This is a genomic window from Micromonospora sp. C97 (genome assembly GCF_018070385.1).
Taxonomy (GTDB): Bacteria; Actinomycetota; Actinomycetes; order Mycobacteriales; family Micromonosporaceae; genus Micromonospora; species Micromonospora parva.
This window is the reverse complement of record NZ_JAGPXU010000006.1, coordinates 112,513-284,711: the sequence shown is the minus strand read 5'-3', so window position 1 is coordinate 284,711 and position 172,199 is coordinate 112,513. Positions and strand designations below refer to the sequence as shown.

162 protein-coding genes, 1 tRNA gene, 1 other RNA gene, 5 pseudogenes and 1 riboswitch (1 of these 170 running past the window's edge) are annotated in these 172,199 nt (G+C 72.3%); of the genes and pseudogenes, 78 read left to right on the top strand and 91 right to left on the bottom strand.

The genetic code is table 11. The features are described from left to right. Nucleotides 1-167: 167 nt before the first annotated feature. Nucleotides 168-1,082, top strand: a complete 915-nt coding sequence (locus tag KBX26_RS12465; protein WP_030330064.1) for an LLM class flavin-dependent oxidoreductase — start codon at nt 168-170, stop codon at nt 1,080-1,082. 102 nt (nt 1,083-1,184) lie between these two features. On the opposite strand, the gene KBX26_RS12460 is transcribed toward KBX26_RS12465, so the two are convergent. Beyond that, on the bottom strand, nt 1,185-2,426 hold the full coding sequence (locus tag KBX26_RS12460; protein ID WP_030330066.1) for a PHB depolymerase family esterase: 1,242 nt from the start codon (nt 2,424-2,426) through the stop codon (nt 1,185-1,187). Nucleotides 2,427-2,644: 218 nt separating this feature from the next. Between KBX26_RS12460 and KBX26_RS12455 the strand changes: the two genes are divergently transcribed. From KBX26_RS12455 to KBX26_RS12445, 3 genes are all read left to right on the top strand, one after another. Beyond that, nucleotides 2,645-4,477, top strand: coding sequence for a DUF2079 domain-containing protein (locus KBX26_RS12455; RefSeq protein WP_210865456.1), 1,833 nt, complete (start codon nt 2,645-2,647; stop codon nt 4,475-4,477). A gap of 80 nt (nt 4,478-4,557) precedes the next feature. Continuing rightward, entirely contained in the window at nt 4,558-5,199 is a 642-nt protein-coding gene (gene lipB / locus KBX26_RS12450; protein ID WP_210865455.1) for a lipoyl(octanoyl) transferase LipB, read from the top strand. 52 nt (nt 5,200-5,251) lie between these two features. Further along, complete coding sequence (locus KBX26_RS12445; protein ID WP_030330073.1) at nt 5,252-5,644, top strand: VOC family protein; 393 nt, start codon at nt 5,252-5,254, stop codon at nt 5,642-5,644. Between the two features lie 45 nt (nt 5,645-5,689). On the opposite strand, the gene aspS is transcribed toward KBX26_RS12445, so the two are convergent. After that, nucleotides 5,690-6,976 carry an aspartate--tRNA(Asn) ligase gene (gene aspS / locus KBX26_RS12440; protein WP_030330075.1) on the bottom strand — a complete coding sequence of 429 codons (1,287 nt, stop codon included), beginning with the start codon at nt 6,974-6,976 and terminating at the stop codon, nt 5,690-5,692. 445 nt (nt 6,977-7,421) lie between these two features. Here aspS and lipA point away from each other — a divergent pair, with 445 nt between their 5' ends. After that, nucleotides 7,422-8,417 carry a lipoyl synthase gene (lipA, locus tag KBX26_RS12435; RefSeq protein ID WP_081883748.1) on the top strand — a complete coding sequence of 332 codons (996 nt, stop codon included), beginning with the start codon at nt 7,422-7,424 and terminating at the stop codon, nt 8,415-8,417. Between the two features lie 53 nt (nt 8,418-8,470). Then, nucleotides 8,471-10,147, top strand: a complete 1,677-nt coding sequence (locus KBX26_RS12430; RefSeq protein WP_210865454.1) for a hypothetical protein — start codon at nt 8,471-8,473, stop codon at nt 10,145-10,147. 14 nt (nt 10,148-10,161) lie between these two features. On the opposite strand, the gene KBX26_RS12425 is transcribed toward KBX26_RS12430, so the two are convergent. After that, nucleotides 10,162-13,212, bottom strand: coding sequence for an AAA family ATPase (locus KBX26_RS12425; RefSeq protein ID WP_307857802.1), 3,051 nt, complete (start codon nt 13,210-13,212; stop codon nt 10,162-10,164). Then, complete coding sequence (locus KBX26_RS12420) at nt 13,209-13,379, bottom strand: hypothetical protein (protein ID WP_167337283.1); 171 nt, start codon at nt 13,377-13,379, stop codon at nt 13,209-13,211. Before KBX26_RS12420 ends, KBX26_RS12425 begins: the two co-directional genes overlap by 4 nt. Nucleotides 13,380-13,585: 206 nt before the next feature. On the opposite strand from KBX26_RS12420, the gene KBX26_RS12415 reads away from it, so the two are divergent. Then, nucleotides 13,586-14,272 carry a DUF4191 domain-containing protein gene (locus KBX26_RS12415; RefSeq protein WP_030330083.1) on the top strand — a complete coding sequence of 229 codons (687 nt, stop codon included), beginning with the start codon at nt 13,586-13,588 and terminating at the stop codon, nt 14,270-14,272. Nucleotides 14,273-14,524: 252 nt separating this feature from the next. Here KBX26_RS12415 and KBX26_RS12410 read toward each other — a convergent pair whose 3' ends face one another. Then, nucleotides 14,525-14,923, bottom strand: a complete 399-nt coding sequence (locus KBX26_RS12410; RefSeq protein ID WP_030330085.1) for an RDD family protein — start codon at nt 14,921-14,923, stop codon at nt 14,525-14,527. Between the two features lie 263 nt (nt 14,924-15,186). On the opposite strand from KBX26_RS12410, the gene glnA (KBX26_RS12405) reads away from it, so the two are divergent. From glnA (KBX26_RS12405) to KBX26_RS12395, 3 genes are all read left to right on the top strand, one after another. Continuing rightward, nucleotides 15,187-16,611 carry a type I glutamate--ammonia ligase gene (glnA, locus tag KBX26_RS12405; protein ID WP_030330087.1) on the top strand — a complete coding sequence of 475 codons (1,425 nt, stop codon included), beginning with the start codon at nt 15,187-15,189 and terminating at the stop codon, nt 16,609-16,611. A gap of 101 nt (nt 16,612-16,712) precedes the next feature. Beyond that, complete coding sequence (locus tag KBX26_RS12400; RefSeq protein ID WP_030330089.1) at nt 16,713-17,078, top strand: PadR family transcriptional regulator; 366 nt, start codon at nt 16,713-16,715, stop codon at nt 17,076-17,078. After that, complete coding sequence (locus KBX26_RS12395; RefSeq protein WP_030330091.1) at nt 17,075-18,058, top strand: hypothetical protein; 984 nt, start codon at nt 17,075-17,077, stop codon at nt 18,056-18,058. The genes KBX26_RS12400 and KBX26_RS12395 overlap by 4 nt, the downstream gene beginning before the upstream one ends. Nucleotides 18,059-18,115: 57 nt before the next feature. Here KBX26_RS12395 and mptB (KBX26_RS12390) read toward each other — a convergent pair whose 3' ends face one another. The 6 genes from mptB (KBX26_RS12390) to KBX26_RS12365 form a co-directional block, all read right to left on the bottom strand. Then, a complete protein-coding gene (gene mptB / locus KBX26_RS12390) occupies nt 18,116-19,579 on the bottom strand; it encodes a polyprenol phosphomannose-dependent alpha 1,6 mannosyltransferase MptB (protein WP_307857801.1) in 1,464 nt (487 codons plus the stop codon). A gap of 14 nt (nt 19,580-19,593) precedes the next feature. Beyond that, complete coding sequence (gene mptB / locus KBX26_RS12385) at nt 19,594-20,994, bottom strand: polyprenol phosphomannose-dependent alpha 1,6 mannosyltransferase MptB (protein WP_030330095.1); 1,401 nt, start codon at nt 20,992-20,994, stop codon at nt 19,594-19,596. 48 nt (nt 20,995-21,042) lie between these two features. Beyond that, on the bottom strand, nt 21,043-22,659 hold the full coding sequence (locus tag KBX26_RS12380) for a hypothetical protein (protein ID WP_210865453.1): 1,617 nt from the start codon (nt 22,657-22,659) through the stop codon (nt 21,043-21,045). Beyond that, nucleotides 22,652-25,699, bottom strand: a complete 3,048-nt coding sequence (locus KBX26_RS12375; protein ID WP_210865452.1) for a bifunctional [glutamine synthetase] adenylyltransferase/[glutamine synthetase]-adenylyl-L-tyrosine phosphorylase — start codon at nt 25,697-25,699, stop codon at nt 22,652-22,654. The genes KBX26_RS12380 and KBX26_RS12375 overlap by 8 nt, the downstream gene beginning before the upstream one ends. Continuing rightward, nucleotides 25,699-26,466, bottom strand: a complete 768-nt coding sequence (locus KBX26_RS12370; RefSeq protein ID WP_030330100.1) for a type 1 glutamine amidotransferase — start codon at nt 26,464-26,466, stop codon at nt 25,699-25,701. Before KBX26_RS12370 ends, KBX26_RS12375 begins: the two co-directional genes overlap by 1 nt. A gap of 74 nt (nt 26,467-26,540) precedes the next feature. Continuing rightward, on the bottom strand, nt 26,541-27,131 hold the full coding sequence (locus KBX26_RS12365; protein ID WP_030330102.1) for a TetR/AcrR family transcriptional regulator: 591 nt from the start codon (nt 27,129-27,131) through the stop codon (nt 26,541-26,543). A gap of 76 nt (nt 27,132-27,207) precedes the next feature. Between KBX26_RS12365 and KBX26_RS12360 the strand changes: the two genes are divergently transcribed. Together KBX26_RS12360 and KBX26_RS12355 are read left to right on the top strand one after the other, a co-directional pair. After that, nucleotides 27,208-27,624: a VOC family protein gene (locus KBX26_RS12360; protein ID WP_030330104.1), complete on the top strand. Its 417-nt coding sequence runs from the start codon at nt 27,208-27,210 to the stop codon at nt 27,622-27,624. A 28-nt stretch (nt 27,625-27,652) separates the two neighbouring features. Continuing rightward, nucleotides 27,653-28,615: an LD-carboxypeptidase gene (locus KBX26_RS12355; RefSeq protein WP_210865451.1), complete on the top strand. Its 963-nt coding sequence runs from the start codon at nt 27,653-27,655 to the stop codon at nt 28,613-28,615. Nucleotides 28,616-28,651: 36 nt separating this feature from the next. On the opposite strand, the gene KBX26_RS12350 is transcribed toward KBX26_RS12355, so the two are convergent. Further along, complete coding sequence (locus tag KBX26_RS12350; protein ID WP_210863583.1) at nt 28,652-29,530, bottom strand: virginiamycin B lyase; 879 nt, start codon at nt 29,528-29,530, stop codon at nt 28,652-28,654. 181 nt (nt 29,531-29,711) lie between these two features. Here KBX26_RS12350 and KBX26_RS12345 point away from each other — a divergent pair, with 181 nt between their 5' ends. Further along, complete coding sequence (locus tag KBX26_RS12345) at nt 29,712-30,188, top strand: hypothetical protein (protein ID WP_210865450.1); 477 nt, start codon at nt 29,712-29,714, stop codon at nt 30,186-30,188. Nucleotides 30,189-30,737: 549 nt separating this feature from the next. Here KBX26_RS12345 and KBX26_RS12340 read toward each other — a convergent pair. The 4 genes from KBX26_RS12340 to glnA (KBX26_RS12325) form a co-directional block, all read right to left on the bottom strand. Continuing rightward, nucleotides 30,738-31,121: a VOC family protein gene (locus KBX26_RS12340; RefSeq protein ID WP_210863893.1), complete on the bottom strand. Its 384-nt coding sequence runs from the start codon at nt 31,119-31,121 to the stop codon at nt 30,738-30,740. A 189-nt stretch (nt 31,122-31,310) separates the two neighbouring features. Beyond that, on the bottom strand, nt 31,311-32,003 hold the full coding sequence (locus KBX26_RS12335; protein WP_030330114.1) for a YafY family protein: 693 nt from the start codon (nt 32,001-32,003) through the stop codon (nt 31,311-31,313). 227 nt (nt 32,004-32,230) lie between these two features. Continuing rightward, the gene (locus KBX26_RS12330; protein ID WP_030330115.1) at nt 32,231-32,656 is read right to left on the bottom strand and encodes a DUF350 domain-containing protein; all 426 of its coding nucleotides are present in this window, start codon (nt 32,654-32,656) and stop codon (nt 32,231-32,233) included. 88 nt (nt 32,657-32,744) lie between these two features. Then, complete coding sequence (glnA, locus tag KBX26_RS12325; protein WP_030330117.1) at nt 32,745-34,094, bottom strand: type I glutamate--ammonia ligase; 1,350 nt, start codon at nt 34,092-34,094, stop codon at nt 32,745-32,747. Nucleotides 34,095-34,377: 283 nt separating this feature from the next. Here glnA (KBX26_RS12325) and KBX26_RS12320 point away from each other — a divergent pair, with 283 nt between their 5' ends. After that, a complete protein-coding gene (locus tag KBX26_RS12320) occupies nt 34,378-36,135 on the top strand; it encodes an NAD+ synthase (RefSeq protein WP_210862815.1) in 1,758 nt (585 codons plus the stop codon). Between the two features lie 196 nt (nt 36,136-36,331). Further along, nucleotides 36,332-37,177 (top strand): 3-methyl-2-oxobutanoate hydroxymethyltransferase, encoded by an 846-nt coding sequence (panB, locus tag KBX26_RS12315; RefSeq protein WP_210865449.1) that lies wholly within the window; start codon nt 36,332-36,334, stop codon nt 37,175-37,177. A gap of 52 nt (nt 37,178-37,229) precedes the next feature. Here panB and npdG read toward each other — a convergent pair whose 3' ends face one another. The 4 genes from npdG to KBX26_RS12295 form a co-directional block, all read right to left on the bottom strand. Beyond that, nucleotides 37,230-37,928, bottom strand: coding sequence for an NADPH-dependent F420 reductase (gene npdG / locus KBX26_RS12310; RefSeq protein WP_030330123.1), 699 nt, complete (start codon nt 37,926-37,928; stop codon nt 37,230-37,232). 101 nt (nt 37,929-38,029) lie between these two features. Then, the gene (locus tag KBX26_RS12305) at nt 38,030-39,460 is read right to left on the bottom strand and encodes an RNB domain-containing ribonuclease (RefSeq protein ID WP_210865448.1); all 1,431 of its coding nucleotides are present in this window, start codon (nt 39,458-39,460) and stop codon (nt 38,030-38,032) included. Between the two features lie 80 nt (nt 39,461-39,540). Next, nucleotides 39,541-40,353, bottom strand: a complete 813-nt coding sequence (locus KBX26_RS12300) for a hypothetical protein (RefSeq protein ID WP_081883751.1) — start codon at nt 40,351-40,353, stop codon at nt 39,541-39,543. A gap of 83 nt (nt 40,354-40,436) precedes the next feature. Further along, nucleotides 40,437-40,640 carry a hypothetical protein gene (locus KBX26_RS12295; protein ID WP_030330129.1) on the bottom strand — a complete coding sequence of 68 codons (204 nt, stop codon included), beginning with the start codon at nt 40,638-40,640 and terminating at the stop codon, nt 40,437-40,439. A 176-nt stretch (nt 40,641-40,816) separates the two neighbouring features. On the opposite strand from KBX26_RS12295, the gene KBX26_RS12290 reads away from it, so the two are divergent. Further along, nucleotides 40,817-41,314 carry an NUDIX domain-containing protein gene (locus KBX26_RS12290; RefSeq protein WP_030330131.1) on the top strand — a complete coding sequence of 166 codons (498 nt, stop codon included), beginning with the start codon at nt 40,817-40,819 and terminating at the stop codon, nt 41,312-41,314. A 3-nt stretch (nt 41,315-41,317) separates the two neighbouring features. Here the strand turns inward: KBX26_RS12290 and KBX26_RS12285 are convergent, their stop codons facing one another. The 3 genes from KBX26_RS12285 to KBX26_RS12275 are packed head-to-tail and all read right to left on the bottom strand — an operon-like array spanning nt 41,318 to nt 43,642. Further along, complete coding sequence (locus KBX26_RS12285; RefSeq protein WP_245233570.1) at nt 41,318-42,274, bottom strand: hypothetical protein; 957 nt, start codon at nt 42,272-42,274, stop codon at nt 41,318-41,320. Nucleotides 42,275-42,305: 31 nt separating this feature from the next. Further along, nucleotides 42,306-43,316 carry a hypothetical protein gene (locus KBX26_RS12280; protein WP_210865447.1) on the bottom strand — a complete coding sequence of 337 codons (1,011 nt, stop codon included), beginning with the start codon at nt 43,314-43,316 and terminating at the stop codon, nt 42,306-42,308. Continuing rightward, entirely contained in the window at nt 43,310-43,642 is a 333-nt protein-coding gene (locus KBX26_RS12275) for a PadR family transcriptional regulator (protein WP_030330137.1), read from the bottom strand. The genes KBX26_RS12280 and KBX26_RS12275 overlap by 7 nt, the downstream gene beginning before the upstream one ends. Nucleotides 43,643-43,807: 165 nt before the next feature. On the opposite strand from KBX26_RS12275, the gene KBX26_RS12270 reads away from it, so the two are divergent. After that, nucleotides 43,808-44,398 carry a GrpB family protein gene (locus KBX26_RS12270; RefSeq protein WP_081883752.1) on the top strand — a complete coding sequence of 197 codons (591 nt, stop codon included), beginning with the start codon at nt 43,808-43,810 and terminating at the stop codon, nt 44,396-44,398. A gap of 142 nt (nt 44,399-44,540) precedes the next feature. Here KBX26_RS12270 and KBX26_RS12265 read toward each other — a convergent pair whose 3' ends face one another. Next, nucleotides 44,541-45,131: a GNAT family N-acetyltransferase gene (locus tag KBX26_RS12265; protein ID WP_030330141.1), complete on the bottom strand. Its 591-nt coding sequence runs from the start codon at nt 45,129-45,131 to the stop codon at nt 44,541-44,543. A 65-nt stretch (nt 45,132-45,196) separates the two neighbouring features. On the opposite strand from KBX26_RS12265, the gene KBX26_RS12260 reads away from it, so the two are divergent. After that, a complete protein-coding gene (locus tag KBX26_RS12260; RefSeq protein ID WP_030330143.1) occupies nt 45,197-46,081 on the top strand; it encodes a transglutaminase domain-containing protein in 885 nt (294 codons plus the stop codon). On the opposite strand, the gene KBX26_RS12255 is transcribed toward KBX26_RS12260, so the two are convergent. From KBX26_RS12255 to KBX26_RS12245, 3 genes are all read right to left on the bottom strand, one after another. Further along, nucleotides 46,068-47,009: a redoxin domain-containing protein gene (locus tag KBX26_RS12255; RefSeq protein ID WP_210865446.1), complete on the bottom strand. Its 942-nt coding sequence runs from the start codon at nt 47,007-47,009 to the stop codon at nt 46,068-46,070. The genes KBX26_RS12260 and KBX26_RS12255 overlap by 14 nt on opposite strands. Continuing rightward, the gene (locus KBX26_RS12250; protein ID WP_210860471.1) at nt 47,010-48,233 is read right to left on the bottom strand and encodes an epoxide hydrolase family protein; all 1,224 of its coding nucleotides are present in this window, start codon (nt 48,231-48,233) and stop codon (nt 47,010-47,012) included. Nucleotides 48,234-48,431: 198 nt separating this feature from the next. After that, the gene (locus KBX26_RS12245) at nt 48,432-49,211 is read right to left on the bottom strand and encodes an SDR family oxidoreductase (protein WP_030330148.1); all 780 of its coding nucleotides are present in this window, start codon (nt 49,209-49,211) and stop codon (nt 48,432-48,434) included. 141 nt (nt 49,212-49,352) lie between these two features. Between KBX26_RS12245 and KBX26_RS12240 the strand changes: the two genes are divergently transcribed. After that, nucleotides 49,353-49,973 (top strand): TetR/AcrR family transcriptional regulator, encoded by a 621-nt coding sequence (locus KBX26_RS12240; RefSeq protein WP_030330150.1) that lies wholly within the window; start codon nt 49,353-49,355, stop codon nt 49,971-49,973. Nucleotides 49,974-50,015: 42 nt separating this feature from the next. On the opposite strand, the gene KBX26_RS12235 is transcribed toward KBX26_RS12240, so the two are convergent. Then, a complete protein-coding gene (locus KBX26_RS12235; RefSeq protein WP_210860475.1) occupies nt 50,016-50,864 on the bottom strand; it encodes an SDR family oxidoreductase in 849 nt (282 codons plus the stop codon). 137 nt (nt 50,865-51,001) lie between these two features. On the opposite strand from KBX26_RS12235, the gene KBX26_RS12230 reads away from it, so the two are divergent. Then, nucleotides 51,002-51,604, top strand: coding sequence for a TetR/AcrR family transcriptional regulator (locus KBX26_RS12230; RefSeq protein ID WP_030330154.1), 603 nt, complete (start codon nt 51,002-51,004; stop codon nt 51,602-51,604). Nucleotides 51,605-51,659: 55 nt separating this feature from the next. After that, nucleotides 51,660-52,577: an expansin EXLX1 family cellulose-binding protein gene (locus tag KBX26_RS12225; protein ID WP_210865445.1), complete on the top strand. Its 918-nt coding sequence runs from the start codon at nt 51,660-51,662 to the stop codon at nt 52,575-52,577. Between the two features lie 51 nt (nt 52,578-52,628). Here KBX26_RS12225 and KBX26_RS12220 read toward each other — a convergent pair whose 3' ends face one another. From KBX26_RS12220 to KBX26_RS12210, 3 genes are read right to left on the bottom strand one after another with little or no spacing between them, the layout of a single operon-like run. Continuing rightward, entirely contained in the window at nt 52,629-54,002 is a 1,374-nt protein-coding gene (locus tag KBX26_RS12220) for a hypothetical protein (protein WP_210865444.1), read from the bottom strand. 53 nt (nt 54,003-54,055) lie between these two features. Continuing rightward, nucleotides 54,056-55,252: an RNA polymerase sigma factor gene (locus KBX26_RS12215; protein WP_210857880.1), complete on the bottom strand. Its 1,197-nt coding sequence runs from the start codon at nt 55,250-55,252 to the stop codon at nt 54,056-54,058. After that, nucleotides 55,249-55,590, bottom strand: a complete 342-nt coding sequence (locus KBX26_RS12210; RefSeq protein WP_210857881.1) for a YciI family protein — start codon at nt 55,588-55,590, stop codon at nt 55,249-55,251. Before KBX26_RS12210 ends, KBX26_RS12215 begins: the two co-directional genes overlap by 4 nt. Before the next feature lie 236 nt (nt 55,591-55,826). Between KBX26_RS12210 and KBX26_RS12205 the strand changes: the two genes are divergently transcribed. Continuing rightward, entirely contained in the window at nt 55,827-56,183 is a 357-nt protein-coding gene (locus KBX26_RS12205) for a hypothetical protein (RefSeq protein WP_210865443.1), read from the top strand. 135 nt (nt 56,184-56,318) lie between these two features. After that, the gene (locus tag KBX26_RS12200) at nt 56,319-59,114 is read left to right on the top strand and encodes a TIM-barrel domain-containing protein (RefSeq protein WP_210865442.1); all 2,796 of its coding nucleotides are present in this window, start codon (nt 56,319-56,321) and stop codon (nt 59,112-59,114) included. Between the two features lie 58 nt (nt 59,115-59,172). On the opposite strand, the gene KBX26_RS12195 is transcribed toward KBX26_RS12200, so the two are convergent. Both KBX26_RS12195 and KBX26_RS12190 read right to left on the bottom strand, forming a co-directional pair. Next, nucleotides 59,173-59,436: a hypothetical protein gene (locus KBX26_RS12195; RefSeq protein ID WP_030330167.1), complete on the bottom strand. Its 264-nt coding sequence runs from the start codon at nt 59,434-59,436 to the stop codon at nt 59,173-59,175. Beyond that, entirely contained in the window at nt 59,433-59,765 is a 333-nt protein-coding gene (locus KBX26_RS12190) for a hypothetical protein (protein WP_307857800.1), read from the bottom strand. Before KBX26_RS12190 ends, KBX26_RS12195 begins: the two co-directional genes overlap by 4 nt. A 243-nt stretch (nt 59,766-60,008) precedes the next feature. On the opposite strand from KBX26_RS12190, the pseudogene KBX26_RS12185 reads away from it, so the two are divergent. The 3 genes and pseudogenes from KBX26_RS12185 to KBX26_RS12175 form a co-directional block, all read left to right on the top strand. Next, nucleotides 60,009-60,809, top strand: a pseudogene (locus tag KBX26_RS12185) (helix-turn-helix transcriptional regulator); the annotation flags it as partial. Then, a complete protein-coding gene (locus KBX26_RS12180; RefSeq protein WP_210865466.1) occupies nt 60,802-60,993 on the top strand; it encodes a DUF397 domain-containing protein in 192 nt (63 codons plus the stop codon). The pseudogene KBX26_RS12185 and the gene KBX26_RS12180, both read left to right, overlap by 8 nt. Nucleotides 60,994-61,094: 101 nt before the next feature. Beyond that, entirely contained in the window at nt 61,095-61,286 is a 192-nt protein-coding gene (locus tag KBX26_RS12175; RefSeq protein WP_030330172.1) for a DUF397 domain-containing protein, read from the top strand. Between the two features lie 285 nt (nt 61,287-61,571). On the opposite strand, the gene KBX26_RS12170 is transcribed toward KBX26_RS12175, so the two are convergent. Together KBX26_RS12170 and KBX26_RS12165 are read right to left on the bottom strand one after the other, a co-directional pair. Next, nucleotides 61,572-62,282, bottom strand: coding sequence for an SDR family oxidoreductase (locus tag KBX26_RS12170; protein WP_030330174.1), 711 nt, complete (start codon nt 62,280-62,282; stop codon nt 61,572-61,574). 78 nt (nt 62,283-62,360) lie between these two features. Continuing rightward, the gene (locus KBX26_RS12165; protein WP_209444514.1) at nt 62,361-63,317 is read right to left on the bottom strand and encodes an aldo/keto reductase; all 957 of its coding nucleotides are present in this window, start codon (nt 63,315-63,317) and stop codon (nt 62,361-62,363) included. A gap of 7 nt (nt 63,318-63,324) precedes the next feature. Here KBX26_RS12165 and KBX26_RS12160 point away from each other — a divergent pair, with 7 nt between their 5' ends. Continuing rightward, nucleotides 63,325-64,026, top strand: a complete 702-nt coding sequence (locus KBX26_RS12160) for a TetR/AcrR family transcriptional regulator (RefSeq protein WP_081883755.1) — start codon at nt 63,325-63,327, stop codon at nt 64,024-64,026. Nucleotides 64,027-64,066: 40 nt separating this feature from the next. Here KBX26_RS12160 and KBX26_RS12155 read toward each other — a convergent pair whose 3' ends face one another. Next, nucleotides 64,067-65,053 (bottom strand): aldo/keto reductase, encoded by a 987-nt coding sequence (locus tag KBX26_RS12155; RefSeq protein WP_030330181.1) that lies wholly within the window; start codon nt 65,051-65,053, stop codon nt 64,067-64,069. A gap of 128 nt (nt 65,054-65,181) precedes the next feature. Here KBX26_RS12155 and KBX26_RS12150 point away from each other — a divergent pair, with 128 nt between their 5' ends. Then, nucleotides 65,182-66,030, top strand: a complete 849-nt coding sequence (locus KBX26_RS12150; RefSeq protein WP_030330183.1) for a helix-turn-helix transcriptional regulator — start codon at nt 65,182-65,184, stop codon at nt 66,028-66,030. Nucleotides 66,031-66,146: 116 nt separating this feature from the next. On the opposite strand, the gene rnpB is transcribed toward KBX26_RS12150, so the two are convergent. Further along, nucleotides 66,147-66,562: RNase P RNA component class A (rnpB, locus tag KBX26_RS12145), an RNA gene on the bottom strand. 126 nt (nt 66,563-66,688) lie between these two features. Between rnpB and KBX26_RS12140 the strand changes: the two genes are divergently transcribed. Then, the gene (locus KBX26_RS12140; RefSeq protein WP_030330185.1) at nt 66,689-67,450 is read left to right on the top strand and encodes a sulfite exporter TauE/SafE family protein; all 762 of its coding nucleotides are present in this window, start codon (nt 66,689-66,691) and stop codon (nt 67,448-67,450) included. Between the two features lie 155 nt (nt 67,451-67,605). On the opposite strand, the gene KBX26_RS12135 is transcribed toward KBX26_RS12140, so the two are convergent. After that, the gene (locus KBX26_RS12135; protein ID WP_210865441.1) at nt 67,606-68,838 is read right to left on the bottom strand and encodes an MFS transporter; all 1,233 of its coding nucleotides are present in this window, start codon (nt 68,836-68,838) and stop codon (nt 67,606-67,608) included. 54 nt (nt 68,839-68,892) lie between these two features. Between KBX26_RS12135 and KBX26_RS12130 the strand changes: the two genes are divergently transcribed. Further along, nucleotides 68,893-69,354: a MarR family winged helix-turn-helix transcriptional regulator gene (locus tag KBX26_RS12130; protein WP_210859848.1), complete on the top strand. Its 462-nt coding sequence runs from the start codon at nt 68,893-68,895 to the stop codon at nt 69,352-69,354. Nucleotides 69,355-69,518: 164 nt separating this feature from the next. Here the strand turns inward: KBX26_RS12130 and KBX26_RS12125 are convergent, their stop codons facing one another. Continuing rightward, nucleotides 69,519-70,409, bottom strand: coding sequence for an NmrA/HSCARG family protein (locus KBX26_RS12125; protein WP_210865440.1), 891 nt, complete (start codon nt 70,407-70,409; stop codon nt 69,519-69,521). An 86-nt stretch (nt 70,410-70,495) separates the two neighbouring features. Between KBX26_RS12125 and KBX26_RS12120 the strand changes: the two genes are divergently transcribed. After that, nucleotides 70,496-71,044 carry a TetR/AcrR family transcriptional regulator gene (locus KBX26_RS12120; RefSeq protein ID WP_210859846.1) on the top strand — a complete coding sequence of 183 codons (549 nt, stop codon included), beginning with the start codon at nt 70,496-70,498 and terminating at the stop codon, nt 71,042-71,044. A 248-nt stretch (nt 71,045-71,292) separates the two neighbouring features. Here the strand turns inward: KBX26_RS12120 and mctP are convergent, their stop codons facing one another. Together mctP and KBX26_RS12110 are read right to left on the bottom strand one after the other, a co-directional pair. Further along, nucleotides 71,293-72,942, bottom strand: coding sequence for a monocarboxylate uptake permease MctP (gene mctP / locus KBX26_RS12115; RefSeq protein WP_210865439.1), 1,650 nt, complete (start codon nt 72,940-72,942; stop codon nt 71,293-71,295). Next, on the bottom strand, nt 72,942-73,187 hold the full coding sequence (locus tag KBX26_RS12110) for a DUF3311 domain-containing protein (RefSeq protein WP_030330196.1): 246 nt from the start codon (nt 73,185-73,187) through the stop codon (nt 72,942-72,944). Before KBX26_RS12110 ends, mctP begins: the two co-directional genes overlap by 1 nt. Nucleotides 73,188-73,389: 202 nt before the next feature. Here KBX26_RS12110 and KBX26_RS12105 point away from each other — a divergent pair, with 202 nt between their 5' ends. From KBX26_RS12105 to KBX26_RS12085, 5 genes are read left to right on the top strand one after another with little or no spacing between them, the layout of a single operon-like run. Beyond that, on the top strand, nt 73,390-73,692 hold the full coding sequence (locus KBX26_RS12105) for a hypothetical protein (RefSeq protein WP_210859844.1): 303 nt from the start codon (nt 73,390-73,392) through the stop codon (nt 73,690-73,692). Between the two features lie 12 nt (nt 73,693-73,704). Continuing rightward, the gene (locus KBX26_RS12100) at nt 73,705-74,436 is read left to right on the top strand and encodes a hypothetical protein (protein WP_210859843.1); all 732 of its coding nucleotides are present in this window, start codon (nt 73,705-73,707) and stop codon (nt 74,434-74,436) included. Then, nucleotides 74,433-74,846, top strand: coding sequence for a YbaB/EbfC family nucleoid-associated protein (locus KBX26_RS12095; protein WP_167337285.1), 414 nt, complete (start codon nt 74,433-74,435; stop codon nt 74,844-74,846). The genes KBX26_RS12100 and KBX26_RS12095 overlap by 4 nt, the downstream gene beginning before the upstream one ends. Then, nucleotides 74,846-75,217 (top strand): YbaB/EbfC family nucleoid-associated protein, encoded by a 372-nt coding sequence (locus KBX26_RS12090; protein ID WP_210859841.1) that lies wholly within the window; start codon nt 74,846-74,848, stop codon nt 75,215-75,217. Before KBX26_RS12095 ends, KBX26_RS12090 begins: the two co-directional genes overlap by 1 nt. Then, nucleotides 75,214-75,456, top strand: coding sequence for a hypothetical protein (locus tag KBX26_RS12085; protein ID WP_030330206.1), 243 nt, complete (start codon nt 75,214-75,216; stop codon nt 75,454-75,456). Before KBX26_RS12090 ends, KBX26_RS12085 begins: the two co-directional genes overlap by 4 nt. A gap of 17 nt (nt 75,457-75,473) precedes the next feature. On the opposite strand, the gene KBX26_RS12080 is transcribed toward KBX26_RS12085, so the two are convergent. From KBX26_RS12080 to KBX26_RS12060, 5 genes are all read right to left on the bottom strand, one after another. Beyond that, the gene (locus tag KBX26_RS12080) at nt 75,474-76,652 is read right to left on the bottom strand and encodes a bifunctional RNase H/acid phosphatase (protein WP_210865438.1); all 1,179 of its coding nucleotides are present in this window, start codon (nt 76,650-76,652) and stop codon (nt 75,474-75,476) included. 3 nt (nt 76,653-76,655) lie between these two features. Beyond that, entirely contained in the window at nt 76,656-77,393 is a 738-nt protein-coding gene (locus KBX26_RS12075) for a zinc ribbon domain-containing protein (protein WP_030330209.1), read from the bottom strand. Beyond that, complete coding sequence (locus KBX26_RS12070; RefSeq protein ID WP_374224276.1) at nt 77,383-78,219, bottom strand: Nif3-like dinuclear metal center hexameric protein; 837 nt, start codon at nt 78,217-78,219, stop codon at nt 77,383-77,385. The genes KBX26_RS12075 and KBX26_RS12070 overlap by 11 nt, the downstream gene beginning before the upstream one ends. 106 nt (nt 78,220-78,325) lie before the next feature. After that, nucleotides 78,326-78,898, bottom strand: a complete 573-nt coding sequence (locus KBX26_RS12065) for a flavoprotein (protein WP_210862735.1) — start codon at nt 78,896-78,898, stop codon at nt 78,326-78,328. A gap of 16 nt (nt 78,899-78,914) precedes the next feature. Next, nucleotides 78,915-80,144 carry a helix-turn-helix domain-containing protein gene (locus KBX26_RS12060; RefSeq protein ID WP_030330215.1) on the bottom strand — a complete coding sequence of 410 codons (1,230 nt, stop codon included), beginning with the start codon at nt 80,142-80,144 and terminating at the stop codon, nt 78,915-78,917. A gap of 248 nt (nt 80,145-80,392) precedes the next feature. On the opposite strand from KBX26_RS12060, the gene KBX26_RS12055 reads away from it, so the two are divergent. Beyond that, complete coding sequence (locus KBX26_RS12055) at nt 80,393-81,064, top strand: bifunctional DNA primase/polymerase (RefSeq protein WP_030330217.1); 672 nt, start codon at nt 80,393-80,395, stop codon at nt 81,062-81,064. A 270-nt stretch (nt 81,065-81,334) separates the two neighbouring features. Here KBX26_RS12055 and KBX26_RS12050 read toward each other — a convergent pair whose 3' ends face one another. The 5 genes from KBX26_RS12050 to KBX26_RS12030 are packed head-to-tail and all read right to left on the bottom strand — an operon-like array spanning nt 81,335 to nt 87,604. Beyond that, on the bottom strand, nt 81,335-82,057 hold the full coding sequence (locus KBX26_RS12050; protein WP_210865465.1) for an FAD:protein FMN transferase: 723 nt from the start codon (nt 82,055-82,057) through the stop codon (nt 81,335-81,337). A gap of 49 nt (nt 82,058-82,106) precedes the next feature. Next, nucleotides 82,107-82,709: an FMN-binding protein gene (locus KBX26_RS12045; protein WP_030330220.1), complete on the bottom strand. Its 603-nt coding sequence runs from the start codon at nt 82,707-82,709 to the stop codon at nt 82,107-82,109. Nucleotides 82,710-82,722: 13 nt separating this feature from the next. After that, on the bottom strand, nt 82,723-84,141 hold the full coding sequence (locus KBX26_RS12040) for a ferric reductase-like transmembrane domain-containing protein (protein ID WP_030330221.1): 1,419 nt from the start codon (nt 84,139-84,141) through the stop codon (nt 82,723-82,725). Continuing rightward, a complete protein-coding gene (locus KBX26_RS12035) occupies nt 84,138-85,520 on the bottom strand; it encodes a DUF1501 domain-containing protein (RefSeq protein ID WP_030330222.1) in 1,383 nt (460 codons plus the stop codon). The genes KBX26_RS12040 and KBX26_RS12035 overlap by 4 nt, the downstream gene beginning before the upstream one ends. Nucleotides 85,521-85,528: 8 nt before the next feature. Continuing rightward, entirely contained in the window at nt 85,529-87,604 is a 2,076-nt protein-coding gene (locus KBX26_RS12030; RefSeq protein ID WP_030330223.1) for a DUF1800 domain-containing protein, read from the bottom strand. A 430-nt stretch (nt 87,605-88,034) separates the two neighbouring features. On the opposite strand from KBX26_RS12030, the gene KBX26_RS12025 reads away from it, so the two are divergent. After that, the gene (locus KBX26_RS12025) at nt 88,035-88,292 is read left to right on the top strand and encodes a DUF3040 domain-containing protein (protein WP_030330224.1); all 258 of its coding nucleotides are present in this window, start codon (nt 88,035-88,037) and stop codon (nt 88,290-88,292) included. A 25-nt stretch (nt 88,293-88,317) separates the two neighbouring features. On the opposite strand, the gene KBX26_RS12020 is transcribed toward KBX26_RS12025, so the two are convergent. The 3 genes and pseudogenes from KBX26_RS12020 to KBX26_RS33210 all read right to left on the bottom strand — a co-directional run. Beyond that, nucleotides 88,318-89,262, bottom strand: coding sequence for an SWIM zinc finger family protein (locus KBX26_RS12020; protein WP_030330225.1), 945 nt, complete (start codon nt 89,260-89,262; stop codon nt 88,318-88,320). Between the two features lie 34 nt (nt 89,263-89,296). Beyond that, a pseudogene (locus KBX26_RS12015) lies at nt 89,297-92,044 on the bottom strand (DEAD/DEAH box helicase); the annotation flags it as partial. A gap of 122 nt (nt 92,045-92,166) precedes the next feature. Further along, a pseudogene (locus KBX26_RS33210) lies at nt 92,167-92,656 on the bottom strand (ATP-dependent helicase); the annotation flags it as partial. Between the two features lie 184 nt (nt 92,657-92,840). Between KBX26_RS33210 and KBX26_RS12010 the strand changes: the two are divergent. Further along, nucleotides 92,841-93,713, top strand: coding sequence for a PfkB family carbohydrate kinase (locus tag KBX26_RS12010; protein ID WP_210865436.1), 873 nt, complete (start codon nt 92,841-92,843; stop codon nt 93,711-93,713). A gap of 39 nt (nt 93,714-93,752) precedes the next feature. Here KBX26_RS12010 and KBX26_RS12005 read toward each other — a convergent pair whose 3' ends face one another. Continuing rightward, entirely contained in the window at nt 93,753-94,271 is a 519-nt protein-coding gene (locus KBX26_RS12005) for a DinB family protein (RefSeq protein WP_030330228.1), read from the bottom strand. Between the two features lie 82 nt (nt 94,272-94,353). On the opposite strand from KBX26_RS12005, the gene KBX26_RS12000 reads away from it, so the two are divergent. Next, nucleotides 94,354-94,560: a hypothetical protein gene (locus KBX26_RS12000; RefSeq protein WP_030330229.1), complete on the top strand. Its 207-nt coding sequence runs from the start codon at nt 94,354-94,356 to the stop codon at nt 94,558-94,560. A gap of 8 nt (nt 94,561-94,568) precedes the next feature. On the opposite strand, the gene KBX26_RS11995 is transcribed toward KBX26_RS12000, so the two are convergent. The 3 genes from KBX26_RS11995 to KBX26_RS11985 form a co-directional block, all read right to left on the bottom strand. Next, a complete protein-coding gene (locus tag KBX26_RS11995; protein WP_030330230.1) occupies nt 94,569-95,711 on the bottom strand; it encodes a polysaccharide pyruvyl transferase family protein in 1,143 nt (380 codons plus the stop codon). A gap of 97 nt (nt 95,712-95,808) precedes the next feature. Next, nucleotides 95,809-96,288, bottom strand: coding sequence for a GNAT family N-acetyltransferase (locus KBX26_RS11990; RefSeq protein ID WP_051708259.1), 480 nt, complete (start codon nt 96,286-96,288; stop codon nt 95,809-95,811). 86 nt (nt 96,289-96,374) lie between these two features. Next, complete coding sequence (locus tag KBX26_RS11985) at nt 96,375-97,001, bottom strand: HAD-IA family hydrolase (RefSeq protein WP_030330232.1); 627 nt, start codon at nt 96,999-97,001, stop codon at nt 96,375-96,377. 237 nt (nt 97,002-97,238) lie between these two features. Here KBX26_RS11985 and KBX26_RS11980 point away from each other — a divergent pair, with 237 nt between their 5' ends. After that, complete coding sequence (locus KBX26_RS11980) at nt 97,239-97,982, top strand: 3-oxoacyl-ACP reductase family protein (protein WP_210865435.1); 744 nt, start codon at nt 97,239-97,241, stop codon at nt 97,980-97,982. A gap of 64 nt (nt 97,983-98,046) precedes the next feature. Here KBX26_RS11980 and KBX26_RS11975 read toward each other — a convergent pair whose 3' ends face one another. The 8 genes and pseudogenes from KBX26_RS11975 to KBX26_RS11945 all read right to left on the bottom strand — a co-directional run bounded on the left by KBX26_RS11975 (nt 98,047) and on the right by KBX26_RS11945 (nt 103,638). Further along, on the bottom strand, nt 98,047-98,595 hold the full coding sequence (locus KBX26_RS11975) for a hypothetical protein (RefSeq protein WP_210861987.1): 549 nt from the start codon (nt 98,593-98,595) through the stop codon (nt 98,047-98,049). Between the two features lie 209 nt (nt 98,596-98,804). Further along, nucleotides 98,805-99,227, bottom strand: a complete 423-nt coding sequence (locus KBX26_RS32300; RefSeq protein WP_245233576.1) for a hypothetical protein — start codon at nt 99,225-99,227, stop codon at nt 98,805-98,807. Nucleotides 99,228-99,467: 240 nt separating this feature from the next. Continuing rightward, nucleotides 99,468-99,539: transfer RNA gene (locus KBX26_RS11965), tRNA-Val, on the bottom strand. A gap of 74 nt (nt 99,540-99,613) precedes the next feature. Further along, nucleotides 99,614-100,078, bottom strand: coding sequence for a peroxiredoxin (locus KBX26_RS11960; RefSeq protein WP_210865434.1), 465 nt, complete (start codon nt 100,076-100,078; stop codon nt 99,614-99,616). An 88-nt stretch (nt 100,079-100,166) separates the two neighbouring features. Further along, nucleotides 100,167-100,604 (bottom strand): DUF3052 domain-containing protein, encoded by a 438-nt coding sequence (locus KBX26_RS11955; RefSeq protein ID WP_030330240.1) that lies wholly within the window; start codon nt 100,602-100,604, stop codon nt 100,167-100,169. A gap of 112 nt (nt 100,605-100,716) precedes the next feature. Further along, nucleotides 100,717-102,693: pseudogene (locus KBX26_RS11950) on the bottom strand (thiamine pyrophosphate-dependent enzyme); the annotation flags it as partial. A gap of 117 nt (nt 102,694-102,810) precedes the next feature. Beyond that, nucleotides 102,811-103,182 (bottom strand): annotated as a pseudogene (locus KBX26_RS33205) (transketolase); the annotation flags it as partial. A gap of 51 nt (nt 103,183-103,233) precedes the next feature. Then, on the bottom strand, nt 103,234-103,638 hold the full coding sequence (locus KBX26_RS11945) for a MarR family winged helix-turn-helix transcriptional regulator (protein WP_245233577.1): 405 nt from the start codon (nt 103,636-103,638) through the stop codon (nt 103,234-103,236). A 268-nt stretch (nt 103,639-103,906) separates the two neighbouring features. Here KBX26_RS11945 and KBX26_RS11940 point away from each other — a divergent pair, with 268 nt between their 5' ends. Continuing rightward, nucleotides 103,907-105,553, top strand: a complete 1,647-nt coding sequence (locus tag KBX26_RS11940; RefSeq protein ID WP_030330246.1) for an alkaline phosphatase — start codon at nt 103,907-103,909, stop codon at nt 105,551-105,553. A 97-nt stretch (nt 105,554-105,650) separates the two neighbouring features. Here KBX26_RS11940 and KBX26_RS11935 read toward each other — a convergent pair whose 3' ends face one another. Both KBX26_RS11935 and KBX26_RS11930 read right to left on the bottom strand, forming a co-directional pair. Further along, nucleotides 105,651-106,055, bottom strand: a complete 405-nt coding sequence (locus KBX26_RS11935) for a YjbQ family protein (protein ID WP_030330248.1) — start codon at nt 106,053-106,055, stop codon at nt 105,651-105,653. Nucleotides 106,056-106,081: 26 nt separating this feature from the next. After that, entirely contained in the window at nt 106,082-106,432 is a 351-nt protein-coding gene (locus tag KBX26_RS11930) for a hypothetical protein (protein ID WP_210858982.1), read from the bottom strand. A gap of 171 nt (nt 106,433-106,603) precedes the next feature. On the opposite strand from KBX26_RS11930, the gene aceE reads away from it, so the two are divergent. Beyond that, complete coding sequence (gene aceE / locus KBX26_RS11925; protein WP_030330252.1) at nt 106,604-109,342, top strand: pyruvate dehydrogenase (acetyl-transferring), homodimeric type; 2,739 nt, start codon at nt 106,604-106,606, stop codon at nt 109,340-109,342. A gap of 386 nt (nt 109,343-109,728) precedes the next feature. On the opposite strand, the gene KBX26_RS11920 is transcribed toward aceE, so the two are convergent. Then, complete coding sequence (locus KBX26_RS11920) at nt 109,729-110,175, bottom strand: SRPBCC domain-containing protein (RefSeq protein WP_030330254.1); 447 nt, start codon at nt 110,173-110,175, stop codon at nt 109,729-109,731. Between the two features lie 188 nt (nt 110,176-110,363). On the opposite strand from KBX26_RS11920, the gene KBX26_RS11915 reads away from it, so the two are divergent. The 3 genes from KBX26_RS11915 to gltX are packed head-to-tail and all read left to right on the top strand — an operon-like array spanning nt 110,364 to nt 114,448. Beyond that, a complete protein-coding gene (locus KBX26_RS11915) occupies nt 110,364-111,713 on the top strand; it encodes a GH1 family beta-glucosidase (protein WP_210865433.1) in 1,350 nt (449 codons plus the stop codon). Beyond that, nucleotides 111,710-112,987, top strand: a complete 1,278-nt coding sequence (locus KBX26_RS11910) for an MFS transporter (RefSeq protein WP_030330257.1) — start codon at nt 111,710-111,712, stop codon at nt 112,985-112,987. The genes KBX26_RS11915 and KBX26_RS11910 overlap by 4 nt, the downstream gene beginning before the upstream one ends. Before the next feature lie 51 nt (nt 112,988-113,038). Then, nucleotides 113,039-114,448 carry a glutamate--tRNA ligase gene (gltX, locus tag KBX26_RS11905; protein WP_030330259.1) on the top strand — a complete coding sequence of 470 codons (1,410 nt, stop codon included), beginning with the start codon at nt 113,039-113,041 and terminating at the stop codon, nt 114,446-114,448. Nucleotides 114,449-114,620: 172 nt separating this feature from the next. Here the strand turns inward: gltX and KBX26_RS11900 are convergent, their stop codons facing one another. Next, on the bottom strand, nt 114,621-115,226 hold the full coding sequence (locus tag KBX26_RS11900; protein WP_245233571.1) for a copper resistance CopC family protein: 606 nt from the start codon (nt 115,224-115,226) through the stop codon (nt 114,621-114,623). A gap of 253 nt (nt 115,227-115,479) precedes the next feature. On the opposite strand from KBX26_RS11900, the gene KBX26_RS11895 reads away from it, so the two are divergent. Then, a complete protein-coding gene (locus KBX26_RS11895) occupies nt 115,480-116,130 on the top strand; it encodes a hypothetical protein (RefSeq protein WP_210865432.1) in 651 nt (216 codons plus the stop codon). Between the two features lie 124 nt (nt 116,131-116,254). Here the strand turns inward: KBX26_RS11895 and KBX26_RS11890 are convergent, their stop codons facing one another. Next, entirely contained in the window at nt 116,255-116,584 is a 330-nt protein-coding gene (locus KBX26_RS11890; protein ID WP_030330264.1) for a hypothetical protein, read from the bottom strand. Nucleotides 116,585-116,892: 308 nt separating this feature from the next. On the opposite strand from KBX26_RS11890, the gene KBX26_RS32730 reads away from it, so the two are divergent. The 7 genes from KBX26_RS32730 (at nt 116,893) to fabF (ending at nt 123,598) form a co-directional block, all read left to right on the top strand. Further along, nucleotides 116,893-118,077 (top strand): sensor histidine kinase, encoded by a 1,185-nt coding sequence (locus KBX26_RS32730; RefSeq protein WP_030330266.1) that lies wholly within the window; start codon nt 116,893-116,895, stop codon nt 118,075-118,077. Then, nucleotides 118,074-118,775 carry a response regulator transcription factor gene (locus KBX26_RS11880; protein ID WP_210863430.1) on the top strand — a complete coding sequence of 234 codons (702 nt, stop codon included), beginning with the start codon at nt 118,074-118,076 and terminating at the stop codon, nt 118,773-118,775. Before KBX26_RS32730 ends, KBX26_RS11880 begins: the two co-directional genes overlap by 4 nt. A gap of 3 nt (nt 118,776-118,778) precedes the next feature. Next, nucleotides 118,779-120,098: a PucR family transcriptional regulator gene (locus KBX26_RS11875; RefSeq protein WP_374224270.1), complete on the top strand. Its 1,320-nt coding sequence runs from the start codon at nt 118,779-118,781 to the stop codon at nt 120,096-120,098. 78 nt (nt 120,099-120,176) lie between these two features. Next, nucleotides 120,177-121,103, top strand: a complete 927-nt coding sequence (locus tag KBX26_RS11870; RefSeq protein WP_030330272.1) for an ACP S-malonyltransferase — start codon at nt 120,177-120,179, stop codon at nt 121,101-121,103. Then, nucleotides 121,100-122,044 (top strand): beta-ketoacyl-ACP synthase III, encoded by a 945-nt coding sequence (locus KBX26_RS11865; protein ID WP_030330274.1) that lies wholly within the window; start codon nt 121,100-121,102, stop codon nt 122,042-122,044. The genes KBX26_RS11870 and KBX26_RS11865 overlap by 4 nt, the downstream gene beginning before the upstream one ends. Nucleotides 122,045-122,129: 85 nt before the next feature. Continuing rightward, on the top strand, nt 122,130-122,369 hold the full coding sequence (locus KBX26_RS11860) for an acyl carrier protein (RefSeq protein WP_030330276.1): 240 nt from the start codon (nt 122,130-122,132) through the stop codon (nt 122,367-122,369). 2 nt (nt 122,370-122,371) lie between these two features. Further along, a complete protein-coding gene (fabF, locus tag KBX26_RS11855; RefSeq protein ID WP_030330277.1) occupies nt 122,372-123,598 on the top strand; it encodes a beta-ketoacyl-ACP synthase II in 1,227 nt (408 codons plus the stop codon). A gap of 214 nt (nt 123,599-123,812) precedes the next feature. Here the strand turns inward: fabF and KBX26_RS11850 are convergent, their stop codons facing one another. Continuing rightward, nucleotides 123,813-124,031 carry a hypothetical protein gene (locus KBX26_RS11850; protein WP_030330279.1) on the bottom strand — a complete coding sequence of 73 codons (219 nt, stop codon included), beginning with the start codon at nt 124,029-124,031 and terminating at the stop codon, nt 123,813-123,815. 132 nt (nt 124,032-124,163) lie between these two features. Between KBX26_RS11850 and KBX26_RS11845 the strand changes: the two genes are divergently transcribed. Then, complete coding sequence (locus KBX26_RS11845) at nt 124,164-124,826, top strand: lipoprotein (RefSeq protein ID WP_030330280.1); 663 nt, start codon at nt 124,164-124,166, stop codon at nt 124,824-124,826. A gap of 26 nt (nt 124,827-124,852) precedes the next feature. Here the strand turns inward: KBX26_RS11845 and KBX26_RS11840 are convergent, their stop codons facing one another. Together KBX26_RS11840 and KBX26_RS11835 are read right to left on the bottom strand one after the other, a co-directional pair. Continuing rightward, entirely contained in the window at nt 124,853-126,586 is a 1,734-nt protein-coding gene (locus KBX26_RS11840) for a glycoside hydrolase family 3 protein (RefSeq protein WP_210865431.1), read from the bottom strand. A 96-nt stretch (nt 126,587-126,682) separates the two neighbouring features. Continuing rightward, the gene (locus KBX26_RS11835; protein ID WP_030330284.1) at nt 126,683-127,174 is read right to left on the bottom strand and encodes a DUF3145 domain-containing protein; all 492 of its coding nucleotides are present in this window, start codon (nt 127,172-127,174) and stop codon (nt 126,683-126,685) included. A gap of 309 nt (nt 127,175-127,483) precedes the next feature. On the opposite strand from KBX26_RS11835, the gene KBX26_RS11830 reads away from it, so the two are divergent. Beyond that, on the top strand, nt 127,484-127,813 hold the full coding sequence (locus tag KBX26_RS11830; RefSeq protein ID WP_030330285.1) for a hypothetical protein: 330 nt from the start codon (nt 127,484-127,486) through the stop codon (nt 127,811-127,813). A 104-nt stretch (nt 127,814-127,917) separates the two neighbouring features. Here KBX26_RS11830 and KBX26_RS11825 read toward each other — a convergent pair whose 3' ends face one another. Continuing rightward, nucleotides 127,918-128,541, bottom strand: a complete 624-nt coding sequence (locus KBX26_RS11825) for a carbonic anhydrase (protein ID WP_210863459.1) — start codon at nt 128,539-128,541, stop codon at nt 127,918-127,920. A gap of 169 nt (nt 128,542-128,710) precedes the next feature. Between KBX26_RS11825 and KBX26_RS11820 the strand changes: the two genes are divergently transcribed. From KBX26_RS11820 to KBX26_RS11800, 5 genes are all read left to right on the top strand, one after another. Next, nucleotides 128,711-129,658, top strand: a complete 948-nt coding sequence (locus KBX26_RS11820; protein ID WP_210865430.1) for an alpha/beta fold hydrolase — start codon at nt 128,711-128,713, stop codon at nt 129,656-129,658. A gap of 108 nt (nt 129,659-129,766) precedes the next feature. Further along, nucleotides 129,767-131,884 carry an AAA family ATPase gene (locus KBX26_RS11815; protein ID WP_030330291.1) on the top strand — a complete coding sequence of 706 codons (2,118 nt, stop codon included), beginning with the start codon at nt 129,767-129,769 and terminating at the stop codon, nt 131,882-131,884. A 106-nt stretch (nt 131,885-131,990) separates the two neighbouring features. After that, nucleotides 131,991-132,908 (top strand): cation diffusion facilitator family transporter, encoded by a 918-nt coding sequence (locus KBX26_RS11810; RefSeq protein WP_030330292.1) that lies wholly within the window; start codon nt 131,991-131,993, stop codon nt 132,906-132,908. A 141-nt stretch (nt 132,909-133,049) separates the two neighbouring features. Further along, a riboswitch (cyclic di-AMP (ydaO/yuaA leader) is annotated at nt 133,050-133,181 on the top strand. Nucleotides 133,182-133,186: 5 nt separating this feature from the next. Continuing rightward, entirely contained in the window at nt 133,187-134,251 is a 1,065-nt protein-coding gene (locus tag KBX26_RS11805) for a hypothetical protein (protein WP_030330294.1), read from the top strand. Nucleotides 134,252-134,392: 141 nt separating this feature from the next. Beyond that, entirely contained in the window at nt 134,393-134,902 is a 510-nt protein-coding gene (locus tag KBX26_RS11800) for a hypothetical protein (protein ID WP_036411067.1), read from the top strand. Nucleotides 134,903-135,094: 192 nt separating this feature from the next. Here KBX26_RS11800 and KBX26_RS11795 read toward each other — a convergent pair whose 3' ends face one another. Further along, nucleotides 135,095-135,565, bottom strand: coding sequence for an SRPBCC family protein (locus tag KBX26_RS11795; protein ID WP_030330297.1), 471 nt, complete (start codon nt 135,563-135,565; stop codon nt 135,095-135,097). 188 nt (nt 135,566-135,753) lie between these two features. On the opposite strand from KBX26_RS11795, the gene KBX26_RS11790 reads away from it, so the two are divergent. Next, nucleotides 135,754-136,731 (top strand): 1-phosphofructokinase family hexose kinase, encoded by a 978-nt coding sequence (locus tag KBX26_RS11790; RefSeq protein WP_209444515.1) that lies wholly within the window; start codon nt 135,754-135,756, stop codon nt 136,729-136,731. After that, nucleotides 136,728-137,555 carry a 5'/3'-nucleotidase SurE gene (surE, locus tag KBX26_RS11785; protein WP_030330301.1) on the top strand — a complete coding sequence of 276 codons (828 nt, stop codon included), beginning with the start codon at nt 136,728-136,730 and terminating at the stop codon, nt 137,553-137,555. Before KBX26_RS11790 ends, surE begins: the two co-directional genes overlap by 4 nt. 7 nt (nt 137,556-137,562) lie before the next feature. On the opposite strand, the gene KBX26_RS11780 is transcribed toward surE, so the two are convergent. Continuing rightward, the gene (locus KBX26_RS11780) at nt 137,563-137,925 is read right to left on the bottom strand and encodes an STAS domain-containing protein (RefSeq protein ID WP_030330302.1); all 363 of its coding nucleotides are present in this window, start codon (nt 137,923-137,925) and stop codon (nt 137,563-137,565) included. 387 nt (nt 137,926-138,312) lie between these two features. On the opposite strand from KBX26_RS11780, the gene KBX26_RS11775 reads away from it, so the two are divergent. Together KBX26_RS11775 and KBX26_RS11770 are read left to right on the top strand one after the other, a co-directional pair. Beyond that, nucleotides 138,313-138,453: a hypothetical protein gene (locus KBX26_RS11775; protein ID WP_156057395.1), complete on the top strand. Its 141-nt coding sequence runs from the start codon at nt 138,313-138,315 to the stop codon at nt 138,451-138,453. 170 nt (nt 138,454-138,623) lie between these two features. Further along, a complete protein-coding gene (locus KBX26_RS11770; RefSeq protein WP_030330304.1) occupies nt 138,624-139,022 on the top strand; it encodes a hypothetical protein in 399 nt (132 codons plus the stop codon). A 153-nt stretch (nt 139,023-139,175) separates the two neighbouring features. On the opposite strand, the gene KBX26_RS11765 is transcribed toward KBX26_RS11770, so the two are convergent. Beyond that, nucleotides 139,176-141,896: a cellulose binding domain-containing protein gene (locus tag KBX26_RS11765; RefSeq protein ID WP_210865429.1), complete on the bottom strand. Its 2,721-nt coding sequence runs from the start codon at nt 141,894-141,896 to the stop codon at nt 139,176-139,178. A 354-nt stretch (nt 141,897-142,250) separates the two neighbouring features. Between KBX26_RS11765 and KBX26_RS11760 the strand changes: the two genes are divergently transcribed. The 3 genes from KBX26_RS11760 (at nt 142,251) to KBX26_RS11750 (ending at nt 144,062) form a co-directional block, all read left to right on the top strand. Next, nucleotides 142,251-142,937 carry a BON domain-containing protein gene (locus KBX26_RS11760; protein WP_030330308.1) on the top strand — a complete coding sequence of 229 codons (687 nt, stop codon included), beginning with the start codon at nt 142,251-142,253 and terminating at the stop codon, nt 142,935-142,937. A gap of 79 nt (nt 142,938-143,016) precedes the next feature. Then, nucleotides 143,017-143,517, top strand: coding sequence for a redoxin domain-containing protein (locus tag KBX26_RS11755; protein ID WP_210861600.1), 501 nt, complete (start codon nt 143,017-143,019; stop codon nt 143,515-143,517). Further along, entirely contained in the window at nt 143,514-144,062 is a 549-nt protein-coding gene (locus KBX26_RS11750; protein WP_030330312.1) for a thioredoxin domain-containing protein, read from the top strand. Before KBX26_RS11755 ends, KBX26_RS11750 begins: the two co-directional genes overlap by 4 nt. A gap of 11 nt (nt 144,063-144,073) precedes the next feature. Here the strand turns inward: KBX26_RS11750 and KBX26_RS11745 are convergent, their stop codons facing one another. Continuing rightward, a complete protein-coding gene (locus KBX26_RS11745; RefSeq protein ID WP_245233572.1) occupies nt 144,074-146,932 on the bottom strand; it encodes a LuxR C-terminal-related transcriptional regulator in 2,859 nt (952 codons plus the stop codon). A gap of 144 nt (nt 146,933-147,076) precedes the next feature. Between KBX26_RS11745 and KBX26_RS11740 the strand changes: the two genes are divergently transcribed. The 5 genes from KBX26_RS11740 to serS all read left to right on the top strand — a co-directional run bounded on the left by KBX26_RS11740 (nt 147,077) and on the right by serS (nt 152,363). After that, nucleotides 147,077-147,517 carry a hypothetical protein gene (locus tag KBX26_RS11740; protein WP_247680512.1) on the top strand — a complete coding sequence of 147 codons (441 nt, stop codon included), beginning with the start codon at nt 147,077-147,079 and terminating at the stop codon, nt 147,515-147,517. After that, entirely contained in the window at nt 147,514-148,662 is a 1,149-nt protein-coding gene (locus KBX26_RS11735; RefSeq protein WP_210865428.1) for an alcohol dehydrogenase catalytic domain-containing protein, read from the top strand. Before KBX26_RS11740 ends, KBX26_RS11735 begins: the two co-directional genes overlap by 4 nt. Before the next feature lie 39 nt (nt 148,663-148,701). After that, entirely contained in the window at nt 148,702-149,883 is a 1,182-nt protein-coding gene (locus tag KBX26_RS11730) for a trans-acting enoyl reductase family protein (RefSeq protein WP_210865427.1), read from the top strand. A gap of 25 nt (nt 149,884-149,908) precedes the next feature. Next, complete coding sequence (locus KBX26_RS11725) at nt 149,909-150,991, top strand: MerR family transcriptional regulator (RefSeq protein ID WP_210865426.1); 1,083 nt, start codon at nt 149,909-149,911, stop codon at nt 150,989-150,991. Nucleotides 150,992-151,076: 85 nt separating this feature from the next. Further along, entirely contained in the window at nt 151,077-152,363 is a 1,287-nt protein-coding gene (gene serS / locus KBX26_RS11720) for a serine--tRNA ligase (RefSeq protein WP_210865463.1), read from the top strand. Nucleotides 152,364-152,454: 91 nt separating this feature from the next. Here serS and KBX26_RS11715 read toward each other — a convergent pair whose 3' ends face one another. From KBX26_RS11715 to KBX26_RS32725, 5 genes are all read right to left on the bottom strand, one after another. Beyond that, nucleotides 152,455-155,595 (bottom strand): discoidin domain-containing protein, encoded by a 3,141-nt coding sequence (locus KBX26_RS11715; RefSeq protein WP_210865425.1) that lies wholly within the window; start codon nt 155,593-155,595, stop codon nt 152,455-152,457. Nucleotides 155,596-155,672: 77 nt separating this feature from the next. Next, nucleotides 155,673-156,515, bottom strand: coding sequence for a cytochrome c biogenesis protein CcdA (locus tag KBX26_RS11710; protein ID WP_210860376.1), 843 nt, complete (start codon nt 156,513-156,515; stop codon nt 155,673-155,675). After that, a complete protein-coding gene (locus tag KBX26_RS11705) occupies nt 156,512-157,153 on the bottom strand; it encodes a redoxin domain-containing protein (protein ID WP_247680511.1) in 642 nt (213 codons plus the stop codon). The genes KBX26_RS11710 and KBX26_RS11705 overlap by 4 nt, the downstream gene beginning before the upstream one ends. A 52-nt stretch (nt 157,154-157,205) precedes the next feature. Further along, the gene (locus KBX26_RS11700) at nt 157,206-158,672 is read right to left on the bottom strand and encodes an NADH-quinone oxidoreductase subunit NuoF family protein (protein ID WP_210860372.1); all 1,467 of its coding nucleotides are present in this window, start codon (nt 158,670-158,672) and stop codon (nt 157,206-157,208) included. Beyond that, nucleotides 158,669-160,309 (bottom strand): hypothetical protein, encoded by a 1,641-nt coding sequence (locus KBX26_RS32725; RefSeq protein WP_307857799.1) that lies wholly within the window; start codon nt 160,307-160,309, stop codon nt 158,669-158,671. The genes KBX26_RS11700 and KBX26_RS32725 overlap by 4 nt, the downstream gene beginning before the upstream one ends. A gap of 279 nt (nt 160,310-160,588) precedes the next feature. On the opposite strand from KBX26_RS32725, the gene KBX26_RS11690 reads away from it, so the two are divergent. Continuing rightward, nucleotides 160,589-162,034 carry an alpha-amylase family protein gene (locus KBX26_RS11690; protein WP_210865424.1) on the top strand — a complete coding sequence of 482 codons (1,446 nt, stop codon included), beginning with the start codon at nt 160,589-160,591 and terminating at the stop codon, nt 162,032-162,034. Nucleotides 162,035-162,109: 75 nt separating this feature from the next. Then, complete coding sequence (locus KBX26_RS11685; RefSeq protein WP_030330335.1) at nt 162,110-163,021, top strand: L,D-transpeptidase; 912 nt, start codon at nt 162,110-162,112, stop codon at nt 163,019-163,021. Between the two features lie 16 nt (nt 163,022-163,037). Here KBX26_RS11685 and KBX26_RS11680 read toward each other — a convergent pair whose 3' ends face one another. Genes KBX26_RS11680 through KBX26_RS11665 form a run of 4 tightly spaced genes read right to left on the bottom strand, consistent with a single transcriptional unit; the run spans nt 163,038 to nt 166,525 of the window. Next, nucleotides 163,038-163,670: a response regulator transcription factor gene (locus KBX26_RS11680; RefSeq protein ID WP_030330336.1), complete on the bottom strand. Its 633-nt coding sequence runs from the start codon at nt 163,668-163,670 to the stop codon at nt 163,038-163,040. After that, nucleotides 163,667-164,797: a sensor histidine kinase gene (locus KBX26_RS11675; RefSeq protein WP_210865423.1), complete on the bottom strand. Its 1,131-nt coding sequence runs from the start codon at nt 164,795-164,797 to the stop codon at nt 163,667-163,669. Before KBX26_RS11675 ends, KBX26_RS11680 begins: the two co-directional genes overlap by 4 nt. Nucleotides 164,798-164,823: 26 nt before the next feature. Next, the gene (locus KBX26_RS11670) at nt 164,824-165,624 is read right to left on the bottom strand and encodes an ABC transporter permease (RefSeq protein ID WP_030330338.1); all 801 of its coding nucleotides are present in this window, start codon (nt 165,622-165,624) and stop codon (nt 164,824-164,826) included. A 1-nt stretch (nt 165,625) separates the two neighbouring features. Beyond that, nucleotides 165,626-166,525, bottom strand: coding sequence for an ABC transporter ATP-binding protein (locus KBX26_RS11665; protein ID WP_210865422.1), 900 nt, complete (start codon nt 166,523-166,525; stop codon nt 165,626-165,628). A gap of 283 nt (nt 166,526-166,808) precedes the next feature. On the opposite strand from KBX26_RS11665, the gene KBX26_RS11660 reads away from it, so the two are divergent. Together KBX26_RS11660 and KBX26_RS11655 are read left to right on the top strand one after the other, a co-directional pair. After that, complete coding sequence (locus KBX26_RS11660; protein WP_030330340.1) at nt 166,809-167,663, top strand: alpha/beta hydrolase; 855 nt, start codon at nt 166,809-166,811, stop codon at nt 167,661-167,663. Between the two features lie 55 nt (nt 167,664-167,718). Beyond that, complete coding sequence (locus tag KBX26_RS11655; protein ID WP_210865421.1) at nt 167,719-168,849, top strand: site-2 protease family protein; 1,131 nt, start codon at nt 167,719-167,721, stop codon at nt 168,847-168,849. 62 nt (nt 168,850-168,911) lie between these two features. Here the strand turns inward: KBX26_RS11655 and KBX26_RS11650 are convergent, their stop codons facing one another. Together KBX26_RS11650 and KBX26_RS11645 are read right to left on the bottom strand one after the other, a co-directional pair. Next, complete coding sequence (locus KBX26_RS11650) at nt 168,912-170,183, bottom strand: FAD-binding protein (protein ID WP_210865420.1); 1,272 nt, start codon at nt 170,181-170,183, stop codon at nt 168,912-168,914. Next, a complete protein-coding gene (locus tag KBX26_RS11645; protein WP_210865419.1) occupies nt 170,180-170,932 on the bottom strand; it encodes a hypothetical protein in 753 nt (250 codons plus the stop codon). Before KBX26_RS11645 ends, KBX26_RS11650 begins: the two co-directional genes overlap by 4 nt. Nucleotides 170,933-171,051: 119 nt before the next feature. Here KBX26_RS11645 and KBX26_RS11640 point away from each other — a divergent pair, with 119 nt between their 5' ends. Then, nucleotides 171,052-171,474 (top strand): hypothetical protein, encoded by a 423-nt coding sequence (locus KBX26_RS11640; protein WP_030330344.1) that lies wholly within the window; start codon nt 171,052-171,054, stop codon nt 171,472-171,474. A 32-nt stretch (nt 171,475-171,506) separates the two neighbouring features. Here the strand turns inward: KBX26_RS11640 and KBX26_RS11635 are convergent, their stop codons facing one another. Beyond that, nucleotides 171,507-172,199, bottom strand: partial view of an LLM class F420-dependent oxidoreductase gene (locus KBX26_RS11635; protein WP_210865418.1) — the 3' portion only. Its footprint extends 237 nt past the window's final position; only the last 693 of its 930 coding nucleotides appear in the window; the start codon falls outside the window, past its right edge; it ends in the stop codon at nt 171,507-171,509.

Genomic DNA, 172,199 nt, shown 5'->3' with positions numbered 1-172,199 from the left:
CCATTGACGTTGATCAAGAGGTTTGCGTCAGATTCCGGCTTCCGGATGACGCAAACCTCTTGATCAACAGGGTGGCGGGGTGGGGCTTCGCCCGGCCCCACCCTGGGTGGTTCGGCCCTCGGCAGAAATCGGCGGTCAGGGGGCCGGCGTGGGCCGAAGCTGGACCGATGGCGACTTTCTCCCTCCAGGCCACCCCGACCGACGCGGCGAGCTGGGCCGAGCTGGCCCGCCGGGCCGAGACCGCCGGCTTCGACGCCCTGCTCGCCGCCGACCACCCTGGCGACGTGACGTCACCGTTCGTGGCGCTGGCCGCCGCCGCCCCGGTCACCTCGACGATCGGGCTCGGCTCGTACGTGTCAAACCTCGGCGTACGGGAACCGATGCTGCTCGCGGCCGACGTGGCCACCCTCGATCTGATCTCCGGTGGACGGGCCCGGCTCGGTGTCGGCGCCGGTCACACCCCGGCGGAGTGGCGCGCCGTGGGCCGGGAACGCCCTGACGTGGCCGGTCGGGTCCGTCGTTGCGTGGCCGTCGCCGAGGCGGTCCGCGCCCTGCTCGACGGCGCCCCGGTCACCGTCGACACGGCCGAGCTGACGATGCGCGAGGCGGTGCTGCGCGAACCCCGGCCGGTGCAGGAACGGATCCCGCTCACGATGGGTACGGCGAACTCGGCCCTGCTGCGGTGGGCCGGCGCGCACGCCGACGTGGTCGGGCTGACCGGGTTCGGACGTACCCTCGCCGACGGCCACCAGCATGAGGCTCGCTGGCGGACCAACCAGATCGAGGCGCAGCTGGCCTGCGTGGCCGACGGCGCAGCCGGCCGGGCCGACCCGCCGGCGCTGGAGGCGCTGGTGCAGACGGTGATGGTCACCGACGACGCGGAGGCTGCCGCCGCGGAACAGGCCCGGCGCAACGGCATGACCGTCGCCGAGCTGTTGACCACTCCGTTCGTGCTGATCGGCACGGTGGACGAGATCATCACGGCGGTCGCCGAGCATGAACGGCGCTGGGGGGTGACCCGGTTCGTGGTTCGCGAGGCCGCGCTGGAGCCTCTCGCGCCGGTCCTGGCCCGGCTGACCTGATCCCACGCTGACGCCCCCGTTGATCAAGAGGTTTGCGTCAGATTCCGGCTTCCGGATGACGCAAACCTCTTGATCAACAGGGGCAGGGGTGGGGGTGGGGGGTCAGCAGCCGATCACCCAGTGGTTGGGGGCGGTTTGCTTGAGGGCGGTGGTGTAGAAGGTGTTGTAGAGGCCCATCCGCTGGTTGGAGCCGTTGGCGTAGGCGTAGCCGCCGGACTGGTACGCCCGACCGGCCGTCACGTGCGCGTAGTTGCTGGCCGTCACGCAGACCGGCGCGGTGGTCGGCGTGGGGGTCGGGGTAACGGTCGGGGTCGGCGTGGGGGTGGGGGTGGCCGTCGGGGTCGGGGTCGGGGTCGGGTTGGTGCCGCCACCGTTCAGACCGAAGAAGAGCGCGTCACGGTACGTCGAGCAGATGGTGTCCAGGAAGTACGCGGTGGCGGTGCCGCACTGTTCGGCTGCGGAGCCCGGGTCGACCGGGGTGCCGTGGCCCATCCCGGAGATCCGGTAGAGCCGCACGTCGTCGTTGCCGTACACCTCGAGGCTGGTGTTGCCGGGCAGCGACGAGGTGCTGGTCGGGGTCTGCGACACGCCCCGGACGTTGGTCCACTGGTCGCGGGACTCGGTGCCGTTGAGCGGGGTGACGGTGGTGTCCGAGGTGCCGTGCCAGATCGCCACCCGGGGGCGCGGGCCGGTGTAGCCGGAGTACGCGCCACGGACCAGGTCGCCCCAGGCGGCCGGGGTCTTGTCCGCACCCGGGTTCATGCAGCTGAACGCGTTGACCATGCTGGTGGCGCAGCGGTACGGGATACCCGCGATGATCGACCCGGCGGCGAAGACGTCCGGGTAGGTGGCGAGCATGACCGCGCTCATCGCCCCGCCCGCGGAGAGCCCGCTGACGTACACCCGGGAGCCGTTCACCCCGAAGTTCGCCTTGGCGTGGTCGACCATCTGCTTGATCGACAGCGCCTCGCCCTGGCCTCGGGTGGTGTCGCCCGCCTCGAAGAAGTTGAAGCAGGAGTTGGCGTTGTTGCCGGACGGCTGCTGGGCGACGATCAGGGCGAACTTCCACTGGTCGGCGTACTTCTGCCAGCCGGAGTTGGCGAAGTAGCCGGAGGCGTTCTGGACGCACCCGTGCAGCAGGACGACGGCCGGGGAGTTGGCCGGCAGGTTGTCCGGCCGGTAGGCGTACATGGCGAGGTTGCCGGGGTTGGAGCCGAAACCGGTGACCTGGGTGAGGGTTGCGGCCTGGGCGGGTGCGGCGATGGCGACCACGCCCGCGGCGGCGAGGGCGACCCCGGCGACCGCACCGAGCAGCCGGGTGAGGATGGACGAGGAGCGGCGCACGGCGGCCTCCTGAGGGGGCGGACTGTGAACTGGGTCACGGTCGAGTTGCCGAGACGTTACGACGGTGTGTCGCCGCCATGACATGGCGCACACTCACACATTCACGACGGACGCTGTGTACGCCGAACCATCGACGAGGCGGACCTAATCCGTCCCCAACGGTCCCGTCCTTGCAGGTCTGACCGGCCCGTCCAGGTCCGGTTGGTAACGTCCGCTGCGTGCCGTCCTCCCCGTCGCTGGCCACCGGGCCCGCACCCGCGTCACCGCCGCGCGCCGTCCGGAACCGCCGGGCCGACCTGATCGTCGTGCTGGTGGCGCTCGCGCTCGCCGTTTGGGTGACCAGTGGGCTGTGGCGGGACCCGAACGTGCGGACCATCACCGTCAACTCCAGTGACCAGGCGCTGTTCGAGTGGCTGCTCGCCTTCGGCGGGCACGCGGTCACCCACGGGGAGAACCCGCTCTTCACCTACCTGATCAACGTCCCGGACGGCGTGAACCTCGCGGTCAACACGACGGTCACCGTGTACGCGGTGGTCTTCGCCCCGCTCACGTACCTCATCGGGCCGCCGGCCACGTTCCTGGTGATCCTCACCCTGAACCTGCTCGCCACGGCGTTGGCCTGGTACTGGCTGCTGTCGCGGCACCTGGTCCGCAGCCACCTGGCCGCCGGGGTGGGCGCGCTGTTCATCGCCTACTCCCCCGGCATGGTGTCGCACGCCAACGCGCACCTGAACTGGACCGCCGGTTGGCTGGTGCCGCTGCTGATCTGGCGGCTGTTCGCGCTGCGCCGCCCGGGGCACTGGCTCCGCGACGGGGTGATCCTCGGCGTGCTGGTCGCGGTGGCCTTCTCGATCGCCGCCGAAGGGCTCTTCTTCACCGCGCTGGCGCTGGGCGTGTTCGTCGCCATCTGGGCGCTGCACCCGGCCAACCGGGCCGAGGCGCGCGCCGCACTGCCCAATTTCCTGCGCGGGCTCGGGGTGACCGCGGTGGTCGCCGGGGTGCTGTTGTCGTACCCGCTGTGGTTGCACTTCGCCGGGCCACAACGGTTCCACGGCACCGGCTTCGACCCGGTGATCCACTCCGAGGACATCGCGGCGTTCGCCGCCTTCCCGCGCCGCTCGCTGGCCGGCGAGGTCGGGTTGGGCACCTCGCTGGCACCCAACCCGACCGAGGAGAACTCGTTCTTCGGCATCCCGCTGCTGGTGCTCACAGTGGTCTGCTTCATCGCGCTCTGGCGTCGGGCCGACGCGCACCGCCGGGCCACCCTCTGGGCGTTGGGCGTCGTCGCCCTGATCTTCACGGTGCTCTCCTTCGGTCCGGTCGCCAAGGTCGACGGCCGACGCACCGACCTCCCCATGCCGTTCGACCTGCTCGGACAACTGCCGGTGGTGAATGCCGCGCTACCGGCCCGGCTGGCGCTGGTGGTCGCGCCGGTGGTGGGGCTGTTGCTGGCGTACACGATCGACCAGTTGCGCGCCGCTCCACTGCGGCACCGCTCCACGGAGCTGGCCTGGCTGGTCGGTTTCGTGGTGGCCCTGGCGCCGCTGCTGCCCACCCCGCTGCTGACCGACGAGCGGGAGCCGATCCCGGAGTTCATCACCTCCGGCACCTGGCGGGAGTACGTGTCACCCGACGGGGTGCTGACCCCGCTGCCGCTGACCGTGGACATCTACCCGGACGGCCAGCGGTGGCAGGCGTACGCGTTGTCGCACCGGCAGGGCGAGTTCGCCATTCCGGGAGGCTTCTTCCTCGGCCCCGGTGGGCCGGACGGCCGGGGCCGGATCGGTCCGGTGCCGCGCACCCTGAGCGCCCTGATGGACCAGGCCGGCCGGACCGGGCTGGTTCCCATCATCACCGACGGGTCGATCCGGGAGGTCCAGTCGGACCTGCGGCACTGGCGCATCGAGACGGTGGTGCTCGCCGACCAGGTGCACGGCGCGAAGTTCGAGGTGGACGAGGAGGCTCTGCGGCGTACCGCCACCGCCCTGTTCGGCGAACCGCAGCGGGTCGACGACGTCTGGCTCTGGCGGATCCCACCGGCTGACCGGTAGCCCCCGACCCCCTTGGTGATCTTCGCCGGTGAGGCGGCTCACCAGGGAAGATCACCCATGGCGGGACTAGGCTTGATGCCGTGACAACGACTACCCCCGGCCTGACGGCCGTTCGTGCCGGCCTGCTCGACTACCAGGCCGCCTGGGACGAGCAGCGACGCCTGCACGAGTCGGTGGTGGCTGGCGAGCGCGGCGACACCGTGCTGCTGCTGGAGCACCCCAGCGTCTACACCGCCGGCAAGCGCACCGAACCGTGGGACCGGCCGATGGACGGCACTCCGGTCGTCGACGTGGACCGCGGCGGCAAGATCACCTGGCATGGGCCGGGGCAGCTCGTCGGTTACCCGATCCTGCGCCTGCCCGACCCGGTGGACGTGGTGGCCTACGTGCGCCGGACCGAAGAGCTGCTCATCGACGTGTGCGCCGAGTTCGGGCTGAGCGCCGGCCGGGTCGAGGGGCGCAGCGGGGTCTGGGTGCCCGCCGACGACCGGGGGCCGGCCCGCAAGGTGGCCGCCATCGGCATCCGGGTGGCCCGGGGCGTCACCCTGCACGGCTTCTCGATCAACTGTGACTGCGACCTGACGTACTTCGACCGCATCGTGCCGTGCGGCATCCGGGACGCCGGCGTCACCTCGCTCACCGCCGAGCTGGGCCGCCCGATCGGCGTCGCCGACGTGCTCCCGGTGGTCGAGCGTCGGCTCTCCACCCTCGTCACGCTCTGAGCAGGCCCGGCCGCGCGCCGGGGTGACCGAGGGTCGGCCTATCCTCGGGCCAATGCAGATCGACCTCGTCACCGTTGTCGTCACCGAGTACGACCCCGCCATCGCCTTCTTCACCGGGGCACTCGGCTTCGAGTTGGCCGAGGACTCCCCGTCGCTGACCAACGACGGGCGACCGAAGCGCTGGGTGGTGGTCCGCCCGCCGGGCGGCGGCACCGGGTTGCTGCTGGCCCGCGCCGACGGCGAGCGGCAGGAGGCCGCGGTGGGCGACCAGACCCACGGCCGGGTCGGGTTCTTCCTCCAGGTCGACGACTTCGACGCCACGTACCGCCGGATGGTCGAGATGCACGTCGAGTTCGTCAAGCCGCCGCGCACCGAGCCGTACGGCAAGGTCGCTGTCTTCCGCGACATCGCCGGCAACCTCTGGGACCTGCTCGGCCCCGCCTGAGCCCCGCTGCCGGCCCACCCGATCGGATGGGCCGGCAGGGCAGCCCTACGGAGTCAGGCGGTGCAGGTCACGCGGGAACGCGGTGACCTCCCGGATGTTGGCCGCGCCGACCAGCCGGGCCACGAACCGTTCCAGGCCGATGGCGAAGCCGCCGTGCGGCGGCATGCCGTGCCGGAACGCGTCCAGATAGCCGGCGTACGGCTCGACCGGCTCACCCCGGGCCGCCAACGCCGCCAGGTAGTCGGCGTGCCGGTGCAGCCGCTGCCCGCCGGTGACCAGTTCCAGACCCCGAAAGAGCAGGTCAAAACCGTTCGAGTACGCGGGCCGCTCCGGGTCCGGGTGGGTGTAGAAGGGCCGCTTCGCCATCGGGTAGCCGGTGACGTAGAGGAAGTCCGACCCGTGTTCGCGGCGGGCCCACTCGCCCAGCGCCCGTTCGTGGGCGGGCGCGAGGTCCGGCTCGTCGGCGGGCGCGCCGGCGATCGCCAACGCCTCGGTGAAGTGCACCGCCGGGATCTCCGCCGGCACCTGCGGCGCGGTGACGCCGAGCGTCGCCAGGGCCCCGCCGGCCCGCTCGTCCACCGCGCCCAGCATGCCGGCCAGTGTGTCGCGCAGCACCCGCATCACGTCGGAGTGGTCGGCAACGAAGCCCAGCTCCGCGTCGAGCGACGTGTACTGCGCGAGGTGCCGGACGGTGTCGTGCGGCTCGGCCCGGAAGACCGGCCCCACCTCGTAGACACGTTCGAAGACGCCGACCATGAGCTGCTTGTAGAACTGCGGCGACTGGGCCAGGTACGCGGGCCGGCCGAACCAGTCCAGCGCGAACACGTTCGCGCCGCTCTCGGTGCTGGAGCTGACCACCTTCGGCGTGTGGATCTCCACGAAGTCGCGGGCGTCGAGCGCGGTCCGGAACCCGGCCACCGCGGCCGCCGAGATCCGCAGCGCGGCCGAGCGGGTGGGGTGCCGCAGCGCGGTGGGCGCGTGGTCCAGCTGGGTGGGCAGGCTCGCGGTGAGCGCCGGCCGGTACAGGTCGAACGGTGGCGGCGCGGCGGGCGGCCCCAGCGGACGTACCGTCGGGTCGGTCAGCTCGACCCCGGCGGGCGCGGTGCCGTTCGCGGTGGCCGTGGCGGTGACCTCGACGACCGTCTCCTCGGTGAGTTTCTCCAGTTCGGCGCGGACGGCCGGGTCGGTGACGACCACCTGGGCCAGGCCGGCGGCGTCCCGCACGATCAGGAAGGCCACCGACTTGAGCAGTCGGCGGCGGTGCACCCAGCCGGCGATCCGCACTGTCGTGCCGATGCTGGCGGGCAGGTGATGGGACAGGGTTCGTTGCATGGCGCGCTGCTCCTCGGTCGATCGCGACGCCGTCGCCGCCCGGGGGAAGCGATGCGTCGCATCAGCCCCAGGCAGGTGTGGGCGAGCGGGAACCTCGCGGTGCCACCACACCTTCACCCCCGCCGAAGCGGAGGCCTCGTTCGTCGCCTGATGACCGGGGCCAGCCGGGCGAGCTCTACTAGGCGTTTCGCCGTTCTGCCCGCAGCTCGGGAGGGTCTTCGCGCCCCGGCGCCAGACCGCCTCTCAGCACCGGCGGCTCTCTGCACTGGCGGGGTCGGGACGCTACTTGGCTCCGTCATCGCTGTTGGCGGTGACCGTAGCAGCCGAATCCCGCTCGTGTGACGCACATTTTCGACACCCCGGTGTCCGGCGTCACAAGGTTTGGGGCGTGACGCCGGTCGCCTGACGCACATAGACACCTGCCGTCGGGCGTAGGCTCGTTTTCGTGACGATCGAGCACTCCGCGCCGACGACCGGCCAGGCAGCGCGCACCGCAACGGCGGCCCCCGAGGGGCGGCGTCTGCTGCGGATCGAGGCGCGCAACGCCGAGACGCCGATCGAGCGCAAACCGCCATGGATCAAGGTCAAGGCCAAGATGGGCCCGGAGTACACCCAGCTGCGCGGGCTCGTCTCGCGCGAGGGGCTGCACACCGTCTGCCAGGAGGCCGGCTGCCCCAACATCTACGAGTGTTGGGAAGACCGGGAGGCCACCTTCCTCATCGGTGGTGACCAGTGCACCCGGCGCTGCGACTTCTGCCAGATCGACACCGGAAAGCCGGCCGAGTTCGACGCCGACGAGCCGCGCCGGGTCGCCGAGTCGGTGGTCTCGATGGGGCTGCGCTACGCCACCATCACCGGTGTCGCCCGCGACGACCTGCCCGACGGCGGCGCGTGGCTGTACGCCGAGACCGTCCGGCAGATCCACGCCCTGCAGCCGGGTTGCGGCGTCGAGCTGCTGATCCCCGACTTCAACGCCGTCCCCGAGCAGTTGGCCGAGGTTTTCGGCTCCCGCCCGGAGGTGTTGGCGCACAACGTGGAGACCGTGCCGCGCATCTTCAAGCGCATCCGCCCGGCGTTCCGCTACGACCGTTCGCTGGACGTGATCCGGCAGGCCCGCGCCGACGGCCTGGTCACCAAGAGCAACCTCATCCTGGGCATGGGCGAGGAGCGGGCCGAGGTCTCGCAGGCGCTGCGCGACCTGCACGAGGCCGGCTGCGAGCTGATCACCATCACCCAGTACCTGCGCCCCTCCCCCCGCCACCACCCGGTGACCCGCTGGGTCAAGCCGGAGGAGTTCGTGGAGCTGCGGGAGGAGGCCGAGGAGATCGGCTTCGCCGGGGTGATGAGCGGGCCGCTGGTGCGTTCGTCGTACCGGGCCGGCCGGCTGTACCAGCAGGCCATCGACGCCCGCGCCGCCGCCTCGGTCGTCACCGTCAGCTGACTCCGCCGGCAACGCCGCGCGGCCGTTCGACGTCCGGGTGTCATGATCCTGTGATGACCGTCGGCGTACGCGAGCAGCCGCGCGGCGCGGGCGCGCCCCGCCCGCGTCCCGGCGCACGTGCCAGCCTGGTCGGTTGGCTCACCGGGTTGGCAGTGCTCGCCGGCGTGGGTTACCGGCTCTGGCTGCTGCGGCAGGCCGCGCCGCCGACGAACAGCGACGAGGCCACCATGGGGCTGGCCGCGCTGCACATCGCCCGGGGCGAGGGTTTCCCGATCTGGTTCTACGGCCAGCAGTACATGGGCACGCTGGAGGCGTACCTGGCCGCGCCGGTGTTCGCCGTGGCCGGTGGGCCGTCGCTGCTCGGGCTGCGGTTGCCCACGCTGGCCCTGTACGCGCTGTTCCTGCTGCTGGCCTGGCGGTTGACGCTGCGGCTGACCGGGGACCGGTGGTTCGGGCTGCTGATGGTCGTGCTGCTGGCCCTCGGCTCCGACCGAATCGTCAAGAACCAGCTGATCGCCGGCGGCGGCTACCCCGAGATGAACGTGGCCGCGGCGGCGCTGGCCCTGCTCGCCGTGGACCTGGCCACCGACCGCCGCGGGCCGTCGGCCGACACCGGGCGGCAGTGCTGGCGGCTGGCGCGCTGGGCCACCTGGGGGTTCCTGGCCGGTCTGATGCTCTGGGTCGACCCGCTCGTGCTGCCGTACGTCGCGGCGACCGGGGTGGTCCTCGTCGCGTTCCGCCGCCGGGAACTGTGGGGTGCCGCCGGGGCGCTGCTCGGGGTGGCGGCCGTGCTGGGGGCGGCCCCGCTGCTGCTGCACAGCCTGCTGACCGGGCGCAATCCGCTGCACGCCGTGCTCGTGGCCAGCGGCGCGAACGCCAGCGCGGGCTGGGCGGACCGGCTGCACGGCGGTCTGGTGCTCGGCCCGCCGCTGGGCATGGGCTTCTGCGCTCCCGGCCAGTGCGCCACCTGGCAGCTGTGGTGGGCACTCGTCCTGCCGCTGCTGCTGGCCGTCGCCGCCGGCACCGCCTGGCGGGTCCTGCGCACCGCCGACAGTGGCCCTGCCGAGGTCGGCCCCGGCGCGGTGTCGCCCCGGGTGGCGGCGGCGGTCCGGCTGGCGCTCGTGCTGGCCGCGCTGGCCACCCTCGGCGCGTACACCGTCAGCAGTGCCGCCGGGCTCACGCCGGTGGAGAGTTCCCGCTACCTGTCCTGCCTGCTCGTCTCCCTGCCGGCGCTGCTCTGGCCGGTGTGGACGGTGGCCCGGCGTGGGCTGCGACCGGCGGCGACCGGCCGGCACGGCGTCCGGTCGACGGTGGCCCGCTCGGTCGCGGTGCTGCTGCTCGCCACCACCGTGGGTACCGCCGCTCACGCCACCTGGCGGGCGGCGCAGACCGTCGGGGCGACCCGGGCCGCCGAAGCCCGGCACGCCGAGTTGGTGAGCACCCTGCGTCAGCTCGGCGTACGGCACGTGCGCGCCGGTTACTGGACCTGCAACCGGCTCACCTTCGCCACCGCGGAGCGGGTGGTCTGCGCGGTCGTCGACGACAACCTCCGCCCCGGGTTCGACCGCTACCCCGCGTACCGGCGGGAGGTGGACAGCGCGACGGCGCCGGCCTGGGTCGCGCCGGCCGGCTCGCCGCTGGCCGGGGTGCTCGACGAGCGGCAGCGGGTCGCGCCGGGCAGCCTCGACCTGGTCACGATCGAGGGCTGGCGCATCTACCTGCCGCGCTGATCCCGCAGCCGCTGTCAGCGCGGCGCGGCGGCCTCGGTGAGCAGGCCCAGGCGGTGGGCCAGGGCGGCGGCCTCCACCCGGTTGGACACGCCCAGCTTCGCGATGATCCGGGAGACGTGCACGCTTGCCGTCTTCGGCGAGATGAACAACCGCTCGGCGATCCGGCTGTTGCTGTGCCCCTCGGCGACCAACCGCAGCACCTCCCGCTCCCGGGCGGTCAGCAGGTCCGCGCCGGCCCCGCCCCCGGCCGCACCGCGCAGGCCGACCCGCCGCGCCAGGGTGGTTGCCGCCTCGACCAGCGGCGCCGCGCCCAACCGCCGGCCGATCTCGGTGGCCTCGGTGACCGCAGCCGCCGTCTCGTCGCGTTCCCCGGCGGCGGCGGTCACCTCGGCCAGCGCGAGCAGTGCCCGGCCCAGCGGGTACGGCTGCCCGTCGGCCCGCCACGCGTCGACCGCCGCGCGCCACGCCGGCAGCGCCTGGTCGCCGACCGCGAGCAGCGCGCCGACCTGGGCGGCGTGCGCCCGGGCCGCCGGGTGCCGCGCCGGCAGGTCGGCGGCGAGCGTCGCCACGGCGGCGGCCAGCTCCCGGTCACCCACCCGGGCCGCGGTACGCGCGGCGGCGCTGAGCACCGGCCAACCCTCGCGGGGCAGCTGCGGCAGGCTCTCGTCGGTCACCGCGACGCGGGCCGCCCGGACCGCCTCGACCTTGTCGTCAGCGGCCAGCGCCGCCTCGATCGCCAGCTCGTGCAGGGGCAGCCGGTGGTTCGGCCACAGGTACGGCCGGTTGAGGAAGGTGAGCGCCCGGTCGACCAGTTCGTCGGCGCCCGGATGGGCGCGGGCCAGCCGCAGCCCGGCGCCCAGCTGGAGCCAGTGCAGCCCGGTCACACCCGACAGGTCGATCCGGGCGGCCTCCGCGCAGACCGCCTCGGCCTCGTCCCACCGGCCCAGCGCGATGAGCGCCTCGGCCCGGTTGGAGAGCAGGTACGCCCCGGTGGAGCGGCTGATCCCCACCCGACGCGCCTCGGTCGCCCCGGCCTCGGCGGCCTGCGCGGACTCGGCGTAGCGGCCCAACTCGCAGAGCATGTCCGACTCGAAGACCATGGCGAGCACCAGGGTGGGCGCGTCGCCGGCGGCACGGGCTGCGGCCGCCGCCTGGCTCAGCTCGGCCAGCCCTCCGGTGAGGTCCCGCTCGCCGTGGCAGAGCAGCGCGATCCGCGTCGACAGCAGGGCCACCTGCTCGCCGAGCGCCTCGGCATCGGCGGCGGCCTCGGCTGCCACCCGGGCCGCCTTCTTCGGGTCGATCTTGACCAGGTGGGTGGCGATGTCGGCCAACAGCCGAACCCGCTCCACGCCGGGCGGGCCACCGGCCGCCAGCCGGTACGCCTCGTCCAGCTCCCGGCTGCCGTCGCTCTTGCCGAGCAGGGCCATCAGTCGACCGCGCTGGTCCAGCAGGCGGGCGGCGCGCAGCGGCGCGGCGTCGGCGTCCACCTCGGCCAGTCCCGCCCGGGTCAGGGTGATGGCCCGACTGAAGTCGCCGGCGGTGACCGCCGCGTCCAGGGTCTGCTCCAGCAGCGCCAAGTGATCCATGCCGAGCAGGTCGGCGGCGTCCGGCACCAGCTCCCACAACTCCAGAGCCCGCTCCAGCAGTCGGCGCTGCTCGGCGTACGCGTACCGGTCGGCGGCGGCGCACGCGGCGGCTCGGGCGGCGACGAGGGCACGCGGGTGGTCGTGCGCGGCGTACCAGTGGTGGGCGATCTCGGCCGGGGCCCGGCCGGCGGCGACCAGGTGCGGCTGGGCCTCAATGGCGGCGGCGAAGCGGGCGTGCAGCCGGGCGTGCTCACCGGGCAGCAACTCGTCGTGCACGGCCTCGCGGACCAGCGCGTGGCGGAACTCGTAGTCACCGTCCGGGTCGGCCACCACCAGTTGGGCGGCGACGGCGGCGCGCAGCGCGTCCTCCAACTCGGCCTCGGGCAGCCCGGCGACCTCGGCGAGCAGGTCGTGGGCGAACCGGGTGCCGCCGGCGGCGGCGATCCGCAACACCCGCTGGGCCGGCTCGGGAAGCCGGTCCACCCGGGCCAGCAGCAGGTCACGCAGCGTCTCGGGGAGCGCCGCGCAGCCGATCGGGTCACCGGCGACGGCCAGTTCCTCGATGAAGAAGGGGTTGCCCTGGGTACGGTCGTGGACGTCGTCGACGGCGCGGGCCAGCGGTTCGGCGCCGAGCAGGTCGGCGAGGATCGCGGCGGTGCCGTCGCGGTCCAGGCGGCCCAGCTCGACCCGCTCCACACCCCGGGCCCGGTCCAGCTCGGCGAGGAACGGCCGCAGCGGGTGCCCGCGCTGCAACTCGTCGGTGCGGTAGGTGCAGACCAGCAACAGCCGGCCCGGCCTCGCCGCCCGGACGAGGAACCCGATGAGGTCGCGGGTGGAGCGGTCGGCCCAGTGCAGGTCCTCGATGATCAGGACCAGCGGGCGAGCGTCGGCCAGCCGCTGGAACAACTCGGCGACCAGGTCGAACAGGTAGCCGCGCGGGGCGTCGCTGAGTGCGGCGGCACGCGGTGCGGCCAGCGCCACTGAGGTGCGGCCCAGCTCCGGCAGGAGCGGGGCGAACTCCGCCTCGTAGCCGGCGAAGACCTCGGGGCCGTCGGCGCGCAGCACCGCGCGCAACGCGGCGGCGAACGGGGCGAACGGCAGACCCGCCTCGCCCAGCTCCAGGCACTGGCCGACGAGGACCCGGGCCGCGCCGTCGGTGGCCCAGCCGGCGAACTCCTCCAGCAGCCGGGTCTTGCCCACGCCGGCCTCGCCGCCGACCAGCACCGTGGTCGGCTCCCCGGCCCGCGCCCGGCCCAGCGCGTGGCGCAGGGCCGCGGTCTCGCGGTGACGCCCGACGAGGACGGAACTGGCGGCGCGCACTGTCACGTGTTCGAGCATGCCATGGCGGGCGACCGGGCCGACCCCGCCGATCGGCCGGTGGCCGGGCGGCGGGGTCGGATCGGGTCGAGCGGGCACCCCATCAGGTGCCGTGAACGTGGCGACCGCGGTGGAGGTGGCGGCCGCGCTGGGCGCGGTCACCGGCGGGCGTCGTCGGTGCGACCGGCCTGCCTGCGCCGGCCCAACCACCCACGGCTTACCGGACGTGACAGCGACCGGGCGAGCCGGTCGGCGGCCGCGTCGGCGCGCAGCTCGGCGGCGTGGGTACGGTGCAGGGTGAGCAGGAAATCGCTGTCGTTGCCGAACATCTCGGGCTCCTTCGGGCGTCGTCGTCTTCTGCTGACGACTCTCCGCGCGAAGGCCCCACCCGGGCATGGGCACGGCGCCTCATCTTCCCCGCCCACAGCCTCCTTACCCGGCCCGTCCGGGCGCGTACGGCGACGTAAGGTACTCAGCTGCCCGGGCACCCGGACGCGGATCAACCGGGCCGGCGGCGACCACTAGACTCTGCGGCATGGCAAAGCCCCAGGAGAAGGTCTCGTTCGGCCAGCGGCTGAAGCAGATCGGGATGGTGTTCCAGTTCACCGCCAAGCAGGACCGGTGGTTCGCGCCGTTGGTCGCCGCGGCGGTGCTGATCCCGCTCGCGCTCACCGTGGTCGCGGTCATCCTCTGGGGCTGGATCTGGCTGCCGCTGGGCATCCTGTTCATCCTGCTCGCGGTGCTGATCGTGCTCAACCTGCGATCCAACAAGGCGATGATGAACGCCGCCGAGGGGCAACCCGGCGCGGCGGCGCAGATCATGGAGAACATGCGCGGCGACTGGCGGGTGACCCCGGCGGTCAGCTCGACCACCCAGATGGACATGGTCCACCTGGTGATCGGCCGTCCGGGCGTGATCCTGCTGGCCGAGGGCAACCCGCAGCGGGTGCGCGGCCTGCTCGGCCAGGAGAAGCGGCGGCTGTCCAAGGTGATCGGCTCCGCTCCCCTGCACGACTACGTGATCGGGCAGGAGGAGGGCGAGCTGCCGATCCGCAAGCTCCGCACGACGCTGCTGCGCCTGCCCCGCGCCCTCTCCGGCAAGGACGTCAACTCGCTGGACAAGCGGCTCAAGGCGCTCACCGCCCGGCCGCAGATGCCCAAGGGCGCGATCCCGAAGAACATGCGGCCGCCAGGCGCCTTCCGCCAGTCGCGGGGCCGCTGACTCCTCAGTCGTACGCGCAAAGAGCCGGACCCGTACGGGTCCGGCTCTTTCGTCGTACACCCTCATCGCGCCCGCCCCGACGCGCCACCCACCCTTGCCGTCCCCATGCTCGATCTTGATCGTCAACCCACACCGCCTCGTCGATCATGGAGTTGTGGTGGGTGACAAAGTGCCCGTACAGCACCAAGCCAGGCACCACAACTCCATGATCGACCGAGTTCGGCGGCGCGGGGGGGGGGTGGGTCGGTTGGGTCAGCCGCGGGGAGCGTCGACGATGACCGAGTCGGCGAGGCGGTCGTGCAGGCCCCGGCGGTGCTCGTCCATGATCAGCGCGGGGACGACCAGGGCCAGCAGCAGGCCCCGGATCAGCCCCCGGAGCACGCCGATCCGGCCGCCGTCGTGCCAGTTCACGCAGCGGATCTTGGTGATGTACATACCTGGCGTCTGGGCGAACAGGCCGAGGAAGATGCCGTACACCAGGACCAGTACCAGCACCGGGGCCCAGCCGTCGCGTACCGGGTCGGCGAAGAGGTTGGACGCCAGCAGGCAGAGCACCCAGTCGATGATCAGCGCCCCGAACCGCCGGCCGAGGCTCGGCGCGGTGAAGGTGGGGTCGGTGGCCGGCGCTGCCGGGAGGTGCGGATTGGTCACAGCGCTCAAGGGTATCCGCGCCGGTATGAGGGTCTGCCGGGTGCCGCCGCCACTGTGTGCCGATTCCGGCCAAAGGCATCAGATGTCACTACACTGGCACAGTCGGTACGGCGTTCCTGGCGGGCCGCAGGCGTGGACACGGGCGTCGCTGACCCTCCGCGAGGGACGTAACACGGCAGAAACAACGGAGACACGGCCGGGCAACCCCCCGGCCCTAGCGTCGCCAGAAGCCTAGCCACCCCGTGGACGTGCCAGGAGGATGTGTGTTCGCCAACCCCGAGGAACTGCTGCGATACCTCAAGAACGAGGACGTGAAGTTCGTCGACGTTCGTTTCTGTGACCTGCCCGGCGTGATGCAGCACTTCAACCTGCCGGTCGAGTCCGTCAACGACGACCTCTTCACCGACGGCCTCGCGTTCGACGGTTCGTCGATCCGCGGTTTCCAGGCGATCCACGAGTCGGACATGCTCCTGCTCCCGGATGTCGCCACCGCGTTCATCGACCCGTTCCGCGCGCAGAAGACGCTCGCGCTCAACTTCTTCATTCACGACCCGTTCACCCGCGAGGCCTACAGCCGCGACCCGCGCAACGTCGCGAAGAAGGCCGAGGCGTACCTGGCGGCGAGCGGCATCGCCGACACCGCGTACTTCGGCGCGGAGGCGGAGTTCTACATCTTCGACTCGATCCGCCACGAGACCTCGGCGCACCAGTCGTTCTACTACATCGACTCGGTCGAGGGCGCGTGGAACACCGGCCGCGAGGAGCCGGGCGGCAACCGCGGCTACAAGACCGCGTACAAGGGCGGCTACTTCCCGGTTCCGCCGGTCGACCACTACGCCGACCTGCGGGACTCGATCGTGCGCCGGCTGGTCGACACCGGTTTCACCGTGGAGCGTTCGCACCACGAGGTGGGCACCGCCGGTCAGTCCGAGATCAACTACAAGTTCTCGACGCTGCTGCACGCCGCCGACCAGCTCCAGCTCTTCAAGTACATCGTGAAGAACGAGGCGTGGGCCAACGGCAAGACCGCGACGTTCATGCCCAAGCCGCTCTTCGGTGACAACGGCTCCGGCATGCACACCCACCAGAGCCTCTGGCTCAACGGTGAGCCGCTGTTCTACGACGAGACCGGCTACGCGGGTCTGTCCGACATGGCCCGCTGGTACATCGGCGGTCTGCTGCACCACGCGCCGTCGCTGCTGGCCTTCACCAACCCGACGGTCAACTCGTACCGCCGCCTGGTGCCGGGCTTCGAGGCGCCGGTCAACCTGGTCTACTCGCAGCGCAACCGGTCCGCCTGCACCCGCATCCCGGTGACCGGCAGCAACCCGAAGGCCAAGCGCGTCGAGTTCCGCGTTCCGGACCCGTCGGCCAACGTCTACCTGGCCTTCTCGGCCATGATGATGGCCGGCCTCGACGGCATCAAGAGCAAGATCGAGCCGCCGACGCCGATCGACAAGGACCTCTACGACCTCCCGCCGGAGGAGTGGGGCGACGTCAAGCAGGTGCCGGGCTCGCTGCCGGCAGTGCTCGACTCGCTGGAGGCCGACCACGACTACCTGCTCGACGGTGGCGTCTTCACCCCCGACCTGATCTCCACCTGGGTCGACTGGAAGCGCGCCAACGAGGTCGACCCGGTGCGCCTGCGCCCGACCCCGCACGAGTTCGCCATGTACTACGACTGCTGAGCAGTCACCGCACCACCGGCCGGGCCGGCTCCGCGTCAGCGGGGCCGGCCCGGCCCGTTTCGACCCCCCCGCCATGCCTTCGCGTCCGATATATTGCGACGGTGGACACACCGCTACGCGAACCCACCTTCCTGATCCTCACCGCGCTCGCCGCCGAGCCGATGCACGGCTACGGGCTGATCCACGAGGTCGCCGCCCTCTCCGACAACCGCGTGTCGCTTCGCCCCGGGACGCTCTACGGGGCCCTCGACCGGCTCGTCGACGCCGGCCTCGTCGAGGTCGACCGGGAGGAGGTGGTGGACGGTCGGCTGCGTCGCTACTACCGCCTCTCCCCCGGCGGCGAGACCACGTTGAGCGCCGAGACCGAGCGGCTGCGTCGCAACGTCGAAGCCGCAACCACCCAACTCTCCAAGCGGGCTCGCGCCGCCCGCCCCGTCACCCCGCGTACGGTCGGAGGGCTGGCATGAACGACCTGGAACGGCGTTACCTCCGGCTGTTGCGCGCGTACCCCGCCGAGTACCGGCGCGCCCGCGGCGCCGAAATCGTCGGCACCTACCTCGACCTGGCCGCCAGTGACCAACGCTGGCCCACACCGCCGGACGCCGCGGACCTGGTGCGCGGCGGCCTCCGCCAGCGGCTGCGGGCCGCGGGCGTCACCGGTCTGATTCCCGGGGTACGCCTCGCGGCGCTGCTGTCGCTCGTCACCGCTAGCGCTCTCGCTGGTGTGTGGGGTGCGGCAGAGCAACATCCGCCGCCCGCGGAGTGGGGAGTCCCGCACGTCGGCCCCTTCGTCTCGCTCGGTGTCGTCGCGTGGGCGGCATGGTTGCTGGTGGCGGTGGTGACGGCCGTCGCGCCGAGTCGGGTCGCCCGGCTGTCCATCACCGTCGCGCTCCTGCTCACCCTGGCGCTGCCGCCGGTGGCCGCTGTGCTCGACGCCCCCCGACCACCGCTGTTCGTGCTTCTGCCGCAGGTGGTCCTGGGCCTGCTCGGGCTCGCCCTGCCCGACCGACTTCCGACGGCGATCCGGCTCACGCCACTGCTGTCCGCACTGTTGACGCTGGTGGCGACGGAGTTGCTGGTCGGCTTGGACGCAGTCGACAGCTACTACGGCATCACCATGACGATCTTCCTGCCCTCCGTCGGCGGACTGCTGCTTGTCGTCGGGGCGCTGCTGGCGACGGGTTTGGCTGCGGGCGGGGACACCCGCGGCGGCTGGGCGCTCGTCACACTGCTCACCCCCGCCGGCTTCCTGACGGTGCCCGGCCTGGCTGACAGCCTCAACTCGGCACACGGTGGTGTCACCTTCACGGACCTGGCCGCGAGCGCGGTCGCCGTCGCGGTCGTCGGTCCGGCCGTACTGCTCCTGACAGTCCTCGTTCGCGCCCGCCGGCCTGCCACCACCCCGACCCCGAGCCGACAGTGCCCCACCTGTGGAACGCGGGCCTGACCGCTCATGATCGTGCTCGATCCTGGATGTAGCGGCATCCGACGCTGCCCGACACCACTACATCCGGGATCGAGCGCGATCTTCGCGGGGGCGCTGGAGGGTGATTGCCAGCGCGGTCAGGAGCAGGGCGGTCATCGCCACCGCGCCGGGAGCCTTGGTGAACCGGGCCAGATTGGTGCCGTCGGGCAGGGTGAGGAAGGCCGCCGCCGAGGCCGGCAGCACGAACCATGTCGTCCGCCCGGCGGTGAGTGCGAGCAGCGCCAGGGGCCAGGTCGCGTACCAGGGGTGGAAGACCGGGGACAGCACGACGGTGGCGACCAGCGCCAGCGCCGCGCCGCGCAGCGCCACCCCGGGGCCGTTTCCCTCGACCTGCGCCACCCGTGGGACGTCGTCCGCACCGCGCAGCGCCCGACAGGCCCGCCACCACAGCACTGCCAGCACCCCGGCGAGCAGCAGCAGGGCGACAGCGCGGAGCACCGGCACCGCCTGCGGGTCCCGGCCGACCAGCGCACCGGCGTAGTCAACGACGAAGCCGACGGCGGTGGGTGGTGACGTCCACTGCTCGGAGTCGCCGCTGTGCGTCAGCCCGCCCACCCAGCCGAACCCGAGACCGGACGCCGCCGAGGTGACCAGCACCGCGCCGACGAGCCCTCCGGCCAGCCAGCCGCCGTCGCGCAACAGCGCCCGCCAGGTGTACCGGCCGCGCACCCCGGCCAACACGGCGAACGGCACCACCACCACGGCGGTGGCCTTCGCCGTGACCGCCAGGCCGAGCAGCGCCCCGGCCAGCAGCAGCGCCGCCGGCCTACCCGGTCGCCGGATCGCCATCAGCAGCCCGCTGAGCAGCAGACCCAGCATCACCGCGTCGTTGTGCGCCCCGGCCACCAGGTGCACCCCGACCAACGGCCCGGCCAGCGCAAGCCAGGCGGCCCGCCGGATCGGCACCCCGGCGGCGCGGGCCAGACCGGGCAGGCAGTACGCAGCCAGCAGAACGCCCGCCACGGCGATGACCCGCAGTGTCACGACCGTGCCGGTCAACCCGCCACCGACACCCACCGCGAGCGCGGCGAGCAGGACGAAGACCGGCCCGTACGGTGCCGGGGTGTCCCGCCAGATCGGGGCGACAGTGTCCAGCCAGGGGCAGCCGGCCGCCGCCACCCCCACCGCGTACGGGTCGACGCCGTGCGCGTACGTCCAGCCCTGGCAGGCGTACGAGTAGACGTCCCGGCTGCCCAGCGGTGGCGCGACGAGCAGCGGCAGCGCCCACAGTCCGGCGGTGACGTACGCCCATCGGGTCGACGGGGCACCGTCGCGCAGCGACCACCACGCGCCGACCAGCAGCACGGTGCCGACCAGCCAGCAGGTCAGCGTGGCGGGGCCGTCCGGGGCACGCCAGATCGACGCGGGTGTGACGCCCAGCGGGGCGTCGGGCAGCGCTCCGCCGAGGTGTGCGGCCACGGCGAGCAGAACGGCGCCGAGCAGGCCGGCGTACCGGGAGAGAGCGGCACCGGGAGCGGTCACCGGCGCACCTTCCCTCAGTCGGCGGCGACCGGCTGACGGGCCGCCCGAGCCGACCGTACCAACCGGACGACCACCACGATCACCAACAGCGTCATCAGCGGCGCCCCGACCGTCTTGGTGTACCGGGGCAGCCCGGTGCCGTCCGGAAGGATCAGGAACGAGGCGACCAGGGCGACCACGACGAACCATCCGGTCCGCCGGGCGGTGGCGGCCAGCACGAACAACGGCCACGTCCAGTACCAGGGGTGCACCACCGGCGAGAGCGCGACCGTCACGGCGAGCGCGAGGCCGGCGTAGAACAGCGGGTCACGGGTGCGGGAACGCCACCAGAGCCAGACGAGCAGGACGGCCAGCACCACCACGGCGATCGCGCGGGTCGCCGGCAACGCGTCGATGTGAGCGCCGAACGGCACCGCGAGATAGTTGATGGTCTGCCCGATGGCGGTGGGTGGGGAGGTCCAGGCGATGGCGGCGCCGCCCTGGGAGAGTCCGCCGATCCAGCCGAAGTCCAGCCCACCGACGACTGTCACGCCGACCACTGTGGCGACCGCGCCGCCGACCACCCAGCCGCCGTCGCGGATCAGCGTCCGGATCCGGAACGGCCCGGCGGTGGCCGCCAGCGCGGCGAACGGCACCACCACCACGGCGGTGACCTTGATCGCCACGGCGACACCGAGGAGCAACCCGCCGACCAGCAGCAGCCCGCGTCGGCCCGGGTGGGAGGCCACCACGGCCAGCCCACCGACCAGTGCGGCGAGCATCAGCACGTCGTTGTGGGGGCCACCGATCAGGTGCGTCGCGACCAGCGGGCAGCCCAGCGCCAACCACACCGCCCGGCCGGCCGGAACCCCGGCTCGGCGGGCCAGCACCGGCAGCGCCCACGCGGTCAGCGCCACGCCGACCAGCGACAGGGCCCGGAACAGCACGATGCTGGCGGTCAGCGAACCGGTGACCTCGACCACCGCGCCCGCGATGAGCACGAACAGCGGCCCGTACGGCGCCGGGGTGTCCCGCCAGATGACCGAAACCGTGTCCAGCCAGGGGCAGGGCAGTGCGGACACACCCTGCTCGTACGGGCTGATGCCGGCGGCGAAGCTGGCGCCCTGGCACGCGTACGCGTAGACGTCCCGGCTGCCGAAGGGGGGTGCGACGAGCAGCGGCAGCAGCCACAGGCCCACGGTGACCAGCGCCCAACGGGTCGACGGCACGCCGTCACGCAGCGCCCACCAGGCGTACGCCAGCAGGCCGGTGCCGACTGCCCAGGCGGCGAGAATCAGCGGGCCGTTGGGGCCCTGCCAGATGCTGACCGGGGTGCTGCGCAGCGGGCCGCTGGGGAACGCTCCCCGGAGGAACGCGGACAGCGCGATCAGCGTCGAGCCGGCCAGGCCGGTCCAGCGCGCGAGGTGGGAAGGCACGCCCGACATGCTGCCAGCACTCCGGTCGGGCAGCGACGGCAGGCACCGTCAGCAGTGCTGGGCCGGGGCCAGGCTGCTGGAGATCGTGTAGTCGCCGGCCGAGCGGACCCGTACCTCGGTGAACCCGTCCGCGCCCTGTCGCACGCAGCCGTCCGGGCCGTCCAGCGACAGCCAGCGTGACCAGCGCACCCGCACCGGCACGTCGCCGGGCGCGGCGGTCAGCCGCACCGAGCCCCGGTCGGCGGCGACGAGCTGGCCGGGTGCGCCGACCAGCGGCGTCGGGTCGGCGACCGCGTACAGCCGCCAGGTCGGATCACGCCAGACCTCCCGCAGGTACGGCAGGCCGGCGCGGATCAACGCGGCCTCGTCGCGGCCCCACCGGTCGGCCGGGGCGTCCGGTGCGATCGCCACGTACGTCACCGCCTCGTCGTGGAGCCACCGCTGGTAGGTCTGCGCGTTCAGGGTGCCGTCGTAGAACAGCGCGTTGCGGTCACTGTCGACCTGGCGTTCCCAGCCCCGGGCCAACGGCACTGTCGGTGGCAGGTACGCGGACTCCCAGTGGTCGCGCAGCGGCACCACCTCGACCCGTCCGGCGGGCTGGAGACGTTGCAGTTCCTCGACGAGCGTGCGGTGGAACGCCGGGGCGCTCTCCGGGGCACCGGCCCGGGTGACGTCGCTCGTCATCACCGGCGACTGCCACCACACCGTCGCGGCGAGCAGCCCGGCCAGCCACGGCGTCGGCAGCGGCGCGTACCCGGCCAGCACGGGCAGCGCGAAGAGCATCGGCAGCCGCAGCGCGTTGGAACCGATCGGGCTGGGCACGTAGTACGCCCCGATCAGGAGCAGCACGGTGAGCACCGCGCCGATGCGCAGCACCCGGCGGCGGCGCGGCAGCAGGACCGCCACCAGCACGGCGAGCGCGACGTTGATCCGCATCGACTCGGCCGAGTACGGCTGGGTGCCGCCGTTGCCGAACAGGACCGCGATCGGCGCCACGGTGACGATCGGCGCCAGGGCCAGGACGAGGCCCTCGGCCAGTGGAGCCTCGGCCCGCCATCCACCCGCCAGCGACCGCCCCGGCCCGTCGCCGCGCCGCACTGCCGCCAGCAGCAGCGCGGCCCCGGCCAGCCCGGTGAACAGGCCGGCGACCGGGCTCGCCGCCGTCGCCACCGCGGCGCAGGCGGCGGCGAGGGCCAACCGGACCGGACGCGGCGGGCGTTCGGTGCTGATCGCGCAGAGCGCCAGCAGGCCGAACGTCAGCCCGACGGCGAAGGTGATCCGCCCGCTCGCCAGGTTGCCGACCAGGACCACGGCACCGAGGACGCCGGCCAACAGCGGGCGTCGGGCCCGGTTGCGGGCGAACAGCCAGGCCAGCGCGAACGCGCCGAGCACGGCGGCGACCGCCCCCAGTGGACGCACCCCGACCAACGCGCCCAACCGGGCGGTGAACAGGCTGTAGCCGTACTGGTTGACGCCGCCGTACCAGCCGAGGTCGACGGGCGTCGCACCGTACCGGTCGGCGAAGTCGGCGCGGGCCACCTGCGCCGCGAGGTCGGTGCCCATCCGGGGCGCGAGCAGGAACGCGACGGCGAGCAGCACCGCCACCCCGGTCGCCGCCACCCAGCCGGTGCGCCGCCCGAGCGGGCGTGGCGACACCTCAGGCATCGAGGACCCGTTCGGCCGCGGCGCGGGAGCGGCGGCCGGTGCGCAGGTACTCGTCGAGGAACTCCCCCGGGTCGTCGCGGCCGAGCAGCCGGGCCACACCGGCCAACTCCACCCCGTGCCGGGGCAGTTGATCACCGGCCCGGCCCCGGACCAGCATCAACGCGTTGCGGACCTGGGCGGCCAGGGTCCAACCGGCGGCCATCTCCGCGGCGTCGGCCGGGTCGATCAGGCCGGCCCGCTCGGCCGCCGCGAGGACGTCGAGGGTACGCGTGCCGCGCAGCGCCGGGTTCGCGCCGGCGTGCCGGAGCTGGACGAGTTGCACCGCCCACTCCACGTCGGCGAGCCCACCGCGACCCAGCTTGGTGTGGGTGGCCGGGTCGGCACCCCGGGGCAGCCGTTCGGTCTCCACCCGGGCCTTGATCCGCCGGATCTCGACGACCTGCTCGCGGGTCAGCCCGTCGGCCGGGTACCGCACCGGCTCGATCATCGCCTCGAACTCGGCGCCCAGGCCCGCGTCGCCGCAGACGAACCGGGCGCGCAGCAGCGCCTGCGCCTCCCACACCCGCGACCAGCGGGCGTAGTACGCCGCGTACGCGGCGAGGCTGCGGACCAGCGGACCCTGCCGACCCTCCGGGCGCAGGTCGGCGTCGACGCCCAGCGGCGGGTCGGGGGCGGGCACGCCGAGCAGTCGACGAAGTTCCTCGGCGATCGCGTGCGCGGCGGCGCTGGCGGCGCTCTCGCCGACCCCGGCGGGCGGGTCGTAGACGAAGAGCACGTCGGCGTCGGAGAGGTAGTTCGACTCGTACCCGCCGAGCCGGCCCATGCCGATCACCGCGAACCGCAACCCTTCCGGCGCGGGTTGGCTGGCCTGGGCGGCCCGCAGCGCGGCGGCCAGGGTGGCGTCGGTGACGTCGGCGAGCGCCGTACCGACCTGGGTGATGTCGGACAGGCCGGGAGCCGGCCGGTTCGCGCCGTCCGGTCGGGTGGGTGTGGGTGCGAGCGAACCCGCCCGGCAGAGCACGTCGGCGCAGGCCACCCGGACCAGTTCCCGACGGCGCAGCGCGCGCACCGCGCTGGTCGCCTCGACCGGGTCGGCGTGCCGGGCCGCCGCCGCCAGGAACCCCTCCCGCAGCACCTCCGGCGGGCGTGGGGCCAGCTCGTTCTCCTCGGCCAGCAGCCGCAGCGCCTCCGGGTCGCGGGCCAGCAGGTCGGCCACGTACCGGGACAGGGCGAGGACCCGGGCGAGCCGGCGGGCGACGGGGCCGCCGTCGCGCAGCAGCCGCAGATACCAGGGGGTGCTGCCCAGCTTGTCGGAGACCTTGCGGTAGTTGAGCAGCCCCCGGTCCGGCTCCGGCGCGTCGGCGAACTCGCTGAGCAGCACCGGCAGCAGCGTGCGCTGGATGGCGGCTGTGCGGCTCACCCCGCCGGTGAGCGCCTGGAGGTGACGCAGCGCCCCGGCCGGGTCGGCGAAGCCGAGGATCTCCAGGCGGTTGCGGGCCGCCTCCGGGGTGAGTCGCAACCCGTCGGCCGGCACCCGGGCCACCGACTCCAGCAGCGGCCGGTACAGCAGTTTGGCGTGCAGTCGGCGTACCTCGGTGGCGTGGGTGACCCACTCGGCCCGGAAGCTCTCGACCGCGCTGCGCCCCGGCGCGGCCGTGAAACCCAGCGCGGCGGCGAGCCAGCGCAACGCGCCCGGTTCGGCGGGCACCGTGTGCGTACGACGTAGCCCTTGGAGTTGCAGTCGGTGCTCGACGCTGCGCAGGAAACGGTAGCCGCGCAGCAGGGCCTCGCCGTCGGCCCGACCGACGTAGCCGCCGGCGACCAGGGCGCGCAACGCCGGGATGGTGCCCGGCTCGCGGAGCGTCTCGTCGCCGCGACCGTGCACGAGTTGCAGCAACTGGACGGCGAACTCGATGTCGCGCAGCCCGCCGGGACCGCGCTTGATCTCGCGTTCCAGCTCCTTCGGCGGGATGTTGTCGATGATCCGGCGACGCATGGCGCGGACGTCCTCGACCGCCTCGGGTCGTTCGGCGGCCCGCCAGACCAGCGGCGCGAGCTGGTCGATCCACTCCTGGGCCAGCGGCAGGTCACCGGCGGCCGGGCGGGCCTTCAGCAGCGCCTGGAACTCCCAGGTGCGTGCCCACCGCCGGTAGTAGGCCAGGTGGCTGGCGAGGGTCCGCACCAGCGGGCCCCGGCTGCCCTCGGGGCGCAGCGCGGCGTCGACCGGCCAGGCGACCAGCCCACAGATGGAGATCAACCGGGTCGCCACCTGGGTCGCGGCGGACAGGTCGGCGTCCTCGGCGGCGACGAAGATGACGTCCACGTCGGAGACGTAGTTCAGCTCGCCGCCGCCGCACTTGCCCATCGCCACGACCGCCAGCCGGGGCCGCTCGGTGCCGTCGGCCAGCTCGGCGACAGCGATCTCGTACGCCGCTGACAGCGTCGCGTCGGCCAGCGCGGAGAGCGCGGCCATCGTCTGCTCCAGGCCGCGACCGCCGGTGAGGTCGGCCGCCGCGATTCGCAACAACGCCAGGCGGTACGCGGTCCGCAACGCCGCCACCGGGTGGCCGCCGTCGGCCGGCTCCAGCCGCCCCTCGGCGATCGGGGCGAGCCCGTCCGGGGCGGTCCGCAGCGCCTGGTAGTGCTCCGGGTGGGCCACCAGGTGGTCGCCGAGCGCCGACGAGGCACCGAGCACCGCGACCAGCCGCCGCCGCAGCCCGGGGTCGTTGTGCAGGTCCGCGAGCAGCGACGACTCGACACCGCCATCGGTGGCGCGGCTCCCGGCGGTGCCGTCGGCGCTGCGGCTCTCCGCTTCCACGATGCGGTGCAGCTGCCGCAGCGCCAGGTCCGGGTCGGCGGCCCGGGACAGCGCGGCGAGCAACTCCGCGGCGGCCTCGTCGACCGGCTCCTGCTCGGCCGGCTGCCACAGCCGCAGCCCCTGCGGGCCGAGCAGGTCCGCGGCGCGCGCGCCGCCGTCGCCCTCGGCGGTGCCGAAGCCGTACCGGGCGAGCCGGCCCGGTGCCCTGGTCGGCCGGCTCATCAGTGCCCGAGCAGCGGCAGGCCGCGCCGCGTCGTGCTGTCGTCCAACTCGCCGAGGGCCAGCGCGGCGAACCGGGCGGCGAACGGTTGCCAGACCTCCTCGATGTCGGCCAGCACCGAGGCGCAGGCCGCTACCACCAGCTCCGGGTCGTAGCCCAGCTCGGCGAGTTGGGTCGAGTCGGTGGCCCAGTCGGCGATCATCGCGGCGTCGCACTCGATGTGGAACTGCAGCCCCCACGCCCGGTCACCGAGGCGGAACGCCTGATGCGGGTAGCGGGTGGACGCGGCCAGCAGGGTGGCACCCCGGGGCAGCTCGGTGATCTCGTCGGAGTGCCACTGGAGCACGTCCGGGATCAACGGCACGTACCGGAACAGCGGATCGTTCTCGGCGGCGTCGCGCCGGCCGACCACGCCGGGACCGATCTCCGGCCCGGACGGGCTGCGCTCCACCAGGCCGGCGTGCGCGGTGGCGAGCAGCTGCGCGCCCAGGCAGACCGCCAGGGTCGGCACCCGGTACCGGACCGCCTTGCGCAGCAGGCCCTCCACTGCGGGAAACCACTGTGCGCCGGGCGAGCCGTCCGGCAACGGGTACGCCTGTTGGTCGCCGCCGAGCACCACCAGCGCCGCGTACCCCTCCAGGTCGGCGGGGAGCTCGTCGCCGGCGTGCGGGCGAACCACCCACAGCTCCAGCCCAGCCTCGGTCAGCCACTCACCCAGCCGGCGCGCGTCGTCCGTCGGGTCGTTCTCGATCACCAGCGCGGTTGCCACCCGTCGAGGCTAGCCGGTACGCCGCACGGCGCCACGCCCCGGCACAGGGTGGCGGTGAGCGGGCCCGCTGCGGCTCAGCTGACCCGCAGCGCGTCGATCAATCGGGACAGCGCCGCCTGGGTGGCGGCCAGGTCGGCCGGGTCTGTCGATCCGGCCAGCCAGAGCGCCGCCTCGTTCATCGCGCCGGAGAGCAGGTGGGACAGTGGCGCCACCGGCTGCGGGGCAATCATGCCCGCCGCGATGAGGTCGGCGAGCGCGTCGGCCAGGTGGCGACCCGAGGCGGCCTCGTCCAGGGCCCGCCACTCGTGCCAGCCGAGCACGGCGGGCCCGTCGATCAGCATGATCCGCTGGAATTCGGGATCGGCGCTGGCCGTGAGGAACGCCTGGCAGCCGGCGGTGAGGCGGGACCATGGGTCCGGTTGGGCATCGGCGATGGCGGCGACCCGGTCCCCCACCTCCTGCTGCACCTGGGTCAGCACCGCCTGGAACAGCTCGACCTTGCTCGCGAAGTGGTGGTAGAGCGCACCCTTGGTAACCCCGGCCGCGCTCACGATCTCGGCGAGACCGACCGCCTGATAGCCACGGGTGGCGAAGAGCTGCCGACTCTGCAGCAACAGGGACCGCCGGGTCTGGTCCCGCCGCTCCTCGCGCACTCCCTGGCCCATCATGCCTCCCAATTGACATACCAACGGTATGCGAAATACGGTAGTTGACATACCGACGGTACGCGAAGGAGTCCCAGTGAATCTCACCAGCTTCTACCCGGTCATCTGCACGACCCGGCTGGCCGAGTGCCACGACTTCTACCGGCACTTCCTGGGATTCGAGACGACCTTCGAGGCCAACTGGTACGTGAGCCTGCGCCGCCCCGGCCCTCCGGCGTACGAACTGGCACTGCTCGACCACCGGCATCCGACAGTCCCGGCGGCCTACCGGAAGCCAGTGCGGGGGCTGCTGCTGAACCTCGAGGTCACCGACGTCGACGCGGAGTGGGAAAGGCTTGTCGTCCACGGCGGGCTCCACCCGGAACTGACGCTGCGCGACGAGGACTTCGGGCAACGGCACTTCATCCTCGCCGACCCCGCGGGCGTGCTGATCGACGTGATCACACCCATCCCGCCGGCACCGGACTGGGCCGAGCGGTACACCGACAATTGAGTCACCAGCGAGGCTAAGCTGTGCCGCTGTGCCCGTAAGCCCTGCCGCTGCGCCCAACCACCACGAGGTAACCGCCGCCGTCCGCCCGCCCGTGCTGCGCCCGGGTGACGCGGTGCTGCTGGTGTCGCCGTCCGGGCCGACCTCGCCGGAGCGGGTGGCCCGGGGCATGGAGCTGCTCACCGGCTGGGGCCTTCGCCCGGTGCCGGCACCGAACGCGTACGCCCGCCACGGCTACCTCGCCGGCACCGACGACCTGCGCGCCGCCGACCTGAACGCGGCCTTCGCCGACCCGGACGTGCGCGGGGTGATCTGCACCCGTGGCGGCTACGGCGCCCAACGGATCGTGGACGCCATCGACATGGCCGCCGTCCGCCGTGATCCGAAGGTGGTGGCCGGCTTCTCGGACATCACCGCGTTGCAGTTCGCGCTCTGGCGGGGCGCCCGCCTGGCCGGCGTGCACGGCCCCGGGGCGGCCTGGCGCGACGAGCGCACGCCGCTGCGCTCCGCCGAGTCCCTGCACGCGGCGCTGATGACGACCGAACCGGTGTCGATCACCGCGGTCCCCACCGAGGAGACCTTCGGCGTACGCGTCCCGGGTCGCGCCACCGGCACCCTGCTCGGCGGCAACCTCTGCATGATCGCCGCGTCGATCGGCACCCCGGACCTGCCCGACCTGACCGGTGCGGTGCTGTTGATCGAGGACGTGCAGGAACCCCCGTACAAGGTCGACCGGATGCTCACCCACCTGCGCCGGGCCGGCGCACTGGACGGGCTGGCCGGGGTGGCGGTCGGGCAGTTCACCGACTGCGGCGACGGCTGGGACACCACGATCGTCGACGTCCTCTCCGAACGCCTCGGGGACCTGGGCGTACCGGTCCTCGGCGGCCTTCCGATCGGCCACGGACCCAACCAACTCACCGTCCCGGTAGGCACCCAGGCCACCCTCGACACCGCCACCGCAACCCTCACCACAACCCCCGCGGTCCAATAACCCCCTCTCCTCCCCTCCCCCTGGCCCGGGGTGGGGTTAGGGGGTCAGGTGGGCTATTGCTCCTGTTTCCAGGGCTGACCAGATGCCCTTCGGGGTGCGGGTGATGCCGTGGGGTTCGGAGTTGGGGGTGGGTAGCGGGTAGCTCTCGATCCGCCCGGTGGGATCGAGGTGACCGATCCGGTTGGCGCCCCACTCGGTGAACCACGCGCCGCCGTCCGGGTCGGCCACTATCGCGTGCGGACGGGCCGCCCGGTCCGGCAAAGGGATCTCGACGATCTCGCCATCCGGGTCGATCCGGCCGAGTTGGCCGGCCGCGATCTCCACGAACCAGATGGTGCCGTCGTCGCCGCAGGTGATACCGACCGGCCCGGCGTTCACTGTGGGTAGCGGATACAGCGTCACGGTGCCGTCGAGGTCGATCCGGCCGACCGCGTTCGCCTGGTTGAGGGTGAACCACAGCGCCCGGTCCGCGCCGGCAGTGATCATCGAAGCGAACCCGCCGGTCACCGGCAGCGGGAACGCGTTGTGGGTGCCGTCGGTCTCCACCCGGCCGATCGTGTCGGAGGTCATCCCGGTGTACCAGAGCGCGCCATCGGGTCCGGCCGCGATGCCGCACGGCCCGGTGCCGGCGGGCAGGGCGATGGTGCGCTGCTCGCCGTCGACGGTGATCCGGCCGATCCGGTCGTCGCCCGAGCGGGTGAACCAGAGCGCCCCGTCCGGCCCGGTCGTGATGATCAGCGGGCGGCTGCCCGCCGGCTCCAGCGGGTAGGTCCGGACCGCGCCGTCGGGCGAGAACCGGGCGATCCCGCCGGCCTGGGCCAGCGTCAGCCACAACGCGCCGTCCGGGCCAGGCGTGATGCCGTACGGCCCAGAATCCGGCCCGGTGAGTGGAATCTCCCGAATTTCGACGGTCATGTCGCGTCCTTCCGTCGGTGATCGTCCACCCTGACCGCTCAGCCAGCGACGACACAACCGATTTCGGCTACCGCCGGCCAGGATTGTCAGCTCGCTGACAGGGTCGCCATGGCTTCCGCCCAGGCTGCCCGGTCACTGTCGGTCACGACAGCGCACGATCACCGAACCTCTGGAGGACAGCATGTCCCGCACCATCCGTAGGAAGCACCTGCTGGCCGGCCTGGCCACCGCCGGCGTCCTCGGCGTCGGGATCGCGGCCCCGACGATGGCGTTCGCCGCCGACACGCCCACGCCGGCTCCGAGCACCAGCACCGCCCCGGCTCCGGGTGCCAAGGCCGACCGGCAGGGTGAGTTCGCCGAGGCCCTCGCCAAGGAACTGGGCGTGCCCACCGACAAGGTGACCGCCGCCCTGGAGAAGATCCGCGAGCAGCACCGGCCGACCGACCGGCCCCAGCGGCCGTCCGCCGAGGACCGGCAGGCCGCGCTCAAGCAGCGCCTGGAGCAGGCGGTCAAGGACGGCAAGCTCACCCAGGAGCAGGCCGACGCCATCACCAAGGCCGTCGAGGCCGGCGTCTTCCCCGGCGCGGGCGGCCACCGTGGCCCGGGCGGCCCGCACGGTCCCGGTGGCCAGCACGGCGACGGTACGCCCGGCAAGTGATCCGACGGTCCGGCCCCGGCAGGCACTGACCGACCGGGGCCGGCCTTCGTACACCACCGGCGACCCGGCACGCGCCGACCCGGCCCGGACCGGCCTCGGCAGACCACCGGCGACCCGGCACGCGCCGACCCGGCCCGGGCCGGCCTTGGCACACCACCGGCGACCCCGGCACGCGCCGACCTGGCCCGGGCCGGCCTTCGTACACCACGCGCGACCCCGGCACGCGTCGACCCGGCCCGGGCCGGCCTCGGCAGACCACCGGCGACCCCGGTCCGTCTGCCGGAACGGGCCCCACCCGGCCCGTTGCGGCTTGATCCACTCGGCTTTCGTGAAGTCGGGGCATCCGAGTGCGTCGGATACCCCGACTTCCTGAAAACGGAGTTGATCACCGGCTCCGGCTTCAGCCAGGCCACGCCAGGCCAGGCCGGAGCAGGGCCGGCCAGGCCAGGCCAGGCCAGGCCGGACCAGGGCCGGCCAGGCCAGACCAGACCAGACCACGCCAGGCCGGAGCAGGGCCGGGCGAAGCAGGGCCGGCCCTGGAACGGGTGGTCAGCTCTGCTGGGGCGGGGGCGAGAACACGCCTACGCGATTGCCGGTCGGGTCGAGCAGGTGGGCCGACGTGAGACCGCTCGGCGCCGTACGCGCCGGCACCAGCACCCGACCGCCGGCCGCTTCGGCCCGCTTGCAGGTCTCCTCGACGTCGGCGACCTCGGCGTAGAACACCGCGTAGTTCGGCGAACTCCCGTCGGTCGCGCGGATCGCCCCGCTGATCCCGGTGTCGCCACCGGCTCCGGTCACCCGGTAGGACGCGCCGTTGGCCGGCCCCTGCTCCTCGAAGGTCCAGCCGAACAGCTCTCCGTAGAACTTCTCCGCGGCCTCGGGCCGGTCGGCGCCGAATTCGAACCAGGTGATGGGCGTGGTGGACCTGGACATCTGTTGCCTCCAGAAATTTCCGGGCCGGCCGTTCGGCCGCCGTCCCCAGCAGTCTCGAGGCCGTTCGCGACAGCGTCCTGTCGGTGTTTCCGGATCATCCGGCCGAGTTGTCGTCGACGCGGCCCACCCCGGCCGGGTGGTCGTCGACGCGGTCCACCCCGGCCGGGTGGTCGTCGACGTCGAGCCGTTTCAGACCAGGCTCAGCGGGCGGAGCCGTTCGTGCGGGATGTCGAGATCGGTCAGGTGCAGCTCCCGGGCCACCACGTCGGGCAGCGCCCGGACCGTCCGGATCCGGTCGGTGCGGAAGCAGCGCAGCTCGTCGCGCAGCCGGCACCAGGCCACCAGGTACCAGTGCCGGGAGTTGCCGAGGTAGCCGAGTGGCTCGACGTCACGGGTCGAGTCGGCGCCGGCGCGGTCGGCGTACCGGATGCGCAGCACCCGCCGCGCGGTGACCGCCTCGGCGACGGTGGCCGGGACGGGCGTGGCCGGCCCGTCGCCGATCAGGTGCACCCGGCCGGCGAGGCGGTGTGCCTCGGCGGCGTCGGCGGCCGGCAGCACCGCCACCAGCTTGCGCAGCGCGGTGCCGGCCGGCCCGGCGAACGGCGAGTCGGCGAGCCGGTGCAGCGCCACCGCCATCGCCACCGCCTCGGCGGCGGTCAGGTTGACCGGCGGCAGGGTGCGGGCGCGGTCCAGGACGTAGCCGCCGGTGCGCCCGGGCTCGGCCCAGATCGGCACCCCGGCCTCCTGCAACGCGCCGAGATCCCGTTCGATGGTCCGGCTGCTCACCTCGAAGCGGGCGGCCAGCCAGCGGGCGCTGCGCGGGCGTGGTGACACCGCCCGCAGCTCCTCGACCAGCGCGTACAGGCGATCCGTGCGGTTCATGCCCGGCACGCTACGGCCGGGGTACGACGCCCGCCGGCGACCGCCCGGTGACGTGCGCGTCTCGACCGTCGGAGATCTTGGACAGTTTCCGTCAGCGACTGACGGAAACTGTCCAAGATCTCCATGCGCGAAGACGCGCGCCCGCGGACGCGCGCCCGCAGACGCACGGCCTCACGCGCACGGCCTCACGCGCACGGCCTTACGCGCACGGCCTCAGGCGCACGACCTCAGGCGATGCAGGCGCAGACGATCAGCGCAGCCCCGAAGTGGGTGGCGGCGCTGACCCGGGCGGCCGGGTGCGGCTCCGGGGAGCAGATCACCTCGCCGAGCTTGCCGGGGGTGAGCAGGTCCAGCACCACGAAGGCCAACGCCATGATCGCCAACCCGACCAGCCCGAAGAGCAACGTGGAGGCGAGCCCCTTGCCGAAGTCGCTGTAGCTGGTCAGGATCGCGGTGAAGACGATCCCGGCGATGCCGAGCTGGTTGGCGGCGAGCAGCAACCCCGCGTTGGCGTTGCGCTCGACCCAGATCAGGTCCCGTAGCCGGCCCGGGGTGAGCAGGTCGACGAGCCCGAACCCGGCGGCCATCAGCCCGACGCCGACGATCCCGAACACGACGCTCTGCCAGGCACCGCTGAGCAGATCCTCCAGCACCGACTTGCCTCCCGACTCTCCGCCCGGAGGGGTACCGGCGCGGTGATCGAGACGATAGCGGCAGCGCGCAATCGCGTCAGCCCCGCGCCTACAGCGCCAGGTAGCGCTGCCGCTCGTACGGGGTGACCTCGCGGCGGTACTGCTCCCACTCGGCCCGCTTGTTGCGCAGGAAGAAGTCGAAGACGTGCTCGCCGAGCACCTCCGCCACCAGCTCGGAGCCGGCCATCACGTCGATCGCCTCGGCGAGGTTCTCCGGCAGCGCCTCGTAGCCCATGGCGCGCCGTTCCGCGCTGGTCAGTGACCAGACGTCGTCCTCGGCGCCCGGCGGCAGCTCGTACCCCTCCTCGATGCCCTTGAGGCCGGCGCCGAGCAGCACCGCGAAGGCGAGGTACGGGTTGGTGGCCGAGTCCAGTGAGCGGACCTCGACCCGGGCCGAGTTGGGCTTGCCGTACGCGGGAACCCGGACCAGCGCGGACCGGTTGAGGTGCCCCCAGCAGACGTACGCCGGGCTCTCCGTGATCCGGTCGGGCAGGTGCTGCGGGAAGAGCCGCTTGTACGAGTTGACCCACTGGTTGGTGACGGCCGTGTACTCCCGGGCGTGCACCAGCAGGCCGGCGATGAACGACTTTGCCACCTTGGACAGCTTCATCGGGTCGCCGCTGTCGTGGAAGGCGTTGCGCTCCCCCTCGAACAGCGACAGGTGGGTGTGCATGCCGCTGCCCGGCTGGTCGGTGAACGGCTTGGGCATGAAGCTGGCCTGCACGCCGGTGGAGAGCGCGACCTCCTTGACCACGTGCCGGAAGGTCATGATGTTGTCGGCGGTGGTCAGCGCGTCGGCGTAGCGCAGGTCGATCTCCTGCTGGCCGGGCGCGACCTCGTGGTGGCTGAACTCCACCGAGATGCCGATCCGTTCCAGCGCCAGCACGCCCTGGCGGCGGAAGTCCCGGGCCACGGCGTGGGTGGTGTGCTCGAAGTAGCCGCCGGTGTCGACCGGGGTGGGCACCGAGCCGTCCTGGGGGCCGTTCTCCAGCAGGAAGAACTCGATCTCGGGGTGGGTGTAGAAGGTGAAGCCCTTCTCGGCCGCCTTGGACAGGGCGCGGCGCAGCACGTGCCGGGGGTCCGCCCAGGACGGACTGCCGTCGGGCAGCAGGATGTCGCAGAACATCCGGGCGCTCTCGCCGCTGACCCCGCCCTCGAAGGGGAAGACCTGGAAGGTGGTCGGGTCGGGCATGGCCACCATGTCCGATTCGAAGACCCGGGCGAAGCCCTCGATCGCCGAGCCGTCGAAGCCGATGCCTTCCTCGAAGGCCGCCTCCAGCTCGGCGGGCGCCACCGAAACGCTCTTGAGCGTGCCCAGAACGTCGGTGAACCACAGCCGGACGAACCGGATGTCCCGCTCTTCCAGCGTCCGGAGGACGAACTCCTGCTGACGGTCCACTTCCCCAACCCCTCGCGACACTGTTTTGTCCGCCTTGGCCGGGCTGCGCCCGACCTGATCGCCCAGTCTTCCCGGGCCTGGTTACGCAGACGTTACGCGAACTGCCGCCGCCCGTCCCCTCGTGTCCCGCCCGGCGAGCGGGGGCCCCGGCCGGACCCGCGAGGTCCGCCGCCGGCCGGGCCGGGCTCCTGCCGTCGCGGCCCGGCCGGCCCGTGGCGGCAGGTGGCGGCAATCTCGTCCGAGGGTACGGATTGTCGCCACGAGGCTGGGGCAAGATGAAGGCATGCCCACCCTGCGTCTCGCCCTGTCCCAGGTCAACCCGACCGTCGGAGACATCGCCGGAAACGCCGACCTGGTCCGCAGCTGGACCCGCCAGGCCGCCGATGCCGGTGCCCAACTGGTGCTCTTCCCGGAGATGATGCTCACCGGTTACCCGGTCGAGGACCTGGTCTTCCGGCGGTCCTTCGTCGCCGCGTCCCGGGCGGCCGTCGAGCGGCTGGCCGCCGACCTGGCCGCCGACGGTCTCGGCGAGTTGCCGGTGGTGGTCGGCTACCTGGACGCCGACGGGCCGCCGCAGGTCAGCGGGGACGCCGAGGCGGGCCGGGGTGCCCGTAACGCCGCGGCGCTGCTGCACCGGGGCGTGGTGGCCGCCCGCTACTTCAAGCACCACCTGCCCAACTACGGGGTCTTCGACGAGGACCGGTACTTCGTCTCCGGTGACGAGCTGACCGTGGTGCGGATCGGCGGTGTGGACGTCGCGCTGACCATCTGCGAGGACCTGTGGCAGGCCGGCGGTCCGTTCGCCGCCGCCCGGCGGGCCGGCGTCGGGCTGGTCGTCAACATCAACGGCTCGCCGTACGAGCTGAACAAGGACGACATCCGGTTGCCGCTGGTCCGCCGCCGGGCCGCCGAGGCGGGTGCCGCCATCGCGTACGTCAACATGACCGGCGGCCAGGACGAGCTGGTCTTCGAGGGCGACTCGATGATCGTCACCGCGGACGGTGAGCTGCTGACCCGGGCCCCGCAGTTCGTCGAGCACCTGCTCGTACACGATGTCGAGCTGCCGGCCGCCGGCACCGCGCCGACCACCGAGACGGTGGCGGACGGCATGCGGATCGTGCACAGCATCCTGGACGGCGTTCCGCCCCTGCCGGCCGGCCCGGCCGTCACCGGCGGGCTGATCGAGCCGGTGGCCGACGAGGCCGAGGTGTGGCAGGCGCTGGTGCTGGGCCTGCGCGACTACGTCAACAAGAACCGGTTCCCCTCGGTGGTGCTCGGCCTCTCCGGCGGCATCGACTCGGCGGTGGTGGCCGCCCTCGCCGTCGACGCGCTCGGGCCGGACCGGGTGGTCGGGGTGTCGCTGCCCAGCCAGCACTCCTCGGAGCACTCCCGGGAGGACGCCGCCGACCTGGCCAAGCGCACCGGCCTGGACTACCGCGTCGAGCCGATCCAGCCGATGGTCGACGGTTTCCTGGCCAACCTGTCGCTGTCCGGGGTGGCAGTGGAGAACCTGCAGGCCCGGGTCCGTGGCGTGATCCTGATGGCGCTGTCGAACCAGGAGGGCCACCTGGTGCTGACCACCGGCAACAAGAGCGAGCTGGCGGTCGGCTACTCCACCCTGTACGGCGACTCGGTGGGCGGCTTCAACCCGGTCAAGGACGTCTGGAAGACGCTGATCTGGCGGCTGGCCAAGTGGCGGAACATGGACGCGGCGCGGCGCGGTGAGACCGCACCGATTCCGGAGAACTCGATCGGGAAGCCGCCCAGCGCCGAGCTGAGCCCGGGCCAGCTCGACAGCGACAGCCTGCCCGACTACGACGTCCTGGACCCGATCCTGATCGGTTACGTCGACGGCGACCTCGGCCGTGACGGGCTGGTCGAGTCGGGTCACGACCCGGCGATCGTGGACAAGGTGCTGCGGCTGGTGGATACCGCCGAGTACAAGCGACGGCAGTCGGCGCCAGGCACGAAGATCTCCATGAAGGCGTTCGGTCGGGACCGCCGTCTGCCGATCACGAACCGGTGGCGCGAGCACGGCTGAGCCGTACCCCTGGGGGTGCCGGGTCGGTGACGCGGCCCGGCGCCGCCGCACGGTGACCTGGCGGTCACGTCGCCGCCTTCTCGCCCCGGCCGGAGTGACATCTTGCACTGGGCCCTGCCGTCAGCCCGTCGCGCGGTGCGACGATCGCGACGGAACCCGGGGACCGCGCAGGCGGCCTCGAGGAAGGGAGACAGAGATGGTGGAGTCCACTCCGAACGAGGTGACCGCGTTGTACGGCGGCCCGGCCACCCGACGGGTCCGCACCCGCGACCTGATGGCCGCCAAGGAGCGCGGCGAACGGTGGCCGATGCTCACCTCGTACGACCAGTACACGGCGTCGATCTTCGATCAGGCGGGAGTCCCGGTACTGCTGGTCGGCGACTCGGCAGCGAACAACGTGTTCGGCTACGAGACGACCCTGCCGATCACCGTCGACGAGCTGCTCCCGTTGGTACGGGCGGTGGTGCGGGCGACCCGGCAGGCGCTGATCGTCGGTGACCTGCCGTTCGGCTCGTACGAGGAGGGCCCGGCCCAGGCGCTGCGGACCGCCGTCCGGTTCATGAAGGAGGGTGGCTGCCACGCGGTGAAGTTGGAGGGTGGCCGCCGTAACGCCGCGCAGATCGCCGCGATCGTCGGGGCCGGCATTCCGGTGATGGCGCACATCGGTTTCACCCCGCAGAGCGAGCACACCCTGGGCGGCTACCGGGTGCAGGGCCGGGGCGACACCGCCGACGAGGTGCTGGCCGACGCGCGGGCGGTGGCGGAGGCGGGCGCGTTCGCTGTGGTGCTGGAGATGGTGCCCGGCGAGGTGGCCAAGCGGATCACCCACGAGCTGCCGATTCCCACAGTGGGCATCGGTGCGGGCCCGGACACCGACGCGCAGGTGCTGGTCTGGCAGGACATGGCCGGGCTGCGGACCGGCAAGGCCCCCCGGTTCGTCAAGCGGTACGCGGACCTGGCCGGCGCGCTCACCGACGCCACCCGCCGGTTCGCCGACGAGGTCCGCGGCGGCGAGTTCCCCGCCGCCGAGCACACCTTCTAGCCAGCGGTGTCGGGGTGTCCCCCGCACGGGTGGGACACCCCGACACCGAGGCTCAGAGGTCGGTGACGCGGATGCCGGCGTGGGCCTTGTAGCGCTTGTTGATGGCGATCAGGTTGGCGGTGAACGCCTCGATCTGGTGGGCGTTGCGCAACCGACCGGCGTAGATGCCCCGCATGCCGGGGATCCGGGCGGCGAGCGCGCCGACGATGTCGACCAGCTCACGGTCCTCGGTGCAGATCAGCACGTCCAGATCGATCCGGTCGACCTCGGGGTCGGCGAGCAGCGGTGCGCTGACGTGGTTGAACGCGGCGCAGACCCGGGAGTTGGGCAGCAGCGCGGCGGCCTGCTGCACGGCGCTGCCCTCGTCGACCGTCAACGCGTACGGGCCCTGCTTGTCGAAGCCGAGCGGGTTGACGCAGTCGACGACGATCCGGCCGGCGAGCGGCTCGGCGAGGGCGGCGACGGTGGCGGCGTGCCCGTCCCACGGCACCGCGATGATCACCACGTCGCTGCGTCGGGCCACCTCGTCGTTGGCGGCACCGGTGACGCTGCCGCTGGCCGGCACCCCGGGCAGGGCGGCGATCTCGGCCGCGGACTCGGCGGCCCGCTCGGCCGACCTCGATCCGATCAGCACCGTCTGACCGGCCCGCGCGAACCGGTAGGCGAGGCCCCGCCCCTGGTCGCCGGTGCCACCGATGATGCCGACCGTCAGCCCGGACACGTCGGGCAGCGTGCTCGCGTCGTATGCCATGGCCTCATCCTCGCAAACCGCCCGGTGGGTCAGCAGCGCCGAGCGTTGTGAGAATCCCCGCTGCCCCGGACTCCCCCGGCGCTCACGAACACCGGCAGCGCTCAGGCCAGCTCGAACAGGACGCTCCGGGCCGCCGGGTCGGCGGTGACCAGCCGGACCCGCACGCGTTCGCCGAGCGGCAGTTGGCCGAGGCAGCGGGCGCGTACGGGCGGGGCGTCCAGCGCGACGGTGCCACCGGGCGGGCGGGGCCGGGACTTGCCGTTGGGCGGGGCGTCGACGTCGAGGACGGCCGCGTCGAAGGTTTCGCCGACCCGGTGTTCCAGCACCGCCGCCTCGGCCAGCTCGACGGCGCCACGAGCGGCCGACGAGGCGATCCGGTCGGTGCTCGCCATCGCCTCGGGCAGCCGGGGCAGGGCGGCGCGGGCCCAGTCGGGCACCGGCTGGCCGGTGTGCAGGGCCAGGCAGACCTCGGTGGCGTACCGGTCGGCAAGCCGCCGCAACGGGGCCGTCACGTGGGCGTACGCGGCTGCCACACCGCCGTGTTCCGGCTGCTCCGGCACTTCCCCGTCGAAGGCGGTGTACGCGGCACCGCGCATCAGCTCGGCCGCCTGGTCGATGAACGCCGCGGCGCGCGGCTGGGCCGGGTCCAGAGCGGCGATGACCTGTCCCGGGCCCACGTCGTCGGGCCAGTGCACGCCCAGCGGGGCGGCGGCGGCCCGGAGCCGCTGCACCGCCTCCGGTTTGGGCGCCGGCATGGTCCGCAGCAGGCCGACCCGGCCGGCCAGCATGATGTCGGCGGCGGCCATCCCGGTCAGCAGGGAGATCTGCGCGTTGTGCTCCTCCATCGGCACCGGCGCGCGCAGCACCAGCCGCCAGCCCTCACCATCGGGCTCCAGATCCTGCTCGGGCAGCGGCAGGTTGATGGCGCCGCGCCGCAACCCCCGCGCGGTCAGCAGGTCGCCGATCTCCGGCAGCAGGGCGATCGGGTCGGCCAGCCGTCCGGCCTCGGCCGCCGCCTGCACACCTGGGTAGTCGAGTTTGGCGCGACTGCGGACCAGGGCGCGTTCCACCTCGACGGCCACGGTGGCGCCGTCGGCGTCCAGGTCGATGGTCCAGAGCACCGCGGCCCGGTCGACGTCGGGCAGCAGGCTGGCGGCACCCTCGCTGAGGGTGCGCGGGTGCAGCGGCACGTTCCCGTCGGGCAGGTAGATGGTCTGCCCCCGCCGCCAGGTTTCCGCCTCCAACGCCCCACCAGGGGTGACGTGCGCGGCGACGTCGGCGATCGCGTACCGCACCCGGTAGCCGCCACCCGGGCGGCGGGCGAGGTGCATCGCCTGGTCCAGGTCCCGCGAGGTGGCGGGGTCGACGGTGACGAACGGTATGTCGGTGCGGTCGACGGGCGGCTGCGGCGGTGCCGCAGCCGCCTCGTCGGCCTCACGCTGGGCGTCGGCAGGGAAATCCTCGGGCAGGCCGAGTTCCCGGCGCAACGCGCCGAAGTCGATGCGGGGCGCGAGTACGCGTCGGATGACCACGGGTCAATCCTGACAGTGCCACCGGTGATCCGCTTCCGGTGACCGGCCGGGAATTCCACCTGGCAAGAGGTGGTCCGTGCTCAGCCTGTCGCCTTCCGGGCGGCGGAGCGGGCGCCCTTCGGTGCGGTGGCCCGAGCGGCGACCGGCCGGGCCGGCGACTTGCGGGCGGTCACCTTGCGCGCCGGCGCCTTGGCCGCGACGGTCTTCTTCGCCGGGGCCTTCTTCGCCGCCGCCTTGCGGGCGGTGGTCGACGAGGTGCCGGTCGCCTTCGCGGCCGGGGCCTTCTTGGCCGGGGCCTTGCGCGCGCCGCCGCTGGGGCGGGTGGACGCGGTCTTCTTCGCCGCTGTCGTCTTCTTCGCCGCTGTCTTCTTGGCGGCGGACGCCGTGGTCGCGACCTTGCGCGCCGGGGCCTTCGCCGCGGTGGCGGTCTTACGGGCGGGCGCCTTCGCGGCCGTGGTCTTCTTCGCCGCCGAGGCCGTCGTCTTCTTCGCCGCGCTCGCCGTCTTCTTCGTCGCAGCGGTGGTCTTCTTCGCGGCGGTGGTGGTCTTGCGCGCCGCCGACGCCGGAGCGCGCTTGGCGGTGGCGGTCGTCTTGCGGGTGGCGGCAGCGGTCTTCGCCGGCGCCTTCTTGGCCGCGGCGGTGGTCTTGGTCGTGGTCCGCTTCGCCGGTGCCTTCTTCGCGGGGGCCTTCTTCGCCGCCGTGGTGGTTTTCTTGGCCGGCGCGCGGCCTGCCGCACCGGCCGCCTTGCGGGCCGGTGCCTTCGCGGCACCGGCGGTGGACTTGCGCACGGGGGTGGTCCGGCTCGCCGCCGTGTTCCGCTCCGCCGCGGCGGTCTTCTTCGCGGTGGTGCGTCGGGCGGCCGGGCGCTTGGTGGCCTGCTGTGCTTCGGCCATCGTGGTTCCCTCCTCGGGGGACGTGCTCTCGCGTGCGTCCTCGCGGAGCACGAAATGCCTCGGCGCGAGCCGTCCCGCGCCGCCTATCTGTCGTCCCCGGCCCAACGAGCGTCCTCGGCATCCCACGCCTCGTTCCGCTCCTGCACTCGTTGCAGGGCGTTCTCGGCGTCGGCCGCCGAGTCGTACGGCCCGAGAACGTGCTTCGCCGGACACACGTTGGCGTCCGTCTCGACCCGGTGATGTCGGGTGCACCAGTAGAACTGCCCACCACGTTCGCTGTCGCTCATGGGAATCACTGTGCACCGCGAACCGGCCGGCCGCCACCGGATCGCACAAGTCGCCGACGATCTCCACAGTAGATATGCATCGGCTCTGTCGGGCCGAAACGGCGAAACGCGTGGGACTGGAACACCAGAAGATGCGCAGGTGAGCCGCGCGGTGGCGTCGCCTCTATGATCGCCGGATGGCGATTCCGGACTACATCGTGGGCATGCGCAAGCACGTCGGCCACGACCTGCTCTGGCTGCCGAGCGTCAGCGCGGTGGTCCGCAACGACGCCGGTGAGCTGCTGCTCGGACAGCGCGCCGACGACGGGCGCTGGTCGGTGATCAGTGGTTTCGTCGAGCCGGGCGAGCAGCCGGCCACCGCGCTGGTCCGCGAGGTGCGTGAGGAGACGGGGCTGGACGTGGCGCCGGTGCGGATGTCCAGCGCCGTGTCGCACCCGCACACGTACCCGAACGGGGACCGGTGCGAATACCTCAACCTGGGGTTTCTGTGTCGGCTAATGGCCGGCACCGCCCGGGTCAACGACGACGAGTCGCTGGACGTGCGGTGGTTCCCGTTGGACCGGCTGCCCGAACTGGACAAGCACGCCCTGCTGGTCATCGCGTACGCGCTGCGGGAAAACCAGTTGGCCGGTTACCTGGAGCCGGGCACGACGTGGGACGACGTGCCCGACTGAGGTTCACACCGGGGTCGGCGCGAGGGCGACGGGCACGGCGGGCGCGGACCGGGCCGCCCGAATGGTGTACGCGAGCGCGTACGGCATGCAGGCCAGGTAGAACATCGGCTCCAGCAACAGGCGGTCGGTGATCAGGAAGATCTCCCACGACGTGGGGCGGGGCAGGCCGAAGTTCCAGTCGGTCCAGCAGGCGAAGAGCCACAACGGCGCGGAGATCCGGTCGACGCTGTCCGCTGTCATCGCGTCGGCCGCAACGGTGCCAGGCCCCGGAATGGTCTGGATCACGAAGAGGATCACGGCCAGGTCGGCGGCGACGAGCGCGCCGACGAGGCCCACCGACCAGGCGACGCCGACCCGGCCCCGGGCGGCGAGGCTCGCCGCAGCCCAGAGGGCCAGCGTCAGGCCCGCCGACCAGAGCAGCAGACCGGGTACGAAGCTGCCGAGGACACTGCCGTTGATGACGGACATGAGCCCGAGTGCGGCCACACCGACGGGGAGCACCACGCCGAGCGCGATGCGCAGTGGCCCGTGCAGTGCGGTGTGCCGGGCCGACCGTGCCGTGTACTTCGCCAACAGCACCGCGAAGCCGAGGATCAACATCGACCAGAGCGGCAACTGCACCGCGCTCGACCAGCTCACCAGCATCGACAGCCAGTTGTAGACCTGCGCCATGGCCAGCGCGCTGACGACCACGATCGCGGCGCAGGCGAGGGGGGCCAGGAGCAGGGCGGCGGCGGTACGGCGGGCCCGCTGATGCATCAGGCGGCGGTCGAGGAGCGGGGCACCGGCTCGGCTGACGGCGAGGCTCGCCGCGAAGCCGACCATCGTCGTCCGGCGACCGTTCTCGGCGAGCACGTGCAGCTCGGCGGCCCATTCGCGGCGCAGGTCGTCGCGGACGTCGGCCGGCCAGCGGCGCGCGGCCAGCCCCAGCAGCAGCTCGGCGATCCGACGGGTCAGCATGCCGGCGCTCCGGTGGTTGCTCGCGTGGCGTTCACCCGTTCGCCGCTCGGGTGCCCGGGTTGGGCTTTCGGCTCGACGTGGACGTCCAGCCGGTGGCGCTGCGCGTCGCCCCCAGAGCGGCGGGCGCGAACCGGGCCGCCCGGATGGTGTAGGCGAGCGCGTACGGCATGCAGGCCAGGTAGAGCATGGGCTCCACCAGCACCCGGTTGGTGATCAGGAAGATCTCCCACTGGATCGGCCGGGGCAGGCCGAAGTTCCAGTCCGTCCAGCAGGCGAAGAGCCACAGCGGCGCGGAGATCGGGTCGACGCGTTCCCGTGCCTCGATCACCGGACCGGCGCCGATTCCGCCCGGGTAGGTGTCGACGACGGGGAGGATCACCGCGAGGTCGGCGGCGACGAGCGCGCCGAGGACGCCCACCCACCAGGCGGCGCGGAGGCGACCCCGGGCGGCGAGGCTCGCCGCGGCCCAGAGGGCGAGGGTCAGGCCGGCCAACCAGAGCAACAGACCGGGTACGGCGCCGGCCAGGCTCTCGGGACTGGTGACGCGCACGAACAGGATGACGGCCGCGCCGAGCGGGATGACCACGCCGAGCGCTATGCGCAACGGACTGGCGAGGGCGGTGTACCGGGCCCAGCGGGCAGCGAACACCGCCAACACGACCGCCAGCACGATGACGACAGTCGTCCAGATCGGCTTCTGCGCCCGCTCCGCCCAACCTGCCCGGAACATCAACCAGTTGTGGACCGGGAACATCACCAACGCACCGACGGCCACGATCCCGACGCAGGCGATCGGGGACAGCAGTAACGCGGCGACAGTGCGGCCGGTTCGACCACGCATCAGGGTGCGGTCGACGAGCGGGGCACCGGCACGACTGACGGCGAGGCTCGCCGCGAAGCCGACCATCGTCGTCCAACGACCAGTCTCGGCGAGCACGTGCAGCTCGGCGGCCCATTCGCGGCGCAGGTCGTCGCGGACCTCGGCCGGCCAGCGCCGGGCGGCCAACTCCAGCAGCAGCTCGGCGGCCCGGCGGGTCACCACGCTGGCGCCCCGGTGGGTTCGGTGACGCCCCAGGACGGACGACCGTCGGGGATCGCGGCCCGCAGCTCGGCGAGCGTCCGTCGGGCCTGCGCCACGCCTTCGGCGGTCAGCCGGTAGTAGCGGCGAGCCGGTCGGCCGGCCGTGGCGGGGTCGATCGCCTCCCAGTCGGAGGCCAGCCAGCCGGCCCCCTGCAGCCGGTGCAGCACCGGGTAGAGGGTGCCGCTGGGCAGGCCGGTCAGTCGCATCAGGTCCAGCCCGTAGTGCTGCTCGTCGGGCTCGGCGAGCAGCGCCGCGAGCACCTTCGCGACCGGAATCGTGATCCGCATCCGACCACTGTATCGGAACTCTACATAGGGTGGGAGCACCTTCTCCGCGCGTCGGTCGGGTGGGGCCGCATCGATCGTCGTGGCGTCGCCGCCGCACCGCGCGGTCGGCTGGCGGCGCGGCGGTCACGTAGTCTGGCGGACTTTGCTTCTTCCGAGGAGGTTGACGTGGCCGAGTACCCGCAGGACGTCGTGCAGCGCTTCCACGCCACCCCCGAACAAGTCGACGCCGGCCTGGTCGGCGAGCCGCCCCGGACCTGGGCGTCCATCGTCATCGAGGAGTACGACCCCGCCTGGGCGCAGCGATTCGCCGCCGTCCGCACGTCGATCGTCGAAGCGCTGGGCGACGTGGCCCTCGGTGTGGAACACGTGGGGTCCACGGCGGTGCCGGGGCTGGCGGCCAAACCGATCATCGACGTCGACCTCACCGTCGAGGACACCGCGACGGAGCCTGCCTATCTCCCCGCGCTGGAGCGGCTCGGGTACCGGCTCGTCCTGCGCGAGCCCTGGTGGCACGGGCATCGGATGCTCGTCGGCCCGGCCGAGGACGTCAACCTGCATGTCTGGCCGCAGGGCGCGCCCGAGCCGGTCCGGCACCGGCTCTTCCGCGACTGGCTGCGCTCGCATCCGGACGACCGGGAGCGGTACGCCGAGACCAAGCGCCGCCTCGCGCGCGACACGGCGCACCGGCCCCGCGACTACAGCCTGGCGAAGAACGACGTGATCGACGAGATCTACGCCCGCGTCTTCGCCGCCTGACGACCTCGTGTCGCCGCCGTCCACGCGCAGATCTTGGACAGTTTCCGTTACTAGCCAACGGAAACTGTCCAAGATCGGGCGGTGGGCCGCGGGTGCGGACCGCCAGCCGACGGTCCGGGGTTGATCCCCCAACCGTGACGTTTCAGCGCGGCGGCTGCTGCATGATCCAGGTGGGCACCGGCTCGGACAGGGAGCCCACCACCTCCCAGCCGGCCCGGCGGTACAGCTCGACGTTGCCCGGGTTGCTGGTCTCCAGGATCGCCGGCAGGCCGTCGGCGGCGGCACGAGCCAGCCCGGCCCGCATGACGGCCCGACCCCAACCGCGTCCGGCGCTGTCGGGGTGGGTGCCCAGGACACCGAGATACCAGAACGGGTACGTCGGCAGGGCGTCGTGCACGGTGTCGTCGTAGCCCTGCACCCGGGCCAGCACATCGGCCGGGTAGGGATCTTCCTTCGGCGACCCGGACACGACGGCCGGCACGATGCCCGGCTGCTCGGCCGCCGGCGGCTCCCAGATGGCGGCGGACGCGCCGGCACCGATCGTCCAGATCGACGACCAGTGCACCCGCTTGTCGAAGAGGTTCCCGAAGAAGATGGCGGCGTAGCGCGGGTAGGTCTCCTCGTCCGGGAACAGGAACCGCAGCACGGGGTCCTTGACGAACGCGGCGACCAGCGAACCGACCACCGCGTCGCGGTCGGCTGGGGTGGCGATGGTGATCTCGGGCGTTGTCACAGCAGTCGACACTAGCCGGAAATGCGCCTTGACCCTGACACGGTGGCGGGCCGAAGACTGCCGCCATGAACCTCGATGACTACCGAAACCACTCCCCCTACAGCGCTCCCGGCCGGCACGGCGGGCTCCTCGACGCCGTGGCGACCGACATCCCCACCGTGGCGGCGACCGTCCGCAACGTGATCGTCCACTACCGGGCCGGCGGCGTGGAGCTGCCCGACGACCGGCTGGAGGAGGTGAACCACCGTTGGATGGACCGCATCCTCGACACCGACCAGTCCCGTTTTCCCCTGCCGCTCACGAGCGGGCGCCCGGCAGCCGAACGGGTGGCCGGCTGCTGCCGGGACCACACACTGCTGTCGGTCGCGATCCTGCGCCAGCACGGCATTCCCAGCCGCAGCCGGGTCGGCTTCGCCTCCTACTTCACGCCCGGCTGGCATCACGATCACGTCCTGGTCGAGTACTGGAACGGCCACCGCTGGGTCTGGGCGGACCCGGAGCTCGACCCGGCTGGCGACTGGCGGTTCGACGGCTACGACATCGATCCGGGGGCGGGTCTCTTCGATTCGGCGGCGCGGGTGTGGTCGGCGTACCGGGCGGGGGCGACCGATCCCGACGTCTACGGCGTGGCTCCCGACCTGCCGGTCCACGGCGCCTGGTTCATTTACAACTACGTCATGCACGAGCTGGCCCATCGGCAGAAGGATGAGCTGCTGCTGTGGGACAGCTTCGGCGCGATGACCGACGACCTCGCCGACGCCGACCTCACGCTCGCCGACGAGATCGCCGCGCTGCTGCTCCAGGCGGACGACGGCGACGAGGCCGCGGAGAAGGCGCTGGCCGACCGGTACGCCACCGACAGCCGGCTGCGTCCCGGCGCTCGGGTGCGCAGCTTCTCGCCGGTCTCCGGCACGGTGAGCACCGTCGAGCTGCGCGTCAGCCGAAGGTGAAGGCGTACGCCTCGGCCCCGGGCTCGCCGAACGTGATCTCCAGGGTCCGTTCGCGGATCGCGTCGTCCTGGCGGACGAGCTGGTAGAGGCGGCCGTCCTGGAGGACGCCGTTGCCGTCGGCGTCGACGTCGACGCCGTGCGACGGGCCGGGAGCAGCGCCGTCGAGCAGCACCCGGAACGGGATCGACCGTCCCGCCCCGGGGGCGAGCACGAGATGCGCGTCGCGGGAGTGGAACCGGACGGCGACGCCGCCGCCGGCCCGGTCGAGCACGACGTTCTCCGAACCGATCGTCCACTCCCCCGCCAGGGCCCACTGATTGAGGTCGAGGCTCTGCGGCACCTGGTATTCGCGGCGTTCGTCCAGCGCCGGCTCGTTCGGCGACGCGAAGTGTTCACCGCGACTGAAACCGAGGTACGTCTCGGGCGTGCGCAGGTTGGCCCAGTCGGCCTCCGCCTCCGGGCCGACCCCCTCGACGGGTACGGGTGCGCGCTCGACGCCGAGCAGTTGCTGGAGCACCCGCTCGGACTCCTCGTAGCGTCCCTCGCCGAAGTGGTCGTCACGGATGACGCCGTCGGTGTCCACGAAGTAGAGCGCCGGCCAGTAGTGGTTGCCGAAGGCACGCCAGATCACGTAGTCGTTGTCGACCGCCACCGGGTAGTCGATGGACCGGGCAGCGACCGCCCGCCGCACCCAGTCGACGTCGTGCTCGAAGCCGAACTCGGGCGTGTGCACCCCGACGACGACAAGCCCGTCGTCGCGGTAGGCCTGTGACCAGGCGCGCACGTACGGCTCCTGGCGCAGCCAGTTGATGCAGGTCAGCGTCCAGAAGTTGACCAGGACGACGCGCCCGCGCAGGTCGGCGGGGCCGAGTGGCTCGGAGTTGAGCCACTCGGCCGCCCCGTTGAGCGGGGGCAGGTGCACGGCCATCTAGCGCAGCGACCGGAAGGCGGTGCGAAGCTCTTCGGAGAAGATCTTCGGCTGTTCCCAGGCCGCGAAGTGCCCGCCCACGTCGAGCTTGTTGTAGTAGATGAGGTTGGAGTACGCCTGCTCGGCCCAACTCTGCGGCGCCTCGTACAGCTCGTCGGGGAAGACGCTCACGGCGACCGGGATTTTCACGCCCTTGGCGGCGAAGAACGACAGCTTGTTCTCCGCGTACAGTCGAGCCGAGGAGACCCCGGTGTTCGTCAACCAGTAGAGCGAAATGTTGTCGAGGAGGTCCTCCGGCGTGATGCCTCGGGGCTGCCCGGCGACGGACTCGGAAATGAGCTTCAGGCTGGCGGCGTCATGGTCGAGCATGTAGGTCGCCAAGGCGACGGGCGAGTCAGCCAAACCGGTCAGCGTCTGCGCGCGTCCCATCTCAAGGGCGTAGCTGGAATGCTTCCAGAAGAAGTCCGCCTGCTCACAGGCGCGCCTCTCATCGTCGGAGAGGTTGGACGGGAGCGAGGCGAGGGGATTGTTAGCACCAGTGATACCGGACTGGAGCATCGCATCGATGTCGGGCGGATACACACCCGGCATGTTGGTGTGAATGCCGATCAGTTCCGGAGGTGCCTGCACTCCCATCAGATCCGTGATGAGCGCACCCCAGTCGCCACCCTGCGCCACGAATCGCGTGTAGCCCAGGCGTTTCATCAACTCGATCCAGGCGGTGGCGATGTGTTGCGGGTCCCAGCCGGGCATGCTCGGCTTGCCGGAAAAGCCGTAACCAGGCATCGACGGGATCACCAGATGGAAGGCATCCGAGGCGCTCGCGCCGTGCTCGGTGGGATTGGTGAGCGGGTCGATGATCTTCATCTGTTCGATCACCGAGCCCGGCCACCCGTGCGTGACGATGAGCGGTAGGGCGTCCTCATGCTTCGAACGGATGTGGAGGAAGTGGATGTCGAGGCCGTCGATCTCGGTCATGAACTGTGGTAGGGCGTTCAGCCTCGCCTCGACCTTGCGCCAGTCGTACTCTTTTTCCCAGTAACGCGCGAGGGCCTGCATTGTGGCAAGCTGCACTCCCTGCGACTGGTCGTTCACCGTTTCCTTGTCCGGCCAGCGGGTGGCTTTGATGCGCCTTTTCAGGTCGTCAAGGTCGGCCTGGGGAATGTCGACCGAGAACGGCCGGATCTCCGTGGTACCCGGACGAGTCTTGGTTTTGACAGCCATGCGTTTTTCCTCTCCGTCTAGGTTTGCGCCTCGCGAGGAGAAAGCATCGGGTGCAGGCTCTGCCCGGACTCAGGTGCCAATGAATGGGCACGCCGCCGCCATATCTCGGAGCCTAGTGTCGGCCGACCGCGATGGTCGGTGAAGTCGACACTTGCTCAACTGCCTTCCGGACGGCGGTCGACACAGCGGACAGCGACCTCATGCGGTCTCGGCCTGGAGGGCGGGGCCGAGGAGGAGTCCGCCGTCGATGACGTACTCCGAGCCCGTGATGAACGACGCGTCCGATGAGGTGAGGAACAGGAGAAGTCGGCTGACATCGGTCGGCTCCCCGAGCCGGGGGATCGCGAACGGCTCGGGTGAGTAGAAGTCGGCGATTGCCGCGACTGCGCCAGCTGCTGGTTCGTGGATGAAGGGGGTCGATATCACGCCGGGGTGGATGGTGTTCACCCGGATGTGGTCGCGGCCGAGTTCGAGTGCCGCCGTTTGGGTGAGGCCTCGCACGGCCCACTTACTGGCGACGTACGGCGCGTAGTGAGCCGTGCCGCCCAGGCCCATTGTCGAGCCGATGGTGACGATGGCTCCCCCTCCCGCCCGGCGCAGCGCGGGGGCCGCGACCTTGATGCCGAGGAAGGTCCCGGTGAGATTGATGTCGAGGATGCGCGACCACGTGGCCTGCTCGGTGTTGTCGATCGTCGCCGGCGGATTCTGCACGCCGGCGTTGTTGACGAGCACGTTCAGGGCGCCGAAGGCGCTCTCGGCGGCCAGCACAGCGGCGGACCACGAGCTCTCGTCGGTGACGTCGAGGCGGGCGAAACGAGCGCGGGTTCCCAGCTCGTCGGCGAGAGCGGCGCCGCGCTCGGCGTCGATGCCGCCGATCACCACGTTCGCTCCCTCGGCGTGAAAGGCGCGCACGTGGCTCGCGCCCTGGCCGCCGGTTCCACCGGTGACGAGCACGGTCTGGTTGTCGAAGCGGGGCATCAGATGCTCCTTCGGTACGGGGGTGGATGACCGTCGTGGTGATGACCGGGCGGCCAGTGGTGAGCCGGTCGACTCACCACTGGCCTGACACTAGGTGGACGGCAGAGGCGAGTCAAGCCACTCACCTCGTATGCTCGGCCCATGAGCAGGGCCTTGACCACGTATCACCAGCGCGTCGCCCAGGAGAAGCGGGCGCTGATCGTGACGGCCGCGACCGCGCTGTTTCTCGAGTTGGGCTACGACCGGACGTCGCTGGCGCGGATCGCCGAGCGCTCAGGAGTTTCGCGGGCCACCCTGTTCAAGCAGTTTCCGAGCAAGGCCGCGCTGTTCGACGCCATCGTGACCGAGTCCTGGTCGACGGCCGACGAGGAGGACCCTCCGCCCACCGGCAACGTCGTTGCCGGGCTGAGCATCATCGGCCGCCGTTACGCCGCGCTGCTGGGCCGCGCCCAGATGACCGACCTGTTCAGGATCGTCATCGCCGAACTGCCGCGGTTCCCCGAGCTGGCCCATGCGCAGTTCTCGCGCGGGAAGATGCCCTACTTCGAGTCCGTCCGCAGCTACCTCCTGGCTGAGCACGAGGCGGGAACGGTGCGGGTCGAGGACGCCGAACTCGCGGCCACCCAGTTCCTGGGCATGATCTCCAACTACGTCTTCTGGCCGACGCTGCTGGTGCCGGGCTGGGAGGTGAGCGCCGAACGCACCGCCCAGGTGGTCGACGAGGCCGTCCGCACCACCGCCGCCCGATACGCCACGACGTGACCACCGACGTCCGCGCACGGCACCGACGCCCGGCAGGACCGGTCACGGGCGCTCGACGGCTTTTTCGGCGGCGCGACTGACCTGCTCCCAACCCGCCCAGGTGTCCATCCGCCGGCGGGAGATGTCGAACGCCAGGTCGTACACCATGCTGCCGAGCAGGAGCCGCAGCGGCGGGTCGTCGCTGTCGACCAGCCGCAGCAGCGCCTCGGCGGCCAGCCGGGGTTCGCTGTCGATCGAGCCTTCCGCCCACTGGCGTTCCATCTCGGCACGCAGTGGTGCGTAGGCGTCCATCGGAGTGGTGGCGCGCACGCTGGTGTAGAGGTCGGTCCAGTAGCCGCCCGGCTGCACGATGCTGACGGTGACGTCGAAGGCCGCCGCCTCCATCGCCAGCGCCTCACTCATCCCTTCCAGGGCGAACTTGCTCGCGCTGTACAGGCCGGTGCTGGGGAAGCCGCCGAGCGCGGCGATGCTGGAGACCTGCACGATGTGACCGGACCGTTGGGCGCGCAGGTGTGGCAGCACCGCCTGGCTGACCCAGAGCGCGCCGAAAAGGTTGACCTCGAACTGGGCGCGCGCCTCGGCCTCGGTGAACTCCTCGATCATGCCCATGGACAGGGTGCCGGCGTTGTTGACGACGATGTCGAGCCGACCGAAGTGCTCGACGGCGGTGCCCACGGCCGCGATCACGGCCGCGCGGTCGGTGACGTCGAGGGTCAGGGCCAGCAGCCGGTCGGCGTACTTCTCGTCGAAGTCGCGGTGCGCGATGGTCCGGGCGGCGGCGACCACCCGGTCACCGCGGTCGAGCGCGGCGTCGGCGAAGGCGCGGCCCAGGCCGCGGCTGGCGCCGGTGATGAACCAGGTACGGGGGGCGGCGTCGGAGGGGGTGCGCATGCGAAGCCTCTTTCCTCTTGACGAGACGAGACGAGACGAGACGAGACGGTTCGTCTCGTTACGGCTGAAGGCTAGACGCACCCCGACACCACGTCAAGACGAGACGGTCCGTCTCGTCGTTGCTATCGTGGTGCCCCATGACGCCCAACACCGCCCGCCGGCGCGAGACCTCGCGGCGCGCCATCCTCACCGCGGCCTTCGACCTGCTTCAGGAGACGGGGTACGCGAAGCTCAGCATCGAGGGCATCGCCGCGCGGGCCGGCGTCGGCAAACAGACCATCTACCGCTGGTGGCCGTCGAAGGGCGCTGTCATCTTCGACGCCTTCCTCATGCTCAGCGAGGCCACCGAGGGTGGGCCGCCGACGCTGCCGGACACCGGCGACCTGGCGGCGGACCTGACAGTGGTGCTGCGCGCGACGGTCGAGGAGATGAACGACCCCCGCTTCGAGCAACCGATGCGCGCGCTGGCCACCGAGATCGCGCTCGACCCCGAGCTGGCCGCGGCGTACGCCGAACGGTTGGACGGGCCGTTGAAGGAGGCCAAGCGGCAGCGCCTGCGCAGCGCCCAGCAGGCGGGCCAGATCGCCGACGACGTCGACCTCGACGTGGCGGTGGACCTGATCTGGGGGCCGCTGCTCAGTCGCTGGCTGCACCGCAGCGGCCCGCTCACCGCCGAGTACGCCGACCTCGTCGTCAGCACCGCCCTCAACGGATTGCGCCCCCGCCGATCCGACGAGTGACGATCGGTGGGACGACTTTGCGCTGCCGCAGCGTGGTGCGGCAACATCAGGCGCCGTGACGGCACCAGGCACGGCCCCCGACGACGACCTCCCGGCCCGCACGCCCCGGGTGAGTCGGCGGGTCAGACACTGGTTGGCCGGTGCCGGGGTGGCCACCCTGGCCGCCGTCCTCGGCATCACCCTCGCCGTACGCGGCGGCGCCACCCCGGCCTGTGCCGCGCCGCCGACCGGCAACGCCGTCCACAAGGGCAAGGCCAGCTTCTACGACGCGGGCCGCTCGGGTGGCAACTGCTCCTTCCCGGGCCCGCCGGCGGACCGGCTCTACGTGGCTCTCGGCGCAGCCCAGTACTCCGGATCGGCGGCCTGCGGCAGCTACCTGCAGGTGAGTGGTCCGAAGGGCACGGTCCGGGTCATGGTGATGGACCAGTGCGGCGGCTGCGGACCCAGCAAGATCGACCTTTCCACCGAGGCGTTCACCAGGATCGCCGACCGGTCGCAGGGCATCGCGCCCGTCACGTACCGGGCGGTGGTGAACCCACCGCTCGACGGTGGGCTCACCTTCCGGATGAAGGGCGGCGCTTCGCGGTACTGGTTCGCGGTGCAGGTCGGCAACCACGGCAACCCACTGCGCTCGGTCGAGGCGAAGGGGCCGGGTGGCGGCTTCCGCAAGGCCGTCCGCCAGAGCGACAACCACTGGACCATCGAGGGCGGGATCGGCCCCGGGCCGTACAGCATCAGGGTGACCGACGTGTACGGACGCCAGGCGACCGCGACCACCATCCGGATGGTCACCAAGCAGGTGCAGCGCAGCACGGCCACCCTCGCCAGCGCCTCCCCCACACCCGGCAACTCCCCCGCGGCCCCGCCGACCCCCAGCGCCGCGCCTTCGCCGACAGCGACGGAATCGGCAGCGCCGACGGCGACAGTCGAGGCGCTCGCCGGCGCCGCCGGACTCGACGCCCCTCGCTGCTGACCGACCTGCCGAACACCGTCGTCAATCCTTGCGGGGCACGCAGGATCCGCCTCAGCGGAACACCCGCGCGACAATCGTCAGTAGCGCCGCACCGAACACCAGTACGCGGTACACCGCGTACACGATCCAGACGCCGAGCATGCCAACGGCGGTGACGATCAGGGCGGGCCCCACGAAGGCCGCTTCCTCCACCACCCAGCCGCCCGCGATCACCACCGTGACCACGACGCCGAGCAGCACGACGGCGCGTCCCACCCCCTTCGACGCCTGCCACAGGGCTGTCGCGTGGGCCCGAGCGGGCCGGGCGCCCGCCGGGGGCACGGTGGGCGACGACGGCGCCCGCGCCGCCAATTCGTCGAGTTGCCGGCCCGCGGCGCGGTCCCGTTCGTCGGCGGAACGACGCAGCACCGCCTCCAGCGCGCGCAGGTCGTCCCGGTCACGGAGCAGCCCGGTACGTGGATCACCGAGGAGCAGCAGCGGAACCAGGGGTTCCTCGTCCGTCGAGCGAGCGAGCAGCCACGCATCGCCGAAGCCGTTCAGCTGACCCGGTCGCAACACCGTGACGATCCCGGAGAGCAGGCTGATCCGCGGCGATGCCGGAGCGGAACCGATCACCAGGTCAGCGCCGTCGATCATCGCTTCGGTGTCGATCAGGTCTCGGCAACTCTCGGTGAGACGCCGAACGACTGTGGTGACGATGCCGACCACCACCAGGGACACGACCAGCACGATGGCGCCGAGCAGCTCGTTGCGTTGTGTCGCCACGACGACGAGCACCAGCGCCGGGACGAGGACGACCAGGTACCAGCCGACGAACAGCACGGCCCGGCGTCGGTCCAGCCACCGGTTGAGCCGGGCACGCTCGGGCTGGTCCGGAAAGCGCCGCAGGGGAACCCCGTCGGCCGGCGGGACCAGTTGTCGGCTCAGCTGCTGGAAGCGCTCACCCGCCAGCACCGCCAGGTCCCGCGTGAACTCGTCCTCGTCGTAGGCCACCTCAGCGAGTTCGAACAGCTCGATGGCCGGCCGGCCGTCCACCGGGCTCTTCTCGGGCAGCGGGACGCCCAGGCTCACCCCGGCCGCCGGCACCAGGAGCAGGCGCGGGCCCCGCAGCAGGTGCCGGCCGGCGGTCGCGGGTGGGTCGGCGAGCACGACCGCGTCGACCTCGTCCCACCGCAACTGGCGGTTGAGCTTCGATGTCCGCACCGACAAGCCTTGCGGATCGACATCGACGCGGAACGGCAACACCGCGTCCCGCACCAGCCGGCCACCTGTCGCCAGGCCGAACGCCACGGCCGCCGCGCTCAGGAACAGGCCGACCCAGGCGACGTCCAGCATCGCGTACGCGATCCCGACAGCGCCGGTGAGCAACAGCATCCCGAACAGCAGGAGGACGAGACGGTCGAAGTACGGCTGCCGTACCTTCACCAGCTCATCGTTGAGCACGAGGTCAAGCCCTCGCCACGAACGGCGAGGTGAGCTCAGGCCCAGTTGAGGCGGTGGCGCAGGAGCGAACGTTCGGCCGGGTTGGTGGCCAGGGCGAGGGCGCGTTCGTCGGCAGTGCGTGCCTGGGTGGTGTCGCCGAGGTCGCGGAGCAGTTCGGCTCGGGTGGCGTGGAACAGGTGGTAGTCGTTCAGTTCACCGGCCAGGGCGTCGACTTCGGTGAGCGCGATTGACGGCCCGCTGACGTAGCGCAGGGCGATAGCCCGGTGCAGCCGAGTGACAGGTGATGGTGCCAGGCGCAGCAGCATGTCGTAGAGCACCGCGATCTGGGTCCAGTCGGTCTCCTCCCACCGGCCGGCCTCCGCGTGGCAGGCGACGATGGCCGCTTGAAGCTGGTACGGGCCCGGTCTTTTCCGCGCTGCTGCCTGGGCCACCAGCCGGCCAGCGGCGGCGATCGACCGGTGGTCCCAGAGAGCTCGGTCTTGGTGCTGAAGCTGGACGATCTCGTTGTCCCGGTCGAAGCGGGCGCTGGCCCGGGCCCGGTGCAGCCGGATGAGCGCGAGCAGACCCGCGACCTCTGGTTCGGTGGGCATGAGCTGATGCAGCAGGGCTGCGAGGAACTCGGCGTCGTCAGCCAGGTCGCGGGATTGGGCCCGGTCGCCGCCAGTGGACAGGTACCCCTCGTTGAAGAGCAGATAGATCACCGCGAGGACCTCGATGAGCCGTGAGCCGAGATCGTCTTCCGACGGGATCCGGTACGGGATGGCCGCGTCGCTGATCTTCCGTTTGGCGCGGGTGATGCGCTGCCCTACGGTGCTCTCCGGAACGAGGAACGCTCGGGCGATCTGCGCGGTGCTCAGACCGCACACCACCCGAAGGGTGAGGGCGACCTGGGCGGCCCGAGGCAACGCCGGATGGCAGCAGGTGAAGATCAACCGAAGTCGGTCGTCCGGTGGTGGCTCGACCGGCCACGCCACCAGCGCGAGCTTGCGTCGGTGACGCTGGTCGCGGCGGATCTGGTCCAGACCACGGCGGCGGGCCACGGTGTACATCCAGGCAGCTGGCCGCTCAGGAATGCCCTCGACCGGCCAATGGGTCAGCGCGGCCTCGATGGCGTCCTGGACGAGGTCCTCCGCGGCGCTGAAATCACCGACCAGATGCACCAGGGACGCGGCGAGCTGGCCCGCGTGATCGCGGACCACGCGGGACAGTTCGGCGTGTGTCGGTTTGCTCATCCGGCGATGGGACGGATCTCCACCACCGGGCAGGCCGGCCAGGACCTGGCGATCCGCAGCGCCTCGTCAAGGTCGGCCACCTCGATTTCGGCGTAGCCACTGATGATCTCTTTGCCTTCCACGAACGGACCATCGCAAACCAGCGGCTCGCCTCGGTCCAGCCGCAGCGTGGTGGCGGTGTCCGGCGGCATCAGGTAGGCGTGATGAGTGATGGTGTCGTGGTGGTCGGCGAACCACTGCTGCACGCTGGCGTAGGCCCGGTTGCGCTCGGGTTCGTCCATGGCGGCCAGGTCGGCGGCGAACTGTGGTGTGTCGACGAACATCAGCACGTACTTCATCGTTCCTCCAGCAGCGGTCTACGGGACGAGGCGGGTGAAGCGCCTCCACCAACCAGACGACCAGCGAGGGCCCCCATCCGACAACCAGCCGAACCTGTTCCCGGGTACCTGTCAACGACCGGGCGCGGCACTGCGGTGACCACACCCCGTTCCGGCGGCGGTCGACCTCCGGCGTCAGGAACGCTGCGAGAGCGAATCCTGGGCTTCCGCACTCGTGCCCGGCGTACCATCCGGCGGTGATTTCGGAATCCTTCGATACCCGTGGCGGGCTCACCTACGTGGACCGCCTCGACTTCACCCGGGGCAACCCCCTCAGAGCCGTCCGTCGAATGGCCTGGCCGACGGTGAAGCTGCACGCCGATGACAGCACGCTGACCTTCACCTCGCGTACCGGATCAGACACCCTGGAACACTTCTGGGTGACCGCGCTGGCGCACCGCCCGTTCCACGGGCGGTTCCCGCTGCCGGCGACGGCTGTCTCCTTCGAGGTCGAGGGGCGCGACCAGGTCCTGCTGTTCTGGAGTCCGCGCGCGGGCGCGGTCCTACGGGCACTCGGAAAGCTGGGCTGGGACGCCGAAGACGCCGGTACCTAGACCCCGTACGTGTCGAGCTGCTGACCGGGCGGGAAAGAGAGAAGGGACACCCTCCGACGCATGTTGACAGCCGTTTCGGGCGAGTGACAGCGTTGTCATCGACTCATTTCCTCCATATGAGACGAGGAGCACATCTTGCTCTATCGGCACTCACCGCACCGCCGTGCGACAGCAGCCGCCGCAGTCGGCATTCTCGTCACGGGGCTGGCGCTCGCCCCGTCCGCGCCGGCCCAGGCCAGCCGCGACAAGGCGAAAGACGGGGCCGTTCGGTCGGGCAACGCACGTTTCGAGGTGCTGTCCCCAACCCTGATCCGCACCGAGTACCAGAAGGACGGCAGGTTCACCGACGCCGCCACCTTCAACGCCATCGGGCGCGACGACTTCCCCCGTACGCGTTTCACCCAGCGCGTCGAGCACGGCTGGCTCACCATCGACACCGGCGCGATGACGCTGCGCTACCAGGTCGGTTCGGGGGCGTTCACCGCCGACAACCTCACCGTGCAGCTCAAGACCGGCAAGCAGCTCGTGCAGGGCCAGCCCTGGGCCGGCCACACCGCGCCGGCCTGCGCGTTCGGCGCGCTCTGCGAGGCCGAGTCGCTACAGCTGAACGGCCCCGGCGTGGCCACCGACCACCAGGGACACACCGGGCGCGGCTTCGCTGCCGGTTTCGCCTCGTCCGGCGACTCGGCCACGTTCGCGCTGGACGCACCGGAGGCCGGGACGAAGCAGCTCACCGTCCGCTACGCCAACAGCACCGGCGGCGACGGCCAGAACGTGGCCCGCACCCTCACCGTTCAGGTCGACGGCGACGCCGGCCGCACGCTGACCCTGCCGCCCACCGCGAACTGGGACACCTGGGCCCTGGCCAGCGTGCCGGTCGACCTCACTGCGGGCCGTCACGAGATCAGCATCGTGCGGGGCCCCAACGACTCCGGCAATGTGAACATCGACAGCCTCGCGGTGGTCAACCCGGATGCGGCGTACCCGGCACCGGCCGCGCCCCAGCCGCAGTCGCTGCGGTTCGGCACCCTGGGCGAGGCCGAGACCGGCGCGCTGACCGGCGGCGCGAGGCCCGCGAACGACCACAACGGCGCTTCCGGTACGGGATTCCTGGCCGGCCTGGAAAGCACCACGTCCGCCGTCGCGCTCACCGTGACGGATGTTCCGGCTGCCGGCGACTACCAGTTGCAGATCCGCTACGCCAACGGCCAGGCCGGTGCCCAGCCGAGCCAGGCGCGCACCATGTCGGTCACCGCCGGGACGGCGGCACCGGTCACGGCGACTCTTGCGCCGACCAGCGGGTGGGACTACTGGAACACCGTTTCCGTGCCGGTCCACCTCGACCGCGGCACCACCACCGTGACCCTGGGCTGCCCCACCGACGCCAGCTGCAACGTCAACGTCGACACCGTCGCCGTGACGAGCAAGGACTCCCCGCTGCTCGCCCCGCACGCGCCGCTCGGCGGCTACCGCCGCGGTCTGGACGGCGTGACCGGTGCCGCGCTCACCGCACCGGGCCTGCTCTACCAGGACGGCTGGTACCTCCTCGACGACTCGGCCTCGGCCCTGCGCGACACCAAGCCCCGGCCCGCCCCCGAACAGGACGGCTACGTCTTCGCGTACGGGCAGGACTTCACCCGTGGTCTCAAGGACCTGTCGACCCTGACCGGGCCCACGAAGCTGCTGCCCCGGTGGGCGTACGGGGTGTGGTACTCCGAGTACTACGACCGCACCGCCACCGAGTTCCAGGACCTGGTGAACCGGGCCAAGGCCGAGGGTGTGCCGCTGGACGTGCTCGTCCTCGACACCGACGTCAAGGCCCCGGACAAGTGGAACGGCTGGAGCATCGACCCCACCCGCATCCCCGACCCGAAGGCGTTCTTCGCCTGGGCGAAGAAGCAGGGCCTGCACACCGGCATCAACATCCACCCGAGCATCCTCGGCTCGGACCCGAAGTTCGCGCAGGCGCAGGCCACCGCGAAGGGCAAGCTGCAACGCGTCGGCTGCAACGGCGGCCCCGACTGCTACGCGTTCGACTTCGGCGACCCGGACCAGCTCAAGGCATACATGCAGCTCCACGACGGGATGCTGCCGAAGGGCAGCAAGGGCCCCGACCTGTGGTGGCTGGACTGGTGCTGCGACAACACCAGGTCCTCGCTCGCCGGGGTGACCGGGGACGCCTGGATCAACCAGCAGTACGCCGACAAGACCGGCTTCGCCTTCTCCCGGGCGTACGGCTCGTTGCAGGCCGGCGGTTACGGCAGCCCGACCCCGGTGTCGACCGGACCGTGGGCCGACAAGCGCACCACGCTGCACTTCACCGGCGACACCACCTCCGACTGGTCGACCCTGCAGATGGAGGTCGGCTACACGCCGGGCGAGTCGGCAGCGACCGGGCTGGCCGCTGTCAGCCACGACATCGGCGGGCACACCGGCGGCCTGCAGGAGCCGGGCACCGAGCCGGGCAGCACCAAGCTGCCCGACGACCTCTACGCCCGGTGGGTCCAGTTCGGCACGTTCCAGCCGATCGACCGGCTGCACTCCAACCACAGCGACCGGCTGCCCTGGCAGTACGGTCCGGCGGCCAACGCATCGGCCAAGAAGTTCCTGAACCTGCGCAAGGAACTGCAGCCCTACACCTACGCCGCCGCCAAGGAGGCCACCCGCACGGGCACGCCCATCGTCCGCTCGATGTACCTGGCGTACCCGAATGAGCAGGCCGCGTACGCCACCGCCGGATCCCAGTACCTCTACGGCCCGGACTACCTGGTGGCACCGGTGACGACGCCCGGCACCACCGCCACCACGTCGGTGTGGTTCCCGCCGGGCAACAGCTGGACCGACATCTTCACCGGGAAGACGTACCGGGGCGGCACCACGCAGAACATCACCACCACCCTGGACACCATGCCGGTGTTCAAGAAGCACTGAGACGGCGCTCCTGAGACCGGCCGGGTGGGTTGCCCCACCCGGCCGGTTCGTCTTCCGGCTAGCCGTGTGACCGCCGAGTCATCGACAACCAGCCGAGGAACCGGGCGTGCAGTGCGGCCAGGTCCGGGCACAGCCCCAGGCCGTACGCGTCGTCGAGCGCCTCCCGCATCGACACGGCCAGGTAGAACGCCAGCGCGATCGAATGGCCGTAGAACTCCGCCGCGAGGGCGAGCTGGGCCGGGCGGCACGGCCAGGGCGCAGCACAGTTTCGACACAACCACGCCGGGCGCATCGGCAGGTGCGGGCGGGGACGCACGCTCATCCGACCCGCACCGGAGATCGCCGCCGTTTGACCGGCCTGCTCGGTGCGACGGGCAGGGCCTGCAATCGCACGCCCGCGCGCAGCACGTACAGCTCGCGGCGCGCCACCGCGTCGCCCGCCGCGTTCAGCTGGTAACCCTCAAACCAGACCCACCCGTGGTACGTGTGCCGCTCGGGCAGCTCACGGATGACGCGTACGAAGATCGGGTGCAGGAACTGCACGCTCGCCGCGGTGGTCAGACAAACCACGTCCCCGGCCTTCATCTTCGGGTACGCGCCCGGCGTGCTGACCGGCTCCGGAATGGGCTTCTCGGGTTTGTCGTCGGGCACGGTCTCCCCCTTCGATGCCGTTGGGAAGGGGCCGCTCCCGTGAGTGCTCGCCCGTCAGGAGCGGCCCCGCTACGAACGCGACCGCCGGGTTTCGTGGTCCTCACCAGCCGCGCCGCCTGGTGACACTCTGCTGTGGAGACCACTACGCTCGGAAGGTGCTTCCGTCGTCCGGGCTGACCTGGCTAAACGGGGTCCAGACGTGTGGCATCTCGGGTAGTCGATCTCCGATTTGAGGAGCGTTGAATGGCTGACGTGCCGAGCCCTCTCGCGGACTTCATCGTGAGCGAGATCCGCCGCGCTCGCGGAGCGTCCGGAATGACGCAAGAGTCGTTCGGCCGGGCAGCGGGCTTCAGCGCCTCACACGTCAGCGCCGTGGAAAGCGGCACCCGGGCACTCACGATGGACTTCATCCGGGGAGCCGACCGCGCCTTCAACAACGACGGGTTGTTCGGACGCCTGGTGGTGAAACTCGGCGCACCGTCGTGGTTTCTGCCGTGGCTGGACGCCGAGCGCGGCGCGCGACAGCTTCGTCTGTTCGAGCCGCTCCTGATCCCAGGCCTACTCCAGACCGAGAACTACGCCCGCGTCGTGATGCGTTTGAACGACCTCATGTCCGCCACCGAGGTCGACCAGCAGGTCAGCGCCCGGATGAGCCGACACAAGATCCTCACCGGCGACGCACCACCGCAGGTGGTGGCCGTGCTGGACGAGTCAACGCTGCGCCGCGCCGGCGACGAGCACTCCGGCATCATGGCCGAGCAGATCGCCCACCTCATCACCGTCGCCGAGCTGCCGCACGTTCACATCCACGTGATCCCGGCGGGCGCTGGCCTCCACATCGGGCTGTCCGGGCCGTTCGCGCTCGCGCGAGCCGGCGACGGGGCCTGGGTTGGGCACCTCGAAAATCAGCTGGGCGGCATCGTGGTCGATAATGAAGATGGCCTTCATACTCTTCAGACGAGGTGGGAGAACGTAAGGAACGAGGCACTCCCGCGCCGACAGTCCAACGAGCTGATGAAGGAAGTGCACAGCCATCATGGACCTCACCAACGCCACCTGGCGCAAGTCCCGGCGCAGCGGATCGTCCGGGGGCAACTGCGTCGAGGTCGCCGACAATTTGCCCGACGTCATCGGTGTACGGGACAGCAAGGACCCTGCCGGCCCGGCCCTGACCTTCGGTCCGGCGGCTTGGCGGGCGTTCATCGCCCGGCTCGTCGAGCGACCGTAACTGCCGCGACGGGCTTCGCGCCGAACCAAGGTGCCGCAATCGGGAACGTCACAGATCACTGCGGCAGTCCATCGACCTGCTGAAGGAGGGTGAGAGCCATCATGGACCTCAGTAACGCCCGGTGGCGCAAGTCCACCCGCAGCGGCGCGAGCGGCGGGAACTGCGTCGAGGTGGCAAGCAACCTGCCCGGTGTTGTGGCCGTCCGCGACTCGAAGGACGTCGCCGGACCAGCACTGGCCTTTCCCCCAGCCGCCTGGGCCGCGTTCGTCGCCCAGCTCACCGAGCGGCCGTAGCGCCCGTCCCCGAGGGGGATTGGGCGTGGGCGCATTGGGCTGGCATGCCCACTTGGCGCACTGTCGAGATCCCCTATGCAGTTGCCGGACGCCTCGCGCACATCAGCTGGCCCGCCAACTGCGGTTTTCGTAGCGGCGGCAGCCACCGCCTCGTCTTGGGTCGGCGCGACCTTCGAGACTCGACGGTGGCTGCTGCGACGTCTACGGACAACGCCACCGTCACCGCGGTTGACAACAGACCTTTGCTGCAATGAGCCCTTGCCTGCTGCGCGGGAGGCGGTGGTGTCAGCCGAAGAGGGCGGCGGAGATGTCGGCGTAGAAGAGCGCCGGGTCGCGGGAGAGCGAGGCCTTGACCTTGGCGGTGGGGCTGTCGGCGATTACTTCGAGCTTGCCCGCCTCCAGGCCGTCCAGGGCCATGGCGACCACCTCGTGGGGTGGGAGTTTGGGGATGTCGTAGGCGGCCATCATGTCGGTGTCGGCTATCGCCAGGGCCAGCGCGGTGACCTGGGTTTTCTGGTCGGCCAGCTCAAGTCTGATGCCGTTGGTGAGAGACCATTCGGCGGCTTTGGAAGCGGCGTAGCCATTGCTGGCAGGGGCGAAGGTGTACCAGCTCAGCGCTGAGATGACGTTGAGAATGGCACCCCCGCCGAGCCGGGGAGCAAAGGCGCGGGTGACGTTGAGGGTGCCCCAGAAGTTGGTGTCGAACTCGCGGCGGATGTTTTCCGTGGAGGGGCCGAGCAGCGGCGCGTTCGTGGAGATGCCGGCGTTGTTGATGAGGATGTCAAGTTCGCCCACCTCGGCTGCCGCAGCCTCGATGGACGTCGGGTCGGTGATGTCCAGCTGAAGGGGCACCACGCCGGGGATGTCGATACTCTCGGGCCGGCGGGCGGTGGCGTAGACGGTGGTGGCACCGCGGGCGACGAGAGCCTCGGCGAAGGCCTTGCCGAGCCCACGGTTGGCACCTGTGACGAGGGCTTTCGTACCGTTGATCTGCATGCCCTCCACGCTAAAACCTCACGTTAACGTCAGAGGCAAATCTCTGCGAGGTGGGTCACTGTGCGGCCGCGGGGCCCTTCAGCGGTGGTCATGAGCGGGGGGCGTGGGCTGGCCGAGGGCCGCTTGCGACTCGTCGACGAGTCCGGTCAGGCGCGCGACCTCGGTGTCGGTCAATTGTTCGGCAACTTCGGAAGCTGCGATGTTGGACCGCAGGTGGTCGGTACTGCTCGTGCCGGGGATGACGACCATGGAGGGCGAACGGCGCAGCAGCCAGGCCAGTGCGATCTGGGCCGGTGTGGCACCGAGGCGCTCTGCCGGGCCGGTCAGCTCGGGGTGGCCGCTGAGCCGTCCGGCGGCCAGCGGGAAGTAGGGGATGAAGAGGATGCCCTGGGTCTCGCAGTCGGCGAGGACCTGGACGCCGCTGCGGTCAAGCAGGTTGAAGCGGTTCTGCACCGCCGCGATGGGGGTGATCTGCTGGGCGCGGGCCAGCACCTGCGGGGACGCGCCGGACAGGCCGATGCGGCGGATCAGCCCCTGGTCTCGCAGCTGGACGAGTGCGCCGAGCGAATCCTCCAGCGGTACGTCCTGGTGCGCGCCGGGGGTGTCGCCGACGAGTCGGAGGTAGGTCAGCTCGCTCGCGTCCGTTCCCATGTCGGTGAGGGCCTCGTGAACCTGCCGCCGGATCGTCTCCGGGCGACCGTCGACGACCCAGGACTTGTCCGGGCCACGCTCCGCGCCGACCTTGTTGCCCACGATCACGCCCTCGGGGATCGGCCCCAGCGCCTGCCCGATCAGCTGGTTTACCGTTCGTGGGCCGTAGGCGTTCGCGGTGTCGAAGAAGGTCACGCCCAGCTCGACAGCCAGGCGCAACACCCGCCGCGCCGCCTCCGGGTCGTCCGGGAATCCCCAGACCTTGGGGCCCGCGAGCTGCATGGCGCCGTATCCCACACGATTCATCGACCTCTCCTGCCGTATCACTGCGACGGTATTTCCCGTATCGCTGCCGAACCAGTGATACGCCTTATGCCGTAGCATTGCAACCGTGGAGGATGCGAAGACCCACAGTCGCCGGCAGATCCTGGAAGTCGCAGCCGAGCTCTTGGAACGGGAGGGCGCCCAGGCGCTCTCCACCCGCGCCGTCGCAGCGGCGGCAGGCATCCGTGCCGCCTCCCTGTACCAGCTCTTCGGCGACAAGGACGGGCTCCTTTCGGCGCTGGCCATCCACGCCTTCGACCTCTACATGGCGCAAAAGCACACCGTGTCGTCGAGCGGCAACCCGGTCGACGACATGCGCCGCGGATGGGACATGCATGTCGACTTCGGCCTGAAACACCCCGCCTTCTACCTGCTGATGTACGGCACCGACCGTCCCGGCCGGCGCCCACCTGCCGCGCGGGAGGCTCAAGAACTCCTCATGACGTTCCTCGGCCGCGTCGCCTCCGACGGCCGCCTACGGGTGCCGCCCGTCCTTGCCGCCCACCTCACGCTGGCAGCGGTAACCGGCACCACGCTCTCCCTGATCGGCATCCCCGAGAGCGAACGCGACCCGGAGGTCTCACCGCGCATGCGGGAAGCACTCATCGACGCCCTGACCACCGACACGAGCCCAGCCCCGGACTCCACCCTCGCCGCTCGCGCCCTCGCGCTCGATGCCGCCCTCGGCGGGGCGGATCCAGCTGTCGTCCCGCTCCGCCCCGTCGAGACCGCACTCCTGCAGGACTGGCTCCAGCAACTCGCCCACTAGGACGAGCCGGGCCCCTCGAAGGTCATGTGTCAGACACGGCCTAGTTGCCGACGCCGAGGCTCGACATGAACGCCGCCGGGTAACGGTCACCGCGCGCGGCACCCTTCGGCACGGCCGCCTCGATCTCTTCGAGATCATCGGCCGACAGCTCCACGTCCAGCGCCGGCAACGCCTCGGCCAGCCGCTGCCGGGTGCGTGCGCCGACCAGCGGAACGATGGACGGGTCCTGCGCCGCGACCCACGCGATCGCCAACTGCGCCACTGTGCACCCCTTCGCGTCGGCAACCCGGCGCAACGCCTCCACCAGTGCGAGGTTGTGCGACGCGTTCTCGGCGGAGAAGCGGGGACTGTTATTACGCGGATCGTCCGCGCGCCCCGGCACCCAGTTCCCCGAGAGCAGGCCACGGCCCAGCACCCCGTACGCGGTCAGCCCGATGCCCAGCTCCCGCAGCGTGGGCAGCACGTCGGCCTCGACCGCCCGCGACAGCAGCGAATACTCAATCTGAAGATCAGCGATCGGATGTACGGCGTGCGCCCGCCGGACGGTCTCCGCGTCAACCTCGGAGAGCCCCACGTACCGCACGTAACCGGCGTCGATCATCTCCTTGATCGCGCCGATCGTGTCCTCGATCGGCACCGACCGGTCGAGCCGGGCCGGCCGGTAGATGTCCACGTGGTCGACACCGAGCCGAGTCAGCGAGTAGCTCAGGAAGTTCCGCACCGAAGCCGGGCGGGAGTCCTGACCGGCGAACCGCATGCCCGGCCCCACCTGCTGCCCGAACTTCACACTCAGCAGATAGCTGTCCCGGTCGCGTCCCCGCAACGCCTCCGACAACAGCAGCTCGTTGTGCCCCATGCCATAGAAGTCACCGGTGTCGACCAGCGTGACCCCCGCCTCCAACGCGGCCCGTACGGTGGCGATGCTCTCCTCGCGATCGGCCGGGCCGTACGTGCCCGACATGCTCATCGCCCCCAGCCCCACCGCGGAAACCGTGGGACCCGTGTTGCCCAGAGTGCGTGTCTGCATCGAAACTCTCCCTCATCGGTCGATGTCGGCTCCACCCTGCGCCGCTTTCCGGCCCGCCGGCAGCGGAGCGCTTATCGTGGGAGCGCCGCTCCCTGGCTCGGTGCACAGTCCCGGGGCAGCATGGAGGCATGCAGCGTGAGCAGCTCGCCGACTTCCTGCGGCGCCGGCGCGAGTCCATCCGCCCCGCCGATGTCGGCATCGCCGACGGCCCCCGCCGCCGCACCGCCGGCCTGCGCCGCGAGGAGGTCGCCATGCTCGCCGGCATGTCCGTCGACTACGTCGTCCGCCTTGAGCAGGGCCGCAGCAGCCAGCCGTCGACCCAGCTGCTCGCCGCCCTGGCCCGGGCCCTGCGTCTGAGCGACGACGAGCGAAGCCACCTGTTCCACCTGGCCGGCCACCAGCCGCCGCCCGCCGACGGCATCGCCCGCCTGGCCCGGGCCGGCCTGGTCCGCCTGCTCGACCTGGTGGGCGACACCCCCGCCATGGTCCTGTCCGACCTCGGCGAGGTCCTGGCGCAGAACCGCATGTCGATCCTGCTCACCGGCGACCACACCGGGCTGACCGGCGACCGCCGCTACGTCGCCTACCGCTACTTCACCGACCCGGTCATCCGCGACCTCCACGGCCCCGAAGAATGGCAGCGGCACGCCCGCCAGCAGGTCGCCGACCTGCGCACGGTGGCCGGCCGGCGGGCCGGCGACCCGGCCGTGACCGGCCTGATCGAACGGTTGCGGGCAGCGAGCGACGACTTCCGGCGGCTGTGGGCCGAGCACGAGGTGGCGGTACGCCGGGCCGACCGCAAGACGTTCCTGCACCCGCGCGTGGGCCGCATCACGATGGACTGCGAAACCCTGGTCACCCCCGACCTCGGCCAGCAGCTGCTGGTGCTGACCCCGGCCGACGCCGAGGACCGGGAGAAGCTTGAGCTGCTGCGCGTGCTCGGGGTCGAGGAGTTCCCGGCCGCCGCGCCGCACTGACCCTGGTCGCAAACTGCGGCCGAGCTACACAAAGACGGCCATGCGCTAGCGCCCTTGCCATGCAGCCTTGAACGGGTAATCCAGGTGCGCGGCGTCCCAGGCGGCTTGGTGGGCGACGGACGAGTCGACCTGTACGCCGGATTCTGTGCGCGGCGCGTACCCCGAGGGGTTTGCGCCGGCGGCGGCCATCCATCTCGGCCTGCCGTTGCCGGCAGGCTCCAGCGGCCTACCCGCAGACATCGGGCGGGCAGCCCTCAAGCGTCTGCGCCGGGTCGTCATCTTGCGGTGACGGCCCTTGCTTGGCCTTGCTCCGGGTGGGGTTTACCGAGCCACCCCGGTCACCCGGGGTGCTGGTGGGCTCTTACCCCACCGTTTCACCCTTACCGTCCCCGTTGGGGTCGGCGGTCTGTTTTCTGTGGCACTGTCCCGCGGGTCGCCCCGGGTTGCCGTTAACAACCACCCTGCCCTGTGGAGTCCGGACGTTCCTCGGCGGCGGGCCGAAGCCCGCCGACGCGGCCGCCCGGTCGACTCGTCCGTCGCGCTCTCATCCTAACGACGAGCGTGCTCCCGGTATTGCCGCCCCGCCTGGGCAAGATCGCCCAGCTCGTGACGGTCCGCCGATTCCGTCTCGCGGGGCGACGGCTAGCCTCGTGGGGCTATGGATCTCTCCCACGCCGCGCTGCTGCTCGCCGCCGGTCTCGCCGCTGGCACTGTCAACGCGGTGGCCGGTGGGGGTTCGCTGATCACCTTCCCGGCGATGATCGCGGTCGGGTTGCCGCCGGTGCCGGCGAACGTCAGCAACTCCGTCGCGGTGTTCCCCGGGTACCTGGCCAGTGTGGCGGGCAGCCGGCAGGACCTGCCGCGTCCCCGTGCGCTGGCCACGCTGGTGCCCACCACCATCGTGGGCACGATCGTCGGGGCGTTGCTGTTGCTGGCCACTCCGGCCCGCGCGTTCGAGTTGGTCGTACCGTTTCTGGTCCTCGGCGCGACGGCGGTCCTGGCGTTCCAGGATCCGCTGCGCCGGCTGGTCGGTCACCCTCGGGACATGTCGCCACGCCAGCGGACGGTCGCGGTGCAGACGATGGTCGCGCTGGGGGCGGTGTACGGCGGGTACTTCGGTGCGGCGCTCGGGGTGATGCTGGTGGCCGGGCTGGCCCTGGTGCTGGACGCGACCCTGGCCCGGGTGAGCGCGATCAAGAATCTGCTCTCCGCGCTGGTGGGGTGCACGACGCTGGTGGTGTTCGCCCTGTTCGGCCCGTTGAACTGGGCGGCGGTCGCGGTGGTCGCGCCGGCCACCCTGATCGGTGGGTACGCGGGCGCCCGGCTGGTCCGTCGGCTGCCGCCGGTGGTGCTCAAGACGGTGATCGTGGTGTTCGGTACGACGATCGGCCTCTACCTGCTCTGGCGCGCCCTGAACTGAGGGCGGAGATCCGTAGGCTCCACCCCGACGCCAGCCAAGATCCGCGCAACATCAGGGAAAGTGCCGCCTCAATCGCCGTTGAGGCAGCAGTTTCCCCGAAAGTGCGCGGATCTTGGCCGGCGGTCGCGAGCCCGGGGTGGCGGGCGGCGCCGGCGTCAGTAGGCCTCGCCGACCGGCTCCTCGGCGGTGTTCTCGGCACTGGCGGCGCTGCGGTTCCAGCGGGACCAGAGGACCCGCTCGCCGTAGCCGGCGGCCATCACGTGCGCGAAGGCCAGGTAGACGAGCACGCCGACGGCGAGCACCCCGAAGCCGACCCAGAACGGCAGCGACAGCGACTGCTCGGCGAGCTTGCCGGAGATGATCGGTGCCGGCGCGGCGGCACCCCAGCGGACCAGGTTGAACGCGCCGGTGGCCACCCGACGGTCACTGGAGCCGAGGCCGAGCGCCAGGTCGGTGAGGTTGGCGTTGGCGAGCCCCATGCAGAGGCCGGCGAGCACCAGCACCACGAGCGCCTCGGCGGTGCTGCTGGAGGTGGCGAAGAGGACCATGCAGACCAGCAGGCCGGCGATGGCCACGCCGACGGTCTGTACCGCGCCGATGCGGTGGGCCAGCCGGTGACCGATGACCAGGATGCCGGTGGCCAGGCCGAGACCCCAGCCGGTGAACGCGAGCCCCAGCGGGATGATGTCCAGGCCGAGGAAGAGCGGCGTGTAGCCGAGCACCACGAAGAACACGAAGTTGTACGCGGCGGTGACCGCGCAGAGGGCGATGAACGCCGGCCGGCGGTAGGTGCTGAAGATCTGGCCGAGGCGTACCGGGGCCTGCCGGTTGGTGGGTTCGCGGAGTTTGCGGGAGGCCACGCCGAGGGCGAGGACCATGAAGACGCCGCAGACGAAGAACGGCAGCCGCCAGCTGATCTCGCCGAGCAGGCCACCGATCAGCGGTCCGACGGCGAAGCCGAGGCCGAGGGCGGTTTCGAAGAGGCCGACCACCCACTCCCGGTCGATGGCCAGGTTGACCAGCACCACCATGGCGGTGGCGAAGAACATCGCGTTGCCCAGCCCCCAGACGCCGCGCAGCACGGAGAGCTGCACGATGTTGTCGCTGAACGAGGCGAGGATCGCGGCGAGGCCGACCACGGAGACGCCGGTGATGAGCACCGGTTTGAAGCCGAACCGGCCGCTGGCCAGCGTCGCCGGGATCATGCCGAGGGCCATGACCGCGATGTACGCGGTGAACAGCAGTTCGACCTGCCAGGCGGTGACGCCGATCGCGTCGCCGATGGCCGGCAGGATCGGGTCGACGACGGCGATGCCGGCGATGGCGAGGAAGGCCACCAGGGTGGTGGCGTAGATGGCACTGCGGTTCGGTTCGGAACGCCGATCCACTCCGACTCCTCAGATAGCTGTATCGTACAGGTATTTATTCTGTATCATACAGCTATGAGCGACGACAGTGACGAGAGCACCCTCGGCCAGATCGAGACCGAGGTCGCCCTGCTGATGCGCTTCGGCGAGGCCACAAGGCGGGCCACCGGCACCGCCGAGCACCGGGTGCTGGACCGCGCGGCGTACGTCATCCTGCGCCACCTGGCCGACGCCGGCCCGCAGAACGTCTCGGCGCTCGCCGCCCGACTCAACCTGGACGGCTCCACCGTCACCCGGCAGGTGTCAGCGCTGCAGCGCGACGGCCTGATCACCCGTACCCCGGACCCGTCCGACGGCCGCGGCACCGTCATCTCCCCCACCCCGGCAGGCCTGCAGCGGATGGCCGCCGTGCAGGCCGCCCGCACCCGGCTCTACGGCGACATGCTGGCCGACTGGAGCGCCGAGGACCGCGCCACCCTCGCCGCCCTCCTGGGCCGCCTCAACCAGGCCCTGATAAACCGCAACCGCCCCCGCTGAACGACCCGCGACACCTGTGCCACCACCAAGATCGCGCAAGATCCTGGTGGTGGTGGCATCCCTCGCGGTCCGAGAGCACTACAACAAGGATCAAGCACGATCTTGACGGTGAACCCGCCGAGCCCGCCCGGCCACCCGCCGAGCCCGCCCGGGCCGGCCGGGTTTCAGGAGAACGTTCGGCGCGCCCAGGCGCGGAAGTCGGTGGTGGGCAGGCCGAGGGCGCGGGCCATCTCCGGACGGGCCGGGCTTCCGTTCTCGTTGATCTGCTCGACCGCCTTGATCATGGCGGGCAGCAGGCCGCGCTCGACAGCCTCCTGCGGGGTGAGCACGGGAGCGGTAACCGCCCGGCCGGTGACCTCACTCAGGATGGCCGCGATCTCGGTCATGGTGAGCAGGTCGCCGGCGAGTTCGACGTCCAGGCCGTCGAGCTTCCCCGGGTTGGTGAACGCGAGCGCGGCGGCTTCGCCGATGTCGTCGACGGCGATCCACGGCATCCGCGTGTCTTCGGCGAAGCCGGTGATGATCGTGCCGCTGGACCAGTCGCCGAAGAGGTAGGACCAGCCGAGCAGGTTCTCCATGAAGGTCGAGGGCTTCAGGATGGTCCAGTGCGCGAAGCCACCGGAGCGCACCATCTCGTCAACGGCCGCCTTGCTCTCCCAGTAGTGCGTGTCCCACCGACCCTCGGCCCAGCCGGGCTGGTTGCGGTGGAAGTCCCCGGCACCCGAGACGCTGCTGTGCACGACGTGCGCCACGCCGGCGCGGCGCGCCGCCTCGACGACGTTGCGGCCGCGGGTCACCTCGGCGTCGCCCTGCATGTCCGTCACGTCCGGGTACGGGATGGAGAAGAGGCCGTCCATCCCGTATGCCGCGGCGAGCAGCGAGTCGGCGTCGTCCAGGTTGCCAGTGACCAGTTCGGCGCCCCGCTCCCGCAGGGCTTGGGCGCCGTCGGCGCCCGGATCGCGGACCAGGGCGCGGACCGGGACGCCACGGTCGAGCAGCGCCCGGGCCGTGGCCCCGCCCTGCTTGCCCGTCGCGCCGATGACGAGAACAGCCATGATGCCTCCCACGAAACAAGTGGGGTGTCCCCCCACTTTTCGTCGGCTACGATACGGGGGACCACCCCACTTCTGCAAGGCGGGTCATGAGAGCGGACGCGAAGCGCAACTACGACCTCATCGTCACGGCGGCGTCCGAGGCGATCGCCCGCGACGGCGCGTACGCCTCGCTGGAGGAGATCGCCCGATCCGCCGGGGTCGGTTCGGCGACCCTGCACCGGCACTTCCCCACTCGGTGGTCGCTGCTCCAGGCGGTCTTCGGCGGATGTGTCCGCAACCTGGCGGCGCGCGCCGGAGATCTGCTCGCCGCGTCGGACGCGCTCGACGCGCTGACGACCTGGCTGCACGAGGTGACCGGGTACGCCACGACGACCCGCGGCCTCGCGGACTCGCTCCTGAACGAACCCGCCGAGGAGTCCGAGACCTGCGGCGCGACGCTCGTCGCCGCCGGTGAACCACTGCTCCGCCGAGCCGTCGACGAGGGATCGGTACGACCCGACATCACCATGGCCGACCTGATGATCCTCGCCAACGGCATCTCACTCGCGGCACAACCGATGGGCGCGGCCAAGGCGGAACAACTGCTGACCCTCGCCCTGCGGGGAATCGGGCCAGCGGTCCGGCCACAGCCCTGAGCCGTCGCCGGCCCGGCCTGGCAGCCCTTGCTGACCCCGCCCTCGCTTCCTGCCCATGGTGGAGGGTGCCTGATTCGTTTGCGACATCAGCTCTACAGCATCTGAAGGCACCTCACTGCCCCCGCGACAACGCCTTCCACAGCAACGACCCGAGACGACCACCCCGAGACGACCAGACCCAGACGATGGCCTGGGCACAGATACGCCCGGGCACCGACCGACGTCGGCACCCGGGCGTATCAGCGGTGTCAGGCGACCGGCTCGCGGGCCGAGTCGGCGTCGCGCTCGGTGCCCGGGGTGACCCGAGGGTCGCCCTCGTCGGCGAAGTAGTCGTCCGGCTCGGTGCCGTCGACCCCCTCCTCGACCTTCGCGGCCCGCAGCGCAAGCGTCACCAGCGCCGCCACGGCCAGGTTCACCGCCACCGCCACGATGCCCACGTAGATCGTCTTGGTGGTGTCGAACCCGAACTCCGACAGCGGGAACGCCGAGCCACCGAAGTGCTTCCGGGTCGGGCTGGCCACCTGGTAGAGCATCCACATGCCCAACCCCATGCCGACCGCCCAGCCGACGATCAGGCCGGTGCGGTGGAACCAGCGGGTGTAGAGGCCCAGCGCCACCGCCGGCAGCGTCTGCAGGATGATCACGCCGCCGATCAGCTGGAGGTCGATGGAGAACTGCGGATCGAGGAACACGATGCAGGCCACCGCGCCGACCTTCACCACCAGCGAGGTGATCTTCGAGACGTTCGCCTCCTGGGCCGGGGAGGCGTCCCGCTTCAGGTACTCCTTGTAGATGTTGCGGGTGAACAGGTTCGCCGCCGCGATCGACATGATCGCCGCGGGCACCAGCGCGCCGATGCCGATCGCCGCGTACGCGACACCGGCGAACCAGTCCGGGAACTGCTGGTCGAAGAGCAGCGGCACGACGGTGTTGCTGTCGACAGTGCCCTCCTTGGCGCCGGGCAGCGGCTTCACACCGGCCGCGATCGCCATGTAGCCGAGCAGCGCGATCAACCCGAGCAACAGGCTGTACGCGGGCAACGCCGACATGTTCCGCTTGATCACGTCACGGTTCCGGCTGGCCAGCACACCGGTGATGCTGTGCGGGTAGAGGAAGAGCGCCAACGCCGAGCCGAACGCCAACGTCACGTACTGAAGCTGGTTGTTGCCGTTGAGCAGGATGCCGTCGTTCGGGTTGGGCGTGGCGTCGAACTTCGCGTCCGCGGCGGCGAAGATGTCACCCCAGCCGCCCAGCTTGTACGGCAGGTAGACGACCGCCACCAGGATCACGATGTAGATCAGGCTGTCCTTGACGAACGCGATCAGCGCCGGCGCGCGCAACCCCGACTGGTACGTGTACGCGGCCAGGATGGCGAACGCGATGATGATCGGCAGGTGCCGGGCCAGCGCGTTGTCGCCGGTGACGCCCATCGTCTTGAGCACCGCCTCGATGCCGACCAGCTGCAACGCGATGTACGGCATGGTGGCGACGATGCCGGTGATCGCGATCAGCAGCGCCAGCACCGGCGAGTCGAACCGGTTGCGGACGAAGTCGGCCGGCGTGACGAAGCCGTGCCGGTGCGACACCGACCAGAGCCGCACCAGCACCAGGAAGACCAGCGGGTAGATGACGATGGTGTACGGCACGGCGAAGAACCCGGCCGCACCGGCACCGAACATCAACGCCGGCACCGCCACGAAGGTGTACGCGGTGTAGAGGTCACCGCCGACCAGGAACCAGGTGATCCAGCCGCCGAAGCTGCGCCCACCCAACCCCCACTCGTCCAGGTGCGCCATGTCCTTCGGTGCCCGCCACCGGGCGGCCACGAAGCCCATCACGCTGACCAGGAGGAACAGGAACGAGAAGACGATGATCTCGGTGAGATGGTCCCGCCACATCAGTGACCTCCCCGCTTCTTTGTCATCTGGTAGACCAACGTGGTGGTGCCGACGCCGAGCAGGATGAAGGCCAGTTGCAGCCAGTAGAAACGCGGGAAGCCGAAGACCCGGGGCGAGTCGCCATTGAAGAAGACCGGGACCAGCGGCACCACGATGGGGATGAACAGCAACCAGTTCCAGGGGCTGTGGTCCTTCGCCCTGGTCGGCGCCGTGGTGGTGGGCGCCTCCGGTTCGGGTGCAGCCATCTGACACACCTCCGGGGAGTCGTGGATCTCGATGTAACGGCCGGAGGCTACGGCTTTGTGGCGTGCGTCACGTGACCCGTCAGGCGCGTCGTGCGCCGAGCGGCGAGTGTGGTGCGCCGAATGACGCCCCGCCGGCACGGGACAGCGCAGACGGTGCCTGCCTACTAGCCTGATGGCGACCAAGGGTTGCGGGGTGATCACCGTGTCGCGGTACGAAGTCGAGGCCATGCGGGCGTTGGGCACGTCCTTCAGCACCTACGCCGACGAGCTGGACCAGCAGACCAACTGGGCCCTGTCCGGGTTGGAGATGCCGTCGGAGGCGTTCCCCCTGTTCGCGTTGTCCGCCGTCGACGACTACGAACGGTCCCTCTCCGCCGTGGGCGCGGTGACGGCCACCCTGCGCGAGACGTTCGAGGCGATCGGCACGGCGTTGCACCGGGTCGCCGGGCACTACGACCAGTTGGAGGCCGACCAGGCCGACGGCTTCCGGTCCCCGCACAACTGAGAGGAGCACGGGGTGTCCGGCTGGGACGAGGGATCGTGGACCGATCCGGACAGCGACGCCTTCGACACGTTCCTGATGCGTGGTCTCGTGGTGGCCGCGACGAGCGCGTTGATCGTCGCCCTCGAACCGTCCGGGTCGGGGATGGCGGCGGCGTCGGTGACCGCCCTGCTGGTGATGCCGAACGTGGTCGACCCGGAGCCGTGGTTCGGCAACTCGGGCACCTGGGGCGAGCTGAAGAACACCTACGACAGCATGCACGCGCAGCTGCTCAGCCAGATCGAGAAGGTGAACGGTTACTGGGACGACTCGGCTGCCCGCCAGTTCCACGCGTTCGCCACCGGCGACCTGTTGCCCGCCCTGGATCGGCTGACCCAGACCTGCGCGCTGATGGATTCGTACTGCGCGCAGATGGCCGTCGGGGTCAGCACCACGCTGGCGGCCTTCCTGGTCGGCACGGCCGCCGCCATCGGTGGTGCGATCGCGGCGAACGCCTCCGGTCCGGTGTCGCCCGCGGTCAAGGTGGCGATCTTCGTGGCCTGGGCGGGCTTCGCGGTCGCTGTCATCGGCCTCCTGGTGGGTTTCGCGTTGCTGGTATGGCAGTCGGCGAAGAGCCTCGGCGACGCAAACGACGCCCTCGCCAACAAGTTCGCCGACCAGGCCGGGAAGATCGATACCCGCAGCGTCCAGCTGCCCGAGTCGTTGAAGATCGAGATCGGTGATCCGAGCAGGTGGGAGACGCGGTGACGGGGGACGCGGAGGCGATTGCGGCGGCGGCGCGGGAGGCCCAGCGGCAGGGCTACACGGAGGCGTCGCTGCGGCAGGTCCAGAGCCGGGTGAACGAGCTCAACGAACGGGTGGCGTCGCTGCGGGAGGAGAGCGTCTCCGCCAGCGACGGGACGGGCACGGTGACCGTCCGGGTGACCGGCGACGGGGAGGTCGCCGGGGTGTACATCAGCCCACAGGCCATTCGGGACCTCGACGCGGACGCGCTCGGCAACGCCTGCGTGGAGGCGGTCCGCGAAGCCCAGACGCGACTCGCCGCAGTGCTCGGCGAGCGACTTCAGGAGATCACCGGAAACGACGGGGTGGACCAGGCGGTCAGCCTGCGGCAGGCCCTGGACGAGTTCCGCACTGCGGCGGGGAGGGCCAGCTGATGGGGCGTCCCGATCTGGGCGCGTTGACCCGACAGATGAACGCGCTCATCACCGCGACCGTGGAGTTCGCCGAGCAGGCCGCCGACCGGAGGCACGTGGTCTCGTCGCCCGACGGGGAAGTGACAGTCGAGATGTCCGGCAACCGGGAGCTGCTCACCGTCCGGATCGACCCCCGCGCCCGTCGCACGGTCGACAACCTGACCCTCGGTGACCTGGTCGCCGAGACCATTCGGGCGGCCGGCCGCGAGGTCGACCAGGCCCGGCAGGCACTGCTGGATTCGTTGCCGATCGGCGACCACCGGGTTGGTGAGGTGCTGCGCGACCCGCAGCGCCTGCTGCGGAACGGGCCTGGCGCGGAGGCGGCGACGTGAGCCGCCGACCCCGCTCCCCCCGGGCCAACAGCGCGATCCTGCTGGTCTGGTTCGTCGCCGTGACCCTGCTGCTGGGCGGGCTCGCGCTCGACGGCGAGATGCCCGGCCTGATCCGGCTGGCGCTGGCGCTGCTCTGGGCCGGTCTCGCCCTGCCGACCCTCTACCTGCTGCGGTGGCTGCACCGCAGAGGCACCGCCGGGCAACCGGCCCGGCCAGGGCAGGACCGGACGAGCCGGTGAGCCCCGACCGCCGCTGATCAGAGCGCGGCGAGGTGGGCGGTGTCGTTGACCGTCCGCACGGCCACGCCGCCGTCGGGCCACATGTCGAGCACCGAGATGCCGGCCGCGTCCAGGAAGAGCCGGTGCAGGAAACCGTCGCCGGCCGCGAGGGCGTCGCGCAGCACCAGCTTGATCGGCGAGACGTGCGAGACGACCACCACTGTCTCACCGGGGTACGCGGTGAGCAGTCCGGCGATGACCCGGTTGGCGCGTTCGGCGACGTGGGTGAACGACTCCCCGCCCGGCGGCGCGATCCGGGGTGAGGCGAGCCAGGCGTCCATCTCCCCCGGCCACTGGTCGCGCACCTCGGCGAACGTGCGCCCTTCCCACTGGCCGAAGTCGCACTCGATCAGGTCGTCCTCGGTGCGGACCGGCACGTCGCCGAGGGCCCCGGCGATCGCCGCCGCGGTGGCCGTACACCGGGACAACGGTGAGCTGAGCACGGCCGCGACGGACGGGGCCAGCTCTGCCACCCGGGCACCGGTGGCGCCGGCCTGGGCCCGGCCACGCTCGGATAGCGGCACGTCGCCGCGCCCGGAGTAGCGTCGCTGCTCCGTGTACGGGGTTTCGCCGTGCCGGACCAGGATCAGCCGGGTGGCGGTGAAGGTGGGCCGTGGCTCCCAGGAGGCCGGCGCGGTCGCCGGGTCACTGCCGGTCGCCGGCTGGCCGGCGGCGGGCGACGCGGGACGGCCCACGGTGTCAGCCGGCGTGGGACGGCCGGTGGTCGCGGTGGCCGGTGGGCGGCCGGCGGCGGCGTCCATGGCGGCGTTGGCGAGGGCGTCGGCGTGCCGGTTCTGCTCGCGCGGGATCCAGCTGAACCGGACCGCTGTGAACCGGCCCACCAGCGCGGCGGCCTGGGCGGCGAGGGGCCGCAGGCCGGGGTGCTTGATCTGCCACCGGCCGCACATCTGCTCGACCACCAGCTTGGAGTCCATCCGGACGTCCACCTCGGCGGCGCCCAGCTCGGCGGCGGCGGTCAACCCGGCGATCAGGCCCTGGTACTCGGCGACGTTGTTGGTGGCCGTGCCGAGCGACTCGGAGCGCTCGGCGAGCACCTCGCCGGTCTCCGGGTCGCGGACCACCGCGCCGTAGCCGGCGGGGCCGGGGTTGCCCCGGGACCCACCGTCGGCCTCGACGGAGACCACGCGCGGCGCCACGACCTACAGGCCCGACTCGTTGGTGCGGACCATGATCCGTCGGCAGTCCTCGCAGCGGACCACGTCGTCGGGGGCGGCCTTGCGGATCCGGGCCAGGTCGGCACCGGACAGCTCCAGGCGGCACCCGCCGCAGCGGCCCGCGGTGAGCAGCGCGGCACCCAGCCCGGTGTCCTCGCGGATCTTGTCGTAGAGGTTGACCAGCTCGGCCGGGAGGTCGGCGGCGAGCGGCTGACGGGCGCCCCGCTTGAACTCCTCCTCCTTGGCGATCTCGGCCAGTGCCTCGTCGCGGCGCTGTTCGGTGGCGGCCCGCTTGTCCCGGGTCTCGGCCAGCCGCTGCTCCACGCCGTCCAGTACGCCCTGCGCGGTTTCCCGCTGCTCCATCAGCTCCAGCTCGGCGTCCTCCAGGTCGCCCTGGCGGCGCTTCAGCGACACCAGTTCGTGCTGGAGCGCCTCCAGCTCCCGGGCCGGGCCGGTGCCGGCGGCCAGTCGGTTCTCGTCCTTCTCCTTGCGGGCCCGGACCTGCTCGACGTCCTTCTCCAACCGGGCGATGTCCCGGTCCAGGTCGTCCACCGCAACCTGGGCGCGGACCCGCTCGTCCTCCATCGACGACAACTCGCGGGCCAGCGCCTCCAGCTCGGCGCGCTCGGGCAGCGAACGCCGGCGGTGGGCGAGCTGGGCGAGGTTGGTGTCGATCGCCTGGAGGTCGAGCAGGCGGCGCTGCACCTGAGGGTCAGCCTTCACGGTCGGGCTCCTTGTCGTCCACAGCGGGTGCGGCGGCGTGCACGGTCCACGGGTCGGTGTCCAGGTCGGACACCAGCGTCTCGACGTCCAGCGCCTCCCGGAGGAAGGCGGCCAGGTCGTCCAGCCACGGTCGTTCGGTCGCCCAGTGGGCGGCGTCGATCAGGGCGGGACCATCGGCGGCGAGGTGCTCGCCAGCCGGGTGGTGCCGCAGGTCGGCGGTGAGGAACGCGTCCACCCCGGCGGCGGTCGCGGCGCCGAGGAAGCTGTCCCCCGACCCGCCGCTGACGGCGAGGGTACGAACCATACGCCCGGGATCCCCCGCCGCGCGAACTCCCCAGGACGTGACGGGGAGCACCGCGGCGGCGTGCCGGGTCAGTTCGGCGAGGGTCATCGGCTCGGGCAGCTCGCCGATCCGGCCGAATCCCCGGTCGTCACCGTGGGCGGGCGAGCCGGGCGCCGGCCGCTGAAGTGGGCGTGGACCGGTGAGCCCGAAGCGGGCGGCGAGGGCGTCGGAGACACCCGGGGAGGCGACGTCGGCGTTGGTGTGCGCCGTGTAGAGCGCCACCCCGGCCCGGATCAACCGGTGGATGATCCGCCCCTTGAAGGTCGTCGCGGCGACCGACGACACCCCGCGCAGCAGCAGCGGGTGATGCGAGACGATCATGTCCGCGTCCGCGGCGAGCGCCTCGTCGACCGTCTCGGGCACCACGTCGACCACGCAGAGCACCCGGCGGACCGGGGCGGCCGGCTCGCCGAGCACCAGGCCCACCCGGTCCCACTCCTCCGCCCAGACCGGCGGAAAACGCCGTTCCAGCTCGGCCACCACGTCGCCGACAGTCGGGGCGGATCCGCTTGTGCTCACGGCGGGCCAGCTTACCGGCGTGGCGGCCACCGGGCGGTGACACCCGGCCCGGCCGCGTCGGACGGACGCCCTAGGCGGCGGTCCAGGAGACGGTCTGCAACGCGGCCAGCGGCATCGCCCAGGGGAAGGCGTGCATGTGCTGTTCCCCCGTCCCGGGCGGATGCAGCGCGATCACGTCGTCGCCGAAGAGCACGGTGACGCCCCACTCGGCCAACCGGGCCACCCCGGCCCGAAACGCCGGATGGCAGGCCATCGCCGCGTTGGTGTACGGCACCGCCACGATGGGGACGCCCTTGCCCTGGGCCTCGACCAGCAGCCCGAGCGCCAGGGTGTCGGTGATCCCGGCCGCCCACTTGTTGACCGTGTTGACGGTGGCCGGGCAGACGATCATGGCGTCGGCGGGCGGCAGCACGTCCGGGTCGCCGGGATTCTTGTAGTGCATCCGCACCGGATGGCCGGTCTGTCGAATCAGGGCCGACTGGTCGACGAACTTCGCCCCGTCCGGCGTGGTGATCACGCAGACGTCCCAACCGTCCTGTTGGGCGAGGTCGACCAGACGACCGACGTGCCGTGCCAGCGGCGAACCGCAGGCGATGACGTAGAGCACCTCGCGGTGCCCGCTGTTGCGCGTTGTACCGGCCATCAGACCGGCTCCGCGCTCATACCCCTACTCCCATGTGCTCAGCCAACTCCGCTACCGGAGAAGGCGGCGCACCACGTGTGCGACGGAGGATGTCCGACATCACCTCGTGCGCGATCGGCCGGCAGCGGATCTCCGACGGGGCGAGCCGATCACCGAGCAGCAGCATCTCGCCGGCGTTCGCCACGTCACCGATCTGGGCGTAGCCGCGGGCGATGTCGAGCAGGTGGTGGGCGCGACGCTCGGGCAGCAGCGCGTTGAAGGACGGCTCCGCGATGCGCAGCCGGTGCACCTCCACGGCCCGCCCACCGTCGCCCAGCTCCACTGCGGCGGCGGCCCGGTGCAGCTCGACGTTGGTCGGGCCGAACGACGTCCAGTAGTGGTTGTGGTCGCCACCGAGCAGGTTGGCCGCCTCCTGCGCAGCGTTGATCAGGTCGTCGACGCTGGCCGAGTCGCCGATGCGGGACGCGGCCATCGCGCCCTGGAGCAGCAGCATCCCGTAGACGGAGAGGCGGGCCGGGGAGACCTCGTTGCTCCCACCCGGTGCCAGCCGGTTGGCGATCTGGACGTTCAGCTCCAGCGCGGGACGGGCCCGCCCCATCGCGACCAGGGCGTTGCACACCCGCGTGGTGGCGATCCCGGCCAGCAGAGGGTCGTCGGCGCGCTGGGCCACCGCCATCGACCGGTCGGCGGCCAACCAGGCGAGCTCGCACTCGCCGAGCTTGCGCAGCACCGAGGAGGCGATCTGGTAGACCTGGCCGAGCAGGTGGGCCGCCTCGGCGGCCTGCTCACCGCCGTACGCGGCGTCGGCCGCCTGGGCGTCGCGCAGCAGCTTGGGCAGCGCCCGGGTGAGCATCCCGTAGCGGCCGTACTGGTAGGTGAGCCAGGCGTGGTTGACGGCCTTGCGCATGTCGTCCATCGGCGGCGGGAACGGCGCCGCGTCGAAGTACGCGCTCATCGAGTCGTAGCGTTCCAGCGCCGCCCGGATCTCCTGCACCTCGACTTGGTCGATGCAGTTGAGGGCGTCGGCGCGGCGCTCCGGATCCTTGCCCATCAGCAGCTGGACGTCCATCTGGAGGATGTCGGCGATCTCGTAGAGGACGGAGAACTTGTCCAGCCGGCGGACGCCGCGCTCGACCTTGTCCACCCAGCTCTTGGACTTGCCCAGCCGGTCCGCGAAGACCTGTTGGGACATCTTGCGTCGCCCCCGCCAGTAGGCCACTCGCCGTCCTATGGGTAGCTCGTCCATCTCCCCATCCTCCCCTGCCACCGACGACCAATCGAGTCGGGGCGATGTCCGCGGGTGCGGCGGCCGCTTTTCACTTTCAGGTTTTGGCTGGTCGCACAGGATGTACGTCAGCCGTACAGCTGGTCCTCGTACTTTTCGTGCAAGTTGCACGAGCCGTTCGTCAACCTCAACGATCGTGGGTTACGGCAGTGACGGTGCTCGACATGCGACCTGGCGAACGCCGGGACCGACGAGAGGAGTTGGCACACATGTGGGGGAATGTCGGACCGCGCGTCGCCGAACTGTCGCCGCTGGAACGGGTCCGGCTGCGCCGGGTCGCCATCCGGTACGCCGCACACGGCTGGCAGGTCACGCCGGGCGCCTGCCTGGCCCGCAGCCGTTTCGTCTGCGGCCGGGCCGGCTGTCCCACGGTGGGCTGCCATCCCGCGCTGGAGAACTGGGAGCTGGCCGCCAGCGCCGACCCGGCCCGGGTCGCCACCTGGTGGCGGAGCCGCCCGCACGGGGTGCTGCTGCCCACCGGTCGGGCCTTCGATGTGCTGGAGGTGCCCGCCCACCTCGGCCGGCACGTGCTCGACGCGGTCCAGATCCACCCGGCCGGCACCGGCGTACGCGGGCCGGTGCTGGTCACGCCCACCGGGCGGTGGATGTTCCTGGTCCGCCCCGGCGACCCGCTCCGGCCGGAGTTGGAGCACTGCTTCCACGTGGTCCGGCACGGGCCGGGCTCGTGGATCCCCGCGCCGCCCACCCGACTGCCGGAGGGCACTGTCCGCTGGGCGGTCGCCCCGGAACAGGCCCGCTGGCAGCTTCCGGATTCGTACCTCGTGCAGAACACGTTGATCGGCGCGCTGCGCGCTACCGGGGTGACGCTCACCCCGGACCTGCTCCCCGGTCACCTGCCGCTGCCCCGACGAGGCATGTGAGACGGGCCCGCCCGACGATTCGATCCGGTGGCCGACAGCGTCGCCGGAGCGCCGGTCCTCGTTGACAGGGGGACGGTGCGAACGCGCGCCACGAACGGGGGAACGATGTCCACAAACGACAGGGCGCCTCATCCCGGCGGCACCGAGCCGCCCCGGCGCAGCCACCGACGGCACCGCTGGGCCGGCACCCGACCGGCCGGCTCCCGCCCCGGCCGCCCACGCCCCACCGGCTCCCGCCCCGCCGGCACCCACCGCCCCCTCCGCTAGGCGCTAGTCGGCTAGCGGCAGGTCGACGGAGAGATACTGGCGGGCGTTGTCGGTGATCGCCGCGTGGGTGTGGTCGTCCAGGCGGGCCAACCAACCGAGGCCAGGGGTGCCCATGGCGAGGGCGGCGGTGGCGTACGCGTCGGCCACCCCGAGGTCGGTGCCGACCACCGTCACCGAGCGCAGCCCACTGGCCGGCGTTCCCCGGCGCGGGTCCAGCACGTGCCGGCCTCGCTCGTACACGCCGGAGGTGGCCACCGCCAGGTCCGTCCCGGTGAGCACCAGGCAGGCCGCCATCGCGTCCCACGGGTGCCGGATGCCGATGCGCCACGGCTCCCCGGACGGCGACAGACCCCGCACCCGCACGTCACCGCCGGCGTTCACGCAGTGGTTGACGGCGCCGGCGGCGACGAGGCGGTCCGAGGCGACCTGAGCCGCCCAGCCCTTGACGAAGCCGGACGGGTCGAACCGACCGGTGGCGTACGCGTCGAAGAACCCGTCGGTGGCGCCCCACAGGTCGGCGCAGGTCTCCAGCACGTACCGCAGGTCCGCGGACGCCTCGGAGAGCAGCACCTCACCCCGGTCGAAGCGGCACACCTCGCTCGCCGGCTGGTAGGTGCTGAACCGCGCGTCCACCTCGTGCATCCAGGCGAAGACCTCATCGGCCAGCTCGCGCAGGGTCGCCGGGGGCAGATCGTCGGCGAGGTCCACTGTGACGGCCGTACCCATGATCTGTTCGACCCGGCACAGCCCGGGCCGGGTCAGCGTGGCCCGCACGTCAGAATGCCTGCTCGATGGCGGACCGCAGCGACTGCTTGTAGGAGTTGCTGGTCTCGGTGGCCCCGGAGACGGTGTTGAGGTTGGCGTTCTGCTTCTGCACCACCTCTCCACCGCTGCCGTCGTAGCGGTCGCGCACGTCACCGCTGTGGATGTCGGATTCACCCCCGCTGGGCAGCGACAGCGCGACCGCCTCGACGATCCGGTTACCCGAGACGACGATCTGCACCTGCACGTACCCGTACTCGTTGTCGAAGCCGTTGCCGGTGACCCGGCGGGTGGTCGGCTGGGGTGCCTTGGTGGTACGCGGGGTGCTCGGGGCCTTCGTCGTGGTCTTCGTGCCGGACGGGCGGGCGGTGGTCTTGCCGGGCTTGGGCGACACCGGCGCGTCGGCCGTCTTCGACGGCGTGGCCACCTCCCCGGCCGGGTCCGTGCCCGGCGCGGCCGGGTCGGCGCTCGGGTCGGCGCCCGGCGCGGTGGGGTTGACCGGCTGGGCGGTCGGCAGGTTCTGGGCGACCTGGGTGGCGCCCGGCGAGCCCTTGAACACCACCAGCGCGGTGGTGCTGGCGGCCAGGCCGGTGATCGCGAGGAGCGCGCGACGCATGGGTATGCCCTTCCTACAGCTCGAACGTGGCCAGGTGGATCTGCCGCCGGGGCACGCCGGCCCGGCGCAGCGCCCGCACCGACTGTTCCACCAACCCGGGCGGCCCGCACAGGTAGACGTCGCGCCGGGCCACGTCGGGCACCAGTTGGCGCAGCCCGTCCGGGCTCATCAGCTGGCGGGGTCCGGGGTCGTCGCGGGAACCGATGACGTACCAGAGCGAGGTGTCGCGCTCCTGGGCCAGCCAGTCCAACTCGCGGCTGAGCAGCACGTCGGCCGGTGTGCGGGCCCGGTAGATCAGCGCGGCGCCCGGCGGCAACTCCTCCAGCATCGCCCGGATCGGGGTGATGCCGCTCCCGCCGGCGATCAGCAGCGCCCGCTCGCGCAGCCGGTGCGCGGCGGTGAAGGTGCCCGAGGGGCCCTCGGCCCAGACCCGGGTGCCCGGGTCCAGGTCGCGCAGGTCGGCGGTGTGGGTGCCGACCACCTTGACGGTGATCCGCAGCCAGCGGCCGTTGGCGGCGGCGGAGACGGAGAACGGGTGCGACTGCCACCAACAGCCCCGGGTGAGGAACCGCCAACGGAAGTGTTGGCCGCCGAGCATCGCCAGCCGGCCGAGCCGCTCCCCGGTGAGGTAGATGGAGATGGTGTCGGTGCTCTCGGCGACCACGTCGGCGACCCGCAGCTTGTAGCGCAGGTTGAACGCCAGCGGCGCGATCACCCGGCCCCAGAGCACTGCGGCGACCACCAGGACGTAGAGCGCGATCCAGCCGGTGCGCACCGGGCCGGGCTTGTACAGCTGCGCGCCGTGGGTGAACTGGTGGCCGAAGCCGAGCAGCAGGATCAGGTAGCTGGACAGGTGCAGCAGGTGCCACAGCTCGTAGGGCAACGCCCGCCGGATGGCCCGGATGCTGGTGAACCCGACAAGCACCATGATGCCGGTGGCGACGAACGCGGAGACCATGTCCTCGTAGTCGCCGAGCAACGTGCCGACCTCGGCGAGGATCGACTGGTTACGCAGGTCGGCGTAGCCGACGAGGATCAGCGACATGTGGGCCAGCACGGTGACCAGCAGGGTGGCCCCGATGTCCCGGTGCCAGCGGGCGGTGTGCTCGCCGCCGATCCACCGTTCCAGCACCGGCAGGCGACTCATCATCAGCACCTGCACCAGCAGCAGGTAGCCGGCGACCAGGCCGGTGATCCGGCCGGCGGCGGTGACGGTGGCGGCGGGGGTGCGCAGCGATCCGGCGGGGGTGCCCAACCACCACGGGAGCACGCTGGCGAGCAGGCCGACCAGGAGCAGCACGCCCAGCAGCCGTCGGCCGCCGGGTCCGCGCCGGGCCGGGCTCTGTGGGGGTACGGGTGCGGCCGACCGGCCGCCGTGCCGGGACGAGGTCCCGGTACGACGGCCGGCGGCGTGGGTGTGCGAATACGTCACGCGTACAGCTTCATCGGGGCGTACTTCTGGCGGGGGAAGATCTTGTCGACCTCCGCGTTGGTGAGCCCGAACCGGCCCTGGGCCACCGCGCCGTAGACGTTGAACATGTTGTTGTACTCCGGCACGTCACCGGAGTCCAGCTTGTCCAGACCGTTCCAGGTGCCCAGCAGCGAACCGGCCAGCTTCTTGCCGGACAGCAGGGTGACCACGCCGCCGTGCCCGTGGTCGGTGCCGCCGGTGTTGGAGCCGACCCGCCTGCCGAACTCGCTGGACACCATGATCGTCACGTCGGCGGCCTTCGGGCCGAGGTCGGTGAAGAACGCGGCCATCGCGCTGGCCAGTTCGTTCAACCGGCGGTGGAGCTGGCCACCCTCGCGGGTGCCCTGGTTCTCGTGGGTGTCGTAGCCACCCATGCCGACGGTGGCGACCCGCACGTTGGCGCCGCCCTTGATCAGCTGGGCGAGCTGCTGGAACGCCCGGCCGACGCCCTCGTACGTGACGCCCGCGGCGGGCTGGTACGGCTTGGCGGCGAGCTTCTGGGCGGTGGCCAGCGCGCCCATGCCCTCCTGCACGGCCTCCTCGACCGGGTGGTTGATCCCGGTGAAGAGCCCCTTGATGGCCTTCTCGGTGGCCGCCCGGAACTTTTCGTCACCGTTGAGCCGCAGCGAGCCGACGCTGTTCAGCGAGAGCGCGCCGTTGTTGCCGACGAGCGAGCGGGGCAGCGTGCTGCCGATGCCGACGCTGCGGAACGCCGTGCCCTTGCCGAGGTTGTCGACGAGCCCGTCGAGCCAACCCCGGCCACCGGTCTCGTTGGGCAGTCCGCCCAGGTTGCAGGCGTCCGCGGCCTGGAAGTGGCTGCGGGACAGCCGCTCGTCCGAGACCGCCGGGATGAAGCCCAGCTGACCGGCGGTGAGCCACTTCTCCAGCGGCTTGAATGCGCTGGTCAGCTTGAAGCCGCGGCCCAGGGCCAACGAGTCGTTCCCGAGCAGCAGGTCCGGGCGGGCCTTGGCGAGCACCGGGTCGTTGTCCGGAGCGACGAGGCTCAGCCCGTCCAGCCCGCCGTAGAGGAAGACGTGGATCAGGGTGCCGGTCTTGGTCGCCGCGAACGACGCCGAGGTGGTGACGAACTGGGCGGTGGCCAGCGCGGTGGCGGTGGCCGCGGCACCGGCGACGAAGGTCCGCCGGGTCACGCCCCGCCCGTCCTGCTGGGCCTCCTCCAGGTTTTCCAGGGTGCGGTACCTGTCGAACTCGGCGGCGTTCTCGGCGGCGACGATGTCGGCCTCGGCGCGCAGCAACGCCTCGGCCGGGTTGTCGGCCAGCCGTCGCACGTCCGGGCATTCGGGGTGCAGGGGGAAAGAGTTGTACACAGTCTTCTCCATCGGGTGCCTCACCGGAGGTGGTGCTGGGGGGAAGCGAGGATCGCCCGCGCGACGGCGGTGATGGCCCCGTTGAACGTGGCGTCGACCTTGGCGGTCGCCGCCACACCGGCCACGCCGAGGATGAGGTTCTTCTCCCGCGTGCTGAACTTCTGGCCCACCAGCCGCAGGGAGAGCGCGTCCACGTACGCCCCGGCCGTCGCCGGCGGCTTGGCGACCAGCTTCTCCGGCGCGGTGTACGTGAACGTGGTGCGGTAGCCGGCGAGGATCTCGCCCGCCTCGTTCCAGCCGTTGACCATGGTGCCGGCCGAGGTCCAGGCGACGTAGACGTCCGGGTAGCCGTCCGGAGTGGGCTGGCCCATCGGGTAGTGGCCCAACTCGCGCAGCTTGTCGTTGATCTGGCGCAGCCCCCGGGCGTACGCGGTGCGCTTGCTGTCGCCGTTGTTGTGCTTCGGCGACGCCTCGGGCGAGACGCCCAGGGTGCGGTACGTGGCCACCAGGTACTCCATCGGCCGGCGCACCTTCTGGCCCACACCGGCCCAGAACTCCGAGGAGCAGAAGAGCGTCATCAGGACCGGCTTGATCATGCCCTTGTTGGTGGTGTACGTCTTGGCCAGCCGGTCCACCAGGGACTTGGGCGGGGTGTCCGAGACGAACCGGGTGGCCAGGCTCTGCGCCACGTACTTCGCCGTCGACGGGTGCGTCGCGATGTAGGTGATGTACGCGTCGATGGCCGCTTCGGCCTTCTTCGGGTCGGCCGAGTTGTTCGCGTGGGTGAACCCGAGGATCTTCACCTTGCCGACGTAGTGCTGCTCGGGGCGGAAGACGTACTTGCCGTCCTGGACCCCACGGCCGGTCTGGAGCATGGCGGCCTGCCGGACGTCCGGCTCCTTGTAGCCGCCGTCGACGCCGACCGAGTAGAGCTCGAGGTTCTCCCGGGCGAGGTTCTCGTTGATGGCGTCCTTGCGGGAGTCCTTCTGGTTCAGGTAGATCAGCAGCGCGGGGTGCTTGTTCGCGGCGACCAGCATCTCCGGGTAGCTGCCCAGGGCGTGCTTGCGGATGACGTCCTGGTCGAACGAGGAGCGGTACACCTCGCCGCCGTCGAAGTCCGCGGCGACGTGCAGGAAGTCGTTCCAGAAGTCGACCATCACCTCGAACAGTTGGCGCTTGGACCAGATCTGCCGGGCGATGGTGGCGTCGACCATCTCCTGCTCCGGCTGGGCACCCTGCTCGTTGAGCTTGTCCCGCTGGTCACGCAGCTGCTGCGTGGAGAGCTTCTGGGTCGGCAGCTCGGCGAGCTTCAGCTCACCCTTGCTCGGCTCCAACTTGTCCGGGTCCAGCTGGGCCCGGATCCAGGCGTCCATGCCCTCGCGCTTGATGTCGGCGAGCAGCGCGGGCGTCACGCCGAAGGTGGCGCGCCGGGCCAGGTGCAGGATCGGGTCCTTGGCCAGGACCGTCTTCACCGTCACCTTCGTCGCCGCCGCGGCGGCGGCCGGGCCGGAGTAGGTGCGCCCACCGGCCGGCGCGTTCTTCTTCAGCGCCTCACCGGCGCGCGAGCCCATGTAGCTCTCGTTCTGCTCGGTGTAGGTACGCACCGTGCTGGGCTGCTGGCCGCTGGGCCGTGCCGCGGTGCCGTCGGTGACCGTGCTGCCGGTCGCGTCGCCGGCCACCGCCTCGTCGCCGAAGAGGCCCCGCAACTGCGGGGTCATGGCGAGCGCCGCGCCACCGGCGACGACGGCGGCGGTGCCGCCGAGGGCCACCATCGCCTTGCGTCGGCCGACCTTGCGACCCGGATCGTCGTCGTCGTCGAGGGTGGGCAGTCCGGTGCCGGCCGGGCGGGCCGGAGCCGGGCGGCCGAGGCCCTCCGGCCCGATCCACTGCGGACCGCGCGGGGCGGGGGCCGGTTGCCCGGCGTACTGCTCACGCGGGTCGACCGGCGCGGCGTAGCCGCCCTGCTGGTGGGGCGAATCGTAGCCGTAGGGCGCGTGCGGGTGGGGGTCGCCGTAGCCGTCAGCGTTGTGGTGCTGGCGTCCGTCCCAACCGCGGTCGTCCCGCGGTCGACGTGGTGGCACATTCTGGTCGGCCATGTACCAATCCCGATTTCTGATGAGCGCCGGAAGCTGCTACCGGGCAGGTGCGGCAGTGCGGCGACTGTTGCCTGAGGGAGTTGCTACGGCAAAGTAACCAAGGCCCCAGGGCCCTTCAAGGTGGCCGGAACACACCCGTGAGGGCACTTAAGACAGCGTTCAGTGCTGCCTTCGCGGCGGGCGGTGGGCGGTGGCCGACCGCAGACTCTCCCAGCAGGGCGTACGCGCGTCAGCCGAGTACGGATCGGACCACTTGCCCGTAGCCGACACTTTCGGCGCCGTTCACCACCAAAGGCAAACTTAAGGTCCGGGTAAGCCGGACATGAGGGGCGCTCGCGTGGAGGAAAAGTAGCAGCAACGGGCGAGCGTGAGCCGCCACCGCAGCGGGTATGCCGCCGAACCGCTGAACGCGTGAGGGGAAGGCAGCGCCATGCTCAGCAAAGAGGATCAGCGCAGATTCGACCAGATCACCCGTCAGCTCCGGGAAAGTGACCCGGCCTTCTTCAAGAAGCTGGACCACCGGGTTCGGGCCCGCAGGGGCCGCTACCTGATGTTGTTGACCATCGTGCTGTGGGCGTCACTGCCGGCGATAGCCGTATTCGCCGGTCGGCTCACCGGCGCGATCTGCGCGGTGGTGCTGGTGGCCAACGCCGCGATCATGTGGCGGTTCCGCCGCCGCTGGACATGACTGCTCCACCGCTCGACGGGACGGCTCACCGGTCGGCCGGGCCGAACGCCCGGTACGCGCGACGCAACCGTTCGAGCGTTCCCGGCCCACCGATGGTCGCGGCCGGCGCTCCGAGCTGGCGCAGCAGCAGGTCGGTGCCGGTCACCAGTCGGGGCGGCCGGTCCGGCAGCGGCACCGGCGCCGACCAGAACCGGTCCGCCGCCTCGGCCAACGGCGTCGCCGACAGCCCGGCGAGCGCACGGGCGGCACCGACCGGCGTCAGGACGTCCACCGCCGACCCGGCACCGTCCGGTTCGGACGGTTCGTCGACCGGCGGGGGCGGTGGGGTGACACCGGTGGCCGCCGCCCGGCGGGCGCGGAGTTCGTCGAGCAACTCCGCGCGGGACCGACCGCGCCAGTGCAACAGCTCGAACGGGTCCGCGTCGAACGCCTCGGCCAGCAGGTAGAACGTCGCCGCGAGGTGCTTGCAGGGCACCGCGAAGTCGGGGCAGTTGCAGCGCTGGGTCAGCTCGTCGACGGCCGCCGGGAACAGCGGCGCGCCGGCGGCGGCGAACAGCTCCTCCAACTCGTCGGGGAGGTCCCCGGCGAGCAGCCGGGCGCTGAAGAACGCCTGCCCGGCCAGCTCGTCCTCGATTCGGGACCAGAGCGCGGCCGGGAACGGCCGCACCCCGATCGACACCTGGTACGGCTGCGGCCGGGAGCCCTGCACCACCGCGCTGACCCGCCCGGGTGTGATGTCGAGTGTGAGCACCTGACCGGCCCGCGCGTACGACCGGCCCCGGGTCAACCGGGTGCCGAGCGCGAACGACTCCAGCACCTCCAGGAAACGCCGCGACCACCAGGACCGGCCGATGGCGCCCCGGGCGCTGCGGGCCCGCAGACCCCCGTCGACCCGGCGGGGACGCCCGTAGTCGGCGAAGTCGCTCACGTCGGCACTCCGCTGCGCTCCGTGCCGACGCGAGGCACAAATTGGCTGTGCCTGACGGTTCGCTCGCTCCGCTCGCTCACTCCACCACCGCCCCGGCCTCCAGGGCGAACAGGTCCCGCAACTGGCCGGTGGACAGCTCGGTGATCCACTGCTCGCCGGTGCCGACGACCCGCTCGGCGAGGCTGCGCTTGTCGGCGATCAGCGCGGCCACCTTCTCCTCGACAGTGCCGGCGCAGACGAACTTGCGGACCTGCACCCGTCGGCGCTGCCCGATGCGGAACGCCCGGTCGGTGGCCTGGTCCTCGACCGCCGGGTTCCACCACCTGTCCACATGCACCACGTGGTTCGCGGCGGTCAGCGTCAGCCCGGTGCCGCCGGCCTTGAGGGACAGGACGAACAGCGGCGGACCCTCCGCCGACTGGAAGCGCTGCACCAGGGTGTCCCGCTCGGCCTTGCCGACGCCACCGTGCAGGAACAGCACCTCCCGGCCGAAGCGCGCCGACAGGTGACCACGCAGCATCGCGCCGAACTCGGCGTACTGGGTGAACAGCAGCGCCCGCTCCCCCGCCGCCAGCACCTCCTCCAGGATCTCGGTGAGCCGGGCCAGCTTGCCGGAACGGCCCTCCAACGGCGAGCCGTCGCGCAGCAGTTGGGCGGGGTGGTTGCAGACCTGCTTGAGCCGGGTCATGGTGGCCAGCACCAGGCCGCGTCGCTCGATGCCGTCGCTGGTCTCGATCCGGGCGAGCATGTCGTCGACCACCACCCGGTACAGCGCGGCCTGCTCGGCGGTGAGGTTGCAGAGCACCTCCATCTCCAGCTTCTCCGGCAGGTCGGAGATGATCGACGAGTCGGTCTTGAGCCGACGCAGCACGAACGGCCCGGTGATCCGACGCAGGCGCTCGGCGGCCTCGGCGTCGCCGTGGCGCTCGATCGGCTCGGCGAACCGCTTGCGGAACGTCGCGGCCGGCCCGAGCAGACCCGGGTTGGCGAACTGCATGATCGACCAGAGGTCGGCGAGGCGGTTCTCCACCGGCGTACCGGTGACCGCCACCCGCTGCCGGGCGGGCAGCGCGCGAACCGCCTCGGCCTGCCGGGTCGACGCGTTCTTGATCGCCTGCGCCTCGTCCACCACCACCCGGTGCCAGTCGATGCCGGCCAGGTCGGCGGCGTCGCGGGCGGCCACCGAGTAGGTGGTGAGGACCAGGTCCGCGCCGTGCGCGGCCGCGGTGAACTCCGCCCCCCGCGCCCGCTCGGCACCATGGTGTACGTGCACCCGCAGCCCCGGGGTGAACCGCGCGGCCTCCCGCTGCCAGTTGCCGACCAGCGACATCGGACAGACCAGCAGCGTCGGCCCGGCCTCCGGTGGGTCCCCGGCGAGCAGCGCGAGCAGTTGCACAGTCTTGCCCAGCCCCATGTCGTCGGCGAGCACACCGCCCAGGCCGAGGGAGCGCAGGAAGGCCAGCCAGGCCAGCCCACGCTGCTGGTACGGCCGCAGCGTCCCCTCAAAGCCCGGGGGCGGGTCCAGCGGGGTGAGCCGCCGCTCGACCGCGCCGGCGAGCAGGTCGCCCAGCGCCCCGTCGGCGGTCACCTCCAGCACCGGCAGCGCGCCGGTGGCCTCGCCGTCGGCCAGCCCGAGGCGGAGCAGGTCGGCGACGGTCAGCTCACCGGCGGAGCGGAGCAGGCGCAGACCGGCGGCGAGCCGCCCCGGGTCCAACTCCACCCACCGGCCGCGCAGCCGGACCAGCGGGGTCTTCATCTCGGCCAGCACCGCCAACTCCTCGGCGGAGAGCGGCTGGTCGCCGAGGGCGATCTCCCAGCGGTAGTCGACCAGGGCGTCCAGACCGACACCGGCGTCGACGCCACCGACCGTGCCCGGTGCGGTGCGGCTGCGGGCCCGCAACCGGGCACCCAGGCGCGCCGACGGACGCTGCCACCAGGACGGCAGCAGCACCCCGAAGCCGGCCGCGTGCAGCACCGGGGCGCCCGCGCTGAGGAACCGGTGGGCTCCCTCGACGTCGAGTTCCATCGCCTCCGGGGCGGCGGTCCGCAGCGCGGCGTCCAGGTCCGGCCAGAGCCGGCTGGCCCGGCCCAACTCGGCGAGCAGGGTCTCCTGCGGGCTGGCCGTCCGGCCCGCCAGGCCACCGGGTGTCTGCGGCCCGCGCCAGACCTCCCCGGCGTCGACGTGCAGGCCAGGCTCGTCTGCGGCCTGCAACCCGAACTCCAGCCGCCACCGCCCACCACCGGTAGACCCGACCGGCACCGGCGCGGAGTCGGCCAGTGCCGGCGCGGTGGCCAGGAACGGTTCGGTGACCTCGTCGGGGGCCGGCTCGACCAGTCGGAAACTGGCCCGCACCGGGCCACCGGCAGCGTCGCGCTGCCAGGCGTCCAGTTCAGCGCGGAGCGTGGCCAGCCCGGCCGGGTCGATGGTGAAGTCCCGCTGCGGGCCGGCGAGCGCGACCAACCAGGCCGGCGCCGGACCACCCGGGCGCAGCCCCCGGGCCAGCGTGGTGGTCGCCAGCGCGGCCCGCGCGGCGGCGTCGGTCAACGCGTCGAGCGCGTCCGCGACCAGCGCGGCGGCGGTCAGCTCACGGTCACCAGAACCGGCGGTCGCTGCGGCGGCCCTCTCACCGGACCGTTGAGCAGCAGCGGCGGCCCTCTCGCCGGGCCGTTGAGCAACAGCGGCGGGGGTAGGCGTTGGCGAGCCGGCGGCAGTGGCCGGCAGGACGGCGGCGCGGGCGGCGGGTGGCAGGGCCAGCGCCAGCGATCGCGCCCAGGCGGCATCGGTGCCGGTCAGCAGCGGACGCCAGACCGCCTGCGCGGGCACCCGCGCGGCAGCCCCGGAAGACGCCACCGTTCCGCGAGCGCCGGAGGGCTGGTCACCCACCGTCGCACCGGGCGGCTGGTTGTCCGGCGTCGCACCAGCGCCGGGCAGTTGGTCGCTCGTCGTCATGCGTACACCGGGCAGGACCCGGCCACGGGTCACCAGGTCGGCGGCGAAGTCGGCCAGCTCGGCGAGGTGCCGCAGGGTGGCCCCGGCCACCGCCGGGATGTCGTCCAGGGTGTGCAGCAGCGACAGGGCGCCGTCCGGGGCGTACACCAGAATGGGCACCCGCCAATTGGCCAGGGTGAGCCGGCCGCGGGCCGCAGGTGCGACGGTGGTGCGGATCAGCTCGGGTGAGTCGGTCGGCGCGCCCGCCCGGGTGGGCAGGGTGAGCAGCGCGGTGTCCGGTCGGGTCGGCTCGGCGGCCTCGGCGAGGACGGCGGCCAGGTCGGTGTGCCCGGCGGCGAAGGGGTGCGGGCGGTCCCGGGCCGGGCGGCCCGCACGTGCAGCGGGAATCGGCGCCGCGCTGTCCTCGGCCCAGACGGCGAGGCCACCTGTCGAGCTGGCGCCGGTCGAGCTGGCGTCGGGCAACCACAGCCCGTGGATGACCAGCACCCGTTCCCCCTCGTCGTCGCCCGCGACCAGGATAGGTGGCCCAACCTGGCCGGACCGACACCCCCACCTGCGTGATCTTGCAGTTGGTGTTGGTGTTCTGCGAAGAAGGCCTCATTCTGTCGCGCAGAAAGTGCACGATCGCGTGGCCTGGAGGCTCGCGCGGCAGCAGGCTAGCGTCGGCGGCGTGGTCGATCTGCTGGTTCTTGGTGGGCTCGGGGTGGATGTGCGGGTCCGGGTGCCCGCGCTGCCGTTGCCGGCCGCCGACTCCCACACCGTCGAGCCGATCGAGTTGCGGATCGGCAACACCGGTGCCGGGGTGGCGCTGGCCGCCCGGGCGCTCGGCCTGCGGGTGCTGGTGGTGGACACCCTCGGCGCGGACCCGGCCGGTGAGCTGGTCCGGGCGGCGCTGACCAGGGCCGGGATTCCGGCGGTGCTGGCCGAGAACCCGGACGGCACCCGCCGTTCGGTGAACCTCGTGGACCCGGGTGGGCGACGCACGTCGCTGTACGACCCGCGCCCGTGGCGGGGCGGCCCGCCGTTCTCCGCCGCGGAGGTGGCCGCGCTGGTTCGTGACGCCCGGCACGTCCATCTCTCGATCATGGATTGGGCGGTGCCGCTGCTGCCCGCCGTGCGGGCTGCCACTGCGGCAGGCGTGGCGCTCTCCACCGACCTGCACGACTGGGACGGCGAGAACACCTACCATCGGCCGTTCGCCGACGTGGCCGACCTCGTTCTGGTGAGCGGGGTGCGGCTGGGCGACCGGGCCGCGTCGCTCGCCGGCACGCTGGCCCCCCGGACAGTGCTGGTGACCAGGGGCGCGGACGGCGCCGAGTTGTTCCCGGGCGACGGCACGGTGACGCCGGTGCCACCCGCCACCGCACCCGCGCCGGTGGTTGACACCAACGGGGCGGGCGACGCCTTCGCGGCCGGGCTGATCGCCGCCCGGTTGCGTGGCGAGCCGCTGGCGGACGCGGCCCGGTACGCGGCGCGGGTCGCCGCCGCGGCCTGCGCCCATGACGGGATGGAGTACCCGCCGGGCCTGCTGCCCAGCGGTTGACGGCACGCCGCCGCGCCGACGGCGTACGGCGGGCAGGGCTCAGAACGCGCCGCACTCGCCGTCGGTCAGCTCGCGCAGGATGTCGGCGTGGCCCGCGTGCCGGGCCGTCTCCTCGATCAGGTGCACCAGAATCCACCGCACCGACACCTCACCGAGCTGCGGATGCGGCACCACGTGGTCGAGGTCGACGCTCGCGACGACCGCCCGGGACCGCTCACAGGCCCGCTCGTACGCCTCGACGAGCCCGGCGACGGTCTCCTGGTCGTCGAGCATGAAGCTGGCGACCGCGTCCTCCTCGGAGGTCAGGTAGACGTCGCCGGGCTCGGGGGCCAGCAGGGTCGGGAACCAGTTGCGCTCGACGAGGGTGAGGTGCTTGACCAGCCCGACGAGCGTGGTCGCCGAGGGCACCAGCCGGCGGCGGGCGTCGGCGTCGGAGAGACCGCGCAGTTTGCGCAGCAGCACGGCCCGGTGGAAGTCGAGGAACGAGGTCAGCACGGCGCGCTCGTCGCCGGTGCGGGCGAGCACCGGACCGAGCGTGGGATCGATCGTCTGCTCCATTCGCCGACCCTAGCCACGGGCCGGTCACCCCGCTGCCCCGCTATCCGCTGCGAGCGGGCGCTGCGCCGGGCAGGATGGGCGCATGGCTTCCTCCGTGCAGATCCCTCTCGTCGGCGGCACGGCGGACGGGCAGACCATCACCGTCGAGCTCGACAGCAACGGTCGCCCGCCGCTGACCCACCATCACCTCGGCTCCGGTGGGCTGGCCGACGCGCAGATCTACGAGTTGGAGAACTTCCGCGAGGACGCCCGCGAGTGGCGCTACCGGTGGACCGGCCCGGCGGTGTGACCGCCGGCTCAGACCCGGGTGAGGGTCTGGCTGCGCAAACTTTCCAACACGCCACGGGTGACCTCCGAGGTGCCCCGCGCCTGATCGCATACCTCCGCCACCCGCCGCGCGGTGGCGTCGGCGCGTTGCTCCCGCTCGTCCCACAGTCGGTCGACCTCGGCCAGCAGCGGCCCCTCGACCTCCCGCTCCACACCGCGTAGCGCCGGCACACCGAGCCGCTGGGCCAGGTCGAAGACCTTTCCGGCGTACGGCAGGGGCAGGAACGGCGTACCGACCATCGCCGCGAAGATCAGGAAGTGCAGGCGCATGCCGACGGCCAGGTCGAAGTGGCGCATCAGCCCCAGCACCTGCTGCGGGGAGTAGGTGCCGTGCAGGATCCGACCCCGCTCGGCGGCGACCATGTGCGACAGCACCCCGTGGGCGTGCCGGATGTCGTCCCGCTCCATGGGCACGAACAGCACGTACGCATCGATCCGGTGCACCAGGAAATCACCGATCTGGGCCAGCAGCCGGTGGTAACCGTCCACGTCGAGGCGTTCGGCGGCCCGGCCCGGCTCCCGCACGCTTATCCCGACCAACCGCTTGCCGACCGGCACCCCCTCCTCGGCCAGCAGGTGGGCCGGGAACTCCTCCGGTTGCAGGAGGAACGCCGGGTCCGCGGTGACGGTGATCGGGTTGAGCAGGCCAGCCTCCTCCAGCACCATCCGGGACTCCTGGTCCCGGACGGTCACCTGGGTCGCGCTGGAGAGCGTTTCCCGGACCATGCCGGTGTCCACCCCGTCGCTGAGCGGCCCGACCCCCACCGCGTACGTGATCAGTGGCAGGCCCCGCTCCTGGGCGACCCGGACCACCCGCAGGTAACGGCGGGCCTCCCGGTCGTAGAGGATGCCGCCACCGCCCAGGATGAGCAGGTCGAGCTGGGCCAGGACCAGGGCCGAGTCGGTACGGCTCACGCCCTCCCACGGCACCGCTTCGACGTCCGGGTGCGCGGCCCGGGTGTGCTCCGGGTTCCGGGAGAAGACGATGATCCGGGCGTTCGGTTCCTGCGTCCGCAGATCGGTGAGCAGGCCGGTGAGGATCGCCTCGTCGCCGAGGTTTCGCCCACCGTACGAGCCGAGCACACCGATGGTCAGTCCGGCGCCGTGCGTCATCCGTCGCTCCTCCCCAGGTGCGGTCCGCGCCGGTTTCCCGCTGGGCAGGTGAACAGTCCTGCCGGGAGGACCGACAGTGCACGGCGTCGGCGGCGGTTCAGCCCGCCGGGGTGACGCGTTTCGCCATCTGCCGCGAGGTGACCTCGAAGCCCAGACTGCGGTAGAGGCCGAGCGCCACGGTGTTCGTACCGAAGACGTTCAGACCCAGCTCCGGCACGCCGAGCTGGGCGAGTTCGGCCTCGATGAGCTGGATCACCCGCCGTGCGTACCCGCGTCCCCGGTGCTCCTCGTGCACCTCGATGTTGTGGATCCACGCCTGGTTCGGTGCGGCGGCCGTCGGCAGGGTCACCCAGATCCAGCCGACCTCGGTGTCACCGACCCGGGCCATCCGCAGCAACACGCCCTCGGTGTCCACGCCGGCCGGCAGCGACTCCCCGATCTGGGTGACCGTCCGCTCACGGGCCGCCTCCGGGGTCATCCCCCGGTGGGCCACCAGGTCCTCGGCGTACCCCTGCTCCAATGCCCCCAGCAGGCGGGCCAGTTCCGGCGCCGTCATCGGCGTCAACGTCAACTCCACCGCGTCTCCCCTTCATCGTCGCCAGCAGGCAGTGCAGCAGAACCGGCCTGGACACGCCAACAGATTCACCGCCGGGGCGGGCGGGGTCAGGATGCCGTCGGCGGGTCCAGTTGGCGGGCCAACTGCGTCAGGTCGTGCAGCCGCAGGTCGCCGTCGAGCCCTTTCAGCGCGGCGGTCATCGCCCCGGCCGCCCGCCCGGCCCGCAGGCCGACCTCGGCGTCCTCGACGACCAGGCACCGCGCCACCGGTACGCCCAGCAGCGCCGCGCTCCGCAGGTAGCCCTCCGGGTCCGGCTTGCCGACGCTGACGTCCTCGACCGTGACGAGCACCGGCGCCTTGATGCCGGCGGCGTCGAGCCGGGCCTCGGCGAGCCGCGCGTCGGCGCTGGTCACCACCGCCCAGGGCAACCCCAGTCGGGCCAGCACGTTCAGCAGTTCGTGCGCACCGGGGGTGGCTGTCACGTCGGACAGGTCGTCGTACTGCAACGCCAACTGTCGCGCGGCAGCGGTGGCGACCGCGTCGTCGTCGAGCGCGGGCAGCAGCCGGCGGATGGTCCGGTCGGCCGGGCTGCCGTGCGCGATGGCCAACGCCGCCGCCGGATCGACGGCGTACTCGCCGGCCCACCGCTCCCAGGCCCGCTCCACGGCGGCGTCGGAGTCGACCAGGGTGCCGTCCATGTCGAACAGCACCGCGCCGATGCCTGCCAGTTCCACGACCACTCTCCCCGCATCGCTCGCCCCACCCTCCCCCACCTGGCAAGATCCGCGCAACTTCGGTGATCCTGCTGTCTCGTCGCCGGGTGAGGCAGCAGGATCCGTGAAGTCGCGCGGATCATGGCGGCCCACCGCGTCCGCAGGCCGTCGAGGATCGCGGGAATCGGACCTGAGGGTCGCAACGAGGGGTCCGATAGCCGCCAGACGACGAGGCCGCGCGGCCAGATGATCGTTTGCATGACGACGACACTCAACGACAGGGTCGCACTGGTGACCGGAGGTTCCCGGGGCATCGGGGCCGGCATCGCCCTGCGTCTGGCCCAGGACGGGGCCGACGTGGCGCTGACCTACCGGCAGGACGCCGAGCGGGCCGCGACAGTGGTGAAGCAGATCGAGGCGCTGGGCCGACGGGCGCTGGCGATCCAGGCGGACGGCGCCGACCCGGCCGCCGTGCAGGGCGCTGTCGACCGGGCAGCCGCCGAACTGGGTCGGCTGGACATCCTGGTGAACAACGCCGCGGTGTTCACGGTCGGCGCCATGGACGAGCTTGGCTCGGCCGAGGTGGAGCAGACCGTCGCGGTCAACATCCGGGCACCGTACGTCGCCGCGCGGGCGGCGCTGCGGCACCTGGGCGAGGGCGGACGGATCATCAGCATCGGCAGCAACGTCGGTGAACGGGTGGTCTTTCCCGGGCTGACGCTCTACGCGATGAGCAAGTCCGCCCTGGTCGGGCTGACCCGGGGCCTGGCCCGGGAACTGGGTCCCCGAAACATCACCGTCAACCTGGTCAACCCGGGGCCGACGGACACCGACGCCAACCCGGCGGACGGGCCGAACGCGGCGGCGATCACCGGATTCACCGCCGTCGGCCGGTACGCCCGCCCCGCCGACATCGCGGCCACCGTCGCGCACCTGGCCAGCCCCGAGGCCGGTTACGTGACCGGTGCGGTGGTCAACGTGGACGGCGGCTTCAACAGCTGAGCACCCGGGCGGCGTCGGCGCCATCCGACGCCGCCCCGGGCTCAACCAACCCAGTGCCGGCTCGTCAGCCGTCGTGGCCCAGCACCGGGCGTACCGCGTCGACGAACGAGATCCGGTGATTCGTGCGTACCTCGATCGCCGCGAGCCAGCGCTCACGGTGCCGGTCGCGCAGCGGCACACCCCGGTCGCCCGGCTCGTCACCGAGCCGGCGCTGGTCGGCGTGCTCCGCGGTGAGGCTGGTCAACACGGCCCGGCCGACCGCCGCGACCTCCGCCGGGCCCTCCAGCAACACCAGGTTGTACGCCTCGTCGACGGCGCGCATCGCCGCGTACGCCTCGTCGAAGCCGGGCACCGGCTCGCCCCCGCCGGGTTCGAGCCACCGCCGGTCCAACTGCCGGTACGCCTGGTCGCAGGCGCCCAGAAACCCGACGTACGCGTCGCGGCGCAACTCGTCCCGACGCGTCGCCCACCGCTCGACGCTCTCCTGCCGGGCGACGGTGAGTTGGTGGGCCAGTTGCCGGCGGGTGCTGAGCGCGCCGACCAGCCCGGTGAGGGTGGCGGCGGCCAAGGTGGACAGTGAGGTGATCAGCGCGACGGCGACGGTGTCCTGCACCCACCCATCATGGCGTGATCGCTCCGGACCGTCCGGCCCGGGCGGGCCTTCGCCGACTGGCCGACCGGCTGGCAGGCCACGATCACTCACCAAGCTTTGCCACGCCGCGGGCGAGGAGGTCGACGCCGGCCGGATGTCTCCCGCCGAGGCCGCCGAGGCGCTCCGGACCGTCCTGACCAGGATGCTGCGCCCAACGGCCTGATCCGGCGTCAGAAAGTGGGCTCTTCCTGCGCGGCGTCAAGTCGGTCGGCTCGACGCTGAAGGTCTGTGGCGATGGCGTCCCAGTCGGGACCGAAGGCGTTCAGATCGCCCGCCGCCAGACGCAGCAGTTCGACATCCTCCGGGCGTTGCAGGCAGGCCAGCCGGAACGCGAGGTTTCGCGCCCACACCGGAAGGCCGATCCAGTCCTCCCTCAGCATCACCTCAAGCATCGCCACGATCTCGTCAGCCGACGCGAACGTCACCACCTCGACGTACGCGCTGGCGACTCTCCCGCTGTACTCGCGACCCGCGAGCATCCGGGCCAGCTCAAGCAGCGACATGCACTCCGGCGAGAAGGGCTGCGCGTCAGACGAGTCCTCGGACTGATCCCTGGTGCCCCTACCCAGCAACGCCCGCAGCCGACCCACCATCTTCACGATCCGAAAGATATCCGCTCCCCGTCCGGCACGGACGCCAGCCGGAACGCGCGTCGGGTCATCATGATCAAGTGATGAGAAACAGCTGCCAGGAGTGCTCCTGGCCTACTTTTCATCACTTGATCACTCCGGACCACGCAACGGCGGGCGGAGGCGCCACCGTGAGGCCGTGACGGCCCTGCGGGCCGCCTGCGCCAGCACAGGCCAGGCTGACGGGTGACGATCAGTGCAGGGTGGGCGCGGCAGGTTTCGAACCTGCGACCCCTCGCTTGTAAGGCGAGTGCTCTCCCACTGAGCTACGCGCCCGGATCGCCCGTGGCGGGCCGGTGGCTGGCAAGCTTACCTGCCCGCCACCGACCCGGGTGCACGGCGTACCCCGGTCAGTTGGTCGCTTCGGCGACGGCCTTGCGCCAACCCTGCTGGTCGCGGGCCTCGCCCGGACCGTTCATCTCGGCGAAGCGGACCACGCCGGTCCTGTCGATGACGAAGGTGCCCCGGTTGGCGAAGCCGGCCACGTCGTTGAAGACCCCGTACGCCTGGGCGACGGCACCGTGCGGCCAGAAGTCGGCCAGCATCGGGAACTGGTAGCCCTCACGGTCGGCCCAGATCTTGTGGCTGTAGACCGAGTCGACGCTGACGGTCAGCACCTGGACGTCGTCGTTCACGTACTCGTCGAGGTTGTCTCGGATCTCGCTCAGCTCGCCCTGGCAGATGCCGGTGAAGGCGAGCGGGTAGAAGACCAGCAGCACGGTGTGCCTGCCCCGGAAGTCCGACAGTCGGACCTCCTGGTTGTTCTGGTCCTTCAGCACGAAGTCCGGTGCCTCGGCACCAACCTCGATGAGCATGCGCACTCTCCTCGGGTCGAGTCGGGTGAACGGCAGCGGCCTGCCACCCGGCGGTGGGCGGACCGTCGGGCGCGCAGAGCGGCGCTGGCTACTTCTTGGCCTTGGCCCCTCGGCGCAGCACCAGACGTGCGCCGCTCCAGTCCCGGCCGGCGTTCACGGTCGAGGTCTGCTGAAGGCCAGCGGTGGGCGCGGACTCCGCGACCTCGCTCGGCTCGACGTGCCCCTCGCGCCCCGCCTTGGGGGTGAGCAGCCACACGACGCCGTTGTCGGCCAGCGGGCCGAGGGCATCGACGAGCAGCTCGAAGAGGTCGCCGTCGCCGTCCCGGTACCACACCAGCACCGCGTCGACCACCTCGTCGGTGTCCTCGTCGACCAGATCTCCACAGCGGTCGGTCAGGGCGTCTCGGAGATCCTGGTCGACGTCGTCGTCGTACCCCATCTCCATGACGACCATCCCCGGTTCGATCCCGAACCGGTCCGCCAGGCTGCGTACCCCGTCGGCGGCCTGACCAGCGGTCGCGCTCACTGTCGCGTGCCTCCTCATCTCGTCCCTGCTCGCGGCGTCGGTGCGACGCCGTCAGGCAAAGTCCACACACTTGTGGGTCTGCGCGCAAGTGGCGCACCGGGTGGAACGGAATTTACCGTGCCAGCAGCGTACGGGCACCGTCGGTAATGGCTTCCGCGGAGACCAGTACGTGACGTGCTGCCGGACCTAATGGTACAAACGAGTCAACTCCCGCCACTCGCCGCGCGGCACCGACATATCCGGCGTCGACGAGCGCGGCGATCACGCCCTCGCCGACCCCGCCGGAGCGGCGTGTCTCGTCCACCACCAGCACCCGGCCGGTCGCCGAGGACTCCCGGATGATGTCGGCCACCGGCAGCGGGGCCAGCCAACGCAGGTCCACCACGCGGGTGCCCACCCCCTCCTCGGCGAGGACGGCCGCGGCCCGCAGCGACATCCGCACCCCGTTACCGAAGGTGATGATGGTGAGGTCGTCGGCCGACCCGACGCGGTAGACCCGGGCCCGCCCGATCGGCACGTGACCGGCCACCCATCCGCCCGGCTCCGGATAGCCGGCCAGCCACTCTCCGTCACCGTCGGCGTACAGGTCGCGGGTGTGGTAGAGCGCTATCGGTTCCAGGAACACGCACACACTGCCGTCCACCGCCGCGCTCGCCAGACAGGTTCGCAGCATGGGCGCGGCGTCGTCCGGCCGCGCCGGCACCGCGATCACCAGACCGGGCACATCCCGGAGTACGGCCACCGAGTTGTCGTTGTGGAAGTGCCCGCCGAACCCCTCCTGGTACGCCAGGCCGGCCACCCGCACCACCATCGGGTTGCGGAACGCCCCCTGGGAGAAGAACCGCATGGTGGCCGCCTCACCGCGCAGCTGGTCCTCGGCGTTGTGCAGGTACGCCAGGTACTGGATCTCCGGCACCGGCAGCATCCCGGCCAACCCGGCACCGAGGCCCAGCCCGAGCACCGACGTCTCGTCGAGCAGGGTGTCGAAGACCCGGGCCGCCCCGAACCGGTCGCGCAGCCCCTTCGTCACCCCGTACACGCCGCCCTTGGCGGCCACGTCCTCACCGAAGACCGCCATCTGCGGGTGGTCGAGCATCCCGTCGGCGAGCGCGGCGTTGATGCTCTGCGCCAACGTCATCGGGCCGGCCAGCTCCGGCGGCTTACCGCCGAACGCCTCCGCCCGGGCGGCCGCGCCCGGCCCGCTGGCCCGCGCCGCGGCGTCGGCCACCGCCCGCGCCACCCGCACCGGACGGCGAGGCGCCAGCGTCGACACCACGTCGGCCGCGCCGGCCAGCTTCGGCTCGCCCAGCACCTCCTCGGCCAGCCGGCGGACCTGCCAGCCGGTCTCGTCGTACCGGGAGAGCAGTTCCGCACCGGTCGCCACGCCGGCGGCGACCAGCAGCCGCGCGGTGCCGGCCACCGGGTCCCGGTCCAGGTCCTCGGCCAGCTCGGCCGGGCTCCGGTACGCGGTCTCCGCGTCCGCCCCGGCGTGCCCCATCAGCCGCACGGTGCGCAGGTGCAGCACGGCCGGGCGGCGGTTGCGGCGCACCCACGCCGCGGCTTCCGCCGCCACCGCGTACGTCTGCACCGGGTCGCTTCCGTCCGCGCTGAAGTAGCGGATGCCCGGCTTGGCCCGCAGGGTCGCCTCGACCCAGCCCTCCGGCGAGCGGACGCTGATGCCCAACCCGTTGTCCTCGCAGACGAAGAGCACCGGGATGCGCAGCCCGGCGTGGTCGTACCAGCCGGCGGTGTTGAAGGCGGCGGTGGCGCTGGCGTGGTTGACCGAGGCGTCGCCGAACGAGCAGACCACTATCGCGTCCGGTGGCCAGGGGGCGTGTGTGGCGCCGGCGCCGCTGCCGACCCGCACCCCGGCCCCGGTACGCCGTCCGGCGCTGTCCAGCCGGCGCAACCGCTCCACGGCGAGCCCCATGCCCACGGCGCGGGGCAGGTGCGAGGCGATGGTGGAGGTGGTCGGCACGATGGCCAGGTCGGCGCGGCCGAACACCTTGTGCCGGCCACCGGCGATCGGCTCGAGGCTGGACGCGACCATCCCGCGCAGCACGTCCCGGGCCGCGTCGGCGTACGCCGTGAAGCCACCGGTGACCCGCTCGGACCCGGACGGCTCCGCTTCGGACACCGCCGCGTCGGCGGAGGGCACCCGAGCGGAGGTCGGCTCGGTCTCGGTGGTCGACTCGGTCTCGGTGCTCGGCTCGGTGCTCGGCGCGGGATCGGCGGCGACCTGGGCGGCGCGCAGGCAGTAGAACGCGCCCGAGCGGTAGTGCAGCAACGCCGGATCGGTGGGACGCAGCGCGGCGGCGACGGCGGCGTTGCCCTCGTGGCCGGCCGAACCGATGGTGTAGAAGCCCTCCCCGAAGCTGCGCAACCAGCGGCCGGCCAGGTCGAGTTGCCGGCTGGTCACCTGTGCGTCGAACAGGTCCAGCAGCTGCGCGCCGGTCAGTGGGGCGTCGTCGGTGACCGGGTCGGCGGGGTCACGCCGTCGCTCGGCGGCGGGCAGCGCCGCCAGCGTCTCCCGGAACCGGTCGTCGAGATCTTGCGGGGTGGTCACGTCGGACAGCATTACCGACGGGAGCCCGGCTCGCCCAGTGGGACACGGCCGGCCGGGGTGCGTTCACTGTGACTCGCAGGACTCCGGGCAGCCGCCGTCGGACACCTTCCAGACCAGGTCACGAAGGGTGTTCAGCTCCTCGTCCGTCAGCCCGGACAGCAGTCGGGAGTCGGACATCACCTCGATCACCCGGGCCCGTACGACACGACCCTCCCCGGTCACCAGCAACGTCTTCTGCCGGCGGTCGGTGGGATCGGTGCGGCGCTCGACCAGCCCGGCCTGCTCCAGCTTGTCGACCAGCACCGTCACGTTCGACCGGTCGCAACCCAGCTGACCGGCGAGGTCGCGGGCCGGCAGCGGGTGATCCGGGTCCAGCTCCTGCAACGCCCGGGCCGCCGCCGGGGTGAGGCCCAACTCGGCGAACGCGGAGCCCTGCCGGTGTCGCAGCGCGGCGGTGACGTGCGCCATCCGGCGCACCACGTCGAAGGCGAGACCGGCGCGATCCACCGGTGCGCCCGCCGCGGGACCCACCTCCTGCGTCACTGCCACATCGTACGCAGTGACGGGCGTCGTCCGGGCCCGCCGGCGCGGCCGGCCCATCGGCGACCAGCACGAATCGACTGTGGTCATCGGTGTTCGACTGCCGGCGACGAGCAGGGCGCCTCGCTGTCACCTGTCGGCCACCGGGCCTCGCGAGGCTCCCGGAGTCACGAAGATCGGACTCTGGGGAGGATTCGTGTCACTGTCCCGACGTACCATCCTGCTGTCCGGCGCCGCGATCGGCGCCGCGGGCGCGGTCACCGGGCTGCCGACGGCGGCCGGCGCGGCGGCGGGCCGGCCGCTGGCCTACCCGTTCACCCTCGGGGTGGCCTCCGGCGACCCCGACCACGAGGGGTTCGTGTTGTGGACCCGCCTGGCCCCGCAGCCACTGGCCGAGGACGGCCTCGGCGGCATGCCGGACCGCGACGTGCCGGTGCACTGGGAGTTGGCCGCCGACGAGCGGTTCCGGCACGTGGTGCGCCGCGGCGTCGCTGTCGCCCGCGCCCGCTCGGCGCACAGCGTGCACGTGGAGTTGGCCGGCCTGCTGGCCGGGCGCGAGTACTTCTACCGGTTCCGGGCCGAGCGGCACATCTCGCCGACCGGACGCACCCGCACCGCCCCGGCACCGTGGACCATGCCCGCCACCCTCGCGATGGGCTTCGCCTCCTGCTCCCAGTACGAGCACGGCTACTTCACCGCCTACCGGCGGCTGGCCGAGACCGAGCCGGAGCTGATCCTGCACCTGGGCGACTACCAGTACGAGTACGCCCCGGACACGTACAACGTGCCCGGTGGCAACCCCCGTGACCACGAGGGACCGGAGACCCGGACGCTGGCCAACTACCGGCAGCGGCACGCCCAGTACAAGACCGACCCCGACCTGCAGGCCGCGCACGCGGTGGCGCCGTGGGCGGTGGTCTTCGACGACCACGAGGTGGAGAACAACTGGGCCGACGAGGTGCCCGAGGCGCCGGACCCGGAGTTCCCCGCGCGGCGGGCGGCGGCGTTCCAGGCGTACTACGAGAACATGCCGCTGCGGCGCACCTCGATCCCCCGCGGCATCGACATGCAGCTCTACCGGCGGGTGCGCTGGGGGCGGCTGGCCACGTTCCACCTGCTCGACACCCGGCAGTACCGCGACGACCAGGCCTGCGGCGACGGCTACCGGGACTGCGCCGCGGCCTCCGACCCGGCCCGGTCGATCACCGGGGCCGAGCAGGAGGCGTGGCTGCTGGACGGCTTCCGCCGCTCGGACGCCCAGTGGGACATCCTGGGCCAGCAGGTCTTCTTCGCGCAGCGGGACAACAACTCCGGACCGCTCACCGTCACCAGCATGGACGCCTGGGACGGCTACGTGGCCTCCCGGGACCGCATCACCCGGGGCTGGCTGGCCGCCGGGGTACGCAATCCGGTGGTGCTGACCGGCGACGTGCACGCCCACTGGGCCAGCGATCTCAAGCTGGACTACGCCGACCCGACCTCACGCACCGTCGGCACCGAACTGGTCTGCTCCTCGATCACCTCGACCGGTGACGGCGCGGACTCGGCGTCCGGCTCGCACCCGTGGTTCGCGTTCAACCCGCACCTGCGCTTCCAGAACAACCTGCGGGGGTACGTGCGCACCACGATCACCCCGGGGCAGCTCACCGCCGACTTCGACGTGCTGCCGTACGTCAGCCGGCCGGACGCGCCCGCGTACACCAGGGCGTCGTTCGTGATCGAGGACCGGGTGCCGGGCCTGCACCAGACGGCGGACAACCCGCTGCCGTCGGCGCTGCGGGGCGGCGCGCCGTCCGTCGACCTCGGTCAGCAGACCGTCGACCAGGAGACCGTCCGCCCGTAACCCGCCCGACGCGTCACGATCCGCGCACGGCGCCGCCCTCTCCCGCCGGGGCGGTGCGGGGACGCCGCGTGGATCGTGACGCGGGGCGGCCGGGCGGTCAGCCGGGCAGGAAGGAGAAGCGCACCTGACGGGTCGGGTTGTCGCCGTTGGTGTCGACCAGGCAGATCGACTGCCAGGTGCCCAGCGCCAGCCGGCCGCCGAGCACCGGCACCGTGGCGTACGGCGGGACGAACGCCGGCAGCACGTGGTCGCGGCCGTGCCCGGGCGAGCCGTGTCGGTGCCGCCAGCGGTCCTCGGTGGGAAGCAGGTCGGCCAGCGCGCTGAGCAGGTCGTCGTCGGAGCCCGACCCGGTCTCGATGATCGCCAGGCCGGCGGTGGCGTGCGGCACGAAGACGTGCAGCAGGCCGTCGCCCTCACCGGAGACGAACTGCTGGGCCTCCGCGGTGATGTCCCGGACGGCCGGCCGGGACCCGGTCTGGACGGTGATCACGTCGCTGCGCATACACCGCATTCTGCCCCAGGGCAGGCTCAGGAACCGCCGCCACCGCCGCCGGAGTCCCCACCACCGCCACCGCCACCGGAATCGCCACCGCCGCCGCCCCAGTCCCAGCCGCCGGAGTCGCTTCCGTAGTAGCTCGCCGGCGTGCTGGTGTCCGCGTGCCTGGCGCGCTGGCCGGGCACGGGCCGCACCCTCCGGGCCGCTGGTTCCCGCAGGCCGGCACGCACCTGGATCGCGCCGAAGAGCGCTGCGGCCAGACCGAAGATGACGATCGGGAGTGCGGCGGGCTCACCCGACACCAGCACCCAGGTCGCCGGGACCGCCGGGAGCACCCCGACTGCCAACAGCACACCGCCGACAATCACGCGCCGTCCGTTCATGCCACCACGGTAGGAAGCCAGAACAAGCGTCGAAAGCGGGTCGTAGCGCTAAGTTACCGGCGAGTACCTGTGTTGAGCGTCGCGTCCAGGGCACCTAGACGTGACGAGGGGTGCCACCAGGGGGCAGGATGGCGCTAGAGACCTATCCCACACACAACCGAGGGAACGCCTGTGGCTACGGAACGCAAGCGCCCGGTGATCAGCGACGGCCTACCGAGCCAGCTTCCGGACATCGACCCTGAAGAGACCAGCGAATGGGTCGAGTCGCTTGACGGTGTCATCGACGAACGCGGTGCCAAGCGCGCCCGCTACGTCATGCTGCGCCTGCTGGAGCGGGCCCGTGAGCGCCAGGTCGGGGTTCCGCCCCTGACCACCACCGACTACATCAACACCATCACACCGGAGCGCGAACCCTGGTTCCCGGGTGACGAGCACGTCGAGCGGCGGATCCGGGCGTACGTCCGGTGGAACGCCGCCATGCTGGTGCACCGGGCGCAGCGCCCGGAGATCGGCGTCGGCGGGCACATCTCCACCTTCGCCAGCTCGGCGTCGCTCTACGAGGTGGGCTTCAACCACTTCTTCCGGGGCAAGAACCACCCGGGCGGTGGCGACCAGATCTTCTACCAGGGCCACGCCTCCCCCGGCATGTACGCGCGGGCGTTCCTGGAGGGGCGGCTCAGCGAGCACCAGCTCGACGGGTTCCGCCAGGAGCTGTCGCACCCCGGCGGTGGGCTGCCCTCGTACCCGCACCCTCGGCTGATGCCGGACTTCTGGGAGTTCCCCACCGTCTCGATGGGTCTCGGCGGTCTGAACGCGATCTACCAGGCCCGGTTCAACCGGTACCTGCAGCACCGCGGCATCAAGGACACCTCCCAGCAGCACGTCTGGGCGTTCCTCGGCGACGGCGAGATGGACGAGCCGGAGACGCTCGGCGCCATCGGCGTGGCCGCCCGCGAGGAGCTGGACAACCTCACCTTCGTGATCAACTGCAACCTGCAGCGGCTGGACGGCCCGGTCCGGGGCAACGGCAAGGTCATGCAGGAGCTGGAGGCGTTCTTCCGGGGTGCCGGCTGGAACGTGATCAAGGTCGTCTGGGGCCGCGAGTGGGACCCGCTGCTCGCCGCGGACACCGACGGCGCGCTGGTCAACCTGATGAACACCACGACCGACGGCGACTACCAGACCTACAAGGCGGAGTCGGGCGCGTACGTGCGGGAGCACTTCTTCGGCCGGGACGCCCGGACCCGCAAGATGGTCGAGCCGCTCAGCGACGACGAGATCTGGAACCTCAAGCGGGGTGGGCACGACTACCGCAAGCTCTACGCGGCCTACAAGGCGGCCACCGAGCACACCGGTCAGCCCACCGTCATCCTGGCGAAGACGATCAAGGGCTGGACGCTCGGCTCGCACTTCGAGGGCCGCAACGCGACCCACCAGATGAAGAAGCTGACGCTGGAGGACTTGAAGACCTTCCGCGACCGGCTCTACCTCGACATCCCGGACTCGGCGCTGGAGGACAACCCCTACCTGCCGCCGTACTTCCACCCGGGCGAGAAGTCCGAGGAGATGGCATACCTCAAGGAGCGGCGCGAGCAGCTCGGCGGGTTCCTGCCGTCCCGGCGGACCAGCACCAAGCGGCTGGCCATCCCCGGCCCGGAGCGGTTCGCCGACGTCAAGCGCGGCTCGGGCAAGCAGAAGGTGGCCACCACGCAGGCCTTCGTCCGGCTGCTCAAGGACGTGATGAAGGACAAGGAGTTCGGCAAGCGCTGGGTGCCGATCATCCCGGACGAGGCCCGCACCTTCGGTCTCGACTCGATCTTCCCGACCGCGAAGATCTACTCGCCGCACGGCCAGCGCTACACCTCGGTCGACCGCGAGCTGTTCCTGTCGTACAAGGAGTCGACGACCGGGCAGATCCTGCACGAGGGGATCAACGAGGCCGGTTCGGTGGCCTCGTTCACCGCCGCCGGCTCGTCGTACGCCACGCACGACGAGCCGATGATCCCGATGTACATCTTCTACTCGATGTTCGGGTTCCAGCGCACCGCCGACGGGCTGTGGGCGGCGGCCGACCAGATGGCCCGCGGCTTCCTGCTCGGCGCCACCGCCGGTCGGACCACGCTCAACGGTGAGGGTCTTCAGCACGAGGACGGGCACTCGCTGCTGATCGCCGCCACCAACCCGGCCGTGGTCGCGTACGACCCGGCGTTCGCGTACGAGATCGCGCACATCATGGAGCAGGGTCTGCACCGGATGTACGGGGACGCGCAGGAGAACGTCTTCTACTACCTGACGGTCTACAACGAGCCGACGGTGCAGCCGGCCGAGCCGGCCGACGTGGACGTGGAGGGCCTGCTCAAGGGCATCTACCGCTACTCGCCGGCCCCGCAGGTCGACGGCCCGAAGGCCAACCTGCTCGCCTCGGGCACGGGGATGCAGTGGGCGCTCAAGGCCCAGCAGCTGCTCGCCCAGGACTGGGGGGTGGGTGCCAGCGTCTGGTCGGTGACCTCCTGGACCGAGCTGCGCCGCGACGCGGTGGAGACCGAGGAGTACAACCTGCTCAACCCGGGCGCCGAGGCGAAGGTTCCGTACATCCAGCAGAAGCTGGCCGACGCGGACGGGCCGAAGGTCGCGGTCAGCGACTTCATGCGCGCGGTACCGGACCTGATCGCCCGCTGGGTACCCGGCGACTACACGTCGCTCGGCACCGACGGGTTCGGCATGTCGGACACCCGGCACGCGCTGCGCCGGCACTTCCACGTCGACGCGGAGTCGATCGTGGTGGCCACGCTGCGGCAGCTCGCCCGCAGCGGCGCGGTGCCGGCCACGGTGCCGGCCGAGGCCGCCAAGAAGTACGCGATCGACGACGTCAACGCCGCCCCGGTCGGCGAGACCGGCGGCGACAGCTAGATCCTGGTTCACCCGGACGAAGGGGCCCGGCACGCGACCGCGTGTGCCGGGCCCTCGTCTTTCGGTACGCCCCCGCGCCGTCCCCGCCCATCTGGACGCCGCCCCCGGACCGGGCACCGCCGCGGCCAAGCGCCGCCCCGCCGCAAGATCACGCTCGATCGTGGATGTAGTGGCTTCGGCCAGCGGTGAGGCCACTACATCCACGATCGAGCACGATCTCCACGAGCTCGGGGCCTCCGGGCCGAGCCGGGCCGGGCCGGGTCCAGCAACGCGCGCGAAGTGGCGCGAGCGCACACCCTCAGGACGCGATCCGGCGGTGGTCCGGGAGCCCTGGCGGGGATCCGGACCACCGCCGTCGCGGGTGACGCCGGGAGGATGGGCGCTCGTCAGCCGACGGCGGCCAGGTCGGTGAGCCGGGCCAGCGAGTCCTCCAGGTCGGCGCCGACCCGACGCAGTCCGAGGCGCAGCAGGGCCGCCTTGACCGGGCCAGCCGGCCAGCGGACCACGATGAGGCGCACGATGGTGCCGCCCTCCTCCTCGTCGGCGGTGAGCTGGACGTAGATTTCGGTGCGCGCCTCCGCACGAGCACCGGCACCCTTGGCCCGCTCCCGCCAGCCGATCAGCGTCGGCTCCTGGTAGGCGATCACCTCGGCCTCATGCGCCGAGCCGCGCCCCGCCTGGACCAGCTGTCGTCGCCCGAAGCCCTCACCCGAGAGCACTTCGGCCGCACGGACCCCGGCCAGCCAGGCCGGCAACTGCTCGGCCCGCTGCACGACATCCCAGACCACTTCAATTGGCGCCGCCACGTGCGCACTGCGTTCCACGAGGATCATTTCCGTCTTTCCTCCGGTGAGGACATCCCACGATATCGGCACTCTATGCGTTAAATCGGACTTACCAGGACGGGTTCGGAAAAAGACACGCCGATCAACCATTGCGGAATGCGCCAGGCCGGCCTATGGCGCATTCATCGACAGCGCCCTAAAGTCCCGAGCACGTTTCACGTTGACCGGGAGGGCGTATGTCGACAGCACCGATGCCCCAGTTCCCCACCGGCTTCCGCTGGGGCGTCTCCACATCGGCCCACCAGATCGAGGGCGCCGCCACTGTCGACGGCCGAGGTCCGTCCATCTGGGACACCTTCGCGCAGTCACCCGGGCGGATCAGCGACGGCAGCAGCGGCGCGGTCGCCTGCGACCACTACCACCGGCACACCGAGGACGTGGCGCTACTGGCCGGCCTGGGCGTCGGCGCGTACCGGTTCTCCATCGCCTGGCCCCGGATCCAACCCACCGGCGCCGGCCCGGCCAACCCGGCCGGCCTGGACTTCTACGACCGTCTGGTGGACGAGCTGCTGGCCGCCGACGTCGACCCGGTGGCCACCCTCTACCACTGGGACCTGCCGCAACCCCTCGAAGACACCGGCGGCTGGCTGCACCGCGACACCGCCGCCCGGTTCGCCGAGTACGCCGAGAAGACGGCCGCCCGGCTCGGCGACCGCGTCCGGCTGTGGATCACGCTGAACGAACCGTTCATCCACATGAGCCTCGGCTACGGCATGGGCCAGCACGCCCCCGGCCGGATGCTGCTGTTCGACGCCTTCCCGGCCGCCCACCACCAACTGCTCGGGCACGGGCTCGCCGTCGCCGCGCTACGGGCCCACACCACCAGCCCGGTGGCGATCGCCAACAACTACTCGCCGGTGCGGATACTCGGCGACAGTGACGCCGACCGGGCCGCCGGGGCGGCGTACGAGGCGCTGCACAACCGGCTCTTCACCGACCCGCTGCTCGGCCGCGGCTACCCCGAACTACCCGGCCTCGACCCGGGCATCGTCCACCCCGGCGACCTCGACACGATCGCCGCGCCGATCGACGTGCTCGGGGTCAACTACTACAACCCCACCGGGGTACGGGCCGCCGAGGAGGGTTCACCCCTGCCGTTCGACCTGGTTGCGCTGGACGGCTACCCGCGTACCGCCTTCGACTGGCCGGTGGCCCCCGACGGGCTGCGCGAGCTGCTCGGCTGGCTGCACGACACGTACGGCGACGCGCTGCCACCCATCGAGATCACCGAGAGCGGCTGCGCATACGACGACGTGCCGGACGAGGACGGGCGGGTGGCCGACCCGCAGCGGATCGCGTACCTCGACGGGCACCTGCGCGCGGTCCGGGCCGCCCTCGACGACGGGGTGGACGTCCGCGGGTACTTCGTCTGGTCGCTGCTGGACAACTGGGAGTGGGCCGAGGGGTTCACCAAGCGCTTCGGTCTGGTGCACGTCGACTACGCCACCCAGACCCGTACGCCGAAGTCGTCGTACACCTGGTTGCGGGACGTGATCGCGGCCAGCCGGCCGGGGTCGGCGCGGTGACCACCCTCGACCCGACGCCGGCATCGCTGCCGGCGGCGCTCGCCGAGCCGACGGTGCCGGTCCGGCGCGGCTGGATCGGTCTGATCTTCGCGGCCAACCTCGGCGTGTGGATGGCGTTCTTCACGCCGATCCAGGTGCTGCTGCCGCAGCAGATCGAGCAGATCGCGCCCGGCGACAAGGAGAACATGCTGGCCGTGGTCACCGGCCTCGGCGCACTGGCCGCGGTGCTGGCCAACCCCCTCGCGGGCGCGTTCTCCGACCGGACCTGCCTGCGGATCGCCGGCCGCGAGTTCGGTCGTCGGCACGTCTGGACGGTGGGCGGGGCGGTGCTCGGCGCGGCGGCCCTGGTGCTGCTGGCCCAGCAGCGGACCATCCTCGGTGTCGCCCTCGGTTGGGTGGCCGCGCAGGTCTGCTTCAACGCCATGCTGGCCAGCCTCAGCGCCGCCGTCCCGGACCGGGTGCCGGTGCGCCAGCGCGGTGGCGTCTCGGGCTGGGTGGGCATCCCGCAGGCGCTCGGGTTGGTGCTCGGCGCGGTGCTCGTCACCGCAGTGGTCACCGGCAACACCGCCGGCTACCTGGCCATCGCCGTGGCCATCCTGCTGCTGTCGCTGCCGTTCGCGCTGCTCACCCCCGACGAGCCTCTGCCGCGGACGCACCGACCGGTGCTCCGGACGCGGGCGCTGCTGGCCTCGATGTGGATCAGCCCGCGCCAACACCCGGACTTCGCCTGGGCCTGGATCACCCGGTTCCTGGTCCAGTTGGGCAACGCGCTGGGCACCCTCTACCTGCTGTACTTCCTCAGCGACGGGGTGCGTCACCCCGACCCCGAGGGCGGCCTGCTGGTGCTGATCCTGCTCTACACGCTCGGCATGATGCTGACCGCTGTGGTCGCCGGCCGACTGTCCGACCGGTCCGGCCGCCGCAAGGTCTACGTGATCGTCTCCGGGTTGATCATGGCGGTGGCGGCGCTGCTGCTCGCGGTCGCCCCGCTCTGGCCGGTGGCCATCGTCGCGGCACTGCTGCTCGGCGCCGGCTACGGCGTCTACCTCTCGGTGGACGCCGCGTTGATCACCCAGGTGCTGCCCCGGGCCACCGACCGGGCCAAGGACCTGGGCGTGATCAACATCGCCAACTCGGCGCCGCAGGTGCTCGGCCCGGCGCTCTCCGCCCCGCTCGTGGTGTATCTGGGCGGCTATCCCACGCTCTACGCGGTCACCGCCGTGGTCACCCTCCTCGGCAGCGCCCTGGTCGTCAAGATCCGTTCGGTGCCCTGAGTCAGGGGGCCGTGCCCAAAAGCGCTCGCCGCCCGCCGTAGGCTGGGGGACGTGACAGTACGTGTGCGCTTCGCCCCCTCCCCGACCGGTATGTTCCACGTCGGCGGCGCCCGCTCGGCGCTGCAGAACTGGATCTACGCCAAGCAGCAGGGCGGCGTGTTCGTGCTGCGGATCGAGGACACCGACGCGGCGCGCAACAAGCCCGAGTGGACCGAGGGCATCCTCTCCGCCCTGGACTGGATCGGCATCACCCGGGGCAGCTACGAGGGCCCCTACTTCCAGTCGGCGAACGCCGGTGAGCACCGGGCCGCCGCCGCGCGCCTGTACGAGTCGGGCCGTGCCTACTACTGCGACTGCACCCGTGAGGACGTGCAGGCCCGCACCGGCTCGCAGTACCAGGGCTACGACGGCTACCACCGCGACCTCGGCCTCGGCCCCGGTGAGGGTCGCGCGCTGCGCTTCCGTACGCCGGACGAGGGCACGACAGTGGTGGTCGACCTGATCCGCGGTGAGCCCACCTTCGAGAACAAGCTCATCGAGGACTTCGTCATCGCCCGGGGCGACGGCTCGCCGGTCTTCCTGCTGGCCAACGTCGTCGACGACATGACCATGGGGATCACCCACGTGATCCGGGCCGAGGAGCACCTGCCCAACACCCCCAAGCAGCAGCTGCTCTGGGAGGCCCTCGGGGTCAAGCCGCCGGTCTGGGCGCACGTGCCGGTGGTGGTCAACGAGAAGCGGCAGAAGCTCTCCAAGCGCCGGGACAAGGTCGCCCTGGAGGCGTACCGCGACGAGGGTTACCTGGCCGGCGCGATGCGCAACTACCTCATGCTGCTCGGCTGGGCCCCGTCCGGCGACCGGGAGATCGTGCCCTGGTCGGTGATCGAGGACGAGTTCCGGCTGGACGAGGTCAACCTCTCCTCGGCGTTCTTCGACGAGAAGAAGCTGCGCGCGTTCAACGGTGAGTACATTCGCGCGCTGCCGGTGGCCGAGTTCATCGACGCCTGCCAGCCGTGGCTGACCGGCACCGACACCATCGCGCCGCCACCCTGGCAGCCCGAGGAGTTCGACGCCGACGCGTTCGCCGCCGTGGCGCCGCTGGCCCAGACCCGGATCGCGGTGCTCAGCGAGATCGTGCCGAACGTCGACTTCCTCTTCCTGGCCACGCCGCTGATCGACGAGGCGGCCTGGACCAAGACGATGAAGGACGGCTCCGCCGAGCTGCTGGACGATGCCGTCGCGGCGTTCGAGGCGCTGGAGTCCTGGGATGCCGAGTCGTTGAAGTCGACGCTGGAGGCGGTCGGCGCCGAGCGGGGCCTCAAGCTCGGCAAGACGCAGGCACCCGTACGGGTTGCTGTCACCGGTCGCACCGTGGGTCTGCCGCTGTTCGAGTCGCTGGAGGTGCTCGGTCGCGAGCGCACCCTGACCCGCATCCGCGCCGCCCGCCTCCGCCTGGTCTGACTGTTGCGCATCGACGCGTCACGGGCGCGTCGCCGGCCCAACTCCGCATCGCCCCGCCTTTGCTCTGCACCCCAATAGGCACCGGTCGCAGACCGTAACCGTCGCTTCCGCGGGTGCAGAGCAAAGGATGGCGCGCACACCTGACCCACCCGGGTTGGTGAGTGTCAGAGAGTCACCGAACCCCTCGCTGGCGGCGGAACACGAGGCCGGCTCCGAGCGCGGCGAGCAGCAGCACGCCGCCGAGCCCCCAGAGCCACCAGCGGCCGCCGGAGTCGGACTGCTCCGACGCGGCCGGCACCGTCGACGCCGTCGAGCTGGCGGGGGTGGTCGACGCCGGCACGGCGGAGGGCGACGCGCCAGCCGAGGGCGATCCGGTAGCTGTGGTCCCGGCGGCGGTCGACGGCGAGGCGGACGGGTCGGCGGCCGTACCGGTCGTGAGGGTGAACCGCACTTCGCCCTTCACCGGGTGCCCGTCGGCGGACGCGAGCTGGTAGCCCACGATGTAGAGACCCGCCGCCGCGGGCTTGAACGGCACCCGCACCCGGCTGCCGGCGAAGACCGGTGGGCCGCCAGCGACCACATTGTCCGGTCCGGTTATGGTGATCTTCGTCGTTGTCGGTGACGGCGTGGCGAGGAACCGCAGCTCGACCCGGGCGGGTGCCGTCGCCACGCGGGCACCGTCGCGCGGGTTGCTGCCGGTCAGCTCGTTGTGGGCGGCGGCCGGTGTGGGCGGCACCAGAAACGACACACCGAACGCCACGCCGAGGACCACTGGCATGACCCGCACCGTACGTGTAACCCTGCCCCCCATGAACCCCTCCGTAAGGGTACGATCCGCCCGCTGATCAAACGGCTCCTCATTAGTCGAGCAGAGATCGCAGATAGTTCCAATTACTGTTCCGAAAGCTGCAACTCATCGACGTTCTGCGGAGTCTGTAGGAGTGGACGCGGCCATCTGGTCGATGCCCGCACCGGCAGGTCGGTCCGGACGTCACGACGAAGCCATCCATCGAGCGGGGCGAGGAGGCGGGATGGTCCGACACATGAGGCGGTTGGCCGCCGTGTTGGCGGGCACGCTGGCGGCGGCACTGCTGTCGCTGGGCACCGCCGGCTCGGCCTCGGCCGCGCCGAAGCCGGCACCCGCCGGAGTGGACATCACCGGCACAGGGCTGTCCGAGCCGCTGCGAATGCGCGCGGACGCCGAGCCCGCTCTCGTGGGCGCGATCATCGATCAGGTCAACTTCCTCGCTCGCACCGGCATGCCAACCGGTCCGAAGGCGGCCAACCTCGGTCCGAAATACACGGTCGTGGTGCTCGCCGGCGATACGCCGAAGCAGACCTACGACCTCTATCCGAAGGCGGTCGGTGGCCCCCGCGTCTACCGGCCGGCCAAGCAGCCGGACGGCCGCAAGACCAGCGCCGGCTGGTTCCTGGGTCGGCTCAGCATGTCCGAGACCCTGCGCACCGCCGGTGTGCCGCTGGAGCGGCAGTTCGACACGGTCAGCGGCGGCGCGGGCGGCGGCGAGCGGGTGCTCCCGGAAGACACGCTCGACCCGGCGAAGGACCTCGACGAGGCGCTGGGCGACCTGCAACGCCTGCTGCTGCTCAACGTCGGCGTGATGTTGACCATCACGGTCGGCCTCGCCGGGATCGCCCTGCTGATCCGCCGCCGCACCCGCTGAACCGGCGCCGCACACGGCCGGCGCCGCACACGCTGAGCCGACACTGACGCTGAGCCGGCGCCGCACACGCTGAGCCGGCGCTGGCACCGGCGCACGTGCTGGCCAGCGCCTCAACCGGCGCTGGTCAGCACCAGCGGCGCGGTGGGCGCTCCCGGCGGGTGGCCCGTGGACGCGGTCGGACCGGGCCGTGCCGGTGCGCCCCGGCCCAGCCGGGAAGTTCACTCAGGCAACCAGCGGGGACGTCGAAGTCGGGCTCGCCGAGGGTGTTGGGCTCTGCGGAGCGCTGGCGCGGCAGCACGGGCTCGTCGTCAGCCCGCCCGGTGAGCGGCTCCGCCGGGTGCGATGGTGCGCCGCCGACCGCTCGGCGGTGCTTACCCGCCGCCTGCGGGTCGTGGTGCCCCGGCCGGCAGGGCTCGCCCTGGGCGCAGCCGTGCTCGGCCTCCCCGTGCGCCATCCCGGTCTCCTCACGCTCGCCCCACCCTCGGGTGCTCTCCCCGAGGTGCCCTGTCACCGTACTGGCCGGGACCGACGGGCCGCGCGCAGCGTACCCGGCGTCCGGACGGGCCGGTCCCCGGCGACGCCGCCGAGCACGGAACCCGGTTACGCAGTTCACAGCATCTTTTCGTGCCGTTCACCGAAGGGCCCGCCGGAGGGCGGACCGGGCGGGGCGCGGTGCGCGTACCCCTTTCGGCGCATGGCGGTGCCGTCGAGGTCCTCCCCCGGTCGGAGTTCGACCGGCGACGGCTGTGGTGGGATCGGGTCATGCGTCCGCCACCGTGGCTCGACTCCGGCACCCTCGGCCGTGATCTCGTGCTGGCCGGCGCGTCGCTGGCCGGTGGTCTGGTGTTGCACGCCCTGGGTTGGCAACCGCAGGTCCGCCCGAACGCGGAGGTGCCCTCGGCGTTGTTCCTGCCGCCGCTGGTGGCGGTGTGCGTCGCCGTCGCTCTTCGGCGGGTCGCACCGCGCGCCAGCCTGGCGCTGGGCACCGGCGCGCTGGTGGTCGACACGGCGCTGGGTAGTTCGCTGGGCACGGTCCTGGTCTACACACAGGTGCTCTACGACGCCTGCGTGTACGGCCCGCCCCGGCTGTGGCGGTGGCTGCTGCGGATCACCGTGGCGCTGAGCCTGCTCGGGACGGTCGTCGGGGTGCTCAGGTACGGCCACTGGCGTGGGGCGGCGCTCGGGGTGCTGGTGGTGCTCGCCGGGCTGTTGCCGGTGCTGACCGGCATCAGTGTGCGGCAGTACCGCGACCAGGCCGCCGCCGAGCGGGCGCGGGCCGAGCAGACCGCCCGGCTGGTCGAGTTGGACCGTCGGCAGGCGGTCAGCGCCGAACGGGCCCGGATGGCCCGGGAGTTGCACGACGTGGTCGCCAACCACCTCAGCGCGGTGGCCATCCACGCCACCGCCGTGCTGTCGGTGCCCGGCTTGGATCGCGGTCAGGTGGAGTCGGCGTTGCGGGTCATCCGGGAGAGCAGCGTGCAGGGGCTGGCGGAGATGCGTCAGATGATCGAGGTGTTGCGCGAACCCGGGAGCAGCGGTGGCCAGGCCGCGCCGGAGGTGGTCACCGCGCGGTTGGCCGAGGCGGACGGGCTGGTCGAGCGGGCTCGGGCGGCCGGTCTCACGGTGCGGGTCCGGACCGATGGCACGCCGGGCGCGCTGCCGGTGGGGGTGGACCTCGCCGCGTACCGGATCGTGCAGGAGTCGCTGACGAACGCGCTGAAGCACGGTACGGGTGAGGCGGAGCTGACGATCGCGTACCGCCCGGCCGAGGTGGTGCTGACGGTGGAGAACCCGGTCCGCCGGGGCGCGGCCGGGCTGCCGGGCGCCGGGGCCGGGCTGATCGGCATGCGGGAGCGGGCCACGCTGCTGGCCGGTCGGTTCACTGCCGGGCCGTGCGACGGTCGCTGGCAGGTGCGGGCCGCCCTGCCCACCGGGGAGACCGGGTGACCGGGGCGGCGCGGCCCGCGGACGACGCGGGCGCGGCGACGGTACGGGTGGTGCTCGCCGACGACCAGCCGGCGGTACGCGCGGGACTGGCCCTGATCTTGAACGGCTCACCGGGTGTCCGGGTGGTCGGCGAGGCTGCCGACGGTGACGCCGCGGTGCGCCTGTGCCGGGAGCTGCGCCCCGACGTGGCGGTGCTCGATGTGCGGATGCCCCACTCCGACGGGATCTCCGCGACCCGGGCGATCGTCGCCGACGGGCTCGCCGACGTGCTGGTGCTCACCACCTTCGACCTCGACGAGTACGTCTTCGGGGCGTTGCGGGCCGGCGCGGCCGGGTTCCTGCTCAAGGACACCGACGCCGACGGTCTGGTCAGCGCGGTGCGGACGGTGGCCCGGGGCGACGGGTTCATCGCGCCCACTGTGACCCGCCGCCTGATCACCGCGTTCGCGGCCACCACGCCGGGCGCGTCGGCGGACACCCGGGCCGCGCTGACCACCCTCACCCCGCGCGAGCGTGACGTGCTGGCCTGCCTCGGGTTGGGCCTGTCCAACCAGCAGATCGCCGACCGGCTGGTGCTGGCGGAGAGCACCACCAAGACCCATGTGAGCCGGATCCTGGCGAAGCTGGACCTGCGCAGCCGGGTGCAGGCCGCCATCCTGGCCCAGGAGTTGGGTCTGCCCGCTCCCCCGCAGCCGTGAGCCGTGCCGACCGGTGCCGACGTGGTTGGCCTGCTCACGACGTGTCAGGCTAGGGCGGTGAGCACGCCGGGCGGTGGGGAGCTGTCGGCCACGCTGCGCCGTATCGAACGATCGGCGGGGGCGTTGGCCACCTCCAGCGTGGCCCGGATGGACGAGACGCTGCCCTGGTTCCGGTCGCTGCCGGCCGACCAGCGCTCCTGGGTGATGCTGGTCGCCCAGGCGGGCGCGAGGTCGTTGGTGCAGTGGCTGCGCGAGGGCGGCGGCACGGCGGACAGCACCCAGGAGGTCTCGGACGAGGTCTTCGCCGCCGCCCCGCAGGCGCTGGCCCGGTCGATCACCCTCCAGCAGACCGTGGCGTTGATCAAGGTGACGATCGACGTGGTCGAGGAGCAGGTGTCGCACCTGGCCGCCGAGGGCGAGGAGCAGCAGTTGCGCGAGGCGGTGCTGCGCTTCTCCCGGGAGATCGCGTTCTCCGCCGCCCGGGTGTACGCGCGGGCCGCCGAGTCGCGCGGCGCGTGGGACGCCCGGCTGCAGGCGCTGCTTGTCGACGCCCTGTTGCGCGGTGACTCGCCGGACGTGCTGGCCAGTCGGGCCGCCGCGCTCGGCTGGACGGACGCGCCGCCGGTGGCGGTGGCGGTCGGCCGGTCGCCCGGTGGCGAGGTCTCCGCGGTGCTGCACGTGGTCTACCGGCAGGCCCGCCGGATCGGCGTGGAGGTGATCGGCGGTGTGCACGGCGACCGGCTGGTCATCGTGCTGGGCGGCGCACCGGATCCGCTGACCGCCACGGCGAAGCTGCTGAGCGCGTTCGGGGATGGCCCGGTGGTCGTCGGTCCCGCCGTACCGAGCCTGGACGAGGCGACCGAGTCGGCGCGGGCCGCGCTGTCCGGCTTTCGGGCCGCGCCGGCATGGCCCAGCGCGCCCCGCCCGGTGCCGGCGGCGGACCTGCTGCCGGAGCGGGCCCTCGCCGGTGACGCGGAGGCCCGTCGGCGGCTGCGCCACGATGTGTACGCGACGCTGGTGCGTGCCGGCGGGGAACTGCTGGCGACCCTGGACGCGTTCCTGGCCGCGGGTGGCACGTTGGAGAGCGCGGCCCGGGCACTGTTCGTGCACCCGAACACGGTGCGTTACCGGTTGCGCCGGATCGCCGAGGTGACCGGGTTCTCGCCGTTGTCTCCGCGCGACGCGTTCGCCCTCCAGGTCGCGCTGACCGTGGGTCGGTTGGACCCGGTTGCCCCGCTCGCCTCTGCGGTCCCGACTCAGACAATGACCCCGGCCGCCCGGAAATCCCCGCAAAACGAGGGTGATCCTCGCCGATCTTTGTAGGAAACCTCCAAAGGTCCTAGTACGGTTTGGTCGAAGGCGGCACAGCGTTACCCGCCTTTATCCGGGAGAGTCATAGGCGTGCTCGCTGTACTTAGTCCCGGCCAGGGTTCTCAGAAACCCGGCTTCCTGACCCCCTGGCTCGACCTGACCGGCACTGAGGCGCGACTGCGCGAGTGGTCGGCGTTGGCCGGGGTCGACCTGCTGCACCTGGGCACCGCCGCCGACGCCGACGAGATCAAGGACACTGCCCGCACCCAGCCGTTGCTGGTCGCCGCGGCGTTGCTCGCGGCCGAGCACCTGCCGTTGGACGGCGTCGCGCTCACCGCCGGCCACAGCGTCGGCGAGTTGGGTGCCGCCGCGCTGGCCGGAGTGCTCTCCGCCGACGCCGCGATCACCCTGGCCGGCGTCCGCGGCCGGGAGATGGCCGCCGCCTGCGCGCTGGAGCCGACCGGGATGGCCGCCGTGCTCGGCGGTGACCCCGACGAGGTGATCGCCGCGATCGAGGCGAACGGGCTCTACCCGGCCAACCGCAACGGCGCCGGGCAGATCGTCGCCGCGGGCGCCCTGGACGGGCTCGACAAGCTCGCCGCCGCCCCGCCGGCCCGGACCCGGGTCATCCGGCTCCAGGTGGCCGGCGCGTTCCACACCCCGTACATGGCTCCGGCGGAGACCGCGCTCGCCGCGGCGGCCGCCGGGATCGCCGCCGCCGACCCGGCCCGGACCCTGCTGTCGAACCTCGACGGCACCGCCGTCGACAACGGCGCGGCCATGGTGCAGCGCCTCGTCCGTCAGGTCACCGCGCCGGTGCGCTGGGACCTGTGCATGCGGACGCTGGCCGACCTCGGCGTCACCGGCGTGATCGAACTGCCCCCGGCCGGCACCCTCGCCGGTCTGGTCAAGCGGGAACTCAAGGGCGACGGCGCCCCGGAGATCGTCACCCTCAACACCCCGGACGACCTGCCGGCCGCACGGGACCTGATCGCCCGTATCGGAGGTCGTTCATGACTGGCAGTCGCATCGTCTCGATGGGGCACTACCAGCCGTCCCGGGTGGTGACCAACGACGACATCGCCCAGCTCGTCGACACCAACGACGAGTGGATCCGTGACCGGGTCGGCATCGTCAGCCGGCGGATCGCCGACAGCGAGACGGTCGCCGACATGGCCGCCGCGGCCGCCGGCAAGGCGCTCGCCAACTCGGGCCTGACCGCCGCCGACATCGACCTGGTAGTGGTCGCCACCTGCTCCTCCATCGACCGCAGCCCCAACGTGGCCTGCCGCGTCGCCGCCAAGCTGGGCATCACCGCGCCGGGCGCGTTCGACCTCAACACCGCCTGCTCGGGCTTCGCCTACGCGCTGGGCACCGTCGACCACGCCATCCGGGCCGGGGCGTCGCGCAACGCGATCGTCATCGGTGCGGAGAAGCTGTCCGACTTCACCGACTGGACCGACCGCTCCACCTGCATCATCTTCGCCGACGGGGCCGGTGCCGCGGTGGTCTCCGCCACCGCCGACGACGAGCCGACCGGAATCGGCCCGGTCGTCTGGGGTTCGGTGCCGGACAAGAGCGACGCGGTCCGCATCGAGGGCTGGCGCCCGTACATCCAGCAGGAGGGGCAGGCGGTGTTCCGCTGGGCCACCACCGCGATCGCGCCGCTCGCGCTCCAGGCCTGCGAGCGGGCCGGGGTCGAGCCGTCGGAGCTGGCCGCGTTCGTGCCGCACCAGGCCAACGCCCGGATCATCGACGGCATCGCCAAGCGGCTCAACATCCCCGACGCGATCATCGCGAAGGACATCGTCGAGTCCGGCAACACCTCCGCGGCGAGCGTTCCGCTGGCCCTGTCCAAGCTGGTCGAGCGCCGGGAGGTGCCCTCGGGCGCGCCGGTGCTGCTGTTCGGCTTCGGCGGCGGTCTGACCTACGCCGGTCAGGTCGTCCGCTGCCCCTGATGACCCCCTCGGGCGCGTACGCGTCGAGGAGCGGCGGTGGGCGACGCCGACCGCCGGATAATCCCGATGAAAGGAACCAACCGCAATGACCCGTGACGAGATCACCACCGGCCTCGCCGAGATCCTCGAAGAGGTTGCCGGGGTGAACCCGGACGACGTGGCCGAGGGGAAGTCCTTCACCGACGACCTCGATGTCGACTCGCTCTCCATGGTGGAGGTCGTGGTCGCGGCCGAGGAGAAGTTCGGCGTCAAGATCCCGGACAACGAGGTGCAGAACCTCAAGACCGTCGGTGACGCTGTCAGCTACATCGCGGCCCAGTCCTGATCATGAGTCGTTCCGACGTCGTCGTCACCGGGCTCGGCGCGACGACCCCGCTTGGCGGGGACGTCGCGTCGACCTGGGACGCCATGCTCGCCGGCCGCTCCGGGGTGAGTGCTCTCACCCAGGAGTGGGCCGAGCAACTGCCGGTCCGGATCGCCGCCCAGTTGGCGGTGGAGCCGTCCGAGGTGCTGGACCGGGTCCGCCTGCGCCGCCTGGACCGTTCCGAGGCGATCGCGATCATCGCGGCGCAGCAGGCCTGGGCGGACGCCGGCCTCGCCGGCTCCGACCTTGACGGGGAGCGGTTGGCCGTCAGCGTCGGCTCCGGCATCGGCGGTGCCACCACCCTGCTCGCCCAGGACGACATCCTGGAGGCCTCCGGGCCACGGCGGGTCTCCCCGCACACCATCCCGATGCTGATGCCGAACGGTCCGGCTGCCTGGGTGGGCCTGGAGCTCGGCGCGAAGGCCGGCGTGCACTCGGTGGCCAGCGCCTGCGCCACCGGCGCCGAGGCGATCGCCCTGGGCCTGGACATCATCCGCTCCGGCCGGGCCGACGTGGTGGTGGCCGGCGGCACCGAGGCGGTCATCCACCCGCTGCCGATCGCCGGCTTCAGCTCGATGCGGGCCATGTCGACCCGCAACGACGACCCGGAGCGGGCCTCCCGCCCGTGGGACCGGGGCCGGGACGGTTTCGTCCTCGGTGAGGGCGCCGGCATCGTGGTGCTGGAGCGGGCCGAGCACGCCGCAGCCCGGGGCGCCCGGGTGTACGCGCGCCTCGCCGGTGCCGGCATCACCTCCGACGCGTACGACATCGTGCAGCCGCACGCCGAGGGCGAGGGCGCCATCCGGGCCATCGCCAAGGCGATCGCCGACGCGGACATCGCCAAGCGCGACATCGTGCACGTCAACGCGCACGCCACCTCGACCCCGGTCGGGGACATGCTGGAGATCGGCGGGCTGCACAAGGCGCTCGGCGACCACCCGGTGCTGTCCGCGACGAAGTCGATGACCGGTCACCTGCTCGGCGCGGCGGGCGCGCTGGAGTCGATCGCCACCATCCTGGCGATCCGCGACAGCATCGTCCCGCCGACGATCAACCTGGACGACCCGGAGCCCGGCCTCACCCTGGACGTCGCCGCGCACAAGGCCCGCCCGATGGAGATCCCGGCCGCGTTGAACAACGCGTTCGGCTTCGGCGGCCACAACGTGGCGCTCGTTTTCGCCCGACCCTGAGCTACTGCGTAAGGGCGTGTGTCGAAGTCCTCGGTCGAGCCGAGGCGGAGTCCAGGCGGCGGTCCGGCAAGGCGGAGGTTGGGCCGGATACCGGTGTTGTATCCGGCCCAACCTCCAACGCGGCCGGCCGTTGTCTGGGCCCGCCGCAGGCCGGCCAGGGGCTTCGACACACGCACTAGGGCCTCTCCTCGTCGAGGAGGGGCCCTTAGGTCGTTCAGCCCCGGTTGCGGGGGTGCTGTTTCGCGGTGCGTTCGTTGCCGTGGCGGTAGTTGCCGGTCCAGCGGGCCATCACCAACTGCGGATCGTCGTCGACCTCGGCGAGGAACTCCTCGGCCCGCGCGCCGCGCAGCGTCCCGGCGACCCGTCCGTGGTGGGTGATCACCACTGTGCCGTCCGCCCGTTGCGTGTGCCGGAATCCCGCTGCCGCTCCCATGGGGGGAGGTTGTCAGACCGGCCGGGCTCGGGGCGACCTGATTTCGGTGGCGCGGAGCCGATGCCGATTGACGCCGGGACAGCGCCCGGCTTAGATGGGCCGACTGAAGATCGACTGACGGGGATCACCACCATGGACACTCGTACCCGCGTTGCCGTGTCGGCGCTGCTCGCCCTCGGCCTGCTGGCCGGCTGCGGTGACGACGCCGCCCCCACCGGTGCCACGGCCGGCGACCCTGCGCCGCAGGCCACGGGTGAGCCCTGGTACGACGAGGTGGCCCCGGCGTCGCCCGGCGGCACGACCGGCGGTACGGGTTCACCCTGCCCGGTCCCGGTGTCGTTTCCCCTGGCCGACGGGTGGACGGCAAAGGCCATCGAGCAGCCCAAGGGTGAGCTGGCCGAACTGGTCGGCGAGGCGCTCACCAAGCGCGGCGGCACCACGGTGCGCTGCGAGGTGGACGGCCGCTCGGCCGGTGGCGGATTCCTGCGGATCTGGGCTGCGGACTCGCCAACCGGCACACCGCGCGCCGCGCTGGAGGGTTTCGCGGCCGGGGCCGGCGAGACGGTCACCGGGGCACAGTTCCGCGACCTGCGCGCCGGCGGCTTCGACGGCACCGAGATGACCTGGATCGCCACCAACCCGCTGGTCGAGGAGGAGTCGCGCAACTGGGCGCTGGCCGTCCAGTCGGCCGGGCAGACGCTGGTCTTCGCTGTCAACGAGGGGCTGATCACCGAGCGGACCGACGTGCTGCCGGCGTACCGGCTCGCGGTGCGCGGGCTCGCGCCGGGCGAGTGAGGTCGCCCGGCGCACGCGTCGACAGGTCAGGTGCGACAGGTGCTCGCGGGCAGTCCGGGGACGGCCACCGGCGACCGGCCGCCCGGCCGGGCCTTGCCGGCGAGCACGGCGGCCAGCGCGGTCATCGACGCCCGGCTGGAGGAGTACGTGGCCAGCAGCGTCGGTGACGTGGCGCCGGCCAGCACGTACGGGGTGTCCATGGCGACAGTGACCGCCGCGTCGGCGCGCAGGTCCTCGGCGCCGTCGCCGTAGCCCACCAGGTGCACGACAGTGCCGCCGCTGGGCTTGACCGACACCCCGGCGGCGGTCAGCGCGGCGGTGAGCGTGGCCCGGGTGCCGTCCCGACCGCCGGACGAGGTGACGGTGACCGGCCCGCGTACCTCCGCGCCGCAGGTGCCCCGCAGCACGGTGACGGCGGCGGCGGCCAGCGCCTCGGCCGCCGCCCGGTGCGCCGGGGTGTTGAGCGTGGACATCTGCGCCGCCGGCAGCTCCGCGAGCTGGAACTTCATGGTCAGCACCCGGGTTACCGCCTCGACCAGTCGGGTCCGGGGCAGTGATCCGCCGCGCAGCGCGGCGAGCAACCCGTCGTACGCCTGAGCGACGTTCGGGGTCATCAGGATGAGGTCGTTGCCGGCGTTGAGCGCCCGGACCGCCGCCTCGCCGGGAGCCCAGCGCTTCGCGGGCGGCATGTTCATCCCGTCGGTGATCACCACGCCCTTGAAGCCGAGTTGGCCGCGCAGCACGTCGGTGAGCAGCTTGTGCGAGAACGTCGCCGGGGTCCCCGGGTCGATCGCGCGCGCGTCCAGGTGACCGGACATCACTGCCATCGCGCCCGCGTCCATCCCGGCGGTGAACGGTGGCCACGCGCCGCTCTGCAACGCCGCCGCGGACTGGGTGAGCACCGGCAGATCCTGGTGCGAGTCGTCGGCGCTGTGGCCGTGCCCGGGGAAGTGCTTCAGGGTGGCCGCGACCCCGCTCGCCTGGAGGCCCCGGACCGCTCCACCCACCTGCGCGGCGGCCTGCTTCGGGTCGGCGCCGTAGGACCGGGAGCCGATCACGGTGCTGCGGGTGGCCAGCACGTCGGCCACCGGGGCGAAGTCGATGTTGATGCCCATCGCGGCCAGCTCGGTGCCGGCGGCCCGCCAGGCCGCCTCGGTGAGCTTCGGGTCACCGGCCGCGCCGGCCGCGAGGGCGCTGGGCAGCACGGTGACCCCGTCGGTCACGCGGGTGACGACGCCGTACTCCTGGTCGGTGCCGATCAGCAGCGGTGCGGGGCCGGTGGCGAGCCGACCGGCGGCGGCACGCAGGCCGGCGGTGAGCTCGTGCACCTGCTGGGGGTTGTCGACGTTGGTGGTTTCCTGGTTGCCCTTGGTGGGGTCGTCGGCGCTGAAGCCGACCAGGATCAGGCCACCCAGCCGGTACTTGGCGATCATGTCGGCGGGGGTGTCGACTCCGGCGAGGGCCTGGTTACCGGCCGCCGAGCCGGCGGAGACCTTTGTCGCCGAGTCGCCGTAGGCGTAGGGCATCAGCACCTGGCCGACCAGGTCTTCGTCGGACAGCGTCGCCACCAGTGCGGCGGCCCGGCCGGCGGGATCGGCGGCCGGCGGCGCGGCCGGGGCGCTCGGACCACCGGACGGGGCGGTGGGGCTGGGCGTCGGAGCGGGGCGGGGCGAGCCGCCCGAGCAGCCGGCGACGAGCAGGGCGGTCAGGGCGGCGACAGCGACAGGAGCGCGCCACGGGCGATTCGACACGCCGCCCATCCCACCAGCTTCTCCCTTATCGGGGCAACTTGACCTTACCGCCCGTGCGTGCCTGGGCGGACGGGCGTGCACGTCGCCGACTCGCGGACCGTCGGGTCAGCCCACCCGGGTGAGCAAGGTCACCGGGGCGCCGTCGCCCGCGTACCGGTAGGGCTCCAGGTCAGCGTCCCACGCCGTGCCGAGCGCCTTGTCGAGGGCGTGCGCCAGCGCCTCCGGGGCCCGCGAGGCCGCCATCAGCGTCCGAAGCCGGTCCTCGCCGAGTTGGATGTCGCCGGCCACGCCGACCGTCGCCCGGAAGAGGCCACGGGCCGGCACGTACATGAAGCGCTCGCCGTCGGCCCCGGGACTCGGTTCCTCGGTGACCTCGAAACGGATCATGGGCCACTGCCGTAGGGCAGCGGCCAGCTCGGCGCCCGTCCCCGGACGACCGGTCCACCCGCACTCGGCCCGGCGTGCGCCGGGGTCGACGGGCTGAGCCGTCCACTGCAGGTTGACCGGCGCGGCTAGGACGCGCGCGATCGCCCACTCGACGTGCGAGCACACGGCGAGCGGGGTCGAGTGGACGTATACGACGCCACGCGTTGGCACGGTGACCTCCCGGAGAGCGAGGTGCGTCTTCCCCTACGACCTCGTCCACCCAGGTGGCTGCTGCAACACATGATGACTTGTGTGACGCGTGGTGCGCCAGGGAATCGGAAAAATCGCCGGTCGGAATAGCCGGACGGGTGGTCGCCGTTGCCTCTCAGGACACCGCGACGACCAGCATGATGTCGTGGTCCTGTACAGTTCCACCGGCGGCTTATGCCGCGTTACACCTTCGCGGGTCGAGTTCACGTACGGCCCGCACACAGCCCCCGGACGTCCAGTCCTCCCGTACGTCTTGCAAGGAGTACCTCCGTGGCGAGCAACACCTCTAAGACCGCGCGCGCGTCCGTCCGGGCCGGCCAGGCTGGCCAGGGTGGCGCCCTCAGCGTGCTGGGCGAGTTCAAGTACCTCATCCCGCTCAACGGCGGCAAGCACGCCTACGTGCGGAACCTGACCAACGGCAAGACCGCGCACCTGCGCACGGACTCCGACGCGTTCGTCGAGGAGATCCGCGTGCTGGCCGCCGCCGGCCACGCCGCCAAGATCCGGGCGGAGATCAACAACCTGGCTGCCACCCACCCGGGTGACGGCTGGGAGGCCACCGAGAAGCGCCTGGTCGCGGCCGGCGTCTTCGAGGGCTGAGCCCTCCCCCACCGCACCAACCGAAACCGCCCGCCGGGACAGTCCGGCGGGCGGTTTCGCGTGTCCGGGGTCGGGTCGGGCCAGCCTGTCGAGCAGGGGGCGGGTCAGCCTGGATCGATCAGGGCGACCTCGCCGGTGGCCAGGTCGTAGAGCCCGCCGACCACTGCCACCCGGCCGGCGGCCACCGGCCCGGCCAGCAGGTCGTCCGCGCGCAGGATGCGCACCGTGCGCCGGACGTGCCGGCGGATCGCCAGCGGCTGCACCGCCGGGTCGTCGATCCCCACCTCGGTCACCGCCGGGGCGATCTCGTCCACCAGGTGCGCCAACGACCCCCCGGGACGCTGTCCGGCGCGCAGCGCCCGCACGGTGGCCTCCACCGCGCCGCACCGCTCGTGGCCGAGGACCATCACCAGCGGTACGCCGAGCTGGCCGACCACGTACTCGATCGAGCCGCAGACCGCGCGATCGAGCACGTGCCCGCCGGTACGGATCACACAGATCGCGCCGAAGGTCTGGTCGAAGATCGCCTCCAGCGGCACCCGGGAGTCGATGCAGCCCAGCACCACGGCGTACGGCTGCTGGTCGCCGGAGGCAGCGGCGGCGGCCGTGACGTCGTGTCCGTGCACCGGCTGGCCGCTGACGAACCGCCGGTTACCAGCGAGCAGATCGGCCAGCGCGGCCCGGGGCGTACCGCCGGCCTGCCGCCCCTGCCCCGACGTCGCGCCCATGGGCGCTCCCGACGACCCCATGCCGTTCAGCTTGGCCCGCCGCCGTCCATCGCGGGTGCGGTCGGGAATGTTCGCCAGGGCGCGATTGGCGTGCTGTGATGGCGGGTAGCCGGTGTTACCGCCGGGTATCCCGGTGCTTGTGGTGCTGGGCGGCCCTGGGGAGGTGGCGATGCCGGAGCGGTTCGAGGTCGCTCTGCCGGACGGCGTACGGCTCAACGTCGAGGCGACGGGTCCGACAGACGCCCAGATCACCGCCATCCTGCTGCACGGCTGGACGCTGGACGGACGCGCCTGGCACCGGCAGGTCGACGCGCTCACCGCGGCGCCGTTCGGGGACGCGGTGCGGGTGGTCGCCTACGACGCGCGCGGGCACGGCCGATCCAGCTGCATGGCGTTGCCCACCGCCACCCTGGCCCAGTTGGGTGACGACCTGGCCGCGGTGATCGACGCGGTGGCGCCGGCCGGCCCGGTGGTGCTGGTCGGGCACTCGATGGGCGGCATGACGATCATGGAGTACGCCCACCGCCACCCCGCGCACTTCGCCGCCCGTGCCGCCGGCCTGGTCTTCGTCTCGACCACCGCCGAGGGGCACACGCACACCGTCTACGGTCTCTCGCCGCGGATCGCCCGGTTGATCCGGCTGGCCGAGACGACCGGCGCCGGCGTACTGGCCCGGTGTGGTTCGTGGCGGGCGCCCCGGGCACTGCTGAACGCGCTGCGACCGAGCATCCGGTGGATGCTCTTCGGCGACCGCTGCGAGCCGGCCGACATCCGCCTGGTGACGTCGGCGGTGGCTCGTGCCTCGCTGCGCTCGATCGGCGGGTTCCGCGCCTCGATCGGCACCCAGCACCGACTGGACACCCTCGCCGCGCTGGCCCACCTGCCGGCCGCCGCCCTGGTCGGCGACCGGGACCGGCTGACCCCACCGCCGTGCGCCGAGTCGATCGCGGCGGCCCTGCCGGCCACCGAGCTGACCGTCTGCCCGGGTGCCGGGCACATGTTGATGATGGAACGCCCGGACGAGGTCAACGCCGCGCTCACCGGCGTGGTGCGGCGGGTGCTCGCCGAATCGCCGTCGGCCAGCTGCGACGTGACCCCGGCCGAGACGGGTGCCTGAGCACGTTCGCGCACCTCGGGCGCGGCGGGTCGAGCCCGGGGCCGTACCCTTCTGCGGTTGGCCCGCGCGGTTCCCGCCGCCTGCCGGCGACCTTTGAAGGAGCGTGCGTTGACCGACCAGAACGGCCTTGAGCAGGAGATCGCCGTCGAGCAACGACACCTCGACCGGGTGTACGCCCGACTGGCCGAGCTGCGGCAGTCGGCCGTCCGTGCCGAACGCGACGGCTACCGGATGGCACGGGTGGGCACGCACGGTGCCCTGGTCGAGCGCGACGCGATGGTCTTCCACGCGGCGCAACGGCGGCACACCCTGGACGCCGAGCACGAGGGGCTGGTCTTCGGCCGGTTGGACCTGCGCGACCGTCAGGTGCTGCACGTCGGGCGACTCGGGATCCGCGACGAGGACGCCGTCACACTTGTCGTCGACTGGCGTGCGCCGGCCGCCGCCGCCTTCTACCAGGCGACCCCGGCGCAGCCGCTGGACGTGGTGCGGCGCCGCACCATCCAGTCCCGCGCCGAGCGGGTCACCCGGATCGAGGACGACCTGCTGGACCCGACCGCCGCCCCGGAGGGGATGACGGTGGTCGGTGACGGCGCGTTGCTGGCCACCCTCTCCAAGGCCACTGGTCGGGGCATGCGCGACATCGTGGCGACCATCCAGCGGGAACAGGACGAGGCGATCCGCTCGCCCGGCTCCGGGGTGACGATCGTCGCGGGCGGCCCCGGCACCGGCAAGACCGCTGTCGCTCTGCACCGGGCCGCGTTCCTGCTGTACTCCGACCGCAGTCGCTACGCGGGCGGCGGCATCCTGGTGGTCGGCCCGTCGTCGGTCTTCGTCGAGTACATCGGCTCCGTGCTGCCGTCGCTCGGTGAGGACACCGCGACCCTGCACTCGCTGGGCACCCTCTTTCCGGGCATGACCGCCACCCGCACCGATCCGCCCGAGGTGGCGGCGGTGAAGGGCTCACTGCGGATGCGCCGGGTGCTGGAGCGTGCGGCCCGCGACGCGGTGCCGGGCGGCCCGGGTGAGCTGCGGCTGCTCTACCGGGGCACGCTGCTGCGGTTGGACCGGGCCGCGCTGGACCGGATCCGGGACCGTGCGCTGCACCGCGGCGCACGACGCAACGAGGTGCGCCGGGCCGGTTTCGACGGGGTGTTCGCGGCGCTCTGGGCGCAGGCCCGTGAGCTGAGCAGCGGTCGACTGCCGGAGCAACCGGCCTTCGAGGCGGAGATCGCCGAGCGGTCGGAGTTCCGGGAGTTCCTCAAGGCGTGGTGGCCCCGACTGCACCCCCGGCACGTACTCGGTTGGCTGGCGCAGCCGGACCGGCTGCGCCGGTACGCCGCGGGAATCCTCTCCTCGGCGGAGATCCGGCTGCTCACCGCCGCGTACCGGAACCTGGACTCGGCCGGGCTGACCATCGCCGACGTGGCGTTGCTGGACGAGTTGGACGCGCTGCTCGGTAAGCCCGCGCAGCCGGCCAAGGCGCGACGCGATCCGTTCCAGCTCGCCGGTGGTGTCCGCGAGCTGAGCACCCTCGGCGAACGGCAGCGGGCCGCCCGCGCGGCGGCCCGGGAGCGGCCGGAGGACTACCGGGACTACGCGCACGTGGTGGTGGACGAGGCGCAGGACGTCTCGCCGATGCAGTGGCGGATGGTCGGTCGCCGTGGCCGGCTGGCCTCCTGGACGGTGGTGGGCGACCCTGCGCAGACCGCGTGGACCGGCGACCCGGAGGAGCTGACCCGAGCCCGGGACCAGGCGCTGGGCCGGCGTAAGCGACACGAGTTCACGCTGACCACGAACTACCGCAACTCGTCGGAGATCTTCGCGGTGGCGGCGGCGGAGATCCGCCGGCTCTACCCCGACCTGCCGCTGCCGACCGCCGTCCGCTCCACCGGGGTCGAACCGGTCGAGCTGGTGGTGCCGGCCGCCGGGTTGGAGACCGCGACCGTCGAGGCCGCCGCCGGCCTGCTGGCCGAGGTGGAGGGCACGGTCGGGGTGATCACGCCGGTCCCCCGCCGTGACGAGGTCGCCGGTTGGCTCGGCGCGCTCGGCGCGCCCAGGTTGCAGGTGGTGACCAGCCTGGAGGCCAAGGGCATGGAGTACGACGCGGTGGTGCTGGTCGCCCCGAGCGAGATCCGGGCGGATCCGGGCGCCGGGGTACGCACCCTGTACGTGGCGCTCTCCCGGGCCACCCAGCGGCTCACCACCATCGACCCGACCGGCTGACCTGCGCGGACCGCCGCCAGCGCGAGGCATCACCCGTACACTTGCACACATAGCGATGTGAGCATACATTTGACCGGGTCCCGGCCGGCGGCGGAAGGTGAATCTCGTGGGCGCAGGTCATGACCACCACCATGGGTCCGTCGCCAATGCCGCACACCAGCACCGGGGTCGACTCTGGGCGGCGTTCGGGCTGCTCGCCACCCTGATGGTGGTCGAGGCGGTGACCGCCCTGCACACCGGCTCACTCGCCCTGCTCTCCGACGCCGGGCACATGTTCACCGACGTGCTCGGCATCGGGATGGCGCTCGCCGCGATCACGGCGACCCGGCGGGCCACCAACGACCCGCAGCGCACCTTCGGGCTCTACCGGCTCGAGGTGCTCGCCGCGCTGGCCAACGCCGTCCTGCTCTCCGGCGTGGCGATCTACGTGGTGATCGAGGCGATCCGTCGGTTCGGCGACCCGCACCAGGTCATCGCCGGCCCGATGCTCGCGGTGGCCGTGCTCGGTCTGCTCGCGAACATCGCCGCCTTCGCCCTGCTGCGCGCCGGGGCCCGGGAGAGCATCAACCTCCAGGGCGCCTACCTGGAGGTGCTCGGTGACCTGCTCGGCTCGGTCGGCGTCATCGGGGCGGCGCTGCTCATCACCGTCACCGACTGGTGGTGGGCGGACCCCCTGGTCGCGGTCGCCATCGGCGTGTTCATCCTGCCGCGCACCTGGCGGCTGGCCCGCGCCGCTATCCGCATCCTGGTGCAGGCCGCCCCGGAGCACCTCCAGGTCACCGCCGTGCACGATCGGCTGGCCGCGGTGCCCGGCGTCGTCGAGGTGCACGACCTGCACGTCTGGACGCTCACCTCGGGCATGGAGGTGGCCTCCGCACACCTGACCATGGCGCCCGGGGCGGAGGTCGGCGCGGTGCTCACCGCGGCGCGTACGGCCCTGCACGACGACTTCCGCATCGAACACGCGACGTTGCAGATCGAGCCGGGCGCCGCCTCCGGCGCGTGTGGCTCCATCGAGTGGTGACGACCTTTTCGGAGCATTGCTCACTTTTAAGGTAATTTTCCGTGGTGACGCACGCACCGTCCGTCACATTGGCTGCAGCGGCCCCACCGGCACCGGTAGGCTCGGTCCCGGCCTCCACCAGGCGGCGCCTCCCGGCGCCGGTGGCGGTCGCCGCCTAATCGCCCAACCGGGCGAACCGGGGAACCATGTTCCTGGGGTGCATCCGCGTCAGCGGTAGGGATCTTCCGTCCCGAACCCGTCAGCTAACCCGGTCGGCGGCTGACGGAAGGACATGCGCAGTGGCACCAGCACGACCACCCGCCGCCCGACTGGCGGCCCTGATCGTCGCGATGTTCGCCCTCGGCGTCGCGCTTCCGGCCGGCACCGCCTCGGCCGCTCCCCCGACCGGCCTGCGGGCCGCCGCACCCGACTCCGACGAGGAGGGCGGCACCCCGGCGTTGCGCGCCCAACTCGAGGCGGCCAGCAAGGGCTACCTGGACGCCAAGCGAGCCCTGGACACCTCGGTACAACGGCAGAAGCAGCTCACCACCCAGCTGAAGACCATCGAGGTCGAGATCGACCAGCGCAACGGCAAGGTCGGCGAGATCGCCGAGGTGGCGTACCGGACCGGACGACTCGGCGCGATGTCGGCGCTGCTCAACAGCAGCACCCCGGAAGGCTTCATGGACCGGGCAGCCGCCCTGGACGCGGTGGCCGCCAACGAGGACCGGGTGCTGCGCGACCTGCTGAAGAGCAAGGACCAGGCCACCCGCACCCGGGTCGCACTGGACGGCGAGATCATTGAACAGCGCAAGCAGGTCGCGGTGATGGCCAAGCGCAAGGAACAGGCCGAACGGGCCCTGACCGTGGCCACCACACCCAAGACACAGAGCACCGCCGACACCGGCTCCAACCGGGGCACCTCCACCGCCAACGCGACGGCCGCGCCGCGCAACTCCGACGGCTCCTGGCCTTCCGAGTCGTGCAGCGTGAACGACCCCACGCCGGCCAGCGGCTGCATCACCCCCCGTACCCTGCACGCGCTCAACCAGGCCAAGGCGGCGGGCTTCACCCGGTACGTCTCGTGCCACCGCCCCAGCGGCTCCGGTGAGCACCCGAAGGGCCGGGCCTGCGACTTCGCCGCACAGAAGGGCGGCTTCGGCGGAGCCGCGACCGGCGGCGACAAGACCTACGGCAACAACCTGGCCGCGTACTTCATCCGCAACGCGGACCGGCTCGCCGTGCTCTACGTGATCTGGTACAAGCAGATCTGGCTGCCCAGCAGCGGATGGAAGTCGTACAGCGGGGCGCACGGGACCCCGTCCACCGACCACACCAACCACGTACACCTGTCGGTCTACTGACCCACGCGTGGAGATGCCTGTGAGTCATCGTGATGACTCACAGGCATCACCCGCGTCCGGGGCCGGCTACGTCGCCGGGCGTACCCCTGATGTCGTCGCTCGGCGGACGACCCGGCCGGGGCCGGCGGGCAGCATCGCGGTATGCCTCGGATCCGACCCACCACCCGCAAGGCGCTGCTCACCCTGCACCTCGTCACCTCGCTCGGCTGGCTCGGCACCGACCTGGTGCTGCTCACCCTCGGCATCGCCGTGCAGCGGGGCGCCGACCCGGCGGTGGTCTACCCGGTCACGGCCCTGATCGGCACGGTGCTGTTCGCGCCGCTGAGCGTCCTGGTCTGGCTGATCGGAGTGGCCAGTTCGCTGCTCACCCCGTGGGGCCTGCTGCGGCACCGCTGGGTGCTGGTCAAGCTCGTGCTCACCACCGTGATGGTCGGGCTGGTGCTGTTCCTGCTCACCCCGAACCTGCGCCACGCCGGAGCGGTCGGCGCCGCCCTGCCCGCCCGGGATCGCGCCGACCTGGTCATCGCGCCGGCCGTGTCGACCAGCCTGATGATCATCGCGACGGTGCTCTCCACCTACAAGCCGTGGGGCCGCCGACGCACCGCCGCAGCCACCGTCGCCGGCCGCGGCCGCGCCACCGCACGGCCCTAACGACCCCCGCCCACCCATGACGCTCGTGGCCGGCGCCCACCCATGATCGCGCGTGGCCGGCGCCCACCCATGATCGCGCTCGAACCAGGATGTAGTGGCCTCGATGCGACAGGAGGCCACTACATCCTGGATTGAGCACGATCATGAAGCGGGGTGGCGGGCCGGGGCGGGGGCGCAGGGCGGGGCGGAGGGTCAGGCCGAGGGCGGTGGGGGTTCGCCGGTGCGGTCGAGGGCTGCGCCCAGCCGGGTGGCGAGGGCGAGGTGGGCGGCTCGGGCCTGGCGGAACGCGTACCGGAACAGCGGCGTCGGCGCCGTCAGGGTGATCTCCACGTCGATGCGGACCAGGCCGTCGGGCTCGGCGCGCAGTCGGGTGTGGTTGCGCACCGTGGTCGCCGGCCACTGGCGGGCCACCATGACGATCTCGTCGGTCTCGCTGATCAGCACGTCCGCGTGGTACGTGGTCCGGAAGCGCAGCGGGCCGGCCACCAACCGGTCGTTGATCGTGTAGCTGGCCCGGGCCCCGGGCCGGGGCGGCACCCGGCGGACCTGGACGATCAGCGGATGCAGCTCGCCCTGCCGGGTCAGGTCGCTGAGCAGCGCCGCGGCCTCGGCTGGTGAACTCCGGGCCTGGACGGTGTAGCTGAAGGTATCGCTGCTGAGCACACCGTCTCCCGCCGCCGTTGGTCGCCCGATCGTCCCGTACCGATGTCCGGCTGGCAACGCCCGATCGCACCCGACGCCGCGCCGGGCCGGGCCGATGCGGCGAGCCGCCACCATCTGCCCCATTAAGCTCAGTTAGTGCGAAATCTTCCGAAGATGCCGGAGCGCGGCCACCTGTACGGGGACAACCGATGAGCGGGCACGTGATGGTCTTCGCGCCCACTCCACAGCTGACGGTGACCGTTGACCAGCCCAACGATCACCCCGAGCTGCACCTGCACCCCGGCGGGCAGGGCGTCTGGCAGTCCCGGATGGTGATCTCCCTCGGTGTCGACGTGGTGCTCTGCACCGCCCTCGGTGGTGAGATCGGCCAGGTGCTGGAGCCGCTGCTGGTCAGCGAGGGCGTGGACCTCAAGGTGGTGGTCCGCGACTCCGGCAGCGGCGGGTACGTGCACGATCGCCGGGACGGCTCCCGGCAGGAGATCGTCGACGTACCCGGGCAGCCACTGAGCCGGCATGAGATCGACGAGTTGTACAACCTCGCCCTCGGTGAGGGCCTGCGGGCCTCGGTGAGCATCCTCAGTGGACCCAACGAGCCCTGGCTCGTACCGGCCGACCTGTACCGACGCTTCGCCGCCGACCTCGGCGCGAACGGCGGCCGGGTGGTGGTCGACCTCTCCGGCGATCACCTCGGTTCGGTGCTGGAGAGCGGGGTGTTCTTCCTCAAGGTGAGTCACGAGGAGTTGATCCGCGACGGCCGCGCCCGCAGCGACGACACCGTGGAACTGACCCAGGCCATGTACGAGTTGCACGCGGGCGGCGCCGAGACCGTCGTGGTGAGTCGCGCCGACCAGCCGGCGTTGGCGCTCATCGACGGGGAGTTGTTCCAGGTCGAGATGCCCCGACTGGAGGCCGCCGACCCGCGCGGCGCGGGCGACTCGATGACCGCCGGAGTGGCGGCCGTCGTGGCCCGGGGCGGGGACATCCGCACCGCCATCCGCACCGGCGCCGCCGCCGGCGCGCTGAACGTGACCCGGCACGGCCTGGGCACCGGACGACTGGACTCGATCACCGGCCTGGTGGACCGGGTCCGACTGGTGCCGGCGGACAGCCGGCAACAGGAGCGGACCACCCCGGACGAGTTGGCCGACCGGGTGGCCGAGCGATGACACTGCGAGTGTTGATCACCAACGACGACGGGATCGCGGCGCCGGGCATCCAGGCGCTGGCCTGGGCGGCCCGACAGCGGGGCCTGGACGTGGTGGTCGCCGCGCCGATGGAGGAGGCGAGCGGCACCAGCGCCGCGATGAGCGCCATGGAACGCGACGGGCGGGTCGTCGTGAACGACCACCCGCTGCCGGATCTGGCCGGTGTGCCGGCGTACGGGGTCGCCGGGTCCCCCGGCTTCATCACGCTGATCGCCCTGCACGGGGCGTTCGGTCCACCGCCGTCGGTGGTGCTCTCCGGGGTCAACCGGGGTGCCAACGCCGGCCGGGCGGTGCTGCACTCCGGGACCGTGGGCGCCGCGTTCACCGCCGCCACGAACGGGTGCCGGGCGATGGCGGTCTCCCTCGACGTGCTCTCGGCCGGCGAGGCGACGGCCGCGAGCGGTGGCGCCGCGGTGGACGCCGCCGCCCGCGTACGCGACGCCGAGCGGCACTGGAGCACCGCCGCGCGGGTCGCCCTGGACCTGCTCCCCCGGTTGACCTCCGCGCCGTCGGAGAGCGTGCTCAACGTGAACGCCCCGGACCTGCCGCACGGGCAGCTTCGCGGGGTGCGGCGAGGCAGCCTGGCCAGCTTCGGCCAGGTGCAGATGACGGTGGCCGAATCCGGCCACGGCTTCGTCCGTACCTCGCTGGAGGAACCGGGGCAGGCCGCACAGCCCGGCACGGACGTGGCGTTGCTGGCCGCCGGGTACGCGTCGGTGACGGCCGTCCGAGCGGTCACCGAGGCGACCGACATCGACCTGACCGGCCTGGACGAGCAGCCCTGACGGGCGCTCAGGCGCCGGGCAGCACCTCGGGGGTGGCGGCGCCGGCGAAGTAGGGCTCCGGGGCGCCGAAGAGGCCGAGCAGGCCCGTCACCCAGAGCTGCCGGTGCACGAACCGGCTCGGCTCGGTGACGACCAGCTTGACGTCGCTGACCTCGGCCGTCTGGAAGCCGGCCACCATGGCGCTGATGCCGACCGAGTCGATGAAGGTGACCAGCCTCATGTTGAGTTCGATGCGCAGCGGCCGGCCCTTGGCCAGCACCTCCGCGATCGCTTCGCGCACCTCGTACGCGGTGTCGACGTCGATTTCGCCCCGTGGGGCGATCTCCACGACACCACCGGACAGAACCGACTTCACGATCGACAGGCTCACGCGAGCACCTCCACCCGCCCGTCCCCCGGGCGCCTCATCAGTACGCGGGCCGCGACCGAGAGTATTCCTCCGATGGCCTCGGTCGCCACCCCTCGGGATGAGCAATTCGCGGATCCGGGCCCAAAAAGCTGCCCATATCCGCACTTTTCAGTATTTGATTACTCAAGAGTTTTTGTTATCTGAACATCGACGATCAGTCGGGACCGACGCGCCGCCGAACCAGGGTAGCGGTCCGGACGCGGCACGCCCGACAACCGGCCCCCGACGTACGCCAGCCCCGTGCGCCGTCGGCGTGTCGCACCCGGTCGGCGGGTGTGATCCGCGCCGCCGGTTGCCCACGCGCCCTAGCATCGGCCGGGACACCCGCCGTGACGGAGAGGATCTTCGATGATCAAGCGACTTGCCGGGTTGGCCGGCGTCGGCGTTCTGCTCGCCCTCGTCCTGGCCTGCGGTTTCGGTGGCGGAGACGACGATGACGACGATGACGACGACTTCGCCCGCGGCGTCACCGTGTCAGCCGTGCGCTGAGTCGGTGGCGCGCCGGGTTGCCGGCGCGCCGAGCTGGCGGTGCTCCGCGGCGGTCGGGGTTTGCGCCCGGCTGACGCGGGGCACTGCGGGGTGGACGACACCGTGACGCGCTGGAAAGACGCCGAAGTCCGAAGTGGCCGGCGGCTTCGGCACCCGAGGAGGTAACCACGATGTTCGGAACCAACCTGCTGGACCGCCGCAGCAAGCCGGAGCGGATCGCTGAGCAGGCCTGGGAGCACCTGCTCTCGGCGGTCAGCTCCGCCGGAGACAGTGTGCTGGACACCGCCCGCTCGGCCCGTCGCAACAGCAGTGACCTCGCCGACGGGGCGGGTGACCTGGTGGGATCCGCCGCCGAGGAGGCGCGACGCCGCGCCTCGCTGGCCTTCGACGCGCTCGCCGGCCGCCAGCCGGCACTGCCCTGGACGCTGCTGATCGGCGCCGCGCTCGCCGGCGCGGCGGTCGGTTGGGCGGTCGGTTCCGCCGCGCGGGCCGCGGGCAGCCGCGACGACCGTGCCGTTGACGACGTGGAGTTCGTCGACGTCGACCGCCCCAACTCCCCCGCCGTCTGAACGACAGCGCCACGACGGGCTCCACTCGACCTGGGTCGGGTGGAGCCCGTCGTGGTGCTGGGGTGGAACCGGTCCGCCGGGTGCCGGACCCCTCAGGCGGCCCGGCGGACCGGTGTCTGGTGGTGATCCGGGGTCCCGACCCGGATCACCCGCTCAGCGACTCGTGCAGGTGATGGCCGTCGGGGGCGTGTTGCTGCCGGTCCAGGAGCCGAGGAAACCGGCGGTGGTGCTGGCCCCGGCGGCGAGCGCGCCGTTCCAGCCGCTGTCCCGGACCGTTACCGCGGCCCCGGTCTGGGTGTGGGTGCCGCCCCAGAGTTGGTTGACCTGCTGGCCGTCGGTGAAGGTCCAGCCCAGCGCCCACCCGGCGATGGGGGCGCTGCCAGTGTTGCTGACCGTCAACTCGGCCTGGAAGCCGCCTGACCAGGAGCCGGTCACCCGGTAGGTCGCCGCACAACCGGCGGCCGGCGGCGGGGTGGTCGGCGGGGGCGTGGTCGGCGGCGGGGTGGTCGGGGGCGGCGTGGTCGGGGGCGGCGTGGTCGGCGGGGGCGTGGTCGGCGGGGGCGTGGTCGGGGGCTCGCCGCTGGGCTCGGCGACCAGGATCCCGCGACCGTTGGTGCCGAGGTAGACCCGACCGTAGACACGCGGGTCGCCGGTCAACGCCTCGGTCGGGTTGCCGTACTGGTGGCGGTCGTCGTTGACGCGTACCCAGGTCGCGCCGGTGTCGTCGGAGCGGTGCACGCCGGGTTGACCGTTCACCGTGCCGTAGAGGAACACTGCGGGGTTGGTCCGCCCGGGTGCCGCCTTGCCGAAGCCGACGTTGCCGCTGGCGCTGACGCCGCTCAGCCTGGTGAAGCTCGCACCCGCGTCGGTGGAGCGCCACAGGCCACCCGGCCCGGCCAGCCACACCTCGCCGGCCCGGCCCGGCAGGGCCTTGAACCGCACGTCGGTGGTGGGCAGACCGGTCGCCGCGGTCGGGGTGAAGCTGGCCCCGCCGTCGGTGCTGAGGTAGAAGCGCCCGCCGCTGAAGCCGTAGAACCGGGCGGGGTCGACCCGGTCGGACTCGATCGTCGCGTTCGCCGGAATGCCGGTCGACGGCGCCCAGGAGTTGCCGAAACCGACCGCGTGGACCACGCGTTGACCGGCGTCACCGGGTGCCCAGACGAACCGGCTGCCGTCCGCGGCGGCGGCCACCGTGCCACCCAGGTTGACCCCGGACGGTTCGGTGCCCTGGAACCAGGTGGCGCCGCCGTCGGTGGAGAAGGCGACGTGACTGTCGTTGGGGCGGTCGGCGTCGGTGAAGTTGCCGGCGCGTACCAGCACCGCGGGCTTGTTCTCCGCGTAATCCAGGCTGGTGGTGCTCGTGAAGACCGGCTGGGTGAACAGCATCGACGGGATGGTGTCCAGGTCGGTGTGTCGGAACCCGCCGACGTCGCCGAGCGCGCTGATCAGCGGTGCGCCGCTGGGCGGGCTGACCAGGTCGAGGACGGCGGTCTCCTCCAGCCCTCGGACCATCGGCCGGAGCGTGAACTGACCACCGGTGTCCCACTTGGTCAGGTCGGTGGTGCCGTAGATGGTGGCGCCGGTGCCGTACATCATCCGGTTGGAGTCGTGCGGGTCGATCTCCACCGACTCGTTCATCCAGCCGAGCTTGGGGCTTTCCTCAGGGGGCGCCGGGTTGACACCGAAGGTCAACCAGGGCACCGAGCTGATGTCCATGGTGTAGCGGCGGGACCTCTCCGGGTAGTTGCTGAACTCCCAGATCCGCGTCCAGCTCGCCCCGCCGTCGGTGCTGCGGAAGAAGATGGCGTCCGGCCACCAGGACACCTGGGTGGCGACCAGCAGGGTGTTCGGCCGTTGCCGGTCGATGGTCAGCCCGCTGTAGCCGAAGTAGGCGTCGGCACTGGTGGACGGCACCGGGCTGATCCGCGTCCAGGCCCCGGTCGACCTGGTGAACTTCCAGACGTCGCCCTTGCCGCCGTCGTACGGGCCGCCGGTGTCGCTGGTGGCGATGTAGAGGTGACCACCGACCGGGTCGACGACCCCCTTGTGGGCGAGGTAGCCGGTGGGCTGACCGGGGATGCGCGCCCAGGTAACGCCGCCGTCGGTGCTGCGGTAGACCGGGTTGTCCTTGTCCGCCACGCCCACGTAGATGGTCTGCGTGGTGGAGCCGGCGGTGCCGGTGCTCTTGTCGAAGCTGACCCAGGTCAGGCCCTGGTTCTGCCCGTTGTAGCCGTTCGGGTCGCTGGGGTCGGCCCGGTAGTTGCCGCCGTTGGGGAAGGCGGTGACGCGGGCCCAGGTCGCGCCGTGGTCGGTGCTGCGCCAGAGCCCGTTGCCGCCCTCTGCGCCGTAGTACACGATGCTGTTCCGGTTGGGGTCGACGGCGAGCCGCTCCCCCATTCCCCGGCCCGGCATGTTCCCGCCGTTCTTGAACGGCAGCTCGGTGGCCTGCCAGCTGGCGCCCTTGTCGGTCGAACGCAGGATCGCGCCGTTGTTCGGGTCCCAGCCGTTGGTGTACATGCCGACCGCGGCGTACACCCGGTTGGTCTGCACCGGGTCGGTGGCGATGCTGACCACGCCGTTGTAGCCCCACCGGTCGGCGCCGACCCAGTCGAGCAGCGGCGTCCAGGACTGGCTGCCCTGTTCCCAGCGGTACGCCCCGCCGATGTCGGTGCGCGCGTAGATGAGGTTCTTCTCGGTGGGGTTGAAGACGATGCCGGGGACGAAGCCGCCGCCGCCGACCGGGACGTTCCGCCAGGTGTACGCCTCCGCCGCGGCCGGGGCGGGGGACGACCCGGCGGCGGTGAACGGGACCACCACGACGGCGGTGGCGGCGGCCAGCACGGACACGACGGTGCCGGCGAGACTTCTCCGCATCTGCGGTTCCTCTCGATGGAGCCCCGGGGGACGGGGTCGATCGCCTGGTGACGCCGTGGCCCGGGGGACGAGCACGACGACGGGGACGGACGGAGCTGCCCTGGCTCCATCACCCGACGCGACGGCTCCCGCGATCGAGGAACGCGATTACCGTAACCGAAAGCCGCTCGCTTTGGAAGCGCTCCCATCATCGATGTTGGTCCTCGCCTCCACGCCGGGCCGCCCAGGTCGGGCCACGCCCTCACCCGGTCCGGGCGAGGGCGGCTCACCTCGGGCGGCGGCAGGCTGGCGGCACGGCGGACCTCCGGCCGCGACCAGCGCCAGGTCCGCCATCGCCACAGCGGAGGAGGACAGATGGCCATCGCGGAGATCAACCGCACCGATCAGGACATCCAGTCCGCCGTCCTCGACGAGCTGACCTGGGAACCGCGGGTGCAGCCGCACGAGATCGGCGTGACCGTCGCCGAGGGCGTCGTCACCCTGACCGGCCGCGTGGACAGCTACGCCAAGAAGTGGGCCGCCGAACGGGCCGCGCACCGGGTCACCTCGGTCCGGGCGGTCGCCAACGACGTGGCCGTGCAGCTCACCGACAGCACCGAGCGCGCCGACAGCGACCTGGCCGCCGCAGCCAGCCACGGGCTGGAGTGGGACGCGTTCGTGCCCATCGAGAAACTCCAGGTGACCGTCTCGGCTGGCTGGGTGACGTTGCACGGCGACGTCGAGTGGGAGTACCAGCGCCGAGCCGCCGAACGCGCGGTCGCCCGACTGACCGGCGTCCGCGGGGTCAGCAACGGCATCACCGTCCGACCGGCCAGCGCGCCGGACGGCCACAACCTGGCCGAGCGGATCGTCGACGCGCTGGCCCGGGCCGGAGCGACCGAGGCCGAACGGATCAGCGTCCGGGTGCACGGCGACACGGCGATCCTCGCCGGGTTGGTGCACTCGATGCCCGAACGGGCCGAGGTCGAGCAGGTGGCGTGGTCCGCGCCGGGCATCCGGGAGGTGCAGAACCACATCGCGGTCGCCCCGGTGCTGCGCTGAGCCCGCCAGCGCCGAGCGGGCGCCGAACCACCCGGGGTGGGTGAGCCCGCCTCACCCACCCCGGGAGCAGGCTGGTGGCATGAGTGATCCGAACGGGCTGATCCAACCGGGACGTACCGCGCCTGGTTTCACATTGCCGGCCACCCCGGACGGGGCTCTCGTCGGGCCTGAGCAGTTCCGTGGCCGGCCCGTCGTGCTCGCCTTCTACCCCGCCGACTGGAGCCCGGTCTGCGGGGACCAGATGTCGCTCTACCAGTCGGCGGCACCCGTCTTCGCTCAGTACCAGGCGGTGGTGCTCGGCGTGTCGGTGGACAGCATCTGGTCGCACCGGGCGTTCGCGGAGAGCAAGGGCATCGAGTTCCCCCTGCTGTCCGACTTCGAGCCGAAGGGCGAGGTGGCCCGCCGCTACGGCGCGTACCTGCCGCAGCGGGGCGAGGCGGCCCGCGCGCTGGTCGTGCTCGACCCGGCCGGGACGGTGACCTGGAGCTATCTGTCGCCGCCCGACGTGAACCCCGGCGCCGACGGCATCTTCGACGCGCTGGACCAACTCGCCGCCGATCGGAAGGTGATGGCCGGATGAGCACGCCACTGCAGGTCACCGCCCGCCTTCGCGACCCGGTGACCACCGAGGACCACATCCGGGGACCGGCCGACGCGGCGGTGACCATCGTCGAGTACGGCGACTTCCAGTGCCCGTTCTGCGGTGCCGCGTACCCGAACCTGCACGAGTTGCTGCGGCAGCGGGCCGACACCGTCCGGCTGGTCTACCGCTACTTCCCGATCGCCAACGTGCACCCGTACGCCGAACGCGCCGCCGAGACGGCCGAGGCCGCCGGTGTCCGCGGCCGGTTCTGGGAGATGCACGACTGGCTCTACGAGCACCAGGACCAGCTCGACCCGGTGCACCTCTCGCTCGGTGTCGAGCAGGTCGGCCTGCCGCCGGACGAGTTGAACGCCGAGGTGGAGAACCGGACGCACGCGGACCGGGTGCGCCGGGACTTCGTCGGTGGCATCCGCAGCGGGGTGAACGGCACCCCCACCCTGTTCGTCAACGGCGTCCGGCACGACGGCGGGTACGACCTGCCCGACCTGCTGACGGCCGTGGACGCCGCCGCCAACGCCTGACCCGTGTCCGTTCAGATCAGCCGCAGCTCGCGCGCCCGCCGGACCGCCTCACGCCGGCGGGTCGCGTCGAGCTTGCGGTAGATGTTGCGGACGTGGGTCTTCACCGTGTTGACCGAGAGGGACAACTCGCTGGCGATCTCCACGTTGGACAGGATGCTCTGCAGATAGCGCAGGATGGTCAGCTCCCGCTCGGTCAGCGGCTCGTCGAGTGCGCCCCGCATCCCGGTGGCCGGCCCGGCGGTGCTCTGCCCCGCACCCCGGACGAGGTCACTGACGAGCGCGAAGTGCGCGGTGCCGGCGTCCAGGTGCGCGGCGAGCAGGTCCCGCACGGGCGGCTCCGCCCGGGTGAAGACCCTCCGGCAGCCCTGCGGGCCGGCCAGGTCCAGCGTCTGCTCCAGGATCCGGCCGGCCCGACGCCCGTCCCCGGCCCGCTCGGCCAGCACCGCGTCCAGCAGGCCCGCGTCCAGCCGTACCGGTAACGGCCAGGCGGTGGCGGCCGGCGCCTGCCACGCCGGCAGGGTGCGCGCGGCCGCGGCGGGGTCGCCGGCCAGCAGTTGCACCTTCGCCAACGTCACCGCGAGCACCGGGTCCGTCCCCTCCTCGGCGGCGTCGGTCAGCAGGTCGCGGGCGGAGTCCAGGTCGCCCCGCGCGGCACGCAGCTCGGCTTCGGCGGCCAGCAGCAGACCGGTCAACCTGGCGGCGGACGGCCGGTCGGCCAACGCCTCCCGGGCCCGGACGAGCAGCCGCTGGCCGGCCGCCGGGTCGCCGGAGTCGCGGCGCAGCTGAGCCCCGCACAACGCGGCCACCGCCGCCGCCACCGGTTCCCCGGCCGCGGCGGCCAGCCACTCGTCGCCCACCTCCGCGTCGCCGGACCAACCGCCCGCCACGTCGAGCGCCGCGAGGGCGAGGGCGAGGTTCGCGGTGGCCTCGTCGGGCTGGTCGCGCAGCAGCGCCACCACCGCGAGAGCCAGGTACGCGTAGCCGCAGTCGAGCCGACAGGACCAGCCCCGGCAGGGCGGCATGCCGAGGGCGTCCCGGGCCGCCTGCTCGGCCGACCGCAGTTCGCCGCGCACCGCGAGCAGCAGCGCGGCGCGGCTGGCACCGACCAGCTCGGTGCGCGGTCGCTCAGCCTCCCGAGCTGCCGCCCGGGCCCGGACGAACCGGGCGGTGGGCAGCTCGCCGTCGGCCATCTCGACCAGCCCCAGGGCGGTGCCGGTGAACGCCCGCAGGTCCAGGTCGTCCGCAGCGCCGCCGCCACCGGCCGTCGGGGCGGAGCTGACCACACCGGTCGGCGGGCTGTCCGGCACCCGGGTCGGCGTGGCGTCCGACGGGCGGGTACGCAGCAGGCGAGCGGCGGCGGCCCGCACCTCACCGCGGTCGTCGGCGAGCCGGGCCACGGTCAGCTCCAGCGCGGTGACCAACCGCAGGAACCGGTCCCGGCGCGGCACCGGCAGGCCCGCGGCGTGCCCGGCGGCGGCGCGCAGGTGACCGTCGGCCGCCGGCAGGTCACCGGCGTACGCCCGCTCGGCGGCGCAGGCCAACGCCACCTCCGGGTCGGCGCGGATCACCTCCGCTGGCGGCGGCGCGGGTGCCGGCGCGTGCACCGGGCCACTGTCGTAGCGGGTCAGCTCCGGCCAGTGCGCGACGAACAGGTCACCGGCCAGGTCCCAGCGGCCGGCGGCCAGGGCGTGCCGTAGTCCGTCGGCGGGCCGGCCGTCGCCCGCGTACCAGTCGGCGGCCCGCACGTGCAGCTCGCGCAGCTCGTCGGCGGGCAACCGGGCCAGGTCGGCGCGGAGCAGGTCGGCGAGCAGCGGCTCACACCGGTACCAGGGTGGCCGGGTGTCCTCCCGGTGCAGCAGACCACCGGTTCCGGCCAGGTCGGCCAGCGCCTGCCCGGCGTCGGCGCGGCCGGTGAGGGCCTCGGCCAGGTCGGCGCAGACGGTGTCGACCAGGGCGGTACGCCGCAGCAGGTCCACCTCGCCCGGGTCGAGCGTCGCCAGCACCTCCTCGTGCAGGTAGCCGGCGATCTCCGGTTGGTCCCCGCCGAACTGCCCCACCCAGCGCTCCGGGTCGGGTTGTCCGCGGACCGCCAGGGCCGCGATGCGCAGCGCGGCCGGCCAGCCGCCGGTGCGCTCCCGAAGCCGGTGCACGGCGCTCGCCGGCAGCGCGGCGGCGTGGGCGGTGAGCAGATCGGCCACCTCGTCGTCGGTGAACGCCAGCTCGTCCGGGCCGATCTCGGTCAGCTCACCGGCGAGGCGCAGCCGGTGCAGTGGCAGGTGCAGCCCGGCGCGCGCGCCGATCACCAGCCGGAGCCGCCGGCCGGCGTGCCGCAGCAGGAACTCCAGGCCGGTCAACGCCGCCGGGTCGGTGACCCGGTGCAGATCGTCAAGGATCAGCAGCACCGGCCGGTCGGCGGCGGCGAGCCTGGCGGCCAACGCCTCCAGTTGGTCGGGGCGCGGTGGCCGGTCGGGCACCGGGCCGTCGTCGGTCGACCCGATCGCCGAGCGCAGCGCCGCGGCGAGGTACGCCCAGAGCCGGTCGGAGTCGTCGCCGGCCTCGACCGACATCCAGGCCGAGACGGGGGTGTCCGCGGGCGACACCGACAGGTCGCCGGAGTCGGGCACGACCTCGCCGGGCTGGACGTCGGGTGCGGCGCCGCCCAGCCGCACCCAGGAGGCGAGCAGTGTCGTCTTGCCCCAGCCGGCGGGGGCGGCCACCACCGTCACCGGTCCCGCACTGCCCTCGTCCAGCCGGCGCAGCAGGCGGGGCCGGGCCACCACCGGTTCCGGCGGCACGGCCGGTGTCAGCCGGGACGCCAACAGCGGTGGCCCCGGCGCCGGTTCGACCCGCACCTGATTCTGTTCCAGCACCCAGCCCCACCCCCACCACACGCTCCGCCCCCGGTCGGCGAGCGGTTACCCGACCCGGGCCGGTTCACCCCTTCCGGGCGAGCGCGCTTCACCCGGCCGCGACCGACGATCGGGGGACGTGAACCGGGAGGACGGGTGGTGCCGATGGGACGGCTGGCACGGGCGGGACCCGCCCTCGGCGGCGCGGCGCTGGCCAGGGCGGCACGGTTGCTGCGCGTACCCCGTGGGGGTGGCCGGCCGGGCGCGGACGGCGACGCCGCCGCGCCGGCCCGGTGGGAGGTGGTGACCGTCGACCGGCCCCCGGAGCAGGTCCTTCCGGACGGCCGCTGGCCGGAGCCGCTAGGCCGCCTGGACGGGGCGATCGAGGTGCGGGTGCGGCCGGCGCCCGGCGATCGGGGCACCGAGCTGGCCGCCCGGCCGCTGGCCGGCGTCACCCCGCCCACCGGGCTGGCCGCGCACCTGGTCGGCGACGACCCTGCTCTGCTGGTCCGCCGGACGCTGCGCCAGGTCAAGCAGCGGGTGGAGACCGGTGAGGTGCTCCGCGCGGACCGCTCCGCGCTGGACCGCCCCGAGGTTCCCGGGTGAGGGCGCTGTGCTGGGTGGCCGCCGGTGAGCTGGGGGTACGCGAGGTGCCCGACCCGGAGCTGCGCAACGAGCGGGACGTCATCGTGCGGGTGCGGCGCAGCGCCACCAGCGGGGGTGATCTGCCGCTGCTGTCCGGCCGGCACCCGCTGCTGCGCGCCGGCGACGTGCTCGGCGCGGAGTTCCTGGGCGAGGTGGTCGAGGTCGGCCCCGGGGTTCGCCGACACCGGGTCGGCGACCGGGTGGTGGTCGGCGCGAGCGTGGCCTGCGGCGGCTGCTGGTACTGCCGCCAGGGCCGGCACTCCTGCTGCGACAACGCCCATGCCGACCTGGCCAGCGCCGACCCCGACTGGGCCCGCTCGGACGTCGGGTGCTTCGGCCGGCCGAGGGCGGCCGGCGGTTTCGCCGGCGGTCACGCCGAGTACGTGCGGGTGCCGTACGCCGACGTGAGCGCGTTCCGGGTCCCGGACGGCGTCGACGACGACCGGGCGGTGTTCGCCGCCGACGCCGCGCCGAGTGGGTGGCTCGCCGCCGAGGTGGGTGCGGTGCGCCCCGGCGACGTGGTGGCGATCTGGGGCGCCGGGGCGGTGGGCCAGTTGACCGCGTGGGCGGCGGTGCGGCGCGGTGCCACCCGGGTGCTGATCGTGGACCGGTACGAGGAGCGGTTGCGGATGGCCGAGCGGCACTGCGCCGCCGAGCCGCTCGACTACCGCCGTGACGACATCGCCGCCGAGCTGCGCGACCGCAGCGGTGGGCGCGGGCCGGACGTGTGCGTGGTGGCGGTCGGCGCGCCGCCGACCCGGTCGGTGGCCGACCGCTTCGGCGGCCAGCACGCCGACCGGCCGGACGCGCTGCGGGAGGCGGTGCACGCCTGCCGCAAGAGCGGCATGGTGGTGGTGCTCGGCGGGACGGCCGGGTTCGTCGACGCGTTCCCGCTGGGTGCGCTGACCGAACGGCGGCTCACGCTGCACGGTGCGGGCCGGCCCGACCTGCGCGACGTGCCGACGCTGCTGGACCGGATGGCCCGCGACGAGCTGCGGACCGAGCACCTGGCCACCCACCGACTGCCGTTGGCGCGGGGCCCCGAGGGGTACGCGCTGTTCCGGGACCGGGCCGACGGTTGCGTACGGGCCGTGTTCACGCCGTGACGAGTGTCGATCGGCGGGGGCGAATGGCAGACTCCGGGGATGGCCGTGGAGCGAACGTACGACGTGGTGTTGTTCGGCGCGACCGGGTTCACCGGCGGCCTGACCGCCGAGTACCTGGCCCGACACGCACCGGCCGGGCTGCGCTGGGCGCTGGCCGGGCGCAACCCGCAACGCCTCGCCGCCGTCCGCGACCGGCTCGCCGCCATCGACCCGGGCCTGGCCGACCTGCCGTTGCTCACCGCCGACGTGACCGACGCCGACTCGCTGCGGGTGGTGGCGGAGAACGCCCGGGTGGTGGCCAGCACCGTCGGCCCGTACATCCACCACGGGGAGCCGCTGGTCGCCGCCTGCGCCCGGGCCGGCACCGACTACCTGGACATCACCGGCGAGCCGGAGTTCGTCGACCTGATGTACGTGCGCCACCACGCCGAGGCGGCACGCACCGGCGCGCGGCTGGTGCACGCCTGCGGGTTCGACTCCGTCCCGCACGACCTGGGCGTCTGGTTCACCGTCAAGCAGCTGCCCGCCGACGTCCCGATCACCGTGGACGGGTACGTGCGCGCCGGCGGCCGGTTCTCCGCCGGCACCTACCATTCGGCGCTCACCGCGTTCTCCCGTAGCGGGCAGGCCAGCCGGGCCGCCCGGGAGCGCCGGGCGGTCGAGCCGCGCCCCACCGACCGTCGGGTCCGGGCGGTGCCGGGCCGGCTGGCCCGCTCGGCGGAGCTGGGCATCTGGACGGTGCCGCTGCCGACCATCGACCCGCAGGTGGTGCGCCGTTCGGCGGCGGCCCGCCCGGAGTACGGCCCGGACTTCCGCTACCGGCACTTCGCCGCGGTGAAGCGGCTGCCCACAGTGCTTGTCGGTGCCGCCGGGCTCGGCGCGCTGGTCGGGCTGGTGAAGCTGCCGCCCAGTCGGCGCTGGCTGCTCGGCCGGCTCGCGTCCGGGCAGGGGCCCACGGCGCAGCAGCGGGCGTCGTCGTGGTTCCGGGTGCGGTTCGTCGGCACCGGCGGCGGGCAGCGGGTGGTCACCGAGGTCGCCGGCGGTGACCCCGGCTACGACGAGACGGCGAAGATGCTCGGCGAGTCGGCGCTGTGCCTGGCGCTCGACGAGCTGCCGCCGACCGCCGGGCAGCTCACCCCGGTGGCCGCGATGGGTGACGCGCTGCTCGACCGGCTGGTCCGGGCCGGCCTCACCTTCCGGGTGCTGGAACGCTCGGCTTGACCCTCAACCGGGTCGAGGGGGCAGGATGCCCAGCGTGAGTCACCTGCACAGCATCGGCGAGCTGGCCCGGGCCAGCGGCCTGACGGTCAGCGCCCTGCGCTTCTACGACTCGGCCGGCGTGCTGGAGCCGGCCCTGGTCGACCCGGTGACCGGCTACCGCTGGTACACCGACGAGCAGGTCGCGCCGGCCCGGCTGGTGGCCGGGCTGCGCCGGATCGGCATGCCGGTGCCGCAGATCGCCACCGCGGTACGCGCCGAGCCGGCAGTGGTGCACCAGCTGCTCGACACGCACCTGCGCCGGCTCGCCGACGGGCTCGACGACGCCCGCCGTGAGGTCGACCGGCTCCGGGCCCTGCTGGACCCGACCCCGCCGACCGCCACCACGCTGCTGGTCTCCCCCGCCGCCCTGGCCGCCGCGCTCGACGCGGTGCGCTTCGCCGTCACCGTCGACCCGGAGATGCCGATGCTCGCCGGCGTGCTGTTCGACGTGGAGACCGACGGCGTCCGACTCGTCGCCACCGACCGGTACCGACTGGCGCTGGCTCGGGCCGCTGCCGACGTCGACGGCCCGCCGGTGCGGGTGTTCGTGCCGGTGGCCCTCGTCGACCAGCTCCGGCCACTGCTCGACGCCGCCGACACCTGGCCGGTCCGGCTGACAGTGGCGGGCGCGGACCTGCGGGTGCGGGTGGCCGAGGGCACGGTGACCGGCACCGCCCTGCCGTACGACTTCCCGGACTACCACCGGCTGCTGCGCAAGGCGGTCGGCGAGCGGTCCACCGCGCGCCGGATCCCGGTCGACGTGGCCACCCTGCGCGCCGCGCTGGCCGACCCGGCGGCCCCCACCGTCGACCGCGACCATGACGGCACGACACGTGCGGTCACCGTGCTCGGCGTCGACGACCGGGGCGAGCTGCGGCTGCTCCCCGCCGCTGACCTGGGCACCGACGCGCTGCGGGTCGGGGTGGACGGTGGCTACCTGCTGGACGCGTTGAACGCGGCCGGTGGGCCGCAACTGGTGCTGGAGCTGGACGGGCCGATCGCCCCGCTGGCCGTACGCCGACCGGACGACGCGGACACCTACTCGGTACTGATGCCGATCCGGCTCTAGAACCTCCCCGTCCCGGGCGGAAAAGCCCGCGACGGTAGCATCTGGTGGTTCACCTGTGACCCCGGACGGAGGCGTACGGAGCAGCATGCTCGACATGGAGTTGATCCGGAAGGATCGCGAGGCGGTGGCGACCGCGCTGGCGAAGCGTCTGGATCCCGCCGAGGTCACCCGTGCCCTGGACGAGATCCAGCGGCTCGACCAGGAACGCCGCGCCCTGATCACGGAGATCGACGCCGAGCGGCAGCGCCGCAAGGCCGAGGCCCGGGCGTACGCGCAGGCGAAGCGGGCCGGCGAGGAGCCGCAGGTCGCCGCGCCGGAGGCGGAGCGTCGGCAGCTCGCCGAGCTGGAGTCCCAGCTCGACGAGGTGCAGGTCCGGCTGCGCGACGCGATGAGCGAGCTGCCCAACCTGCCCAGCGACGACGTGGTGGCCGGCGGCAAGGAAGCCAACCGGGTGGTGAAGACCTTCGGTGAGCCTCCGGTGATCGAGAAGGTCCGCGACCACGTGGAGCTGAGCCGGGCGTTGGGCCTTGTCGACTACGAGCGCGGCGTCAAGCTCGGCGGGTCCGGTTTCTGGATCTACACGGGCATCGGCGCCCGGCTGGAGTGGGCGCTGCTCAACTACTTCGTCGACCAGCACATCAGGGCCGGTTACGAGTTCCTGCTCCCGCCGCACCTGCTGCTGGATTCGGCCGGCTTCGCCGCCGGGCAGTTCCCCAAGTTCTACGACGACGTCTACCACCTGGATGCGGCGTCCGCCCCGCGCGGCCAGTTCCTGCTGCCCACGTCGGAGACGGCGATCCTCGGCGCGTACCAGGACGAGATCCTGGAGACCCCGAAGCTGCCGCTGAAGGCGTTCGCGTACACCCCGTGTTACCGGCGGGAGTCGGCCGGTTCGCACTCGGACGAGCGCGGCACGGTGCGGGGGCACCAGTTCAACAAGGTGGAGATCTTCCAGTTCACCCTGCCGGAGCAGGCCGACGCGGCGTTGGAGGAGATGCTCGCCCACGCCGAGAGCCTGGTCGAGGGGCTGGGTCTGCACTACCAGCGCACGCTGCTCTCGGCCGGTGACGCCAGCGCCTCGATGAAGAAGACGCTCGACATCGAGGTGTGGATGCCGAGCACCGGCAAGTACAAGGAGGTGTCGTCGGTGTCCTGGGCCGGCGACTACCAGGCTCGTCGGGCGGCCATCCGCTACCGCGAGCCGGGCGGCAAGCAGACCCGTTTCGTGCACACGCTCAACGGCTCGGCGCTGGCGACGAGCCGGCTCTTCCCGGCCATCCTGGAGCAGTACCAGCAGGCCGACGGCAGCGTCCTGGTCCCGAAGGTCCTCCAGGAGCGCCTGGGCACCGACCGGCTGACCCCCCTGCGCTGAATCAGTCGGCGGCGGGGCTGGTGCGATCCGCACCAGCCCCGCCGTCGTCGTTTCGGGCCACGGGTGTCAGACCGTGGTCGATCCCGCCGGTTCAGGCACCGAACACCTCCGCGTGGGTCAGCCGGGCGTCACCGGGCTGCCAGTCGGCGACCGCGATCGCCAGGTACCGTCCGGAGGACCTGGTCGTGACCGTGGTCTCGGGTTTCGGCTTCGGGACCGAGGCGACCGTCACGTAGCCGAGTCCGTCGGCCGAGGTGGCCACGGTGATCGGCCGCCGCCGACCGGGGGTCCAGGTCAGGCGGACCGATGCCAGATCCCGGAGCGATCCGAGGTCGATCACCAGTCGGCCGTTCGGGCCGGGTTGCCAGGCGGTCCCCGGGTCGCCGTCGACGGCGGCCGACGGGTCGGTCATGCCGGCCGGGAGCGGTGACGTCGGGTAGGTCGTCCGGGACCGGGCCAGGTCACGTGTCGGCGTCACCGTCCCACCCGCGAACGCGACGTCCTTGCGGTGTCCGGCGGGAACCGTCACTCGCTGTCGGGCGCCGCCGGCCGCGGACTCCACCTGCACCTTCACGATCTGCCCGGCGGGCGCGGTGACTCGGAGGTGGTGCGAGTCGGTGACGTCGAACCGGGTACCGGCGGGGATCGTCTTCTCCGGCTGTGCCGCGGTCACGGTGAACCGGGGCGGCTCGACGCGTGCGGTCGATGCGGCGAGGTCGACCTGGTACGTGCTGGTCCCCGATCCGGTGACCTGGCTTCCGTGGTACAGCCGCAGCGTGGCGCGCTGCGCAAGCGTGACGGCCGCCGTGATGTCGTCGTCGGACAGGTTGAACAGGCTGAGGTATCCGTCGGCGTCACTCACCCGCAACGCCTCCGGACCGCCGCTGGGCAGGGTTCGCGACGCCGCAGCGGCCAGGGCCGACCTGTCCGCGCCCGCGTACCCCTCGATGATCAGCCGGGTGCTGCCGGTGGCCGGCCCGCTGGACAGGGTGACGGTGGTGGCGGTCACGGTGATCGGATTCTGGGCGTTGTGGACCACCAGACCCGCTCGTCCGTCGACGTCGAGCCAGGAGCCGGTGATGGTCGGGCTGTCCGGCACCACCGCCGCGTCGCTCCAGTCGGTGCCGTCGAGTGAGGTCTGGATGACGTAGCGGGTGCCGTACGCGGCCTCCCAGTCCAGGCGTACGCCGCTGATGTCGATGGGCTCACCGAGGTCGACGGCGAGCCAACTGTCCGCGCGGGCGCGTTCCTCGCGGGCGACCGCCCAGCGGGTGCCGGGGTTGCCGTCGGTCGCGCGCGCCGCGGGGTAGGCGGGGTCGGCGGACGAGGCCGTGGTGGGCCGCCCGATGGCGCGGTCGACCCCGCCGGCGTCGAGCACGGCGAAGGCGAACAGCGAGTAGCCGTACTGGTTGACGGGGGATCGGCCGAGCATCCGCACGTACCGGGCTGGACGAGGCGCGAAGCTGATCTGGTCGGTTCCGCCGTCGCCGACGCCCGATTGTCCGGCCAGGGTGACGGACCCCTGTTCGCCGGTGAAGGTACGGGTGCCGGTGAGCCCGGGTACGCCGGGCATGTCCAGGTTGAACAGGGTGAGCGCGCCCTCGTCGGCACCGATGCCGGTGGTGGCGTACACGACCGTTCCGGTGGGCAGCGTGACGTATCCGGCGGTGCCGCCGGCGACGCGGAGAACGGTCGCCGTGGCGTCGACACCGTCCCGGGCCACTGTGTACGCGGCGGAGGCGCGGCCGAGGACCGGCGCGGACTGCCTCGGCAGCAGCGAGGCGGCCCGGGTGTCGAACAACCAGTTGTCGTGGGCGGGGGCCCACTGGAACGAGACGAATCCGGTCTTGCTGACCGCCGCGGCGAAGGCGGTCGCGCTCTGGTGGGCGGTCAGCCCGGCCTGCTCCCCGAAGTCCCTGGTGCCCGCCGCCGCCGCGAAGAACGCGGTGCTGGCGACCGGCTGGACCACGCCGCCGTTGGCTGCCCGCCAGGCATGGAAGAGATAGCTGATGGCGACCTCGGCCCGGGCCTCGGGCTCGTACTTCGGCTCGCCGCTGAACTTGGTGAGCCGATTCTCGGGCGGGTAGTTCAGGTAGGGCATGAGCCGGTCGGCGAGGTCCGCCTCGGCCCGGGCGGCGTGCCGGTCGCCCTGGACCTGCGCGAGGAAGGCGAGCGGCAGGACGTCACGGCCGTACAGGTGGTAGCGGTCCGCGACCATCGGCATGAAGGGTTCGCCGGCGTCGCTGGCCAGCAGCCGCATGGTCCGCCACAGCTCGGCACCGCTGGGCTGCCTGGTGAGTGCCTCGGGGAGCGGTTGGCCGGCGGCCAGGAAGTGCGCCGCGGTACGACCCGCGGTGCGCCACAGTTCCTCCTGGTAGTGCGGGCCGAAGGAGCCGTGGTTCTCGACCAGGAACGTGTCGTGGATGTTGTGGGCGGTGTTCCAGTCCGCGACCGCCCGCCCGTCGACGACGGCGGGGTTGGCACGGTCGGCTGCCGGTAGTCCGGTCGCGTTGAGCGTCCACATCGAGAACCGCTCGCGCCACGCCGCGGCTGCGGGGTCGTCCGGCGCCCAGGCCAGACCGGGCGCGATCGCCTGGGCGTAGACCCCCATCTCCTCGAGCTTGGTGTCCCCGATCCAGCCACCGGTGAGGCCGTTCGGCGTCCAACCGCCACTGAGCGGGTCGTTACCGGTGCCGAGGGAGTGGGCGTACGCGGCCTGCCCGCGGGCGATGCGGTCGACGTTGGTGCGGGTCACCTCGTCCAGGTCGGACCAGAGCAGTCGGGCGGCCAGGACGAAGTACAGCTCGAAGGTGCTGTCCCAGAACAGCTGTCGGCCCCACTCGGTGCCGCCGGTGAGCCGGTTGGTGGCCGCGAAGCGGCGGATGGTGGCGACGGTACGGGCGTGCAGCGTGTCCCGGTCGACGCCTGCCGCTGCCGCGTCGTACCCGGGCGAGGTGAGCAGGACCGCGTTACCGAGGACGACCGCGAACCTGAAGTCCGCGAGGCGGTACGCGTTGATCGCCGGATCCCACTGCTCCTCGGCCCATCGGGTGTGGGCGAGCAGCAGCGCGTGGTAGGTGTTGGCAACCGGGCCGACGGTCGCGGCCGGTGACCAGGTGGCGGATGGCGCGGCCTGGGCGGCGGCGGGTCGGGCGATGGCGAGTCCAGCGCCGATGGCGCTGCCAAGGATGAGCAACCGCCGCCGGCTCAACTCGAGTTCGGATATGCGCATGGTGGTCCTTCGGTGTGACAACGTTGTCAGACAGCCTCCGGTGATCGTTTCCGGATGTCAAGACCGACGCCGTCGCCTCAGGGACGACGAGGGCGGTGGGCGCGCTTCGCCACGAGCGCGGCCAGGAGCAGGGCGGCCAGGGCGGCCAGCAACACCGCCGGGCCGATCCGGTCGAGGGCGTCGGCCAGGGCTCGCTGGACCTGGGCGGCCACCCGGATGACCGGGTCGTGCAGCGCGTCGCGGCGACCGGCGGCCAGCCGTAGCTCGTACCAGCCGTACCAGGCGACGTAACCGCCGGCGAGCAGCAGCACCAGGCCGCTGAGGCGGGGCACCAACGCCCCGGCGACGCGCAGCCGGGCCACCAGGCCGTCGCGCAGCAGCGCCACCCCGAGCGCGGCGACAGCGACCACCAGACCCATCCCGAGGGCGTACGCGCCGAACAGCGCCAACCCCTGACCGGTCGAGCCGGTCTGGAGGCTGGTCACCACGATGGCCAGGAACGGCGCGATGGCGCAGCCGAGCGACGCCAGCGCGTACGCCGCGCCGAACAGCGCCATCGACGGCCAGGACCGGGTCAGCCGGGGCGCCCGGGCGGACCAGCCGGGGGTCGGCAGCCGCCGACCGGCGAGCAACCAGCAGCCGACCACCACCAGCAGCACGCCGAGCGTCACTGTCAGCCACGGCAGGCGGGGCCGCAACCAGCCGGCCAGCGGCGCGAGCGCGAGGCCGAACGCGCCGAACACCAGCACGTACCCCACTGTCAGCCCGGCCGCCGCGGTGAGCGCGCGGCCGACCGCGCCGCGGGTGTCCGACGTCCCGGCGACCAACAGCGAGAGGTACGCGGGCAGCAACGCGAAGCCGCACGGGTTGACCGCGCCGAGCATGCCGGCGGTCAGCGCGAGCAGCAGTGCGCCGGTCACGCCCCGGCCAGTGCGGCGACCCTGGCGGTGAGCGCCTCACCGTCCAGGAATCCCTGGTGGACGACCGTGCCGCTGCGGTCGATGACCACGAAGATGCTCTGCTCGGTCACCTTGAACCGCTTCCAGAGCACTCCCTTGCTGTCCTCGATCTGCGGTGTGCCGTCGAGCTCGAACTCGGTGACGAACTCCTTCATGGCCTTCCGTTCACCCAGCCCGGCCACGCCGACGATCGGCACGGTGTCCCGGTACTTCGGGGCGATCTCGGCCACCGTCCAGGCCTGACTGGCGCAGGTGGCGCACCACGGCGCCCAGAACCACAACACCACCGGTCTGCCGGCGAGCTGCGCCGCGTCGAACGCGGCCCCGCCGAGGGTCGTCCCGGTGAAGCGCAGCACGTCCGGGATCCGCGCTGGCGCGGCCGGAGGTCCGCCGGTCGGCGCGGGCGGTGTCCCGGTCGGCGCGGCACCGGGCGGGGCCGATCCGGCGGCGGTGGGTCCGCCCGGCGCGACGCCGGTGCAGGCGGCGACGCCGAACAGGGCCACCACGAGCGCCACAGCGGTGGCGCCACGGCGTACCGGTCCAGCCGCTGTCCAGCGGCGCGGCTGCCCGGCCGCCGTCCACATCCTGCTGATCCGCATCCGTTCCTCCGTCTCCGGTCCGGAAGGGACCCTTGCTGGACCTGGGGCCTACCTACTCGGCCTTGGCGAGTCGGAGGGCCAACTCGGGGCAGACCTTGACCGCCTTCAGCGCCCCCTCCCGCAGCCAGGTCGGCACGGGGGTGGCCGGGAAGGCGGGATATCCGTTCGCGTCGAGGCGGATGAAGTCCGGGACGACGTGCGCGCACAGGCCGTGCCCGTCACAGCGCGACCAGTCCAGGGTGAGCTTCTGCGGGTTCGCGTCGGGTGCGCCCGGCAGCCCCATCACGCCCTTGACCCGCCGGCCGCAGCCGTCGCCGGTGCTGTGCAGTCGCAGGTCCTCGGCGAAGACCTCGATCGCGGAGAGCGCGAACCGGGCGGTGCCGTCGGGGTGGCTGCACGCGCCCCGGCCCTTCACCTCGCCGGCCGCGGCCCGCACCACGTCGGCCGGTTGGCTGCCGGCGACGGCCAGGTCCACCGCGCGGGCCAGGTCCGGCAGGCCCATCTTGCACGGTCCGCACTGCCCGGCGGACTCACCGGCCAGGTAACGCACCACCTGGGCGGCCTCCCCGAGCGGGCAGGTGTCGACACCGAGCGGGACGATGATGCCCGCGCCGAGCGTGCCGCCGACCGCCGCCAGGCCCTTGCGGGAGACCTCGGCCTTCTCCGCCGCCTCCGGGGTGATCCACTTGCCGTGGTAGCCGCCCATCAGGATGCCCTGGACGTCCGGCACCTCACACAGGTCGAGGACGTCGCGCAGCGGCATGCCGGCGGTGCACTCCACAACGGCCGGTCGGCCGGCCGCCCCGGTCACGGTGAGCAGCACGGTGCCCGGCTCGTCGTCGGTACCGAGCGCCGCGTACTCGTACGGGCCCAGTCGGGCGCCGACGGCGAGCTGGGCGTACGTCTCGGCGTTGGACAGCAGGGTGGGCAGGCCGCTGACCCCGGAGTCGCTGGAGCGCTTCTTGGTGCCCGGCGGGATGTGCGGCAGCCCGTTGATCCCGTTGACAAGTGCGCCGCCCTCGCCGGAGATGAACCGGTGCGGCACTGTGACGATCGTTGTCTGCACCGGCATCCGGCGCTCGTCGAGGGCGTCCATCAGCGAGTCCCGGCCGACCCCGTCGTCCGCCACGCCGATCACGATCTCGTCGGCGTCCAGGGCGTACGCGGCCAGCGCCGCGCCGTCCAGGATCAGGTGCGGGGCGCGGGTCAGCAGCACCTTGTCCTTCCAGCTGGCCGGCTCCCCCTCGGTGGCGTTGACCACCACCACGGCGGCGAGGTCCTGCCGCTCGCAGGACTCCAGCACCGCGCGCAGTTTGCGGGCGAACGGGAACCCTGCCCCGCCCTTGCCCTTGAGTTGCATGCCCTCGGCGAGCCGGAGCAGTTGCGCCGGCTCCATCGGGCCGATCGGTCCGTGCACCTCCTCGTGCGCGATCAGGTCGAGTCGGCCGTACTCGGCGAAGCCGGCGGTGAGCCGGGGCTCGCCCACACAGGCGACCGGTGGCACGGCGGTGCGCATCATTTCGCCTCACCCCGCAGCCCGGCCCAGTACGCCCCGTCCACCGCGTCGGCGCTGGCCTTGCGCCGCTTGGACCGGCCCTCGCCGGCTGCCCGCTTGGCCCGCCGTGACGCCAGGTCGACAAGGGTGGGGGTGTCGTCGACGGGCACCTCGTCCGGCACGTACCGGGCCGGCGGACGCCAGTAGTCCGGCTCCTCGGGCAGGTCGTCCTCGGCGCTGTGCCGGCCGCTGCCGCTGCGCGGCGCCGACGAGATCGGGCTGCTGGAGATCGGGCCGGCCGAGATCGGCTCGACGGAGACCGGGCCGGCGGAGATGGGCTCGTCGGCCTGCCACCGGCGTGGACTGTCCCACGGCTCCTCGGCCTCGTCGAGGGTCGGCCGCGGCGGCGCCGAGTAGCGGCTGCCGTCGTCCTCGCTGCGGGACCGGCGACGGGACCGCTCGGCGGCCGGCTCGTCGACGCGCCGCCGGCCGGCCGGTGCCACCTCGTCGCGGGTACGCGAGGCGCGCCGCCGGGTCACCGGCTCGGCCTCCTCCTCGTCGCGTCGACGGATGTCGGTCTCGTCCACGCCGCGGCGGGTCGACCGGCGGGTCGTCGGCTCCTCCTCGGCGCGCCGGCCGCGCGAGGACCGTTCGGTGTCGCGGTAGGCCGCCGGCTCCTCCTCCCGTCGGCGTCGGCTGGGCCGGGTCGGTTCGACGAGCGAGCCGGGCTCGGGCACCACCGGGACGGTGAACCGTTCCGGGTCGCGGCGGGCGGGCGGGGCGGTCCAGGTGGCGGTGGCGGTGTCCGCCCAGGCGGGACGCTTGTCGGTGGCCTTCGGGCGCCGACCCAACCCGGCCAGCAGCGATCGGGCGGTCTTCGCCTCTTCAGCCCGGCCGACCATCACCGCGTTGCGCACCGCTGCCTGGTGCTGCTCGCGGCTGCGCCGACCGATGGTGACCGAGAACCGCACCAGCAGGGCCAGCACCACCAGCAAGACGCAGCCCAGGTAGCTGAACATCACCCAGGGCGCTGCGGCCCGACCGGCGTTGAGGCCGTGCAGGATGGCGAAGGGCCAGGCCAGGTACGCGGTCGAGTGCAGCGCGCGCCAGAGCCACCTCGGACCGACGCCCGCGAAGCGGGCGCGGATGATGCCGGTCCAGATCACGCTGACCATCAGCAGCGCGGCGACGGTGCCGAGCCCGACGTAGAAACCCCCGCCGCCGACGAACGGCACCAGCGCGTCGGTCGCCGCCGCCCGCCCCGTGCCGATCTTGGTGAGGACGTGGAAGCCGAGCCCGGCCACCCCCAGCACACCGGTGGCCCGGTGCGCCGACTGCATCAGCACCCGGTGCGGGATACGCAGCACCAGCCGGTCGGTGGCGAGCAGACCGAGCATGACGGTGAGACTCAACGACACCAGGGAGACCACCCCGGCGAAGAACTCGGTGAAGAAGAAGCCGTACGCGTACGCCGTCTGACCGGTGCCGGTCAGCATGATCGCCGCCCAGAGCGCGGCGAGCACCGAAGCGATCAGCAGGGCGCTCGCCGACCGGGACGGGGTGCGCACCCCCCGACTGCTGGCGGTGGTCCGGATCGTCGCCTTCTTGTCCTGCTGTGCCCGGGCCATCTGCTCCTCGATCGTCTCGCGGCGGCGTACCACCGGCCGACCCCTGCTCCCCCATCCAGTACGGACCGGCGGGGCGCGCGGATCACCCGCCGCGAAAAATTTCTGGGCCGGGATCGAACCGAGGGGCACGGCCGTGCGTTGCACCCCGCTCCCACCCACCAGATCGGACAGTGACGAACGTGCATGCATTGACACTCCGTGCAACACGCTTGTAACCTTTCAGCAAATTTCAGCCCGGGTTGCAAGATTCCGGCAACCGGGCGTTCCCCCACCGCACCACCACCCCCGCTCCCGCTCCCGTCAGGAGTCCCCATGCACCGACGTCGACGCGGCTCGGCGCTCCTCGCCCTCGGCCTGATCGCCAGCCTGCTCGTCCCCACCACAGTGACGGCACCCCCGGCCGTCGCCGCCCCGTCCGGCGGCAAGAAGGTCATCGTCCAGCTCTTCGAGTGGAACTGGCCCTCGGTGGCCAACGAGTGCCAGAGCACCCTCGGCCCGAAGGGCTACGGCTACGTGCAGGTCTCACCGCCGCAGGAGCACGTGCGGGGCAACCAGTGGTGGCTGGCGTACCAGCCGGTCAGCTACCGGATCGAGTCCCGCAAGGGCACCCGGGCCCAGTTCCAGTCGATGGTGAACACCTGCCACGCGGCCGGGGTCAAGGTGATCGTCGACGCGGTGGTCAACCACATGTCCGGTCAGGACAACGGCGGCACCGGCTGGGCCGGCTCGTCCTACTCGCACTACGACTACCCGGGCATCTACCAGACCCAGGACTTCCACCACTGCGGGCGCAACGGCGGCGACGACATCGCCAACTACAACGACCGGTACGAGGTGCAGAACTGCGAGCTGGTCAACCTCTCGGACCTGAAGACCGAGTCGGACTACGTCCGCACGAAGATCGCCTCGTACCTCAACGACCTGCTCTCCCTCGGCGTCGACGGCTTCCGGATGGACGCCAGCAAGCACATGCCGGCCGCCGACATCGCCGCGATCAGGGGCAAGCTGTCCCGCTCCGCGTACATCGTGCAGGAGGTCATCTACGGTGCCGGCGAGCCGGTCCAGCCGACCGAGTACACCGGCAACGGTGACGTGCACGAGTTCCGCTACGGTAAGGACCTGGCCCGGGTGTTCCGCTCCGAGCGGTTGGCGTACCTGCGCAACTTCGGCGAGGGCTGGGGGCACCTGCCCACCGGCCCGGCGTCGGTGTTCGTCGACAACCACGACACCCAGCGCGACTCCGGCGGAGTGTTGACCTACAAGGACCGCGGGATCTACGCCCTGGCGAACGCCTTCATGCTGGCCTGGCCGTACGGCTCCCCCACCGTCATGTCCAGCTACACCTTCAGCAGCCGCGACGCCGGCCCGCCGTCGGACGGGGCCAACAAGACACTCAACACCACCTGCTACTCCGGCTGGGAGTGCGAGCACCGTTGGCCGGTGATCGCCAACATGGTCGGCTTCCGCAACGCCACCGAGGGCGCCGGGGTGGCCAACTGGTACGACAACGGCAACAACCACATCGCGTTCAGCCGCAGTGGCAAGGGCTTCATCACCGTCAACGACGAGGACGCCGCGGTGAACGGTCGCTCGTACTACACGGGGTTGCCCGCCGGCCGGTACTGCGACGTCATCCACGGCACGTACGCGGGCGGCACGTGCAGCGGACCAGTGATCACGGTGGACGGTAACGGCTGGTTCGCGGCCAACGTGCCCGCGCACGACGCCGTGGCCATCCACATCGGCGCACGAATCTGATTCGGTCGGGGCCTCCGGGCGGCGGATTTCGCCGAACCGGGGGCCCCGGCGCAATCGCCACCATAGAGTGATTTCGTGTCGTTTGACCGAAAGACTCCGTCCCGCCGTCGCGGCGTCTGGGTGACCGCCGCCATCGGCGTACCCGCGCTGCTGGTGACCGCGCTGCTGGTCGGCCAGGCCCTCACCCCCAGCTCGACGGCCCCCGACGACAGCAGCGTGGTGGTGGCCGACCCGACCCCGAGCAGTGTGGAGCAGAGCCCGGACGAGTCGGTCCCCCCGGCCGCGCCCGCCCCGGACGGGCTGCCGGTGGTCGACTACGACCCCGCACCCGGCGGGTTCCCCACCGATCCGGCCACCATGGACGTCACGCCGCTGACCGACGGCGCGCACCCGACCAGACGGATCGCCGCGTACGACGCCCCCGGTGGTCGTCCGCGCGCCTTTCTCGAACCGGCGATCCGCGGTGTGGAGCTGACCATGCCGATCGCCCAGCGGCGGGCCGGCTGGACCGCCGTCCTGCTGCCCTCGGCCAACCGGCGGCTCGCCTGGCTGCCACCCGGCGGCTTCGAGACGGTGCCGCTGCGCGACCAGATCGTCGTCGAACGCAAGGCGCACCGGCTCACCTGGTACCGGGCCGGCAAGGCGGTGCGTTCCTGGGAGGTCAGCCTCGGCCAGTCCGGCCAGGAGACTCCACTCGGGCGGACCTTCATCCTGGGCCGCACCCCACCGCCGGAGTCGGTCTACGGCGGGGTGGACATCTACGCCCTCGGTTCGGTGCCGGACGATCCGGAGTCGGTGCCGGACGGGCTGCGCGGCGCGCACATCGGCGTGCACACCTGGCACAACGACGACGAGCTGGGCGAGAACACCACGAACGGCTGCATCCGGCTGACCCGCTCCGGGCAGCGGGAGCTGCTCGCCGAGGTCCGCCCCGGCAGCAGCGTGGTGGTGGTCGACCAACTGGCCGCTCCGCCGCCGACCGCCTGAGCGCCGGCACAGCCGGTCACTCGCCGAGCAGCCAGCCGTTCCGCTCGGCGACCCGGATCGCGTCGGCCCGGTTGCGGGCACCGGTCTTGCCGATCGCCGCCGACAGGTGGTTGCGGACCGTCCCCTCGGACAGGTGCAGAGCCCGGGCCAGGTCGGCGACGGTGCCGCCGCCCCGAGCGGTCCGCAGCACCTCGGTCTCCCGCTCGGTCAGTGGGCTCGCGCCGGTGGCCAGGGTCTCCGCGGCCAGCGTCGGGTCGACCACCCGCAGGCCCGCGTGCACCCGACGGACCGCGTCGGCGAGCTGCCGGGCCGGGGTGTCCTTGACCACGAACCCGCTCGCACCGGCCTCCATCGCCCGACGCAGGTAGCCGGGTCGACCGAAGGTGGTCACCACCAGCACCCGGCAGGTCGGCAGCGCCACCCGCAACGCCGAGGTGGCGGCGATCCCGTCCAGGCCGGGCATCTCCACGTCCAGCAGGGCGACGTCCGGGGCGCTGCGTCGCGCCTCGGGCACCACCTCGTCGCCCCGACCGACCTCGGCGACCACTGTCAGGTCCTCCTCCAGCGAGAGCAGGGCGGCCAGCGCACCCCGGACCAGCGCCTGGTCGTCGGCGAGCAACAGCCGGATCGGCGTCGAACCGCCGCTCACCGGGCCTCCTCCGGGGTGTGCACCCGCAGCAGAAAACCGTCGCCCGTCGGCCGGCGACCGACGGTCACCACCGCGTCCAGCCGACGCGCCCGCTCCCGCAGGCCGACCAGCCCGTGCCCGCTCGCGTCGGGAGTGGACGGACCACGGCCGTCGTCACTGATCTCGACCCGATCCGGGTGCACCCGGATCACGCAGCACCGCGCCCCACTGTGCCGGACCACGTTGGTCACCCCTTCCCGTACCGCCCAGCCGAACAACCGGTCCCACTCCCGCGGCAGGTCCGGCACCTCGGTCGGCACGTCCGCCGCGATGCCCGCCGCGGCCAGCGCCGAGCGGGCGCCGGCCACCTCGGCGGCGAGACTGACCTCGCGGTACGCCCCGACCGTCTGCCGTACGTCGGCCAACGCGGCCCGAGCCAACGCCTCCACCTCGGCGATCTCGGCGGCGGCCCGCTCCCGGTCGACATCGAGCAGCCGCCCGGCCAACTCGGCCTTGATCGCCACCACGGTCAGCGAGTGCCCAAGAATGTCGTGCAGGTCGCGGGCGGTGCGGGCCCGCTCCTCGGCGACCGCGAGCCGACCGATCTCCTGCTGGGCGGCCCGCAGTTCGCTGTTGCGCTGGGCCAACTGGGACACCCCGAACATGGCGAACGAGGCGAGCAGCACCGCGAAGACGATGCCGTGCTCCGCCTCCCACCCCGGCACCAGCCACGACGCCAGCACGGGGGTCACCGCGCAGAGCGCCACGACGGCCAACGCCTCCCACTGCGGCAGCAGGAAGACCGCCGCCGCGGCCACGTAGACCAGAGTGGCCAGCCAGTCCCCGCCGGTGCCCGGGAGGCTGGCCAGACCCACAGCGAGCAGCAGCGCCAGCCCGGCCCGCGCCCGGCCCGCCGGGATCGGCCGCAGGGACTGGCGCAGCTTGCGGGCCCACTGGAACAGCAGCACGTAACCGACGCTGAAGGCGACCAGGGTCGACACACCGAGGATCCGCCGCCACAGCTCCGGTTGGTGCAGCGCGGTGGCGAGCGGCACGTTGAGGAAGAACAACCAGACGGCGGCCAGCAGCCAGCCGGTGTACCGCCAGTGGCGGCTCACCTGCCAGGGCTGCCCCGTCGAGAGGTCCATCGGGATCACGCTAACCGCCCGGCCGGTCAGACCCGCGCGGTGTCCCGGCGGAACAGCCGGGCCGCGCCGACGCCGAAGACCAGTGCCCAGACGACGAGGTTGACCACCGCCGCCATGCTCACCCCGTCGCCGGTGAGGGGGGCGCGAGCCAGCACACCCATGCCGTACACCGGGGTGAACGTCGCGACCTGCTGGAGCACGTCCGGCAGCACCTCGACCGGGACGAACAGCCCGCCGAACATGGCCAGCACCGCCAGCACCGGGCCGATGATCTGCATGACGTTCTCGGCCGGCGCCAGGTACCCGATGAACAGACCGAACGCGGCGAAGACCAGCGAGCCGACCCAGGCGGCGAGCCCGGACAGCAGCCAGACGTACGCCGGGACGCGAACGCCGGCCACGGCGCCCACCAGGAACTCGATGACGACCGCGAGCAGGCCCAGGCTCATCGCGGTGATCAGCTTGGTCGCCACGTACGCCGCCGGGCGCAGCGGGGTGAGCCGCAACTGTCGGCTCCAGCCCAGCGCCCGTTCGGTGGCCACCGCACCACCGACGCTGGTGGTCGCCACCATGGCCGCGTACACGGCCAGGCTGATCATGACGTACGCCGTCACCGGACGGCCGTTGTCCAGTGACTGCCCGCCCTGCGGCAGACCGAAGATGAGGAAGAAGACGCCCGGCATGATCAGCGTGAAGGCGAGGGTGCGGCGGTTGCGCAGCACCCGGCGCAGCTCGATACCCAGGGCACCCGGGGCGAACCCGCCCAGTGCGGGCAGCCGACGGTCCGGCGTCGTGACAGCGGCGCGCGTGGAGGTGGAGGTGGTCATCTCAGGCTCCGGTCTGCGTGGTGGTCAGGGCGAGGAAGGCGTCCTCGAGGTTGCGGGAGGTGATCTCGACATCCCGGGCCGCGGTCCGGGTCAGCAGGTGTCGGGCGACAGCGTCCGAGTCGCCGGTCCGCACCAGCACGCTGTCGCCGCGCACCTCCACGGCGTCCACGCCGGGCAGTGCGGCGAGCGCGGCCTGGTCCGCGCCGGGCAGGGTGGCCCGCACGGTACGACCGGCGGCCAGGTTCTTGATCTCGGCGGTGGTGCCGTCGGCGACGATGCGCCCCTGCCGGACCAGCACGATCCGGTCGGCGTACGCGTCCGCCTCGTCCAGGTAGTGGGTGGCGAAGATGACGGTCCGTCCACGTCGGGCGTCGCGGCGCAGGGCCTGCCAGAAGTCCCGCCGGCCCTCGACGTCCATGCCGGTGGTCGGCTCGTCGAGCACCATCAGGTCCGGGTCGGGCAGCAGGGCCAACGCGAAGCGCAGTCGCTGCTGCTGACCACCCGAGCAGCGCCCGACCACCCGGTCGGCGATGTCGGTGATACCGGCCCGCTCCAACACCTCCGCCGCCGGGCGGGTGTGCCGGTAGAAGTGGGCGGTCATCCGCACCGTCTCGCCCACCGTGAGGTCCTTGAGCAGCCCGCCGGTCTGCAGGACGGCGGCGACCCGCCCCCGGGCCACCGCGTCGTCCGGGGTGCCGCCGAGGACGCGGACGGTGCCGGCGTCCGGGCGGGACAGCCCGAGCAGCATGTCGATGGTGGTGGTCTTGCCCGCCCCGTTCGGGCCGAGGAACGCCACCACCTCGCCGGGCTGCACCCGCAGGCTCAACCCGTCGACAGCGGTGACCGCGCCGAAGCTCTTGCTGAGGCCGTCCAACTCGACAGCCGGATGCGTACTGGTCATGGCACTGATACTCCGGCGGGGCGTACCCCGGTGCCCGGAGCGGTCGTCACCTCCCGGCCGTGACATTTGTCAGGGGCCGGACGCCACGGAGAGTGACCTCCGTGCGAGCAAACACCGCGACGAGCGTGATGCCCCTGAGTCATCACGATGCCCCTGTGTCATCACGCTCACTGCCACGTCCGCCTCCCGAACGCGACCCGCCGAGGCGAGCAACCGGCGGAGGAATTCCCGGCACGGCAGCGGGTAACCGCTGCCCCGGATGCCGCGACACCGGGGGGACGAGATGGGTGCCACGCCGCAGGGCCAGGTCGACACGGTCGTGCTGATCCACGGGCTCTGGATGACGCCGCGCAGCTGGGAGGGGTGGGCGCAGCGGTACACCGAGCGTGGCATGCAGGTCATCGCCCCCGCCTGGCCCGGCATGGACCGGTCGGTGGAGCAGTTGCGGGACGATCCCAGCCCGATCGCCGAGCAGAGCATCGCCACGATCGTCGCGCACTACGACAAGATCATCCGGGCGCTGCCGCGACCACCGATCATCATGGGGCACTCGTTCGGCGGCCTGTTCACCCAGATCCTCGTCGACCGGGGCCTCGGCGCCGCGGCGGTCGGCGTGCACCCCGCGCAGGTGAAGGGCGTGCTCAAGGTGCCGCTGAGTCAGCTGCGCTCGGGCTTCCCGATCCTGCGCAGCCCCGCCAACCGGAACAAGGCCGTCCCGTTCACCCCGGACGACTTCGCCTACACCTTCGGCAACGCCATGAGCCGGGAGGACTCCGACCGGGCCTGGCAACGCTACGCCGTCCCCGGTGCCGGGCGGGTTTACTTCGAGGGCGCGTTCGCCAACCTCGACCCGCGCTCGCCAGCCCGGGTCGACGTCGGGCGTAACGACCGGGCGCCGCTGCTGCTGATGGCCGGCGAGGTCGACCACGTGGTGCCGGCGTCGGTGGTCCGCGCCAACGCGGGGCTCTACCAGAAGTCGCGGGCGCTCACCGCGTACGAGCAGTTCGCCGGCCGCTCGCACTTCACCGTCGGGCAGGACGGCTGGGAGAAGATCGCCGACTACGCGCTGGACTGGGCGCTGCGGGCGGCGGCCCTGCCCCGGGAGGCCACCATCGCCAGCGAAGCCCCCCGCCGCTGACCGATCAGGCAAAGTGCCCTCGCATGCCCACGGCCTGGCGGGGTACCCCGCTCGGATGAGGGCCAGTTTCCGGCTTGGCCGGGTCGCGGGAGTGCCGGTCGGCGTCAACTGGAGCGTGCTGGTCATCTTCGCGCTGATCGCGTGGGGGTTGGCCGCGAACCAGTTCCCCCGCTCGTACCCCGATCACTCGCCGGTGGCGTACACACTGGCCGGGCTGGCCGCGGCGGTGGTCTTCTTCGTCGGCCTGCTCGCCCACGAGGTGTCGCACGCGGTGGTGGCCAAGCGCAACGGGCTGACTGTCGACGGCATCACGCTGTGGCTGTTCGGCGGCGTCGCCGAGTTGCGGGGCGAACCGCGTGACCCGGGCGCGGAGTTACGGATCGCGGGCGTCGGCCCGCTGGTCAGTCTGCTGATCGGGGCGTTCTTCGGTGCCATCGCGGCGGTGCTCGCACTGGCCGGGCAGACCGGGCTGCTGTTCGGGGCGGTGGCCTGGCTGGCGGGAATCAACGTGCTGCTGGCCATCTTCAACGTGCTGCCGGCCGCGCCACTGGACGGTGGACGGTTGCTGCGCGCGGCGGTCTGGAAGGCCACCGGTGACCGAACCCGGGCGTCGGTGGTCGCCGCCCGGGCCGGCTGGGTGCTGGGGGTGCTGCTGATCGGCCTGGGGCTGTGGCAGTTCCTGGCCGGGTTCGGTTTCGGCGGGCTGTGGCTGGCGCTGATCGGCTGGTTCCTGATCGGCGCGGCCGGGATGGAGGAACGGCAGGCCCGCACCGGCACCGCGCTGCGCGGGATCCGGGTAGGCGATGTGATGACCCCGCAGCCGCAGACCGCCTCGGCGGAGATGACTGTCGCGGACTTCGTCGACCACTACCTGTTCGCGTACCGGCATTCGGCGCTGCCGCTGACCGAGGACGGCCGGCCGACCGGCCTGGTCACCGTCGACCGGGTGCGGGGCGTACCGCCGGAGCGGCGGGCGTCGACCACGCTGGCCGAGGTGGCCTGCCGCGCCGACCAGTTGGTGCTGGCGAAGCCCGGTGAACAGCTCAACGATCTGCTCCCCCGCCTCACCGAGTGCGCCGACGGCCGCGCCCTGGTGGTGACCGAAGACGGCCACCTGACAGGGATCATCTCCCCCAGCGACATCAGCCGAGCCGTCCAACGCAGCACCCTCGCCAGCTCTCGGTGATCATGAGGTTAGCGGGCACGACACGCCGACATCGGTATCGCTAACCCCATGATCAACCGAGGTCAGCGGGGGAAGTAGTGGGCCAGGGCCTCGGTGTGGAACTTGGCCTTGGGGTCCAGGTCGGTCAGGAGGGTGGCGAAATCGGGGTGGCGTGGGTAGCGGGCGGCCAGCTCGGCCGGATCGGTGACGAAGACCTTGCCCCAGTGCGGGCGGGGCGCGAAGGGCGCCAGGCGCTCCTCCACGGCGGCCACCACCGGCAGCACCGCCCTGGTGTCGTCGACCCAGGTGAAGTGCAGCACGAAGCTGTCCCGCCGGTAGTTCGGGCTGAGCCACAGCTCGTCGGCCGCCACGGTGCGCAGCTCGGACACCAGCAGCACCGGGGCGATCAGCTCCGCCACGTCGTCCAGCGCGGCGAGCGCGTCAGCCGCCACCGCCCGTGCGACGTGGTACTCGGACTGCAGTTCGTCGCCGCTGCTGGGGGTGAAGCCGAGCTTGAAGTGCGGCAGCCGCTCCTGCCACGGGCCCGCCTCGCCGAGCTGCGGGGTGCAGTTCTCCGGCGGCATCCCGAGCACCGGGTGCCGGGGCTGGTCGGCCGCTGTGGTGCCGAGCCAGTCCGCCGGGGGTGGCGGCTGGTCCGCCAGCTGTTTGCGCCACACCTCGCGCAGTCGGGGCGTACGGAAGTCGGTGAAGACACTCACGCTGTACGCCGAGCCGAGCGCCTCGTCGAGTGCCGCCCGGTCGAGGTCGAGGCGTACGTACTGGCGCAGCGCGAAGGTTGGCACCACGTCCAGCGTGACCCGGGTGACCAGACCGAGCGCGCCGAGCCCGACCACCATGCCGGCGAACCTGTCGGTCTCGCGGTCGACCCGCAGCAGGTCGCCGTCGGCGGTGACCAGCTCCAGACCGGCGACGGCGCTGGCCAGGTTGCCATGGCTCTGACCGGACCCGTGGGTGGCGGTGGCCACCGCGCCGGCCACCGAGATGTGCGGCAGCGAGGCGAGGTTCGCCAGCGCGTACCCCTGGGTGTGCAGCTGTCGGGCGAGGTCGCCGTAGCGCATCGCGGCGCTCACGGTGACCTGCCCACGCTCGTGGTCCACCTCGACGACCGGGGGCAGCCCGGCGAGGCTGACGAGGTCGCCGTCGGTGTCGCCGAGGCTGTTGAAGGAGTGCCCGCTGCCCACCGCCCGGATCCGGCTGCTGCCGGCGACGAGCCGGCGCAGGTCGTCGACGGAGGTGGGCCGGTGGAACGCCTTCGCGGCGTACCGTACGTTGCCGGCCCAGTTGCGGCGCGGAACGTCGGTGCTCGACGCGGCGTGCGGTGCCTGCGCGGTCATGTGGCGGTCTCCCGATCGGTGCTCTGCTGGTCGGCCAACGCGGCGACGAGGGCGTCCAGAACGGTATCCGTCTGGAACGTGTGGTAGCCACGCTGGGCGATCGGCAGGCCGGCCGCGCTGGCGCGTTCGATCTCACCCCGGGCCGCCTGTCGGGTCGCCGCGTCCCCGGACATCAGGGCGTCCTGGCCGCGTCGGATCAACCGGTCGACCCGGTCCATGCGGTACCCGCGCAGGCCGACCGGGAGATCCGGGGTGTCGAAGGCGGCGCGTCGCAGCGCGAGCAGGTCGACGAAACGACCTCCGGCATAGCGGGTGAGCGCGGCGGACACCTGGTCGGGCTGCTCCCGGACCTGGTCGAGAACGAGCAGTTCGATGGCGGGTCGGCCGTCGATCGGGTGACGGGCGGTCACCGGCTCAAGCGGCACTCCCGGCGCGGGAACCAGCAGCAGTCGCGGCGGTTCGGGACGACCGTCGCGTCGGGGCGGCTCGTCGAGGACCAGCACGCCGACGTCGGCCCACCGGATGTCCCGGCGCAGGCCGGGCCGTCGGATGGTGAGCCCGTCCGCGTGGATCCCGAAACGGAACGGGCGCAACGCGCTGACCAGCGCCACCGCGCCGAGCGCGATCGCCCCCACCGCGATGATCGTCCGTAGCAGGGCGCCGTCGCTGGGATAGACCAACAAGAGCACCCCGCCGAGTACGCAGACCAGGGCGAGCACCCGGGCGCCCCGACTCCGGCGCAGTTCCACGCTCGGACCCCCGTTCATGACCGTGGCGTCGGTCCCCGCATCTTCCGCCAAACCGGGCACCGGGGACACCGGACGATCGGGCACGGTTGTTCTCGTCATCGTCGGGGAACCCTACGCCCATGAGCAGCTACCGTGATCCGGCCGCCCGAGGTGACGTCTACCCCTCCGAGGAGGAGCTTGACCCGACCGGTACCGGGGTCGAGCAGGCCAGCGCACCGCCGGCCGACGGGTTGCCGAGTCACCCGTCCCCCACACCCGGTCCCCGACCCACGCCGGCGCCCGCGCCCGCCCCGACACCGGTGCCGACGCCCGGTCCGCCACCGCGGGCCCCCGGCGCCCAGACGATCGTGACCCGTCACCTGGACGGCTCGGTGGAGGTGGTCACCGACCTCGACGGTGACGGCGTGGCCGACGTCGTCCAGATCGACGTGGACGGTGACGGTGTCCCGGACATCACCTACGTCGACAGTGATCGTGACGGGCGGCTGGACACCGTGCTGGGCGACCCGGACGCGGTCGGGAGCGGCGCCCACCGGGCCTGACCGGCGGCGTCGCTCCCCACCATCCGCCCGGCTCAGAGCTTCGCCATCACCTCGCTGGCGACCAGCTCCAGGTGCTCCAGGTCGCTGAGGTCCAACACCTGGAGGTAGAGCCGCTCACTGCCGATCTCCGCGTACCGGCCGATGGTGTCGAGCACCTCGGCGGGAGTCCCGGCCAGACCGTTGGCCCGCAGCTCGTCCGGTTCGCGGCCGATGGCGGCGGCGCGGCGGGCCACCTCGGCGTCGTCGCGCCCACAGCAGAGCACCAGCGCGTTGGACCAGACCATGTCGGCCGGGTCCCGGCCGATCTCGGCGCAGGCCGCGCGGACCCGGTCGAACTGCGCCGCCGTGTCCGGCACCGAGGCGAACGGCAGGTTGAACTCGTCGGCGTAGCGGGCGGCCAGCCGAGGGGTGCGCTTCGGACCCGTCCCGCCGAGCAGGATCGGTGGGCGCGGCTGCTGCACCGGCTTGGGCAGGGCGGGCGAGTCGCGGACCGTGTAGTACCGGCCGTCATGGTCGAACCGCTCCCCCGCCGGGGTGGACCACAGCCCGGTGATGACGGCGAGCTGCTCCTCCAGCCGGTCGAACCGCTCGGCGAGCGGCGGGAACGGCATGCCGTACGCGCTGTGTTCCTCGGCGTACCAGCCGGTGCCGATGCCCAGCTCCACCCGGCCGCCGCTCATCTGGTCGACCTGCGCCACGGTGATCGCCAGCGGGCCGGGCAGCCG

Excerpts from the sequence above, each read along its gene's own strand:
- KBX26_RS12465 (WP_030330064.1), top strand. The coding sequence starts at position 168 with ATGGCGACTTTCTCCCTCCAGGCCACCCCGACCGACGCGGCGAGCTGG.
- KBX26_RS12445 (WP_030330073.1), top strand. The coding sequence starts at position 5,252 with ATGCAGATCGACCTCGTCACCGTTGTCGTCACCGAGTACGACCCCGCC.
- aspS (WP_030330075.1), bottom strand. The coding sequence starts at position 6,976 with ATGCAACGAACCCTGTCCCATCACCTGCCCGCCAGCATCGGCACGACA.
- KBX26_RS12430 (WP_210865454.1), top strand. The coding sequence starts at position 8,471 with ATGACCGTCGGCGTACGCGAGCAGCCGCGCGGCGCGGGCGCGCCCCGC.
- KBX26_RS12420 (WP_167337283.1), bottom strand. The coding sequence starts at position 13,379 with ATGTTCGGCAACGACAGCGATTTCCTGCTCACCCTGCACCGTACCCAC.
- KBX26_RS12415 (WP_030330083.1), top strand. The coding sequence starts at position 13,586 with ATGGCAAAGCCCCAGGAGAAGGTCTCGTTCGGCCAGCGGCTGAAGCAG.
- KBX26_RS12395 (WP_030330091.1), top strand. The coding sequence starts at position 17,075 with ATGAACGACCTGGAACGGCGTTACCTCCGGCTGTTGCGCGCGTACCCC.
- KBX26_RS12380 (WP_210865453.1), bottom strand. The coding sequence starts at position 22,659 with ATGCCTGAGGTGTCGCCACGCCCGCTCGGGCGGCGCACCGGCTGGGTG.
- KBX26_RS12375 (WP_210865452.1), bottom strand. The coding sequence starts at position 25,699 with ATGAGCCGGCCGACCAGGGCACCGGGCCGGCTCGCCCGGTACGGCTTC.
- KBX26_RS12365 (WP_030330102.1), bottom strand. The coding sequence starts at position 27,131 with ATGGGCCAGGGAGTGCGCGAGGAGCGGCGGGACCAGACCCGGCGGTCC.
- KBX26_RS12350 (WP_210863583.1), bottom strand. The coding sequence starts at position 29,530 with ATGACCGTCGAAATTCGGGAGATTCCACTCACCGGGCCGGATTCTGGG.
- KBX26_RS12345 (WP_210865450.1), top strand. The coding sequence starts at position 29,712 with ATGTCCCGCACCATCCGTAGGAAGCACCTGCTGGCCGGCCTGGCCACC.
- KBX26_RS12340 (WP_210863893.1), bottom strand. The coding sequence starts at position 31,121 with ATGTCCAGGTCCACCACGCCCATCACCTGGTTCGAATTCGGCGCCGAC.
- KBX26_RS12335 (WP_030330114.1), bottom strand. The coding sequence starts at position 32,003 with ATGAACCGCACGGATCGCCTGTACGCGCTGGTCGAGGAGCTGCGGGCG.
- KBX26_RS12320 (WP_210862815.1), top strand. The coding sequence starts at position 34,378 with ATGCCCACCCTGCGTCTCGCCCTGTCCCAGGTCAACCCGACCGTCGGA.
- panB (WP_210865449.1), top strand. The coding sequence starts at position 36,332 with ATGGTGGAGTCCACTCCGAACGAGGTGACCGCGTTGTACGGCGGCCCG.
- npdG (WP_030330123.1), bottom strand. The coding sequence starts at position 37,928 with ATGGCATACGACGCGAGCACGCTGCCCGACGTGTCCGGGCTGACGGTC.
- KBX26_RS12300 (WP_081883751.1), bottom strand. The coding sequence starts at position 40,353 with ATGGCCGAAGCACAGCAGGCCACCAAGCGCCCGGCCGCCCGACGCACC.
- KBX26_RS12295 (WP_030330129.1), bottom strand. The coding sequence starts at position 40,640 with ATGAGCGACAGCGAACGTGGTGGGCAGTTCTACTGGTGCACCCGACAT.
- KBX26_RS12290 (WP_030330131.1), top strand. The coding sequence starts at position 40,817 with ATGGCGATTCCGGACTACATCGTGGGCATGCGCAAGCACGTCGGCCAC.
- KBX26_RS12285 (WP_245233570.1), bottom strand. The coding sequence starts at position 42,274 with ATGCTGACCCGTCGGATCGCCGAGCTGCTGCTGGGGCTGGCCGCGCGC.
- KBX26_RS12275 (WP_030330137.1), bottom strand. The coding sequence starts at position 43,642 with ATGCGGATCACGATTCCGGTCGCGAAGGTGCTCGCGGCGCTGCTCGCC.
- KBX26_RS12260 (WP_030330143.1), top strand. The coding sequence starts at position 45,197 with ATGAACCTCGATGACTACCGAAACCACTCCCCCTACAGCGCTCCCGGC.
- KBX26_RS12255 (WP_210865446.1), bottom strand. The coding sequence starts at position 47,009 with ATGGCCGTGCACCTGCCCCCGCTCAACGGGGCGGCCGAGTGGCTCAAC.
- KBX26_RS12250 (WP_210860471.1), bottom strand. The coding sequence starts at position 48,233 with ATGGCTGTCAAAACCAAGACTCGTCCGGGTACCACGGAGATCCGGCCG.
- KBX26_RS12245 (WP_030330148.1), bottom strand. The coding sequence starts at position 49,211 with ATGCCCCGCTTCGACAACCAGACCGTGCTCGTCACCGGTGGAACCGGC.
- KBX26_RS12240 (WP_030330150.1), top strand. The coding sequence starts at position 49,353 with ATGAGCAGGGCCTTGACCACGTATCACCAGCGCGTCGCCCAGGAGAAG.
- KBX26_RS12235 (WP_210860475.1), bottom strand. The coding sequence starts at position 50,864 with ATGCGCACCCCCTCCGACGCCGCCCCCCGTACCTGGTTCATCACCGGC.
- KBX26_RS12230 (WP_030330154.1), top strand. The coding sequence starts at position 51,002 with ATGACGCCCAACACCGCCCGCCGGCGCGAGACCTCGCGGCGCGCCATC.
- KBX26_RS12215 (WP_210857880.1), bottom strand. The coding sequence starts at position 55,252 with ATGAGCAAACCGACACACGCCGAACTGTCCCGCGTGGTCCGCGATCAC.
- KBX26_RS12210 (WP_210857881.1), bottom strand. The coding sequence starts at position 55,590 with ATGAAGTACGTGCTGATGTTCGTCGACACACCACAGTTCGCCGCCGAC.
- KBX26_RS12195 (WP_030330167.1), bottom strand. The coding sequence starts at position 59,436 with ATGAGCGTGCGTCCCCGCCCGCACCTGCCGATGCGCCCGGCGTGGTTG.
- KBX26_RS12180 (WP_210865466.1), top strand. The coding sequence starts at position 60,802 with ATGGACCTCACCAACGCCACCTGGCGCAAGTCCCGGCGCAGCGGATCG.
- KBX26_RS12175 (WP_030330172.1), top strand. The coding sequence starts at position 61,095 with ATGGACCTCAGTAACGCCCGGTGGCGCAAGTCCACCCGCAGCGGCGCG.
- KBX26_RS12170 (WP_030330174.1), bottom strand. The coding sequence starts at position 62,282 with ATGCAGATCAACGGTACGAAAGCCCTCGTCACAGGTGCCAACCGTGGG.
- KBX26_RS12165 (WP_209444514.1), bottom strand. The coding sequence starts at position 63,317 with ATGCTACGGCATAAGGCGTATCACTGGTTCGGCAGCGATACGGGAAAT.
- KBX26_RS12155 (WP_030330181.1), bottom strand. The coding sequence starts at position 65,053 with ATGCAGACACGCACTCTGGGCAACACGGGTCCCACGGTTTCCGCGGTG.
- KBX26_RS12150 (WP_030330183.1), top strand. The coding sequence starts at position 65,182 with ATGCAGCGTGAGCAGCTCGCCGACTTCCTGCGGCGCCGGCGCGAGTCC.
- KBX26_RS12140 (WP_030330185.1), top strand. The coding sequence starts at position 66,689 with ATGGATCTCTCCCACGCCGCGCTGCTGCTCGCCGCCGGTCTCGCCGCT.
- KBX26_RS12130 (WP_210859848.1), top strand. The coding sequence starts at position 68,893 with ATGAGCGACGACAGTGACGAGAGCACCCTCGGCCAGATCGAGACCGAG.
- KBX26_RS12125 (WP_210865440.1), bottom strand. The coding sequence starts at position 70,409 with ATGGCTGTTCTCGTCATCGGCGCGACGGGCAAGCAGGGCGGGGCCACG.
- KBX26_RS12120 (WP_210859846.1), top strand. The coding sequence starts at position 70,496 with ATGAGAGCGGACGCGAAGCGCAACTACGACCTCATCGTCACGGCGGCG.
- mctP (WP_210865439.1), bottom strand. The coding sequence starts at position 72,942 with ATGTGGCGGGACCATCTCACCGAGATCATCGTCTTCTCGTTCCTGTTC.
- KBX26_RS12110 (WP_030330196.1), bottom strand. The coding sequence starts at position 73,187 with ATGGCTGCACCCGAACCGGAGGCGCCCACCACCACGGCGCCGACCAGG.
- KBX26_RS12090 (WP_210859841.1), top strand. The coding sequence starts at position 74,846 with ATGGGGCGTCCCGATCTGGGCGCGTTGACCCGACAGATGAACGCGCTC.
- KBX26_RS12065 (WP_210862735.1), bottom strand. The coding sequence starts at position 78,898 with ATGGCCGGTACAACGCGCAACAGCGGGCACCGCGAGGTGCTCTACGTC.
- KBX26_RS12060 (WP_030330215.1), bottom strand. The coding sequence starts at position 80,144 with ATGGACGAGCTACCCATAGGACGGCGAGTGGCCTACTGGCGGGGGCGA.
- KBX26_RS12055 (WP_030330217.1), top strand. The coding sequence starts at position 80,393 with ATGTGGGGGAATGTCGGACCGCGCGTCGCCGAACTGTCGCCGCTGGAA.
- KBX26_RS12050 (WP_210865465.1), bottom strand. The coding sequence starts at position 82,057 with ATGGGTACGGCCGTCACAGTGGACCTCGCCGACGATCTGCCCCCGGCG.
- KBX26_RS12045 (WP_030330220.1), bottom strand. The coding sequence starts at position 82,709 with ATGCGTCGCGCGCTCCTCGCGATCACCGGCCTGGCCGCCAGCACCACC.
- KBX26_RS12035 (WP_030330222.1), bottom strand. The coding sequence starts at position 85,520 with ATGGAGAAGACTGTGTACAACTCTTTCCCCCTGCACCCCGAATGCCCG.
- KBX26_RS12030 (WP_030330223.1), bottom strand. The coding sequence starts at position 87,604 with ATGGCCGACCAGAATGTGCCACCACGTCGACCGCGGGACGACCGCGGT.
- KBX26_RS12025 (WP_030330224.1), top strand. The coding sequence starts at position 88,035 with ATGCTCAGCAAAGAGGATCAGCGCAGATTCGACCAGATCACCCGTCAG.
- KBX26_RS12005 (WP_030330228.1), bottom strand. The coding sequence starts at position 94,271 with ATGGAGCAGACGATCGATCCCACGCTCGGTCCGGTGCTCGCCCGCACC.
- KBX26_RS12000 (WP_030330229.1), top strand. The coding sequence starts at position 94,354 with ATGGCTTCCTCCGTGCAGATCCCTCTCGTCGGCGGCACGGCGGACGGG.
- KBX26_RS11995 (WP_030330230.1), bottom strand. The coding sequence starts at position 95,711 with ATGACGCACGGCGCCGGACTGACCATCGGTGTGCTCGGCTCGTACGGT.
- KBX26_RS11980 (WP_210865435.1), top strand. The coding sequence starts at position 97,239 with ATGACGACGACACTCAACGACAGGGTCGCACTGGTGACCGGAGGTTCC.
- KBX26_RS32300 (WP_245233576.1), bottom strand. The coding sequence starts at position 99,227 with ATGGTGGGTCGGCTGCGGGCGTTGCTGGGTAGGGGCACCAGGGATCAG.
- KBX26_RS11960 (WP_210865434.1), bottom strand. The coding sequence starts at position 100,078 with ATGCTCATCGAGGTTGGTGCCGAGGCACCGGACTTCGTGCTGAAGGAC.
- KBX26_RS11945 (WP_245233577.1), bottom strand. The coding sequence starts at position 103,638 with ATGGCGCACGTCACCGCCGCGCTGCGACACCGGCAGGGCTCCGCGTTC.
- KBX26_RS11935 (WP_030330248.1), bottom strand. The coding sequence starts at position 106,055 with ATGCGCAGCGACGTGATCACCGTCCAGACCGGGTCCCGGCCGGCCGTC.
- KBX26_RS11930 (WP_210858982.1), bottom strand. The coding sequence starts at position 106,432 with ATGAACGGACGGCGCGTGATTGTCGGCGGTGTGCTGTTGGCAGTCGGG.
- KBX26_RS11920 (WP_030330254.1), bottom strand. The coding sequence starts at position 110,175 with ATGATCCTCGTGGAACGCAGTGCGCACGTGGCGGCGCCAATTGAAGTG.
- KBX26_RS11915 (WP_210865433.1), top strand. The coding sequence starts at position 110,364 with ATGTCGACAGCACCGATGCCCCAGTTCCCCACCGGCTTCCGCTGGGGC.
- KBX26_RS11900 (WP_245233571.1), bottom strand. The coding sequence starts at position 115,226 with ATGCCAGTGGTCCTCGGCGTGGCGTTCGGTGTGTCGTTTCTGGTGCCG.
- KBX26_RS11895 (WP_210865432.1), top strand. The coding sequence starts at position 115,480 with ATGGTCCGACACATGAGGCGGTTGGCCGCCGTGTTGGCGGGCACGCTG.
- KBX26_RS11890 (WP_030330264.1), bottom strand. The coding sequence starts at position 116,584 with ATGGCGCACGGGGAGGCCGAGCACGGCTGCGCCCAGGGCGAGCCCTGC.
- KBX26_RS32730 (WP_030330266.1), top strand. The coding sequence starts at position 116,893 with ATGCGTCCGCCACCGTGGCTCGACTCCGGCACCCTCGGCCGTGATCTC.
- KBX26_RS11865 (WP_030330274.1), top strand. The coding sequence starts at position 121,100 with ATGACTGGCAGTCGCATCGTCTCGATGGGGCACTACCAGCCGTCCCGG.
- KBX26_RS11860 (WP_030330276.1), top strand. The coding sequence starts at position 122,130 with ATGACCCGTGACGAGATCACCACCGGCCTCGCCGAGATCCTCGAAGAG.
- fabF (WP_030330277.1), top strand. The coding sequence starts at position 122,372 with ATGAGTCGTTCCGACGTCGTCGTCACCGGGCTCGGCGCGACGACCCCG.
- KBX26_RS11850 (WP_030330279.1), bottom strand. The coding sequence starts at position 124,031 with ATGGGAGCGGCAGCGGGATTCCGGCACACGCAACGGGCGGACGGCACA.
- KBX26_RS11845 (WP_030330280.1), top strand. The coding sequence starts at position 124,164 with ATGGACACTCGTACCCGCGTTGCCGTGTCGGCGCTGCTCGCCCTCGGC.
- KBX26_RS11840 (WP_210865431.1), bottom strand. The coding sequence starts at position 126,586 with ATGGGCGGCGTGTCGAATCGCCCGTGGCGCGCTCCTGTCGCTGTCGCC.
- KBX26_RS11825 (WP_210863459.1), bottom strand. The coding sequence starts at position 128,541 with ATGGGCGCGACGTCGGGGCAGGGGCGGCAGGCCGGCGGTACGCCCCGG.
- KBX26_RS11820 (WP_210865430.1), top strand. The coding sequence starts at position 128,711 with ATGCCGGAGCGGTTCGAGGTCGCTCTGCCGGACGGCGTACGGCTCAAC.
- KBX26_RS11800 (WP_036411067.1), top strand. The coding sequence starts at position 134,393 with ATGCCTCGGATCCGACCCACCACCCGCAAGGCGCTGCTCACCCTGCAC.
- KBX26_RS11790 (WP_209444515.1), top strand. The coding sequence starts at position 135,754 with ATGAGCGGGCACGTGATGGTCTTCGCGCCCACTCCACAGCTGACGGTG.
- surE (WP_030330301.1), top strand. The coding sequence starts at position 136,728 with ATGACACTGCGAGTGTTGATCACCAACGACGACGGGATCGCGGCGCCG.
- KBX26_RS11775 (WP_156057395.1), top strand. The coding sequence starts at position 138,313 with ATGATCAAGCGACTTGCCGGGTTGGCCGGCGTCGGCGTTCTGCTCGCC.
- KBX26_RS11770 (WP_030330304.1), top strand. The coding sequence starts at position 138,624 with ATGTTCGGAACCAACCTGCTGGACCGCCGCAGCAAGCCGGAGCGGATC.
- KBX26_RS11765 (WP_210865429.1), bottom strand. The coding sequence starts at position 141,896 with ATGCGGAGAAGTCTCGCCGGCACCGTCGTGTCCGTGCTGGCCGCCGCC.
- KBX26_RS11760 (WP_030330308.1), top strand. The coding sequence starts at position 142,251 with ATGGCCATCGCGGAGATCAACCGCACCGATCAGGACATCCAGTCCGCC.
- KBX26_RS11755 (WP_210861600.1), top strand. The coding sequence starts at position 143,017 with ATGAGTGATCCGAACGGGCTGATCCAACCGGGACGTACCGCGCCTGGT.
- KBX26_RS11750 (WP_030330312.1), top strand. The coding sequence starts at position 143,514 with ATGAGCACGCCACTGCAGGTCACCGCCCGCCTTCGCGACCCGGTGACC.
- KBX26_RS11740 (WP_247680512.1), top strand. The coding sequence starts at position 147,077 with ATGGGACGGCTGGCACGGGCGGGACCCGCCCTCGGCGGCGCGGCGCTG.
- KBX26_RS11730 (WP_210865427.1), top strand. The coding sequence starts at position 148,702 with ATGGCCGTGGAGCGAACGTACGACGTGGTGTTGTTCGGCGCGACCGGG.
- KBX26_RS11725 (WP_210865426.1), top strand. The coding sequence starts at position 149,909 with ATGCCCAGCGTGAGTCACCTGCACAGCATCGGCGAGCTGGCCCGGGCC.
- serS (WP_210865463.1), top strand. The coding sequence starts at position 151,077 with ATGCTCGACATGGAGTTGATCCGGAAGGATCGCGAGGCGGTGGCGACC.
- KBX26_RS11715 (WP_210865425.1), bottom strand. The coding sequence starts at position 155,595 with ATGCGCATATCCGAACTCGAGTTGAGCCGGCGGCGGTTGCTCATCCTT.
- KBX26_RS11705 (WP_247680511.1), bottom strand. The coding sequence starts at position 157,153 with ATGCGGATCAGCAGGATGTGGACGGCGGCCGGGCAGCCGCGCCGCTGG.
- KBX26_RS11700 (WP_210860372.1), bottom strand. The coding sequence starts at position 158,672 with ATGATGCGCACCGCCGTGCCACCGGTCGCCTGTGTGGGCGAGCCCCGG.
- KBX26_RS11690 (WP_210865424.1), top strand. The coding sequence starts at position 160,589 with ATGCACCGACGTCGACGCGGCTCGGCGCTCCTCGCCCTCGGCCTGATC.
- KBX26_RS11675 (WP_210865423.1), bottom strand. The coding sequence starts at position 164,797 with ATGGACCTCTCGACGGGGCAGCCCTGGCAGGTGAGCCGCCACTGGCGG.
- KBX26_RS11670 (WP_030330338.1), bottom strand. The coding sequence starts at position 165,624 with ATGACCACCTCCACCTCCACGCGCGCCGCTGTCACGACGCCGGACCGT.
- KBX26_RS11665 (WP_210865422.1), bottom strand. The coding sequence starts at position 166,525 with ATGACCAGTACGCATCCGGCTGTCGAGTTGGACGGCCTCAGCAAGAGC.
- KBX26_RS11660 (WP_030330340.1), top strand. The coding sequence starts at position 166,809 with ATGGGTGCCACGCCGCAGGGCCAGGTCGACACGGTCGTGCTGATCCAC.
- KBX26_RS11655 (WP_210865421.1), top strand. The coding sequence starts at position 167,719 with ATGAGGGCCAGTTTCCGGCTTGGCCGGGTCGCGGGAGTGCCGGTCGGC.
- KBX26_RS11650 (WP_210865420.1), bottom strand. The coding sequence starts at position 170,183 with ATGACCGCGCAGGCACCGCACGCCGCGTCGAGCACCGACGTTCCGCGC.
- KBX26_RS11640 (WP_030330344.1), top strand. The coding sequence starts at position 171,052 with ATGAGCAGCTACCGTGATCCGGCCGCCCGAGGTGACGTCTACCCCTCC.